Source organism: Streptomyces sp. GL_148 (assembly GCF_057834205.1).
In genome coordinates this window covers 4,584,831-4,808,267 of sequence record NZ_CM174396.1, presented here as the reverse complement: position 1 = coordinate 4,808,267, position 223,437 = coordinate 4,584,831, and the positions used below count along the sequence as shown (strand labels likewise).

The 223,437-nt window shown below is 71.5% G+C and carries 213 protein-coding genes, 2 tRNA genes and 6 pseudogenes (2 of these 221 running past the window's edge); 107 read left to right on the top strand and 114 right to left on the bottom strand.

The features are described from left to right. Positions 1-495: the 3' end of a transglycosylase domain-containing protein gene (locus AC3IYI_RS22255; RefSeq protein WP_489405432.1), read on the top strand. 1,779 nt of this gene lie to the left of the window's left edge; the window shows 495 of its 2,274 coding nt (coding positions 1,780-2,274); its start codon lies beyond the left edge, outside the window; it ends in the stop codon at positions 493-495. Positions 496-583: 88 nt separating this feature from the next. On the opposite strand, the gene AC3IYI_RS22250 is transcribed toward AC3IYI_RS22255, so the two are convergent. Next, positions 584-1,045: a GatB/YqeY domain-containing protein gene (locus AC3IYI_RS22250; RefSeq protein ID WP_399381154.1), complete on the bottom strand. Its 462-nt coding sequence runs from the start codon at positions 1,043-1,045 to the stop codon at positions 584-586. A 79-nt stretch (positions 1,046-1,124) separates the two neighbouring features. Between AC3IYI_RS22250 and AC3IYI_RS22245 the strand changes: the two genes are divergently transcribed. The 4 genes from AC3IYI_RS22245 to AC3IYI_RS22230 all read left to right on the top strand — a co-directional run bounded on the left by AC3IYI_RS22245 (position 1,125) and on the right by AC3IYI_RS22230 (position 4,614). Beyond that, positions 1,125-2,063 carry a metallophosphoesterase gene (locus tag AC3IYI_RS22245; RefSeq protein WP_489405431.1) on the top strand — a complete coding sequence of 313 codons (939 nt, stop codon included), beginning with the start codon at positions 1,125-1,127 and terminating at the stop codon, positions 2,061-2,063. Between the two features lie 36 nt (positions 2,064-2,099). Next, the gene (locus AC3IYI_RS22240) at positions 2,100-2,789 is read left to right on the top strand and encodes a Pr6Pr family membrane protein (protein WP_489405430.1); all 690 of its coding nucleotides are present in this window, start codon (positions 2,100-2,102) and stop codon (positions 2,787-2,789) included. Between the two features lie 39 nt (positions 2,790-2,828). Further along, positions 2,829-2,902, top strand: a tRNA-Pro gene (locus tag AC3IYI_RS22235). Between the two features lie 197 nt (positions 2,903-3,099). Continuing rightward, complete coding sequence (locus AC3IYI_RS22230; RefSeq protein ID WP_489405429.1) at positions 3,100-4,614, top strand: SulP family inorganic anion transporter; 1,515 nt, start codon at positions 3,100-3,102, stop codon at positions 4,612-4,614. A gap of 55 nt (positions 4,615-4,669) precedes the next feature. On the opposite strand, the gene AC3IYI_RS22225 is transcribed toward AC3IYI_RS22230, so the two are convergent. The 6 genes from AC3IYI_RS22225 to AC3IYI_RS22200 form a co-directional block, all read right to left on the bottom strand. Continuing rightward, positions 4,670-5,137: an SRPBCC family protein gene (locus tag AC3IYI_RS22225; protein WP_489405428.1), complete on the bottom strand. Its 468-nt coding sequence runs from the start codon at positions 5,135-5,137 to the stop codon at positions 4,670-4,672. A 284-nt stretch (positions 5,138-5,421) separates the two neighbouring features. Continuing rightward, the gene (locus tag AC3IYI_RS22220; protein WP_489405427.1) at positions 5,422-6,879 is read right to left on the bottom strand and encodes a flotillin family protein; all 1,458 of its coding nucleotides are present in this window, start codon (positions 6,877-6,879) and stop codon (positions 5,422-5,424) included. A 66-nt stretch (positions 6,880-6,945) separates the two neighbouring features. Further along, the gene (locus tag AC3IYI_RS22215) at positions 6,946-7,455 is read right to left on the bottom strand and encodes a hypothetical protein (RefSeq protein ID WP_489405426.1); all 510 of its coding nucleotides are present in this window, start codon (positions 7,453-7,455) and stop codon (positions 6,946-6,948) included. Positions 7,456-7,643: 188 nt separating this feature from the next. Further along, complete coding sequence (locus AC3IYI_RS22210) at positions 7,644-8,696, bottom strand: PucR family transcriptional regulator (protein ID WP_489405425.1); 1,053 nt, start codon at positions 8,694-8,696, stop codon at positions 7,644-7,646. An 85-nt stretch (positions 8,697-8,781) separates the two neighbouring features. Further along, a complete protein-coding gene (locus AC3IYI_RS22205) occupies positions 8,782-9,321 on the bottom strand; it encodes a DM13 domain-containing protein (protein WP_489411615.1) in 540 nt (179 codons plus the stop codon). Between the two features lie 244 nt (positions 9,322-9,565). Next, positions 9,566-11,050, bottom strand: a complete 1,485-nt coding sequence (locus AC3IYI_RS22200) for a vanadium-dependent haloperoxidase (protein ID WP_489405424.1) — start codon at positions 11,048-11,050, stop codon at positions 9,566-9,568. A gap of 278 nt (positions 11,051-11,328) precedes the next feature. Here AC3IYI_RS22200 and AC3IYI_RS22195 point away from each other — a divergent pair, with 278 nt between their 5' ends. Genes AC3IYI_RS22195 through AC3IYI_RS22185 form a run of 3 tightly spaced genes read left to right on the top strand, consistent with a single transcriptional unit; the run spans position 11,329 to position 13,627 of the window. Further along, positions 11,329-11,952 carry a metal ABC transporter ATP-binding protein gene (locus AC3IYI_RS22195; RefSeq protein ID WP_489405423.1) on the top strand — a complete coding sequence of 208 codons (624 nt, stop codon included), beginning with the start codon at positions 11,329-11,331 and terminating at the stop codon, positions 11,950-11,952. Then, positions 11,949-12,830: a metal ABC transporter permease gene (locus tag AC3IYI_RS22190; RefSeq protein ID WP_489405422.1), complete on the top strand. Its 882-nt coding sequence runs from the start codon at positions 11,949-11,951 to the stop codon at positions 12,828-12,830. Before AC3IYI_RS22195 ends, AC3IYI_RS22190 begins: the two co-directional genes overlap by 4 nt. Beyond that, complete coding sequence (locus tag AC3IYI_RS22185) at positions 12,779-13,627, top strand: ABC transporter substrate-binding protein (protein ID WP_489405421.1); 849 nt, start codon at positions 12,779-12,781, stop codon at positions 13,625-13,627. Before AC3IYI_RS22190 ends, AC3IYI_RS22185 begins: the two co-directional genes overlap by 52 nt. Before the next feature lie 127 nt (positions 13,628-13,754). On the opposite strand, the gene AC3IYI_RS22180 is transcribed toward AC3IYI_RS22185, so the two are convergent. After that, positions 13,755-15,632 (bottom strand): class I adenylate-forming enzyme family protein, encoded by a 1,878-nt coding sequence (locus AC3IYI_RS22180; RefSeq protein ID WP_489405420.1) that lies wholly within the window; start codon positions 15,630-15,632, stop codon positions 13,755-13,757. Next, positions 15,629-17,749, bottom strand: coding sequence for a CoA transferase (locus AC3IYI_RS22175; protein WP_489405419.1), 2,121 nt, complete (start codon positions 17,747-17,749; stop codon positions 15,629-15,631). The genes AC3IYI_RS22180 and AC3IYI_RS22175 overlap by 4 nt, the downstream gene beginning before the upstream one ends. 160 nt (positions 17,750-17,909) lie before the next feature. Here AC3IYI_RS22175 and AC3IYI_RS22170 point away from each other — a divergent pair, with 160 nt between their 5' ends. Then, positions 17,910-19,103: an acyl-CoA dehydrogenase family protein gene (locus AC3IYI_RS22170; RefSeq protein WP_489405418.1), complete on the top strand. Its 1,194-nt coding sequence runs from the start codon at positions 17,910-17,912 to the stop codon at positions 19,101-19,103. 519 nt (positions 19,104-19,622) lie between these two features. On the opposite strand, the gene AC3IYI_RS22165 is transcribed toward AC3IYI_RS22170, so the two are convergent. Beyond that, complete coding sequence (locus AC3IYI_RS22165) at positions 19,623-20,693, bottom strand: sugar ABC transporter permease (protein ID WP_489405417.1); 1,071 nt, start codon at positions 20,691-20,693, stop codon at positions 19,623-19,625. Between the two features lie 35 nt (positions 20,694-20,728). Then, positions 20,729-21,961 carry an MFS transporter gene (locus AC3IYI_RS22160; protein ID WP_489405416.1) on the bottom strand — a complete coding sequence of 411 codons (1,233 nt, stop codon included), beginning with the start codon at positions 21,959-21,961 and terminating at the stop codon, positions 20,729-20,731. A gap of 229 nt (positions 21,962-22,190) precedes the next feature. On the opposite strand from AC3IYI_RS22160, the gene AC3IYI_RS22155 reads away from it, so the two are divergent. Together AC3IYI_RS22155 and AC3IYI_RS22150 are read left to right on the top strand one after the other, a co-directional pair. Continuing rightward, complete coding sequence (locus AC3IYI_RS22155) at positions 22,191-22,964, top strand: hypothetical protein (RefSeq protein ID WP_489405415.1); 774 nt, start codon at positions 22,191-22,193, stop codon at positions 22,962-22,964. A 279-nt stretch (positions 22,965-23,243) separates the two neighbouring features. Further along, a complete protein-coding gene (locus tag AC3IYI_RS22150) occupies positions 23,244-23,855 on the top strand; it encodes a sigma-70 family RNA polymerase sigma factor (protein WP_489405414.1) in 612 nt (203 codons plus the stop codon). 75 nt (positions 23,856-23,930) lie between these two features. On the opposite strand, the gene AC3IYI_RS22145 is transcribed toward AC3IYI_RS22150, so the two are convergent. After that, positions 23,931-24,320: an SHOCT domain-containing protein gene (locus AC3IYI_RS22145; protein ID WP_489405413.1), complete on the bottom strand. Its 390-nt coding sequence runs from the start codon at positions 24,318-24,320 to the stop codon at positions 23,931-23,933. Between the two features lie 102 nt (positions 24,321-24,422). On the opposite strand from AC3IYI_RS22145, the gene AC3IYI_RS22140 reads away from it, so the two are divergent. Beyond that, a complete protein-coding gene (locus tag AC3IYI_RS22140; RefSeq protein WP_489405412.1) occupies positions 24,423-25,559 on the top strand; it encodes a sulfite oxidase in 1,137 nt (378 codons plus the stop codon). Between the two features lie 94 nt (positions 25,560-25,653). Beyond that, the gene (locus AC3IYI_RS22135; protein WP_489405411.1) at positions 25,654-26,100 is read left to right on the top strand and encodes a DoxX family membrane protein; all 447 of its coding nucleotides are present in this window, start codon (positions 25,654-25,656) and stop codon (positions 26,098-26,100) included. Between the two features lie 31 nt (positions 26,101-26,131). On the opposite strand, the gene AC3IYI_RS22130 is transcribed toward AC3IYI_RS22135, so the two are convergent. From AC3IYI_RS22130 to AC3IYI_RS22120, 3 genes are read right to left on the bottom strand one after another with little or no spacing between them, the layout of a single operon-like run. Next, positions 26,132-26,731 carry an HD domain-containing protein gene (locus tag AC3IYI_RS22130; protein WP_489405410.1) on the bottom strand — a complete coding sequence of 200 codons (600 nt, stop codon included), beginning with the start codon at positions 26,729-26,731 and terminating at the stop codon, positions 26,132-26,134. A gap of 6 nt (positions 26,732-26,737) precedes the next feature. Continuing rightward, positions 26,738-28,045 (bottom strand): cytosine deaminase, encoded by a 1,308-nt coding sequence (gene codA / locus AC3IYI_RS22125; RefSeq protein ID WP_489405409.1) that lies wholly within the window; start codon positions 28,043-28,045, stop codon positions 26,738-26,740. Between the two features lie 18 nt (positions 28,046-28,063). Further along, on the bottom strand, positions 28,064-28,231 hold the full coding sequence (locus AC3IYI_RS22120; RefSeq protein ID WP_489405408.1) for a hypothetical protein: 168 nt from the start codon (positions 28,229-28,231) through the stop codon (positions 28,064-28,066). A gap of 132 nt (positions 28,232-28,363) precedes the next feature. Here AC3IYI_RS22120 and AC3IYI_RS22115 point away from each other — a divergent pair, with 132 nt between their 5' ends. Together AC3IYI_RS22115 and AC3IYI_RS22110 are read left to right on the top strand one after the other, a co-directional pair. Further along, positions 28,364-30,190 (top strand): S9 family peptidase, encoded by a 1,827-nt coding sequence (locus AC3IYI_RS22115; RefSeq protein ID WP_489405407.1) that lies wholly within the window; start codon positions 28,364-28,366, stop codon positions 30,188-30,190. 79 nt (positions 30,191-30,269) lie between these two features. Beyond that, complete coding sequence (locus AC3IYI_RS22110) at positions 30,270-31,112, top strand: SURF1 family protein (protein ID WP_489405406.1); 843 nt, start codon at positions 30,270-30,272, stop codon at positions 31,110-31,112. Between the two features lie 69 nt (positions 31,113-31,181). On the opposite strand, the gene AC3IYI_RS22105 is transcribed toward AC3IYI_RS22110, so the two are convergent. The 7 genes from AC3IYI_RS22105 to AC3IYI_RS22075 form a co-directional block, all read right to left on the bottom strand. Then, positions 31,182-32,408, bottom strand: a complete 1,227-nt coding sequence (locus AC3IYI_RS22105) for a hypothetical protein (protein WP_489405405.1) — start codon at positions 32,406-32,408, stop codon at positions 31,182-31,184. Further along, entirely contained in the window at positions 32,405-32,962 is a 558-nt protein-coding gene (locus tag AC3IYI_RS22100; RefSeq protein ID WP_489411614.1) for a SigE family RNA polymerase sigma factor, read from the bottom strand. The genes AC3IYI_RS22105 and AC3IYI_RS22100 overlap by 4 nt, the downstream gene beginning before the upstream one ends. 456 nt (positions 32,963-33,418) lie before the next feature. Continuing rightward, positions 33,419-34,513 carry an aspartate-semialdehyde dehydrogenase gene (locus AC3IYI_RS22095; protein ID WP_489405404.1) on the bottom strand — a complete coding sequence of 365 codons (1,095 nt, stop codon included), beginning with the start codon at positions 34,511-34,513 and terminating at the stop codon, positions 33,419-33,421. Further along, positions 34,510-35,787, bottom strand: a complete 1,278-nt coding sequence (locus tag AC3IYI_RS22090) for an aspartate kinase (RefSeq protein WP_489405403.1) — start codon at positions 35,785-35,787, stop codon at positions 34,510-34,512. The genes AC3IYI_RS22095 and AC3IYI_RS22090 overlap by 4 nt, the downstream gene beginning before the upstream one ends. 121 nt (positions 35,788-35,908) lie before the next feature. Continuing rightward, positions 35,909-36,556, bottom strand: coding sequence for a DUF5063 domain-containing protein (locus AC3IYI_RS22085; protein WP_489405402.1), 648 nt, complete (start codon positions 36,554-36,556; stop codon positions 35,909-35,911). Continuing rightward, complete coding sequence (gene recR / locus AC3IYI_RS22080; protein ID WP_243330636.1) at positions 36,549-37,148, bottom strand: recombination mediator RecR; 600 nt, start codon at positions 37,146-37,148, stop codon at positions 36,549-36,551. Before recR ends, AC3IYI_RS22085 begins: the two co-directional genes overlap by 8 nt. A gap of 59 nt (positions 37,149-37,207) precedes the next feature. Continuing rightward, positions 37,208-37,552: a YbaB/EbfC family nucleoid-associated protein gene (locus AC3IYI_RS22075; RefSeq protein ID WP_422523841.1), complete on the bottom strand. Its 345-nt coding sequence runs from the start codon at positions 37,550-37,552 to the stop codon at positions 37,208-37,210. Positions 37,553-37,820: 268 nt separating this feature from the next. Between AC3IYI_RS22075 and AC3IYI_RS22070 the strand changes: the two genes are divergently transcribed. Then, entirely contained in the window at positions 37,821-38,546 is a 726-nt protein-coding gene (locus tag AC3IYI_RS22070) for an SLATT domain-containing protein (protein WP_489405401.1), read from the top strand. A gap of 54 nt (positions 38,547-38,600) precedes the next feature. On the opposite strand, the gene AC3IYI_RS22065 is transcribed toward AC3IYI_RS22070, so the two are convergent. The 4 genes from AC3IYI_RS22065 to AC3IYI_RS22050 all read right to left on the bottom strand — a co-directional run bounded on the left by AC3IYI_RS22065 (position 38,601) and on the right by AC3IYI_RS22050 (position 44,290). After that, positions 38,601-39,251, bottom strand: coding sequence for a hypothetical protein (locus AC3IYI_RS22065; RefSeq protein ID WP_250744899.1), 651 nt, complete (start codon positions 39,249-39,251; stop codon positions 38,601-38,603). Positions 39,252-39,367: 116 nt separating this feature from the next. After that, positions 39,368-41,941, bottom strand: coding sequence for a glycosyltransferase family protein (locus tag AC3IYI_RS22060; protein ID WP_489405400.1), 2,574 nt, complete (start codon positions 41,939-41,941; stop codon positions 39,368-39,370). Continuing rightward, complete coding sequence (locus AC3IYI_RS22055) at positions 41,938-42,618, bottom strand: GntR family transcriptional regulator (RefSeq protein WP_489405399.1); 681 nt, start codon at positions 42,616-42,618, stop codon at positions 41,938-41,940. The genes AC3IYI_RS22060 and AC3IYI_RS22055 overlap by 4 nt, the downstream gene beginning before the upstream one ends. Positions 42,619-42,937: 319 nt before the next feature. After that, positions 42,938-44,290, bottom strand: coding sequence for an aspartate aminotransferase family protein (locus AC3IYI_RS22050; RefSeq protein WP_489405398.1), 1,353 nt, complete (start codon positions 44,288-44,290; stop codon positions 42,938-42,940). A 238-nt stretch (positions 44,291-44,528) separates the two neighbouring features. On the opposite strand from AC3IYI_RS22050, the gene AC3IYI_RS22045 reads away from it, so the two are divergent. From AC3IYI_RS22045 to AC3IYI_RS22000, 10 genes are all read left to right on the top strand, one after another. Further along, positions 44,529-45,251, top strand: coding sequence for a type 1 glutamine amidotransferase family protein (locus AC3IYI_RS22045; RefSeq protein ID WP_489405397.1), 723 nt, complete (start codon positions 44,529-44,531; stop codon positions 45,249-45,251). A 274-nt stretch (positions 45,252-45,525) separates the two neighbouring features. Further along, on the top strand, positions 45,526-45,966 hold the full coding sequence (locus AC3IYI_RS22040; protein ID WP_489411613.1) for a MarR family winged helix-turn-helix transcriptional regulator: 441 nt from the start codon (positions 45,526-45,528) through the stop codon (positions 45,964-45,966). A gap of 382 nt (positions 45,967-46,348) precedes the next feature. Continuing rightward, positions 46,349-48,064, top strand: a complete 1,716-nt coding sequence (locus tag AC3IYI_RS22035) for a serine/threonine-protein kinase (RefSeq protein ID WP_489405396.1) — start codon at positions 46,349-46,351, stop codon at positions 48,062-48,064. Positions 48,065-48,134: 70 nt separating this feature from the next. Then, positions 48,135-48,548: a nuclear transport factor 2 family protein gene (locus tag AC3IYI_RS22030; protein ID WP_489405395.1), complete on the top strand. Its 414-nt coding sequence runs from the start codon at positions 48,135-48,137 to the stop codon at positions 48,546-48,548. Positions 48,549-48,721: 173 nt separating this feature from the next. Continuing rightward, positions 48,722-49,855: an alpha/beta hydrolase gene (locus AC3IYI_RS22025; RefSeq protein WP_489405394.1), complete on the top strand. Its 1,134-nt coding sequence runs from the start codon at positions 48,722-48,724 to the stop codon at positions 49,853-49,855. Next, positions 49,848-51,152 (top strand): acyltransferase family protein, encoded by a 1,305-nt coding sequence (locus tag AC3IYI_RS22020; RefSeq protein ID WP_489405393.1) that lies wholly within the window; start codon positions 49,848-49,850, stop codon positions 51,150-51,152. The genes AC3IYI_RS22025 and AC3IYI_RS22020 overlap by 8 nt, the downstream gene beginning before the upstream one ends. Continuing rightward, positions 51,145-52,584 carry a sensor histidine kinase gene (locus AC3IYI_RS22015; protein ID WP_489405392.1) on the top strand — a complete coding sequence of 480 codons (1,440 nt, stop codon included), beginning with the start codon at positions 51,145-51,147 and terminating at the stop codon, positions 52,582-52,584. Before AC3IYI_RS22020 ends, AC3IYI_RS22015 begins: the two co-directional genes overlap by 8 nt. Then, on the top strand, positions 52,581-53,246 hold the full coding sequence (locus AC3IYI_RS22010) for a response regulator (protein ID WP_489405391.1): 666 nt from the start codon (positions 52,581-52,583) through the stop codon (positions 53,244-53,246). The genes AC3IYI_RS22015 and AC3IYI_RS22010 overlap by 4 nt, the downstream gene beginning before the upstream one ends. Before the next feature lie 89 nt (positions 53,247-53,335). After that, entirely contained in the window at positions 53,336-54,661 is a 1,326-nt protein-coding gene (locus AC3IYI_RS22005) for a sensor histidine kinase (RefSeq protein ID WP_489405390.1), read from the top strand. Then, positions 54,658-55,326, top strand: coding sequence for a response regulator (locus tag AC3IYI_RS22000; protein WP_489405389.1), 669 nt, complete (start codon positions 54,658-54,660; stop codon positions 55,324-55,326). Before AC3IYI_RS22005 ends, AC3IYI_RS22000 begins: the two co-directional genes overlap by 4 nt. A gap of 70 nt (positions 55,327-55,396) precedes the next feature. Here AC3IYI_RS22000 and AC3IYI_RS21995 read toward each other — a convergent pair whose 3' ends face one another. Both AC3IYI_RS21995 and AC3IYI_RS21990 read right to left on the bottom strand, forming a co-directional pair. Then, entirely contained in the window at positions 55,397-56,983 is a 1,587-nt protein-coding gene (locus tag AC3IYI_RS21995) for an ABC transporter permease (protein ID WP_489405388.1), read from the bottom strand. Further along, on the bottom strand, positions 56,980-57,894 hold the full coding sequence (locus AC3IYI_RS21990) for an ABC transporter ATP-binding protein (RefSeq protein ID WP_489405387.1): 915 nt from the start codon (positions 57,892-57,894) through the stop codon (positions 56,980-56,982). The genes AC3IYI_RS21995 and AC3IYI_RS21990 overlap by 4 nt, the downstream gene beginning before the upstream one ends. A gap of 90 nt (positions 57,895-57,984) precedes the next feature. Here AC3IYI_RS21990 and AC3IYI_RS21985 point away from each other — a divergent pair, with 90 nt between their 5' ends. Next, positions 57,985-58,494 carry a GbsR/MarR family transcriptional regulator gene (locus AC3IYI_RS21985; protein ID WP_489411612.1) on the top strand — a complete coding sequence of 170 codons (510 nt, stop codon included), beginning with the start codon at positions 57,985-57,987 and terminating at the stop codon, positions 58,492-58,494. A gap of 119 nt (positions 58,495-58,613) precedes the next feature. Beyond that, positions 58,614-59,312 (top strand): alpha/beta hydrolase, encoded by a 699-nt coding sequence (locus AC3IYI_RS21980; RefSeq protein WP_489405386.1) that lies wholly within the window; start codon positions 58,614-58,616, stop codon positions 59,310-59,312. On the opposite strand, the gene AC3IYI_RS21975 is transcribed toward AC3IYI_RS21980, so the two are convergent. Both AC3IYI_RS21975 and AC3IYI_RS21970 read right to left on the bottom strand, forming a co-directional pair. Next, entirely contained in the window at positions 59,287-59,958 is a 672-nt protein-coding gene (locus AC3IYI_RS21975) for a hypothetical protein (RefSeq protein ID WP_489405385.1), read from the bottom strand. The two genes, AC3IYI_RS21980 and AC3IYI_RS21975, sit on opposite strands and share 26 nt — an antisense overlap. A gap of 17 nt (positions 59,959-59,975) precedes the next feature. Beyond that, positions 59,976-60,944: a diacylglycerol kinase gene (locus AC3IYI_RS21970; protein WP_489411611.1), complete on the bottom strand. Its 969-nt coding sequence runs from the start codon at positions 60,942-60,944 to the stop codon at positions 59,976-59,978. A gap of 184 nt (positions 60,945-61,128) precedes the next feature. On the opposite strand from AC3IYI_RS21970, the gene AC3IYI_RS21965 reads away from it, so the two are divergent. Beyond that, positions 61,129-62,412: an adenylosuccinate synthase gene (locus tag AC3IYI_RS21965; RefSeq protein WP_327254123.1), complete on the top strand. Its 1,284-nt coding sequence runs from the start codon at positions 61,129-61,131 to the stop codon at positions 62,410-62,412. A gap of 105 nt (positions 62,413-62,517) precedes the next feature. Here the strand turns inward: AC3IYI_RS21965 and AC3IYI_RS21960 are convergent, their stop codons facing one another. From AC3IYI_RS21960 to AC3IYI_RS21910, 11 genes are all read right to left on the bottom strand, one after another. Continuing rightward, the gene (locus AC3IYI_RS21960; protein WP_489405384.1) at positions 62,518-63,429 is read right to left on the bottom strand and encodes an alpha/beta hydrolase; all 912 of its coding nucleotides are present in this window, start codon (positions 63,427-63,429) and stop codon (positions 62,518-62,520) included. A 170-nt stretch (positions 63,430-63,599) separates the two neighbouring features. Beyond that, positions 63,600-64,817 carry a kynureninase gene (kynU, locus tag AC3IYI_RS21955; protein ID WP_489405383.1) on the bottom strand — a complete coding sequence of 406 codons (1,218 nt, stop codon included), beginning with the start codon at positions 64,815-64,817 and terminating at the stop codon, positions 63,600-63,602. Next, on the bottom strand, positions 64,810-65,658 hold the full coding sequence (locus tag AC3IYI_RS21950; protein ID WP_489405382.1) for a tryptophan 2,3-dioxygenase family protein: 849 nt from the start codon (positions 65,656-65,658) through the stop codon (positions 64,810-64,812). The genes kynU and AC3IYI_RS21950 overlap by 8 nt, the downstream gene beginning before the upstream one ends. A gap of 217 nt (positions 65,659-65,875) precedes the next feature. Continuing rightward, positions 65,876-66,289, bottom strand: a complete 414-nt coding sequence (locus tag AC3IYI_RS21945; RefSeq protein ID WP_489405381.1) for a DUF3151 domain-containing protein — start codon at positions 66,287-66,289, stop codon at positions 65,876-65,878. 163 nt (positions 66,290-66,452) lie between these two features. Further along, positions 66,453-67,475: a class II fructose-bisphosphate aldolase gene (gene fbaA / locus AC3IYI_RS21940; RefSeq protein ID WP_243330679.1), complete on the bottom strand. Its 1,023-nt coding sequence runs from the start codon at positions 67,473-67,475 to the stop codon at positions 66,453-66,455. A 254-nt stretch (positions 67,476-67,729) separates the two neighbouring features. Beyond that, complete coding sequence (gene pyrE, locus AC3IYI_RS21935) at positions 67,730-68,269, bottom strand: orotate phosphoribosyltransferase (RefSeq protein WP_250748753.1); 540 nt, start codon at positions 68,267-68,269, stop codon at positions 67,730-67,732. 21 nt (positions 68,270-68,290) lie between these two features. Continuing rightward, on the bottom strand, positions 68,291-69,079 hold the full coding sequence (locus AC3IYI_RS21930) for an aldose epimerase family protein (protein WP_489405380.1): 789 nt from the start codon (positions 69,077-69,079) through the stop codon (positions 68,291-68,293). Between the two features lie 109 nt (positions 69,080-69,188). Next, positions 69,189-70,076 carry an SRPBCC family protein gene (locus AC3IYI_RS21925; protein WP_489405379.1) on the bottom strand — a complete coding sequence of 296 codons (888 nt, stop codon included), beginning with the start codon at positions 70,074-70,076 and terminating at the stop codon, positions 69,189-69,191. A gap of 104 nt (positions 70,077-70,180) precedes the next feature. After that, positions 70,181-71,854, bottom strand: a complete 1,674-nt coding sequence (locus AC3IYI_RS21920; RefSeq protein ID WP_489405378.1) for a polyamine aminopropyltransferase — start codon at positions 71,852-71,854, stop codon at positions 70,181-70,183. 122 nt (positions 71,855-71,976) lie between these two features. Beyond that, positions 71,977-72,564, bottom strand: a complete 588-nt coding sequence (locus AC3IYI_RS21915) for a DUF2617 family protein (protein ID WP_489405377.1) — start codon at positions 72,562-72,564, stop codon at positions 71,977-71,979. Positions 72,565-72,951: 387 nt separating this feature from the next. Then, entirely contained in the window at positions 72,952-73,185 is a 234-nt protein-coding gene (locus tag AC3IYI_RS21910) for a hypothetical protein (protein ID WP_489405376.1), read from the bottom strand. A gap of 128 nt (positions 73,186-73,313) precedes the next feature. On the opposite strand from AC3IYI_RS21910, the gene AC3IYI_RS21905 reads away from it, so the two are divergent. Continuing rightward, complete coding sequence (locus tag AC3IYI_RS21905) at positions 73,314-74,507, top strand: pyridoxal phosphate-dependent aminotransferase (RefSeq protein WP_489405375.1); 1,194 nt, start codon at positions 73,314-73,316, stop codon at positions 74,505-74,507. Between the two features lie 50 nt (positions 74,508-74,557). Here AC3IYI_RS21905 and AC3IYI_RS21900 read toward each other — a convergent pair whose 3' ends face one another. Next, positions 74,558-74,971 carry a DUF3224 domain-containing protein gene (locus AC3IYI_RS21900; protein ID WP_489411610.1) on the bottom strand — a complete coding sequence of 138 codons (414 nt, stop codon included), beginning with the start codon at positions 74,969-74,971 and terminating at the stop codon, positions 74,558-74,560. Between the two features lie 44 nt (positions 74,972-75,015). Between AC3IYI_RS21900 and AC3IYI_RS21895 the strand changes: the two genes are divergently transcribed. Further along, positions 75,016-76,272, top strand: a complete 1,257-nt coding sequence (locus AC3IYI_RS21895) for a mannosyltransferase family protein (protein WP_489405374.1) — start codon at positions 75,016-75,018, stop codon at positions 76,270-76,272. Positions 76,273-76,327: 55 nt separating this feature from the next. Here the strand turns inward: AC3IYI_RS21895 and AC3IYI_RS21890 are convergent, their stop codons facing one another. Then, complete coding sequence (locus tag AC3IYI_RS21890; RefSeq protein WP_489405373.1) at positions 76,328-76,879, bottom strand: type III secretion system chaperone family protein; 552 nt, start codon at positions 76,877-76,879, stop codon at positions 76,328-76,330. A 120-nt stretch (positions 76,880-76,999) separates the two neighbouring features. On the opposite strand from AC3IYI_RS21890, the gene AC3IYI_RS21885 reads away from it, so the two are divergent. Further along, on the top strand, positions 77,000-77,500 hold the full coding sequence (locus AC3IYI_RS21885; RefSeq protein WP_489405372.1) for a hypothetical protein: 501 nt from the start codon (positions 77,000-77,002) through the stop codon (positions 77,498-77,500). Between the two features lie 109 nt (positions 77,501-77,609). Here AC3IYI_RS21885 and clpB read toward each other — a convergent pair whose 3' ends face one another. After that, a complete protein-coding gene (clpB, locus tag AC3IYI_RS21880; RefSeq protein WP_489405371.1) occupies positions 77,610-80,195 on the bottom strand; it encodes an ATP-dependent chaperone ClpB in 2,586 nt (861 codons plus the stop codon). Between the two features lie 99 nt (positions 80,196-80,294). Here clpB and AC3IYI_RS21875 point away from each other — a divergent pair, with 99 nt between their 5' ends. Beyond that, on the top strand, positions 80,295-80,741 hold the full coding sequence (locus AC3IYI_RS21875) for a pyridoxamine 5'-phosphate oxidase family protein (RefSeq protein WP_489405370.1): 447 nt from the start codon (positions 80,295-80,297) through the stop codon (positions 80,739-80,741). Positions 80,742-80,909: 168 nt separating this feature from the next. Here AC3IYI_RS21875 and AC3IYI_RS21870 read toward each other — a convergent pair whose 3' ends face one another. Next, complete coding sequence (locus tag AC3IYI_RS21870; RefSeq protein WP_243330702.1) at positions 80,910-81,221, bottom strand: Rieske (2Fe-2S) protein; 312 nt, start codon at positions 81,219-81,221, stop codon at positions 80,910-80,912. Positions 81,222-81,514: 293 nt separating this feature from the next. Between AC3IYI_RS21870 and AC3IYI_RS21865 the strand changes: the two genes are divergently transcribed. After that, positions 81,515-82,522: a helix-turn-helix transcriptional regulator gene (locus tag AC3IYI_RS21865; protein WP_489405369.1), complete on the top strand. Its 1,008-nt coding sequence runs from the start codon at positions 81,515-81,517 to the stop codon at positions 82,520-82,522. A 154-nt stretch (positions 82,523-82,676) separates the two neighbouring features. Here the strand turns inward: AC3IYI_RS21865 and AC3IYI_RS21860 are convergent, their stop codons facing one another. The 4 genes from AC3IYI_RS21860 to dnaK form a co-directional block, all read right to left on the bottom strand. After that, entirely contained in the window at positions 82,677-83,129 is a 453-nt protein-coding gene (locus AC3IYI_RS21860; RefSeq protein ID WP_489405368.1) for a heat shock protein transcriptional repressor HspR, read from the bottom strand. Between the two features lies 1 nt (position 83,130). Beyond that, on the bottom strand, positions 83,131-84,318 hold the full coding sequence (gene dnaJ, locus AC3IYI_RS21855; RefSeq protein WP_489405367.1) for a molecular chaperone DnaJ: 1,188 nt from the start codon (positions 84,316-84,318) through the stop codon (positions 83,131-83,133). Between the two features lie 63 nt (positions 84,319-84,381). After that, positions 84,382-85,062 carry a nucleotide exchange factor GrpE gene (grpE, locus tag AC3IYI_RS21850; protein WP_489405366.1) on the bottom strand — a complete coding sequence of 227 codons (681 nt, stop codon included), beginning with the start codon at positions 85,060-85,062 and terminating at the stop codon, positions 84,382-84,384. Continuing rightward, positions 85,062-86,909, bottom strand: coding sequence for a molecular chaperone DnaK (gene dnaK / locus AC3IYI_RS21845; RefSeq protein WP_489405365.1), 1,848 nt, complete (start codon positions 86,907-86,909; stop codon positions 85,062-85,064). Before dnaK ends, grpE begins: the two co-directional genes overlap by 1 nt. A 251-nt stretch (positions 86,910-87,160) precedes the next feature. On the opposite strand from dnaK, the gene AC3IYI_RS21840 reads away from it, so the two are divergent. Next, on the top strand, positions 87,161-87,697 hold the full coding sequence (locus tag AC3IYI_RS21840) for a sugar transferase (protein ID WP_489405364.1): 537 nt from the start codon (positions 87,161-87,163) through the stop codon (positions 87,695-87,697). Positions 87,698-87,818: 121 nt separating this feature from the next. Continuing rightward, entirely contained in the window at positions 87,819-90,311 is a 2,493-nt protein-coding gene (locus AC3IYI_RS21835; protein ID WP_489405363.1) for a 4Fe-4S dicluster domain-containing protein, read from the top strand. A gap of 175 nt (positions 90,312-90,486) precedes the next feature. Here AC3IYI_RS21835 and AC3IYI_RS21830 read toward each other — a convergent pair whose 3' ends face one another. Continuing rightward, positions 90,487-91,500: a hypothetical protein gene (locus AC3IYI_RS21830; protein WP_489405362.1), complete on the bottom strand. Its 1,014-nt coding sequence runs from the start codon at positions 91,498-91,500 to the stop codon at positions 90,487-90,489. Between the two features lie 311 nt (positions 91,501-91,811). Between AC3IYI_RS21830 and AC3IYI_RS21825 the strand changes: the two genes are divergently transcribed. Then, the gene (locus tag AC3IYI_RS21825; RefSeq protein WP_489405361.1) at positions 91,812-92,732 is read left to right on the top strand and encodes a Yip1 family protein; all 921 of its coding nucleotides are present in this window, start codon (positions 91,812-91,814) and stop codon (positions 92,730-92,732) included. A gap of 100 nt (positions 92,733-92,832) precedes the next feature. Here the strand turns inward: AC3IYI_RS21825 and AC3IYI_RS21820 are convergent, their stop codons facing one another. Beyond that, positions 92,833-93,357 (bottom strand): phosphoribosyltransferase, encoded by a 525-nt coding sequence (locus AC3IYI_RS21820; protein ID WP_489405360.1) that lies wholly within the window; start codon positions 93,355-93,357, stop codon positions 92,833-92,835. After that, complete coding sequence (dcd, locus tag AC3IYI_RS21815; protein ID WP_053675430.1) at positions 93,354-93,941, bottom strand: dCTP deaminase; 588 nt, start codon at positions 93,939-93,941, stop codon at positions 93,354-93,356. Before dcd ends, AC3IYI_RS21820 begins: the two co-directional genes overlap by 4 nt. A gap of 466 nt (positions 93,942-94,407) precedes the next feature. On the opposite strand from dcd, the gene AC3IYI_RS21810 reads away from it, so the two are divergent. Next, positions 94,408-94,481 (top strand) — tRNA-Gly (locus tag AC3IYI_RS21810). Between the two features lie 465 nt (positions 94,482-94,946). Here AC3IYI_RS21810 and AC3IYI_RS21805 read toward each other — a convergent pair. After that, complete coding sequence (locus AC3IYI_RS21805) at positions 94,947-95,516, bottom strand: TerD family protein (protein ID WP_243339717.1); 570 nt, start codon at positions 95,514-95,516, stop codon at positions 94,947-94,949. 266 nt (positions 95,517-95,782) lie between these two features. Here AC3IYI_RS21805 and AC3IYI_RS21800 point away from each other — a divergent pair. From AC3IYI_RS21800 to AC3IYI_RS21790, 3 genes and pseudogenes are all read left to right on the top strand, one after another. Continuing rightward, positions 95,783-97,422: pseudogene (locus AC3IYI_RS21800) on the top strand (hemolysin family protein); the annotation flags it as partial. A 123-nt stretch (positions 97,423-97,545) separates the two neighbouring features. Beyond that, the gene (locus AC3IYI_RS21795) at positions 97,546-97,917 is read left to right on the top strand and encodes a CBS domain-containing protein (RefSeq protein ID WP_489411609.1); all 372 of its coding nucleotides are present in this window, start codon (positions 97,546-97,548) and stop codon (positions 97,915-97,917) included. 84 nt (positions 97,918-98,001) lie between these two features. Next, complete coding sequence (locus AC3IYI_RS21790) at positions 98,002-98,562, top strand: hypothetical protein (protein WP_489405359.1); 561 nt, start codon at positions 98,002-98,004, stop codon at positions 98,560-98,562. 52 nt (positions 98,563-98,614) lie between these two features. Here the strand turns inward: AC3IYI_RS21790 and AC3IYI_RS21785 are convergent. After that, positions 98,615-99,076 (bottom strand): annotated as a pseudogene (locus AC3IYI_RS21785) (tyrosine-type recombinase/integrase); the annotation flags it as partial. A 110-nt stretch (positions 99,077-99,186) separates the two neighbouring features. Then, on the bottom strand, positions 99,187-99,441 hold the full coding sequence (locus AC3IYI_RS21780; RefSeq protein ID WP_489405358.1) for a hypothetical protein: 255 nt from the start codon (positions 99,439-99,441) through the stop codon (positions 99,187-99,189). Positions 99,442-99,688: 247 nt separating this feature from the next. Here AC3IYI_RS21780 and AC3IYI_RS21775 point away from each other — a divergent pair, with 247 nt between their 5' ends. Continuing rightward, positions 99,689-100,936, top strand: a complete 1,248-nt coding sequence (locus AC3IYI_RS21775) for an NsdA family TPR-like regulatory protein (RefSeq protein ID WP_489411608.1) — start codon at positions 99,689-99,691, stop codon at positions 100,934-100,936. Between the two features lie 45 nt (positions 100,937-100,981). Here AC3IYI_RS21775 and AC3IYI_RS21770 read toward each other — a convergent pair whose 3' ends face one another. Next, entirely contained in the window at positions 100,982-101,149 is a 168-nt protein-coding gene (locus tag AC3IYI_RS21770; RefSeq protein WP_489405357.1) for a hypothetical protein, read from the bottom strand. A gap of 525 nt (positions 101,150-101,674) precedes the next feature. Between AC3IYI_RS21770 and AC3IYI_RS21765 the strand changes: the two genes are divergently transcribed. From AC3IYI_RS21765 to AC3IYI_RS21750, 4 genes and pseudogenes are all read left to right on the top strand, one after another. Then, complete coding sequence (locus AC3IYI_RS21765; protein ID WP_489405356.1) at positions 101,675-101,962, top strand: hypothetical protein; 288 nt, start codon at positions 101,675-101,677, stop codon at positions 101,960-101,962. 109 nt (positions 101,963-102,071) lie between these two features. Beyond that, the gene (locus AC3IYI_RS21760) at positions 102,072-102,788 is read left to right on the top strand and encodes an ABC transporter ATP-binding protein (protein ID WP_489405355.1); all 717 of its coding nucleotides are present in this window, start codon (positions 102,072-102,074) and stop codon (positions 102,786-102,788) included. Then, positions 102,785-104,980 (top strand): hypothetical protein, encoded by a 2,196-nt coding sequence (locus AC3IYI_RS21755; RefSeq protein WP_489405354.1) that lies wholly within the window; start codon positions 102,785-102,787, stop codon positions 104,978-104,980. Before AC3IYI_RS21760 ends, AC3IYI_RS21755 begins: the two co-directional genes overlap by 4 nt. A 970-nt stretch (positions 104,981-105,950) precedes the next feature. Further along, a pseudogene (locus AC3IYI_RS21750) lies at positions 105,951-106,022 on the top strand (dihydrofolate reductase family protein); the annotation flags it as partial. A gap of 58 nt (positions 106,023-106,080) precedes the next feature. Here the strand turns inward: AC3IYI_RS21750 and AC3IYI_RS21745 are convergent. The 5 genes and pseudogenes from AC3IYI_RS21745 to AC3IYI_RS21725 form a co-directional block, all read right to left on the bottom strand. Continuing rightward, complete coding sequence (locus AC3IYI_RS21745) at positions 106,081-107,112, bottom strand: nuclear transport factor 2-like protein (RefSeq protein WP_489405353.1); 1,032 nt, start codon at positions 107,110-107,112, stop codon at positions 106,081-106,083. Between the two features lie 593 nt (positions 107,113-107,705). Further along, positions 107,706-107,824: pseudogene (locus tag AC3IYI_RS21740) on the bottom strand (integrase); the annotation flags it as partial. Between the two features lie 975 nt (positions 107,825-108,799). Continuing rightward, positions 108,800-110,338, bottom strand: coding sequence for a hypothetical protein (locus AC3IYI_RS21735; RefSeq protein WP_489405352.1), 1,539 nt, complete (start codon positions 110,336-110,338; stop codon positions 108,800-108,802). A gap of 347 nt (positions 110,339-110,685) precedes the next feature. Beyond that, positions 110,686-111,459, bottom strand: coding sequence for a hypothetical protein (locus tag AC3IYI_RS21730; RefSeq protein ID WP_489405351.1), 774 nt, complete (start codon positions 111,457-111,459; stop codon positions 110,686-110,688). Between the two features lie 2 nt (positions 111,460-111,461). Then, entirely contained in the window at positions 111,462-112,202 is a 741-nt protein-coding gene (locus AC3IYI_RS21725) for a helix-turn-helix domain-containing protein (RefSeq protein ID WP_489405350.1), read from the bottom strand. 696 nt (positions 112,203-112,898) lie between these two features. On the opposite strand from AC3IYI_RS21725, the gene AC3IYI_RS21720 reads away from it, so the two are divergent. From AC3IYI_RS21720 to AC3IYI_RS21695, 6 genes are all read left to right on the top strand, one after another. Further along, positions 112,899-113,099, top strand: a complete 201-nt coding sequence (locus AC3IYI_RS21720) for a hypothetical protein (RefSeq protein ID WP_489405349.1) — start codon at positions 112,899-112,901, stop codon at positions 113,097-113,099. Between the two features lie 230 nt (positions 113,100-113,329). After that, positions 113,330-113,539 carry a hypothetical protein gene (locus AC3IYI_RS21715; RefSeq protein ID WP_489405348.1) on the top strand — a complete coding sequence of 70 codons (210 nt, stop codon included), beginning with the start codon at positions 113,330-113,332 and terminating at the stop codon, positions 113,537-113,539. Then, positions 113,523-114,098, top strand: a complete 576-nt coding sequence (locus AC3IYI_RS21710) for a DUF5994 family protein (RefSeq protein WP_489405347.1) — start codon at positions 113,523-113,525, stop codon at positions 114,096-114,098. Before AC3IYI_RS21715 ends, AC3IYI_RS21710 begins: the two co-directional genes overlap by 17 nt. 5 nt (positions 114,099-114,103) lie before the next feature. Next, entirely contained in the window at positions 114,104-114,292 is a 189-nt protein-coding gene (locus AC3IYI_RS21705) for a hypothetical protein (protein WP_489405346.1), read from the top strand. A gap of 92 nt (positions 114,293-114,384) precedes the next feature. Further along, positions 114,385-114,651 (top strand): hypothetical protein, encoded by a 267-nt coding sequence (locus tag AC3IYI_RS21700; protein ID WP_489405345.1) that lies wholly within the window; start codon positions 114,385-114,387, stop codon positions 114,649-114,651. Positions 114,652-114,697: 46 nt separating this feature from the next. Then, entirely contained in the window at positions 114,698-114,970 is a 273-nt protein-coding gene (locus AC3IYI_RS21695; protein ID WP_489405344.1) for a hypothetical protein, read from the top strand. Between the two features lie 39 nt (positions 114,971-115,009). On the opposite strand, the gene AC3IYI_RS21690 is transcribed toward AC3IYI_RS21695, so the two are convergent. Beyond that, on the bottom strand, positions 115,010-117,385 hold the full coding sequence (locus AC3IYI_RS21690) for a non-reducing end alpha-L-arabinofuranosidase family hydrolase (RefSeq protein WP_489405343.1): 2,376 nt from the start codon (positions 117,383-117,385) through the stop codon (positions 115,010-115,012). Positions 117,386-117,600: 215 nt separating this feature from the next. Further along, positions 117,601-119,160, bottom strand: a complete 1,560-nt coding sequence (locus AC3IYI_RS21685) for a sigma-70 family RNA polymerase sigma factor (protein ID WP_489405342.1) — start codon at positions 119,158-119,160, stop codon at positions 117,601-117,603. Between the two features lie 280 nt (positions 119,161-119,440). Here AC3IYI_RS21685 and AC3IYI_RS21680 point away from each other — a divergent pair, with 280 nt between their 5' ends. The 3 genes from AC3IYI_RS21680 (at position 119,441) to AC3IYI_RS21670 (ending at position 123,610) form a co-directional block, all read left to right on the top strand. Next, entirely contained in the window at positions 119,441-122,065 is a 2,625-nt protein-coding gene (locus AC3IYI_RS21680; protein WP_489405341.1) for an RICIN domain-containing protein, read from the top strand. 517 nt (positions 122,066-122,582) lie between these two features. Continuing rightward, positions 122,583-123,005, top strand: coding sequence for a hypothetical protein (locus AC3IYI_RS21675; protein ID WP_489405340.1), 423 nt, complete (start codon positions 122,583-122,585; stop codon positions 123,003-123,005). Between the two features lie 164 nt (positions 123,006-123,169). Further along, positions 123,170-123,610 carry a hypothetical protein gene (locus AC3IYI_RS21670; RefSeq protein WP_489405339.1) on the top strand — a complete coding sequence of 147 codons (441 nt, stop codon included), beginning with the start codon at positions 123,170-123,172 and terminating at the stop codon, positions 123,608-123,610. 74 nt (positions 123,611-123,684) lie between these two features. On the opposite strand, the gene AC3IYI_RS21665 is transcribed toward AC3IYI_RS21670, so the two are convergent. After that, positions 123,685-124,320, bottom strand: coding sequence for a LysE family translocator (locus AC3IYI_RS21665; protein ID WP_489405338.1), 636 nt, complete (start codon positions 124,318-124,320; stop codon positions 123,685-123,687). After that, entirely contained in the window at positions 124,317-125,081 is a 765-nt protein-coding gene (locus tag AC3IYI_RS21660) for a hypothetical protein (RefSeq protein WP_489405337.1), read from the bottom strand. Before AC3IYI_RS21660 ends, AC3IYI_RS21665 begins: the two co-directional genes overlap by 4 nt. Positions 125,082-125,233: 152 nt before the next feature. On the opposite strand from AC3IYI_RS21660, the gene AC3IYI_RS21655 reads away from it, so the two are divergent. Together AC3IYI_RS21655 and AC3IYI_RS21650 are read left to right on the top strand one after the other, a co-directional pair. Then, positions 125,234-126,754 carry an aminotransferase-like domain-containing protein gene (locus AC3IYI_RS21655; protein WP_489405336.1) on the top strand — a complete coding sequence of 507 codons (1,521 nt, stop codon included), beginning with the start codon at positions 125,234-125,236 and terminating at the stop codon, positions 126,752-126,754. Positions 126,755-127,153: 399 nt separating this feature from the next. Next, positions 127,154-127,858, top strand: a complete 705-nt coding sequence (locus AC3IYI_RS21650; protein WP_489405335.1) for a restriction endonuclease — start codon at positions 127,154-127,156, stop codon at positions 127,856-127,858. A 258-nt stretch (positions 127,859-128,116) separates the two neighbouring features. Here the strand turns inward: AC3IYI_RS21650 and AC3IYI_RS21645 are convergent, their stop codons facing one another. Then, the gene (locus AC3IYI_RS21645; protein WP_489405334.1) at positions 128,117-128,836 is read right to left on the bottom strand and encodes a DUF4232 domain-containing protein; all 720 of its coding nucleotides are present in this window, start codon (positions 128,834-128,836) and stop codon (positions 128,117-128,119) included. 315 nt (positions 128,837-129,151) lie between these two features. Between AC3IYI_RS21645 and AC3IYI_RS21640 the strand changes: the two genes are divergently transcribed. Continuing rightward, on the top strand, positions 129,152-130,600 hold the full coding sequence (locus tag AC3IYI_RS21640) for a helix-turn-helix domain-containing protein (RefSeq protein ID WP_489405333.1): 1,449 nt from the start codon (positions 129,152-129,154) through the stop codon (positions 130,598-130,600). 102 nt (positions 130,601-130,702) lie between these two features. Here the strand turns inward: AC3IYI_RS21640 and AC3IYI_RS21635 are convergent, their stop codons facing one another. From AC3IYI_RS21635 to AC3IYI_RS21625, 3 genes are read right to left on the bottom strand one after another with little or no spacing between them, the layout of a single operon-like run. Next, positions 130,703-130,981 (bottom strand): hypothetical protein, encoded by a 279-nt coding sequence (locus tag AC3IYI_RS21635; RefSeq protein WP_489405332.1) that lies wholly within the window; start codon positions 130,979-130,981, stop codon positions 130,703-130,705. Beyond that, positions 130,978-131,346 carry a hypothetical protein gene (locus AC3IYI_RS21630; protein ID WP_489405331.1) on the bottom strand — a complete coding sequence of 123 codons (369 nt, stop codon included), beginning with the start codon at positions 131,344-131,346 and terminating at the stop codon, positions 130,978-130,980. The genes AC3IYI_RS21635 and AC3IYI_RS21630 overlap by 4 nt, the downstream gene beginning before the upstream one ends. Beyond that, positions 131,343-131,609, bottom strand: a complete 267-nt coding sequence (locus tag AC3IYI_RS21625; protein WP_489405330.1) for a hypothetical protein — start codon at positions 131,607-131,609, stop codon at positions 131,343-131,345. The genes AC3IYI_RS21630 and AC3IYI_RS21625 overlap by 4 nt, the downstream gene beginning before the upstream one ends. Before the next feature lie 631 nt (positions 131,610-132,240). On the opposite strand from AC3IYI_RS21625, the gene AC3IYI_RS21620 reads away from it, so the two are divergent. From AC3IYI_RS21620 to AC3IYI_RS21570, 11 genes are all read left to right on the top strand, one after another. Next, the gene (locus AC3IYI_RS21620; protein WP_327254049.1) at positions 132,241-132,444 is read left to right on the top strand and encodes a cold-shock protein; all 204 of its coding nucleotides are present in this window, start codon (positions 132,241-132,243) and stop codon (positions 132,442-132,444) included. A 305-nt stretch (positions 132,445-132,749) separates the two neighbouring features. Continuing rightward, the gene (locus AC3IYI_RS21615) at positions 132,750-134,279 is read left to right on the top strand and encodes a DEAD/DEAH box helicase (protein ID WP_489405329.1); all 1,530 of its coding nucleotides are present in this window, start codon (positions 132,750-132,752) and stop codon (positions 134,277-134,279) included. Between the two features lie 227 nt (positions 134,280-134,506). Continuing rightward, a complete protein-coding gene (locus AC3IYI_RS21610; protein ID WP_489405328.1) occupies positions 134,507-134,818 on the top strand; it encodes an SCO5918 family protein in 312 nt (103 codons plus the stop codon). A gap of 267 nt (positions 134,819-135,085) precedes the next feature. Next, on the top strand, positions 135,086-136,240 hold the full coding sequence (locus AC3IYI_RS21605) for a N(5)-(carboxyethyl)ornithine synthase (RefSeq protein ID WP_489405327.1): 1,155 nt from the start codon (positions 135,086-135,088) through the stop codon (positions 136,238-136,240). Between the two features lie 654 nt (positions 136,241-136,894). Next, a complete protein-coding gene (locus AC3IYI_RS21600; protein ID WP_489405326.1) occupies positions 136,895-137,233 on the top strand; it encodes a MerR family transcriptional regulator in 339 nt (112 codons plus the stop codon). A gap of 648 nt (positions 137,234-137,881) precedes the next feature. Further along, on the top strand, positions 137,882-138,280 hold the full coding sequence (locus AC3IYI_RS21595; RefSeq protein ID WP_489405325.1) for a hypothetical protein: 399 nt from the start codon (positions 137,882-137,884) through the stop codon (positions 138,278-138,280). A 29-nt stretch (positions 138,281-138,309) separates the two neighbouring features. Further along, on the top strand, positions 138,310-139,659 hold the full coding sequence (locus AC3IYI_RS21590; RefSeq protein ID WP_489405324.1) for a hypothetical protein: 1,350 nt from the start codon (positions 138,310-138,312) through the stop codon (positions 139,657-139,659). Between the two features lie 29 nt (positions 139,660-139,688). After that, positions 139,689-140,189 (top strand): hypothetical protein, encoded by a 501-nt coding sequence (locus AC3IYI_RS21585; RefSeq protein ID WP_489405323.1) that lies wholly within the window; start codon positions 139,689-139,691, stop codon positions 140,187-140,189. Between the two features lie 2 nt (positions 140,190-140,191). Further along, positions 140,192-140,653, top strand: coding sequence for a hypothetical protein (locus AC3IYI_RS21580; RefSeq protein ID WP_489405322.1), 462 nt, complete (start codon positions 140,192-140,194; stop codon positions 140,651-140,653). Positions 140,654-140,750: 97 nt separating this feature from the next. Continuing rightward, a complete protein-coding gene (locus AC3IYI_RS21575; RefSeq protein WP_489405321.1) occupies positions 140,751-143,009 on the top strand; it encodes an McrB family protein in 2,259 nt (752 codons plus the stop codon). Positions 143,010-143,039: 30 nt separating this feature from the next. Then, entirely contained in the window at positions 143,040-144,284 is a 1,245-nt protein-coding gene (locus AC3IYI_RS21570) for a 5-methylcytosine restriction system specificity protein McrC (RefSeq protein ID WP_489405320.1), read from the top strand. A 45-nt stretch (positions 144,285-144,329) separates the two neighbouring features. On the opposite strand, the gene AC3IYI_RS21565 is transcribed toward AC3IYI_RS21570, so the two are convergent. The 3 genes from AC3IYI_RS21565 to AC3IYI_RS21555 all read right to left on the bottom strand — a co-directional run bounded on the left by AC3IYI_RS21565 (position 144,330) and on the right by AC3IYI_RS21555 (position 147,206). Next, the gene (locus AC3IYI_RS21565; protein ID WP_489405319.1) at positions 144,330-145,811 is read right to left on the bottom strand and encodes a UDP-N-acetylmuramoyl-L-alanyl-D-glutamate--2,6-diaminopimelate ligase; all 1,482 of its coding nucleotides are present in this window, start codon (positions 145,809-145,811) and stop codon (positions 144,330-144,332) included. A gap of 125 nt (positions 145,812-145,936) precedes the next feature. Continuing rightward, positions 145,937-146,089 (bottom strand): hypothetical protein, encoded by a 153-nt coding sequence (locus AC3IYI_RS21560; RefSeq protein ID WP_489405318.1) that lies wholly within the window; start codon positions 146,087-146,089, stop codon positions 145,937-145,939. Positions 146,090-146,468: 379 nt separating this feature from the next. Beyond that, positions 146,469-147,206: a VOC family protein gene (locus tag AC3IYI_RS21555; protein ID WP_489405317.1), complete on the bottom strand. Its 738-nt coding sequence runs from the start codon at positions 147,204-147,206 to the stop codon at positions 146,469-146,471. Between the two features lie 124 nt (positions 147,207-147,330). Here AC3IYI_RS21555 and AC3IYI_RS21550 point away from each other — a divergent pair, with 124 nt between their 5' ends. Both AC3IYI_RS21550 and AC3IYI_RS21545 read left to right on the top strand, forming a co-directional pair. Next, entirely contained in the window at positions 147,331-147,654 is a 324-nt protein-coding gene (locus AC3IYI_RS21550; protein ID WP_489405316.1) for a helix-turn-helix transcriptional regulator, read from the top strand. Then, on the top strand, positions 147,645-147,839 hold the full coding sequence (locus AC3IYI_RS21545; protein ID WP_489405315.1) for an antitoxin: 195 nt from the start codon (positions 147,645-147,647) through the stop codon (positions 147,837-147,839). Before AC3IYI_RS21550 ends, AC3IYI_RS21545 begins: the two co-directional genes overlap by 10 nt. Before the next feature lie 245 nt (positions 147,840-148,084). On the opposite strand, the gene AC3IYI_RS21540 is transcribed toward AC3IYI_RS21545, so the two are convergent. The 5 genes from AC3IYI_RS21540 to AC3IYI_RS21520 form a co-directional block, all read right to left on the bottom strand. Further along, the gene (locus AC3IYI_RS21540) at positions 148,085-148,420 is read right to left on the bottom strand and encodes a YnfA family protein (RefSeq protein WP_489405314.1); all 336 of its coding nucleotides are present in this window, start codon (positions 148,418-148,420) and stop codon (positions 148,085-148,087) included. 264 nt (positions 148,421-148,684) lie between these two features. Then, the gene (locus AC3IYI_RS21535; RefSeq protein WP_489405313.1) at positions 148,685-149,062 is read right to left on the bottom strand and encodes a hypothetical protein; all 378 of its coding nucleotides are present in this window, start codon (positions 149,060-149,062) and stop codon (positions 148,685-148,687) included. A 59-nt stretch (positions 149,063-149,121) separates the two neighbouring features. Continuing rightward, positions 149,122-149,838, bottom strand: coding sequence for a non-homologous end-joining DNA ligase LigD (gene ligD, locus AC3IYI_RS21530; protein ID WP_489405312.1), 717 nt, complete (start codon positions 149,836-149,838; stop codon positions 149,122-149,124). Between the two features lie 89 nt (positions 149,839-149,927). Further along, the gene (locus AC3IYI_RS21525; RefSeq protein WP_489411607.1) at positions 149,928-150,575 is read right to left on the bottom strand and encodes a DNA polymerase ligase N-terminal domain-containing protein; all 648 of its coding nucleotides are present in this window, start codon (positions 150,573-150,575) and stop codon (positions 149,928-149,930) included. A gap of 301 nt (positions 150,576-150,876) precedes the next feature. Continuing rightward, entirely contained in the window at positions 150,877-151,062 is a 186-nt protein-coding gene (locus AC3IYI_RS21520; RefSeq protein ID WP_489405311.1) for a universal stress protein, read from the bottom strand. Between the two features lie 225 nt (positions 151,063-151,287). Here AC3IYI_RS21520 and AC3IYI_RS21515 point away from each other — a divergent pair, with 225 nt between their 5' ends. Then, positions 151,288-152,043, top strand: a complete 756-nt coding sequence (locus AC3IYI_RS21515; protein ID WP_489411606.1) for a VOC family protein — start codon at positions 151,288-151,290, stop codon at positions 152,041-152,043. Positions 152,044-152,092: 49 nt separating this feature from the next. On the opposite strand, the gene AC3IYI_RS21510 is transcribed toward AC3IYI_RS21515, so the two are convergent. The 4 genes and pseudogenes from AC3IYI_RS21510 to AC3IYI_RS21495 form a co-directional block, all read right to left on the bottom strand. Beyond that, positions 152,093-152,722 (bottom strand): endonuclease, encoded by a 630-nt coding sequence (locus AC3IYI_RS21510; protein ID WP_489405310.1) that lies wholly within the window; start codon positions 152,720-152,722, stop codon positions 152,093-152,095. Between the two features lie 70 nt (positions 152,723-152,792). Next, entirely contained in the window at positions 152,793-154,076 is a 1,284-nt protein-coding gene (locus AC3IYI_RS21505) for a cytochrome P450 (protein ID WP_489405309.1), read from the bottom strand. Positions 154,077-154,238: 162 nt separating this feature from the next. Further along, positions 154,239-154,382, bottom strand: a pseudogene (locus AC3IYI_RS21500) (LuxR C-terminal-related transcriptional regulator); the annotation flags it as partial. A gap of 5 nt (positions 154,383-154,387) precedes the next feature. After that, positions 154,388-154,882 (bottom strand): annotated as a pseudogene (locus AC3IYI_RS21495) (sensor histidine kinase); the annotation flags it as partial. 197 nt (positions 154,883-155,079) lie between these two features. On the opposite strand from AC3IYI_RS21495, the gene AC3IYI_RS21490 reads away from it, so the two are divergent. Continuing rightward, positions 155,080-155,424, top strand: coding sequence for a DUF6223 family protein (locus tag AC3IYI_RS21490; protein ID WP_489405308.1), 345 nt, complete (start codon positions 155,080-155,082; stop codon positions 155,422-155,424). A gap of 145 nt (positions 155,425-155,569) precedes the next feature. After that, a complete protein-coding gene (locus tag AC3IYI_RS21485) occupies positions 155,570-157,198 on the top strand; it encodes a carboxylesterase/lipase family protein (RefSeq protein ID WP_489405307.1) in 1,629 nt (542 codons plus the stop codon). Positions 157,199-157,267: 69 nt separating this feature from the next. On the opposite strand, the gene AC3IYI_RS21480 is transcribed toward AC3IYI_RS21485, so the two are convergent. Both AC3IYI_RS21480 and AC3IYI_RS21475 read right to left on the bottom strand, forming a co-directional pair. Next, a complete protein-coding gene (locus tag AC3IYI_RS21480; RefSeq protein ID WP_489405306.1) occupies positions 157,268-158,224 on the bottom strand; it encodes a sigma-70 family RNA polymerase sigma factor in 957 nt (318 codons plus the stop codon). An 18-nt stretch (positions 158,225-158,242) separates the two neighbouring features. After that, positions 158,243-159,496 carry an NAD(P)/FAD-dependent oxidoreductase gene (locus AC3IYI_RS21475; RefSeq protein WP_489405305.1) on the bottom strand — a complete coding sequence of 418 codons (1,254 nt, stop codon included), beginning with the start codon at positions 159,494-159,496 and terminating at the stop codon, positions 158,243-158,245. Between the two features lie 255 nt (positions 159,497-159,751). Here AC3IYI_RS21475 and AC3IYI_RS21470 point away from each other — a divergent pair, with 255 nt between their 5' ends. Next, the gene (locus AC3IYI_RS21470; protein WP_489405304.1) at positions 159,752-160,294 is read left to right on the top strand and encodes a GtrA domain-containing protein; all 543 of its coding nucleotides are present in this window, start codon (positions 159,752-159,754) and stop codon (positions 160,292-160,294) included. 15 nt (positions 160,295-160,309) lie between these two features. Here AC3IYI_RS21470 and AC3IYI_RS21465 read toward each other — a convergent pair whose 3' ends face one another. Continuing rightward, the gene (locus tag AC3IYI_RS21465; protein WP_489405303.1) at positions 160,310-161,161 is read right to left on the bottom strand and encodes a helix-turn-helix transcriptional regulator; all 852 of its coding nucleotides are present in this window, start codon (positions 161,159-161,161) and stop codon (positions 160,310-160,312) included. 215 nt (positions 161,162-161,376) lie between these two features. Between AC3IYI_RS21465 and AC3IYI_RS21460 the strand changes: the two genes are divergently transcribed. Further along, positions 161,377-162,216, top strand: a complete 840-nt coding sequence (locus tag AC3IYI_RS21460; RefSeq protein WP_489405302.1) for an alpha/beta fold hydrolase — start codon at positions 161,377-161,379, stop codon at positions 162,214-162,216. 22 nt (positions 162,217-162,238) lie between these two features. Here the strand turns inward: AC3IYI_RS21460 and AC3IYI_RS21455 are convergent, their stop codons facing one another. Then, positions 162,239-162,811, bottom strand: a complete 573-nt coding sequence (locus tag AC3IYI_RS21455) for a GNAT family N-acetyltransferase (RefSeq protein ID WP_489405301.1) — start codon at positions 162,809-162,811, stop codon at positions 162,239-162,241. Positions 162,812-162,823: 12 nt separating this feature from the next. Beyond that, complete coding sequence (locus tag AC3IYI_RS21450) at positions 162,824-163,450, bottom strand: TetR/AcrR family transcriptional regulator (RefSeq protein ID WP_489405300.1); 627 nt, start codon at positions 163,448-163,450, stop codon at positions 162,824-162,826. Positions 163,451-163,647: 197 nt separating this feature from the next. On the opposite strand from AC3IYI_RS21450, the gene AC3IYI_RS21445 reads away from it, so the two are divergent. Further along, positions 163,648-164,640 (top strand): GlxA family transcriptional regulator, encoded by a 993-nt coding sequence (locus AC3IYI_RS21445; protein WP_489411605.1) that lies wholly within the window; start codon positions 163,648-163,650, stop codon positions 164,638-164,640. A 12-nt stretch (positions 164,641-164,652) separates the two neighbouring features. Here AC3IYI_RS21445 and AC3IYI_RS21440 read toward each other — a convergent pair whose 3' ends face one another. Then, complete coding sequence (locus AC3IYI_RS21440) at positions 164,653-165,582, bottom strand: alpha/beta fold hydrolase (protein ID WP_489405299.1); 930 nt, start codon at positions 165,580-165,582, stop codon at positions 164,653-164,655. Between the two features lie 159 nt (positions 165,583-165,741). Here AC3IYI_RS21440 and AC3IYI_RS21435 point away from each other — a divergent pair, with 159 nt between their 5' ends. After that, complete coding sequence (locus AC3IYI_RS21435) at positions 165,742-166,380, top strand: TetR/AcrR family transcriptional regulator (RefSeq protein WP_489405298.1); 639 nt, start codon at positions 165,742-165,744, stop codon at positions 166,378-166,380. A gap of 148 nt (positions 166,381-166,528) precedes the next feature. Here the strand turns inward: AC3IYI_RS21435 and AC3IYI_RS21430 are convergent, their stop codons facing one another. From AC3IYI_RS21430 to AC3IYI_RS21410, 5 genes are all read right to left on the bottom strand, one after another. After that, positions 166,529-167,743 carry an RNA-guided endonuclease InsQ/TnpB family protein gene (locus AC3IYI_RS21430; RefSeq protein WP_489405297.1) on the bottom strand — a complete coding sequence of 405 codons (1,215 nt, stop codon included), beginning with the start codon at positions 167,741-167,743 and terminating at the stop codon, positions 166,529-166,531. Between the two features lie 236 nt (positions 167,744-167,979). Continuing rightward, positions 167,980-168,315: a hypothetical protein gene (locus AC3IYI_RS21425; RefSeq protein ID WP_489405296.1), complete on the bottom strand. Its 336-nt coding sequence runs from the start codon at positions 168,313-168,315 to the stop codon at positions 167,980-167,982. A 40-nt stretch (positions 168,316-168,355) separates the two neighbouring features. After that, positions 168,356-169,108 (bottom strand): CbtA family protein, encoded by a 753-nt coding sequence (locus AC3IYI_RS21420; RefSeq protein WP_489405295.1) that lies wholly within the window; start codon positions 169,106-169,108, stop codon positions 168,356-168,358. Positions 169,109-169,138: 30 nt separating this feature from the next. Continuing rightward, the gene (locus AC3IYI_RS21415; protein WP_250750126.1) at positions 169,139-169,357 is read right to left on the bottom strand and encodes a CbtB domain-containing protein; all 219 of its coding nucleotides are present in this window, start codon (positions 169,355-169,357) and stop codon (positions 169,139-169,141) included. A 265-nt stretch (positions 169,358-169,622) separates the two neighbouring features. Then, a complete protein-coding gene (locus AC3IYI_RS21410; RefSeq protein WP_489405294.1) occupies positions 169,623-170,909 on the bottom strand; it encodes a phytase in 1,287 nt (428 codons plus the stop codon). 118 nt (positions 170,910-171,027) lie between these two features. On the opposite strand from AC3IYI_RS21410, the gene AC3IYI_RS21405 reads away from it, so the two are divergent. After that, the gene (locus AC3IYI_RS21405; RefSeq protein ID WP_489405293.1) at positions 171,028-171,507 is read left to right on the top strand and encodes a histidine phosphatase family protein; all 480 of its coding nucleotides are present in this window, start codon (positions 171,028-171,030) and stop codon (positions 171,505-171,507) included. A 65-nt stretch (positions 171,508-171,572) separates the two neighbouring features. Here AC3IYI_RS21405 and pucL read toward each other — a convergent pair whose 3' ends face one another. The 3 genes from pucL to AC3IYI_RS21390 form a co-directional block, all read right to left on the bottom strand. Continuing rightward, on the bottom strand, positions 171,573-172,490 hold the full coding sequence (pucL, locus tag AC3IYI_RS21400; protein ID WP_489405292.1) for a factor-independent urate hydroxylase: 918 nt from the start codon (positions 172,488-172,490) through the stop codon (positions 171,573-171,575). A gap of 255 nt (positions 172,491-172,745) precedes the next feature. Beyond that, positions 172,746-174,125 (bottom strand): aspartate aminotransferase family protein, encoded by a 1,380-nt coding sequence (locus AC3IYI_RS21395; protein WP_489405291.1) that lies wholly within the window; start codon positions 174,123-174,125, stop codon positions 172,746-172,748. An 88-nt stretch (positions 174,126-174,213) separates the two neighbouring features. After that, positions 174,214-175,005 (bottom strand): SDR family NAD(P)-dependent oxidoreductase, encoded by a 792-nt coding sequence (locus tag AC3IYI_RS21390; RefSeq protein ID WP_489405290.1) that lies wholly within the window; start codon positions 175,003-175,005, stop codon positions 174,214-174,216. 229 nt (positions 175,006-175,234) lie between these two features. Here AC3IYI_RS21390 and AC3IYI_RS21385 point away from each other — a divergent pair, with 229 nt between their 5' ends. The 6 genes from AC3IYI_RS21385 (at position 175,235) to AC3IYI_RS21360 (ending at position 180,597) form a co-directional block, all read left to right on the top strand. Next, positions 175,235-175,414 (top strand): hypothetical protein, encoded by a 180-nt coding sequence (locus AC3IYI_RS21385; RefSeq protein ID WP_489405289.1) that lies wholly within the window; start codon positions 175,235-175,237, stop codon positions 175,412-175,414. Then, complete coding sequence (gene kdpF / locus AC3IYI_RS21380; protein WP_243330869.1) at positions 175,411-175,500, top strand: K(+)-transporting ATPase subunit F; 90 nt, start codon at positions 175,411-175,413, stop codon at positions 175,498-175,500. The genes AC3IYI_RS21385 and kdpF overlap by 4 nt, the downstream gene beginning before the upstream one ends. Positions 175,501-175,505: 5 nt before the next feature. Then, positions 175,506-177,185 (top strand): potassium-transporting ATPase subunit KdpA, encoded by a 1,680-nt coding sequence (gene kdpA, locus AC3IYI_RS21375; protein ID WP_489405288.1) that lies wholly within the window; start codon positions 175,506-175,508, stop codon positions 177,183-177,185. After that, positions 177,182-179,281, top strand: coding sequence for a potassium-transporting ATPase subunit KdpB (kdpB, locus tag AC3IYI_RS21370; protein WP_489405287.1), 2,100 nt, complete (start codon positions 177,182-177,184; stop codon positions 179,279-179,281). The genes kdpA and kdpB overlap by 4 nt, the downstream gene beginning before the upstream one ends. 68 nt (positions 179,282-179,349) lie before the next feature. Next, positions 179,350-179,982, top strand: a complete 633-nt coding sequence (kdpC, locus tag AC3IYI_RS21365) for a potassium-transporting ATPase subunit KdpC (RefSeq protein ID WP_489405286.1) — start codon at positions 179,350-179,352, stop codon at positions 179,980-179,982. Between the two features lie 57 nt (positions 179,983-180,039). Further along, on the top strand, positions 180,040-180,597 hold the full coding sequence (locus AC3IYI_RS21360; RefSeq protein WP_489405285.1) for a GNAT family N-acetyltransferase: 558 nt from the start codon (positions 180,040-180,042) through the stop codon (positions 180,595-180,597). Between the two features lie 37 nt (positions 180,598-180,634). On the opposite strand, the gene AC3IYI_RS21355 is transcribed toward AC3IYI_RS21360, so the two are convergent. Next, entirely contained in the window at positions 180,635-182,143 is a 1,509-nt protein-coding gene (locus AC3IYI_RS21355; RefSeq protein ID WP_489405284.1) for an NsdA family TPR-like regulatory protein, read from the bottom strand. Between the two features lie 201 nt (positions 182,144-182,344). Between AC3IYI_RS21355 and AC3IYI_RS21350 the strand changes: the two genes are divergently transcribed. The 5 genes from AC3IYI_RS21350 to AC3IYI_RS21330 all read left to right on the top strand — a co-directional run bounded on the left by AC3IYI_RS21350 (position 182,345) and on the right by AC3IYI_RS21330 (position 186,545). Then, entirely contained in the window at positions 182,345-183,571 is a 1,227-nt protein-coding gene (locus AC3IYI_RS21350; protein ID WP_489405283.1) for a 3-oxoacyl-[acyl-carrier-protein] synthase III C-terminal domain-containing protein, read from the top strand. A 35-nt stretch (positions 183,572-183,606) separates the two neighbouring features. Continuing rightward, a complete protein-coding gene (locus tag AC3IYI_RS21345) occupies positions 183,607-184,506 on the top strand; it encodes a hypothetical protein (protein WP_489405282.1) in 900 nt (299 codons plus the stop codon). A 567-nt stretch (positions 184,507-185,073) separates the two neighbouring features. Beyond that, on the top strand, positions 185,074-185,724 hold the full coding sequence (locus AC3IYI_RS21340) for a class F sortase (protein WP_489405281.1): 651 nt from the start codon (positions 185,074-185,076) through the stop codon (positions 185,722-185,724). 178 nt (positions 185,725-185,902) lie between these two features. Beyond that, on the top strand, positions 185,903-186,241 hold the full coding sequence (locus AC3IYI_RS21335; protein ID WP_489405280.1) for a hypothetical protein: 339 nt from the start codon (positions 185,903-185,905) through the stop codon (positions 186,239-186,241). Positions 186,242-186,374: 133 nt separating this feature from the next. Then, on the top strand, positions 186,375-186,545 hold the full coding sequence (locus AC3IYI_RS21330; protein ID WP_489405279.1) for a hypothetical protein: 171 nt from the start codon (positions 186,375-186,377) through the stop codon (positions 186,543-186,545). 271 nt (positions 186,546-186,816) lie between these two features. Here AC3IYI_RS21330 and AC3IYI_RS21325 read toward each other — a convergent pair whose 3' ends face one another. Then, complete coding sequence (locus AC3IYI_RS21325) at positions 186,817-187,098, bottom strand: hypothetical protein (RefSeq protein ID WP_489405278.1); 282 nt, start codon at positions 187,096-187,098, stop codon at positions 186,817-186,819. Between the two features lie 365 nt (positions 187,099-187,463). Between AC3IYI_RS21325 and AC3IYI_RS21320 the strand changes: the two genes are divergently transcribed. From AC3IYI_RS21320 to AC3IYI_RS21300, 5 genes are all read left to right on the top strand, one after another. Further along, positions 187,464-188,294, top strand: a complete 831-nt coding sequence (locus AC3IYI_RS21320) for a hypothetical protein (protein WP_489405277.1) — start codon at positions 187,464-187,466, stop codon at positions 188,292-188,294. A gap of 93 nt (positions 188,295-188,387) precedes the next feature. Continuing rightward, positions 188,388-190,436 (top strand): FUSC family protein, encoded by a 2,049-nt coding sequence (locus tag AC3IYI_RS21315; RefSeq protein ID WP_489405276.1) that lies wholly within the window; start codon positions 188,388-188,390, stop codon positions 190,434-190,436. Positions 190,437-190,760: 324 nt separating this feature from the next. After that, entirely contained in the window at positions 190,761-191,498 is a 738-nt protein-coding gene (locus AC3IYI_RS21310) for a hypothetical protein (protein WP_489405275.1), read from the top strand. A gap of 16 nt (positions 191,499-191,514) precedes the next feature. Further along, complete coding sequence (locus AC3IYI_RS21305) at positions 191,515-192,789, top strand: sensor histidine kinase (protein WP_489405274.1); 1,275 nt, start codon at positions 191,515-191,517, stop codon at positions 192,787-192,789. A 179-nt stretch (positions 192,790-192,968) separates the two neighbouring features. Next, a complete protein-coding gene (locus tag AC3IYI_RS21300; protein WP_489405273.1) occupies positions 192,969-193,844 on the top strand; it encodes a hypothetical protein in 876 nt (291 codons plus the stop codon). Positions 193,845-193,982: 138 nt separating this feature from the next. Here AC3IYI_RS21300 and AC3IYI_RS21295 read toward each other — a convergent pair whose 3' ends face one another. Further along, positions 193,983-196,085 carry a PhoX family protein gene (locus AC3IYI_RS21295; protein WP_489405272.1) on the bottom strand — a complete coding sequence of 701 codons (2,103 nt, stop codon included), beginning with the start codon at positions 196,083-196,085 and terminating at the stop codon, positions 193,983-193,985. Between the two features lie 292 nt (positions 196,086-196,377). Between AC3IYI_RS21295 and AC3IYI_RS21290 the strand changes: the two genes are divergently transcribed. Next, a complete protein-coding gene (locus AC3IYI_RS21290) occupies positions 196,378-198,057 on the top strand; it encodes a VWA domain-containing protein (protein WP_489405271.1) in 1,680 nt (559 codons plus the stop codon). A gap of 76 nt (positions 198,058-198,133) precedes the next feature. Here AC3IYI_RS21290 and aspS read toward each other — a convergent pair whose 3' ends face one another. Next, positions 198,134-199,939 carry an aspartate--tRNA ligase gene (gene aspS / locus AC3IYI_RS21285; RefSeq protein WP_489405270.1) on the bottom strand — a complete coding sequence of 602 codons (1,806 nt, stop codon included), beginning with the start codon at positions 199,937-199,939 and terminating at the stop codon, positions 198,134-198,136. Positions 199,940-200,076: 137 nt separating this feature from the next. Between aspS and AC3IYI_RS21280 the strand changes: the two genes are divergently transcribed. Beyond that, positions 200,077-202,293, top strand: coding sequence for a SpoIIE family protein phosphatase (locus tag AC3IYI_RS21280; RefSeq protein WP_489405269.1), 2,217 nt, complete (start codon positions 200,077-200,079; stop codon positions 202,291-202,293). A gap of 38 nt (positions 202,294-202,331) precedes the next feature. Next, positions 202,332-203,375, top strand: coding sequence for an AI-2E family transporter (locus AC3IYI_RS21275; protein WP_489405268.1), 1,044 nt, complete (start codon positions 202,332-202,334; stop codon positions 203,373-203,375). A 7-nt stretch (positions 203,376-203,382) separates the two neighbouring features. Here the strand turns inward: AC3IYI_RS21275 and AC3IYI_RS21270 are convergent, their stop codons facing one another. The 3 genes from AC3IYI_RS21270 to AC3IYI_RS21260 form a co-directional block, all read right to left on the bottom strand. Beyond that, positions 203,383-204,849: an APC family permease gene (locus AC3IYI_RS21270; protein ID WP_489405267.1), complete on the bottom strand. Its 1,467-nt coding sequence runs from the start codon at positions 204,847-204,849 to the stop codon at positions 203,383-203,385. 240 nt (positions 204,850-205,089) lie between these two features. Next, positions 205,090-205,572, bottom strand: coding sequence for a hypothetical protein (locus AC3IYI_RS21265; protein ID WP_489405266.1), 483 nt, complete (start codon positions 205,570-205,572; stop codon positions 205,090-205,092). Between the two features lie 97 nt (positions 205,573-205,669). Further along, positions 205,670-206,305: a TetR/AcrR family transcriptional regulator gene (locus AC3IYI_RS21260; protein WP_489405265.1), complete on the bottom strand. Its 636-nt coding sequence runs from the start codon at positions 206,303-206,305 to the stop codon at positions 205,670-205,672. A 124-nt stretch (positions 206,306-206,429) separates the two neighbouring features. Here AC3IYI_RS21260 and AC3IYI_RS21255 point away from each other — a divergent pair, with 124 nt between their 5' ends. Next, positions 206,430-207,323 carry an NAD(P)-dependent oxidoreductase gene (locus tag AC3IYI_RS21255; RefSeq protein WP_489405264.1) on the top strand — a complete coding sequence of 298 codons (894 nt, stop codon included), beginning with the start codon at positions 206,430-206,432 and terminating at the stop codon, positions 207,321-207,323. Positions 207,324-207,343: 20 nt separating this feature from the next. Here the strand turns inward: AC3IYI_RS21255 and AC3IYI_RS21250 are convergent, their stop codons facing one another. The 4 genes from AC3IYI_RS21250 to AC3IYI_RS21235 all read right to left on the bottom strand — a co-directional run bounded on the left by AC3IYI_RS21250 (position 207,344) and on the right by AC3IYI_RS21235 (position 210,069). After that, positions 207,344-208,021 (bottom strand): hypothetical protein, encoded by a 678-nt coding sequence (locus AC3IYI_RS21250; protein ID WP_489405263.1) that lies wholly within the window; start codon positions 208,019-208,021, stop codon positions 207,344-207,346. A 247-nt stretch (positions 208,022-208,268) separates the two neighbouring features. Further along, positions 208,269-209,267: a pirin family protein gene (locus AC3IYI_RS21245; RefSeq protein WP_489405262.1), complete on the bottom strand. Its 999-nt coding sequence runs from the start codon at positions 209,265-209,267 to the stop codon at positions 208,269-208,271. 134 nt (positions 209,268-209,401) lie between these two features. After that, a complete protein-coding gene (locus AC3IYI_RS21240; protein ID WP_489405261.1) occupies positions 209,402-209,566 on the bottom strand; it encodes a hypothetical protein in 165 nt (54 codons plus the stop codon). Between the two features lie 140 nt (positions 209,567-209,706). After that, positions 209,707-210,069: a hypothetical protein gene (locus AC3IYI_RS21235; RefSeq protein WP_489405260.1), complete on the bottom strand. Its 363-nt coding sequence runs from the start codon at positions 210,067-210,069 to the stop codon at positions 209,707-209,709. Between the two features lie 235 nt (positions 210,070-210,304). Between AC3IYI_RS21235 and AC3IYI_RS21230 the strand changes: the two genes are divergently transcribed. Then, positions 210,305-210,739, top strand: coding sequence for a hypothetical protein (locus AC3IYI_RS21230; protein WP_489405259.1), 435 nt, complete (start codon positions 210,305-210,307; stop codon positions 210,737-210,739). Between the two features lie 2 nt (positions 210,740-210,741). Here AC3IYI_RS21230 and AC3IYI_RS21225 read toward each other — a convergent pair whose 3' ends face one another. From AC3IYI_RS21225 to AC3IYI_RS21210, 4 genes are read right to left on the bottom strand one after another with little or no spacing between them, the layout of a single operon-like run. After that, on the bottom strand, positions 210,742-211,701 hold the full coding sequence (locus AC3IYI_RS21225) for an ArsR/SmtB family transcription factor (protein ID WP_489405258.1): 960 nt from the start codon (positions 211,699-211,701) through the stop codon (positions 210,742-210,744). 22 nt (positions 211,702-211,723) lie between these two features. Further along, entirely contained in the window at positions 211,724-212,197 is a 474-nt protein-coding gene (locus AC3IYI_RS21220; RefSeq protein ID WP_489405257.1) for an SseB family protein, read from the bottom strand. Between the two features lie 48 nt (positions 212,198-212,245). Beyond that, a complete protein-coding gene (locus tag AC3IYI_RS21215) occupies positions 212,246-212,440 on the bottom strand; it encodes a DUF397 domain-containing protein (protein ID WP_489405256.1) in 195 nt (64 codons plus the stop codon). Then, the gene (locus tag AC3IYI_RS21210) at positions 212,358-213,281 is read right to left on the bottom strand and encodes a helix-turn-helix domain-containing protein (RefSeq protein ID WP_489405255.1); all 924 of its coding nucleotides are present in this window, start codon (positions 213,279-213,281) and stop codon (positions 212,358-212,360) included. Before AC3IYI_RS21210 ends, AC3IYI_RS21215 begins: the two co-directional genes overlap by 83 nt. A 115-nt stretch (positions 213,282-213,396) precedes the next feature. Here AC3IYI_RS21210 and AC3IYI_RS21205 point away from each other — a divergent pair, with 115 nt between their 5' ends. The 5 genes from AC3IYI_RS21205 to AC3IYI_RS21185 all read left to right on the top strand — a co-directional run bounded on the left by AC3IYI_RS21205 (position 213,397) and on the right by AC3IYI_RS21185 (position 218,224). After that, a complete protein-coding gene (locus AC3IYI_RS21205; RefSeq protein ID WP_489405254.1) occupies positions 213,397-213,606 on the top strand; it encodes a hypothetical protein in 210 nt (69 codons plus the stop codon). Beyond that, positions 213,603-214,010, top strand: coding sequence for an ATP-binding protein (locus AC3IYI_RS21200; RefSeq protein WP_489405253.1), 408 nt, complete (start codon positions 213,603-213,605; stop codon positions 214,008-214,010). Before AC3IYI_RS21205 ends, AC3IYI_RS21200 begins: the two co-directional genes overlap by 4 nt. Before the next feature lie 67 nt (positions 214,011-214,077). Then, a complete protein-coding gene (locus AC3IYI_RS21195) occupies positions 214,078-215,904 on the top strand; it encodes an acyl-CoA dehydrogenase (RefSeq protein WP_489405252.1) in 1,827 nt (608 codons plus the stop codon). Between the two features lie 180 nt (positions 215,905-216,084). Continuing rightward, positions 216,085-216,828: a hypothetical protein gene (locus tag AC3IYI_RS21190; RefSeq protein ID WP_489405251.1), complete on the top strand. Its 744-nt coding sequence runs from the start codon at positions 216,085-216,087 to the stop codon at positions 216,826-216,828. Positions 216,829-216,928: 100 nt separating this feature from the next. Then, positions 216,929-218,224, top strand: a complete 1,296-nt coding sequence (locus AC3IYI_RS21185) for a M18 family aminopeptidase (protein WP_489405250.1) — start codon at positions 216,929-216,931, stop codon at positions 218,222-218,224. Positions 218,225-218,304: 80 nt separating this feature from the next. Here AC3IYI_RS21185 and AC3IYI_RS21180 read toward each other — a convergent pair whose 3' ends face one another. The 3 genes from AC3IYI_RS21180 to AC3IYI_RS21170 form a co-directional block, all read right to left on the bottom strand. Then, positions 218,305-220,146 carry an NHL domain-containing thioredoxin family protein gene (locus AC3IYI_RS21180; RefSeq protein WP_489405249.1) on the bottom strand — a complete coding sequence of 614 codons (1,842 nt, stop codon included), beginning with the start codon at positions 220,144-220,146 and terminating at the stop codon, positions 218,305-218,307. A gap of 84 nt (positions 220,147-220,230) precedes the next feature. Continuing rightward, a complete protein-coding gene (locus tag AC3IYI_RS21175; protein ID WP_489405248.1) occupies positions 220,231-221,121 on the bottom strand; it encodes a hypothetical protein in 891 nt (296 codons plus the stop codon). Continuing rightward, the gene (locus AC3IYI_RS21170) at positions 221,118-221,639 is read right to left on the bottom strand and encodes a SigE family RNA polymerase sigma factor (protein ID WP_489405247.1); all 522 of its coding nucleotides are present in this window, start codon (positions 221,637-221,639) and stop codon (positions 221,118-221,120) included. The genes AC3IYI_RS21175 and AC3IYI_RS21170 overlap by 4 nt, the downstream gene beginning before the upstream one ends. Positions 221,640-221,941: 302 nt before the next feature. Between AC3IYI_RS21170 and AC3IYI_RS21165 the strand changes: the two genes are divergently transcribed. Further along, the gene (locus tag AC3IYI_RS21165) at positions 221,942-222,397 is read left to right on the top strand and encodes an SCO4225 family membrane protein (protein WP_489411604.1); all 456 of its coding nucleotides are present in this window, start codon (positions 221,942-221,944) and stop codon (positions 222,395-222,397) included. 16 nt (positions 222,398-222,413) lie between these two features. On the opposite strand, the gene AC3IYI_RS21160 is transcribed toward AC3IYI_RS21165, so the two are convergent. Further along, positions 222,414-223,343 carry an alpha/beta hydrolase gene (locus tag AC3IYI_RS21160; protein ID WP_489405246.1) on the bottom strand — a complete coding sequence of 310 codons (930 nt, stop codon included), beginning with the start codon at positions 223,341-223,343 and terminating at the stop codon, positions 222,414-222,416. Between the two features lie 81 nt (positions 223,344-223,424). On the opposite strand from AC3IYI_RS21160, the gene AC3IYI_RS21155 reads away from it, so the two are divergent. Continuing rightward, positions 223,425-223,437, top strand: the 5' portion of a protein-coding gene (locus tag AC3IYI_RS21155) for a MarR family winged helix-turn-helix transcriptional regulator (RefSeq protein ID WP_489405245.1). The gene runs 479 nt beyond the window's last position; the window shows 13 of its 492 coding nt (coding positions 1-13); it begins with the start codon at positions 223,425-223,427; its stop codon lies off the right edge, out of view.

The following is a 223,437-nucleotide window of genomic DNA, read 5'->3' as shown; positions in this document are numbered from 1 at the left end:
CAGCAGTCGGGTCTGAAGGACCGTGAGAACGCGGGCAAGACGGGTACCACCGACAGCCGCTACAACGCCTGGTTCGTCGGCTACACCCCGAACATGTCCGGCGCGACCTGGGTCGGCTCCGGCGGCGCCAAGCAGGTGTCGATGGAGAACATCACCATCGGCGGCCAGTACTACGACAAGGTCTTCGGTGGTGGCCTGCCCGGCCCGATCTGGAAGCAGGCCGTCTCCGGCGCGCTCTCCGGCCGCGAGGCCCCGACCTTCGTCACGGTGCACATCGCCGACACCCCGAGCCCGACCCCCGGCGGCAAGCCCAGCGGCAAGCCCACCAAGCCCGGCAAGCCGGGCCGCGACGGCAAGCCCGGTGACGGACGGCCCGGCGGGCAGACCGCCGGAACCACCACCGGAGCCACCGGCGGGACCGACGGCGGCACGGGCGGGGACGACCCGCTCGGCGGGATCACCTTCCCGCCGGGCTTCATCGGCGGGAACGGCTAGGACCCGTAGGAAAAGCGAAGGGAGGGCCCCCCAGATCCGTTTCCGGATCGGTGGGGGCCCTCCTTGTTTCCCTTGCGGGGATCCCGTACTAGGACAGGTGCTTCTTGACCGCGGCGGCGACGCGGCCGCCCTCCGCCAGACCCGCGACCTTCGGGTTCACGATCTTCATCACGGCGCCCATGGCCCGCGGTCCCTCGGCGCCCGCCGCCCTGGCCTCCTCGACTGCCTGCGCCACGATCGCGTCGAGCTCGGCCTCGCCGAGCTGCTTGGGGAGGTAGGTGTCGAGGAACTCGCCCTCGGCGGTCTCCCGCGCGGCCTGCTCGGGACGGCCACCCTGCGCGAAGGCGTCCGCGGCCTCGCGGCGCTTCTTCGCCTCCTTGGCGATCACCTTGAGGACTTCCTCGTCGGAGAGCACCCGGGCTTCCTTGCCCGCGACTTCCTGGTTGGTGATGGCGGAGAGGGTCAGGCGCAGCGTGGACGAGGCGAGCTCGTTGCGCGCACGGATGGCGGTGGTGAGGTCTTCCTGGAGCTTGGCCTTGAGCGTGGTCATGCCCCGAGTCTGCCAGGTGCGGGGGCTCGGGCGCCCACAGGTTTCCCGACGTGCTTGCCGGGTCTGCGAACATATGGGCATGCGTGCGCGTTACGGAGTACCTCTGAAGGTCACCGCCGGGATCGCCGCGGCGGGGGCCGCCGGTCTGGCCTATGCCGCCGGTTTCGAAGCCCGGTCCTTCCGCCTGCGCCGGGTCGCGGTCCCCGTGCTGCCCCAGGGGATGCGCCCGTTGCGCGTCCTGCAGGTATCGGACATCCACATGGTCGGCGGGCAGCGCAAGAAGCGCGCCTGGCTGCAGTCGCTCGCCGGGCTGCGCCCCGACTTCGTGGTGAACACGGGCGACAACCTCTCCGACACGGAGGGCGTGCCGGAGGTGCTCGACGCGCTCGGCCCGCTGATGGAGTTCCCCGGCGTGTACGTCTTCGGGTCGAACGACTACTACGGCCCCCGGATGCGCAATCCCGGGCGCTACCTGATCGAGAAGACCCAGGGCCGGCACGGGCTGAACGGCAACGCGCCGGTCGTCGGGGCCGTCCACAACCCGTGGGAGGGGATGCGGGACGCCTTCGACGCGGCCGGCTGGCTGAACCTCACCAACACCCGGGGGCGGCTCAAGCTCGACGGGCTGGAGCTTGCCTTCACCGGCCTGGACGACCCGCACATCAAGCGCGACCGGTACACGAAGGTCGCGGGCGGGCCGGAGGCGGACGCGGACTTCTCGATGGCCGTCGTCCACGCCCCGTACCTGCGCGTCCTCGAGGCCTTCACCGCCGACCGGTACCCGCTGATCCTGGCCGGCCACACGCACGGCGGGCAGTTGTGCATCCCCTTCTACGGGGCGCTCGTCACCAACTGCGACCTGGACACGAAGCGGGTGAAGGGCCTCTCGACGCACGAGACGGAGGGGCAGCGCGCCTACCTCCACGTATCGGCGGGCTGCGGGACCAACCGCTTCACCCCGGTGCGCTTCGCGTGCCCGCCCGAGGCGACGCTGCTGACACTGACCCCGAAGGCCTGACGCGGTCCGGCCCGGTCCTCCGGGTACGTTGACAGGATGATCACACCCGCCGCACTCCGCCTCCCGACCGTCGCCTTCCGCGCGCTGATCGCGGCCGCGGCCGTCACCGGCCTGGTCATCGAGTGCGCGTACGGCAGCGTGCCCGTCGTCCTGAGCTTCTTCACGATCTGGACGAACATCCTCGTCGCGGTCACCTTCGGGCTCTCCGCCCACCGCGTCCACCGGCGCGAGCCGGACGTGGCCCCCTTCTGGCGGGGCGGCGTCCTCCTCTTCATCCTGATCACCGGGCTGGTCTTCCACCTGGTCCTGGCCAACCCGTCGAGCCCCTTCAACGTGCTCGAGGACCTGGACAAGCTGTCCGGCGCGAAGTCCTTCTCCAACCAGCTCCTCCACACGGTCACCCCCATCGGCGCCGTCCTGGACTTCCTCTTCCTGACCGCCCCCCGCACCCTGCGCCCGCGCTACGCCGCGCAGTGGCTGGCGTACCCCCTGCTCTACGTGGTCTTCGCGCTGATCCGCGGCGCCCTCCTCGCCACCGACGTCCCGACCCGGTACACGTACCCCTTCATCGACGCCGCCCAGTACGGCTACGCGAGGGTCGCACTGAACGCGGTGGTCCTGGGCGTCGCCTTCTACGCCCTCGGCCTCGCCCTGGTCATGGCGGACCGCTACCGCCCGCCGCGCGAAAACCGGATTTCGTCTCCGGCCGAGGGTCCGCTAAAGTAATCGATGTCGCCAGGGCAGCAGCGCTGCAAGGGTGGACATCGGGGTGTAGCGCAGCTTGGCAGCGCGCTTCGTTCGGGACGAAGAGGTCGTGGGTTCAAATCCCGCCACCCCGACTTCGTAAGACCAGGTCAAGGGCTTGATCCGCATCGCGGGTCAGGCCCTTCCTGCGTCCCCGGAGATCGTTCGGGAGAAAGCTGGGAGAAGATCTTGATCGGCTTCTCCCAGGAGCCCGGGCGACCTCCGTCTTCGCGTCTTCTCCGCGCGCCCGCCTGCCGGTTGGGGTGTGCCCGAGCCTGAGGTCCGTGCCGTCTTGTCTTCCTCCCCCGCCTCCAGACCCTCGCGCCCGCACGGCCTTCGCCGGCCGGCGCGGCCCGCCTGGCTCTCGCCGAAGGTGTTCCGCACCGAGGTGCTCGGCGGCCTGGTGGTCGCGCTCGCGCTGATCCCCGAGGCGATCTCGTTCTCGGTCATCGCCGGGGTGGATCCGGCGATCGGGCTGTTCTCCTCGTTCACGATGGCCGTCGTCATCGCGTGCGTCGGCGGGCGACCGGCGATGATCTCCGCCGCTACGGGCGCCGTGGCGCTCGTGATCGCGCCGCTGAACCGTGAACACGGGCTGGGTTACCTCATTGCCGCGGTGATCCTCGGCGGCGTCTTCCAGATCGTCCTCGGGGCGCTCGGGGTGGCGAAGCTGATCCGGTTCATACCGCGTTCGGTGATGGTCGGCTTCGTCAACTCCCTCGCCATCCTCGTCTTCATGGCCCAGGTCCCCGAGATGCGGGACGTGCCGTGGGCCGTCTACCCGCTGCTCGCCGGCGGGCTCGGGCTGATGGTGTTCTTCCCGAAGGTCACCAAGGCCGTCCCGGCCCCGCTCGTGTCCATCGTCATCCTCACCAGCATCACCGTGGCCGCGGGGATCGCGGTACCGACCGTCGGGGACAAGGGCGCGCTGCCGTCCTCGCTGCCGGTTCCGGGCCTTCCGGACGTGCCGTTCACCCTGGACACCCTCACGCTCATCGCCCCGTACGCCCTGGCCATGGCGGTGGTCGGGCTGATGGAGTCGCTGATGACGGCGAAGCTGGTCGACGAGATCACCGACACCCGGTCGAGCAAGACCCGCGAGTCCGTCGGCCAGGGCGTGGCCAACATCGTCACCGGATTCTTCGGCGGCATGGGCGGCTGCGCCATGATCGGCCAGACGATGATCAACGTGAAGGTGTCCGGCGCCCGCACCCGGCTGTCGACCTTCCTCGCGGGTGTGTTCCTGATGGTGCTGTGCATCGCCTTCGGGCCCGTCGTCTCCCGGATTCCGATGGCCGCGCTCGTCGCCGTCATGGTGATGGTCTGCCTCGCGACCTTCGACTGGCACTCCATCGCCCCCAAGACGCTCAAGCGGATGCCGGCCGGCGAGATCACCGTCATGGTGCTGACCGTCGCCTGCGTGGTCGCCACCCACAACCTCGCCGTCGGCGTCGTCGCCGGATCGGTCACCGCGATGGTCATCTTCGCCAAGCGGGTCGCGCACCTGGCGAGCGTCACCTCCGTCCTCGATCCGGACGGCGGCCAGGTCGTCTACTGCGTGACCGGCGCCCTGTTCTTCGCCTCGTCCAACGACCTGGTCGGGCAGTTCGACTACGCGGGCGACCCCGACAAGGTCGTCATCGACCTCTCGGCCGCCCACATCTGGGACGCGTCCTCTGTCGCCGCGCTCGACGCCATCGAGAACAAGTACCGCGAGCGCGGAAAGAGCGTCGAGATCACGGGCCTGAACGAGCACAGCGCCCGCCTGCACGGAACCCTCAGCGGCGAACTTCTCGCAGGCCACTGACGGGTCCGAGGACCGGGGCGCGCGCCCCGGGCACACGCCACCGCCGGGCGGCCGGTCATCCTGCAGGCTGCTGCATCCAGGTGTCCGGGCCGGGGTCGCCGCCTTCGGCGCGGAGCGCGAGGCGGTCGACGTAGTGCTGCCAGCCCTCCGCGTGCGCCTCGCACGCCTCCTGGGACGGCAGGCCGCTGTGGACCAGGCGGAGCAGGGTGCCCTCGGCGGTGGGTTCGAGGGTGATCTCCACGGTGGAGGATCCGGCCGCCACGGGCATGCCGCCCTCCTCCCAGCCCCAGGTGAAGACGAGCCGCTTGGGCGGGTCGATGGCGAGGAAGCGGCCGGAGGCGACATTCTCGCCGGTGACCCGGGTGCGGTACGAGCCGCCGGGCTCGAAGGAGAACGTACCGTCGGCGCCCATCCAGGACAGCCACTTCTCCCGGTCGGTGAAGAAGCCGAAGACGGTTTCGGGGCGGGCCGCGATGCGGCGCTCCAGCGTGACGGTGTCCATCGGGGTCGCGGGGGTCGTCATGAGGGGTTCTCGCTCCGTTCGGCCTCTTCGGCGAGCCGGGCCAGGGTGTCGAGCCTGGTGCTCCTTCCGCAGGGTAACCAGGCCGGTGTCCCTCAGCACCTTCAGATGCTGGGAGACAGCCCGCACCGGCACGCCGAACCCCTTCTTCCCTATCTGAGCGCCCCGATGAAGGTCGAGGTGCTGACCGAGACCGTGCAACGCGCTGCTGGAGGGGCGAGGACGACCCTCACTGCGCCGCGAGGCCCGCTGCTCGGCAGCGGGCCTCGCGGACGTGTCCCCAGGGGTCAGCCGGTGATCTCGACCTTCCCGTTCTGGGCGGGCGTCTCCGGGGCGGCGGAAGCCTTCGGAGCGGTGAGGCCCTTCAGGAGCTGGGCCAGGTCGACGCCCGTGGTGGAGCTCAGGAGCTCCATGCCCTGGGCGACGTTGTCGGTGACGGTGCGGGAGAGCTTGCTCGCGCCGTCGGTGGAGATGACGGTCATCTTGTCGATGGCGGACAGGGGTTCCGCGGCCTTGGCCACGACCTGCGGGAGCGCCTCGACCATCATCTGGATCACGGCCGCGTCGCCGTACGTCTCGAAGGCCTCGGCCTTCTTCCGCATGGCTTCCGCCTCGGCCGAACCCTTGGCCAGGATGGCCGCGGCATCCGCGTCGCCTTCCAGGCGCACGGCCTCGGCCAGGGCGGAGCGGCGCTGCTTCTCGCCCTCACCCGTGAGGCGGGCGCGCTCGGCCTCGCCCTGGGCGGCGGCGATGGCCGCGAGACGTTCTGCTTCGGCCTGCTTGACGCGGGCCACGCGCTTGGCCTCCGCCTCCTGCTCGGCCTCGTAGCGGCGGGCGTCGGCGGGCTTGCGGACCTGGGTGTCGAGCTGGCGGTCGGTCAGAGCGGCCTGCCGCTCGGCGACCTTCTCCTGCTCGGCGAGGATCTGCTGCTGACGGTCGGCCTCGGCGAGCGGACCGGCGGCGTTGGCCTGCGCGGCTGCCGCGTCGGTCTCGGCCTTGATCTCCGCCTGGCGCAGGTACAGGGTGCGCTCGGCGACCGCGATCTCCTCCTCGGCCTTCAGGCGGGCCTGTTCGGCGGCGCGGCGGGAGTTGGCCTCGGCGATGTCGGCTTCCTGCTTGGCGCGGGCGGCCTCGGGACGGCCGAGGTCTTCGAGGTAGGAGCCCTCGGTGGTGATGTCCTGGATCTGGAAGGCGTCCAGGACCAGGCCCTGCCCGGACAGGCTGGCCTCCGCCTCCTCGGCGACCTGCCCCGCGAAGGCGGCACGGTCGCGGATGATGTCCTCCACCGACATGCGGCCGACGATGGCGCGCAGGGCGCCGGACAGGACTTCCTGGGTGAAGCCGACGATGCCGTCCTGCTGCTGGAGGAAGCGCTGGGCGGCGGCCCGGATGGCGTCCTCGTTGCCGCCGACCTTGACGATCGCGACGCCTTCGAGGTTCGCCTTGATACCGCGCAGGGTGACCGCGCCGCGTACGGCGACGGGGATGTGACGGCTGGAGAGGTCCAGGGTGTAGCGCTGCTGGACGAAGGGGACGACGAAGACTCCGCCGCCGACCACGACCTTCTGGCCGCTGTTGTCGGTGGATATCCGCCCGGTCTCCGGGTCGGTGGAGCTCTTGCCTCGCCGGCCGGTGATCAGGAACGCCTCACTGGGCCCGGCGACCTTGTAGCGCGTGACGACGACCAGGGCGAGCAGGACGAGGAGTACGAAGACTCCCACGACCGCGATGACGACTGGGCTCATGACGGATCCCCCCTGCCTCCCCGTGGGGGCAGATCGGTGATGGATTGGGTGAACGGGTCCGGTTCTTCAGTGCTCGACGGCACGGACGCTGACGGAGGTGGACGACGGAGTCGCCGTCACCCACACCTCCGCGCCGCGGGCCAGCGGGCCTTCGGCGGTGGCCGCGTACTTCACCGGCTGGCCGGCCAGGCGCAGGAGGACCTCGCCGTAGCCGGAGGCCGGGATCGCGGTGACCACGGTTCCGGTCGAGCCGAGGAGGGAGTCCTGGTGCGGGGCGGTCCCGCTGCGGTCCCGCATCAGGCCGCGGCTCAGGCGGTACGTCGCCCAGCCCGCGCAGGCTCCCGCGAGGGCGCCCGCGACGGTCGCCGGGCCCGGCCCGAGCCCCGTGGTCCCGAGCACGATCGCCCCGGTGAACCCGAGCATCGAAACGAAGCCCGCGAGCACCGGAAGGGACAGCCAGCCGTCGAACAGTCCGCTGAGCGCGCCGTCGAAGACGCCTTCCAGCACGCCGTCGAGGAGCAGGGAGAGGGCCAGCAGCGCGATCCCCGCAATGCCGAGACCAAGAAACAAACCCATGAACGCACCTCCCCGCCCGAGTGGTATTTCCGCCGGACAGCAGCATCGTGCCATTTGAGGCGTGCTCCGCGCATTGCCTGCCGTCGGCAATCTTTACGTCTCTTTGACGCACGGGGCTTCATCGCACGGGTCTTCACCGCACGGATCTTCACCGCACGGTGCCCGCGTCACGCGTCACGCGTCACTCGTCACGCGTCACCGCCCGGCCAGCCCAGCAGGCGGGCTCCGATCACCGCCGTCTGGAGCGTGTAGCGGTTCAGCGGGTCGGCCGGGTCGGCCCGGGTCAGGGTGTGGATGCGGTCCAGCCGGTACGTCAGCGCGCGCACGCTGAGCGAGAGGCGCCGGGCCGCCTCGGTGGACACGCAGCCGCTGTCGAAGTAGGCGGTGAGCGTGTCCAGGAGCGGCTGGGCGCCGCCGCGGGAGGTGCGCAGGGGGCCGAGGGTGCTCTCGACCAGATCGGCCATGGCCTGCCGGTCCCGGGTCAGCACCGGGAAGACGAGCAGGTCGACGGCGTGGAGCACCGGCCCGTCCAGGTCCATCCGCCGGGCGAGGTCGAGTGCGTTCAGGGCCTCCTCGTAGGAGTGGACGACCCCGCCCGCGCCCGGGTGCGAGCGGCCGATCCCGACCCGGCCGCCGTCGGTGGCCGCGTGCGCCCGCTGCGCGAAGTACTCCAGAACCTCGGGCTGGTCCCCCGGAGCCACACAGATCAGCCGGCCGTCCTTCGTGGTCAGCAGGACCTGCCGGCCCGGGAACCGGGCGAGGACCGCCGACTCGATCCCGCGCGCCATGGGATAGCCGTCACCGTACGTCTCGGGGCCGGTGGCCACGGCGACGCCGTGCGACTGCGAGAGGCGCAGCCCGAAGCGCCCGGCACGCTCCGCCAGCCGGCCCAGGTCGCTGCCGCCGTAGAGGAGGTCGTCGATGAACTCCCGGCGCGCCGCCTCCTCCTGCCGGACGGCCTGGTGCTGGGCGCGTTCGTAGCCCTCGACGAAGGCGTCCACCGCCTGCTCCACGGCCGCGAGGAGCGGGTCGGATGCGGGGAGGGGCCGTACGAGCTGCGCCGCGGCCAGGTGATCGCGGATCAGCGCGCGCAGCGGCAGGCCGGCCTCCGCCGCCCGCTCGCCTTCCGCACGGCGTGACTCCAGCTCCGCGCCGGTCAGGCGGCGGCCCGTGGCGCAGGCGTCGACGAGCAACTCGGAGTACCCCGAGAGGTGGCTCGCCGGTGCTTGTGGTCCCGCCACGGTGTTCCCCCCGATCCCGACGCGCCCGTGACGCGTCCTTGGTACGGGGACAAGCGTGACACGGTGGCATCCGGGCCACCGCGGGTCACACGCTGGTCAGGGCCGCCGCACCGAAGGAGACGTCGAAGCGGTCGCACCAGATGGTGATGCTGCCGTAGTCGGACGGGTTCACGTCGGCCGGGATCGCGTAGTTCTGGTCGCCCTTATTGCCTTTGAGCTTGCCCAGGCTGACGTACTTGCCGTCGTCGAAGACGCGCCAGCCCGCCGTGCCCTCCTTCACCGGGGCGTCCGTCAGCCAGACCCGCAGGTCCGGGCCGTTGCTGGTGTCGAGGTTCTCCAGGCGCAGGGTGTGGGAGCCGTCGGGGAGCCGGATGAGCTTCGCGGTGCCGGTGGTGGCGTGCTCGTGGCTGATCAGCGCGCCCTGGGCGAGGGTCTGCGGGGTGGCGGGCGCGGTGCCCGGCGCCGCTCCGGCGGCGGGCGAACCGGTGGGTGAGGGTGCGGCGGCGGAGGGGGCCGCCGCCGGGAGGGACTCGTGGACCGTGGCGTCCTGCCAGAGCTTCCACGGCTGGAACCAGTACAGGCCGAGGCCCAGCAGGAGGGCCGCGGGGAGGGCCAGCACGGCCAGGAGCCGGCGGCGTCCGCCCTGCCTCTTCGCCGGGGTCTGCGGGTCGCTCTGCGTCGGGTGCTGCGGCTGGTTCGGCGTCGCGTTCTGCGTCACTCGTCGTGCCTTCCTCGCGTTCGGCCGTCCGGCCGTCCGGCCGTCATGGGCATTCAACGCGCGGGCACGGGCGGGGGCCAGGCCCGGCCGGATGACGAAAGGCTTACGTCATCCGGCCGGGGTGCGGCGGGGTTCTGCCCGTCGGCCCGGGTCAGAGGGTGCGGAGCTTGGTGGTGAAGACCTGGTTCGCGATCTTCTCGCCCATGGCGAGGCCGTCCGTGGCGTCCCACGGGTAGTGGACGCCGAGCCAGATGCGGCTGTCGGCGTCCTCCTTGCCAGCCGCGCTGAAGCTGGTGAAGTGGCGGGTCTTGACCGGGGCCTGCGGTTCGTCGGTGGTGAGGTCGAAGGAGATGTCGTCGCTGCCGAAGTAGCGCTTCATGACCCCGGCCCAGGCGCCGCCGAAGGAGGCGTGGCCGGAGACGTACGCGGGGAAGCAGGGGCTGACGTTGACGCCCGTCGGGCTCTTCAGGAGCGGCTTCCACTGGGGGTCGAGGCCGCCCTCGCGGATCGCCGAGACGGGCCGCCACAGGTCGATGGGGGTGGCGAACTTGGCGTCGCGGACCGCGATTCCGGTGTCGGCCATGGCGAGGGAGACGAGGGCGAAGAGGCGGGCGTTGGCGTAGACCCCCAGGCCGCGGGCCTTGGCGACCTCGCGGGTGGCCTGGAGCATGTGGCCCGGCGGCTTGTAGGTGCCGTTGTTGTCGTTGGCCCAGAACCAGGCCGCGGCGAGCTGGTCCGGGGTCCGGCTGATCACCGGGGTGGCCGCGGTCGGCTTGTCGGCGCCTGCCGTGCGGACGGCCTCGACCTGGCGCTTGTACTCGTCGCTCGCCACCAGGGCCTCGTACGAGCCGTACTGGGCCAGGGTGGTGGGGCGGAACTGCGAGCTGGAGGTCAGCGAGAACGGCTTGACCTGGCCGTAGAACGGGCTGATCGCGTCGCTGTCCTCGTCGCATGAGGCGTCGGGCATGTCCGGGTAGCTCGTCGGCCGCCAGGCGCCCGGCTTGTTGTCCCCCACGTAGACCTGGGGGTTCTCGGAGCCGTCGCCGGTGCGGGCGTCCGTCATCTGCTTCACCATGGCGGCGACCACCGAGAGGTCGAGGAAGTCGCCGGCGGTGGGCTCGGTGCCGAATCGCTCGCGGAAGCGCGAGTCGAGGTACTGCGTCTGGTCCGCGTAGCGGCTCTGCTTGTTGCCGTAGAGGCCGAGGAGGATGTTGTAGGCCGTACGGCCGATGACGCGCTCCTCCTCGTCCGGGCCCTCGGCCCAGCCCACGTAGCTCACCGCCTGGATGTACGGCTCCGAGGTGATCTTGCCCTTCCACTTCAGCTGGTACGAGGACTCCGCGTCGTAGATCGCCGCGTTCATCATCGCGGCGGCCCGGGCCATCGGGACGGGCCCGCCGCCGACCCGGCGGAAGACGTTCTGCAGCACGTCGTTCCAGTAGTGCACGGGGTCGGCTATCGACTGCGCCGGCAGCGCGGCCTGGGCGGGCTGCGGGGCGGCGGCGAGGACGGTCCCGGTCGCGGCCAGGACCACAGCGGTCGCCAGGGCGCGGTGCCAGAGCGCGCTCCGGCGGGCGGCGCTGCGGAGGGTGGCACTGCGGACGGTGCGGCGAGGGGTGCGGACGTTCTCGGGCATGGCTCGACTCCCTTTGATCACAGGCATGTTGATCACCACGGGAGGTGGCGGCGTGATCATGTCCCTGGGCGGGCCGGGGCGCTTGTAGAAAAGGGAACGCCCCCGCGGAATGGCCGGTCCCGCCCGGCTGGACGGCGCGAACCCACCACCGTCCCGCCCCCGTTCCGCCCCCACACCCCGCCCGCCATCGACAGATCGTGGATCGCCGGAACTTCAGGCCCCTTCCGGCCGACCAACTCCACGCGGAGAGACGGCCGGTGACAGCGGAAGGGCGTGGGATGGGCGGGCTGGACGTGCGGATGGAGGGGGTGGGTTGCCGGCACGGGCGCATCGAGGCCGTAGCCGGCGTCGACCTGGAAATCGCCGCGGGCGAGCGCGTCGCGCTGACCGGCACCAACGGATCGGGCAAGACCACCCTGCTGCGCGCCGTGCTCGGACTGCACCCGCAGGTCAGCGGGAAGATCCTGGTCGGCGGCCGTGCGGGCGACCCGGCCTGGCGGCGGCGGGCGTGCGCGTGGATCCCGCAGAAGCCCGCCGCCGGACGCTTCCCGCTCCTGGGCGGCGAACTCCTCGCCAGCGGCGGCGACCCCCGCGCGGCCGCCGAGGCCGCCGACCGGCTGGGGGTGGGGCCGCTGACCGGGCGGCCGCTGCACACCCTGTCCGGCGGGCAGTTGCAGCGGATGTACCTGGCCCGGGCGATCGGCTGCGTGGCCGCGGGGGCCGGCGTACTGCTCGCCGACGAACCGACCGCCGCCCTGGACTTCGCGGGCCAGGACGAGGCCGCCGACGTACTGGCCGCGCTGCCCGTGACGCTCGTCGTCGTCACGCACGACCGGGCGCTCGCGGAACGCTGCGACCGGGTCCTGGAAATGGCCGCCGGCCGGCTGCGGGAGGTCCGGTGAGCGCCGCCCTCGCCTCCGCCGACCTCGGCACGCTGCTGCAACTGGCCCCCGTACAGCGGGCGGGCTTCGCCCTGCTGCTGGCCGCCGTCGGACTGCCCGTCATCGGGGTGGTCATCGTCGGGCTGGACATCATGCCGGTGCGCTTCGCGATGATGCACGTGGCACTGCTGGGTATCGCCGTCGGCCTGCTCACCGGTCTGGACCCCATGCTGTGCGCGCTGGTGGCCTGCGCGCTGGCCGGAGCCGGGGTCGCCCCGCTGGCCCGGACCCCGGACGGGCTGTCCGGGGCGATGGGGCTGCTGATGAGTCTGGCGATCGCCGCCGCGCTGCTGCTCCTCGCGGTCTCGGGGGTCAACGCCTCGGGCGCGTTCGCGCTGCTGTGGGGCTCGATCCTGTCCGTCGGCGGCGCCGATCTCGTGGTGCTCGGCGTGCTGGCCGTCCTCGTACCCGGCCTGTTCTGGTGGCGGCGGCGCGAGGTGGCGTTGCTGCTGTACGACCGTGAGCTCGCGCAGTGTTCGGGCGTGCCGGTGCGGGCGCTGACCACCGTCCTGCTGGTGCTCGTCGCGGTCGCGGTCGCCGGAGCCATCAAGCTCACCGGCGCCCTGCTGGTCGACGCCCTGACCCTGCTGCCCGCTCTGGCCGCGCGCCGGCTGGGCACCTCACTGAAATCGATCACCGGGTGGGCGGTGGCCATCGGCGTCTTCGTGAACCTGACCGGCTTCCTCATCGCCCTCCGGCTGGACTGGCCCCCCGGGCCCGTCCTCGTCCTGACCGCGGGGGCGCTCGTCCTCGCGGTGCACCTCGTACCCGAACGGAGAATCCGCTCATGGCGCCGCGAACCCGCGTCCGCAGCACTTCCCCTTCCCTCCTCGCACTGAGTACGGCACTGGGCCTGGCGCTGGCCCTGGTGACCGGCTGCGGCGACAGCGACAGCGACACCGACGACAGTGGGCGTGGTGGTGGCACCGCCAAGGGCGGCAAGCCGGCCGTCGTCGTGACCACCACCTGGGAGGGCGCCTTCGCCAAGGCCGCGGGCGCGCAGGACGTCAAGGTGATCGTGCCGCAGTCCGTGCACCACGCGCCGGACTACGACCCCAAGCCCTCCGACCTCGCCGCCGTGGCCGGGGCCGACTTCGTGCTGTACGCGCCGTTCGAGCCGTACGCCGCGAAGATCAAGGAGGCCGCCGGGTCGAAGGCGGAGCTGGTCGAGGTGAACCTCGACAACGACGCCGACAAGGTCAAGGCCGAAGTCACCCGGCTGGGCGCGCTGTTCGGCACGCAGGCCGCCGCCGCGAAGTGGACGGCGGACTTCGACGCCGAGTACGGAAGGGTCGCGAAGGACGTCCAGGCCGCCTGGCCCGGCGGGAAGAGCCCGGCGGTCGTGAGCCAGGTGTTCACCGCCTGGTCCGCGAAGCTGGCGGGCGCCACCACGGTGGGCACCTACGGCCCCGAGGCGGTGACCCCGGCGCAGCTGGCCGACCTGTCGGCGAAGAAGCCGGCGCTGGTACTGGACAACGCGCACATGTCGACCGGCACCGTCCTGCCCGATTCCGGCGCACGACAGGTACAGATCGTCAACTACCCCGGGAACGACCTGGACTTGCTGCCGGTCTACCGCAACGCGGGGGCCGAGCTGAAGAAGGCCATGGTCAAGGCGGGTGGATCCGCCGGATAGCGCGGAGCGGGGCGTCGGCGGGACGGGGCCGGCGCCCCCGGTACGCCGGTACGGCGGTACGCCGGGAGGCCTGGAGGGCGGAGGCCTGGAGGGCGGGGCGGTCCACTGAGGGCCGCCCCGCCCTCGTCTACGCGCCCACCCCGGCGGGTGCCGCAGCGGCCGGGGCGCCGGCGCTCGCCCCGGCACGGGCCTGGGTGGCCGGCTCGGTACGGGCGCTGCCGGCCGGCTCGGTACGGGTCTGGGCGGCGGGCTCGGTACGGGACTTGGCGGCGGGCTCGGTGCGGGTGCTGTCGGCCGGCCCGGGGAAGGCCGGGGTGGCCCCCGCGCCGGATCCTCCGTGCGCGAAGCGTGCGCGCAGCGCCGCGCGGTCGGGTTTGCCGGCCGGGGTGAGCGGGAGCTCCGCCAGCAGCAGCAGGTGCTCGGGGTGCTTGCGGCGCTCCAGGCCGCGGAGCTTCAGGTGCCCGGCAAGGGAGCCGAGGGTGGGGAGCTGCGCGCCGCGGGGGACGACGCAGGCGGCGAGGCGCTCGCCCATCACCTCGTCCGGGACCCCGACACAGACGACGTCGCGGACGAGGGGATCGTAGGAGAGCTCCCGTTCCACCTCGGCGGGGCTGATGTTGGCGCCGCCGCGGATGACGATGTCCTTGAGGCGGCCGACGACGTGGAGGACCCCGTCCCCGTCGATGAAGCCGAGGTCGCCGGTACGGACCCAGCCCTCGGGCGTGCGGTACCGGGCGTCCAGGTCGGGGGAGGCGACGTAGCACATGGGGGTCATGGGGCCGCGCGCGATGATCTCCCCGATCGCGCCGTCGGGGAGCCGCTCGTGCGTCTCGGTGTCGGCGATGCGGATCTCGGCGACCCGGGGATCGGGGCGGCCGGCGGCGATGCCCGTGCCCTCGGTTTCCGGGGCCGCAGCGCCCAGTCCGGTGTGGCAGTTGACCCCGTCGGCCGAGCCGTAGAGGTTGACGACCGGGCAGCCGAAGGCGCGGCTCGCGCTCTTTGCCGTGGTCTCGTCGAGGGGGGCGCCGCCGAGGACGAGGGCGGTGGGGGCGGGGAGCGGGGCGGCGCCGTTCCCGCCCCCGGATGCCTCCGCCTCCGCCTCCGCCTCCAGCCGGTCGAGCATCATGCGGATCATCGTGGGCACCCCGAGGACATGGGTGGGCCGGTGCTCCCGCACCGCCGCGAGGGCCGCCTCCGGTGTGAAGTGGTCGAGGACGATCAGGGTTCCGCCGTGCCGGGCGAGGGTGACCGCGGTGCCGCTGGAGCCGAAGGCGGACGCGAGCGGTACGAGGAACAGGCAGCGCGGCGGTGTCCCGTCGGGCATCAGCGACGCGAGGAAGTTGCCGCGGCCGCCGGCGAGGGCGTTGTGGGAGTAGGCGATCATCTTCGGCTCCGCCTCCGAGCCCGAGGACACCAGGATGCGGGCGGCGCTGTCGGGGTGGGGCCGGGCGGGTACGAAGGCGGCCGGGTCGGAGCGCAGCAGCTCCGCGAGCCGAATCGTTCCTTCAGGCTCCGTGCCCGCCGGTCCGCCGACCGTGACGACATGGCGCAGCGCGGGCAGTTCGGGGGCCAGGTCCCGCAGTTCGGCGGCATGGCGGTGGCCCCGGTGCTCCACGGCGGCGATCACTGCCACGGCCTCGGCGCGGCGCAGCAGGCAACGGGCATCCTGGCCGCCCCGGCCCACGGGGAAGGGCAGGGCCACCGCTCCGAGGGCGGCCAGGGCCAGGTCCGCGATGACCGCGTCGCGGCCGTTGGGGAGCTGGACACCGACCACGTCGCCGGGCCGCACGCCGAGCTCCGCGAGGCCGGTGGCCAGGCATCTCACTTTGCGGTCGAGGGCGGTGTAACAGAGCTTGCCCTTGGCGTCGATGACCGCGGTGTGGTGCAGATCGGCGATCTGGCGGGCCCGGAAGAGGCTGTAGAGGTCGAGGTCGGGACAGGTTCCGTCGACCGCCCACGAGCGGCGCAGGCCCACGGGCAGCAGATCGTGCAGTGCGACGGTCATACGAAGCTCCAGGGGTCGGGAACGGCGGGGGCACCGTGCGCGTCGCGGCTGATCGAGCCGCCGAAGCGCGGGTCGTGGTGCAGGTCGGCGAGGTCTGTGGTGACGGCGGTCGCGGCGAGGCCGCGCGCCCGCAGCGCTCGTAGGGCGTCTTCGGTGGACGGCACGGACGGCGCGGACGGCATGGTCGGCGCGGACGGCACGGACGGCACGGACGGCACGGACGGCACGGGCGGCATGGACGGCGCGGTCGGCGCGGACGGCATGGACGGCATGGACGGCTCCGCGAGGCCCTGGACGACGGCCGCCGCCGCGCGGGCGTCCGCGTCGGCCGGGGCGATCCAGCCGTCGGCGGTGCGCAGGGGCGTACGGAAGCCCGCGGGCCGGCGGCCGTGTTCCCCGCGCCGGGCGCGGCGCAGGGCCGGGGCGGTGAGCAGGTCGGCGGCGCCGAGCAGCGAGGAGTCCACGCGGACCCCGCGTCCCGTGCGCTCGCGCAGTAGCAGCCCGGCGAGGACGGCCTCGGTGCCGAGCAGCCCGCCCAGCACGTCGAGCAGGGTCATCAGGGAGGGCGCGGGCACCTCGCCCTCGGGGCGGGCGGCCTCGCCCACGCCGGTGCGGGCCTGGACCATGAAGTCCGTGCCCATCGGCGGATCGGCGATGCGGCCGGTGCCCCAGCCGCCGGTGTACGCGTAAACGAGCGCCGGGTTCGCCCGCGCGAGGTCGGCGGAGTCCAGGCCCAGCTCTGCGGCCTTCCCCGGGGCCCAGTTGTGCAGGAACACATCGGCTCCGGCCGCCAGTTCGGCCAGCCGCAGCCGGTCGCCGGGCGACTTGATGTCGATCTCCACGGCACGCTTGCCCCGGTTCAGGGCCAGCCAGCGGGCCGAGATCCCCGAGCAGGCGGGCGGCATGCCGCGCAGCGGGTCGCCGCCCGGCGGCTCGATCCGGATCACCTCGGCGCCGAGCAGCCCCAGCAGATGGGCGGCGAGCGGCGCCTGCACGCGACGGCCGGCTTCCAGGACGGTCATGCCGGCGAGGGGGCCGGGGGGTGGGGTGGAGCCGGGGGGCTGGGAGGAGCCCGGGGGCTGGGAGGAGCCCGGGGGTACCTGCGGCGCGGTCTTCGGGGCATGGCTGCCGGGGCCGTACGGGGCCAGGGTCCAAGGGGCGGCTCCGTCCTGTTCGGCGGCCCGCTCGGCCAGGCTCCACAGCCGGCAGACCTCGGCCCCCGAGGCGGCCGACGCGTCGCGGATCCGCTGCCAGCCGTGCGCCCGGGTGGTGGCGTGCAGCGCCTGGGGGAAGGGTGCGCACGCGGTGGCGTACCGGAACTGGAAGGGCCGCCAGCCGGCCCGTACCGCGTCGGAGGGGGCCTCCAGAGCCCGCCAGAAGCCGGCCCAGGCACCCGGATCCAGGGTCTCCAGCTCGAAGAGCGTGCCGTCGGCCGCGGTGAAGGGCGGCCCACCGGGCGCGAGTTCGGCGGCTTCGCCCTCGTCGGCGCCGCTCGCGGCGAGGTACTGGGACACGACCAGCAGCCCGGCCCGGTCCACGTACGTGTGCGGCTGCGCGGCGGCGCCCTCGCACCCCCTGGCCCGGGCCAGCAGGGCGGCGAGCAGACCCTGCGTGGTGAGGACGGCCGTCGCGGCGGTGGCGTAGTCGACGGCGAGCCCCCGCGGCAGGCCGTCGCGGCGGCCGTGGACCGCCATGATGCCGGTCGCGGCTTGAGCGGTGGCCTCGTCGGTGATGCCCATCAGGCTCGCCTCGGGCAGGCTCGCCCCGGGCGATGACCAGGCGACGGTGGCGGTCGCGCGGGCGGGGCGGCCGATCCCGGAGGCGTGGCCCGGGGCGCGGCCGAGGGCGGCTCCGAAGGCGCCCCCGAAGGCGGCTCCCGCGTCCCCGAAGGCGCCGTCCGCGTCCCCGAAGCCGCCGTCCGCCAAGGTGATACGGGCCGTGCCGGTGTCGTCCCCCACGGCCGGCCCGGTCTCGACGGCCTCCCCGGCATCTGCGGCGACGGCACCCAGCACCCTCAGGTGCTCGGCCACCGGGCCGGCGAGCGCGGGCGGTCCCGAGGTGGTGAAGCGCAGCCCGTCGAGCGGCCGAGCGGTCTGGGTGACGGCGGGTGACGCCATGCCTCTCCTCTTCTCCCGGCCCGGCGATCGGCCGGCGCCGCAGGTGGTCCCGTACGCGGGAACCAAGGGGCGGGCCCGCCCGACCAGTTCCACGGGAAGGCAGTCGCACTGCCGTTCCCACGGGTTCCCGGAGGGCTGGAGGAAAGTGGTGGAGAACCGAGTGACGGAAAGCGGAGGGAGTGCGACGGGCTACCCGAGCGAACCGACAGGTGTGGACGCGGAGTTGAGGGACCGGGTGGCGGAGTTCGTACGGAAGCAGGTGATGCCCCGCGAGCCCGTGCTGGACGCAGGCGGCCCCGCCGCGGCGGCTGCCGTGCGGGAGCTCCAGGCCGGGGCGAAGGAGGCGGGCCTCTGGGCCCTCCCGCTCCCCGCGGAGCTGGGCGGCCAAGGACTCGATCTGGCGCGCTACGCACGGCTCGCCGAGGCCGAGGGGGCGAGCGACCACGGACCGGCCGCGCTGGGGTCGGCCTCACTCCTCGATGCGACGATGCTGTGGCGGCACGGCGGCGACCGGGTACGCGCGCTGTACCCGCGCCGGCTGACGGGCGGCGAACTGCGCGCCTGCTACGCCATGACCGACCCCGAAACCCCGGGCACCGACCCGCACCTCACCTCCACGCGCGCGGCGGAGCAGCCGGACGGAAGCTGGACCCTGAGCGGCCGCAAGTGGTTCACCTCGCACGCCGCCGAGGCAGATCTGGTCACCGTCCTGGCTCGCACCGACGGGCAGCCGGGAGACCGTACGGGGCTGTCGCTGCTCGTCGTTCCCACCTCGGCGCCGGGCTTCAGGGTGGTGCGGGAGCTGCCGGTGCTGGGTGCGGCCGGACAGTGGGAGATCGAGTTCGACCGGGTGCGCGTGGACGCCGACCACCTCCTCGGCGAACGCGGCCGGGCCCTCGCCATCGCCGGGGAACGGCTCCAGCTGGGCCGCACCCTGCGCTGCCTGCGCTGGCTGGGCCAGGCGCAGCGCGCGTTCGACCTCATGTGCGAACGCGTGAACTCCCGTACCGGGTCGCGCGGTCCGCTCGGAAGCCACCAGCTGGTGCAGAGCCACGTCTTCGAGTCGCTCCTGGCGCTGCGCGGCACCCGGCCGCTCGTCCACGAGGCCGTGGCCCGGATCAGCGCCGGACAGGACGCGCACGTGGAGGTGGGCCTGGCCAAGGTGGCCGCGGCCCGCACGCTCCAGCAGGTGACCGACGCGGCCATCCAGATCCACGGCGCGGCCGGCCTCGGCCCCGACACCCCCCTGCCCGCCCTCTACCGCACCGGCCGCACGGCCCGAATCCTGGACGGCCCGGACGAACTGCACATCACGGGGGTGGCCCGGAGGGTGTTGGGGGGGTACGGGGGGTAGGGGTGGGGGCCGGTCCTTGGCGTTGACGGTTCCGGGGGGCGTCCCGGCAGTCCAGTGTCCTTTCGGTGCGGGCCGGTCCGTCAAGAGCGCTCCCTGCGGTCGCGTCGCTTCGCGATGGCCTTCGGCCACCCTTGACCGACCGACCCACCCCGAAACGCCACAAGACTTCCGGGATCCCCCCGGGGAATGGCCGGGGGGAGGAGAGGGGAGGAGCGGCCTCGTCTGAGATGCGCAGCCCCCTCCGGCCGGCGGTCATCTGGACACGGCCCCGGCAGGACCGTGACCTCGGTCGGAACGGACGCGCGGGACGGTCAGAGCATCCAGGCCGGGCGTCTGGACACCCTTCCCGTGGTCGGGGGGCGCGACAGATCGCTACGCCGCGCTCGGCTTAGCGACTACCGACCGTCTGTGGCTGGTCATAGGCCGCCCAACGACCGGTTCATCTCCCACTCGGCTTAGCGACCGCGGACCGGCCGTGGGTGGGAACGACGGACCTCCGGGGGGGGAGGGAAGGGGCCGTCAGATGGTGCGGACGTCTGCCAGGCCGGTGAGTTCGGCCAGGCCCAGGGCCAGGAAGAAGTCGCCCCAGACCAGTTCGTGGCGGACTGCCAGGTGCTTGTCCGCGTCGTAGCAGCCGTTCAGCAGTCGGCCCCGGGAGAGGTGGTGGTCGACCAGGTGCTCCAGGATCTCCGCCGCGCGCTGCGCGTGCGTCGCGGCCCGGGGGCCGGGAAGGAGGGACAGCTTGAGGAGCGCGACGGCCGTGACGGCTGCGGCGGAGGTGTCCGCAGGGCCGTCCGGCCGGGCCGGGTCCGCAGGCGGTACGAGGGGTGTTCCCGGTGCTGTCCACGCGGCGGCGAGGCGCTCGGCCAGTGCCTGCGGCTGCCCCGGCAAGCATGCGGCGACGGCTGGGCGGTGCAGTACGTCGGCCAGCGCGAGCAGGAGCCAGGCCGGTCCCCGGCTCCAGCCCGGCGCCGGCTCCGCACACGCCAGCCAGCCCTTCTCCGCCTCGTAGGACCAGGCCGGTACGAGGTCTCGGGCGCGGCAGACCTCCGTCCCGGAGCCGGGCAGGCACAGGGTCAGGTGCCGCTGGAGGTGTGAGGCCGCCGCCGCCGGGCGGACGGTGGCGAGCAGTGGAATCGTGCCCGGCAGCCCGTCCACCCGGGCCAGCAGCCGGGGGCCGCCGAACGCCGATCCCCAGGGCAGCAGCCCGAGTTCCCCGTCCATCGCCGCCGCACAGGCTCCGGCCGCCCGGGCGCGCAACGCCTGTGCCTCGGCGTCTTCGACGGCCAGAGCAGTCCCGTACCAGAGGATCAGCCCGCGCGTGGAGGTGTCGGCGTCCACCCAGCGGGCCAGCCGCGCGGTGCACGCGGAGGCGGCGGCCCGGTCGCCTTCGGCGCCCGTGTGCCGGGCTCTCAGCCACAGCAGCCCCGCCCAGAACCCACCGGCCCAGGAACCCCGGCCGGTCGTCGTCCACTGCCCCGAATCCGGGTCCGCATAGAGCGGGAACCGCTCCTCGCCGACCTCGGCCGCCGTGGCCGCCACCTGGTCTAGGACCTCCGCCAACGCCCGTTCCGCCCTGCCGTCCGCCACCCGCGCACCCCCAACTCGCCCACCTAGGTGGTCTGTCATGCCCGCCGACCCCGGGGGCCTTCGCGTCGACGTCGTACGTCTCGCCCCCGCCGCCGTTCCCGCACCGCCCAGGCCACACCGACACCAGAAGCCACCCCGAACTCCGCCGCCACCAGCAGCCAGCCCGTCCCGTAGCGGCCGGCGTTCGCCAGGGGACCGAAGAGGAGGGGGCCGACGGCGAAGCCGGTGAAGAAGCCGGCGGCCACGAGCGCGGAGTCCTGGCCGGCGCGGCCGGGGGCGGAGCGCTGCATCACCAGGACCATCGAGACGGCGTTGGCCGCTACCGCGAACACCCCGACGGCCACCGCGGCCACCCACACCAGCGGACCCGCGCTCGGTGCCGCGACCAGCAGGACGGCCGCTCCCACCGCGCCGGCGGCGAGGCCTCCCGGCAGCCACTCGGCGCGTCCCGGCCGGGCCGCCTTCGACCAGCCGACCCGCCCGGCGATGCCCGCGACGCCGAGCACCGCGACCAGCGCGCCGGCCGCGGTGGGGGCCATGCCGAGCCGTTGCGCGCCGAAGAGGGCCACGTACGTGTTGACCGAGGTGATCCCGCAGCCCAGGAACAGGGAGAACACCGCCAGCCAGGCGATGGCACCCCTCGGTACGAGGGAGGCCCGGGGCCCGGCCGGAGCAGCCCGCGGGTCGGCGGGCAGGGCGCGCAGCGCCCACAGCGCCGCCAGCGCGGCAGTGGCGGCGGCCGTCCACACCGCCCCGCGCCAGCCGATCACGCCGGCCAGTGCCGTGAGCGGCAGCCCGGCGGCGAAGGCGCCCAACTGGACGCCCGACTGCTTCAGGCCGGTCACCGGCCCCCGGCGGCCGGGAGGCACGGCGGCGAGGATCGCCTTGTTGGTCGCCGGGTTGGCCAGGGCCTGGGGCAGTCCGCCCAGCGCGACGGCGGCGAGCAGGAACCCCGGTCCGGGCGCGGCGCCGATCAGCGCGAGCGCGGCCGCGGACACCGACAGCAGGAGTACGAGGGAACGGCGCGGCCCGATCCGGTCCACCAGCCGGCCGCCGAGCGGCGACAGCACGGCCGCCGTGCCGAACCCGGCCGTGGTGGTCCAGCCGAGCACGGAGGGCGAGACCCCCAACTCCCCCACCAGACGCGGACCGAGCGCGCCGAGGAGGAAGAGCTGGAGCATCGAGAAGGCCATGGCGCCGGTGAGGAGAGCCGTGAGTCCGCCCGCCGGGCCGCCTGTCCGGCCCGCGGCCGCCCCGGGCGTCTTCACCGGCTGCCTCCGGTCCGCCACCGCTCGCCCACCCCGTTCCCGCCGCCATCACGTCCGGCACTTCCGGCACTTCCGGCACTTCCGGGGACAGGAGTCGGCGCAGTGAACGCCCGGGTTCCCAAGGCCTGTTGTGGTGTACGCCACAACAGGGCGGGACTCGATTTCCGGACGAGGAAAGCCTGATGCCCTCTGTCGTCCCCCGCCCGGCCGGTGCAACGATGGCCCGGCCATGACACCGGGTCGATGTTGCCGAGCCGTACGGGCCGCGATGTTCGCGGCCACCTGCGTGCTGCTCTCGTCCCTCGGGCACATCCTCATGTCGGGAACCGCCGTCCCCTGGTGGGGGATGGCCGCGGCCTTCGCCGGAACCTCGGCGACCGGCTGGTTCCTCGCCGGGCGGGAGCGAGGCCTCGCGGCCGTCGTCTCCGCGACCGTCGGCGTCCAAGCGGTCCTGCACGGCGGGTTCTCGCTGGCCCAGGCCGCGGCAGCGCGGCCACAGGAAACGGGCGCCTCTCTGACCTCCCTGGGCCGCCGCTGGGCGCAGTACCTGCTCTGCGCCCCATCCGTGCTGGAGCCCGCGCCGGGCACCGGCAGCACCGCCCGGCACGTCGTGCAGGACGTGCACGCCATGGCCGGGACGCACGGGACGCACGCCCTGCACGGGATGGCCGACGGCTCCGCGTCGATGGCGGCGGCCCTGCCGACGCCGGCCGCGCACTCCATGGGCTCCATGTCACCGGCGGGCATGCTCGCGGGCCACCTCCTGGCGGCCCTGATCTGCGGCCTCTGGCTCGCGTACGGGGAACGCGGCGCCTTCCGCGTCCTGCGCGCCGTCGCCGCCCGGTTCCTCGTACCGGTGCGCCTGTTCTTCCGGCTTCCCGCGCCCGCGCACCGGCCCCGCGTCCGCCTTTCCCGGAACCACCGGGTACGGACGCCCCGCAGGCTGCTGCTCGCCGACGCCCTCACCTCACGGGGTCCACCTCACGGGACCGCTGTCGTCTGACAGCCGGCTCCCCGACGCGCCACGGGTCCAGCACCCGTACCCGTACCGCGCCTCGGGCATCGGTCATGCCGTCCGGCAGGCCGTACCCCCGTTCACCGGCCTCGCGATGGCCGCGCACCGGGCTCCGGGCCCGCGTTCCGAGCCCTCCGGGCTCCGCTCTCCGGGCCATCCGGGCGCGCCGGCAGTGCGGTACCTGCGATCACCGTGGTCACTTCGGCCACCCCTGGCGCCCGCGGCGCGGCATCGAATCCGGCCGGATTCGCAGAAGGACACCAGGCGATGACCCCTGCCCTGCTCACCCGCCCGACCACCGCCACCGCCACCCGCCGCGCCGCCGGTCCCGACGAGGCCGTCACCCTCCTCGCGCTGGCCGCCCGTGACGGCGACCCCGTCGCGGTGGACCAGTTCGTGCGCGCCCTGCACCGCGACGTGCGCCGCTACGTCGCCTACCTCAGCGCGGACCCCCAGTCCGCCGAGGACCTGACCCAGGAAACCTTCCTGCGCGCCCTCGGCAGCCTGCACCGCTTCGAGGGCCGCTCCTCCGCCCGTACCTGGCTGCTCTCCATCGCGCGGCGCACCGTGGTGGACAGCCTGCGGCACAAGGCGGCCCGCCCCAAGATCGCCGACAGAGACGACTGGCAGACCGCGGCCGAGCAGAGCCAGCCCCGCGGCGTACCCGGCTTCGAGGACGGCGTCGCGCTCGCGGAGCTCCTGGGGGCGATCCCCGCCGAGCGCCGCGAGGTCTTCGTCCTCACCCAGCTGATGGGGCTCCCGTACGCGGAGGCGGCGCTCATGCTCGGCTGCCCGATAGGCACCGTCCGCTCCCGCGTGGCCCGGGCCCGCTCGTCCCTGATCGGCCTGCTGGAGGACACGGACCCGGCCGCGGCCTGACCCGGACCGGGCGCCCGGACGGGGGCCGGACCGCGATTGCGCGGTCCGGCCCCCGTCCGGCGGGTAGGGCGGTCCTCAGGCCAGGAGCTTTTCCTTGGCCTTGTCGAACTCCTCCTGCGTCAGGTGGCCCTTCTCCTTGAGCTGGGACAGGCCCGCGAGTTCCTCCGCCGGGCTCTGGCGGGGGCCCGCGGCCTTCTGGACGTAGTCCTGGAAGGCCCGTTCCTGCTCCTTCGCCTGCTTCAGGTCCCGCTGGCCCATGCTCCGGCCGCGGACGATGAGGTAGATGAAGACGCCGATGTAGGGCAGCAGGAGCACCAGGATCAGCCAGCCGGCCTTGGCCCAGCCGTTCAGCTCGTGGTCCCTGAAGATGTCAGTGATCACCTTGAACAGCAGGAAGAACCACATGACCCACAGGAAGAACCACAGCATGGTCCAGAACAGGTTGAGCAGTGGATAGTCGTCCACGCGTCACTCCGATCGCATAAGGGGCATATCAATACATACCGCCTGACTGAGTGATCCGCACGCGGAGTAGCCGGTCCGACGCAGCCACGGGACCATGGGTCCATGGAGGAGCGCCCCCTCACCGGGATCAGCCCCCCGGGCCGGATCGCCACCCCCGGGGAGGGCATCGGCCAGGACGAGCTGGCGCTCGCCGCACGCAACCACGGGCTCCCGCTGGAGGCCATGCGCTACGAGGTCACGCCTGCGGGGCTGCACTACGTACTCGTGCACTACGACATCCCGGACACGACCACGGCCACCGACGCAGCCGCCGACACCTGGCGCCTCACCGTGCGCGGCCGCCTCCGGACCCCCCTGGAGCTGAGCCTGCGCGACCTGCGGTCCCTGCCCTCCGTGACCCACCGGGTCACCATGGAGTGCGCCGGCAACGGGCGGGCCCGGCTGTCCCCGCGGCCCGTCAGCCAGCCCTGGCTGGTGGAGGCGGTGGGGACGGCCGACTGGACGGGGGTGCCGCTGCGCGCGGTGCTCGCGGAGGCCGGGGTGGCTCCGGGCGCCGTGGAGGCGGTGTTCACGGGCGCCGACCACGGGGTGGAGCGGGGCGTCGAGCAGGACTACCGGCGCAGCCTGCCGCTGCCCGTCGACGAGGACGTGCTGCTCGTCCACACGATGAACGGCGGGCCCCTGCCGCCGCAGCACGGGCATCCGCTGCGGCTGGTCGCGCCGGGCTGGTACGGCATGGCCCACGTGAAGTGGCTGCGCGACATCGAGCTCGTCGACACGGCGTTCGGCGGTTACCAGCAGGCCACGGCCTACGGCTACAAGCAGAGCGCCGAGGAGGCCGGCGAGCCCGTCACCCGGATCGCCCCGCGCGCTCTGATGATCCCGCCCGGATTCCCCGACTTCATGTCCCGCACCCGGGTCGTCCGCCCCGGTCCCCTGCGGCTCGCCGGGCGCGCCTGGTCGGGCTACGGGGCCATCATGCGCGTGGAGTTGAGCACCGACGGGGGCCCCGACGGAAGTGGCTGCAGCTGGGCCGACGCCGAGGTGCTGCCGCAGGGCGGACACCCGTACGCCTGGCAGGGCTGGCACGCCGACTGGACGGCGGTCCCGGGCGCCGACCACACCCTCCTGGTCCGCGCCACCGACGCCTCGGGGCGCACGCAGCCGCTCCGGCAGCCCTGGAACCGCGGGGGCTTCGGCAACAACCAGGTCCAGGCCGTCTCCGTCGTGTGCCGCTGAACCCCGCGGGCCAACCCCTTGCCACAGCCCTCCCCTTCCCTCGAAACTGACACATCGTCAGATCATTGCGAGGGAACGAGGGAAGGAACCGAGGATGCAGACCATCTGGCTCGGCGGGCCCGAATGGGTCGCCGTTCTGCGGATCGGGCTCGGGCTGTGGTGGCTGGAGAGCTGGCGGCACAAGGACAAGAAGGAATGGTTCGGCGGAGGCGGCATCCGCTGGGCGGCCGGCGTGGCCGAGAAGCACCGCTGGGGGTTCGTGACGCGCGGCTTCGACGTCGTCGTGAAGCCCTACCCGCGCTTCATGGCCTACCTCGTCGCCTACGCCGAACTGGCCCTGGGACTCGGCCTCATCGTCGGGTTCCTGACCCCGATAGCCCTGCTCGCCGGGCTGCTGCTCAACCTGGTCTACCTGATCCTGATGATCCACGACTGGGGCGAGCAGGGGCAGAACCTGATGATGGCCCTGATCTCCGGGGTCGCCTTCTTCGCGATGGGCTGGCAGGTCTGGTCCCTGGACAACGCCCTGGGGATCTTCTGACCCCGCCGGCCCCCACGCCTCCCGGCCCCCGTCAGCCCCGCCGGTCGAGCGGGTTCGCCGCGATGCGCTCCTTCGCACCGCTCGCCACGTAGGCCGCCGCCGCGCACTGCGGCTTGCGCGCGGCCTGGTCGGCGACCAGTGCGAAGAAGGCGTCGCCGAAGCCGAGGCGCGGGTACTCCGTGAGCAGCGCGGCCGTGAAGACGGGGTCGGCGTCGCCGACGCCGACCCCGGAGACGTCCGCGGTCGTACCGATCTGGAGCAGGTGGCTCTCCACGTCCTCGGCGGCCGTGACGTCCTCGCGCATGTGCCGCACGATGATCTCCTCGGCGCGCGCCCGGCGCTCCGCCGGCCAGCCCAGCCCCGCCGTCAGCACGCGCGCAACGTGGCCGCCCGCCTCCTCGAAGGGCAGGGTGTGGCTGTCGAAGGGCGCGGTCAGCCCGAGATCGTGCACCAGCGCGCTGACGTAGAAGAGTTCGCGGTCGTACGAGAGCCCGTGCCGGTCCGCGTACTCGGCCCCGAAGGCGTACGACCGGACCGAGTGGTTCAGCAGCGCCGCATCCGTGTACTCGGAGGCGATCTCCAGCGCGGCCCGGCCCGACGGAGTGTCAAGAGTCCATGTCACATAGGTCATGGCCGGTCAGCGTAGGCGGACGCGGAAGTCCACCTCCGAGGGGCCCTCCTCCCCCGGCCAGGCCAGCAGGCGGGGCGGAGCCGCCGGGGTCTCGGCGAGGACGGTGCCGCGCGAGACGACGTAGCGGGGGCGGACCTGGCGGCGGACGGCCTCGGTGGAAGATTCGGCCGGCAGCAGCACGAAGGAGGCCGGGTTGCCCTGGCGGACCCCGTACTCCGAGGGCGAGAGGCCCAGGACGCGCGCCGCGCGCTCGGTCACCATCTCGAAGGCCACCGGGATCTCGTCGGCCCCGGTGAGCTGGGCGGCGTAGATCCCGACGAGGGCGGTCTGCAGCGGGTTTCCGGTGCCGAGCGCGTTCCATGGGTCCATCACGTCGTCGTGGCCGAAGGCCACGTTGACCCCCGCCGCCAGCATCTCCTTGACCTGGGTGAGGCCGCGCCGCTTGGGGTAGGCGTCGAAGCGGCCCTGGAGGCCCAGGTTGGCGAAGGGGTTCGAGACGAGGTTGATCCCCGAACGCGACAGCAGGCGCTGGAGTTTGAAGCTGTACGCGCCGCCGTAGGAGCCCATGGCCGTCGTGTGCGAGGCCGTCACGTGACCGCGCAGCCCCGAGCGCAGGGCGTGCGCGGCCAGCACCTCCACGAACCGGGACTGTTCGTCGTCGATCTCGTCGCAGTGCGCGTCGACCCGCAGCCCCTGCTCCTCGGCGAGCCGGAAGGCGACGGCCAGCGAGGCCACCCCGTCCTCCCGGGTGTCCTCGAAGTGCGGGATCGCGCCGACCACGTCGGCCCCGCGCCGGACCGCCTCGCGCAGCAGCGCCTCGCCGCCGGGGAAGGAGACGATGCCCTCCTGCGGGAAGGCGACGATCTGCAGGGTCATCACGTCCCGGATCCGGTCGCGCACCTCCAGCAGCGCGTCGAGCGCGGCCAGCGCCGGGTCGGTGACATCGCAGTGTGTACGGACGTGCAGGACGCCCTGCGCCGCCTGCCAGCGCAGCACCTCGGTGGCCCGCGCGATGACGTCCTCGCGGGTCAGGGTCTTCTTGCGCTCGCTCCAGCAGGCGATGCCCTCCCAGAGGGTCCCGGAGGCGTTGGGGCGCGGATCTCCGGCCGTCAGGGCCGTGTCCAGGTGGATGTGCGGCTCGACGAAGGGCGCGCTGAGCAGGCCGCCGTGCGCCTCGATCAGCACGCCCGTCGCCGGCGGCTCCTTCTGGTCGTCGTACGGGAGCACGCGCGCGATCCGCCCGTCCTCCGCGACCTCGACGTCGTGCAGACCTTCGCCGTGCAGCAGCCGGGCACCCCGGACGATCATCCGCATCGCGTCAGCCTACGGGGGTCAGCCTCGCTTGGCCTGGGCCTTCTGCTGCATGCCCCGGGTCTTCGCGGCAACCGACTGCACATCGCGGACGGCGGCCTTGGCGCGCGCCTCGGCCGCCGTGTTCTTCGCCATCGCGCGCTCTGAGTCCTGGTGGGCCGGCTTGCCGGTACGCGCCTTCTTCGCCATGACCGCCACTCCCTCGCTCGCAGCTCTACGCAGCCTCGTACGCGGGACCGCGTACGGACACCACCCTGCGCCCGTTCGGCCCCGTCGGCATCTCGGGGGACGGGCTGCGGCCGATCCGGTTACATGGGGTGCATGACTGACGCCACCCCCGGCATGAACGAAGCCGATACGAACGCCGCCGCCATGCCCGACTGGGAGAAGCGCTTCCGGGCCCCGCGCGTGGGACTGCCCGAATGGGCCGAGGACGCGCCCGACCGCGCGCTCTTCGTCTCCAACGCCACCGGGACCTACGAGCTGTACGCCTGGGACCGCGCCACCGGCGCCCAGCGGCAGGCCACCGACCGGCCCAACGGGACCACCGACGGCACCCTGTCCCCCGACGGCGAGTGGCTCTGGTGGTTCTCCGACACCGACGGCGACGAGTTCGGCACCTGGGTCCGCCAGCCCTTCGCGGGCGGCCCCGACGAGCCGGCCACCCCCGGGCTGGAGGCCTCGTACCCCGCCGGGCTGGCCATCGGGCGGGACGGGACGGCCGTCGTGGGGCGCTCCACCGACGAGGACGGGACCACGATCCACGTGGCCCGGCCCGACGGGTCGGAGCCGGCCGTCGTCTACCGGCACCGCGAGTCGGCCGGGGTCGGCGACCTGTCCCGGGACGGGACCCTGCTCGCCGTCGAGCACACCGAGCACGGCGACGCGATGCACTCGGCCCTGCGCGTGATCACCCTGGACGGCGACACGGTCGCCGAGCTGGACGACTCCAAGGGCGGCACCGAGGAGCTGGGCCTCATGGTGCTCGGCTTCGCGCCCGTCGCGGGAGACACCCGGCTGCTCGTCGGCCACCAGCGGCGCGGCCGGTGGGAGCCGATGGTGTGGGACGTGGCCGCGGGCACCGAGGAGGGGCTGGCCGTCGATCTGCCCGGCGACGTCGGCGCCGAGTGGTACCCCGACGGGTCCGCGCTGCTGATCGAGCACGGCTACGAGGCGCGCAGCGAGCTGTTCCGCTACGACCTGGCCGCGCGGGAGCTCGTACGGCTGGACACGCCGCCGGGCACCGTGTCGGGTGCGACGGCGCGGCCCGACGGGTCGGTGGAGTACCAGTGGTCCTGCGCGGCCGAGTCCTCCGTCATCCGGTCGACCGCGGGCGGGGTCGTGCTCGACCCTCCCGGTTTCCGGCCGCCCGGCTCCGTACCGGTCGAGGACGTGTGGGTCGAGGGCCCCGGCGGGCGGATCCACGCCCTCGCCCAGCGGCCCGTCGGCCACGGAGAGGGGCCCTTCCCGACCGTGTTCGAGATCCACGGCGGGCCCACCTGGCACGACAGCGACGCCTTCGCCGCGACCCCGGCGGCCTGGCTCGACCACGGTTTCGCGGTGGTCCGGGTCAACTACCGCGGTTCGACCGGCTACGGGCGCGAGTGGACCGACGCCCTCAAGCACCGGGTCGGCCTGATCGAGCTGGAGGACGTCGACGCCGTACGGGAATGGGCGGTGGCCTCCGGGCTCGCGGACCCGGCGCGCCTGGTGCTGTCCGGCGGCTCCTGGGGCGGCTACCTGACGCTGCTGGGTCTCGGCACCCGGCCGGAAGCCTGGGCGGTGGGGCTGGCGGCCGTACCGGTCGCCGACTACGTGACGGCGTACCACGACGAGATGGAGGCGCTGAAGTCCCTGGACCGCACCCTCTTCGGCGGCACCCCGGAGGAGGTCCCGGAGCGCTTCGAGGCCTCCTCGCCGCTGACGTACGTGGACGCGGTGACGGCGCCCGTGCACATCGCGGCGGGCCTCAACGACCCGCGCTGCCCCATCCAGCAGATCGAGAACTACGTGGACCGGCTGGCGGCGCGCGGGGCGGAGCACGAGGTGTACCGCTACGACGCCGGGCACGGCTCGCTCGTCGTGGAGGAGCGGATCAAGCAGGTCCGGATGGAGATCGACTTCGCGCTGAAGCACCTGCCGCGCTAGGCCGTCGGCCGGCCGGCGCCGGGCCCCGGCTTCGGGCCCCGGCACCGGTGATCCGGTGCACCCCCCGTACGGTGGTGGGGTGCACCGGTTTCTCCTGACCCCGCGCTGGTGGGGGATCAACGTCTTCGTCGCGCTCGGCGTTCCCTTCTGCCTGTTCATGGGGACCTGGCAGCTCGGCCGGTTCGAGGACCGCGTCGACACCCACAAGGAGGCGACCAGCGCACGCCCCGCCGACCAGACGGCCGCGCCGCTGGAATCGCTGCTCCCGGTGGACAAGCGGACCTCGGGACGGCTCGCCTCGGTCTCCGGGGAGTACGCCGACCAGCTCCTCGTCCCCGAGCGGCGGCTCGACGGCGAGTCCGGCTTCTACGTCCTGACCCTGCTCAAGACCGACACCGGCAAGGCCGTACCCGTGGTCCGGGGCTGGCTGCCCGGCAGCGCCGACGCGGGCCGGGCCCCGGCCCCGCCGGCCGGACGGGTCGAGGTGACGGGCGCGCTCCAGGCCTCGGAGACCTCCACCAGCAAGGGCGTCTACTCCGCGGGCGGGCTGCCGGCCGGGCAGCTCGGCGTCATCGGGGCCGCCTCGCTCGTCAACATCGTGCCGTACGGCCTGTACGACGCCTGGCTGACCGTGCAGACGCCCGCCGACGGGATGACCCCGGTACCGGCGCAGGCTCCGGTCAACACCGGGCTCGACCTGAAGGCCTTCCAGAACCTCGGCTACACCGGCGAGTGGTTCGTCTTCGCCGCGTTCGTGCTCTTCATGTGGTTCCGGCTGTACCGGCGCGAGGTGGAGACCCTGCGCGACACGGAGACGGGCCTCCTCACCGAGACCGGGGCCGGGGCCGGGGTCGGCGCCGAGACCCCGACGGCCGAGCGGGACCAGGCGGAGCCGGCCCCGGCCGGGACCGGCTCGGCGTAGCCTCCGGGGTTTCGCCGCGGGCTGCGTCCCGGGTGGTGGCCCTGGCTGCGCCCTCGCTCACACCCCGGTCTACCGGACGGGGATGACGCCCGTCCGGTAGACCGTTCCGCCGCACGCCTCGGCGATGGTCGTCTGCGTCGTCGGGCCGTCCGTGCCCGACGTATGGGGCGTGTGGGACACCACGGCACCGAGCGGCGGGGTCTCCGCCTGGGTCTGGCCCGTGTCGGTGCCCGCCTCGGTATCCGGGGCGCCTGCGGAACCGCCCTCCGGCGTCGTGGCCTCCCCGGAGCCGTCCGCGCCGGGACAGCCCGCCTCCGGCGGCACCCACGCGAAGCGGACCTCGTACGCCGCGTTCGGCGCGAGCACCATCCGCAGGGTCTCCACCGACGGGTCGGGCAGCAGCCCGGTCGCCGGATCGCCCGTGACGTGGCTGACGACCGCCACCGCGGCTCCGCCCTCGCTCGCCGGGCCGGCCGTCAAGGTCTCCGGGCCGCGGACGGTACAGCCGCGCGACGACACGTTGGTGACCCTGAAACTGCCGTAGACCTTGCCGCCGGCCGACGGGGCGCGGGTGCTGCCCTCCACGCCGACCTGGCTCTGGGTGCAGTTGGGCACGTCCGAGGACGCGGGCGGGGGGATCAGACCGCCGCCGACGGTGCCCGAGGGGGCGCGGGGCGGGGTGACGTCCGGCCCGCCGACGCTCGGGAAGCCACCGGCCGCCGGGGTCGGCGAAGCGCTGGCGCCACCGTTCCCCGCGTCCTTGTCCTTGCTCTTGTCCTTGTCCTTGTCGGAGGACCGCTTGGGCTTCGGACGGGAGCCGGAGCCGTTCTGGTGCAGGCCGGACCCGTCCTTCGAGTCCCCACCCTGCTGCCCGTGGCCCGCCATGGTGGAGCGGTCGGAGCTCCCGCCCGTCCCGGAGGCCAGGTGCAGGCCCACCGGGACCGAGCCGCCCAGCACCACGACGGCCGCCGCCGCGGCGACGAGGATCCGCCGGTTGCGGACCCGGCGCGCGGGGACCGCGTGCCGCAGCCGCTCCAGCGCGTCACCGGAAGGTTCGAGCCCCCCGACGACCCCCTGCAGCAGATCGCGCAGCACGTCCTCCTCGCCCACGGACTCGGAGGCGGTGAGCTTGGCGTCGGCGGGCTTGGCACCGGCGGGCTTGTCCGCCGCACCCGGCTTGCCGCGCACGAGCTCCAGCAGGGCCTCCGGGCCCCCGGAGGCGGAGCCGCCGGACAGGCCGGACGGGCCGGACAGGCCGCGGTCCTCGTCTTCGTTCGTCTTGCGGTCCTCGTTCATGCTTGCGCAGCCTCCATCGCCACCCGCAGCGCGGCAATGCCCCGCGATCCGTACGCCTTGACCGAACCGAGCGATATGCCGAGGGTCTCGGCGACCTGGACTTCCGTCATGTCCGCGAAGTAGCGCAGCACCAGCACCTCGCGCTGGCGTCGCTGGAGCCCGCGCATCGACTTGATGAGATCGTCCCGTTCCAGCAGGTCGTACGCGCCTTCCTCGGCGCTCGCCATGTCCGGCATCGGCTTCGACAGAAGCTTCAGGCCGAGGATGCGGCGGCGCAGGGCGGAGCGCGAAAGGTTGACGACGGTCTGGCGCAGGTAGGCCAGCGTCTTTTCCCGGTCCCGGACCTTGTTGCGGGCCGCGTGGACGCGGATGAAGGCCTCCTGGACGACGTCCTCGCAGGAGGCGGTGTCGTCGAGGAGCAGCGCGGCGAGGCCCAGCAGCGAGCGGTAGTGGGCCTGGTAGGTCTCCGTGAGGTGGTCGACGGTGGTCCCCGCGACCACTTCGGCCACTTCGGCCACCTCGGTCACCGCGGTCACCGCGGTCGCTTCGGCCACCACGGCCGCCCCGGCCACCGGCGCCGTTTCGGCCGCCTCGGCCGCCTCCGTGCTCCCGAGGTCCTCGGCGCTGTCGCGCGGCCCGGGCACCCGGCCTTCCTTGGCCGGTACGGACCCGCGGGCGCCGGGCGCGGTGGGCACGCCGGGCAGCACGGGGGCCCCGGACGCCGTCGCGGCGGGCGGAACGGGAACGATCACCGGGAACCCACCGGGCGTGCGGGATCGCAGGCGCGACGGGATCGGGAGCGTCCCGGTGCGCGCCGCGATGACGGGGAGTTCGAGCAATGCTTCTGCCACGCCAGTTGGACACGCGTCCCCCCGGCAGGGTTGTACGCGCACGGCAGATTCATCGGCGGGATTCTCATTGCCTTCTTGCGTAGCCGCTCACCCGGGCGCGCGTCGTCGTACGACGACGGCCGTCGGGCCATCCACTCGATCAAGGGATTGACGATGATCCTACAAAGTGAAAGAGCCAAAATCAGCCGCGATGAGCTCCGCAGTTTGTGTGGCATTGAGCGCAGCACCCTGACGGAGGTTGTCCGCGCAGACGAAGAACTCCAGCGCACGCGGGTCGTCGAGCGAGCGCCGGACCCGTCCCACCCAGGCCGGATCCGTTCCCGCGGCGTCCGAAGGGGTCGGGAACTCCCCCGCGGCCGGATCGTCCACGAGGACCACCCCGGGCGCCGATTCCAGGATCTCCCGGGCGTGCGCCGCCTGGACGACCCCCTCGAACCGGGCCCGTACGGTCAGCGAGTGGCCGGTCAGTACGGGTACCTGTACGCAGGTCACGGACACCGGCAGCTCGGCCAGGTCCAGGATCCGGCGGGTCTGCGCCCGTACGGCCAGCTCGTGCGAGGACCAGCCGTCCTCGCGCAGCTCCCCGGACCACGGCACCACGTTGAGCGCGAGCGGACCCGCGAAGGGCCCGGTTTCCTCGCCCACGGCCCGGCGCACGTCCCCGGGATGCTCGCCCAGGGAACTGCCGGCGACGAGCGACAGCTGGCGGCGCAGCGCCTCCGAGCCGGCCCGGCCCGCCGCACTCGCGGCCTGGTACGTGGAGACGGCCAGCTCGGCCAGTGCGTACTCGGCGTGCAGCGCGCCCAGTGCCGCGATCATCGCGGCGATCACGCAGTCGGGCCCGGCGACGATCCCCCGCGGCCGGATCCGGGCCGCGTGCCCGTTCACCTCGGGCACCACGAGCGGTACGTCGGGGTCCTCGCGGAAGGCCGCGGACTGGTCCACCACGACGGCCCCGCGCGCGGTCACGACGGGAGCCCACCGGGCCGAGACCTCGGCCGGGGTCAGGAAGAGCGCGATGTCGCCCGCCCCGAGGCCGTCGAAGGCGTCTTCGGTGAGGGCGAGCACCTCGGTCTGCGTACCGCGCACGGTCAGCCTGCGGCCGGCCGAGCGCGAGGAGGCGATCAGGCGTACGTCGCCCCAGACGTCGGCCCGCTGGGACAGCATCTGGAGCAGGACGGAGCCGACGGCTCCGGTCGCCCCGACCACGGCGAGTGCCGGAGCCGGGGCGGACCGGGCCGCGGGCGGGTTCAACGTCCCGTGCCTCCGTAGACGACGGCTTCGTCGCCGTTGTCGGAGTCGAGCCCGAAGGCCGTGTGCACGGCGCGGACGGCCTCGTTGACGTCGTCCTGGCGGGTCACGACCGAGATGCGGATCTCCGAGGTGGAGATGAGCTCGATGTTGACGCCCGCGTCGGACAGCGCCTGGAAGAACGAGGCGGTGACGCCCGGGTTGGTCTTCATGCCCGCGCCGACCAGCGAGATCTTGCCGATCTGGTCGTCGTAGCGCAGGGACTCGAAGCCGATGGTGCCCTTCGCCTTCTCCAGGGCGTCGATGGCCTTGTGGCCCTCGGCCTTGGGGAGGGTGAAGGAGATGTCCGTCAGGCCCGTGGAGGCGGCGGACACGTTCTGCACGATCATGTCGATGTTGATCTCGGCGTCCGCGATGGCGCGGAAGATGGCCGCGGCCTCACCCGGCTTGTCCGGGACGCCGACGACCGTGATCTTGGCTTCGGAGACGTCGTGAGCGACTCCGGAGATGATGGCGTGCTCCACCGGCTCGTCCCCTTGCGGATTCTCGTTGCTGACCCAGGTGCCCGGCAGTCCCGAGAAGGACGAGCGGACGTGGATCGGGATGTTGTAGCGGCGCGCGTACTCGACGCAGCGGTGCAGCAGCACCTTGGAGCCGGAGGCCGCGAGCTCCAGCATGTCCTCGGAGTTGATCCAGTCGATCTTCCGGGCCTTCTTCACGACGCGGGGGTCCGCGGTGAAGACGCCGTCGACGTCGGTGTAGATCTCGCAGACCTCGGCGTCCAGCGCCGCGGCGAGCGCGACGGCGGTCGTGTCCGAGCCGCCCCGGCCGAGGGTGGTGATGTCCTTGCTGTCCGCCGACACACCCTGGAAGCCGGCGACGATGGCGATGTTGCCCTCGTCCAGCGCGGTGCGGATACGGCCCGGCGTGACATCGATGATGCGCGCTTTGTTGTGGACCGAGTCGGTGATGACGCCTGCCTGGCTACCGGTGAACGACTGGGCCTCGTGGCCCAGGTTTTTGATCGCCATGGCCAGCAGGGCCATGGCGATCCGCTCTCCGGCGGTCAGCAGCATGTCGAATTCACGTCCGGCAGGCATCGGGGACACCTGCTCGGCGAGATCGATCAGCTCGTCCGTCGTGTCGCCCATCGCGGAAACCACGACGACCACTTGGTGGCCGTTCTTCTTGGCATCCACGATCCGCTTGGCAACACGCTTGATGCCTTCGGCATCGGCTACGGAGGAGCCTCCGTACTTCTGCACGACAAGGCCCACGTGCGCTCCTCGCTCAGTCCGTCTCATTGCTGGTGCAGTCTAACGAGCGGCCGGGATACGACCGCTTCGTACCACATCATGAGACGAAAAGATCACAGCAAACGTTCCCTCACCGGGGCGTTTACTTCCGGCCGAGTCCGCCGAGCTCTTCGGCCATGACCTGCCCGGCCGCCTCCGCGAGCTCGTCCTCCGCGAGGTCCTCGTCCGTGTCCAGCCCGTCCAGGGCGGCCAGCGGCTGGTCGAGTCGGACGTGTGCGATCAGTGACTGGAGGGCGCGCAGCGTGGCCGACGCCGTCGGTCCCCAGTTGGTGAAGTACGAGAACTGCCACCACCACAGCGCCTCGGTGATCCGGCCCGCCTGGTGGTGGATGAGGCCGTGCCGCAGGTCGGCGACCACGTCGGCCAGGTCGTCGGAGATCCGGTGCGGGACCGGGGCCTTGCGCGGCTCGTAGGGGTCGAAGACCTCCGAGTAGACGTCGACCGGCTCGAGCATCACGGCGAACCGCTCGCGCAAGTCGTCCACATCCGGCTCCGGGCCCAGGTCGGGCTCGTAGCGCTCGTCGGGCAGGACGTCCTGGTACGCGCCCAGCCGGCCGCCCGCCAGCAGCAGCTGGGACACCTCCAGGAGGAGGAAGGGCACCGCGCTGTCCGGGTCCTCGCCCTTGGCCACCTCGGTGACCGCGACGATGAAGGACTCGATCTGGTCCGCGATCGAAGCCGCGAAGTCGTCCGGATCCAGTCCGAGGGCGTGCAGCGTTGCGTCAGACATCGAGAAGTCGCCTTCCTTCAAAGGCCCGCCCGAGCGTGACCTCGTCCGCGTACTCCAGATCTCCCCCGACGGGGAGCCCGCTGGCCAGGCGGGTGACCTTGAGGCCCATGGGCTTCATCATGCGGGCGAGGTAGGTGGCGGTCGCCTCGCCCTCCAGGTTCGGGTCGGTCGCGATGATCAGCTCGGTGACGGAGCCGTCCGCGAGCCGCGCCAGCAGCTCCCGGATGCGCAGGTCGTCCGGGCCGACGCCCTCGATCGGGCTGATCGCGCCGCCGAGGACGTGGTACCGGCCCCGGAACTCGCGGGTCCGCTCGATCGCGACGACGTCCTTCGACTCCTCGACCACACAGATGACCGTCAGGTCGCGGCGCGGATCGCGGCAGATGTTGCACCGCTCCTCCTGCGCCACGTTCCCGCACACCGCGCAGAACCGGACCTTGTCCTTGACCTCCAGCAGCGCGTGCGCGAGGCGGCGGACGTCGGTGGGCTCGGCCTGCAGGATGTGGAAGGCGATCCGCTGCGCGCTCTTGGGCCCGACGCCGGGCAGCCTGCCCAGTTCGTCGATCAGGTCCTGGACCACGCCTTCGTACAACGGACTGCCTTCTTTCGGTACGGGAGGGCTACCGAGCCGGGGAGGCTCGGGAAGGAAAGTTAGAAGGGAAGGCCGGGGATGCCGCTGCCGCCGCCCAGCCCCTGCGCCAGCGGGCCCAGCTTCTGCTGCTGCAGCGTCTGCGCATTCTCGTTGGCCGCCTGGACCGCCGCGACCACCAGGTCCGCGAGCGTTTCGGTGTCCTCGGGGTCCACGGCCTTCGGGTCGATCACCAGTGCGCGCAGTTCACCGGAACCGGTGACGGTCGCCTTGACCAGGCCGCCGCCGGCCTGGCCCTCGACCTCGGCCTGCGCCAGCTCCTCCTGCGCCACGGCGAGGTCCTGCTGCATCTTCTGGGCCTGCTGGAGCAGCTGCTGCATGTTGGGCTGACCACCACCGGGAATCACAGATCACTCACTCCGTAGCGTCGGGCCAAGCGCCGGCGGCTTGGTCAATCCGAGCCTACGTGCTCCCCGGGCGCCGCGCCCTACGCCGTGAGGACCAACTCTTTCGAGTGAGAGACGGGGCGTGCGCGTACCTGATGGCACCCTCCTTGCGGGCGGAAATCCCGGGAATCGTCGCCCACCGCGTCTCATTCGAAGGTAGGAAGAGCATGCGCACCATTGCGCACACGCGCACCACCACACGTTCAGCGCAGGCAGAGGGAGTGCCCGGGTGAGTCAGCCGGAGATGCAGCCCGAGGGGCCACCCCGGGATCCCGCAGAGGACGGCGACCTTACCGGCCGGCCGTTCCCTCTCGGGGACTGGGGCGAGCCCGCCGAGCGGCTCGACGAGCTCTACCGACGGGTCGAGGCCGACGCTCTGCGCACCGCCGAGTGGTACCTGTCGGACCGGGCGTGGAAGCGCCGGGGGGCCCGGATCCTGCGGATCGGTGCCGCCGTCGGCGCGGTCACGGGCGCCGCGATGCCGCTGCTGGAGCTGTCCGGCTCGGTGCCCGGGGCGGCCTCGTACGGCTATCTCGCGCTGCTCCTGGGCGCGGCCTGCCTGGCCTGCGACCGGTTCTTCGGCCTGACCTCGGGCTGGATGCGGGACGTGGCGACGGCGCAGGCCGTGCAGCGGCGACTGCAGACCCTGCAGTTCGACTGGGCCACGGAGAACGTGCGCGAGATCCTGGGCCCGACCGAGGGCACCGCGAGCGAGGCCGCGGAGCGATGTCTGACCGTCCTGCGCCGCTTCTCGGAGGACGTGACCGAGCTCGTGCGGTCGGAGACCGCGGAGTGGATGGTCGAGTTCAGCTCCGGCCCCGCCCCGCTGGTCATGCAGTCCCTGGGAGCGGGCGGATCCCGCTCGGACGCGTACGTCCCGCCGGCCCGCTTCCCGCTCCCCCCGGGCACCCGCCCGAACATGCCCCGCCAGAGGCCGCCGGAGCAGCCGCGCTGACGGGACGGGGCCGGCCCCGCGCGGCGGATCCGGTCCCGTCCCGTACGGGCCGCGTCAGCTGAAGATGATCATCGAGCCCTGGCCGAGGCTCCGGGTGGCCGCCGCGTGCAGGCCCAGCCACACGTGCCGCTCCCGCGCGAAGGGGCTGTCGTCGTACGGGATCGGCCCGGCGGGCTCCTCCAGCGACGTCGGCCGCCCCGGCGGCGCCGGAGCCAGCGGCGGGTTGCGGGGGTCTATCCCGATCGCGGGAGCCACCAGTGCCAGCTCGCGCAGCAGGCCCTGCGCGGACCCCAGCGGGCCGCCCCCGGCCAGCAGCTCCTCGTTGGCCAGCGGGTAGGCGAAGTCCACGGGGACGTAGGCCCCCGCATGGTCGTAGTGCCACACCAGGTGCGACTGCTGCGCCGTCGGCTCGAACATCTCCAGCAGTTGCTCGTAGTCCCCGCCCAGCTCGTCCACCGGTGTCACCGGCAGCCCGCAGATCTGGAGCAGGTACGCCCGCCGCAGGAAGTGCAGGGCGTCGTAGTCGAAACCGGCCACCGGGGCGACGTCCCCGGAAAGCCCCGGCATGTACGCGAACACCGGCACGGACGGCAGTCCGGCCTCGCCCAGCGCCTTGTCGTACGAGGCGATCTCTTCCGCGAAGGGGTTGTCGGGGCTGTGGCACAGCACGTCGACAAGGGGGACCAGCCACAGGTCACAGGCCACTCGGCCTCCGATCAGTCGTTGTCGCCGATCGGGCCAGCGTAGTGCGCCGGACACGCTCAGCGAAGGGGTGAGCAGAACCGAAGGAGCGGTAGACACGGATCCGGGCCGGATCCCGCCTACGACTGCTGCCCCGGGCCCACCCTCCAGACCCACACGTCGCGCACCTGGTCCGGCTCCCGGCCCAGCAGCCCGGTGATCAGTTGCCGCAGTTCCGCGTCCCGGTCCTGGCGGGGCAGGACCACCGCGCCTGCCTTCCAGTACTCCAGGTCCTGGCGGGCCTGTGCCCGCCAGCCGGCGTCGACCTCGGGCGGCTCGGTGCCGTAGCGGACGTCGCGCAGGAGGTTCGAGAGGTGCCGCGGGGTGGCCCCGTAGATGCCGATCCGGTCAGGGCCCCACGGGCCGTTGAAGTAGCCGCCGGCCAGCCGGAAGCCGAAGTCCGCCTCGACCTGCCAGTGCAGCGCGTCCGCCTGGCCCGGGTCCGGCAGCGGTACCGGAACGAGTGCCTCCCCGTCCTTGACGTAGCCCTTCCAGTCCCCGGAGGTGATGAACGCGGGCACCGGCGCGCGGTCCCGTACGGTCAGCGGCAGCGGCAGGACCGGGATCAGCGCGGCCGCCGCCCCCAGCAGGCCGAGCGTGCGCAGCTCGCGGGTGCGCAGCCGGAGGATCCGGTCGAGCGCGAGGGCGAGCAGGATCCCGAGGACGGGGGCGCACACCATCGCCACGCGCCCCTCGATCACCGACTCGAACAGCGGCAGCTTGATCATCAGGCGCCACGGGCCCGGCAGCACGATCTCGGTACGGGGTACGGGCACCCACGGCCCGAGGGACAGCAGGAGCGCGACGAAGCCGGTGATCGCGAGGGCCCGTACGGCCCTGCTCCGCCACAGCCACACGCACACGGCCACGCCGAGGGCGAGCAGGGGCCAGCCGTAGAAGGCGTTCTGCTCGGTGGTGTTCAGGGAGAGCTTGCCGGCCGTCTCGGGGTCGCCGAAGAGGGAGCGGGCCGCGAACTCGATCAGGGCGCGCGGGCTGTTCCCGGCGTTGTCCCCGTGCAGGACCGAGTGGTAGCTCTGCGGGCCGAAGAACTGCCAGTACAGCGGGACGGCCACCAGCGGCAGGCACACGCCGAGCGCCACGACCAGACCGGAGCCCAGCGGACGTGCGGCCGCGAGGGCGCGGCGGGGGGCGACGAGGAGGTAGGCGAAGCAGAAGACCAGCATGCCGAGTGCCGCGATGAGCAGCGGCTCCTCGCCGATGAAGATCTGGTACGTCGCGAAGAGCCCGAGCAGTACCCCGTCACGCGTCACGCTGTGACCTTCGCGGTGGCCCTCGCACAGGCGCAGCGCCCGGTCGATGATCAGCGGGATCATGAAGAGGACGACGAAGTTCGGATGGCCGTTGGCGTGCGAGACCATCGGCGGCGCGAAGGCGGCGAGCGCCCCGCCCGCGGCGGCCGCCCAGCGGCTGCGCACGAACCGGCGGCGGATCAGCCAGTACCAGGTCCAGGCGCTGGCGGCCATGCCGAGCGTGAGGACCAGCGCGAAGGTGACGGTCTCGCCGAAGAGCAGCGTGACCGGGATCAGCGGGACGTTCAGGCCGAGCATCGTGGCGTTGGCCATCAGGTTCACGCCGTCGGGCATGCCCTGGGAGAGGGTGAAGAGCGGATTGCGGAGGTGGGTGACGTTGTCGGTGGTGACGCCGACGAACCACTCCCACTGGTTCTGGTCCTGGAGCGCGTCCGCGAGGTAGGCGCCGTCGAGATCCGCCCACAGGCCCTGGAAGACGTAGAGGGAGAGCGCGATGAAGACGGCGGCGACGGCGAGGCCGCCGGCGTTGAGGCGGAAGAGGTCACCGAGGGCGCGGCGGCGGTCGGGGCGCGGGGCCGGGGCGTGCGGGGTGGCTTGCGCCGGGGCCGAGGGCGGGGCGGAGGCCGGGGCGTGCGCCGTGGCCGAGGGCGGGGCGGAGGCCGGGGCCGGGGCGTGCGGGGTGTCGGCGCGGCGCACCGGGAGCTCGACCTCGGCGACGTGCCAGCCCTGGCGGCGGACCCAGCGCAGGACCTCGGCGTCGATGGCCGGTCCGTCGAGGGTCGAGGCGCCGAAGGCGGCGCGGGCGCGGTCGCCGTCGAAGAGGGCGAAGGCGCAGGTGTCGGCGCGGAATCCCGGTATGCCGGGGATGCCGAGGGTGCGGACCAGGCGGCTGCGGGTACGGCCGAGGACCACCGCGGGGGCCGCGTCGTCCGTGCCCTGGTCCAGGGCTTCCTCGAGGCGGGCCAGCTCGTCGAGCGGGGTGCGGAGGGCGGCGTCGGTGAGGAGCACCCGGTCGCCGGTGGAGGCGAGCACTCCGGCGCGGAGGGCGGCGCCCTTGCCACTGTGGCCCCGGCCGTCGCCGAGGCGGATCAGGCGGATCCGGGGTTCCGCTGCGGCCGGGGCGTCGGTGGCGTCGCCGTCGCCGTCGGCAGTGTCGTCGCCGTCGCCGGTGACCAGGATGAGTTCCCAGGCGCCGGGACCCGTGCCGCGGTGGGCGTCGAGGTGCTCGCGCAGGGCGGTGAGGGTCTGCTCCGGGACGGGCGCGGGGATGACGACGGACAGCCCGACGGCGCCGAGCCAGCGCGTACCGGTGGGGGTCCGAGTCTCCTGGCCGGCGCTCGCGGCCGTCTCCTGGCCTGCGCTCACGGCGCTCTCGCCGCTCATGCGCCGGTCGTCTTCAGGCCGTCGGCCCAGTCGAGTCCGTGCTGGTTGTACGCGTGCACGAGGCGTCGTACCTCCTCGGCGTCCGCGCGGGTCACCGCGTCCATCAGTTCGTTGTGGCCGGCCCACAGGTCGGAGCGCAGGCCCGGCTCCGCCTTCAGGTAGGGCACGGCGAAAACCCAGCACTGCACCCGGATCCGGTGCAGGAACTCGGAGATGTAGATGTTGCCGACCAGCCCGCTCAGCTCCCTCCAGAAGCGCAGGTCGTAGCCGATCAGCACTTCGAGCGAGCCGTTCAGCGCCGCCCGCCGCGCCTCCTCCGCCCGGCGGCGCACCGAGACCAGCCGTTCCCCGGAGCCGGGGGCGGTGCCGCGTTCCACGAGCCTGCGGAAGATGCCTTCCACGATCAACGTACGAGCCTCGATCATGCCCCGGAAATCATCCACGGAGAAGACTCGGACGCGGAAGCCGCGGTGCTGGACGGAGTCGAGCAGGCCTTGCGCGGAGAGATCGACGAGGGCTTCACGGACGGGGGTCGCGGAGACTTCGTACTGCTCGGCGATCTGTTTGACGGTGAATTCGCTTCCGGCCGCCAGGCGTCCCGCAAGCACCTCGTCACGCAGCGCGTCCGCGATCTGCTGGCGAAGTGTGTTGCGGGTGACAGCGCCGCTGCCTGGCATAGGGGTCCGTCTCCATCTGTGGGCTTCGGACACCTTAGGCCAGGCAGCGCGGCCGAAACCGATCGGTTTGTGGCCGCTATGTGGATCTAGCGCCCGTTATGCGGACGGGCCGCGCTCATCTTCTTGATTATTCACCCCTGCGCGGGGCCCTCTCGGGGCACCCGCGCAGGGTCGTCCTCGCTGCTCCGAGCCTGTTCGGGGCCTGTTCGGGGCCTGTTCGGGGCCTGTTCGCGGCACGTCCGGGGCCCGCCCCCGGCCCCAGTCCCGGGGGCGGGCGTCAGTCTCGGTGAAGCCCGGTCAGGCGTCGACGAGGCCTCGGTCAGGCCGAAACGTGCCGGTCGGCGACGGTGAGCGCGTCGTCGAGCAGGGCCAGGCCTTCCTTCGCGTCCGCTTCCGTGATGTTGCACGGAGGGACGACGTGGGTGCGGTTCATGTTGACGAACGGCCACAGCCCGGACGCCTTGCAGGCCGCCGCGAACTCGGCCATCGGCGCATTGTCGGCGCCCGCCGCGTTGTAGGGAACGAGCGGCTCGCGCGTCTCCTTGTCCCGTACGAGTTCCAGGGCCCAGAAGGTGCCCAGACCGCGCACCTCCCCGACCGAGGGGTGGCGCTCCGCGAGCTCGGCGAGGGCCGGGCCGATCACGTTCTCGCCGAGGTGGGCGGAGTGCTCGACGATGCCCTCCTCCTCCATGGCGTTCATCGTCGCGACGGCGGCGGCGCAGGCGAGGGGGTGACCGGAGTAGGTCAGCCCGCCCGGGTAGGGGCGCGTGGCGAAGGTCTCGGCGATCGCGCCGGAGATCGCGACACCGCCGAGCGGGACGTAGCCGCTGTTGACGCCCTTGGCGAAGGTGATCAGGTCGGGGGTGACGTCGAAGTGCTCGGCGGCGAACCACTTGCCGGTCCGGCCGAATCCCGACATGACCTCGTCCAGGATGAAGACGATCCCGTAGCGGTCGCAGAGCTCGCGCACGCCGGCCAGGTAGCCGGGGGGCGGGGTCATGATCCCGGCCGTGCCGGGGACCGACTCCAGGATGATCGCGGCGATCGTCGCCGGGCCCTCGAAGGCGATGGTGTCGGCGAGGTGGGTGAGGGCGCGCGCGCACTCCTCGGCCTCGGTGGTCGCGTGGAAGGGCGAGCGGTAGAGGTACGGGCCCCAGAAGTGCACGACGCCGGCGGCGGCCGTGTCGGAGGGCCAGCGGCGCGGGTCACCCGTCAGGTTGATCGCGGCGGAGGTGGCGCCGTGGTACGAGCGGTAGGTGGACATCACCTTCTGCCGGCCCGTGTGCAGACGGGCCATGCGGACGGCGTTCTCCACGGCTTCGGCGCCGCCGTTGGTGAAGAAGATCTTGTCGAGGTCGCCGGGGGTCCGCTGCGCGATGAGGCGTGCGGCCTCGGAGCGGACGTCGACGGCGAAACCGGGGGCCAGGGTGCAGAGCTTGGCGGCCTGCTCCTGGATCGCGGCGACGACCTTGGGGTGCTGGTGGCCGATGTTCGTGTTGACCAGCTGGGAGGCGAAGTCGAGGTAGCGCTTGCCGTCGTAGTCCCAGAAGTGCGACCCCTCGGCTTTGGCCACGGCGAGCGGGTCGATCAGGGCCTGGGCGGACCAGGAGTGGAAGACGTGAGCGCGGTCGGCGGCCTTGACGGTGGCGCCCGAGGTGACGTGAGGGGTCATGACCGCAACCGTAGAAGTGCGCAGGTGGGGAGGGATATCGGCGGTCTGTATGCGGGTGGGGGGCGGGTCTCGGCAGTCTGTCTGGGGATATATTGACAGCACCCTGTCATGATGGCAGCCTACTGTCATAGAAGGAGCGCGGCCGGACCGGCCTGAAGAGGCGGCACGAGACGGGTCGGGTCCGGTCCTGACATCAGAAGCACAGCGACGGCGACGGCGACACCGGAGGGCGAGCACGATGAGCGAGACCCAGACGAAGACGCAGACGAAGACGCAGACGCAGGTGGAGAAGCAGGTGGAGAAGCAGGCGCTGGCGGCGGAGACCGGAGCGGAGGGCCGGGCCGAGTCCCGCCCCACGGTCCACGTGGCGGTGTACGACACCTATGCCGACTGGGAGACGGGCCACACCACCGCGCACCTGACCCAGCACGGCTACGAGGTCCGAACGGTCGCCATCGCCGCCGGACGGCCCGTCACCACGATGGGTGGCCTCCGCATCCAGCCCGACCTGGCCCTGACGGACCTGCGCCCCGAGGAGTCCGCTCTCCTCATCCTGACCGGCGCCGGACTGTGGGACACCGGCGACGAGCTGGCTCCCTTCGCGGCGAAGGCCGAGGAGTTCCTGGCGGCGGGCGTCCCGGTCGCCGCGATCTGCGGAGCCACGGCCGGCCTGGCCCGCGCCGGAGTCCTGGACGGACGTACGCACACCAGCGCGGCCCCCTTCTACCTCGGCGGCCAGCCGGGCTACGGGGGCGCCGCGCACTACGTCGAGGCCGACGCAGTCACCGACGGCGACCTGATCACGGCGGGCCCGACCGAACCGGTGGCGTTCGCCCGCGAGGTCTTCGCCCGCCTCGGGGTGTACGAGCCGCAGGTGCTGGACGCCTGGTACCGGCTGTTCCACGACTCGGACGCGAGCGCGTACCCGGTCCTGATGGCGGCGGACCCGAACCATGCCTGACCAGCCCACGCCCCGCGCCACCGCGCAGACCTCCCCCACAGACCCGGCGCCCCACGCGGGCCCGGCATCCGCCCCGGGCCCCGAGGGCGCGGCCCGGAACGCGGCGGCCCCGGACACCGCGCGCCCCGCGCCCGCCGGCGCGGGCGGATCCGCGGACCCGGTCCCGCCCCCGGGTACGGAGCCGCCCGCCGGGGAACACCCCGAGGGCGGCGCAGCTCCGGCGGCGCGCGGCAGAGGGCCGCGGGAGAACTCCCTCCGCACCCGGCAGGACCTCCTGAGCCGCACCGCCCTCGGGGTGTTCCGGCTCAACGGCCAGTTCCTCTCCGTATCGGAGGAACTGGCCCGCCCGGCAGGGCTGACCGCAGCCTGGTGGCAGGTGCTCGGAGCCGTGCTCCGCGAGCCGCTCCCCGTCGCCGGCATCGCCCGGGCCATGGGCATCACCCGGCAGAGCGTGCAGCGCATCGCCGATCTGCTGGCCGCCAAGGGCCTCGCCGAGTACGTCCCGAACCCGGCCCACCGCCGGGCGAAGCTGCTGCGCCCCACGGATGCCGGCCGCACCGCCGTCGCCAGGATCGGCCCGGGCCACGCGTCCCTGGCCGCCCGTCTCGCGGAGACCCTCGGCGAAGACGGCTTCGCCGAAACGGTCCGGGTCCTGGAACGCCTGTCGGCCGCCCTGGACACCCTGCCGCCCCCACCCGACTCTCCGGCGGCTTAGGCCGTCTCTTTCGGACCTTGCCTGGCCTGCGCCGCTGGGAGCAGTCCCAGCGGGGTGGTGCGGGGGTCGATGACCCGGTGGTTGGCCGGCAGGACTCGGTCCGCGAACGTCACGTCGCGTTCGGCGACGAACCGGAAGCCCTCATGCCCTGTGGACGTCTCGCCGGACCTTGTCCGCCATGCCTTCGCGCGGCCAGCGTCGAGGCAGGGTCCCAACACGCTCCACCCGTACGCCCGGTGGAACCTCCGCATCGGGTGTGTCCGAACCCCGGTTGCCACGCCCCCACTCCCGGCCGGCGGCAACCCGACCCCCGCAACCGGCATCCCGCCCCGACCCCACTATTGTCGGGCTCCGGCGAGTCCCAGGGGGAGGACCACCTGTCATGGAACAACTGCACTCGCGCGATGCAGAGCACATCGGTCCTTACCGCCTGCTCGCCCGTCTCGGCACCGGCGGAATGGGCCAGGTCTACCTCGGCCGCGCCGAGGACCACGACCCCGGCGCGGGCACCGCAACCGGCACCGCAACCGGCACCGGCATCAGTACCGGTACCGGTACGGCCGCCGGCACCCGGACCCGCCCCCGCGCCGCAGGCACCCGCACCGCCGCCGTGAAGCTGATCCACCCCCACCTCGCCGCCCACCCCGACTTCCGCACCCGCTTCCGCCGCGAGGCCGACGCCGCCCGCCTCGTCGGCGGGGACTGGACCGTCGCCGTCCTCGACGCCGACCCCGACGCGGAGATCCCCTGGCTGGCCACCGCCTACATCGCCGGGCCGAGCCTGCGCCAAGCCGTGGGCGGCGACTTCGGCCCGTTGCCGGCCGGCTCCGTACGGGTCCTGGGCGAGGGGCTCTCGTACGCCCTCCAGGACATCCACCGTGCCGGCCTCGTCCACCGGGACCTGAAGCCCGGCAACATCCTGCTCACCGCAGCCGGCCCCCGCGTCATCGACTTCGGCATCGCCCGGGCCCTGGGGGCCACCGCCGACCCCGCCCTCACCCAGACCGGCGAACTCCTCGGCTCCCCCGGCTTCCTCGCCCCCGAACAGATCAACGGCACCCCCGTGACCGCGGCCTGCGACGTGTTCGGCCTCGGCTCGGTACTCGCCTACGCCGCCACCGGCCGACTGCCCTTCGGGGACCCGGAGCAGCCCGGAGGCATCGCCGCGCTCCTGATGCGCGTCACCGAAGCGGAACCGGACCTGGCCGGCGTACCGGCCGAACTGCGTGACGTCGTACGCGATTGCCTGCACAAGGACCCGGCCGCCCGGCCCGCCCCCGCCGAGATCCTCGAACGGCTCGGCGCGGGGCGGAGGGACGCCCCGGAGCCCTGGCTGCCCGCGCCGCTCGTCGCACGGCTCGGGCAGCATGCCATAGCCCTGCTGGACCGCGTGGACGCCGGTCCGGACCGGCCCGAGCCCGTGACCGTGCCCGCCCAGCGCACCGCGGCGGAACCGGGCCCGGCCACGCTGAGCCCTGCGCCGCCCGCCTCGACGCTCACCCCCGTGCCCGGGGCGAACTCCGGCGCCGGCGCCGGTGCCCGCTCGCGGCCCGCGGTCGTCTCCACGGCCCTGCTCGTTGCCGTCGCCGCGGTGGTCGCCGTCGCGGCGGGCGGCACGGTGTACACCGTCATGAGCGGATCCGGCGACGGTTCGCCCCGCTCCAGCCACGGCGCCGCCCCGGCCGGCTCCTCCGGCCCGCGGGGCACCGCGGACGGGACCGACACCGGCACTGGCACCGGCACCGGCACCACTCCTGTCCCTTCCGCCACTCCGGCGACGCTTCCCGAGGCCTACGCCGGCACCTGGCGGTCCACCTACGGCGGCCAGAGCTGGCAGCTCACCCTCAGCCCCGGAACGACCGGCTCCAACGTCATGTCCCTGACCCTCCAGGCCCCCGGACTCAGCTGCGCCTGGACCGCGCCGCTGCGCTCCGCCACCACCGACGGCGTCGGGCTCGACCCCTCCACGGTGATCTCCGGTGCACCGCCGTCGTGTTCGCCGGGCGGCCGGAGCACGCTGCGGCTGCTCCCCAACGGGAACCTGGTGCGGGAGCTCGACGGCAGCACCGCCGCTCCGCTCACGTACCGCAGAAGCTAATTATTTCGAAGTCAATAAGCCTGCAAGCAAAGCTTGTTGCATTCCACGGTCCCCCCTCACACTGCGGCACATGGAGCCGTTGAAGGTAGTGGCACAACTGTGGGAGCGGATCGAGGCACGCGACTGGGACGGAGTGGCCCCGCTGATCGCCGAGGACGCGGTGATCGAGTGGCCCGTAAGCAGCGAACGCATCGTCGGTCGCGACAACTTCATCGCCGTCATCAGCGATGACGACTACGCGGACGAGAGATCCGTCGACGTGCTCCGGATCCTCGCGGACGGCGATCTCGTCGTGACCGAGGTGGAGATACCCCAGGACCACGTCGTCTACCGCGCCGTCTCCCTGTGGACCGTGCGGGACGGGCGGATCGCCGGAGCGCGGGAGTACTGGACCAGCCCCGGGCAGGACCCGGCCCCGCGCTGGCGCGCCGGCTTCGTCGAACCTCTCGCGGAGCCGCTCTCCGAATCGCTGGCGGCGGACTGAGCGGGCCTCTTCCAACTGGCCGTGCCTGACCCCTGAGTAGCCCCTGTCATACCTGAGAGCTACTTGGGAAGTGGGCTCTCCAGTGTGACGCTGACGAGGGCTCCTGATTCCTAACTTCGTGACCAGAGAAGAACGCAGCACCGCCCCTCTGGCACGAGCGAAGGAACGGACCCATGAGCCGCCGACCGCGACCCACCGCACGTCCCGACGGCCGCAGCCGTGGCCGTCTGCGCCGCACGCTGCTGGCCGGGCTCGTCGCCGCGGCCGTGGTGTTCCCCGTTTCCGCCGCCGCTTCCCCGGACGTCCCCGCACCGGCCCCGGCGGTCCTCGGCGAGAGCACAGCCCTCCCCGACCGGTACGCCGCCCGCCTCGCCAACCTCGCCGAGGCGGCCCGTACGGCCGAGAACGCCGGCCGCGGCGGCCGCGCGGCGAAGCTCCGCGCGATGGAGGCGGGCGGCGATGCCCGGTTCCTCGTCTTCGACGGGCGCGGCAAGGGCCGGGCGATAGAGGTGTTCGGCGATCTGGAGACCGCCGACCGGGTCGCGGTCCTGGTCCCCGGGTCGGACACGACGCTGGACACCTACCAGAGGTTCCGCGCCGGAGCCGTCGCCCTTCAGCAGCGCCTCCGCGCCGAGCACCCCCGCTCCGCCGTGGTCGCCTGGCTCGGGTACGACACCCCCGGCACGGTCAGCCCGGCCGTCCTGACCACCGGCCGCGCCGACGAGGCCGCCGCCGAACTGGGCTCCTTCCTTCCCGGATTGGCCCGGCTGGCCGCCCCGGGGGCCCGCCTCTCGCTCCTCTGCCACTCCTACGGGTCCGTCGTGTGCGCCCGTACGGAGACCGGCCCCGAGGTGACCGACATGGCGCTGTTCGGCAGTCCGGGCACGGGGGCCGACTCCGCCGCGGACCTGCCGACCCGGGCCCGGGTCTGGGCCGGCCGGGGTGGCGACGACTGGATCTCCGGTGTCCCGCACGTCCGCGTCGGCGGGCTCGGTTTCGGCGCCGATCCCGTGGACCCGGCCTTCGGAGCCCTGCCCTTCGCGGCCGGCTCCGGCGGCCACAGCGACTACCTCAAGCCGGGCACCGAATCACTGAACGGCCTGGCCGGGATCGTGCTCGGCTCCTCCCCGCAGGCCCGGCCCGTCCAGGGCGCCGCTCCCGCCGCCCCTGCCTCCCCTGCCTCCCCTGCCTCCCCTGCCTCCCCTGCCTCCCCTGCCTCCCCTGCCTCGGCGGCATCCTCGTCCTTCACCGCCGCCCTCGCCCCGTCCGTCCTCGCTGCTCCGGAGGTCTCCCGTGCGCGTGCGTGAATCACAGACCCGCTGGTCCGTTCTCGCGGACCGCATCGACTCCGCAACCCCCGCCCACCGGGACCGGGCGGTGGACGCCCTCCGGGCCTTCGCCATCCTCGGCGTGGTGCTGGGCCACTGGCTGGTCACCGCACTGACCAGTGCCGACGGCGGCCTCAGCACCACCAGCCCGCTGGCCCACATGAGCGGACTGGCCCCGGTCTCCTGGGTGTTCCAGACCCTTGCCGTCTTCTTCCTGGTCGGCGGCCACGTCGCGGCCCAGGGGTACGATTCGGCGCGCGGCCGCGGAGTCCCTTACGGGCAGTGGGTCCGTCAGCGTCTCGGCAGGCTGTTCCGGCCGGTCGCCGCCGTCCTGGTCCTCTGGAGCGTCGCCGCCGTCGGCATGCTGCTCGGCGGCGTCGGGACGGACACCGTCCGGACCCTCCTCAAACTCGTCCTGTCCCCCTTGTGGTTCCTCCTCGTCTTCGCCGCGCTCACCGCCGCGACCCCGCTCGTCGCCCGGCTGAGCCCGCTGTGGCCGCTGGCCGTGGTGGCCTCGGTCGATGTCTGGCGATTCGGATTCGGGGGGCCCGAATGGATCGGCTGGGTCAATGTGGCCGCCGGCTGGCTGGTGCCCTACACCCTGGGCGCCGCCTGGTCCCGGGGCGCCTTCGCCCGGCGCACCCCGGCCGCGCTCCTGCTGGGCGGCGGGATCGCCGCCACGGCCGCACTGATCCTCTGGGGCGGATACCCCGCTTCGATGGTCGGAGTCCCCGGAGCCGCGATCTCGAATCTGAATCCGCCGACGCTGGCCGCCGTGGCGTTCGGCCTGGCCCAGTGCGGGCTGGCACTGCTGCTGCGGGGGCCGCTGGCCCGGGTGATGAGCCGGCCGCGGGCCTGGGCGAAGGTGGCTCTGGTGAACCTGTCCGCCATGACGATCTTCCTGTGGCACCAGACCGCGATGATGGCCGTCACCGCCCTGGGGCTGCTGGTCTCCACCGATCTGCCCGGCCTGCACACCGTGCCCGCCTCCGCGGAGTGGATAGCCGTCCGGCTGCTCTGGCTGCCCGTGTTCGCAGCCGCGCTGGCGGTCTGCTGGGCCGCCTTCCACACCTACGAGCAGGCCGGCGACCGCCCCCGCGGCCGGACCCGGCGCGGATCCTCCCGGACACCGGTCATCCCCTCCCGGATCGTCGCCTCGTCCGCGGCCCTGCCCCGGGGGACCGTCTCCCTCAACGCCCGCACCAACTCAACTCCGGCCGCTGAAAGCACAGTCACCGGCCCGGTGGCTCCCGCCAAGGAGACCCTCCATGCCTAGGCTGGACGACGTGAACGAGCAGAGCGAGCCCCCGACTCCGGCCCCGATTCCGGCCCCGGTCCGGGCACAGCACGCGACCCCGGCCGGGGAACCGGCTGCGACCGTGGCCGACGGGGAGCCGGGAGGTTCCCCCGCCAGGGCGTCGGCCGTGGTGCGGAGCGTGGCCCGGGGGCTGTTGGACCTGAAGGCCGATCCCCTCCCGAGGATGTCGAGGCCGCGCTGGCTGGCCTGGCTCCCGCACGTGGTGCTCCTCTATCTGGCAGCGGCGTTGTTCGCCGTCACCACGGAGCAGCTGAGCAACCACTACGGGGTCAACGGCTCCGTCCGGCCGTTGCTGGCGACCATGGTCGCCGGGTCCATCGTGATCGCGATGCGGTGGCCGATGGCCGGGTACTGGATCGGTCTGACCGCGGCAGGACTGATCGCCGGGGAGATCCACGGCCACGTCGGGCAGGGCCAGAACTGGCCGTGGATGCCCGCCGGGCTGTTCGCCTTCGCCCCGGTGCTGCTGCTGGTGTCCCTGCGGGTGCCGCCCCGGGTGACCGTCGGGGCGGTCACCGTCGTCGTTGCCTGCACCGGGCTGGCCGAAGGCCTCTTCAGGCCCGAGCACAGCGGCACCGGCACCCCCGGGGCCATCCTCCTGTTCTCCTTCACCGGCCTCCTCGGCTACGCCCTGCGCGCGACCCGGCTGGCCCGCACGCAGCTCGTCGAGCAGGAGACCCTCACCGAGGAGGAGCGCGCCCGGCGCACCCTGCTGGAGGAGCGCAGCCGGATCGCCCGCGAGCTGCACGACGTCGTCGCGCACCACATGTCGGTGATCTCCATCCAGGCGCAGGTGGCCCCCTATCTCGTGGAGAACCCGTCGGAGGAGCTGAAGGAGAACCTGGCCGGGATCCGCGCGAATGCCGTGGAGGCCCTGACGGAGCTGCGTCGCGTCCTGGGGGTGCTGCGTTCCGAGAACCCGGACGAGGCCGCCGGTCCGCATCATCCGCAGCCCACGCTGGCCGAGTTGGACGGCCTCGTGGAGAACGTGCGGGCGGCCGGGCTGGAGGTCACCACCGAGATCGCGGGCATCCGCCGCCCGTTGTCCCCGGGGGTGGAGCTCACCGCCTACCGGATCGTGCAGGAGGCGCTGAGCAACTGCCTGCGCCATGCGCCCGGCTCCCGCGTGGAGGTCGGCATCGCCTACGGACCCCGCGATGTGCACCTGTGCGTCGCCAACACCGCTCCCACCCGGCCGGTCCCGCCGAGCATGGGAGCGGGGCACGGGCTGCTGGGGATGCGGGAGCGAGCGGGCATGCTGGGGGGCGAGCTGGCCGCCGGCCCCCGCCCCGACGGAGGGTACGAGGTGAGCGCCGTACTGCCGATGGACCCCGTGTCCCCGGGCGGCGGGCCTTCCCCCGCCTCCGAGACGACGAAGAAGGACACATGACTGCTGCCCCGATCAAGGTGATGATCGCCGACGACCAGATGATGGTCCGCCAGGGCTTCACCGTGCTCCTCGACGCCCAGCCCGACATCGAGGTCGTCGGTCAGGCCGTCGACGGCGCCGAGGCCGTGGCGAAGGTCGCCGAACTGGCGCCGGACGTGGTCCTGATGGACATCCGGATGGGCGGCATCGAGGCCACCTCGCTCATCACCGCCGCCCCGGGCTCCGCGGTGAAGGTGCTGGTGCTTACCACCTTCGACCTCGACGAGTACGTGTACGAGGCGCTGCGCGCCGGCGCCTCGGGGTTCCTCCTCAAGGACGCCTCCGCCGATCAGCTGGCGGAGGCGGTCCGCGTGATCGCGGCCGGGGAGGCGCTCCTCGCTCCGAACATCACGAAGCGGCTGATCACCGAGTTCTCCCGGCTGGGGGCCCCGAGGGCGCCTTCGAAGGCGCGGATCGACGAGCTGACGGAGCGGGAGACGGAGGTCCTGTCGCTGGTCGCCCAGGGCATGTCGAACGCGGAGATCGCCGAGCACCTGATCCTGGCCGAGCAAACGGTCAAAACGCACGTGGGCCGGATCCTGGTGAAGCTGGGCCTGCGGGACCGCACACAGGCGGCGGTGTTCGCGTACGAGACGGGTCTGATCCGTCCGACGGGCTACTAAAGCGGCCCCGGTAGTACTTGAGGGGGACCCCGGGAAATCCCCTTCAGCGGCGACGCGGACCAGGACGGGGCCCGCCTACCGTGGGGAGCATGACCGAGACGACCCACGGGGCGACCCCCCGGACACCCGAACTCCGGCTGGCTTCGGGCTTCATCCAGAGCCTGCGCCAGGATCTGATCAACGAAGCCTTCGCCTACCGTCCGCTGCCTCCGATGCCTACGGACGGCCGTCTGGTCAGGCTGCTCCCCGCGGGGATACGGGCGGAGGCCGTGCACCTGCCGCACGTGGTCGTTTGCCTGCTGGCGTTCTTCGTCATGGCCTTCGCCTCCGTCAACGACGGCGTGTCCGGGGCCGGCGCCTTGGTGATGGGGCTGCTGGCCGCCGCTCCCGTCCTGATGACCCTGGTACGGCCCGTGGGGGCGTTCTGGGCCGCCGTCGCGGTCACCTTGCTCTTTTCGGTGATCGACCCGGGGGGCTTTGAAAGCCCCTGGTCTCCGGGCTCGTTCGCCGCGTACCTCATCACGGTGACCATCGTGGCGATGCGCACCAAGCCCCGGACCGCCGGCTGGATGTGGGTGGTCACGGTGGCCGTCGGCATCGTGACGTCCACCGTGCTCGGCGGCGGGCACGCCGCTTACGTCGGCCCGATGGCCTTCGTGCTGGCGATCGCCCTCCTCGCCGTGAGCATCCGCACCATCCGCAAGCAGGCGGAGCAGGAGGTCACCGCGCAGCAGGAGGTCACCGCCGTCGAGCGGGACCGGCGCACCCTGCTGGAGGAGCGGACCACGATCGCGCGGGAGCTCCACGACGTGGTCGCCCACCACATGTCGGTGGTGGCCATCCAGGCGGAGGCCGCCCCCTACCGGGTGAAGAATCCGCCGCCGGAGCTGGAGGCCGCCTTCGTCACCATCCGGGAGAACGCGGTCGCGGCCCTGACCGAGCTGCGCCGGGTGCTGGGTGTCGTCCGCTCCGCGGACTACGAGGCACCGGACGCCCCACAGCCGACGCTGGCCTCGCTGGACGGCCTGCTGGCCAATGTGCGGGAGGCCGGGCTGAGCGTGGACAAGACCGTGACGGGGGCGGTGCGCGAGCTGCCGCCGGGTGTGGAACTGTCGGCCTACCGGATCATCCAGGAGGCCCTGAGCAACACCCTGCGGCACGCGCCGGGCGCCAGTGCCGGGGTCGAGGTCTCGTACGTGCTGGGCGGGCTGGGCCTGCGCATCGTCAACGAGGCCGGCACCGGGGATGTGCGGCCCTCGCCGGGGGCCGGGCAGGGGATCACCGGGATGCGCGAGCGGGTGGCCATGCTGGAAGGGGAGATGACCGTCGGGGAGCGGGCCTCCGGAGGGTTCGAGGTGGCGGTGTTCATACCCGTGGCCGGCAGCCGCCCGGTACCGGAGAAGGATCCGGCATGACGATCAGAGTGCTCATCGTCGACGACCAGATGATGGTCCGTGAGGGATTCTCCGTGCTGCTCAATGCGATGGACGGCATCGAAGTGGTCGGGGAGGCGGTGAACGGGCGGGAGGCCATCGCCCAAGTGGCGGCGCTGAAGCCGGATGTGGTGCTGATGGACATCCGGATGCCGGAGATGAACGGCCTGGAGGCGACCCGGGAGATCGTCGCCGCCGACACGGACGCGAAGGTGCTGGTCCTGACGACCTTCGACCTCGACGAGTACGTGTACCAGGCCCTGCGGGCCGGCGCGTCCGGGTTCCTCCTCAAGGACGCCTCTGCCCGCCAACTGGCCGACGGAGTCAGGGTGGTGGCCGCCGGGGAGGCGTTGCTGGCGCCCTCCGTGACCAAGCGGCTGATCACGGAGTTCTCGAAGTTGTCGGAGACCCGCACACACGCGGGGTCCGCGGGGGTCACGGAGCTGACGGAATTGACGGAGCGTGAGACCGAGGTGCTGGTGCTGATCGCACAGGGGTTGTCCAACGCGGAGATAGCGGATCGCCTGATCATCGCCGAGTCCACCATCAAGACGCATGTGAGCCGGATCCTGGTGAAGCTGGGACTGCGGGACCGCACACAGGCGGCGGTGTTCGCGTACGAGACCCGGCTGGTGACCCCCGCTTAGGCCGGTTGCGAAAAGTTGTCCACAGCTGTGGACAACTTTTCGGATGAGAGTGGATCAAGGGGGCCGGGGCTCAGGCCGCCAGGTCCCGGTGGCGCAGGGCGGTCAGGGCAGCGGCCAGGAGAGCCGCCGCCAACGCGGTCAGCATCAGCAGAGGAGTCCAGGTCAGGGCCTCGGAGCCGGGGATCCGGGGCAGGTGGGCGAAGGGGGACAGGTCGAGGACCGCCCGGGGGAGGTTCAGCGCGGGGCCGATCCAGCCGAGCATCAGCGCGGCCCCGGCCACCGCCCAGCCGGCCGACGCATAGGTGGGGACCGCGCCGTACAGGAGGGCCGCGACGGCTCCGATCACCCACACCGCGGGGAGTTGCGCGAGAGAGCCCCCGACGGTCTGCGCGAGGCCCGCGCCGTGGCCGAGGCCCAGGCCGAGCCCGCCCAGCAGCAGGATCAGCGCCGAGCCGCCGAAGGCGACGGCCAGATGACCGGCGGCCCAGCGCAGACGGCCGACGGCGTTCGCCAGCACGGGCTCCGCGCGCTGCCCCGACTCCTCGGCGCCCAGGCGCAGCACCGACGACACGATGAAGAGGGCGGCCACCAGCCCGAGCATCCCGGCCATCGTCGCCAGGAAGGCGTCGGTGAGGCCGGCCCGACCGCCCGCGCCGCCCATCCGCTCGATGATCTCCCGGGTCTTGGCGTTGTCGCCGACCAGCTCCGTGGCCCCGTCCGCCATCCCCCCGAACACCGCACCGGCCACCAGGAATCCGAGGCTCCAGCCGAGCAGCCCGCCCCGCTGCAGCCGCCACGCCAGCGCCCCGGCACTCCCGAGCCGCCCCTCGGCCGGGCCCGGGCGGACCGCCAGGAAGCTCATGCCGAGGTCGCGGCGCCCGGCGAGCGCGTAAGCAGTGGCCGTCTGGGCGGCGAAGGCCGCCGCGAACAGGGCGAGCACCCACCAGCGTTCGGCCGCGAAGGCCCGTAGGTGCTCCAACCAGCCCAGCGGCGAGATCCAGGTCAGCGCCGACGAACCGTCCGCCGAGCCCGCGTCGCCCGCGGCGCGCAGGACGAAGGCCGCGCCGAGCAGCGCCCCGGCGAGGCCCTTGGCGAGCCGCGCACTCTCGGTGAGCTGCGCCGTGACAGCGGCCGCCGACGCGAACAGCATCCCGGTGGCGCCGATCCCGAGCCCGAGGGCGAGCGCTCCGCCCGCGCCCCGCCCGGCGAGCCCGGCCGTGACGAGGAGGGCGACCAGGGCGTTGGCGGTGAGGGCCGCCAGCAGGGCCGCCGTCAGCGGGGCCCGGCGCCCCACCATCGCGGCCGACAACAGCTCCTGACGGCCCGTCTCCTCCTCCTCGCGGGTGTGCCGGATCACGATGATCAGGCTCATGACCCCTGCGAGCAGCCCGGCGAAGACCCCGCCCCGCCAGGCGGTCAGTGCGCCGACCGAGTCGCCGAAGGCGGGGCCGTAGAGGGCGCGGAGCGAGCCGTTCGCGCTCATGGTGGAGAGCAGGCGGGCCCGTTCGGCCGGCGTCGCGTACACCGATTCGAGTGAGGCGGGCAGGCTGAGCACCAGGGCGGCCACGACCAGGATCCAGACCGGCATCATGACGCGGTCGCGGCGTAGGGCGAGGCGCAGCAAGGGTCCGGTTCCGGCCAGTTGACGGTGTTTCATCGCAGCTCACCCGCCTCGTCGCCGCGGGCGTAGTGCCGCAGGAAGAGCTCTTCGAGGGTCGGCGGGGTCGCGGTCAGGGACCGCACCCCCGAGGCGGCCAGCGACCGCAGTACGGCGTCCAGCTTGTCCGTGTCGGCCTGGAGGCGGATCTTCTGCCCCCGCACCTCCACGTCGTGCACGCCCGGCAGGTGCGCGAGCCCGTTGGGCGGTCCGGCGAGCTCGGCGCTGATCGACGTACGGGTCAGGTGGCGCAGTTCGGCGAGGCTGCCGGTCTCGACCGTGCGGCCCTTGCGGATGATGCTGACCCGGTCGCAGAGGGTCTCGACCTCGCTGAGGATGTGCGAACTGAGCAGGATGGTGCGGCCGGCGGCCCGGGCCTCGGCGACGCAGCTCCGGAAGACCTCCTCCATCAGCGGGTCGAGGCCGGAGGTGGGCTCGTCGAGGATGAGCAGCTCTACGTCTGCGGCGAAGGCGGCGACGAGGGCGACCTTCTGCCGGTTGCCCTTGGAGTACGTACGCCCCTTCTTGGTCGGGTCGAGTTCGAACCGCTCGATCAGCTCGGCGCGGCGCGCCCGGTCGAGGCCGGCGCGGCCGCCGCGCAGGCGCCCGTAGAGATCGATGACCTCGCCGCCGGAGAGGTTGCGCCAGAGGGTGACGTCGCCGGGTACGTAGGCGATGCGGCGGTGCAGTTCGACGGCGTCGGCCCACGGATCGCCGCCGAGCAGCCGGGCGGCGCCGGAGTCGGCGCGCAGCAGACCGAGCAGGACCCGGATCGCGGTGGACTTGCCGGCGCCGTTGGGGCCGAGGAATCCGTGCACCTCTCCGGTGGCGACCGCGAGGTCGAGGCCGTCCAGTGCGTGGGTGCGGCCGAACGCCTTGTGGAGTCCGGCGACGCTGATTGCCTTCGTCATGGTTCCGAACGTACGCTTCTTTCACAATTTTGTGAAGGTCGGGAATCACGTAAAGTCGGGAGGGTGGCGGAAGACGTGAACGACGGCGACATGAAGACGGAAACGGCCCCCCGGGAGCCCCAGGGCCCCCGGGACGAAGAGGCGGTCTCCCGCTTCGTCGAGCGGTTCGCCGCGCAGCTGACCGAGGCGGGGATGCAGCGGATGGCGGCGCGCGTCTTCGCCCAGCTGCTCGCGAGCGACGGCGGCGCGATGACCTCGGCGGAACTGGGCGAGGCCCTGCGGATCAGCCCCGCGGCGGTATCGGGAGCCGTCTCCTACCTGTCCCAGGTCAACATGGTCAGCCGGGAGCGCGAGCCGGGCTCGCGACGCGACCGCTACGTGCTGCACGACGAGCTCTGGTACGAGACCTTCACCCGGCGGGACCAGATCCTGACCCTCTGGGAGAAGACCCTCCGCGAGGGCGCGGCCGGCCTCGGCCCCGACTCCCCCGCGGGCACCCGGATCGCCGAGACGGCGGCGTTCTTCGAGTTCATGCAGGCGGAACTCCTGGGCCTGATGGACCGCTGGCGCACGCACCGCGCGACCCTGAACCTGCCGTGACCCGGTCCGTACCCAGCAGTGGCCGCCATGGCGGGCGGGAGGCCCTCCGCCTAGCGTGGGCCGGGGGGGCCCGCGACCCGGCGCGGGACGCGGGAAACCGGACTCAGGAGCGCAAACTCATGGCAGACAGCCCCGTCCACACCCCCGCCATCGTCCTCGTCCACGGCTTCTGGGGCGGCGCCGCCCACTGGGCCAAGGTCATCGGCGAGCTCCACCGCCGCGGGTACACCGACCTGCACGCCGTCGAGAATCCGCTGACCTCCCTCGCCGACGACGCCGAGCGGACCCGCAAGATGGTCCGGCAGATCGACGGGCCGGTGCTCCTCGTCGGCCACTCCTACGGCGGAGCCGTCATCACCGAAGCCGGGGACCTGCCCAACGTCACCGGTCTGGTCTACGTCGCCGCCTTCGCGCCCGACGCGGGCGAGAGCCCGGGCGGGATCACCCAGGAGAAGCCGCCGGCGGCGTTCGAGAACATCCTCCCCGACTCCGACGGCTATCTGTGGGTCAAGCAGGACACGTTCCACGAGAGCTTCGCCCAGGACCTCACTCCCGAAGAAGCCCTGGTCATGGCCGTGACCCAGAAGGCTCCCCTCGCCTCCACCTTCGGCGACGCCGTCACCGCGCCGGCCTGGCGCGCGAAGCCGTCCTGGTACCAGGTCTCCACCGCCGACCGCATGATCCACCCCGACAACGAGCGCCGCATGGCCGCCCGCATGAACCCCCGCAAGACCATCGAGCTCGACGCGAGCCACGCCTCCCTCGCCTCCCAGCCGGGCCCGGTCTGCGACCTCATCGAAGCGGCCGCCTCCGCCTGAGCGCGCCCCGCCGCCACAGCCCGCGCGCCCGGCCCAGCTCCCGGGCGCGCGGCGCCCACACCACGGCCCCCGGCCCCGGGTCCCCGGCCAGCCACACGAACCGCTCCGCCGGAGGGTCGGGTGCCTCCGACTCCGCGGGCGACGGCGGGAGCGCCGCCTGCGGGAGCGCCGGGTCGCTGCGCGGCCACGCGCGCGGCGGCAGCACCCGTCTGCCCAGCGGGCCCAGGGTCAGCACGTGGAGCCCGTCGCCCAGGACCAGCAGCGGCGGCAGCCCGCGCCCGCGCACCACCTCGACGTCGTACGGGGTCCAGCGCAGCTCCGGGTCCCGCAGGAGGCCCCGCACGCATCGGGCCACGTACAGCTCCCGGAGGGCGACGAGCACCGGCAGGCACAGCACCACCAGGAGCACCCCCTGCAACAGCGCCGGGCGGGTAACCAGCGCCCCGATCAGCGCGGGCCAGCACATGACCGGCAGCAGGCAGATCAGCAGCGCGTCCTGCCGCCAGTCGCCGAGCGCGGCCCGGACAGCCGCTTCGCTGGGCGGCCCGGGCTCTCGGACCGCCTCCGCCTCCGCCCTCGGCTCGGGCTCGGGCTCCGGCCCGGGCTCCGCGGCTTCGTCGTCGTAGGTCGAACCGATCCCGGCCATCTGACCCGCCCCCCTCGTCAGCGCTGCAGCGGCAGCGTCAGCCCCCACGCCCCCGGGTGCAAGGTCCACGTACGGCGGCGGACCGGACCGGTGATGCCGACGTCCGACCGGTAGCGGAAATCCGCCCCGGAGACCGTGACGGCCGACGCCCGCGCCCGCACCACCCGGCCGGAACCGGAACCGGATTCCGAGTCCGAGCCGGGACCGGAGCCCGAGTCCGAGTCCGAGCCGGGACCCGCACCGGCACCGGCACCGAGGCCCGGTGCCGTGACCGCCCCCATCCGGACCAGCACGTCCGCCAGCCCGTCGCCCTCCCGCGCCGACACGGTGAGGTCCTCCACCATCCGGTCCACGTCCGCCAGGACCACCCCGTCGGCCTCCACCCGCAGCCGGTGGCCCCCGCCGGATCCCGTGGCGGAAGAGGCCCCCGGCGGGCGGACGAACGTACGGACCAGCGAGCGGTACGCGTTCCACACCGACGGCCCGGCCGGCCGCGGCACGCCCCCGGCCTCCGGCCGGAACCCGGCCTCGGCCCCCACGGGCGGCGGCGGGATGCCGATCCCGCCCAGCACCACCCCGTCGCTGTCGTCGACGAGCAGGTCCCGCATGCCGACGGCCCCGTCCAGGACCGCCCGCGCGGCCGACACGGCCGACAGCGGCACGCCGAGCTGCAGCGCCAGTACCAGCGACCCCGCCGGCCCCACCGGAATCAGCGAAACGGCCCCCTCGGACAGTGCCCGCTCACGGTGCAGCAGCCCGACGGCCCGTACGAGCGCGCGGTCGTCGCCCACGATCACCGGCTGCCGATGACCCCGGCGGGCGAGGGCCCGCGCAAACTCCTCCTGTGAGTCCGGGAGACAAATTTTCGCCGCCGCACCTGCTGACAGCACATCTTTCGCGATTCGCACCGACTCGCCGTCAAGACGGCGGGCGACCGGGTCGACGAGCACGAGCAGGCCGCCTACCGGCGCGCCCGCATGGCTCATGGTGGGCTCTGGAGCCGACACCTCGGTCCTTCCTCGGGTAGCATCTTTGTGCAAGAGGCCCTTGCGCTATTGCGCCAGGGCCTTCGTCTATTCCGGGGCACCGGTCCGACGGCTCAGCCTGCGGTGTACATCGTCGTACGCCCCCTGACCTTGGACATGCCCCATCCGGAAGAGGTGTACGCCTGTGCCCGCTCTTGTGCTGCTCGGAGCTCAGTGGGGTGACGAGGGCAAGGGAAAGGCCACCGACCTGCTCGGTGGATCCGTTGACTATGTAGTGCGTTACCAGGGTGGCAACAACGCCGGCCACACGGTCGTCGTAGGCGACCAGAAGTACGCGCTGCACCTTCTCCCTTCCGGCATCCTCTCCCCCGGATGCACCCCGGTCATCGGCAACGGTGTCGTGGTCGACCCGGCCGTCCTGCTCTCCGAGCTGCGCGGCCTGAACGAGCGCGGCATCGACACCTCAAAGCTGCTGCTCAGCGGCAACGCGCACCTGATCACGCCGTACAACGTCACCCTCGACAAGGTCGGCGAGCGCTTCCTCGGCAAGCGCAAGATCGGTACGACCGGCCGCGGCATCGGCCCGACGTACGCGGACAAGATCAACCGCATCGGCATCCGCGTCCAGGACCTCTACGACGAGTCGATCCTCACCCAGAAGGTCGAAGCGGCGCTGGAGGGCAAGAACCAGCTCCTCGCGAAGCTGTACAACCGCCGCGCGATCGACCCGGCCCAGATCGTCGAAGAGATGCTCCAGTACGCGGAGCAGATCAAGCCGTACGTCGCCGACACCACCCTGATCATCAACAACGCGCTCGACGAGGACAAGGTCGTGCTCTTCGAGGGCGGCCAGGGCACGCTGCTCGACGTCGACCACGGCACGTACCCCTTCGTCACCTCCTCGAACCCGACCGCCGGTGGCGCCTGCACCGGTGCGGGCGTCGGCCCGACGAAGATCAGCCGCGTCATCGGCATCCTGAAGGCGTACACGACCCGCGTCGGCTCGGGTCCGTTCCCGACCGAGCTGTTCGACGCGGACGGCGAGGCCCTGCGCCGCATCGGCGGCGAGCGCGGCGTGACCACCGGCCGCGACCGCCGCTGCGGCTGGTTCGACGCCCCGATCGCCCGCTACGCGACCCGCGTCAACGGCCTGACGGACTTCTTCCTCACCAAGCTGGACGTGCTGACCGGCTGGGAGGAGATCCCGGTCTGCGTCGCGTACGAGATCGACGGCAAGCGCGTCGAGGAGCTCCCGTACTCGCAGTCGGACTTCCACCACGCGAAGCCGATCTACGAAAACCTCCCCGGCTGGTCCGAGGACATCACCAAGGCCAAGACCTTCGCGGACCTCCCGAAGAACGCCCAGGCGTACGTCAAGGCCCTCGAGGAGATGTCGGGCGCCCCGATCTCCGCGATCGGCGTCGGCCCCGGCCGCACCGAGACGATCGAGATCAACTCGTTCCTGTAAGCAGCGGCGGTACCTGCACCGAGCCCGGAGGGGCGGCCCAGCGCGGCCGCCCCTTCGGCGTACCCGGGGCACTCGGGGGGCTCGGCGGCCCCGGGGCACCCGGTCCTACCAGGCCAGCTGTGAGATCTCCTCCGCCACCACCGCGCACGCGTCCGCCGCCAGATCGATGAGCGGGAAGTGGCCCACCCCGTCCAGCAGGGTCAGTCCCACCATCTCCCCCGCCAGCGCGGCCGCCGCCACGTAGGCCTCCGCCACCGCCTCCGGGACCTGGATGTCGCTCCGCCCCTGGACCACCGCCGTCGCGATGCCCGTCGGGAGCAGCACCGCCGGGTCCGCGTACGGGCGGCGCGCCTCGAAGGCGGCCGCTCCGCCCAGCAGTTGCGCCGAGGCTCCCCCGCAGACCCCGAGCTCCTCCGCCACCGTGAAGTCCGCGATCGGGGCCAGCGCCACCACGCCGCGCAGCAGCGGCGGCGAAGGCAGCCTCCAGCCGGCCGGGGCGTCGTACGGGAGCACGTGGCGGGCCGCGGCCCACAGCGCGAGGTGGCCTCCGGCCGAGTGGCCGGTCAGCACCGTGCGGCGCGGGTCCGCCTCCGGCAGGCTGACGGCGGCCAGGCCGGGCAGGGCGTCGAGGGCGGCGGCCACGTCGTCGAAGGTCTCGGGCCAGCGGCCCGCCACGGGGCCCTCGGCATCCTGGTGCGGCAGAGGCTGCGATGCCCGGGACTGGCCGCGCCGGTACTCGACGTTGGCGACGGCGAAACCCCGGCGGGCCAGGAGATCCGCGAGGGGGGTGATGTGCTGCCGGTCGTACGGGGCGCGCCACGCTCCGCCGTGCAGGACGACGACCAGCGGCGCGGAACGCGCGACACCCGGCTGCGCCCGCTCCCCGCGCGGGGCGTAGAAGTCGATGACCTGGTCGGGGTGTTCACCGTAGGCGGCCGTCGCGTCGGGAGCCACGGGCGGATGTGAGAAGGCCGAGGCGGCCTCGGCGGCGTCCCGTTCGACTGCGGGGTCCGTCATCGGCTCAACCTCCGGTATCGCATGGGACAGGGGGGACTGGTGTTCCGGTGTTCCGGCAGAGCGGGACCGTATCAGGCCGGAACGGCCCCCTCGGTGGCGGGCCGTGGAGATACCGGCGCGGGCGGGGCCGTAGCCCCGCCCGCGCGGTGATGTGACGTTTCGCTACCGGTTCACCCGAAAATGTGACCCAGTGCGCGCGCTGCACGCTCCGCATCCGCGAAGCCGACGTACAGCGGGGTGAATCCGAAGCGCAGGACATCGGGGGCGCGGAAGTCCCCGATCACCCCTCGCGAGATGAGCTCGCGCATGACCCCGTCCGCGTTCTCCGTGCGCAGCGACACCTGGCTGGCGCGCTCTTCGTGCCCGGTGGGGGTGACCAGCTCGACCTTGCCCGCCGGGACGTACGCCGCCACGCACTCGAGGAAGAAGTCGGTCAGCGCGAGGGACTTCGCGCGGACGTCCTCGACCGCGACCCCGTCCCAGGCGTCCAGCGCGGCCTCCAGCGCGAGCATGGACAGGATGTCCGGGGTGCCGACGCGAGCCCGCGCCACGCCCGGGGCGGCCTCGTAGGAGGGGGTCATCGCGAACGGGTCCGCGTGACTGTTCCAGCCCGGCAGCGGGGAGTCGAAGGCGGACTGGTGGCGGGTGGCGACGTACAGGTACGCGGGGGCGCCGGGGCCGCCGTTGAGGTACTTGTACGTACAGCCGACCGCGAGGTCCACTCCGTGCGCGTCGAGGCCGATGGGCAGCGCCCCGGCCGTGTGGCACAGGTCCCAGACGACGAGCGCCCCGGCGGCGTGCGCCGCCGCGGTGAGCGCCGGGAGGTCGTGCAGGCGGCCGGTGCAGTAGTCGGCGTGGTTGAGGAGCACCACGGCGGTGTCCGGGCCCATCGCCTCCGCGGCGGCGGCCGGGTCGACCGGGACGACGCGCAGGCCCGTCATCCGGGCCGCCGACTGGGCGATGTAGCCGTCGGTGGGGAAGGTGGCGCCGTCCACGAGCAGCTCGGTCCGGCCGGGCGCGGCCATCCGGGCGGCGGCGACCAGGGCCTTGAAGAGGTTGACGCTGGTGGAGTCGCCGACGACCACCTGGCCGGCGGCGGCGCCGACCAGCGGGGCTATCCGGTCGCCGATGCGCTCGGGGGCGTTCCACCAGTTGGCTTCGCCCTCGGTCCAGGAGCGGATCAGGCGGGTGCCCCACTGCTCCGTGACGACCTCGGCGAGCCGGGCGGCCACCCCTGCGGGGAGCGCGCCGAGGCTGTTGCCGTCGAGGTAGACCACGTCCTCGGGGAGGGTGAAGCGATCGCGGAGCTTGCCGAGGGGGTCGGCCGCGTCCAGGGCTTCGGCGCGCGCCGGCAGGTCGGAGCCGGGGGCCACGTTCGGCTCAGACATGGCTGCGCGCCGTCCACAGCTCGGGGAAGACGTTCTTCGTCGCCCGCTTCTCCAGCCAGGTCACGCCGGCCGAGCCGCCCGTGCCCGTCTTCGCGCCCATCGCGCGCCGGGTGGCGACCAGGTGGTCGTTGCGCCAGCGCCAGACCAGCTCGGCGACGTCGGTGAGGACCTCGCCGAGGCGGTGCAGGTCCGGGTGGGCGTCCGGGGCCGCGTACAGCGCCGTCCAGACGGCTTCGACCCCGGGCGAGGGCTCGTAGCGCTGGGAGAGGTCGCGGTCCAGGACGGACGGCGGGACCGGGAGGCCGCGGCGGGCGAGGAGGCGCAGCACCTCGTCGTAGAGGCTGGGCTCCTGGAGGGCCTTCTCCAGCTCCGCGTGGACGCGCGGGGCGCCGCGGTGCGGGACCAGCATGGAGGCGGCCTTGTCGCCGAGCAGGAACTCCATCCGGCGGTACATCGCCGACTGGAATCCGGAGCCCTCGCCGAGGGCGGCACGGTACGCGTTGAACTGGCCCGGGGTCAGCTGGGCGAGGGGGCGCCAGGAGGAATTGAGGGCCTCCAGCTCGCGGAGGGATCGTTTCAGCGCATCCATCGCGACGGGGAGCTCGTCCTCGCGGAGCGCCTGCGCGGCGGTCTCCCACTCGTGGACGATGACCGTGAACCACAGCTCCATGACCTGGGTGGTGACCAGGAAGACCATCTCGCCCGGGTCGTCCGAGCGCAGGTGCTGGAGGTGGGTGAGGACGTCGGCCTGGACGTAGTCCTCGTAGGGAGTCGTGCCGGCGAAGTCGAGGTTCGGGGTGTCCGAACCGCCGTCTCCGGAGGCATCAAGGGCGTTAGACATCGCTGTCTCCTCGATACGTGCTTCCGGGTAGCGGTCCGCTCCTTCCGGTGAGGTGAGTGGAGCTCCGGTCCCCTGTCCGCATCATAAGACCGTCGTGCCGGACAGCTTCAATAGTCAGTGGCGCACGTCACCTTCCGCGACCGGGGCGACCGGGGCGACCGGGCGGCCCCCCGAGGGGGGAACCCGCCCGGCCGCGAGCACGGAAGGCCCGGGGGCCTCAGGCGCCCAGGACGTCCGCGGCCGTCTCGGAGGAGTCGCGCAGGAAGGTGGAGCAGCGCTCGTACTCCTCCTTCTCGCCGATCTCGCCGGCCGCGCGGGCCAGGGCGTTGAGGGCGCGCAGGAAGCCGCGGTTCGGCTCGTGCTCCCACGGCACCGGGCCGTGGCCCTTCCAGCCTGCGCGGCGCAGCGCGTCCAGGCCGCGGTGGTAGCCCGTACGGGCGTACGCGTACGACTCGACCGTGCGGCCGGCCGAGAAGGCCTCGTCGGCGAGGAGCGCCCAGGCGAGGGAGGAGGTCGGGTGGGCGGCCGCCACCTCGACGGCGGGGCTGCCCGCGGCGATGGCCGCGATGCCCGGCTCGTCGGGGAGGTGGGTGGGGGCGGGGCCCCCGAGGAGGTTCTGGTGAAGAGACATGGCACCAGTCTGTCGGATGGGGGATGCCGGCCTGCGCGAAGGCCATGCGGGAAGGCCATCTGGGAAGGCCATGTGGGAAGAGCATGGGGGAAGGGCCCGGCCCCGCCGTCCGTGGACGGGGGATCCGGGCCCTTCCGGGAAGCCGCTGCTGCGTGAGCCGCTGCTACTTGAGCTTGGTGCCCGTGGAACGCAGGTTCGCGCAGGCCTCGGTGACGCGCGCGGCCATGCCGGCCTCGGCGGCCTTGCCCCACGTGCGGGGGTCGTACTTCGACTTGGTGCCGACCTCGCCGTCGACCTTCAGGACCGCGTCGTAGTTGCGGAACATGTGGTCCACGACCGGACGGGTGAAGGCGTACTGGGTGTCGGTGTCGAGGTTCATCTTCACGACGCCGTTCTCCAGCGCGGTGGCGATCTCCTCGGCCGTGGAGCCCGAGCCGCCGTGGAAGACGAAGTCGAACGGGGAGGACTTGCCGTACTTCTCGCCGACGCCGGCCTGGAGGTCCTTGAGGAGCTCGGGGCGCAGGACGACGTTGCCCGGCTTGTAGACGCCGTGCACGTTGCCGAAGGAGGCGGCCAGCAGGTAGCGGCCCTTCTCGCCCAGGCCCAGGGCCTCGGCGGTGCGCAGCGCGTCGTCGACGGTGGTGTACAGCTCGTCGTTGATCTCGTGGCTGACGCCGTCTTCCTCGCCACCGGTCGGGGTGATCTCGACCTCAAGGATGATCTTCGCGGCGGCGGCCTTGGCGAGCAGCTCCTGGCCGATGGCCAGGTTGTCGGCCAGGGTCTCGGCGGAACCGTCCCACATGTGCGACTGGAAGAGCGGGTTGAGGCCGCGGGCCACGCGCTCGGCGGAGATCTCGAGCAGCGGGCGGACGTAGCCGTCCAGCTTGTCCTTGGGGCAGTGGTCCGTGTGCAGTGCGACGGTGATGTCGTACTTGGCGGCCACGATGTGCGCGAACTCGGCCAGGGCGGCGGCGCCGGTGACCATGTCCTTGTTGTACTGGCCACCCAGGAACTCCGCACCACCGGTGGAGATCTGGATGATGCCGTCGCTCTCGGCCTCCGCGAAGCCGCGCAGTGCAGCGTGCAGGGTCTGGGTCGAGGTCACGTTGATCGCCGGGTAGGCAAACTTGCCTGCCTTCGCCCGGTCGAGCATCTCGTTGTAGACCTCGGGGGTTGCGATGGGCATCTGTCCGCTCCTTGGATGTGCGGGGAGTGTGCTTATTGCGGGCCCTGACCTGGGGGCGACGTTGCCGTCGTCCCCATCTTTCCAGACTCGCGCCCCCGCTCCACCTCCGCGACGGCGCCGCGCGGCCCGATCCGGGGGGAGTGTTTCACGTGAAACATTCCCCCCGGCCGGAAAGGCGCAGGTCAGGGCCTACTTCCGGACGTCCGGGGACCTAAGTCACCAGTTGTGCGGAAGCACGACCCACTGTCCGAGGGTTAGGACAAACCGAGGTCGTCCAGCTGGTAGCCCGTGAGGTAGGGCAGTCCGGCGGCCGCGATGGCGTCGGCCGCGCCGCGGTCGACGATCGTCGCGACGGCGACGACCTCGCCGCCGGCCTCGCGGACCGCCTCGACGGCGGTCAGCGGGGAACCGCCGGTCGTCGAGGTGTCCTCGACGACCAGGCAGCGCTTGCCCTTCACGTCGGTGCCCTCGATGCGGCGCTGCATGCCGTGCGCCTTCTGCGCCTTGCGGACGACGAAGGCGTCCAGGCGCGCGCCGCGCGCGGCGGAGGCGTGCAGCATCGAGGTGGCGACCGGGTCGGCGCCCAGCGTCAGGCCGCCGACGCAGTCGAACTCCAGGTCGGCGGTGAGGTCGAGCATGACCTGGCCGACCAGCGGGGCGGCTTCGCCGTCCAGGGTGATCCGGCGGAGGTCGATGTAGTAGTCGGCCTCGCGGCCGGAGGAGAGGATCACCTTGCCGTGCACGACGGCCTTGTCCTTGATCTGCTGCAGAAGCGCATCGCGTACGTCACTCATGGCCCCGAGCTTAATTGGGCACTACCCGAGCCGCCGCCACGTCCACGTCGTGGAGATCTCCAGCGGGTCCACGGGGGTGACCAACTGCGGGAGGCTGTTCAGGCCGTTCGGCGGGCCCGACTGCGGTTCCACGCAGACGGCCTCGGGCTGCTCGTCGTAGACGACCACCCATTCGGAGCGGCTGGTGACCTTCAGCTCCAGGGCGTCGGGCCACGTGAGGGTGACGTCGACCCCGTACGGCATGCCGAAGCAGTCGTCCCAGGGGCCGGGCTTGGGGTCGATGCGGTTGCCGGTGGGGAGGTGGTCGGCGCCGCGCTCCTCCTGCCAGGCGGCTTCGAAGTCGATGCGGACGTCCGCCCCGCCGGGGGCGAGGTTGCGCAGGAACCAGGGGTGCCAGCCGGCCTGCGCCGGGAAGGAGTCCCCGTAGGTCTCGATGCCCATCGTCAGGGTCAGCGCGTTCTCGCCCAGCTCGAAGATCTGGGTGACCAGGCCTTCGTAGGGCCACGGGTCGGCGAGCGGGTACGTGAAGGCGGCCTCGGTGGCGGTGGCCCGGGCGGGGCGCCAGGCGGCGTCACGGCCGAAGCCGTGGATGGCGTGCGGCGGGTGGTTGAGCGGAAGCTGGTGCAGGGTCGCCCCGTCCTGGAACTGCCCGTCCCTGGTGCGGCCGCACCACGGGACCATGGGGAAGGACCCGTAGTGGTCCCCCTGTCGCAGCAGCTCCGTCCCGTCGATGCGCAGACTGCTGATCCGGCAGCCGTTCTCCTGGTCGATGGTCACCTCGGCGCCGCCGGCGCGCAGTTGCGTACTCATGCCATGACCTTAGTCAGCCCGACGGGGTGATCAGGGCCGCGCGGGGAAGCGGGCGAGTTCCCCGGGGCGGGCGGACGCGTTCCCCGGGTCAGCGGACGCGTTCCCCGGGTCAGCGGCGGCGGCGCAGGGCGCGGCCCAGGAGGACCGCCGAGGCCACGGCCACGGCCGCGGCCGGGGCGATCCAGCGGAGGCTGGCGTTCGCGGAGGCGGAGGTGGGGGCCGGGACCGGGGCGTAGCGGCCGCGCGGGGGCGCGTGGTCGACCTCCTCCGCACTGCGGCCGATCATCGTGCGGCGGGCGTGCGCGGCCTCGGCCGGCGGGTGCGGGGGCCCGCCGAGGTCACCGAGGTCGGCCATGCCTTCGAAGGTGCCCTCCAGGAACGGGTCCAGGGAGGGCGGCGGAGCCTCGGTGTCGAACACGGATGCGGTGACCTCGGTGAAGCCGGGGCCGGGGCCGTCCTGGTCCTGGTCCACGTCGGTGTCGGCGTCCGCACCCACGTCGGCGTCCGCGTCCGCCGCCGCGTCCGCGGGCCCGGCCGCGCCCGCGTCCGCGGGCCCGGCCGCGCCGTCGACCGCGAGGGCCGCGAGGTGCCCGGCGGCCCGGTCGAGGAGGCGGTGTCCGGCCGTGGCGGCCGCGTCGGGGGCGAAGGCGGCGGCGCGGCCGTCGGCGGCGGACTCGGCGGTGAACTCCAGCCGGGTGCCGCCGTCCGCCTCGGTCAGGCGCAGCGCGAGGGAGAGCTTCACGGTCCCGCTCCCCCGCACCTCGGTGCCCTCTCCGGCGAGGGTGAAGCGGTCGGGGTCCTGCTCGGTGACGGAGAGGGTGCCGCGGTAGGTGACGGTGTGCCCGCCGACCCGCACCTTCAGCCGGCCGGACAGCGGCCCGGCCTCGGTATCGGCGTCCTGCTGGAGCCCCGGCACGCATCGCGCCAGCCGGGCGGGGTCGCGCAGCACGGCGCGGACGTCGGCGGAGGGGACCGGTACGAACACCTGATGCTCCATGCGGACGAGCCTACCGACGCGACCGCCCGGCCACGAGTACCCGGGCCACGCGTACCCCTTCTCCGGGCACCCCTTCTCCGCGCACCCGGCTACGAGCACCCCGGCTACGAGTACCTCGGGTGCGGCAGCGTCGAAGGCGGGAGGCCCGCCACCCGGGTGCGCTCCGCGTCCCGGGCCGCGTCGGCCAGGGACTGCGTGGACAGGGAGCGCAGGGCGGGCGTCTCCCGGTCCACCCGCAGCCGGGGCACGCCCTCGCGGGCCGCCAGGACGAAGCCCCAGTCCTGCGCCAGCGCCGCCGTGGAGGCGGAGGCCGCACCGAGCACCCGGTCGGGGCCTGCGGCGAAGCCCGAGAGGCGGCCGCCCGCGCTGTAGGGGGCGGTGCGCAGGCCGGCCGCGCGCAGGGTGGCCTCGACGGTCCAGTAGGTACGGGGCCTGGTGCCGGGCGGCCCCGCGTGGACGGCGAGCCGCCCGCCGGGGCGCAGGGCCCGCGCGGCCAGCCCGTAGAACTCCTGCGAGTACAGCTTCGTGCTGGGGGTGATCCCGGGGTCGGGCAGGTCGGAGACGATGACGTCGAAGCGGGCCCGGGCGGCGGGTGCGCGCAGCCAGCGGAAGGCGTCCTCGGTGACGACGCCGACGCGCGGGTCCTCGTACGCCCGCCCGTTCAGCGCGGACAGCATCGGGTCGGTCCGGGCGAGCCGCACGACTCCGGGGTCGAGCTCGACGACGGTGACGGAGGCGACGTCGCGGTAGCGCAGCACCTCGCGGGCGGCGAGGCCGTCGCCGCCGCCGAGGACCAGGACGCGGGTGTGCGGGCCGGTCATCGCGGGGTGCACGAGGGCCTCGTGGTAGCGGTACTCGTCGTAGCCGCTGACCCGAAGGCGGCCGTCGAGGAAGAGGTCGAGGGAGCGCGGGGAGCCGGTCGGGGGGCCGGTGAGGACGAGTTCCTGGACGCCGGTCTGGACGGCGACGCGGACCTCGCCGCCGTAGACGGCGCGGCGGGCGACGCGTTCGAAGTCGTCGGCGAGGACGGTGGCGCAGCCCAGGACGGTGAGGACGGTGACGTTGACGGCGACGAGCAGCCAGCGGGCGCGGCGGCTCAGGTCCCGGCGGAACAGCCACAGGACGAGGCCGCCGCCGGCGATGACGTTGACGGTTCCGGTGAGCATCGCGCCGGTGAGCTGGCCGAGGACGGGCAGCAGCAGGAAGGGGAAGGCGAGACCGCCGACGAGGGCGCCGACGTAGTCGGCGGCGAAGAGGTCGGCGACGGCGCCGCCCGCGTCCTGTCTGCGGATGCGCTGGATGAGGACCATCAGGAGCGGGATCTCGGCGCCGATGAGGACGCCGATGGCGAGGGAGAAGGCGACGAGCGCGGGCCGGGACTCCCCCAACCAGGCGAAGCTGGCGTAGAGCGCCATGGCGGAGAGCCCGCCGAGCAGGGCGAGGCCCGCTTCCACGAGGGCGAAGCCGAAGGCGGGGCGGGCGCGCAGGGCCTTGGCCAGCAGGGATCCGACGCCCATGGCGAAGACCATGACGGACAGCACGACCGACGCCTGGGTGACGGAGTCGCCGATGAGGTACGAGCCGAGGGCGAGCAGCTCCAGTTCGTATACGAGCCCGCAGGCGGCGCAGACGAACACGGTGGCCAGGACGAGGAGTCGGCCGGTCCTGGGCCGTACGGGCAGGGCGGCCGGGACGCGGGCCACTCCGCGCGGCTCCGGAGCCGGGGGGCGGCGCCACCGGGTGCGGAGCACCCCGCGCGGGGCGGAACGGTCGATCATGAAGCGAACCGTACGTCACCGCCTGCCCGCATCCGGTCACCCACATGGGTGTAAGTGGCGCACTGGTTCGGGCAGTTGGCGTAACCGTCCGGCAACTGCGCGACCCCGCGACCCCGGCGCCCCTAGATCAGCGCCGGCGACTCCCTTTCCACCCCCGCAGCGGCCGTCGCGGAGGTGGCCGCGCCCGTCCCCGCCGTCGGAGCGGCCGTCCGTACGCCGACCCGGGTGCGGGTGGCCACCAACTGCCCTTCCTGCGGGTACGCGTGCCAGGTCCGCCAGCGCACCTGCCCCTCGTAGCGCTGCGCGAGCATGGCGGTGAAGGCGTGCGGGCTGCCGGGGAAGGTGCCGGCGAGCCCGTTCGGGTGGTCCGCGACCAGCGCGAGCAGTTCCTGCGCCCGGCCGGCGAAGGAGCCGCGCGAGAGGTTCTCGACCCGCGCGGCGAACTCGTACTCCCAGTCGCCGACGCGCTTGGCCACGCCGAGCGGAAGCGGGGTGCTGCTGCCGGGCATGCAGGCGACGGTCTCGGAGCAGAGCACGTCGCCCTCCTCCAGGAGCACCTGGTGGGAGGCCCCGAGCAGGCGCAACTCCACTTTCGCGCCACCCAGTTCGAGGTTCAGTACGGCCAGGGCGGGCAGCCGCTCCCGACCCAGGGCCCAGGCGAGATCGGCGGCACGCGTGTCGGTATAGGTGGTCTGGAGGGTCGTGAGCATGAGTCGGCTCCGCAAACGCGCGAGGGAGATGGGCCGGGGCCCGCCAGCGGTAGTCAACGGGTGGGGGGACACCGGCACGGGTCCACAGGAAGTCCAGGGAGGTCCGAGGACTGGTCTACTCAACCGAGGGAATCATGAAAGGCACGGCACTCACAGCGTTTTTACCCAAGTTGCAGGGGTTTACATCCCCTCGGGGGCTACACAGTTCACGTGTTCAAGGACATGCCGCCCGTACGCCGTATTGCGCGGCCGTGACGTCCGAACAAGAAGACGCCCGACGGAAGTTGTGCCCGGCGGGCGCCTCACCTATGCGGGACGCGGTACGAAGATGCTCTGACGGAGGAAGCGGCGGAAGCGGCGTAAGCCATGGATCCATGCTGCCCCGTGTCAGCTGGAACCGCATCCTCCGCCGCCGCCACCGCCTCCGCCGCCGCAGGAGGACGAGGAGGAACTGCACGAGGAGGAGCCTCCGGAGTCGCCCCCGGCCCACCAGCCCCCGCCGCCGCTGCTGTCACTGCTGCTGCCGCTGCGGCCCCTCCCGCCTCCGCCGCCGCCGCCCTTGAGCATCAGTACGACGATCCCCACCATCACCACGACGAAGATCACTGTTCCGTAGCCCATCCCCCGACCCCTCTCTGCTCCCCCGGTCCCCCGGGGTGCGGGATCCCCTTCGTCCCGCGTGCTGGGGGGATGCCCGCGCCGTACGCGGCCCAAAGCACACTTGAGCAAGTCCAGAGCTTCCCCGCAGGATGACGCCCATGAGCGCTCCCGAACGCCCCACCCGCCCTGCCCGCCCCTTCCTCAACCGCCGGCTGGCGGCCTTCGGCACCACGATCTTCGCGGAGATGTCCGCCCTGGCCACCGCCACGGGATCGATCAACCTGGGCCAGGGCTTCCCCGACACCGACGGCCCCGCCGAGATCGCCGAGGCGGCGGCGCGCGCGATCCGCGACGGCCGGGGCAACCAGTACCCGCCGGGCCCCGGCGTTCCGGAGCTGCGTACGGCGATCGCCGCCCACCAGCAGCGCTTCTACGGCCTGGCCTACGACCCCGACACCGAGGTGCTCGTCACCGCCGGGGCCACCGAGGCCATCGCGGCCTCGCTCCTGGCCCTGCTGGAACCGGGCGACGAGGTCATCGCCCTGGAACCCTTCTACGACTCCTACGCCGCCTGCATCGCGATGGCGGGGGCCGTCCGGGTGCCGCTGACCCTGCGCGCCCCCGACTTCCGCCTCGACGTCGACGCGCTGCGCGCGGCGGTCACCCCCCGCACCCGCCTCCTGCTCCTGAACACCCCGCACAATCCGACGGGCACCGTCCTGACGCCCGCCGAGCTGGCCGCGGTCGCGGAGCTGGCCGTCTCCCGCGATCTGCTGGTCATCACGGACGAGGTGTACGAGCACCTGGTCTTCGACGGCGTCCACACCCCGCTGGCGAGCCTGCCGGGCATGCGCGAGCGCACGGTCACCATCTCCTCCGCCGGCAAGACCTTCTCCTTCACGGGCTGGAAGGTCGGCTGGGTGACGGGGACGCCCGAGCTGGTCACGGCGGTCCGCTCGGCGAAGCAGTTCCTGACGTACGTGTCCTCGGGCCCGTTCCAGTACGCGATCGCCGAGGCCCTCGCCCTGCCCGACGCGTACTACGACTCCTTCCGCGCGGACCTGGCCGCCAAGCGCGACCTGCTCTCCGACGGCCTCGCGGCGGCCGGCTTCGAGGTCTTCCGCCCGCAGGGCACCTACTTCGTCACCACCGACATCACCCCGCTCGGCGAGCCCGACGGCCTCGCCTTCTGCCGGGCCCTGCCGGAACGCTGCGGGGTGGTCGCCATCCCGAACCAGGTGTTCTACGACGACAAGGCCGCCGGGGCGAACCACGTCCGCTGGGCCTTCTGCAAGCGCACCGACGTCCTGGAGGAGGCGGTGGAGCGGCTGCGGCGGCTCTGAGGCGGAGCGCGGGAGGCCGGGCCCGGCGGCTAGGCCGTCTGTGCGAGCGGCTACGGGAGGTCGTAGTCGAACCAGATGCGGTGGGTGCCGTCCTCGTCGACGCGGAGGCCACCCGCGCCCGTGATGCCCTTCAGAGCGGCCGTGCCGCTGCCCGGGACGATCGCGAAGTGTTCGGCGGCGCGGTCGGGGCCGCCGTCGGTGGCGGCCGAGTGGACGAAGTTGAAGGCGCCCTCGCGGCCGGCCAGGGCGCCCTCGAAGGACTCCATCGCCACGTAGCTCCCGATGCCCGCCTCCTCGTCGAAGGCGGCCGTGAAGAGGGTGGCCGAGCGGCCCGCGAGGGTCTCGCCCTCGTAGTGTTTCTCCATCGTGGCGACTCCGACCGGGAGACCCGTCTCCACCGGGGGCTCCGGTGTGAGCGCCGTGGGGGTGAAGCTGATGACCTTGAAGGTGCCGGAAGCTCTCATCATCTGATGAGCGTACGCACGCGAGACCAGGAAAGTCGGGATACATGGCGACGGAGCCGGAGACGGTGGCGGACGGCATACGGATCGGCCCGCACACCGGACCGCGCACTGGTTCCCGCACCGGACCGCGCACCGGCCCGCGCACCGGTTCCGGCAGCGGCCCGCGCACCGGCCCCCGGGCCGGGATCCCGGGCGCCGTCCTCGCGCTCGGGGTGTACGCCGCCGTGCGCGCGCCCGGGGTGCTGGCGGTCGCCGTGGCGGCCTGGTGGACCGGGCGCAGCCCCGTACGGGTGCTCGGGGAGTCCTGGGACTCCGTCTGGTACCTGCGGATCGCCGAGTACGGCTACGGGCGGACCCAGATCTATCCCGGCATCGGGTCCGTGCAGAGCGATTCCGCGTTCTTCCCGCTGTACCCCGCCTTGATCCGCGGCGCCTCCGCCGTGCTGCCCGGCTCCCTGGCCGTCGCCGCGCTCGCCGTCGCCTGGATCGCCGCGGGCGCGGCCGCCGTGGGGGTGTACCGGGTCGGGGCGCACCTGCTCGGGGCCCGCGCCGGGGTGCTGCTCGTCGCGCTGTGGGCCTCGCTGCCGCACGCCGTCATGCTGACCCTCGCGTACACCGAGGCCCTGCTGGCCGCCTTCGCCGCCTGGGCCCTGTACGCCCTGCTGCGCGGCCGCTGGGGCTGGGCGGCGGGGCTCGCCGTGCTCGCGGGGCTGACCCGGCCCACCGGGATCGCGGTCGCCGCGGCCGTGACGGCGGCAGCGGCGTACGAGATCTGCCGGCGGCGGGGCCGCGCACCCGCCGCGGTGTGGGCCGCCGGGCTGGCCGCTCCCGCGGGCTGGGCCTCGTACGTCCTGCTCGTCGGCGTGCGCCGCGGGGATCCGCTCGGCGGTTACTTCGCCGTCCAGAGCGGCTGGGGCTCGCGCTTCGACTTCGGCGCGGGCGCGCTGAGCTCGGCACGGCACGCGCTGTCCGGCATCGGGCAGGTGGAGCTCGCCACGACCGTGACGGTGGTCCTGCTGACGGCCGCGCTGGTGCTCGCCGGGCTGCTGGCGGCCGACCGCAGGATCCCGCTGCCGCTGCTCGTGTACACGGGCGTGCTGCTGGCGATGACCTACGGCGGGGCGGGCTTCTTCGAATCGAAGCCGCGCTTCCTGCTGCCCGCGTTCCCGCTACTGCTGCCGGCGGCGGCCCTCATGGCGAAAGCCCGGCCGCGCACCGCGGTCGTGGTGACCGGGGTGCTGGCCGGGCTCTCGTACGGATACGGGCCGTACCTGCTGCTCGCGTCCGGGGTGGCGCCGTGAGGCGTGGCACCACGAGGGGTCGGACGCGGACCGCTGGGTCCTGGACCGCGAAGACCTAGTTGGTCTCGCTGTCGCCGCCCTCTTCGTCGTCCTTCTTGTCGGCGGAGTCGACTTCCTTCTCCAGGCCGAACGTCTCGACGAGCCACTTGTCGAACTCGATCGACGCGCGGACCCAGCTGACCGTGGAGGACACGAAGTGCTCCAGGTTCACGCCGGTGCCGATCAGCATCTGCGCCTCGCCGATCAGGCGGACGGAGCCGTCGTCGTGCGTGTGGCTGTAGACCTTGGGCCACAGCGTGCGGCGGTTCCAGTCGTCGATGGACTCGAGGAGCTGAGCCTTCTCTTCGATCTTGTGCGGGCGGTCGTAGAAGGTCCGCACGGAGAAGACCTGCTGCTCGTCCTCGCCGCGGAACATGAAGTACGTGCGGAAGTCCTCCCACGGCGCCGCGAGGTCACCCTCGTCGTCGACGACGTACTTGAGCTCCATCTGCTCCAGGAGCTGCTTGACCAGATCCTGGTCGGGGACGACGGGGCCCGCCGGTCCTGTGGCCTGCGGATCGGGCTGCTGCCCTCCGAAGTTCGGAATCGAGGCCGGGTCGATGCTCACCGTGTGACTTCCCTTCGTGCGGATACGGCCATCCTCCCCCATCGCGCCCACCCCGTGTCCACCCCCGCAGCTACGATCCGCTCCGGGCGGACAGGAGTAGGCCGCCCATAAGGGGGATGGATGGCCATTCAAGGGAGTTTGCGCGTCCTGGCCGTGTCGGTGCTCGCCGCTCCGCTGGTGCTCGGTCTCGGCCTCGCGATCGGGCTGTGGACCTTCCTGAGCGAGGGGGACGAGCCCGAAAGGAAGCCCGCCGACCGCCGGGAGGTCACCTGCCCCGAGGCCCTGGAATTCGCCCTCGGGAGCCTGCCGGCAGGGACCCACCACGAGACGTGCCACCGGACCGACTCGCCGGTCTCCACCGTGACCGGGTCGTTCCGTATGGACCGGAACGGGGTGGAGGCCTGGCTGACGGCCGTCTTCCCCGGGGCGCGGGAGCACGGGTGGGGCGAGAGGCCGAAGATCTGCCCCCAGGTGGGTCCGGAGTACGACCCGGAGGGCGGGAACCGGTGCCTGAGCCTCGACCGTCCCGACGCCGCCCCCGGCCGTGCCTCGAGGGTGGAGATCAGCGTCGAGCAGGGCACGGACGACGCCCGGGTCCGGTTCGTCGCCTTCGACGGGTGAGAGCACGGGTGAGAGCACAGGTGACGGCACGGCTGAGGGCACGACTGAGGGCCACGGGTGAGGGCCCCGGAGAAGCGTCCCCGGGGCCCCGTACGGCCCTGCGGGGGCCTCAGAGCGCCTTGCCGACCAGCAGGCCGTCGCCCGCCACGGACACCCGGACGGTGTCTCCGTCGCGGACCTCGCCCGCGAGGATCTCCTTGGCCAGGCGGTCGCCGATGGCCGTCTGGATCAGGCGGCGCAGGGGGCGGGCGCCGTACGCCGGATCGTTGCCCTTCTCCGCCAGCCAGGCCAGGGCTTCCGGCGTGACGTCCAGGATCAGGCGGCGTTCGGCCAGCCGCTTGGCGAGCCGGCCGATCTGGAGCTCGGCGATGTGGGCCAGCTCGGCCCCGCTCAGGGCGGAGAAGACCACCAGGTCGTCGAGGCGGTTGAGGAACTCCGGCTTGAAGGTGGCCCGCACCACGTCCAGGACCCGGGCCTTCTTCTCGTCCACAGCTGTGGACGGATCCATCAAGAACTGGCTGCCCAGGTTCGACGTCAGGGTCAGGATGGTGTTGCGGAAGTCCACGGTGCGGCCCTGGCCGTCCGTGAGGCGCCCGTCGTCGAGGACCTGGAGCAGGACGTCGAAGACCTCGGGGTGGGCCTTCTCGACCTCGTCCAGGAGCACCACGGAGTACGGGCGGCGGCGGACGGCCTCCGTCAGCTGGCCGCCCTCCTCGTACCCCACGTAACCGGGCGGGGCGCCGACGAGGCGCGCCACGCTGTGCTTCTCGCCGTACTCCGACATGTCGATGCGGATCATGGCCCGCTCGTCGTCGAAGAGGAAGTCCGCGAGGGCCTTGGCCAGCTCCGTCTTGCCCACGCCCGTCGGCCCGAGGAACAGGAACGAGCCGGTCGGCCGGTCCGGGTCCGCGATGCCCGCGCGGGTGCGGCGTACGGCGTCGGAGACGGCGCGCACGGCCTCGCCCTGGCCGATCAGGCGCCGGCCCAGCTCCTCCTCCATGCGGAGCAGCTTCTGGGTCTCGCCCTCCAGGAGGCGGCCGGCCGGGATGCCCGTCCAGGCGCCGACCACGTCCGCGATGTCGTCCGGGCCGACCTCGTCCTTGACCATCGTGTCCTTCGAGACCTCGGCCTCGGCCTCGGTGGCCTCCGCGAGCTCGTGCTCCAGGGCCGGGATCTCTCCGTAGAGCAGCTTGGAGGCGGTGTCGAAGTCCCCGTCGCGCTGGGCGCGCTCGGCCTGGCCGCGCAGGTCGTCCAGGCGCTCCTTGAGCTCACCGACCCGGTTGAGGGACTGCTTCTCCTTCTCCCAGCGGGCGGTGAGGCCCCGCAGGTCCTCCTCCTTGTCCGCGAGGTCCTTGCGGATCTTGTCCAGGCGCTCGCGGGAGGCGGGGTCGGACTCGTTGTTCAGGGCCAGCTCCTCCATGCGCAGGCGGTCGACCGAGCGCTGGAGCTCGTCGATCTCCAGCGGGGAGGAGTCGATCTCCATGCGGAGCCGGGACATGGACTCGTCGACGAGGTCGATGGCCTTGTCGGGCAGGAACCGGGAGGTGATGTAGCGGTCGGAGAGGGTGGCCGCGGCGACGAGCGCGCTGTCGTTGATGACGACCTTGTGGTGGGCCTCGTAGCGGCCCTTGAGCCCGCGCAGGATCGCGATGGTGTCCTCGACGCTCGGCTCCGCCACCAGCACCTGCTGGAAGCGCCGCTCCAGCGCCGGGTCCTTCTCGATCCGCTCGCGGTACTCGTCGAGGGTGGTCGCGCCGACCATGCGCAGCTCGCCGCGGGCCAGCATGGGCTTGAGCATGTTGCCCGCGTCCATGGAGGAGTCCCCGCCGGCGCCCGCGCCGACGACGGTGTGCAGCTCGTCGATGAAGGTGATGATCTGGCCGTCGCTGGACTTGATCTCCGCGAGGACCGTCTTGAGCCGCTCCTCGAACTCGCCGCGGTACTTCGCGCCGGCCACCATCGCGCCGAGGTCCAGGGAGACCAGCCGCTTGTTCTTCAGGGACTCGGGGACGTCGCCCTTGACGATGCGCTGGGCCAGGCCCTCGACGACGGCCGTCTTGCCGACGCCGGGCTCGCCGATGAGCACCGGGTTGTTCTTCGTGCGGCGCGAGAGCACCTGCACGACGCGGCGGATCTCGTGGTCGCGGCCGATGACCGGGTCGAGCTTGCCCGCGCGGGCGGCCGCCGTGAAATCGGTGCCGAACTTCTCCAGGGCCTTGTACTGGCCCTCGGGGTCGGGGGTGGTCACCCGCCGCCCTCCTCTTGCTTTCTCGAAGGCGTCGCGCAGCTTCTTGGCGGTCGCGCCCTGGGCGGAAAGGAGCTCTCCGGCGGCGCCGCCCTTGGCGGCGACGGCGATGAGCAGGTGTTCGGTGGAGAGGTACTCGTCGCCGAGCTTCCCGGCCTGCGCGTCGGCCTCCGCCAGTACGGCGAGCAGTTCACGGGAGGGCTGCGGGGGCGCGACCGTGGAGCCCGTGACGCTGGGCAGGGCGGCGAGCAGGCGGTCCGCTCCGGCGCGTACGGCGGCCTGGTCGGCGTCGGTCGCGGCGAGCAGATCGGTGATGTTCTCGTTGTCCTCGCCGGCGAGCAGCGCCAGCAGCAGGTGCGCGGGCGTGAGGTCCGCGTGCCCGTCCTTGACGGCCCTGGTGGTGGCCGCGTTCAGCGCGTCCCGGCTCCTGTTGGTCAGCTCGGCATCCACGTGCGCCTTCTCCCTTCCTCACCTGTGTGTGCTTTACATGAGTAACCTGCACAAAGTTGAGTCTATTCCACTCAAGGTGGAGGGACGTACCCTTCGCGCATGTCGACTCCCAGCCCGGCCGGCACGGCCCGACCGACCCAAGATGTACTCAACCCGACGCCGGACTACCTCGCCTTCTGGCGGGAGCGGCACGTCTGCACGCTGACCACGCACCGCCCCGACGGCAGCCCGCACGTGGTCCCGGTGGGCGTGACCTACGACCCGGAAGCCGGGCTGGCACGGGTGATCAGCAACAAAAGCAGCAAGAAGGTCCGCAACGTGCTGGCGTCGCAGGGCGGCCCGCAGGGCGGGGCCCGGGTGGCGGTGTGCCAGCTGGAGGGGCGGCGCTGGGCGACCCTGGAGGGCCGCGCGGTGGTCCGTACGGACGAGGCCGCGGTCGCGGAGGCGGTACGGCGCTACGCGGAGCGGTACGGGCGGATGCCCTCGCCGAACCCGGACCGGGTGGTCGTGGAGATCACCCTCGACCGGGCCATGGGGCGCGCGTAGGCGACGATCTCCGATTCAACGATGTCCGGTTCAACGACGTCCGGTTCAACGATGTCCGGTTCAACCACTGGACACGGACATCACAGCGACGCCATCGTGGTCAGGTCCACGATGGCGTCGCTGTGTGGGGGTAGTGCCTGAGCGATCTGCGACGACAGGGGAATCGCTTCAGGCACTGCGGGGGGTGGCGGCGGATTCGGGCTCGAAAAGTTGATGATCACGCTGATCCAGATTGACGAAGACCATGCCGTACCGGATCTCGCAGCGGACGGGCTGCGGTGCGCCTCGGGGACGGCGCAGACAGCGGTAGGCACGGACGTCCTCGTCCTCTTCCCGCACCACGATGATCGGCTGGCCGAAGAGGGTGACCCTCAGCGAGTCACCGGCGTAAGGAATGGCACTGGTGAGATCGATGAACTGCCAGCCTGAGCGGTATGCCGATGCCATTTCACGGCGGAAGCCGTGGTCGTCGGGGGTCATCAGGAGACCCGGGTGGGCATAGAGTCCCAGCTGATGTCCGAATTGATGTCCGACTTGCCCACCGGTGCCGAACTCGGACCCGAATCGGCTCGAGCGCTCCCCGCGTCCCCGTTGACAGCGACGGCTGCCCCAAAGACCGCCACGGCGGAGAAAACAACGGCAAGCGCCGAGCGAAGCATTCTCTTGAACATGGTCGGCTTCGTCCTCACTTGATGGAATCCTCTCCCCCGCGTGTCAGACGATGGCTCATTCAGGCACGTCAGTGCCACAGGGACGATGCATCATGTTCTTACATGTTCAGGACCCTGGGGGGTGGAGATTTGCCCAATACCGACACGAACCCGACACATCCCCACTCGGTCACCTGTATGTGCACCGAGGGAACACGGCTGTACGCGGCGGCGCTGAGCACCGGCCGCGTGCCGCGCAGCGAGGTCGGCAACGCCCCCTGCCTGCTCGAATTCGGCCTGCTGCGACCCGACCCCGATGACGCGAACCAGCTCCGCGCGGTTCCCCCCTCCGTCGCACTCGCACAACGTCTCCACCCGATCGAACAGGAGATCCAGGAGCGCCGCCGCAGCGCCGTGGACCTCACTGACGCATTCGAGCCGTTCCTCGCCATCAGCGCCCGGAGTCCCGCGAACTCCCACGCCATCACCCCGCTCGAGGGCCTGGAACAGATCAACGCCGCGCTCGACCTGGCCACCGCCGAATGCCACACCGAGGTCCTCACGGTCCAACCGGGCGGAGCCCGGCCCCCCTTCGCCCTGTCCGAAGCCCTGGAGCGCGGCACCAACGTGACCAACCGCGGGGTGAGCATCCGCACGCTCTACCAGCACACCGCGCGGCACAGCCAGGGCACGCTCGCCTACGCGGACCGCATCTCCACCGGGAAGGTCGAGATCCGCACCCTCGAGGAACTGATCGAGCGCCTCATCATCTTCGATCGCACCGTGGCCTTCATCCCGGCCGGCGACGCCCGGGGCGTGGCGCTGGAGCTGCGCCATCCCGGAGTCGTGGCGTACCTCATCAAGGTGTTCGAGCAACTGTGGCGCCGAGCCGTGCCGTTGGGCGACGAGGTGACCTACGAGCACACGCCCGCCGGGATCTCCGGCGTGCAGCGCTCCATCGCCCAGCTCCTCATCGAGGGACACGTGGACGAGGCCATCGCGCGCCGGCTGGGGATGAACGTACGAACCTGCCGCGCGCACATCGCCAAGCTCGCCTCCGCCCTGGGCAGCGGCAGCCGGGCCCAGCTCGGCTTCCTCATCGCCCAGTCGGGCATCCTCGACGACAAGTAGCCCCGCGGGCCCGGCAGGAGGTCCTGGAGCGCGCTGGAGCGCCCTGGAGCCCCGGACGGGTACAGCGAGGCGCGGGAACGACGAGAAGGCCCCGATCCGGCGGATCGGGGCCTTCTCGCGGTCAGTGCGTCGTCAGTGCGTCGCCCGTCCGCCGTCAGTCCATCGGGCGCTTGGGCGCCGGCCGCCAGACGACCAGGGCGCTGCCCGGCTGCGGGGGATGGTACGGGACCAGGTCGCGCCGGTACGAGGCGTGCACCTGGGCCTCGCGCTGCTGGAGGACCGCGGCGGCGCCGTCGACGGCCGTCGAGAGCTCGGCCACGCGCTGCTGGAGCGCGGAGACCTGGTTCTCCAGCTCGATGATCCGCTTGATGCCGGCCAGGTTGATGCCCTCTTCCTGGGACAGCGCCTGCACCGTGCGGAGCAGTTCGATGTCACGGGCCGAGTAGCGCCGGCCGCGCCCGGCCGTACGGCCCGGGGAGACCAGGCCGAGGCGGTCGTACTGGCGCAGGGTCTGCGGATGCAGGCCCGAGAGCTGGGCGGCCACCGAGATCACGTAGACCGGGGTCTCATCGGTGAGCTGGTACTGGCTCCTACGGCGGCCGTCCATGTCATGCTCCCTTCGCGGACTCGAACAGCGCGGAACGCGGGTCCTCGGACTCCGTCGCCTCGCGGTACAGCTCCATGGCCTCGCGGGCCTTGTCGTTCAGCTCGGTCGGGACCGCGACCTCCACCGTCACCAGCAGATCGCCGCGGGTGCCGTCCTTGCGGACCGCCCCCTTGCCGCGGGCGCGCATCGTGCGGCCGCCCGGGGTGCCCGGGGGCAGCTTCAGCGTCACCGAGGGGCCGTTCAAGGTCGGGACCTTGATGTCGGCTCCCAGCGCCGCCTCCGCGAAGGTCACCGGAACGGTCACCGTGAGGTTGTCGTCCTTGCGGCCGAAGACCGGGTGCGCGTCCACGTGCACGACCACGTACAGATCACCGGCCGGGCCGCCGCGCTCGCCCGGAGCTCCCTTGCCGCGCAGCCGGATCCGCTGGGAGTCGGAGACCCCCGCCGGGATCCGGACCTGCATGGTCCGGGAACTACGGGCCCGCCCGCTGCCCTTGCAGATGTCGCACGGGGTCTCGGCGATGAGGCCGCGGCCCTTGCAGTCCGCACAGGGGTCGGTCAGCGAGAAGCCGCCGCCGCTGCCGCGCGAGACCTGGCCGGTGCCGACGCAGGTCGGGCACACGCGGGGCGTGCCGTTCTTGTCGCCGGTGCCCGAACAGGCCTTGCAGGGCGCCTGCGAGGACATCCGGAGCGGGACCGTGGCCCCGTCCACCGCCTCCGTGAAGGAGAGGGTGACCTCCGATTCGATGTCCTGGCCGCGGCGCGGCTGGGTACGGGTGCCCGCCCCCGCGCCGGCGCCGCCGCGGTTGAACAGGCCGCCGAAGACGTCGCCCAGGCCGCCGCCGCCGAAGCCGCCGCCCGCACCGCCCTGCTGCTGGCCCCCGAAGAGGTCGCCGAGGTCGAAGTTGAACGAGCCGCCGCCCCCGCCGGGACCGGGGCGGAAGCCACCGTTCCCGAACAGGGCGCGGGCCTCGTCGTACTCCTTGCGCTTCTTCGCGTCGCCGAGGATGTCGTTCGCCTCGGAGATCTCCTTGAAGCGCTCCTCGGCCGAGACGTCGCCCTTGTTGGCGTCCGGGTGGAACTCGCGGGCGAGCTTCCGGTACGCCTTCTTGATCTCGGCCTCGGTGGCGTCCTTCGGGACACCGAGGACCTTGTAGTAGTCCTTCTCGACGAAGTCCTTCGTGCTCATCCCCGGTGTCCCTCCTCTCGCGCTTCTTCTTGTCCTACACGTCGTGCAAAGGGCTCAGCAGCTTCAGCCCTTTTCGGGGGCATCCGCGTCCTTGTCCGACGGGTCCGACGCGTCCGACACGGCTTCCGCCGCCTCGGACTTCGGCGCCGTGCCCGGCTGGGGCTCGGCCACCGCGACCCGCGCGGGACGGATCGTACGCTCGCCGATGCGGTACCCCGGCTGCAGGATCGCCACGCAGGTGTCCTCGGTGACGTCCGGCGCGTACGAGTGCATCAGGGCCTCGTGGATCGTCGGGTCGAAGGGCTCGCCCTCCTTGCCGAACTGCTGCAGGCCCATCTTGGCCGCGGCGGTCTCCAGCGATTCGGCCACCGACTTGAAGCCGCCGACCAGCTCGCCATGTTCCCGCGCCCGGCCGATGTCGTCCAGGGTCGGGAGGAGCTCCGTCAGGAGGGACGCGACCGCGATCTCCTTGACGGCGATCCGGTCCCGCTCCACCCGGCGGCGGTAGTTCTGGTACTCCGCCTGGAGCCGCTGGAGGTCCCCGGTGCGCTCGCCGAGCGCGGTACGGGCCTGGTCCAGCTGGGCCAGGAGAGCGACGTCCGGTGCTGCTGCGGAGTCCCCGGCCGGGGCCGCGGCCTCCTCCTTGGAGGAAGCGGCGGCCTTCGGCTCGGCGGCGTCGTCGTCAGGCGTGCCGTCGGCGGGGACTTCGGGCTTCTCGTCGAAGCCCGGGGTCTCCTCCGACATCAGGCAGCGCCGCCCTTCGGCTTCTCGTCGTCCACGATCTCGGCGTCGACGACGTCGTCGTTGGCGTCGGCCTGGCCGGCGTCACCGGTCGGCGCGCCACCGGCGGCCTGGGCACCGGCGTCGGCGTAGATCGCCTGGCCGAGCTTCTGGCTGACGGCACCGAGCTTCTCGGTCGCGGTGCGGATCTCGGCGGCGTCCTCGCCCTTGAGCTTTTCCTTCAGCTCGGCGATGGAGGCCTCGACCTCTTCCTTGACGTCGGCCGGGACCTTGTCCTCGTTGTCCTTGACGAACTTCTCCGTCTGGTAGACGAGCTGCTCGCCCTGGTTGCGGGACTCGGCCGCCTCCTTGCGGCGGGAGTCCTCGTCCGCGTACTGCTCCGCCTCCTGGCGCATGCGGTCGACCTCGTCCTTGGCGAGGGAAGAGCCGCCGGTGACGGTCATCTTCTGCTCCTTGCCCGTGCCGAGGTCCTTGGCCGTGACGTGCATGATGCCGTTCGCGTCGATGTCGAAGGAGACCTCGATCTGCGGGACGCCACGCGGGGCCGGCGGCAGGCCGGTCAGCTCGAACATGCCGAGCTTCTTGTTGTACGCCGCGATCTCGCGCTCGCCCTGGTAGACCTGGATCTGCACGGACGGCTGGTTGTCCTCGGCCGTCGTGAAGATCTCGGACCGCTTGGTCGGGATCGTGGTGTTGCGCTCGATGAGCTTGGTCATGATGCCGCCCTTGGTTTCGATACCCAGGGACAGCGGGGTCACGTCGAGGAGCAGGACGTCCTTGACCTCACCCTTGAGAACGCCCGCCTGGAGGGTCGCGCCGAGGGCGACGACCTCGTCCGGGTTGACGCCCTTGTTGGCGTCCTGACCGCCGGTGAGCTCCTTGACGAGCTCGGCGACGGCCGGCATGCGGGTGGAGCCGCCGACCAGGACCACGTGGTCGATCTCGGACAGGTTGATGCCCGCGTCCTTGATGACGTTGTGGAACGGGGCCTTGCAGCGGTCGAGCAGGTCCACGGTGAGCTGCTGGAACTGCGAGCGCGTGAGCTTCTCGTCCAGGTGCAGCGGGCCCTCGGCGGACGCCGTGATGTAGGGCAGGTTGATCGAGGTCTCGGTGGAGGACGACAGCTCGATCTTCGCCTTCTCGGCGGCCTCGCGCAGGCGCTGGAGCGCCATCTTGTCCTTGGACAGGTCGACGCCGTGGCCGTTCTGGAACTGCTTCACCAGGTAGTCGACGACGCGCTGGTCCCAGTCGTCGCCACCGAGGTGGTTGTCACCGTTGGTGGCCTTGACCTCGACGACACCGTCGCCGATCTCCAGGAGGGACACGTCGAACGTGCCGCCACCGAGGTCGAAGACGAGAATGGTCTGGTCGTCCTTGTCGAGGCCGTAGGCCAGGGCGGCGGCAGTCGGCTCGTTGACGATGCGCAGGACGTTCAGGCCCGCGATCTCGCCGGCCTCCTTCGTCGCCTGACGCTCGGAGTCGTTGAAGTAGGCCGGGACGGTGATGACCGCGTCCGTGACCTTCTCGCCCAGGTACGCCTCGGCGTCGCGCTTCAGCTTCTGCAGGATGAAGGCGCTCATCTGCTGCGGGTTGAAGTCCTTGCCATCCAGGTTGATCTTCCAGTCAGTGCCCATGTGGCGCTTGACGGAGCGGATGGTCCGGTCCACGTTCGTGACCGCCTGGCGCTTGGCCACCTCGCCGACGAGGACCTCGCCGTTCTTGGCGAAGGCGACGACGGACGGCGTGGTCCTGGCGCCTTCGGCGTTGGTGATGACGGTGGGCTCTCCGCCTTCCAGAACGCTGACGACGGAGTTAGTGGTGCCCAGGTCGATGCCGACCGCACGTGCCATTTTGATTCCTCCAGCTGACTTGAGTGGAACAGACTCAAGAGTGCCGCACCGCTCCGCCGGTGTCAACAGAGGTGAGTCGAGGGGACTCAACCTTTAGGCTGTGCTTACGCTCAGGAGCGCGAAATCCAGCCCCGCCGGCGTTTGAGGCGCGGGGCCTGGGGCGGAGCCCCAGCAGCGGCGCCGCACCCGAACGGGGCACCACCGCCGCGCGGCACCCCCACACCGCCGGAGGCGTACGGCACCGTGCTGGCATGCACAAGCTGCTCGCGCTCCCCGCCCGGCCAGGGCCATGGCCGGCCGGGCCATCGGCCAAGCGGGTGCTCGACCTCGCCGGAGCGGCGCTCCTGATCGGGGTGCTCCTCGTACCGCTGCTGCTGACCACCGCCCTGCTGTACGCGACCCAGGGCGCGGGTGTCCTCGTACGCGAACCCGCGGCGGGCCTGGCCGGACGGCCCTACCGGGCGTGGCGGTTCCGCGTGGGCAAGGGGCGGACCGGGGCGGCGCTGGAGCGGTGCGCACTGGACCGGCTGCCGCAGCTGCTCAACGTGGTGCGGGGCGAGATGTCGCTGGTCGGGCCGCGTCCCGGAAACAGTGCGTCGGACCGGCCCGAGCGGCTCCTCGTACGGCCCGGGATGACCGGGCTGTGGCAGGTGAGCGCACGTTCGGACCTACCGTGGGAGGAGATGGACCTGCTGGACCGGCACTACGTGGATAACCACTGGCTCGGAATGGACCTGGCGATCCTCGCGCAGACCCCGCGGGCGGCCTGGCGGCACGGGCGGCCCTGAGGTGGGGGCGAGCGACGCAGATCACCGCGCGCTCGGCTACATTGCGGCGTCGGGACTGGGTAACCTCAAGCCTTGACTGGATAAGTTACCGCTTAGTAAGTGCCGCCCGAGGAGCCTTCCCATGCAACTCGCCGCGATCATCGTGTCGCTGGTCCTGACCGTGGTCGGCGTCGCGCTGCTCGCCCGAGCCGTGGCGCAGATCTACCGCTTCGTGAAGCTCGGACAGCCCGTACCGGCAGGCAGCCGTACGGACGACCCGAAATCCCGAACGATCACCCTGGTCCGGGAGTTCCTCGGCCACAGCCGGATGAACCGCTGGGGCCTCGTCGGCTTCGCGCACTGGTTCGTCGCGATCGGCTTCCTGACGCTGCCGCCGACGCTGGTGCAGGCGTACGGACAGCTCTTCGAGGCGGACTGGGTGCTGCCGATCATCGGCGGCTTCCTGCCGTTCGAGCTCTACATCGAGTTCATCGGCCTGATGACCGTGGTCGGCATCCTCATCCTGATGGGGATCCGCCTCGCGTCGCTGCCCTCGCGGGCCGGCCGCAAGTCGCGCTTCACGGGTTCGAAGGCCTGGCAGGCGTACTTCGTCGAGTACATCATCCTGACCATCGGCCTCGCGATCCTGTGCCTGCGCGGCCTGGAAGGCGCGATCCACCACGTGGACTCGTACGAGCCGGCGTACTTCGTCTCGTACCCGCTGGTGCTGGCCTTCAAGGGCATGTCGCTCGGCGCGCTGCAGAACGCCATCTACTTCACCGCGATGATCAAGATCGGCACCTCGCTGATCTGGATGATCGTGGTCTCGCTGAACACCAACATGGGTGTGGCCTGGCACCGCTTCCTCGGCTTCCCGAACATCTGGTTCAAGCGCAACGCCGACGGCGCGGTCGCGCTGGGCGCGCTCCAGCCCATGACCAGCGGTGGCAAGGTCATCGACTTCGAAGACCCGGGCGAGGACGACGTCTTCGGCGTCTCGCAGGTCGAGCAGTTCTCGTGGAAGGGCATCCTCGACTTCTCCACGTGTACCGAGTGCGGCCGCTGCCAGTCGCAGTGCCCGGCCTGGAACACGGGCAAGCCCCTCTCCCCCAAGCTCCTGATCATGTCGCTGCGCGACCACGCGCACGCCAAGGCCCCGTACCTGCTGGCCGGCGGCGGCAAGGACATGGAGGGCAACGAGAAGGCGACGCCGGAGCAGTTGGCCAACGTCCCGGCCGCGGCCCTGGCCGAGGCGGAGCGCCCGCTGATCGGCACGGCCGAGGAGAACGGGGTCATCGACCCCGACGTCCTGTGGTCCTGCACGAGCTGCGGCGCGTGCGTCGAGCAGTGCCCGGTGGACATCGAGCACATCGACCACATCGTCGACATGCGGCGCTACCAGGTGATGATCGAGAGCGCGTTCCCCTCCGAGGCGGGCACGATGCTCAAGAACCTGGAGAAGAAGGGCAACCCCTGGGGCCTCGCGAAGAAGCAGCGCGTCGAGTGGACCAAGGAGGTGGACTTCGAGGTCCCGATCATCGGCAAGGACGCGGAGGACCTCTCCGAGTTCGACTACCTCTACTGGGTCGGCTGCGCCGGCGCACTCGAGGACCGGGCGAAGAAGACCACGAAGGCCTTCGCCGAGCTGCTGAACATCGCGGGCGTCAAGTTCGCGATCATGGGCGGCGACGAGAAGTGCACGGGTGACTCCCCGCGCCGCCTGGGCAACGAGCCGCTCTTCCAGCAGCTCGCGCAGGAGAACGTCGCGATGCTGAACATGGCGTTCGGCGAGGACGACGAGGACGAGTCGACCAAGAAGCCGAAGTCGGCGAAGCGCATCGTCTCCACCTGCCCGCACTGCTTCAACACCATCGCGAACGAGTACCCGCAGCTGGGCGGCGAGTACGAGGTCATCCACCACACGCAGCTGCTCCAGCACCTGATCGACGAGGGCCGCCTCACGCCGGTGACCCCGGTCGACGGGCTGATCACGTACCACGACCCGTGCTACCTGGGCCGGCACAACAAGGTCTACACGCCGCCGCGCGAGATCATGTCGGCCGTGCCGGGCCTGCGTCAGCAGGAAATGCACCGCCACAAGGAGCGCGGCTTCTGCTGTGGCGCGGGTGGCGCGCGGATGTGGATGGAGGAGCGGATCGGCAAGCGCATCAACAACGAGCGCGTCGAAGAAGCCCTGTCCCTGAACCCGGACATCGTCTCCACCGCCTGCCCCTTCTGCCTCGTCATGCTCACCGACTCGGTGAACGGCAAGAAGAACGACGGCCAGGCGAAGGAACACGTCACGGTGGTCGACGTGGCACAGCTGCTGCTGGACTCGGTGAGGACGCCGGAGCCGATCGAGGAGCCGGAGCCTGAGCCGGAGCCGGTCGTCGAACCGGAGCCGGTGGCTGAGGCAAAGCCGGTGGCTGAGGCTGAGGCCAAGCCGGTCGCTGAGCCGAAGGCGGAGACCCCGGCGAAGCCGGCGGCTGAGGCCAAGCCGGTGGCTGAGGCTGAGGCCAAGCCGGTGGCTGAGCCGAAGGCGGAGACCCCGGCGGAGCCGGTGGCTGAGGCCAAGACGCCCGAGCCGAAGGCGGAGACCCCGGCGGAGCCGGAGAACGACGCCGAGGCGAAGTAGCCCGCGCGGCACCGAACACTGAGCGCCGGAACGGCCCGTCCCTGTGGGGGCGGGCCGTTCCGGCGTACGGGGTCGGGGTCCGGGGCGGAGCCCCGGTTTCGGGAAGGGGCGGGGTGGGGGAAAGGTCCACGCACCGGCCGGCCCCGCCCGGCCGCCCCTCACCGGCGGAGCGCGGTCAGGACCGCTCGCTCCGGCTGCGGCGCAGCATCGCGAAGCCCAGCCCGGCCGCACCCACCGCGGTCATGCCCCCGCCGGCGGCCAGCAGCAACGGTGTCTGCGACGCGTCGGCCTCCGCCGCCACCGGGACCACGCCTTCGGCGCCCGCCTTCACTCCGCCCTTGGGCACGACCCGCTCGACGGCCTTCTTCTCGACCTTCTCGACCTTCTCGACCGGCGTGGCGGGCTTGGCGGGCTTGGCATCCTTGGCGACCTTGTACGTCTCGATCAGCTTGCCGCTGGTGAAGTCGTAGACCCAGCTGTTGCCACCGCTCTTGCCGTCGATGACGACGAACTTCACGCGCTTCCCGTCCTGGACGAGCTTGTACGTCCAGCCGTCGTTCGTCGCGGTCGGGTGCTTCAGGTCGAGCGTCCCGAGGAGGTTCCCGTTCGGCATCGAGAGCTCGACGCGCTTGCCCTTCGGGCCGTCGATCAGCCGCGCGTTGCGCCCGTCGGGCATGGCGACCTGAACGGAGTTCTCCGCCTTCTCCTTCTTCTCCACCGGCTTCGGCTTCTCGACCGGCTTGGTCGCGCCCTCGACCCACGAGGTGACGGTGCCGTTCGGCTGGAGGGCCACGTGCAGCCCGTTGTTCTGGCCGTGGGCAGGCTTGCCGCCCTTGCTGACCAGGGTGTCCAGCTTGGTGCCACCGGAGAAGATGTCGGCCTCGAAGTGGCCGTCGCCGAACTTGTAGATCCTGGCCACCGATCCGTCGGCCAGCTTCACGGTCGTGACGTAGTCCCGGACCAAAGGCTTCACGGGCGGAGTGGTCGGCGGCGTGGTGGGCGGGACGGTCGGGTCCACCTGCGGCTGCTGCGGGTCCACGGACGGCTGCTCGACGCCCGGCAGGACCTGCGGGTCCGGTACGGCCGGGGAATCCGCGAAGGCGGACCCCACGGGAAGGGCGAGGACGGCGGCCGCACCGGCCACGACGGCGGCGGTACGGAGGGTGGTGCGACGGTGCGGACTGCGCATGACGGGGCTCTTCGCGTGCTCGTTCGTGCTTCGTGGCGGTGGCTACGTCTACGAAGCTACGGAGCCGGTATGTCCATATTCCGTCGAGGATGTAACGGGAATCAGCAGACTGCCGCGCAGCCACGTAACCCACCCCGAACCCACCTCGCACCCACCCCGAACCCACCCCGCACCCCACCCCGAACCCACTCCACCCCACCCCGAGAAGGCCCTCCAGGTACCCCCTAGGGGATGTCACAGCTCAGCCGCAAAGGGGGCTTCTTCCCCCGGCCCGGCCACCGGGCCGCCCGGGAGCGGGTACTTTCGATCACGTGGCTGGATTCAGGATCGGACGCGGCCGGGACAACAACCGCACCCCGCAACAACCTCCGCGGCAGCAGCCGTACGGTCAGCAGCAGGCGCCCCAGGCGCCCGCACCGTACGGCCAGCAGCCCTACGCACCCCAGCAGTGGCCGCAGCAGGCCCCTCCCGGGGGCCACGGCGAGCCCGAATACTTCGACCCGCATGGCGGCAACGCCGGCCAGGGTCAAGGTCAGGGATACGGCTACGGCCATCCCCCCGTCCAGGGAGCCGGGGGCCCGGGCGACTCCCCGGGGTACACCCAGGCCTTCGCCATCGGCGAGGACCCGTACGCCTACAACCAGGGCGGGACCTACCAGGCGGGCGCGGCACAGGCCGCCGCCCCCATCGGTCCGCGGCTGCCGTGGAAGGACCTGCTCCGGGGCATCGTGACGCGCCCGGGCCAGACCTTCCTGCAGATGCGCGACTACGCCGTCTGGGGGCCGGCGCTGATCGTGACCTTCCTCTACGGACTGCTCGCGGTCTTCGGCCTCGACGACACCCGCAACGACGTCATCAACGCCACCCTCCCCAATGCCTTCCCGATCGTGCTCTCGGCAGGCGTGGCCTTCGTGATCTGCGGCCTGGTCCTCGGCGCCGTCACGCACACGCTGGCCCGCCAGCTGGGCGGCGACGGATCGTGGCAGCCCACGGTGGGCCTGTCAATGCTGGTCATGAGCCTGACGGACGTACCGCGCCTGCTGTTCGCGATGTTCCTCGGCGGCGACAACATGCTCGTCCAGATCCTGGGCTGGGCCACCTGGGTGGCGGCCGGCGCGCTCTTCACCTCCCTGATCAGCAAATCGCACGACCTGCCGTGGCCGAAGGCCCTGGGCGCGTCGGCGATCCAGCTGATCGCCCTCCTGTCGATCATCAAGCTGGGCACGATCTAAGGCGCACACGCACAGGCACACGCACACACGCACATGAAGAGGGGCCCGTCGCGCGGTGCGCGGCGGGCCCCTCTTCACACGACTCTTCACACGACGGATCTCAGGCGTCGAGAACCTGTCCCTCACGCTTCACGACGGGCGGTTCGACCGACCAGGGGAAGTTGACCCACTCGTCGGTCTTCTTCCACACGTATTCGCACTTCACGAGCGAGTGGGACTTCTCGTAGATCACGGCGGACCGGACCTCGGCGACGTGCCCGAGACAGAAGTCGTGGACGAGCTTGAGCGTCTTCCCCGTATCGGCGACGTCGTCGGCGATCAGCACCTTCTTGTCGGTGAAGTCGATCGCCTCGGGCACGGGCGCCAGCATGACCGGCATCTCCAGGGTGGTGCCCACCCCGGTGTAGAACTCCACGTTGACCAGGTGGATGTTCTTGCAGTCGAGCGCGTACGCCAGACCACCGGCGACGAAGACGCCGCCGCGGGCGATGCTCAGGATGATGTCGGGCTCGTAGCCGTCGTCGGCGATGGTCTGCGCCAGCTCGCGCACGGCCCGCCCGAATCCCTCGTAATCGAGGTTCTCGCGCACTCCGCCACTCACTGCCTCACTCGCTCCGTCACTCATGCCTCGTGCCTCACCTGGGTCCGGTGGAAGTTCTGGAAGGACCGCGAGGCCGTCGGGCCGCGCTGGCCCTGGTACCGCGATCCGTACCGCTCGCTCCCGTACGGGAACTCCGCGGGCGAGCTGAGCCGGAACAGACACAGCTGCCCGATCTTCATACCCGGCCAGAGCTTGATCGGCAGCGTGGCGAGGTTCGACAGCTCCAGCGTCACGTGGCCCGAGAAGCCGGGGTCGATGAAACCGGCGGTCGAATGGGTCACCAGACCCAGCCGGCCAAGACTGGACTTCCCCTCCAGTCTGGAGGCGATGTCGTCGGGCAGCGAGATGACCTCGTAGGTCGAGGCGAGTACGAACTCACCCGGGTGAAGGATGAACGCCTCGTCACCGTCCGGCTCGACCATCCGGGTCAGATCGCTCTGCTCGGTGGCGGGGTCGATGTGGGCGTAGCGGTGATTCTCGAAGACCCGGAAGAACCGGTCGAGACGTACATCGATGCTGGAGGGCTGCACCATCGACTCGTCGAAGGGGTCGATGCGAACCCGTCCGCTGTCGATCTCGGCCCGGATGTCTTTATCAGAGAGAAGCACGTCCCGAGGATACGCAGAGCGCGCGGGCCGCCCCAATCGAGGCGGAACCCCGCGCGCCGGTGTCTCCCTCTTGTCTACCGCTTCGGCGCCGCTCCCACGGGCACGGCATGCCGCAGCCGCGCACAGCGCGGACACCGCAGCAGCCGTCCCGGCCCGATCCGGCCGGCACCGAGGTGCTGCAGCGGGAACGAAGCGGTGCTGAACACGTGCCCTTCGGCACAACGGACGACGGTGTGCTCCATCGAGTCCCTTTCCCCAACCAGCCGTACTGCGATGAATCGCCACATTAGGGGATGAACAAGACCCACTCCAGCCGCCGCTCCGCACACACAAGGTACGCCCCAACTCCCGCTCCCACGACCCTCCGTACACCCCGCACGCGACACCACTCCCGGGGCGAATTCACCAGGGGTCGATCATGGGGTAGGGTGAGAAACGATAGCGCTCCAGGCAACTGGATCACTGTGCGGATGTAGTTTAATGGTAGAACATGAGCTTCCCAAGCTTATAGCGCGGGTTCGATTCCCGTCATCCGCTCCACAGCAAAGCCCCAGGTCAGCGGCCTGGGGCTTCGTCGTTGTCTAGACCTCTCAGCCCTCGCCGTGCCCTCCGCGTGCCCCAACTCGCGGGAATGCCCTGGCCGGAGGCCCTTTCGCGCACCACTTGCACCACACGGGCGGGAGCGCGTCTCACAACGCGAGACCCACCCCGAGTGACCCGCACCACACCCCGACGCCTCTGCGGCAATTCGCTTTCCCAAAGCGCCGGTTGGCGTAGCGCTCGGGTCAGTCGCAGCCGGGGCGGCAGCCGCAGGCGTCCGTGGTGGCAGCGACGGGCGGTGCGGCCACGGCAGCAGGTGTCGCGCAGCAGCCCCTGCGCTGGGCGGCGGACAGGTATAGGAGCAAAGTGACGAGACCGGGAAGCAAGCGGACCCGCAGCGTCCTGGAGGGCCAGCCGGGGCGGACCGGGCGTCCGGCCCGCCCCGGCTCGTGTGCTCGTGCTCCGTCAGACGCCGAAGTCGGCGACGATCCCGGTCAGGCCCGAGGCGTAGCCCTGGCCCACGGCGCGGAACTTCCACTCGTCGCCGTTGCGGTAGAGCTCGCCGAAGATCATCGCGGTTTCGGTGGCCGCGTCCTCGGAAAGGTCGTAGCGGGCGAGTTCGGCGCCGCCGGCCTGGTTGACGACGCGGATGAAGGCGTTGCGGACCTGGCCGAAGCTGTGGCCGCGGGTCTCCGCGTCGTGGATGGAGACCGGGAAGACGATCTTCTGGATGTCCGCCGGGACGGCGGCCAGGTCGACCTTGACGACCTCGTCGTCGCCCTCGCCCTCACCGGTGAGGTTGTCGCCGGTGTGCTCGACGGAGCCGTCGGGGCTCTTCAGGTTGTTGTAGAAGACGAAGTGCCCGCTGGAGGGCACCTTGCCGGACTCCCCCACCAGCAGGGCGCTGGCGTCGAGGTCGTAGTCGGTGCCGGTGGTCGTGCGGACGTCCCAGCCCAGACCGACCAGTACCGCGGTCAGGCCCGGCGCCTCCTTGCTCAGCGAGACATTGCCGCCCTTGGACAGGCTCACACCCATGTCGTATCCCTCTCGTGGCCGAAGCCGGTAGCCGAGTAGCCGTCCTCAACCTCACCGGCCGCCTCGGGGGAATTCCTCCCGCCCCGCCGGGGACTTTGCCTACCCTTTACGATGAGATCGGGGACACTCCCCATAACCATCCGCGGACCGGAGACGGTACCGCCGAGCGAAAGAAGGAGCGGCAGACCCGCAATGGGTGAACCTCCTAGTCCGAGCCGTGCCACGTCCTGCCCGCAGATGTTCGAGCCGGGAGCGGGGGTGGCACGGTGACCGAGATCCTGCTGCTCCTTCTCGCGCTGGTCCTGACGCTGGCGTGCGCGGTGTTCGTCGCCGCCGAGTTCTCTCTCACCACCGTCGAGCGCAGCGAGCTTGAGCGCGCCGCCGCTGCCGGTGAGCGAGGTGCCGAGGGCGCGCTGAAGGCCGCGAAGCGCCTCACCTTCCAGCTGTCCGGTGCCCAGCTGGGCATCACGGTGACCTCGCTGGTGATCGGCATGCTGGCCGAGCCGTCCGTGTCCGCGCTGCTGCGCGGCCGCTCCAGGCCATCGGCCTTCCGGCGGGCGCGGTGTCTACCACCGCCACCCTCTTGGGCGTAGCTATCTCCACCGTCGTCCTGATGGTGGTCGGTGAGCTGGTGACGAAGAACTGGGCGATCTCCCGGCCGCTGGCCGTGGCCAAGGTCGTCGCCGGTCCGCAGCGCGCGTTCACCGCCGCGTTCGGCCCGCTGATCCGGCACCTGAACAACACCGCTAACCGGCTCGTACGGCGCTTCGGCCTGGAGCCCGCCGAGGAGCTGGCCTCCGCCCGTACGCCGGAGGAGCTCGTGGCGCTCGCCCGGCACTCCGCCCGCGCCGGTGCGATCGAGGCGGACTCCGCCGAGCTGTTCGTCCGTACTCTGCACCTGGCCGAGCTGACCGCCGAGAACGTCATGACCCCGCGCGTCGACGTCCAGGCCCTGGAGCTCCACGCGACCACGGCCGATGCCGCGAACCTGACGCTGGCCACGGGCCTGTCCCGCTTCCCGGTCTACCGCGACACCCTCGACGACGTCGTCGGCACCATCCACATCCGCGACGTCCTCGACCTCGACGAGGACGACCGGCTGGTGACGAGCGTCGGCGACCTGATGAGTTCCGCGCTGATGGCGCCGCATTCGCTGCCGGTCGACATCCTCCTCGGCAGGCTGCGCAAGGCCCACACCATGGCCGTGATCATCGACGAGTACGGCGGCACCGCCGGTGTCGCCACCGTCGAGGACGTCGTCGAGGAGGTCGTCGGCTCGGTCCGCGACGAGCACGACCCCTTCGAAGCCCCCGACCTCCTCGAAGGCCCCGAACTGGACGGCCGCAGGGTCTGGGAGGCCGACGGCAGCGTCCGCGTCGACGAGCTGGAGGAACTCGGACTGACCGCGCCCGAAGGCCCGTACGAGACCCTCGCCGGGCTCATCGCGACCCGCCTGGAGCGCATCCCGGTCGAGGGCGACACCGTGGAGCTGGACGGCTGGGAGCTGTCCGTGCTCGACTGGGCTCTTGAGCACCTCTCGGCGATGATGGCCACCGCCCAGCTCGGCATCACCGGCTCCTCCCTGGTGCTGGGCGCGGTCGCCGAGCCGGCCATCGAGCACCTGCTGGAGCCTCCGTTCCACTCCATCGGGGTGCCCGAGGGGCTGATCCACCCGATCGCGTTCGTCATCGCGCTCACCCTGGCGACGTACCTGCACATGCTGGTCGGCGAGATGATCCCCAAGAACATCGCGCTTGCCGCCCCTGCGCCGACCGCGCTGCTGTTGGGGCCGCCGCTGGTCGCCCTCACCAGGGCGCTGCGGCCGTTCGTCTTCGGCATCAACGCCTTCGCCAACACCCTGCTGCGGCTCCTGAAGGTGGAGCCGAAAGACGAGGTCGGCTCCGTTTTCACCGACGAGGAACCCGCCCGCCTCGTCAAGGACTCCAGCGCCGCGGGCTTCCTCGCCCCCGAGGGCGGCGAACGGCTCCGGGACGCCCTGGAACTGGGCACCCGCCCGGTCGGCGAGGTGATGGTCCCCCTCGACAAGGTGGTCACCGTCCCCTGCGACATCACCCCCCGACGCCTGGAACGGACAGCGGCCGACCACGGCTACTCCCGACTCCCCGTCATCGGTCCGGAGACCCAAGAGATCTGGGGCTACCTCCACATCAAAGACGCACTCGCCGCAGGCGACCGCTCCGCCCCCTTCCCGCGCAGCGCGATGCGCCCCGTCATCACGGTCGCCCTCGACACCCCGCTCGACGACACCATGACCGCGATGCGCGATGCCGGCACCCACCTGGCGGCCGTCGCCACGGACACCGGCACGGTGATCGGCTTCGTCACGATGGAGGACCTCCTGGAGGAACTGGTCGGCGCCGCCCACGACGGCGACGCCTGATCCTCTGGTTTCGCACACACCGAGGGCCGGCACCCACGGCGGGTGCCGGCCCTCGGCGCAGTTCGCCGCACCTATGCTGCGGCCGTGACCACACCCCCCAATCTTCCCCGTCGCCCTCTGATAGCGGCGGTCCTGCTGATCGTCGTAGTCAGCGCCTCGGTCACGTCGTGGCGCTGGTGGGAGCGCCGCCAGGCCGGCGAGTTCACCCGCAATCCCCACTACTGCGAACTCGTCGCCCCCGAGGCCATCCACCGGCTGCTGCCGACCGCCTACGGCGGGCGCGAGGACCTGGGGTCGTGCACCTGGGCCGCCCCTCGGGAGAAGGGCGTGTACCGGGCCAACGTCCACCTGCGCGCATCACGACTCACGGTCGAGGTGGCCCGCGAGAACTACCGCGAACAGCACAGCGGCAAGGAACGCGGCTGGGAGAAAGGCGCCCAGGAGGACCTGCCCGGGCTCGGCGAGGAGGCCTTCCTCCGCTTCGGGCCGACGGACCCCGGCAAGAACATCACCGCGCAGGCCGTCTTCCGCCGCAGCAACATGCTGATCACCCTCACGTACGCCCGCAGCGACGACGACCGCGAGGCCGTCCGCGCCGGAGCCATCGACGCCGCCCGCGACGCGGCCACCCAACTGCGGCCGTGAGCCGCCGTGCCACCACGTGCGAATCGTGCGGCCCTTGCCCCGGTCCGTCCGCTCAGGCTTCCCGTTGTAGCTGTGCCTTGGTGATCGCCCCTTGCCTGGCCACGCGAACCCGCGCGTCGATGCCACCGGCGACCTCCTGCTGACGTTCGTCGTCGGAGTGCTGGTAGATCATCGCGGCCTTCTCCGAGGACTGGCCGGCGCGGACCATCGTGTCCTTCAGCGTGGCCCCCGACTGCGTCGACAGGGTGTGTCCCGTGTGGCGCAGGTCGTAGAAGCGGAAGTCCTTCGGGAGGCCGACCTTCGCTCGGGCCTTGGCCCACTTCCGACCGAAGGACGTGCGCCGGAACGGTGCTCCCTTCTCCCCCACGAACAGCAGGCCGTCGGGCCCCTTCTCCGCGAACCAGTCCAGGTGCCGCTTGACCTCCATGTAGAGGAAGGGCGGTAGGTGGATGGTGCGGACGCCCGCCGCAGACTTGGTGTCGCCCTCGACGCGGCGGCCGGTGTTCAGTTCCGGGGGCAGCTCGCCCTGTGCGAGCAGGCCGAGCATGGCGAGCCCGGCGGCCGTACCGAGCGCCCACACCCAGGTCAGGGCAGTTCGGAGCAGGTCGGGTAAAGCGGGCCGGCTCACGCGGACGCCGCCTTCGGATCCTCCGCGCGCAAGGCGATGGCCCTCTCCAGCTGGAGGCTCAGCAGCAGGACCCGTCCGGGGTCCATGTCCAGCGTCGCGGTGGTCTTCGTCCCGTCGAGGAAGCAGACCTCGACGGACAGGGCCGCGTTCCCGGTCCGGCGGTCGTAACGGGGGTCCTTGTCTAGGAGGGCGAGGCCCGGGACGATCGGGGTCGTCGTGCGGGTTCTGGGGTCCTGTTCGGTCGTCGTCACCGGTGGTTCCTCTCACGCGTCCGGGCAGGCGCCAACAGGCCCTGAGCAGGCCCTGTTCGAGCCAATCGGAGATCCAAGGGGTGATGTTCAGTCAACGGCGATCCACAGCCTGGGGACAGAGCCCAGGATGTAGTCCTGCGTAATCCCGCGTAATCCAGGCGGGGAGGGTGACGGGGTGCCGAAGAACCCGGTCGTCGCGGATCTGATCAAGCAGGCGTGCCAGGAACGGAGCTGGGGGCCCTCCGAGTTGGCGCGCGCTCTCGGCCTTGCGGAGAGCGGGAACCCGCGCCGCCTCCAGTGCCAGCACGCACGCCGCTGGATAGAAGGGGAGCGGACACCGGATCACTGGTGGCCGTACATCGCCCAGGTGTTGGCCCTGAACCCGGAAGCGATCAACCTTCCAGAGGCCGTGCCGGTGGCACTCCACGCCGATACCGTTGCATCAGTCCTACACCTGGGAAGGAGCGACGTGGACCGCAGGAACTTCATCCTCGCGTCCAGCGGATACGCCCCGTCCGCCCTCGGACTGCCCGACATGGACAGCATCACCCGCCGGACCACGACCGCTCCCCCAGGCGCTGTCCGGGTAGGCCGGGGCGAGGTGGCAGCCGTACGCCACATGGTGAAGGCCTTGGGTGACTCGGCCTCCGAGCTCGGCGGCGGCCACGCCCGCCACCTGGCCGTCCGGTACCTGACGCAGGACGTCGCGCCCTGGCTGGAGGGCCGCTTCACCGAGGCCACCGGCCGCGAGCTGTTCGCCGCGACCTCCCAGCTCGTCCACCTCGCCGGCTGGATGACACAGGACGAAGGCGACACCCCCGAACTGCGCGGGCTCGCCCAGGGCTACTACGCGCACTCCTTCCGCCTGGCCGCCGAGGCCGGAGACCCGGAGCTGTCCGCCACGGCCCTGCGAGGGCTCGCCGTGCAGTGCGTCGACCTCGGCTACCGGGCCGAGGCCGTCCAGCTCGGCGAAGCGTGCCTGGACTACGGCCGGCACCTCGACAACCCGCGCGCCGTCGCCTACTACGAGGCCACCCTCGCCAACGCCGCCGCCCAGGACGACGACCGCCGCATGGCGACCAAGCACCTCGCCATGTCCGAGACCGCCATCGGCAAGCCGGCAGCCGCAGGCGGAGACTCCTGGGCAGCGCACTACTCCCCCGGCCGCTGGGCCCACGTGTCCGGCATGATTCTCTCCCGCCTCGGCGACCTCGACGCCGCCGAAGAGCACCTCCACCTCGCCCTGGACATCCACGGCCTCGACCGCCGCCGCACCCGGGCCATCGTCCTCGCCGACCTCGGCGGCGTACGCCTGCGGCAGGGCGACGTGGACGGGGCCATGGCCACCTGGCGCGAGTTCCTCGACTGCGCCGACGGCATCCGCTCCGTGAAGGTTCAGGCCGCCCTCCAGGACATGCGAGTCCGCCTGCGCCGGTACAGCAGCGTCCCGGAAGCCGAGGAGCTTCGCGATCGAGCAGCTCGCCTAACTGGCTGACGGACTGCTGGAGCACGCGACGGTCCAACGCGTTGCCCGGGTGGTCTACTGCATGTGCTCGGCGCGACCGGCGTTGATCGCGAACGCGATGTCCTCGGGCCAGCCGTCGGAGTGGTTGCCCACGAAGTACCTCTCCAAGGGCTCCTGCCGGTCTCCGGTCGCACGGAACGTCACCTGGGACTCGATGTCCCCGCCGAAGTGCCGGTACGTCACCTCGCCCGATCAGTTTCCGGGAAGGGTGACGACCCGGGCCCGCACCGCCCCCACAAGACCACTCACACACCATAAACGAGCTTGAACTCAAAGCGTTTCGGATCGACAGGTTAGGTGCGATTTGGACTAAGGGACCATCCATGAAGAAATTGCCCCCATAAACGGAATTACATGCTCCGGCGGCGACGGCTCCTAGGGATGACCACACTACTCCAACGGGTGGGCTGCCTAATGGAGTTGAAAGATTCCTGGCATGAAACCCCAGACATCTAAACCCTCTCACAGGAATAGGGATTTCATCGGGAAGTTCATCTGTGGTTATCTGTGACCGCACCGGGGGGCGCGTGAGTTTTTGCTTCCCCCTGCGCCGGTTGGAGGGCGGGCCCACTCTCCGACTGCCAGCCGCTGTGGACATAGCAGCGGAGACCAGCGAAATCTGTGGGGAAGTAAATGCAGCGCAAGACGGCAATACGAGGTGCGGTACTCCTGCTCGGGGCTGCGACCCTGCTGGGGGCGACCCCTGCTATGGCGGCAGATCTGAACTCGTACTCCTGGGGCACCTACCAGCAGGCCCACGCCTACAGCTACGGCACCAACACCAGCGTGGCGATCAAGGACACCCGCGCCGACGGGCGCACCGTTTACACGGAGTACTACCGTTCCGTTGACAACACCATGCGCACCCTGCACAACAAGAGCGGTAACGGCACCACGGTCTACAGTGGCTCGGGCAGCACTATCTGGAAGCTCCGCGCCTGCCAGAGCATCGAGTGGTCGCCGGACAGCTGCGGCAGCTGGGCGTCCAGCCGCTAAGCCCGAGTTCGGCGGGTCTGACCACCGCCGGGCCATGTGAAACATGAATGGGGTCGCTGCCAGATTCACTACTCGGCAGTGACCCCTTTTTCATTTCAGCGAGGGAAGTATGGAACCAACAATCAGTCAGGCACAGCGTACTGACGGGCGCGCAGCGAACAGCACGGCACTCGAACTCCGGTCGCTGCACTACTCGATCGGCGACCGTGTCCTTTTCGACGGCCTCGACCTGACCCTGTTGGCCGGCGAATCCGCCGCCGTCATGGGCCCCAGCGGCAGCGGAAAGAGCACCCTGCTCTCGTGCGCGCTGGGACTCGTCAAGGCGGAGGGGATCGTCCGGGTCGCGGGCACCGACCTCACCCGGCTCAGCCGTCGCGGACTTGCTGAGCACCGGCGTACGGCGATCGGTGTCGTCTTCCAGTTCGGTGAGCTGCTGCCTGAGCTGAGTCCGCTGGAGAACGTCGCCCTCGCGGCCCTGCTCTCCGGAACCTCGCGACGAACCGCCTATGACGAGGCGGCAGCACTGCTCGACGAACTCGGCGTGCCGGTGTCCGATACCCCCACTGCCTCCCTCTCGGGCGGCGAGCGCCAGCGCACCGCCGTCGCCCGCGCTCTCATCAACAAGCCGTCACTCCTGCTCGCCGACGAACCCACCGGGGCCCTCGACGAGGCGAACCGGGAGAGCGTCGCCGACATGCTGTTCTCCCTGCCCGAGCAACGGAACTGCGCGTTGCTGACCGTGACCCACGACCCCCAAGTGGCCGCGCGGGCGGACCGGACCTGGCAGCTGGCCGACGGTGTCCTGGTCGAACGGACCGCGTCATGACGCCGGTGCGCAGCGGCGCCGCCGTGTGGTGGCAGCTCATACGCATCGGCTCCGCCGCACGGCGTTCCGGTAGCAACATCCGTGCCGTCGCCCTCGCGTGCGCCGCTCTCGCACTGAGCATCACAGCCACAGCAGCGGTCCTCGCCTTCGCCTCGTACGACGGCCGGGACACCCGGGCAGAGGCTCGCGGTCCTGTGTTCACGCAGTCCGCCACAGCCCCGGAAACCAGGGGGCTGTGGAGCGAGCAGACAGACGAGCTCTCCGGCCGCATTCCGTTCTCCGTGGTGTACATCGAGCCCGTTACTGAGGACTCGCCGCTTCCCCCCGGACTCTCCCAGTGGCCCGGGCCCGGCGAAGTGGTCATGTCGGAGGCGCTCAGCAAAGCGGGTACCTCAGACGAGATCGACAGCCGGTACGGAACCGTTGTAGGAGTCATCGGCGCCTCGGGCCTCACCTCTCCGGGGGAACTGCTGGCGTACGCCCGCCCGGCCGCAGGCATGGCGGTTGCCGGCCAGATGCAACCGATCTCCGGCTACGGTGGCACTGGTCCCTTCCCCCTCGGTGACGCCACCGCCCCCGAGCCGATCTTCATGATCCTCAATGTCCTGCTCTTGATGGCCGCGCTGCCCTCCGGGGCCCTCGCCGTGGCTGCGGCCCGCACCGGTTCCGACGCGCGCGACCAGCGCACGGCGCTGCTGACTGCGCTCGGCGGTGGCCAACGGGCCCGGGCCGCTCTCAACGTCGGCGAGGCCTTGCTGCCCACCACGATCGGTGTGCTCATCGCCGCGGTGGCGAACATCACCGCGATGAGCACGGACATCACCCTGCCGATCGTCGACTTCACCCTCGCCGCCGTCGACGCCCGGCATGCAGGGTCGGCGCTCCTGCTCGCACCGGTCCTCGGGGGCCTCCTCGTGCTGCTCGCCGTGGTACTGCTGCATCCGCCGCAGCGCGGACGTGGTCACGAGACGAGGCCACGTCAGGCATCCTCACGGCTGCCGCGCTGGTGGCCGTACCTCTTCCCCGTCATGATCCTGATCGCGATCCGCGGGCCCGAGTGGACCAGCAGTCCGATGATCCGTCAGACGATCTACGTTGTCGGGCTCATGGGGACCTTGGCCACTCTGCCCTCGGTCATCGCCCTGCTCACGGCGGTTGCCGGGCGCGGCCTCGCCCGAGCGGGCCGCCGGACGGGACGCTCCGGCGCGCTTCTGGCGGGCCGTTGGATGATGGCCTGGCCCGGAGCCGTAGCACGGCTCACCGCCGGGGTGGTGATCGCCTTCGTTGTGATCGGCCAGACCCAGCTGTGGTACGCCCGCACGGCAGGACCCGCAGTGCTCGCCGAGCAGACCGAGGCTCGCATCGGCAGCAGCGTGCTGCTCGTCGGGATACCCGAGGGGGTCACCTCGACGAAGTCCTTCCTCAATGCCCTGCCCGACCGGGTAGGGGACCTCCGTGTGAGCGCCGACCACAGGAAGGGGACCTTGGAGGTCACGGGGCGTTGCGAGACCCTCCAGAAGCTGTCCCTCCCGTGCTCGGACGCCGGCACAACGATCAACCCCCGCGACCCTGGCCACGACATCCGTATTCAGGAGATGTCCAACTGGCTGGGCGGAGTCAACGGCTTCTCCGTCCGTGCCGCGGAGGTACCGGTCGGGCAGTCGATGCTCCTGGTGAGTACCGATGGCAAGGACCTCCCCATCCCTGCGGTGAAACAGGCCGCCAACTCCCACCTCGGCCTGGCCCCGCATGTCGGCACCATCGGTGGTGAGTGGCTGGGCGGGTCGAAGGATCTCGCCAGGAAGAGCCTGTGGCTGCTGCTCTTCGGTGCCTTCGGCGTCGTGGTCGTCGCGATCTCCATCACCGTCGGAAACCTCGCGGAGTTCATGCGCTTCGCCCGCCGCATCACCGCACTGAGCGTCCTCACGGGCAGCCGGACCATTTACTTCAGCGCGGCATTCTTCTCCCTCTTCATTCCGCTCGTCACGGCCGCGCTGCTGGGCCTCCTCACGCATGTATGGCTCGCGTCACCGCTCACCTCGGGCACCCACCGGAACGAGTTCTTCGAAGTCTCATGGCCGCTGTTGCTCGGCGTCGTCGGCGGTGCCGGTGCCATGGCGCTGCTGGTCTGGCTGTGGGGAGCGAGTACTGCTTCACGGCAGGCAAGTACGTGGCGCCCGAGTGCCGACTGAACCAACCCCGTCCACGAGCTGTACGGGTGCCGATCCGGCCGCGCCCGCACCCGTACAGGGCCCTGTAGTCCCGGCTCGGTGAGGTTTCGACAGGGAGCTCTGCAGCCTGACCTGGGGTGCCCACGGCAGGCGAGGGGTCAAGGTCGGGCTGCGGCGGTCGTCGGCCGACCGCGCAGTGCCGACCGCAGAGCTGCCACACGGTCGGCGACCGTCTCCATGGCGGGTGCGGCCTCGTCGACATGGGCCGCCGCCCCCGCGCAGATGCCGGTCTGCTGGCCTCGCGGTAGGGGATCGCGGAGATCACCCCCACCTCGTCCGCCTGACGCTTGCGAGCGCAATCCCCATGCTCGGCGGCCTGTCAGCGACGGCAACTCGTAGGCGATCCGGACGACTCGCGGCCCCTGTGGGGCGCCAACGCGAAGGCCGTGCCCCAACCGTGCCCTTAGTGAGGGTCAACAGCGGTCAGAACCGGTTTAAGCAAGGGCTCAGGAAGGGGCCTGATCGCCCCTGTTTACGCAGGTCAAGGCCATACGGATGCATTCCGCGCCGTAGATTCCCAAGCTTATAGCGCGGGTTCGATTCCCGTCATCCGCTCTTCCAAGAAGGCCCAGGTCAACGACCTGGGCCTTCTTCGTTGTCTGGACCTCTCCCGGCCCGCGTGCCATAACTGCCCTGATGGCGCTCCAGATTGCTCGCCGAGTCGCTGCTGGCCGGCCGGAACCGACCGGGCGGACCGGGCCTCTCCGACTGGTACCTCCCGCCGTCCTACGACTCGGCCCGCAGGACCCCGCCCTGCTCGCCTTCCTCACCACCGTGCTGGGCAGCGAGGTCAGCACGCCTCGACGACCTGGACAGCGCAGCCTCCCGGCGCGCAGACCAGCGTCCGGGCGAGGGCTACCCGAGTGACACTCCAGCCGACCGCCCGGGGGGCGTGCCCCATCCGTGCCTTCAGAGCGGTGAACATGCCGAGGGTGATGAGCCGCCATTGCACTCCCCGGTGTTCGTCATGACCCACCACCGGCGTCCTTCGTTCACACTGAACCGCAGTTGTTCCGGCGGGCCGGAGGCCAGCTCAGGGAGCGGCCGGTGCACGACCGCACCTAGCTCGCGAGCGCCTTGAACAGGCCGCGGATCTCGTCCTCGTCCGCGATCACCGGCAGGGTGTCGAAGTAGAGCTCCCACTCGCCCTTCGGGCCAATGCGCTCGACGATCCCGAAGGGGATGTCGGTGCCCTTGGCGTCGGTGCCGTTGGGGTCGATGCCGTTGGGATCGGTGCCGTTGGGGTCGGTCATCGTGCCATGCCACTCGATGTAGGTGGTGGTGCGGCCGAATGCGACCTGGCCGGCCTTGAACTCGACGTCGGCGTTCTCGAACAGCCGCTGCAGGTAGGCGGTCTTGCCCTCCTGGGTGGTCAGCGACCGATCCAGGCCGGGCCCGGCCAGCTTGGCGTTGCCGGTACGGGCGGCCAGCGCGGCAGCGTCCCCGCTGTTCCAGGCGGCGAGGCGGGCGGGGATTTCCTGGGCGTGGAACCGGTCGGGGGCCGCTCCGCGCGGGCCGGGGCCGGCCGGGTCGGCGATGCCGGCGAAGAGGGGGCGGGGCCGCTGAGACTCGGGCAAGACCTGGAATAGCTCGTAGCGGTCGTAGTAGCGACGGGCCTGGATGGTCTTGCCGTCATCGCCGAGGACGTTGCGGGCGATCTGCGGGTAGCTGACCTTGCGGCCCTTGAGGGTGACCGTGTTCTGCTGGCCGAACATCATCACGGCGCCGTCGGCGACCACGTTCGTGCCGCGGTAGCGGAGGTCCGGCACAAGGCGGAGTGAGTTGCTGATCGACGCGCCGATCACTTCGTGGCCGCGCTGGGGCTTGCCGCCGGCCTCCCAGAGGCTGGCCTCCTCGTCGAAGATGTCCAGGTAGGTCTGGAGGCTGGGGGCCTCGCCGAAGATGATCTGCCGCTTCATGAAGGCGCAGGCGTTCGGGGTGATCCGCCCTTCGAGCCGGTCTACCTTCTCTCGGACCTCGGCGCACTCGCCGCCCTCGGCGGTGGCGGTGGCCGGCGCGGCACCGATGGTGAGGCCTGCCAGGAGAGTGGCCGCCGCGAACACTCCGGTGCGCGTGTACCGCCGCATGTTCATGTCGTTCCCCGTTCGTGATCGCTTGATCGCTTCGATGGATCGAGCTTCTTCGAGGGCGCCAGAGAAAACGATTACCTCAGGGGTAATGACGGGCAGTTGACAGTGCGGATGACGACCGACCACGGATGACAGGCACTGGCACGGACCAGGTTCCGGTAGGTGCGTCCAGGCCGAGCCGACCCGCCGACCCGCCGACCCGCCGACCCGCCGACCCGCAGCCACCGGATACCGGATACCGGATACGGCAGCGGAGGCGGCGGCCTTCGCCTGCCCCGGCGGCTCCGCCATGGACATCCACGGCCTCGACCGCCGCCGCACCCTCGCCAGCACACCTTTTGGTGGGCCTCACTTGACGACAGGCGACCCGCACAGCTTCTGGTGGAGGCCGAGGCCGGCCAGGCCTTCTGGCTGCGCGGACTCGGTGACCAAGAAGGCTGGGACCCCATGGCCCGGTCGACGAGCCCATGCGGCTGACCGGTTGCGGAAGCCATCCGGGGGCGACAGCCGCCGACCCGCGGCGCCGACTCGTAGGCATTCCGGGCGACTCGGCCCGCTCGCGGCCATCATCATGGGGGCGTGCCCCAACCGTGCCCTTAGGAGCGGTCAACAGCGGTCAGAACCGGAGCGGGCCTGTGGTGATCAGAGTGCTGGTAGATCAACGCGGCCTTATCCGAGGGCTGGCATGCCCGGACCTAGAGTCCTTCAGGGTGGCAGCGACCCAGAGACAATCCGCACTTCGGAATCACCAGCCATGCGGCGGTGTAGCACCGGGAGTAGCGGCTCATACGACCCATGTTCGTCCGCCTTGCGAAGGGAGTCTGTAGGGCAAACCCCACATTGCTGCGATCCCAGCGAATCCGCGATGAAGCCGAATCCGCATGGGACGACTCTCTGGACAGGTCCTGGAAGGGTCCAGCCCCACACCTAACCGATACTCCGTCGTCAACGACCGCGGGCCCTCACAGGCCGCGCAAGACACCGAATCCACGAGGGTCCCCTCCACTGCTGCGCAGGGGAATAGTGGGCGTGAGCCCCCACTGCCATCCAGCTGATCGTCGCTACCGCCAAGCGAGAACTCCGCAGCCAGACAGCGCCGTTGTCGCGAGTAGCTCGCACGTCCAGGACCGAACAGCCACGTACTCGTAGGGCGTCCCACTCTGCTCTGAAATCGCCTTCCACAGAGAGCGACACAGCGCACCTGCTGGTAAGAATCAATCCGATATAGGTCATTCTTCGCGGATCGAAGATCGAAGTCAGCTGCATACATGAGGCTTTGGGGGATCTTGGGTTGAGGCCCACACCGGCCGACGGGCACCCAGCTCACCGCGAACAGACGACGGGGAAGCGTACGGCTCCAATGCCAGAGCAACCATCCCGACCTAACGGAGATGAAGCGGCCGATACCGGGGGGATCGGGTGCTCCGGCTCGCCAAACACACACCAGCAGACGAAGTCTTCGGGGCTCAGAGCCACTACTGCTGCCTCTCCGCGCTTCCGCCAGGAACAGCTCCAGGCACTGGAGGCGGGCATGGTGTTCCTCAGCGAGCAAAGCTGCGGGTATGCGTCACTGCTCGTGATGACACTGCCTGCGTCAGACCACCAAGCGGATGCGGTCCGGGCCTTCGCGATTCCCCCTCGCGGGGCTCAAGACCACCACGGAGCGGGTGCTGCGCCGTGGTGGCCAGAGTCACGGGCAGGAGGTGCCGGTCGCCGGATAGAGGGAGACATCCTCGGCTCGCATGCGGACGGCATGCTCGGAAGAGAAGCGACCACGCGCCGGGGAGGGATCCCACACCCACAGGTCGCTGCCTTCCCGGGGGAATACCAGGACCGGCCGGCTCGTCGGGAGCGGGCCCGGCTGAACGGAAATCGGTTTGGCCGGGTCGACCGGTCGCACACAAACCAGCCGTCCGTTGATACCGAAGTATCCCGGAGGCTGATCACCCTTGACCGCAGCCGAGTATGTACGTTCCGCAGCAGCCTGGACCTCCTTCAAGGTCAGTTCCGCCACCCCGAGGGCGGCGAGCAGGACGAGTAGGGGAAACACCCCATTCACCATCACGCCTTGCGAGATGTGCAGGTTGAAGTACTTGGCCCATCCGTAGAGGGACACGTAGAACAGTGTGATCACAAGAGTCAGTGCCACCGGCTTGAGTGCCACGGAGGAGCGCCAGTAGAAACTGATGTGCACGGCAGGCTCGGGGATTCCCAACACATCTTCGAGATAGGCCGTGTGAAGGAAGGAACCGATCCAAGGGAGCACGAACGGAAGCGGCGCGATGAGCACGGGCAGAAGCAGCAGCAGATTGCGGCTCAGCCACGAGCGGGAGAAAGCGTGCCAGCAGCCGGAAGCGGTCACCAACATCAGCAGGCCCTGGGCCAACCCCCAGGCCTGGGCTCCGAGCCCGGCTGGGCCGTGCACCAGCCACTGGTACAGCACCCAGGTGGAGCCGCCCACGACGAGCGCACCGCACGCGAGGCGCATTAGCCGGGGCCTTGGCTCGTTCGACGTGATCCAGTGGCCAACCGGCCCGAAGGAAGTGAGAGGCGCCAGTAACGCCAGAAACCGCCACGGGGAGGAGAACGACGCAATCGTCCAGGCACACAGCAGCGGGAAGGCTACAGCGAGCAGTGCCATCGTCACGGGTCCAAAGCGCCGCAGAACATTACTCGGTGACGATGATTCTTCTGTCTCCCGTCTTGGTCTGGGCCCGACGGAAAGGCGAAGGTCGTGGATGTCGTCGTCGAACACCGCAGATCCCTGCGTGAGATTCGCCCACTGCTCCTTCACCCTGGCCTTCAGCTGCTCACCGTCCTCCCCGGGGACGAGCGGAACAGTCAGCACATGGCCGGTATCGGCTCCGCCGAGGGCCTCGATGTGGCGTCCAAGCCAGCGGCGGAACCTCCCAGCTCCCGGCGGCGTCCGCCGCACCACCCGTACCAGGGTGGTGCCCCGCTCCTCCTCGTACCGGGCGAGTCTTGCCTCCCGGATCCGGAAGTTGACTGGAGGCTTCCTCAGCAGGCGGCCCGCCTGCTCGCGGACAGCACCAACCGCCGTCCTCCGCTGGCCGTACGCGAGGGCATCGATGACCAGGACAACGCGCCCATCTGTCACCATCAACCTGTCGTGCGGCTGTGCGGTCCGTACCTTCCAGCCCGGCTGGGATCCGAGTGCCTCGACCGCGCGCTGGGTCTCATCCGGGTCGTCGGGCCCCTCAACGATCACCCAGACGCGCTGAGTGGCAGCAGGGAGCACTTCACCCGCCGGGCCGCCGCCGTCGGGCTGACCGGCCCCGGCCCCGGAGGCACTGGGCTCACCTCTCTGCGGTGGCACCACCGCCGGTAAGTGGGCCCGCCCAGGGCGCCTCACCTGTACTAAGGCATTCAGAAGTCCCGCCACCGTCTTCCTCCTTCTACTCCTGTGAAGTTGAGGAGAAAGAGTGACAGCAGGCACTGACAAAACACTCACCGGGCAACGTTGCGGCCAACAGGACAGAGCGGCAAGGGTTCCGACTGCATTGCGCGCTTGTGCACCACCTCGCCGGCGACGAGGTCACGGGCCTTCGGCCGTTCTCACGTCATCGCAGGCGGAGACAAGAACGCGAACATGGCCTGGCCGTCCGCCCGGGCACTCTCGTCGGCCAGTTGACGCCAAGCTGCATGCTGCGGATCGTTCAAGGCCTTCGCGAACGCGAGCTTCTTACGGTCACCCTTGTCGAGTTGATCTCTGAGTTGCAGCGGATTGGCGGGCAACGAGAGCAAGAACGCCAGATCGCGGTAGTGGCGCTCCGGTGAAGCGGTCTTGATGCTCACCGCTGCAGCCTTCGCGACGATCGCCCCCAACAGGCTGGGGCGTCGGATCCGGCCGATCCGCGGCCCCAGTTGCACACCCACAGCCTCGGTTCTCTGCGCAGCCTGCCGACCGCCCGGCACCTCCAGCGTGCGGCCGGGCGGCGTCGTTGTGAGGTCTGCACGGGGTCCGAGGTTGTCGGGCGCCAGCAGATCCACCACCAATCGCTGCGGCTCCACCCCGCGCTGATAGCGGTGCAACAGGTTGCCCTGCGGCGACATACCGGCGGGGGAGAATCCGAACCGTTCCAGCGCCGCGACCAAACGACGCAAGCTCTGCTGGTCCGACTGCACGTCAGCCAGGACATCCAGGTCAGCGCTCGCCGCGGGTGGGGTCCGACCGTGCTCCAGGCCGTGCAGGAGCACCATCTGCCCACCGATCAGCGACCAGGCATCCGGCACCTGCTCCGCAAGGTCGAACAGCACGCCCCACAACTCCACCAGCGGGCCGGTGAACAGGTCCGACTCCAGTCGTACGTCGGGCAGATCAGCCGCCATGATCACACCTTCCGAGGCTGCGCGTAGCGAGTCAGCAGGGACTCGAGCAACCCAGCTGCGGCAGCGTCGGCTCGGCTCTCATGGCGGTCCAGCAAGTCGGCCGCCACCACTGAGGCGGGGACGTCATGGCCCTGCCCTGGGGCCTCAGACCTTGAGGTCAGGAAGGGCCACATCTCCGACGGGGGGATTCGGACCGAGACATTGCCCCGCTCTTCATCACGGACCATGCCGAATGCGGCTTCCAGCTTTCCGACCCGGTCGGGATGTACGTAGATCTCCGCACGGCCGAGGGAGATGTAGTCCGCCCCTGCCTGCGCCGCAGCACTCGCTCCCCCCCGCACCACATCCTGAGCGGCGAGCAGAACTGGCAGTACGCCTGAATGAACGCGGTACGAGCGAACCTCGGCACGGGCGGCAAGGAGCTCCTGGACCAGAGCTGGAGACAGTTGCCCGTGGGCAAGGAGGTTCCGCAACCGCGTCCTCACCCGGGACTTCTCTGCATCGGTCAGGCCCACCGGCTGATGGCCGTCCAGCACCGCCAGAACGCCCCATGCATTGCGGGCCGACAGCGGTCTCCGCGAACGACGGCCCCGGTCCTTTCGCTCCCGGACGCTGTCCCCGGCAACCACCCAACGGCCACCGACCCGCTGCCCTTGCAGCTTTCCGTCATGCAGCAACTGACGGACGCGGGAATCATCCACCCCGAGCAGGGCCGCAGCCTCTTTCACCGACAGCAGTTCCATGACCATCCCCTTGCGCCTCCTCTCACAAATTTGGGAGGGGACACGCAAGTAGCCTCCCACTCAGACCCCCTTGCGTCAAGCCTCCCCTTAACAGGAGGTAAGACGCAACCATTGCGGCAGGGACATGCCGCACGACCCGGGCCAACGGACGCATGCCCCATCCGTGCCCTTCGGAGCGGCGAACAGCGGTCAATACAGGTATGGGCGGACCCTCGCGGCAGCTCCCCCGGCAGACCATTTCCGCAGGTCAAATGCCCTATCGATGCCCCGCACGTCATAGATTCCCAAGCTTATAGCGCGGGTTCGATTCCCGTCATCCGCTCTTGCAAGAAGGCCCAGGTCAGCGACCTGGGCCTTCTTCGTTGTCCAAGCCCACGCGAGGCGGGTTGGTGCGGATTTCCGCCGTCAAAGCGGCAGTTGCCATGCGCCTCAAGCAGGAGCGCACCCACCTGCCGGTCGGTGCCGGACGGTGCTCGACGCAGCCCCACTCGCCGCCGTTCGCGGAGCCCTTCGCGCCCTACCCGGGCAGGGGGCGCGCCCGGCACTGAAGGGGTGGCACGCCTTCCGACGCCGCCACACCGGGGACGGGCGTCACCCGTGCGCCTCGCTTCATCGTCGAAATGGTGCAGAACATCACTGTGCGTGTCAGCGTGATCCGAGAGGAATCCGTACCCCACACATCAAGGAGTCGCCGTCATGGACGGTAGGCAGGACAAGCGCCAGGAGCCGAGCAAGGGCCGCGAGGCACAGGAGCACCATCGCCCGGGAGACCCCGCGCACCCCCAGCCGGGCAAGCCGTCCCGCGAACAGGGACAGAAGCCTGGGCAGAAGGAGACCTCGCGCCGCCGCGAGGACGACCTGCTGCGCGAAGAGGACCTGCACGACGAGACGCTCTGAAGCAGAGCTCCACCCGCCCACACGCCCAGAGCCCGGCCGGTCCACAGTCACCCCGGCCGGGCTCTGTTGCGTCCCGCCTTACGCCGGCCTTGACGCCCTGCAGCCGTACACGGTGTCGACGTCACGGCTCGTCGACAGCGATCACCGCACCCGGCGTACCGTGCCAGCTGACTCAGTGTGGGGGCGGGCAGCTCGGTCGTGACGTTCCTGGAGCCCGGAGCGCGGCCACCATGCGGGACCGCATCGTCTCCGGCCTCACCATCGCTGCCGGAAAATACCTGGTCAGAACCGGCTTCCGGGACCATGAACCGGAGTACGGTGAAGACACCGGGAGTATTTCGCACACCCGCTCCCACGCGGACGTCGTTTCCGGCGATCTCTGCGCCTGGCCGTTCTGGAACGGCCAGGAGACGGGTCCGCGAAATGACCACGACCCTTGACCCCGCTGCCGCAGGCACACGTGCACCCGCGCGCCCCGCGCGCTTGTCACTCACGCTGAACAGTCAGCTCGCAGGTCAGCTGGACGGTGCCTGGTGGCCGTACTCCCGTGACCTCGAAGCCGAGCTCCCGGCTCTCGCCGCCGCCTTGGACGAGCCCTGGGGGCGCATCACCCGCGTCACCGTGAACGCCACCCGCTGGCCCGTCATCCCGCACACGGTTCTCGTAGACGGGCGCACGGTGCACGTGGGCTGGTTCACCGAACAGGACCCGGACAAGCTGATCCTGCTCTCCTACACCGTCGGTCGCTGGGACCTGCTGGTGATCCCGCCCGAGACCGAGCCCGCAGCCGCGGCCCGGCTGATGGCAGCTGCCGCGATCCCGGGCAGCGTCCTCACCGCAGGTGTCCTGATGGCCAACGAAACCGTCATCGGGCGCGGCATCCGGGACGCCCGGGGCCGGGAAGCCACCTGGGAGGACGAAGGCGGGGCTTCCATGGCCACCTTCGGGAACCCGATGGGCCGACACGCCCTCCCGCTGCCCGGGAACACCTGGAGGTGAGCTCCATGGAGACCATCGCCCTCATCACGGTGATCATCCTCGCGACCGGCATCGGCATGCGCTGGATCCACCTGCTCAACGCGCAGCACGACGCCCGGATCGCGGCCCACCACTTCAGTGACCCACTGCCGCGACCTCCCGGTCAACCGGACGACATCAGTCGTCGAGCCCACCACACGGGTGCCGACCGGTGAGGAACAGGCGTTCCTCCTGACCGGGACCAGCGGGTGGGCGCCCCGCGCCCACCCGCCGAATTCTCTGCCCACTCCGAAGGGAACACGCCAGCGTGAAGTACATCGAGACCCAGATACTGCCGTCACTCGGACACGCCGAGGTCCGGATCATCGCGCACACACCCGAAGCCGCCCGCGCGGTCGCGGAGGCGCTTCGCCGCTCCTTCGCCGGTGCGGAACAGCGCAGCTACCCCGGCCTCGACGGCAACACCCGCCTGCACCTCACCGTGGATACGGCAACACCCGCCGGCCCCACCCGCTCCTGGCTGGCCGCCAGCAGAACCCCCGTAGGCGCCGGCGCCCACTACGACGAGACCTGAGCCCAGGCCCCCGATCCCACCCGCCCGCATACGAGAGGACGCGGTCATGGCCACACTGCGCGAACGCAAGACCTACCGCGATCAGGTGCTCCGGGTCCTCTACGAAGCCGTAGAGGGCAACCGCCTCCTCGGCATCACCGGAGCGCAGTTGCAGCGCGACCTCCACGTGCCCGAACAGGATCTGGCCGCCGCCTGCACCTACCTGGCGGGCGAAGGGCTGATCACCGTCGACTGGGAGCCGGGCAACACCCCCGCGATGGTCACCCTCACCCACGAGGGAATCCGTCGCATGGAGTCCGAGGAGGAAGAGCGCGGCTGAATCCCCCTTGCACACGTGCAGGGGTGTGGAGCGGGCAGGTCAGCGCTGCAGGGTGAGGAGACCCGGTCGGTACGGCAGGCGGTCGTAGGGGCCGCTCGCGGTGGGGGGCTTGCCCTGGTAGAGGAATTGCAGGTTGCAGGGGTCGATGGTCATGGTCTGGTCGGGGTTGTTGCGGACCAGGTCACCGTGGCTGATGTCGTTGGTCCAGGTGGCACCGCTGTTGGCCTTGCCCGCGAAGGGGCTGCTTTCGCTGCCGGCCTGCGGGGTCCACGAACCGCTCAGGCTGGAGGCCGTGAACGAGCGGAAGTAGCGCCCGTTCGCACCCTTCGCCTCAACGATCATGAGGTACTGGTTCTGGCCCTGCACCTTGTAGACCTGCGGCGCCTCGAACAGGTTGCTCTCCGAGTCGCTCATGATCGTCGTGTAGGACGAGCCGAAGCTGCCCGGGAAGTTCCCGATCGGCATGCTCGCCCGGTAGATCTTGCCGTTGTCACCGGCGAAGAACAGGTACATGTTCTGGCCGTCAGCGATCAGGGTCTGGTCGATCGGACCGGTGGGAGAGTTGGGGATGCTGCCGGTGAACAGCGGCTGCGGCGAGGACCAGCCGTTGGGGTTGGTCGGGTCGCTCGACGTGCGGTAGATGAAGGGCCACGAACCCCACTGGTACGCCAGCACCCAGATCTTCTTGGGCGCGAAGTAGAACAGCGTGGGCGCCACCGCGGCTTGGCTCATCCCGGTCTGGCCGGCCGACGCCATGTCGGGCCAGTTCGTGAAGGGGCTGAACATCATCGAGCCGTACGACGATCCCGCCGCGTTCGACGCGTAGACCAGGTGCTTGCCGTTGTGCACCACGCTGGTGAAGTCCTTCAGCGAGCCCCACCCGTTCGCCGGCTGCGCCAACGCACCCGTCGACGCCCATCGGTACGTCGACGGAAGAGCGCACGTGCCGCCCGGCGGCGGGGGCGTTGTCGGGGTCGACGTCCCGGACAGGCCGGTCCACTTCTGGTTGGTGCCGGACCAGCAGGAGTACAGCTGGATCTTGGTGCGGTTGGCGGTGGCCGCGCCGACGGCGTCGAGGCACAGCCCGGACTGGACGTCGGCGATCGTGCCGTTGGTGTTGATGTTCCACTGCTGGCCGGCGCCGCCGTTGCAGTCCCCGATGACCACCGCGGTGCCGTTGCCGGCGCCCTTGGCCAGGGCCTCCAGGCACTTGTTGCCGTAGATCACCAGCTGCTTGCCGGAGGTGTGGGTCCAGCGCTGGTTGGTCTGTCCGTTGCAGTCCCACAGCTGCGCCTGGGTGCCGTTGACGGTGGTGGAGCCGTTGATGTCGATACAACGACCGGAGGCGACACCCTTGATCGCCCCGGTACCGGTCCCGCCGGTACCGGTCCCGGTACCGGGGGCGGCCTTGAGGGCGTTCACGACGGCGGTGTACGCGGCCTTCGGTTTGCCGTTGTTGTCGAACAGCAGGGGGCTGTCGCCGCTGCGCCAGGAGTCGCTGTCACGGATGCCCCATACCGTGATGCCGGTGCACCGGGACACGGACAGGCAGGCCTTGACCGTGTTGGCGTAGTGGGTGGACGACGCCCGGGCGATGTCCAGCTCGGTGATCTGGACGTCGACGCCCAGGGCGGCGAAGTTGGACAAGGTGGTCTGGAAGCTGGACGGCGGGCCGTCGGCGCCGAAGTGGCTCTGGAACCCGACGCAGTCGATCGGTACGCCGCGGGACTTGAAGTCCTTGACCATGCTGTAGACGCCCTGGGTCTTGGCGTCCGACCAGTTCTCGATGTTGTAGTCGTTGTAGCAGAGCTTGGCCGAGGGGTCGGCCGCCCGGGCGGTGCGGAACGCTTCCTCGATGAAGCCGTTGCCCAGCAGGTTCTGGAACACCGAGCCGCGGTGCTGGGTGGAGCCGTCGGCGAACGCCTCGTTGACCACGTCCCAGGCGTAGATCTTGCCCTTGTAGTGGGTCATCTCGGTGGTGATGTGGTTGTTCATCACGCTGCGCAGCGTGTTCGCGTCGCCGATGGAGCTGACCCAGGACGGGAGCTGTGAGTGCCAGACCGTGGTGTGGCCGCGCACGCGCTGGCCGCGTGCCAGCGCACGGTTGACGATCTGGTCGGCGGGGCCGAAGTTGAAATTGCCGCGGGACGGTTCGATGGCGTCCCACTTCATCTCGTTCTCCGGGGTGATCATGTTGAACTCCCGGTCCGCGAGCGCGGCGTACGTCGAGTCGCCGAGCCTGCCGGCGGCCACAGCGGTGCCGAAGTACCTGCCCGACGGGGCCGCCTGCGTACCCAGGTTCGCGGCTCCGGCGGAGCTGGGGAGGAGCGTCACGGCACCGGCCACCAGCGCCGCGGCCGACAGTCCTATCGTCAATGTCCGGCGACGCCGGCCGAGCCGGTGCAGGCCCTTCATGATTCTCCTCGGGGGTCACGGGGTTCGTGGGTGTGTCGCGTCATGAGAGGGGCCTTCTTCAGGGGATACGTCAACGGGGGAAGTCCCCCCACGAAATGGAGGCCTCCGAACTCCCGGTCTCGTAACAAAAAAGCCGCCCCGCCCGGACGATTGCTCAGTGATGCATCTCGCAGGCAAAAAGCGTTACGCCAAGCCCGCGACCCGGCCCTGAATGCTCAAAGAGCGGTGGCCCAAGCCCTGCGCATGATGAAGGAAGCCTGGCCGGCGAAGGCCCGAGTGCCGTCGGAGCCATCGAGCCAGATGCCGCCGCCGCGGTGGCGGAGGACCGACCCGGAATAGTTGTGCGCGTGCAGTGTTACCGAACCGGCAACCGCCCCGGGGCGCGGACAGAAGGTGGCATCTTCACGGAACAGTTCGCTGCCGTCATTGGTGCTCAGCCGTAGCCGCAGGTCACGATGGCGCAGATAGCGGCCGTCGGCGGCGCGGAAGGTGACGCACCGTGTGTCGGCCAGCCCCCCGATGACCGTGAAGGTGGACCGTTGCCGTGTCCGTGCGCTGCTGGACGCGGAGACTCGGCCGAGCGTCGCGAAGTCGTCGGCGTACGTGAGGTACAGGGCGGGGTCGTCCACGGACTCCAGGGACTGTGCGCCCAGCGGAACAGTGCCTGCGACGGCGGACGGACTCACCGGGGACGGTCCGGCCGACGTGGTGGAGCGCGACGGGATCGGCGTGGGCTTGCCGACTGTGGGAGCGGCGATGACGGCTGGCACCCGATGCGCCGGTTCGGGCCAGGTCGCATAGGTGGCGGTCCCGGCGATGAGCACCGCGCCCGTGGTGAGGCTCACCAGCGGATGAGCGGTCACCGCGTGGAGTTTGGCGATCAGCGAGCTGTACGGACTGCCTCCCGCCGTCGCCGTGCCGACAGCGACGTGTGCCGTGGCCGGCCCGGCGGCGCTCGCGGCCGTACCCGACAGCAGGCCCTTGGCGGCCAGCGCGGCGATGAGTCCGGCCGGAACGGCCAGCGGCGCGAGGCTGAGGAGCAGTAGTCCGGCCGGAACCCGCTCTGTCGTCTTCGCCGTGCAGACCGGGCAGCCGCGGGTGTGCCGCGCGATGCGCTTACGCCACACCGATGCACGGAGTCCGTCCCAGCCGACGACGGTCTCGTCCAACTGCGGACAGCGCGGGTCGGCCTCCAGTGCGGCGACGATCGTCCGGCTCAGTTCCAGCTGCTCGCGCATGCGTTGCAGACGTACTCCGACGTGGGGAACAGTCACCCCCATCGCGGCGGCGATGTCGTCACGGCTCAGCGAGCCGGCGCATTCCTGCCACCACAGCGACAGCAGCACCCGATGGTCCGGGTCGAGCCACCGGCCGGCTTCGACAACCTGACGGCGCTCGTCCGACACATGCAGACGCAGGATCGTCACGTCCTCAGGTTCGGCGCCGGCGTCCGGTATCTGGAGTGCCTCGTCGATGACCGTGGTCCGGCCGGCAAAGGCGCGTTGCCGGTGCCAGTGGGTATTGATCTGGCGGAGCGTGATCGACACCAGCCAGGACCGGAAGCTCTCCGGGGCACGCAGGGCGGGCAGGTCGCGCACCACGCGCAGCAGGGTTTCCTGGACGACGTCGTCGACGTCGGCATGTCCGCTCAGCGCTCGCCCGACGATGCTGTAGAGCAACGGCAGGTATGCGGCGATCAGCTCCTCGCGCGCCCGATCGTCACCAGCCTGCGCCGCGACGACCAGCCCCGCGTGGTCCGCGTCCATGAGCCCCATTCCCACCTCCCTCAGGGGAGCGATCCCGAGCGATCCGCCGAGTACGGCGCCGCACCTTGGCGTCGGCAAGGGTATGCGGCCAAAGCCTGTGCCTTGGATCACTGGACCGGCCCGCGCCGAATTGGAGTGCCCGTACCGCGCGTTGTGCGCTGGTCGGCAGAAAAAGATTCCCGGCTCAAGGCAACCCTTTGCGGAGCCTGTGACCACAAGGAGTCGGACCCGGCCGTTGCGGTCGCTGGATCCACCTTTCCTCCGGTGGCATGCAAGGAGAACACCCCCCATGAAGAACCCCACGAACGGCGGGCGCCGCGGGCGTCACCGCCGTCGCTGGACCGCGACCGGTCTGCTGCTCGGCGTGCCCGCCGTCCTCGTGCCGTACCTCCTGTTCGTGCAGGAGGACTCGCAAGCCGCGACGGTCGACGGCAATGCCTACTACCGGCTGGTTTCCGTACGCAGCGGCAAGGCGCTGGACGTCAACGCCTTCTCCACCGCCGACGGCACCCGCATCCAGCAGTGGACCGACCAGAACACCGCCAACCAGCAGTGGAAGCTGAGGCCCGCCGGAGACGGCTACTACGAGCTGGTGAACCGCAACAGCGGCAAAGTGCTGGGCATAGCGGGCAATTCGACTGCCCAGGCGGCCGCCGCCGAGCAGCAGACCGACAGCTCCTCCACCTCCCAGGAGTGGCGGATCGACGATGTGAGCGGTTCCGGCGCCGTCACCTTCACCTCCCGCAGGAGCGGCCAGGTCCTGGACGTCTCCGGAGGCTCCACGGCCGACGGCGGGGCAGTCATCCAGTATCCCGGCAAGGGCAGCACCAACCAGCAGTGGAAGCTGGTGAGAACGGCCGAGGCCCCGGCGGCCGGGACCGGACCGTACGCATGGAAGAACGCCCAGGTGGTGGGCGGCGGTTACGTCACCGGGCTGGTGTTCAACCCGCGGGAGAAGGGTCTGCTGTACGCGCGCACCGACATGGGCGGCGCCTACCGCTGGGACGCCGCGGCCGAGCAGTGGATGCCGCTGACCGACTGGCTCGGCGAGAAGGACTGGAACCTGCTGGGCATCGATTCGCTGGCCACCGACCCCGTCGACCCCGCGCGGCTCTACCTCGCGACGGGCACCTACACCAACGACTGGGCGGGCAACGGCGCGATCCTGCGCTCCACCGACCGGGGCCGCACCTTCCAGCGGACCGACCTGCCCTTCAAGCTGGGCGCCAACGAGGACGGCCGAGGGGCGGGCGAACGGCTGGCGATCAACCCCGCAGACCCCGGCACCCTGCTGCTGGGCACCCGCAAGAACGGCCTGTGGCGCAGCACCGACCACGGTGTGACATGGAGTCAGGTCTCCTCGTTCCCCGTCAAGGACGGGGCGAGCAGCGGCACGGGCATCTCCTTCGTGACGTACGGCCCGGCCGGCAGCAAGACGGTCTATGCCGGCGTCGCAGACAAGTCCACCTCCCTGTACCGCTCCACCGACGGCGGCAGCACCTGGCAGGCCGTCTCCGGGCAGCCCACCGGCCAGATGCCGCAGCACGGCGTGCTCTCCGGTGACGGCTCGCTGTACCTGACGTACGCCAACACCGTCGGACCCAGCGGCGCGACGGCGGGTTCGGTGTGGAAGTACACGCAGGCGGGCGGGGCGTGGAAGAACATCTCTCCCTCGCAGGGCAGTTACGGGTTCTCCGGGCTTGCCGTCGACCCGCAGAAGCCGTCCACGGTGATGGTCACCACCCTCGACCGCTGGTGGCCCGAGGACGAGCTCTACCGGAGCACCGACGGCGGCACGACCTGGAAGGCGCAGGCCGCGAAGTCGGCGCGGAACGCCTCCGCCGCTCCTTACGTCGGTACCGGCACCGGGCACTGGATGACCGCCCTGGCCATCGATCCCTTCGACTCCGGGCACGCGCTGTACGGCACCGGCAGCGGCATCTGGCGCAGCAAGGACGCCGCCGCCACCGACGGCGGCGGCACCAGCCACTGGACCGTGGGGACCCGCGGGCTGGAGGAGACCGCGCTGATGGACGTGATCGCTCCGCCGGGCGGCGCCACCGCCGTCACCGCCATGGGCGACCTGGGCGGTTTCCGCCACGACTCCCTGACCGCGGTGCCCGCCGGGCGGCTGCAGAACCCGATGATGATCACCAGCACCGACATCGATTTCGCCCAGTCCAACCCTTCGGTGATGGTCCGCGTCGGCCGTGGCGGCACGCAGGACGGCGCCTACTCCACCGATGGCGGCAGCAGCTGGAACGGCTTCAAGGCCGAACCGGTGGGCAGCGCCGACAGCGGCCGTGTCGCGCTCGCGGCGGACGGCTCCGCCATCGTCTGGACCGAGGCCGGCCAGGCCCCGTACCGCTCGACCGACAAGGGGGCGAGCTGGTCGAAGGTCAGCGGCCTGGGCAACGGCGCCGTGGTCGTCGCCGACCGCTCCTCGGCCAAGACCTTCTACGCACTGGCCGGCGGCACGCTCTACGCCAGCACCGACGGCGGCGCGTCCTTCACGGCCCGCGCCACCAACCTGCCCGCCGGCCGCCTCACGGCCGTCCCCGGCATCGCCGGGGACCTGTGGATCGCCGACGGTACCAAGGGGCTGCTGCACTCCACCGACGGCGGCGGCACCTTCACCACGCTCAGCACGGTGAAGTCCGCCTCCGCCCTCGGCTTCGGCAAGGCCGCGCCGGGCGCCTCCTACCAGGCCCTGTACCTGATCGGTACCGTCAAGGACGTCACCGGGGTCTTCCGCTCCACCGACAAGGGCGCCACCTGGCTCCGCGTCAACGACGACGCCCACCAGTGGGGCAGCATCGGCGGCGTCGGCGTCATCTCCGGCGACCCCGACACCTACGGGCGCGTCTACGTCGGCACCAACGGGCGCGGCCTCCAGTACGGCGACCCGTCCTGACCGCGTCCTGAACCCAACGCCCGAGCGGGGCCGCAGGCACACAACGGCCTGCGGCCCCGCCATGGTTGAGGGACCTTGCTACGTCCCCTGAAGGCAGCCCAACAGGGCTGGCTCTGAGCGCCTCGCGTTCACGACCCGCGCCTGGATCCCTCACTTGGCCGAGCGGCCGCAGAATCGCTTCCTCGTTAGCTGGTCAACAACAACAACGCCTGTCCGTGAGACCGAGCCCTCACGAGGGCTCAGGAGACTGCCCGCCGTTACGCGGGTCCGGCCCGCTGCCCGCTTCGGCAGATGGCCGAGCGCTTTCCGGACATCCGGGATCACCGTGCGGCCAACCCCCAGGCGGGAGGCGCAGCGACGGTCGGTGAACACCGGCCGTTCTTCGTCAACATCCATTGACGCTGCATGGCGGTCCGTCTCCCAGCTCTCCAAGATCATCGATGACCGCCGGCCCCGCGCCTCGCATCCGGATTCCTGCGCAAGTGGCCGGCCCTGATCTCGAGACATCGGAGTGCACGTGCGCCTCTTCAACACCCGCCGCCGCACGATCGGCGGCCTGTCCGTCGGGGTGGGCCTGGTGATCGCAGGCACTGCCGGCTACGCCGTCGCCGACGCCGGAACCACGGCCAACCGAGCGGAAACCTTCCACGCACAGGCCGCGGTCTTCGCGCAGGGGAACGGCACGATCACCCTGCAGCACAACATCAAGGAGGTCACCAGGGTCGCTCTGGGCAGGTACTGCGTCAAGGTCACCGCCGAGGCGAACATCGACGTGCCGAAGACCATTCCGGTCGCCACCGCGCACTCAGGCGGCGCGTTCGCATGGGCCAGCGCCACCCCGACCTCCGCCTGCGGCAACGCCACCGACACGTACTACGTCGGAACCCAGAACGTGCAGGGCCAGGTAGCCGACTCGGCGTTCAAGCTCCTCGTACCCTGACCCCTCCCCGGCACCCCTGCATCCCCGTACCCCACGACGGCGAGACGCCGTCGCGCTGCCGTGACGCATTGAGTCTCGCCGGCGCCGCCCGCCGCCCCTGTACGGCCAGGCGATTCACGGCAAGCCAAGGTCTCCCTTCCCCACACATCCCGAGGAGTCGCCCCATGAGGCCCCTGTCCAAGAAGGCCAAGATCGTCGTTCTGGCCGCCGCCGCAGCCTGCGCGGCGACCACCGTCACCGCTGCGGTCGCTTCCACCCCCGGCCCTGCCCGTGCCCCGTTCTCCCAGGCCAGCGCCCTGGTCGAATTCAACGGCACCACCTCGCAGTCCAAGGGCATCAAGTCGGTCACCAAGCCGCAGGCCGGCATCTACTGCATCACGTTCACCGACAACCGGCTCGACCCGCAGAAGCTCATCCCCACCGCGACCATCGCGGCCATGGGGTCTTACGTCGGCGAACCCGGAGCAACCCCGAACGGCAGCACCCTGATGATCCGCACCGACCCGTTCAAGGAATGCGGCAACGACCCCGAGGCGATCACCGTCATCACCTCGAACGCCGACAACAACTACGCGGACACCGGGTTCTACTTCACGGTCGCCTGATCTGGCAGTCAAGGCGCCCCGCAGCGCCGTTCGGGCGTTGCGGGGCGTTCAGACAGCCTCATTCGTGCCCGGCTTCAGACGAACACCAGGGCGGCCAGGCCGAGGTAGATGCCACCGGTCAGGTGGGCCAGGCCACGGTCGCGGCGCGGGGTTCCCTGGAGTCGGCCGGTGAGTGCGGCGCCGACGAGTGCGTAGCAGAGGTCGAGGGCAAGGGCGACGGTCAGGAAGACCACGCCGAGGAGGAGCATGCGGGTCTGGGTTTCCGCCGGGGTCAGGCCGGTGGACAGGAACTGCGGCAGGAAAGCCAGGAAGAAGAGGACGACCTTGGGGTTGAGCAGGTTGACGAGGACGCCGTCGACATAGAGCCGGAGCAGTCGGCGTCGAGCGGAACGGCCGACGGCTTCGGCGGAGTCATCGGCGTCGGCGGAATGCGGGTGGCGGCGCAGCGCACGTATGCCCAGGTAGGCGAGGTAGCCGGCGCCCGCGTAGCGCAGGACGGCGAAGGCGAGCGGGTGGCCCGTGATGAGCGTCGCCAGTCCGCAGACGGCGGCGATGACGTGGAGGAGCGTGCCGGTCTCCACGCCGAGGGCCGAAACGATGCCGGCCCGCCGTCCGTCCCGCACGCTGCGCGTGATGATGTAGATGAGGTTGGGTCCGGGCACGGCCACCAGGATCAGGGAGGCGAGGACGAAGGCGGCGAGTGAGGTCATCCGCGTTCCAGTGCCGTGTGCAGCAGACCGAGGGGCGGGGCACCGAGGTCGAACAGGGCGCTGTGGAAACGACGGAGTGAGAAGTCGCCGCCCCAGCGTGCCCTGGCCTGCTCACGCAGGTCGAGAACGGAGTGGAGCGTGCGGCGGACGTCGGTCGCCGCCCGGCGCAGCGCCCTGCCGTGGCTGGCGTGCCCGGGTGCCACCTCGTGTATGGCCATGTTCGGCATCAGGGTCCGGTTGAAGCCGGTCGACAACCACTGCTCGCTCTGCGCCCTCGTCCAGTCGGCGTGCGGGAGGGTGACGCGGAAGCTGCCGGCCGCGTCGGCCTCGTGGGGCGCGGACGCGAAGAGGCCGGCCAGAGCCCGGCGCTGGGAGTCGGGCATCGGCTGGACTACCACCTCGACATCGTGGTGGGGCACCAGATCGTGCCGGGCGGTCCAGGCGACGGTCTCGTCGACGAGTGCCCCGAACTCCGCCAACAGGCCGTCTGCCTCGGGGTGGTCGGCCTGGAGCGCCCGTACCGTGTCGGCAGGCGTGGCCGCGGCGTCGAGAAGGGCGGCCAGACCACGGTGCAGTTCGAGCTCGCCGAATCGGACCCGGAGGGCTTCCTCCGCCGCCGCCGCGTGCGCCTCGTCGTGCGGGTCCGGATAAGGCTTCGTACCGGCGGGGCCGCCGAGCGCGGCGAGGCCGCGTCGCACTCCGTCCGGAGACAGGTCCTGGACGGTTCCGTCGTACTCGTGCCGCCCCGCGCCGTCTCTCACCGCGAAGACGGAGAGGTCTCAGACGGCTGCCAGCCGCGGGTCAAGGGGCGGCAGGGGCGAGAGGGGTGAAATAGGCGAGTTGGGTGAGTTGGATGTCATGCCGTTAGCCTCTCGTCGCGGCGGCTCGTGCTCCCGTGCCAAAGGAGGGGAAAGTGGACCGGAATCGTCAGACGCCCGAGCTGGACGAGCTGATCGACCTGCTGGGCGACTGGAGTTGGGGCGAAGGGCCGCTGTACCGGCGGCTCACCGACGCGGTCGGCCGAGCCGTACGGTCCGGGGACCTGCGCACCGGGGACCGTCTACCGTCCGAGCGGCGGCTCGCCGACGCCCTCTCGGTCAGCCGGGCGACGGTTGTCGCCGCGTACGACGCACTGCGCGGGTCGGGCCTGGCCGAGACCCGTCGGGGCAGCGGCACGCAGGTATCGGGAGGCGCTGGGGCACACCGGGTTCCGGTGGACGGGCGGGTACGCGGCGGTCAGGCCACCGCGGTGGTCCAACGGCTGATCACACAGCCGCCGGACCTCATCTCGCTGGGGCAGGCAGCCGAGGCCGGAGGTCCTGACCTGGCCCAAGCGCTGCTCCAGCTGGTCCGCGAGGACCTGCCCGGGCTGATCGGTGAGGCGGGCTACCACCCGGCCGGGCTCCCCGCGCTGCGAGCGGCCATCGCCGCCCACCACACCGCTCACGGCCTGCCGACCGTGCCCGACCAGGTGGTGGTGACCACGGGTGCCACGCAGGCCGTCGCCCTGAGCGCCCAGCTGTACCTCGGGCGCGGGTCCACCGCCCTCGTGGAATCCCCCGGGTGGCCGGGCTGCCTGGACGTCCTCAGGGCGGCCGGCTCCCGGCTCGTCGGCGTCCCGCTCGATTCCGACGGGGTCCGGATCGACCGGCTCGCCACCGCGCTCGCCGAACACCGGCCCGCGCTGCTCTACCTCATGCCGACCTACCACAACCCCACCGGCACCCTGATGTCCGTCGGTCGTCGTCGCCGGGTGGCCGAGCTCGCCGCCGAACACGGCGTCACCGTCCTGGAGGACAGCGCACACGCGGCAGGGCTCGTCCCTGGTCAGGCTCCGCCGCCGATCGCCGCGGCCCCCGCCGGGGGAACCGTGCTGACGGTGGGTTCGCTGGCAAAGGCCGTATGGGGCGGTCTCCGGATCGGCTGGATCCGCGCGCCGCAGGACACGGTGGCGCGCCTGGCCCGGCTCAAAGCACTCAACGACCTCGGCAGCCCGCTCCTCGACCAGGCCCTCGCCGCCCGGCTCCTCCCCGCGCTCCCGGCCCTCGCGCCCGAACGGGCCCGCATCCTCCGCGAGCGGCTGGCCACCATCACCCGGCTGCTCGCCGAGCAGCTTCCGAACTGGCGCTGGCAGGCACCGCAGGGCGGCTCCGTTCTGTGGGTCCAGCTGCCCGCGGGCACGGACGCCCGGCTCTACGCACGGGTGGCGCTGCGCCACGGCGCGGAGGTCATCCCGGGCGCCACGATGGATGCGACCGGCGCCCACGACGACTATGTCCGCATCCCGTACTCCTTCGCCCCGGAGACCGCGGCAGCACTGGTCGACCGCCTATCGGCAGCCTGGACCGCACTGTCTCCGAGCAGTGGCCACCCCGTGCCACAACGTGCCATCCCTGCCGAAGCGCAGGCAGCCTCGCCCCGATTCGACAGATGATCACGAGTGGTGACATTGGGGTGACGCGTTGTCAGTGGCGGGTGCTTTCATGGGTCCGGTGCGCAGGGAGGCGCATCGCGACTGGTGGGGGGATACAGCTGTGCCCTGGATCAATGACTATTTCCGGTCAGACGGCACTCGGGTCGAAGGCCACGTCCGGCTCCCTGCCGGGGCCCGGCGGGAGACCGCACTGCTCGGCTTGATCGTCGCCGGAGTGATCGTCTTCGGCAACGGAACAGCATCTGCGGGGGCTGGAGCGGGCTCGGGTCAGGAGTTACCCAGGCCGCAGTCGACAGTGATCTACCCGATCAAGTGGCCGGCGTGGGAAAACCGCCCGGCGCCCCAACCCATACCGACGGTCTCCTATCCGATCGTCTTCCCCAGCACGGGGACCGGCAGGTGAGCCGCCGCCCACCCGCAAAGAGGCGCAAGCGCACCAGCACAGCGCGGCGCCGGAAGGCCACCGGCTCGGAGGAGCTGTGGCTCATCGGCTTGGTCGGCCTCGTGGCCCTCAGTCTCGTCGCGGCAGTCATGTCGTGGCTCGCTGCCCATCCCTGGGTCCTGGTACTCGGCCTACTCGCAGCCGGGGCCGCGGGCGCGCTGTGGCTGCGCCGGCGCCAAGAGGCCGCGCGATGGGACCAGATCCGGGCCCAGGGCCTGCGCTACGCCGTCGAACACCTCGACAGCCTTCACCACAATGACTTCGAGTTCGCCGTACGGGACCTCATGCACCGCGACGGCTGCGCCGACGCGCAGAAGGTCGGCGGCCGGGGCGACAACGGCGCGGACGTCAAAGCCACCGACCCCTACGGCCGCCGCTGGGTGATCCAGTGCAAGCACCGCAAGGCCGGCTGGTCCGGTTCCGCAGTCGGCACCCCGGACCTCCAGGTCCTCAACGGCACCGGCCGCCAGATACACGGCGGCGACGTCCTCGTCATGCTCACCAACGGCCGCTTCTCCGGACCCGCCCTCACCTTCGCCAAGTCTCAACGCCTCCACCTCGTCGACCGCCACCTCCTCGCCCAATGGGCCACCGGCTCCCGCCCCTTGTGGGAACTCCTCCGCGCCGTCCCACCTCCCCGAAAGCCCACATCACTCTCCTAGGAGTCGGACTCCGAGGAAACCCGTTCACCAGCTTGGGCGGCGTCCCGATCCACGGTCGCTCGTACCCGTCCCGGCGCTGGTGCAGCTTGTCGCTCTTGCCCCGGAGCTGGGCCAACTCACGCTCCAGGGGCTTGAGCTCGTCACGGACTGCCCTGAGTTCGGCGAGGCAGTTGTCTAGCATTTCCTCGCCCAGGACAGTTGACCCCGCCCGGCGACACACCCCGTGGGACGGCCGGGGCCGCGGCCCCGGAACTCCGTTCAGAAGGCGCTCAGCGCCTCGCGGGTGTTGGTGCGGTACAGGCCGACCTTCGGGTTGGCGACGCTGCCCGGCTTGGCCAGCTGGAGGCTGACGCCGTCCGCGTTCGGCATGTGCTCCTTGTCGGCCAGGACGTTGACCTCGTCGGCCACGGGGCCGTTGCCACCCGACGGGTTGAGGTCCACGGCCGCGTACGCGGTGGCGCCGGGGCGCACCGGGTACGCCGGGGCGCCGCCCAGACCACCGGGGGCAGTGGCCTGGAGACCGAGCGCGCCGCCCTTGGCGCTGAAGCCGACGGTGGGGAAGTAGTCCAGACCGCAGGAGGTGGAACCGTTGTTGGTCACGGTGATGACGCGGACGGTGGCCGGAGCGCCCGTCGGGGAAGTGACCTTGACGGTCAGGTTCCGCGCCGAGCAGGGGTGGGTGTAGGCGTAGGAGTCACCGGTGGTGCCCCCCGCGTCCTTGCCGCCCGAACCGGCCTTCGCCGGGGTGGTGGTGGCCGTGCCGGTTCCGGTGCCCTTGCCGGCGGACGGGGCGGCGGAGGCGCCCTCCCCGGACGGCGTCACGGTCCCGGTCGAGACCGGCTTGTCCGCGCTCTTGGTCGCGGCGGGGTTCGCGGTCGGCCCGCCGGCGCTGTCCGAGCCGCCGCAGGCGGTCAGGGCCAGAGCGAGGCCGGCGGTGGCGGTGGCCAGGGCGGTGGTGCGGAGTCGGTAGGTGCGCATGGGGAACTCTCCGTGTCGGTGCGGTCGTCAGACGGAGGCTTCCGCTTCCCGCCTGACGAGACGTTGGTTGGGGCTGCTGTTCCGGTCGGCTGCTGCTGCAGGCGGCCGAGGGCGGTCGGTGGGGCGGGTGGGGCCCTCCCGTTGCGACCGCCGATCCGATCGGGGGACCGACGGGCTGATGGCGCAACTGTGGGGCCGGTTTCGTCCCAGTGGCGTCTGGACCGGGATAGTAGGAACCCTGGAACGCTCCCGACCCCTCTCACCTGGGCGATCGGGCGAGCCTGGAACGTGTTCCGGGATGAGGGGGAGGGTGGAATGGCCACGGAGACGGAGCTGTTCGCGGAGCTGATGCGCGGATTCAAAGAGCGCTCGGGGCGCAGTTACGGCACGCTCGCGAAGCGTCTGCACTCCAGCAACTCGACGCTGCACCGCTATTGCAGCGGCGCGGCGGTGCCCACGGATTACGCCCCGGTGGAGCGGTTCGCCCGAGTCTGCGGTGCCTCGGCCGACGAACTGCTCGCGCTGCACCGGCAGTGGCTGCTGGCGCTGGTGGAGCGGCGGCGGGGGGTGCCGGAGGGGCAGGCCTCGGGGGCGGGGGCGGCGAACTCCGCGGCGCCGCGGGGTGGTGACGCCGCACCGGAGGTGCCGCCTGCATCGGCGGTGACGGTGGTGGTGGCTGGGGAGGCTTCGGAGGTCCGGCCGCAGGCGGAGACCGACCCCGCACCAGCCCCGGCGTCCGCGGCCGGGTCCGCCCCGGCGCCCGGACCTTCCGCTGCGGAGGCACCCGCACACGCCCCCGCCGCCCTTATCCAGCCGGGCCCCGCCCGGGCCTCCGTACCGGGGGCCCGGCGTCGTCGACTGCTGCTCGCCGTTGCGGCCGCCGTGGCCACCGCCGCGGTGGCGGGGGCCGCCGCCGCCGTTTCCGCCATGGGAGATCCGGGTCACGGGGACACGCGCCGCGGCGCCGCCCAGCCGTCCTCGCGCGAGCGGGCGGCGGCGGGCCCGGCCTTGCCGTCCGGCGGGTCGTCGTCACCCACGCCCACAGCCGATACCGCACCCCCGTCCGGCCCCGGACCGTCGTCCCCCTCGGCAACGTCCGCGTCCACCTCGCCGCCGGCCACCGCCAAGGAGGGGCCCTCCCCCGCCGCCCCGTTCACGGTCAACGTCCTGCCCGACAACTGGGACAGCCCCTGCGACCAGTGGTTCGCCCTGGACAAGGCACCCGGCACGGTCCCCCCGCCCCCCGCCGGGCAGGCGACCGAAGGGTGGGCCCGGGCCCTGCACGCCGTCCCGGCGGGACACCTGCGCATGCAGCTGACCGTCCAGGGCACCGAGGGCAAGGCCGCGGTCCTGCACGCGCTGTACGTCCATGTCGTGAGCGGCCGCAAGGCTCCCGGCTGGAACGCGTACACCATGGGCTCCGGTTGCGGCGGCACGCTGGTGCCGGCGAACTTCGCCGTGGACCTGGACGACGCCTCCCCGAGGGCCAGGCCCGTACCTGGCAAGGAGGGCGAGCGGCCGACGGCCTCGACCGACTTCCCGTACAAGGTCTCCGCCACCGACCCCCAGGTGCTGAACATCGACGCCGCCACACTCGGTCAGGACGTCAGCTGGTACCTGGAGCTGGCCTGGAGCAGTGGCGACCGCAAGGGCACCACCCGCATCGACGACCACGGCCGCCCGTTCCGCACGGTCGCCCTGAAGGCCGGCCACAGCTACTGGTACAACGAGAACAACAACGCCTGGCTGCCGTACACGGAATGAAAGACCCATTGCACCCGGTCCGCGACGGTCGGACGGCCAGGCGTACGCGGTCTCCCGCAGCCCAGCTGAACACCGGCCGCCGCGTCGACGGCCCTGCTCATTTCAAAGCAGGTGCGGCGGTGGCACGACCAGGACCACGGCCAAGAGACGGGGCCTCATCCGCGGGAGCGCCTGAGTCTCGAACCACCCGCCAGACGGGAGCGTGTGACGGCGAGCCGTACCGGGGGTGGGATCGCCGAGTTCGAACGGGTCGATGCCGAGGTTGGCCAGCTCGACGATCTGGTCGGCGACGGCCTTCACTTCATCGCGCACAACCTTCGGGTAGCCCACCTCGTCCTCGGCGTGGAAGGCGTACTCCCACATCCAACGGTCGTCGGTCACCGGGCAGCCTCGCCAGCGGTACGGAGGCCGGCCTCGGCGGCGGCGGCGTTGCGGATGCGGCTGATCTCGGCGGCGATGTCTCGGGCCTCGCCGAGGTCGGTGACCTCTCCGGCACGGGCCTCAAGCACGTGGAGTCGGGCGGCGGTCTCCGGGTGTCGGGCAATGGCCACCTCAACGGCCCACGCCTCCATGAAGGTGCGGAGGGGATTAGCGGAAACCTCGGCGCGCGCGCGGGTGGTGCTGGCCGCGCGGTCGCGGTCGAAATCGGCAAGCAGCTGCGGGGCCACCTGGGCGAGGGCAGCGCGGATCGCCTCGGGCTGGGCGGGCGGCTGCGGGACAGCGGACGGCTGGGGCGCGGTGCTCATGCGGCTTCGGTCCTCTCCTCTTGGTCAAGTTCGCCCGCACGGTAGGCGTTGGCAAGGGTGGTGACGTGCTGGCGGGACCAACCGACGCGGCGGCCTGCCGCAGCTTTCTGCCCGTAGCGGTCGGCGGAGCCGATCCGGCCCACCGTGTGATTGAGGTGCGCCTGCGCCCGCGCAAGGGCCTGCTCGGCCCGGCGGACGGCCTGGAGGGCATCGTCCAGATCGGTCTTTTCGTCGTCGGTCAGGGGTTCGCTAGTGGCTCGCACAACCCGAGCATAAACCGTCATCAACACTTGACACTATGAGGCTCTCCCGCGGGAGGCCAAGCCGAGAGGAGCGACGCACCACGAGAATTGGGTGGAAGCTGAACCCTAAAGAGGGTCCCGCCGACCCCGGCATTGCCGGCACTCTGCGACGACGGGAACTGGCGGGAAGGCCCTGCCCGGTGCCCCTTGCAGTGCGGGCAGACCACGGTCTCGCACTTCAGCTCAGCCATCACCGCGTCATCCCGCCCCGCCCGCTGCGCTCGGGCGAGGAGCTGGGCGCGACGATGGCCTGCCCGCGTCGTAGCCGGCGAATACCCCCACTCTCACAACACTGCACTCGAGGCGAATCAATATCTGTCCCGGCGGTCTGAGAATTTAACGGGCATCGCGAGGAGAGTTTTTACCGCAAACGCAGGGGTTGAATTTATTCGACCCCTGCGTTCCACTGCGACGTGCTACTGTCCATCTCGGTTGCAGTTTTGGTTCCCAAAAACTTAAGGCGTCTCCAGTCGGCCCTCACGTCGCATGGTGGCGCTTCATATTTCCGGTCATTTTCCGGGCGGGGCATCATCGCGGCGACACGGTCTCCGCACAGTGCGGACGCCGGTGTACTGCCCCAAGGAGATATGACATGGCTGCTGGCACCGTGAAGTGGTTCAACGCGGCAAAGGGTTTCGGCTTCATCGAGCAGGACGGTGGCGGCGACGACGTCTTCGCCCACTTCTCGAACATCGCCGCCCAGGGCTTCCGCGAGCTGACCGAAGGCCAGAAGGTCACCTTCGACATCGCGCAGGGCCAGAAGGGCCCGACGGCGGAGAACATCGTTCCCGCCTGACGCTGACTCGCGTTCAGCAGCTGGGGCCCGCATCCCTCGGGGTGCGGGCCCCAGCTGCGCACATCCCCCGCGGTGCGTCCACCCGCGGGACCAAGCACGGGATGCCTCCTCGGAGCCGCACCCGAGCCGATTTCTCCAGTTTCGCGTCCGCATGACGCCACACTCATTGCAGCGCCCGTACCCGCGCATATTTCTCGCGGGCCGGATCCGCCTCCGCATTCCATTCGGTCCGTTCTCGCAATTCTCTGCGCTGCTCTTCTGCTGCGGGAATTCCTTGATACGTGCCGTATCAAGGAAGGTTTCGAATGAACCCCACACGCAAGAACGAGCGTTCGTCCCGTACCCGCAGCCGCACCGGCGGCCCCGCTTTCGGCAACGGCAACGGCGCCGGTTCGGAGCGGGGCAGCCGATTCGGCTCCTCGGGCTCCCCGACTCGAAGCCGTTCCGCAGGTCCGAGCCGCTCGGGCGGCTCAGGCCGCCGGCCCGCCGCGGTTCAAGGCGAGTTCGCGCCGCCGAAGACGATCACGCCCGCGTTGGCCGCCGTCGAAGCCTTCGCCGATCTCGACATGCCGGCCGAGCTGCTGGCCGCCCTCGGAGCGCAGGGCGTGAGCGTGCCGTTCCCGATCCAGGGCGCCACCCTGCCCAACACCCTCGCGGGCCGGGACGTCCTCGGCCGGGGCCGGACCGGCTCCGGAAAGACCCTGGCGTTCGGCCTCGCCCTGCTGGCCCGCACCTCCGGGCAGCGCGCTGAGCCCCACCAGCCGCTCGCGCTGATCCTCGTACCCACCCGCGAACTGGCCCAGCAGGTGACCGACGCCCTCACCCCGTACGCCCGCGCGGTCAGGCTCCGCCTTGCCACCGTCGTCGGCGGCATGCCCATCGGCCGCCAGGCGGGCGCCCTGCGCGGCGGCGCCGAAGTCGTGGTCGCCACCCCGGGCCGGCTGAAGGACCTCATCGACCGTGGCGACTGCCGGCTGAACCAGGTCGCGATCACCGTCCTCGACGAGGCCGACCAGATGGCCGACATGGGCTTCATGCCCCAGGTCACCGCGCTCCTCGACCAGGTGCGTCCCGAGGGCCAGCGGATGCTGTTCTCCGCCACCCTGGACCGCAACGTCGACCTGCTGGTGCGCCGCTACCTGACCGACCCGGTCGTGCACTCCGTCGATCCCTCGCAGGGCGCGGTGACCACGATGGAGCACCACGTCCTGTACGTGCACGGCGCCGACAAGCAGCGGACGACGACGGAGATCGCCGCCCGTGACGGCCGCGTGATCATGTTCCTCGACACCAAGCACGCCGTGGACCGCCTCACCCAGGACCTCCTCGACAGCGGGGTCCGCGCCGCGGCCCTGCACGGCGGCAAGTCCCAGCCGCAACGGACCCGGACCCTGGCCCAGTTCAAGACCGGACACGTCACCGTCCTGGTCGCCACGAACGTCGCGGCCCGCGGCATCCACGTCGACAACCTCGACCTCGTCGTCAACGTGGACCCGCCGACCGACCACAAGGACTACCTCCACCGCGGCGGCCGTACCGCCCGCGCCGGCGAGTCCGGCAGCGTCGTCACCCTGGTCACCCCCAACCAGCGCCGCGACATGACCCGCCTCATGCAGGCCGCCGGGATCGTCCCGCAGACCACCCAGGTCCGCTCCGGCGACGAGGCCCTCAACCGGATCACCGGCGCCCAGGCCCCCTCCGGAATCCCCGTCACCATCACCGCGCCGGTCGTCGAACGCGCCAAGCGCGGTGCGGCCTCCCGCGGTCGGCGGCGGCCCGTTTCGGCCGCACGGCGCGCGAGTGTGCGTCAGTCCGCCTTCGATGCGGCGGCCTGACAACCACGTGATCAGAAGACTGGCCCATCTCTGCAGGAGGCACGTTGTGACGCTGGTCCGGATGCAGCCCAGCTCCGCCAGAGCCAACCCGGCGATGAGCTATCGCCGGCTCGACGCCCTGCCCGTGGTCGACGAACAAGGCAGTGCTCCGGGCGTCCTCGCCCTCGCCCTCTGACCCGCCTCAACACGACAGAACCGTCCCCCTCTCCTTCTTCCTGTGAGGCACCATGCGCTGCGTCATCGCCCGCTTCCCGTTCGAGCTGACCAAGAGCGGCGTCCTGGAATCGATGAAGGGCATCAAGCCCGAGGAGGTCGTCGGCGACTCCGTGATCATCGGCCGCCGTGTCTACCCCGTGAAGCAGGTCGGCCAGGTCATCACCCGCCAGGACAGGCGTGATTTCAGCGTCGGTGAAGTCCTGCGGGCCATGACCCAGCTCGGCTTCACCTGCCGCGGACTCCCCCGGGCCGCCGCGCCCGCGCGCGCCCTCAGTCCGCTCCAGCACGCATCCGCGATGCTCGGCGCCTCTGTGGCGGTCTGACCGACTCGGCCGGTGCGAGCCGGCACCCGGACGGCGAGGAGGGCCCGACCGGCACACGCCGGTCGGGCCCTCCCGCGTACGGGGGCTTCTTACGTGGGCTCCCGGTCAGTGGCGCCGATTACCTCATCCTCGACCGCACGGAAATCTACCGTGGCTGGAGTAGACATTGGGTGGTGGCGTGGTTATGGCTTCTCTCGTAGCCGAGCTGCCGACGAGATCCCCCTGTGCTCCGGCCCGTGCTAGACAGACAGCAATCAAAGGGGCATCTTGCAGCAGCTCAAGCTCGGAATCATGTCGCAGACCCGTAAAGAGAACGAACACCGTCTGCCGATCCACCCAGCGCACTTCGAACGCATCGATGCCGACCTTCAGCCCAACATCTACCTGCAGACCGGTTACGGCGATCACTTCGGCGTTTCGGACGGTCAGCTTGCCCCGTGGGTCGCCGGTTTCCGCTCACGCGAGGAGCTGATCGCGGAGTGCGACGTCATCCTGCTGGCCAAACCGCTGCACGAAGATCTGGAGGACCTGCGGGACGGGCAGGTGCTGTGGGGGTGGCCGCACTGCGTGCAGGACGAGAAGGTCACGCAGGCCGCCATCGACCGCAGGCTCACGGTGATCGCCTTCGAGGCGATGAACCACTGGACCCGGGACGGGGGATTCAGTCTCCACGTCTTCCACAAGAACAACGAGCTGGCCGGCTACTCGTCGGTGCTGCATGCCATGCAGCTGACCGGGGCGACCGGTGACTACGGGCGGCGGCGGCGTGCGGTGGTGATCGGCTTCGGCGCCACCGCCCGCGGCGCGGTAACCGCGCTCAGCGCGCTGGGCGTTCACGATGTGCATGTACTGACTGCCCGCGGCATCGCCGCCGTCAGCTCACCGATCCACTCGGCACGGATCGTGCACTTCGACCACGACGTGGCCGACGACACCCTCGACCCGCGGCGCAGCATCGTGGTCACCGAGGACGGTCCGGAGCCGCTGGCCGACTTCCTCGGCGGGCACGACATCATCGTCAACTGCGTGCTCCAGGACACCGCGGCGCCGCTGATGTTCCTGATCGAGGAGGACCTGCCGAAGCTCGCGCCCGGCACCCTCGTCATCGACGTCTCATGCGACGAGGGCATGGGTTTCGCCTGGGCTCGGGCCACCACCTTCAACGCGCCGATGTTCACCGTCGGCGACCAGGTCCACTACTACGCCGTGGATCACAGCCCCTCCTACCTGTGGGACGCCGCCACCTGGGAGAACAGCGAGGCGCTGATCCCGTTCCTGCGGTCGGTCCTCGAAGGGCCGGCCGGCTGGGACGGCGACCACACCATTCGCCGAGCAATCGAGATCCGCGGCGGCACCGTCCAGAATCCGGCAGTCCTGGCCTTTCAGCAGCGCGCCGCACAGTACCCGCACGCGCTGCTCTGAACCGATGCCACCTGGTCGGCGGCATACCCACGCCGGGTCACCGTCGGCCAGGATTACCTCTTCGCCAGCCGAACGAAAATCTATCGCGGCTGGAGTAGACATTGGGCAGCAGCGTGGTTATGGTTTCTCTCGTAGCCCAGAGAGACAGCAGGGCCTGGCAGAGACGAACTGCCAGGCAGCGGTACCCGCAGTACGAGTAGTCGCAGTACGAGTAGTCGCAGTTCATCAGTGCGGTGCGGTCGTGGAGTGTCGAAGCCAGAGCGGTTGCAGGACGGCGACGGGACTGACGACCGGACCGGGCGGCCCGCAGTGATCAGGGGCCGCCGAGAGAAGTACCGCAGTTGACGCAGTGGCAGTACCCGTGAATGCAGTGCGCAGTAGTAAGCAGTTGATCACCGAGGAAAGAACGGAGGAGCCGAGCACCATCAGGATCGCCCGGGTGGAAGCCTGAGCCCGGGTACCGCAGGACATCGATAGTGAGGTGGTCTCCGGTCAAGCAACCGCGATCCCCGCACTCCCGGCAGCATCTCGGTCGGGTCGGCGGAATCACAGGGTCGGCGCAGTATCAGGGCCGACAGATGGTGTAGTAGTTCCTTCGGGGCCCTGGTGCCATAGGCGCCAGGGCCCCTCCACGCGTTCCACGAGAGAGGTTCAATGACAGCAGACGACTCGTTCGGCCGTCTCGACGACGACGACTACCCCGCCTACACCATGGGCCGGGCCGCGGAGATGCTCGGCACCACGCAGGGATTCCTCCGGGCACTCGGCGAAGCCCGTCTCATCACCCCGCTCCGCTCCGCCGGAGGACACCGCCGCTACTCCCGCTACCAGCTGCGCATCGCTGCCCGAGCCCGCGAACTCGTCGACCAGGGCACCCCCATCGAGTCGGCCTGCCGCATCGTCATCCTCGAGGACCAGCTCGAAGAAGCCCAGCGCATCAATGCCGAGTATCGCCGCGCCGCAGAAGCGTCCACCCCGTCGGACTCGGTCTGAGGCGAATGTGTCCGTCCGGGACGGTGGTCCCGCGACTGGAACACCCCGAGCCGGAACTCCGCCTCAGTGGCGCGTCTGCCGCACCGCTGAGGGGGCGGCGTTCACGCCCCCGCAGCACCTCGGATCCTCGTAGGTCCTCGTAGGTCCTCGTAGGTCCTCGGACGGACCCTCACCACACGTCGCGCCTCGGCCCGAATTCGGGGTCATGCCCTACAGCGACGGGCAGCAGATGACCGTCAAGGTGACCGGCACCAACGAGGCGCGGTCCGAGGTCCCCGACAAGATCTCGGTCGGCAAGTGCCTGCTCATCCATCCGCAGGACCACTACGTGATGGGCGTTCTCGACGTGGCCGCCCTGTCGAGCATGCGCACGGCCATCGGGATCCTCCTGGGCCGGCAGGCCGCCTTCCCCGGCGAGGCCCCTGCTCCGCGGCTGGGCATCGTCGGAGCCGGCCGCGTCGGCGGGCGGGCGACTGAGCGCCTGTGGCTCCGTGGGGAGTTGGGGTGGAGAGGCGGTGGACAGTCTGTGTCCCCCCATTCCGTTCGGCGCGAGGGGGGTTGCAGAGCCGGACGGCGCTCATCCTATGATCACAGTCTGCCGACACGGGGGGCGCCATGGCCGCGGATTCTGCTCAGGAGTGGGGGCGTGTGCCTGCGGGCGGCGCGGACCAGCAGGTGCGTACGCAGTTGAACGGCATCCCGCCGGAGCCGTCAGGACTGGGCGGCGGGCAACCGGGCTTCGCTTCGACGCCGGCGCAGAAGAACGCGGCGGCCGGCACCATCGAGAACGAGCTGGAGCCCAACACGAAGAAGGCCGCGGAGCACGCGGACGACTCCACCAGCTCCGCGCAGAAGGGCTTCGGAGGCTGGGAGACCGCCGCCGGCCTGAAGACGGTCGCGGACACGTGGGACCAGCAAGTGAGAACCCTGATGGGCCGTCTGGCAGCCGAGAAGAACGCGCTGCGCGGCGCCTCGGGCCTCTTCGTACGCAATGACACCGGCGTGGGTGACCAGCTCCTGTCGCAGTCCAAACTGAACAACCTGTAGGGGCTGCGGTGCTGACCTACCACGAAGTCATGACCACGGACCTGGGCCTGCTGACGACGGCCGCCTCCCAGTGGGAGGCAATGGCCGGCGAGTTGAACAAGGTCGAGATCCGCTACGGCGAAACCGTCCAGAAGATCACCATGGGCCCGAGCTGGGCCGGCGTGAGCGCCGGTGCCGCCCAGACGAAATTCGCGGCCACCCGGTACGAGTACGCCGCAGCCCAGAGCCAGGCCAAGGCGATCGCGAGCCTGCTGCGGGACGCCCACGACATGTTCACCGATCTCAAGCAGAAGCTCGAGAGCGCCCGCGACGACGCGATAGCCGCCGGCATGACCGTGTCCGAGCAGGGGCGCATCGGCTTCGACTACTCCAAGCTCACACCCGCCGAGCGCAGCGCGTACCACCACGATCCCGACGGTCAGACCATCATTCGCGAATCCGTCGCGACATGGCAGCAGCACATCGACGACCGCGTGAAGGCCGTCTCCGAGGCCGACCGGACCGTCAAGACCGCCTTGAGCGCCGCCGTCGTAGACAGCAACAAGGACGCCTTCGGCAAGGGCAACGACGCCACCTTCAACGGGTTCAACGCCCACCCCGAGGGGGACCTGGCGAAGGCCGGGGCACCCAAGGCGGACGAGGCCGCGACGAAGACCGATGGATGGACGTCCGAGGGCACGGCCTCGGCGAAGGGGCCCGGCGCCGAGTTCAAGGTCACCGGCCCCAAGTACGGCAAGGAGGGCTCGGTCAAGGCCGCCGCCGACCTCTTCCACCTCAACGCCGAAGGGTCGACGACCAACGGGGACTGGAAGCTCTCCGGGGTTGCCGACGCCTACGGAGGCGCCCGGGCCAGCGCGAACTTCGGTTTCACCGACGCGGGCCTGAACGCCAAGGCCGAGGCGTCCGTGGGACTCCGCGGGCTCGCCGAGGGGCGGGCCGAGTACGGTCCCTACGCCGGCGTCTACGGGCGGGCCGAGGGCTTCGCCGGCGCAGAGGCGAGCGCCGGCCTCAAGGCGGGCAAGGACGGCGTCGTCGTCAACGCGAAGGCGTTCGCCGGGGCGAAGGCCTCCGTCGCCGGAGGCGGCGAGGTCGCCGGCATCGGCTTCGGCGCCACGGCCGAGGGCTGGGCCGGTCCTGGTGCGGAGGCCAAATGGGGCTTCGAGAAGAACGACGAGGGCGTGTACAAGATCGGCGGCAAGGTGGGACTCTCCCCCGCCCTGGGCGGATCCGTAGGTCTCGAGTTCACAGTCGACCCGGACAAGGTGGCCGAGAGCGTCGGCGACGCGGCCGACGCGGTGGGCGACGTGGTCGGGGACGGAGTCGACGCGCTCGGCAATGCCGCCGGCTCGGTCAAGGACACCGTCGGCGGCTGGTTCTGATGTACTTCCCTGCGTAAGGAGGGCCCACGATGCCCCTGACACTGCCGACACCGATCGAGTTCCGCCTACCGGAAGGCTGGCTCCCGGCTGCGCCCCCGGACGGCGTCGACGTCCCCGGGGTGGCCTTCGCCGCAGTGCATCCCCACCCGGACCGCGGGTTCACCGCCAACATCACCATCGCCGGCGAGGTCCCGGAGGATTCGGCGACCCTGGCCGAACTCGCCGACGAGTCGGCGCAGCGCCTGCGCGAGGTCGCCGAGCCGGTCGTGGTGGCCCACCGCCGCGAGGTCGGGTCCGCGGACGCGCCCGCCCTGACCCAGCGGCTGATCTTCTCGGCCGTCGTCGGCGACCTGCGACACGACCTCGTCCAGTCACAGGTGTTCCTGACCTTCTCAGACGTCCGGGACCCGCGCAGGCGGGCGGTGATCCGGCTGGCCCTGACCGCCACGGCGGCCCAGCACGACGAAGTCCTGGGGGACTTCCAGGAGTTCGTGCGCACGGTTCGCCCGGACACCGGGGCGGGAGCATAGCGATGGGCCTCCTGGACCACTACTTCGGCACCCGGCGTCCCGACGAGGGTGTCGCACCGCGTACACCCCTGGAGGTCCGGTCAGCGCTCCTGGCGCTCAACGGGCCGGGCGTCCCCTTCGCCGTACGCACGGGGACCCCGAAGGAGGGCGACCTGGTGGCCGAGTGCCGGCTCCCGCAGCTGCGCGTGCGGCTCTGGACCCGAATGCGCCTGGACGCGGCGAAGCACGAGGTGCGGGCCATCGACGAGCAATGGGAGGTCTCGCTGAGCGAGCACGTCCTCGGGCAGCGCTCCCGCGGGCCGGCGAACGCGGTGTACCGGGTGTGGGGGAAGGAGACGGGGCCCGACGGGCGCGAGCGCAGGGTCGAGACGCTCCGCTTCGAGACCCGGGAGATGAAGGACCCCCTGCGCCAGGCGGTCCTCGACGCCGGCTGGACCTGGCGCGGAGTGCTGTTCCGGCTCTGACCGGCCCTGGCCGGCCCTGGCCGGTCAACCAGCCGGGATCGGAAGCCGTTTCCCGATGCGGGGCTGCCTGCCCGGCCGGATGCCAAAGAATGGGCGCATGGCTGATGACGGACGGTTCCGAGAAGGGCTCGCCACGCGCATTGCGCAATTCGATCGGGAGGGAGCGCAGCTCCGCGCCGGTCTGGCGGAGGAGGAACGGCAGCGCGTTCTCGACTCGTTTCCGTTGTCGGACTGGGGAGACCTGGAACTGGAGCAGTATGCGCTGGGACCCGACGGCCGCCGGAACGGGCTCTCCTTCTGTCGGCTGATGGAGTACGGCACCGACAACTTCGGCAGCATTCGCGGGGGCAGCGCGGCGAAGCACATCGTCTACCAACACCGGTCGGGCCAGTGGCGAGTCGTGCCCAGCGCACTGAGCGGGCTCACGGTGCAGGCGGCTTGGGCCCAGGTGCGCTCCGAGTTCGTGACGGCCTTCGATGCGGCGGGTCAACGAGCGTACGAACGTCTGGCCGACCTGGAGTCGCTGTCATACGGCCAGGCACTGACCACCAAAGCACTGGCGGTCTACTTCCCCGGCGAGTTCCTGCCCGTGTTCTCGGCCGCGCACGTCCGCCACTTCACCGCGCTGCTGGGTGGCAAGCCGCGTGCGTACTCCTCCGGTACGCGTACATGGCGGGCGAACCGCGAGCTCCTCGCACTCCTGAGTGCGTATGAGGAGCTCAAAGGGTGGAGCCCGCATGAGGTGATGGACTATCTGTACACCTTCCACGATCCGCGGCCGCATGACCGGGTGGTCTGGAAGATCGCCCCCGGGGAGCGCGCGAGCCTCTGGGACGACTGCTTCCAGAGGCATCGCATCCGGATCGGCTGGGACGAGGTCGGCAGTCTGGGGCAGTACGAGAGCGACCAGGAACTCAAGGCCGCACTGGACCAGCACTGGCCTCGCAGCGCCGGCGGAAACCTGCGGCTCGCGCGGCAGATGCTGGCTTTCCGTGACTTGGAGCGCGGCGATCTCATCATCGCCAACCGAGGAAAGTCAGAGGTGCTGGCCGTGGGCACCGTGGTGGGCGGCTACGCGTACGAGTCCGCGGTACCGAATCACCGCCACACCGTTGGCGTGGACTGGGACACTTCGTACGCCCAGAGCTTCGAGGCACCCCGGCACGCCTGGCAACAGACGCTCGCCAAGGTGCCCGCCACCCTGATGCGGGAGATCAGGCACGGGCGGGGCCGACACGGCGCAGCCGATGCTCACGGCCTGGCAGGCGAGGCCGAGGGGAACGGCGAAACCGGCGTCCTGGAGAGGGGCGCGGCTGAGGTTGCCGTGCTTCCCATGGACGAACTGCCCGATGATGTGCGGACCGTACGGGATCTCCTGGAGCACAAGGGACAGGTGGTACTCCAAGGACCGCCCGGCACCGGCAAGACCCGGCTGGCGCTCAGCGTCGCCCTGGCCCTTGCGGGACGTGCGGACCTGATCGAGGCGTCCCCTGCACAGCGGGCCGCTGTTCTCGCGGCACTGTCCGCCGTGCCCGAGGACGCGAACGAGTCCGGGGAGGACCGGGCCGCACAGCTCACGATGGTGACCTTCCATCCGTCCTACGGCTACGAAGACTTCGTCGAGGGCTTCAGGCCGGACACGTCGGCGGACGGGGCCGGCCTCCATCTGAAGATGAAGAAGGGGGTCTTCCTCCGGGTCTGTGCGGCCGCCGAGAAGCTCCCGGACGAGATCTTCCTGATCGTCGTGGACGAAATCAATCGTGGTGATCTGCCGCGCATTCTGGGCGAGTTGATCACTCTGCTGGAACTCGACAAGCGGGGATCGGTCTCCATCACCTTGCCGACGAGCGGGCGACAGCAGACCGTGCCACCGAACGTCCGCATCATCGGCACCATGAACTCCGCCGATCGCAGCGTGAGCCACCTCGACTCCGCGATCCGGCGCAGGTTCGCGTTCCTCGACGTACCGCCGGACCTGGATGCGCTGGACGGTGAGGTCGAAGGGCTTGGGCTGGCCTCCTTGCTGGAGGGTCTGAACGAGCGGCTCGACACGCATTTCGGCCCGGACCATCTCCTCGGCCAGGCGTACCTCCTCTCGGACGACCGTCCGCTCGCCACCGTCGAACAGCTCTCCCATGCCTTCCACCACGAGATCGTGCCGCTCGTGACGGACTACTGCCTCGGCCGCCCCGAAATGCTGCGGGCCGTTCTGGGCGAGCTGGTGGACAACAAGACCGGCCGGGTCGTCCAGACGAATCCGCGGGACCTTCCCGGAATGCTGGCGAAGGTCTTCGTCACCGCTGGGATCACCGACGAGGACGGCCTGTCCGTCGAGCACGAATGGGCCGAGGTGTAGCCGGTGCCACCGGGAGCCTCGAGGAGGGAAGTGACGCTCGATGAGTACGCGTCCGACAAAGTACCGAAATCCGATCTGAGCTCCGCCGATCTCCACAGACTTCGCTCCCTCAAATCCATCGGCGTGGTGGAGAAGCAGGACCACTACGTCCTCACCGCACGGACGGTTACCGGGGTGCTGGAGCTCAGCCGCATCCGGCTGGTGCTCCGCCCCAAGTTCCCCATCGCGGGAAACCGGCTGATCGACTGGCTCTCGTACGCCAACGGACAGAACAGCACCACCGACGAAGAGCTGCGCAATTGGCCTATCGGCAGCGACGGTTATGCGGGGCTGGTGCCCGCGGCCCTGCTGCATGAGTGCCGCCTGCTGTTGCGCCGCGGCCTGCGCCGGAACTACGTGCGCCGACAGCGCGTGGACACCACGCTGCGGGGCCGGCTGAACGTGGAAGCACAGGCCACCCGGTGCTTCGGCACGGTCGACCAGCTGCACGTCAGGACCTTCGAGTACGAGAACGGGGGCTGGGAGAACCTGGTGTGCGGAGCCGCCCTGACCGTTGCGGCCGGGCAGTCGACCTCACCGCTCCTCAAGCACCAACTGACCACCACGGCAGCGGACTTCCCGACCACTCTCCGGCCTTCTGACGTGCTGCCGCTGCTCGCTCGTGCGCAGTACTCCGCGCTCAACGCCCCCTACCGGCCCGCACACGCATGGGCACGCATGGTGCTGGGCGGCGGCGGGCCCAACGACCTGCTGGACCCGTACGGCTTCAGGGCGCAAGGGCTGCTGCTCAAGCTGGACGACCTCTGGGAGAGCGTGGTCCGGCGGATGGCGGAGGAGGCGGCGACGGCCGTCGGTGGCCGGCGGGCCCGGGGTGCGGGCGACCACATCCGCACACACGGCAGGCACGGGAGCAGCACCCCTCCCCTCCTGCCCGACGCACTGTTGTCCTTCGGCCCGCCCGGTGCATCGTCCGCGACCTACCTGGCCGTGGACGCGAAGTACAAGAACTATGCACAGCGCAATGTTTCCCGTGAGGATCGCCACCAACTCCTCACCTATATCGCCGGCTACACCGACCCCACGAATCCCCTCGCACTCCTGGTCCACCCCGATCCCCAAGGACCGTCCAGCCACCGTCTGGAATTCCGAGGGCCGCGCGGGCTGGTGGGCCGCATCCTGGTGCTCGGACTGGACACCCGCTCCGAGCCGAAGGCCGCGGCCGCACCGCTGCGGAAGGCGATCGTCGACTTCGCGGCGTCCGTGGCCACGATCTGACCACGGACGTGCGCAGGTGGGCCTTCGTACGACGGCTTCGCCAATCTAGGCCTGGGCCAGTTCGCGCACCGTGGCCATGTCGCTGAAGGGGAGCAGCTCCTCACCGACGATCTGGTGTGGTTCGCTGCCCTTGCCTGCGATCAGGACCGTGTCGTCGGGGCCCGCCCCGGACAGGGCGAAGGCGATCGCCTGGCGGCGGTCGGCGTAGCGCTGGAAGGGGGTACCGGTCGCCGTGAGGCCGGCAGAGACCTGGTCCAGAATGGCCTCGGGGTCCTCGTTGCGGGGGTTGTCCGAGGTCAGGACACAGAGGTCGGAATGGGTCCCGGCGATCCGGCCCATCTCGGCCCGTTTGGTGGTGTCGCGGTCCCCGCCGCAGCCGAAGACCGTGATCACCCGGCCGCGGGCGAAGCCCCGGATGGCGGTCAGGACCTTGTCCAGGGAGTCCGGCGAGTGGGCGTAGTCCACGATCACCGACGTGCCCAGCGGGGTCCGGAAGCGTTCCATCCGGCCCGGGACCGGCGGCATCCGGTCGAGCGCGTCGACCAGGGGACCCAGCTCGTGCCCCAGCACGTGGCAGGCCGCCACGGTGGCCAGCGCGTTGGCGACGGAGAACCGGCCGGGGACGGGGATCGAGGCCGGGTAGGCGCGTCCGTCGTGGTGGAGGGTGAACCGCGTACCCGACGCACTCACCACGAGGTCGGTGGCCCGGTAGTCGGCAGGGCGGTCCAGGGCGTACGTGGTCACCGCGCCCGGCATCATCGACACGATGGACGCGCCCACCGGGTCGTCGACGTTGACGACCGCGCGCCGGCACAGGCCCTGGAAGAGCCGCAGCTTGGCGTCCCGGTAGTCCGCCATCGTTCCGTGGTCGTCCAGATGGTCCTGCGTGAGGTTGGTGAAGATCCCGACGTCGATGAACGTACGGTCCACCCGGTACGTCAGCAGCGCCATCGAGGTGGCCTCCAGCACCACGCCGGCGGCCCCGCGGTCGCGCATGTACCCCAGGAGGTACTGCAGGTCGGGAGATTCCGGCGTGGTCAGCACCGATGGCGGCATCGGGATCGGCTCGTCGCCGATCCTGCTTCCGGCGGTTCCGATCACCCCGACCCTGGAGCCCTCGGCGATCCGCAGGACGGACTCGACCATGTACGAGACCGAGGTCTTCCCGTTGGTGCCGGTGATCGCCACCATGTCCATCTGGCGTCCGGGCTCGCCGAAGTAGCGGGAGGCCACCACCGCGGCGGCCCTCCGCGTGTCGGGCACCCGGACGGCGCAGGCGCCCAGGGGCCACGCCGCAGCCGGCAGGCCGGGTTCGCTGCCGTCGACGAGTACGGCGGCGGCGCCCCGGGCCAGGGCGGGTGAGACGGCGCCGGGGCCGCCTTCCCGGTGTCCGGGTACGGCGATGAAGAGCGAGCCCGGCGTCACCCGGTCGGCGTCGAAGGTGGCTCCCGCGGTGATCAGTGTCGTGTCCGGATCACCCTGGAGAACGTGGTGCTCCTGCCCGGCCAGCAATTCGCTCAGCTTCACAATGGTCCCTTCGAGGGGGCTCGGGCCCGGGCATGCGGCCGTAGCCAGGCGGCAGCGCCGGCGGCATGCCGGGAAGCTGCTGTGGTGATGTGGAGCGGAGGAGCCGGAGGCGGAAGCGCGAAGCGCTAGCCGTGGCCGTGCAGGGCGGTACGGCGGGTCTCGGGCACCGCGGCGAAGGCCGTGCCGGCCGGGTCGACGACGGTCGGAACCCCGGCGGCCGGGCGCATCACGGAGGCGGCCTGCTGCAGGCACTGCCTCGAAGAACGTGTGCGACCCATGGGCCGAGTGTACGGTCCACCCGGCGGCCCGGGATTCAGGCCGCCGGGTCGGCAGCGCCGCCCGGTCGGCACGCTGATCCGCGCGGCGCCCCCGGCGACGGAGAGGCAGCTCGGTCCCCGTCCACGGGGTGCGGTCGCCGCGCCGTCGCAGGTCGGCGACGTGCACGGTGCCGCCGACGCTCCACGACTGTCCGGCCGCCCGCCTCCGCCGGCCGCTCCGCCGACGGGTCCGCATCATCACCGAGACCCGGTGGGAGCTCGGCTGCGAGGTCGCGGGAGCGGGGCCACCAGGCCGGTCCAGCTGTCCGGCGATCATGGTCTCGGGGTGAGGTCTAGGCCGTCTCTTTCGGATCTTGGCGGCGCGGGCGGCCGCTCAGGGTCAGCGAGGACTGAGGAGGCAGAACTCGTTGCCTTCCGGGTCGGCCAGAATCGTCCAGGAGATTGCGGACTGGTCGATACCGGGGTCGGTGGCGCCCAGGGCGCGCAGTCGGGCTTCTTCTGCTTTCAGGTCGTCATCGGGGTAGGGGCAGACGTCGAGGTGGACGCGGTTCCACACACTCTTGGCGTCGGGGGTGCGGAGGAACTCCAGGTAGGGGCCGACGCCTTGGGCGGACCGCATGGTCGCGTGGTCGTCGGCGACCTCGTGCAGCGTCCAGTCCATCGCCTGGCCCCAGAACCGGGCCATCGCTCGTGGGTCGGTGCAGTCGACCACCACCGCGGCGATCGGCCCGGTGTCCTGGTAGATCGGGCGGGGCTCCAGGACGCAGAACTCGTTGCCTTCCGGGTCGGCCATGACCGTCCAGGGGACGTCGCCCTGACCCACGTCGGCGAGCGTCGCGCCGAGACCCTTCAGGCGCGCGACCAGCTCCGCCTGATGGGCGGTCGAGGTGGTGGCCAGATCAAGGTGCACCCGGTTCTTCACCGTTTTGACTTCCGGGCGGGCGATGATGTCGATGCAGACGGCCACGGGGTCGGGGTAGGCGAAACCCACGGGTTCGAGGTTCGTGACGCCGGGTCCCTCGCTGTCGACACCCCAACCGAGTGCCTCCGCCCAGAACCGGCCGAGCACGGAGTCGTCCTGAGCCTTCATATTGATCTGCACAAGTCTCGTTGCCATGCCGAAGATCCTAAAAGCTGTCGCCGCCCAGGCCGCCGCGGTCAATCCCCGGCCGTGGCGATCGTCCGAGCGGCCCGGGCCGCTCGGGCCGCTATGCCCGCAATGCCCTTCCATCTCCTCCCCGTTGGGCCTGAGGCTGCCGATCTGGGTGGTCGCCACCGCGCTGCAGGCCCGGGCGATCGCCCGGGGCCGTGACCGGACAGGCGGTGCAGCCGCCGCCGACCGGGCGGTCCTCATCGCCAAGGAGTACGGCCTGACGCCGCGCGAGCTGGAGATCGCCCAGCTCGTCTCGCGCGGGCTGGCCACCACGGAGATCGCAGCGGCGCTGTTCATCTCCCCGCACACCGTGCGGGACCGGGTCGAGGCCCCGGATGCGGCCTCGGGGGCTGTGGCTGATGCTGGCAGTGCGAGAAACCCCGCCCGAGGGAAGGACGCCCCATGTCCATGATGGACAAGCTCAAGCAGATGCTGAAGGGCCACGAGGACCAGGCCGGTCAGGGCATCGACAAGGCCGGCGACTTCGTCGACGAGAAGACCCAGGGAAAGTACAGCTCCCAGGTGGACACCACCCAGGACAAGCTCAAGCAGCAACTGGGCTCGGATCCCGACCAGGGCAAGCCGCCGCAGTCCTGACCTGAACCAGGGGACCGTCCGGTCGGAGCGCCGGTTGGTGTGGCGGTCGGTTCAGTCGTCGCAGCGGTCGCAGCCGGGGTGGCAGCCGCAGGGGTCCGTGGCGGCAGTGACGGACGGTGCGGCCGCTGCCGCGGGTGCGGCGCAGCAGCCCTTGCGGAGGAGACCGCCGGTATCGTGACGCGGTTCCTCACCGCGAGGTGACCGCAGCCTCCACCGGGGAACCCCGTGGTGAGTGATCGGCAGCGTCAGTGGCTGCGGGGCGCGTACATGATGACGGCCATGCCGGCGAGGCAGACCAGGGCGCCGATGATGTCGTAACGGTCGGGGCGGTAGCCGTCGGCGACCATGCCCCAGGCGATGGATCCGGCGACGAAGATCCCGCCGTAGGCGGCGAGGATGCGGCCGAAGTCGTCGTCGGACTGGAAGGTCGCCACGACCCCGTACAGGCCGAGCGCGATGACGCCGGCGCCGATCCAGATCCAGCCCTTGTGCTCGCGGATGCCCTGCCAGACGAGCCAGGCCCCGCCGATCTCGAAGAGGGCGGCGACGGCGAACAGGGCGATGGAACGAGCGACGGTCATACCGGGACCCTAGTGCTGTGGCCGGAAAGGTTTGCCGGGTCGCGGTGTTCGGTGCGGTGCCTCGCAAGGCGGAGGGCCGTGCCTCGTACTGGACGTACTTGCGCGGTCCGACAACGCGGCGAGGTGCCGTGCCGGGCGCCGCGACCCGGTGAACCTTTCCGGTCACAGCACTAGCGGCGGCCCGCGGCGGGGATCTTCACGGTTCGAGGGCTCCCCGGCAGCCGCATGCGTCGCCTCCCCTAGCTCTTCGCCGCGCAGGAGCAGCTACGGCGGCGCTGCCCGGGCCACCAGGGCGTTCAGCACCGTCTCGTGCTCGGGCCCGACCTCGATGTCCAGCCCGATCACGTCCTCGCCGGGGCTGACCGTGAAGGCGAAGAAGGAGCAGCAGGCGCTCTCCCGCTCCACCAGGTCACGTACGGCCTCCTCGACACCGGGGCCCGCGGCCAGGGAAAGGCTCAGGCGCAGCGCCGCCGGGCGGGACAGCGAGGTCAGCCGCTCGGCCAGCAGCGAGTCCCACTCCGCGACCCGCAGCGGTCTCTCCTCGGTCGGCAGCGTGCAGGACTGCGGCACCCACTCGAGATCGCCCATCTCGCCCCACATGCTCTCGAAATCGGTGGCCGGGAGGCGGGTGCAGCACCCCATCCGGGCCCTCCACCTCCCGTGCCTGGCGTCTTTCCGCTCGGCCCGTCGCCAAACCCGCTTCACAGTCCGGCGAGCCGGCGGACGGCTGCGGTGAGGGAACGGCCGCGCGGGGCGTCGGCCCATGGGTTCGCCTTCAGGAGGTCGTCCGCGTCGGCGAGGGTCCAGCGGCGCGCGTGCAGGTCCGGGTCGTCGAGGTCGTCCCAGCTCAGCGGCGCCGCCACGGGGGCTCCGGGCCGGGCCCGGACGGCGTAGGGCGCGACGGCGGTCTGCGCGTACGCGTTGCGCTGGACGTCCAGGTAGAGCCGGTCCCCGCGGGCCTGTTTGCGTGGCGCGGTGGTGAGCCGGTCGGGATGGCGGGTGACGAGCAGGTCGGCGAGGTCGATGACGAGGCGGTCCGGGTTGTCGGGGCGGTCGGCCTTGGAGAGCCAGCGGTGCAAGGTGACGCACCCCTGGTCGGCGAGGTAGAGCAGGGTGGCGGTGTCGTCGCACAGGACGTGGGTGACGGTGCCGCCCTCCTTCGGGAGCTCGGCCCGGTGGATCCAGTCCGGGAAATGGTCCGGGATCTCCTTCTGGAGGAAGCCCTGGCCGTCGACGCCGTCCGGATGGTGCCCCACCTGCGGGCGCGCCCGCAGGTGGGGCACCATCCGGCGGGCCACCGTGCGGTAGTAGGCGACGAGGTCGGCCTTGGTGATGCCGTCGTGCGGGAACAGGACCTTCTCCGGGCGACTGACCTGGAGGGTGCGGCTGCCCGCCCGGATGCTGTGAGTCGTGGTCATCGTTTCCTCCCGGCGGCGGGGCGTTCGCGGGTGAGGTCGCGGGATGGGCAGGTCCTGCTGCGGCTCGGGCAGCCGGTCCAGGAGGCTGTTCACGGCTGCCCACCGGCTGCCTCGGCCATCTGCCTCAGGGTGCGCCTGGAGCGCGTCGACCGGGCTCGCCAGGGGTCTGGCGTGCCCTTCGGGGAAGCGCGTCCGTCGGCGTGCTTGACCAGCAGCCACGCTTCGCGTTCGCCGTCGGCGTCGGCGTTGCGGAAGCGGGTGAGGGCGTAGCCGCCGTGCAGCTTGCGGCCGTCCAGCCAGAAGCTCGCGTGGCCCGCTGCCAGCGCCGCGGCGAACGGGATCCGGGTACCGTCCCGGCCGGCCGAGAGGTTGCGGTAGGTGCCCTCGTCCCAGATGATCACGCTGCCCGCGCCGTACTCGCCCTCGGCGATGACGCCCTCGAACTCCCGGTACTCCATGGGATGGTCCTCGGTGGGCATGGCCAGCCGTTTGTCGTGCGGGTCGCTGGACGGGCCCTTGGGCACCGCCCAGGACTTCAGTACGCCGTCCACCTCCAGCCGGAAGTCGAAGTGCAGGGCGGTCGCGTCGTGGATCTGCACCACGAACGAGGGCCGCTCCTCCGGCCCGTCCGGCCCGTCCGGCTCACGGGCGGGGCCGGCGCCGCTGCCCTTGGGCTCCTTGGTCTTCGAGAAGTCACGCCGGCGCCGGTACTCCGCGAGACCCTTCTTGGGGGGCATGGTCACCTCCGGCCTCCCTGGAGGGGCGGGGACGGCGGCCGATCGGGCTCTGGCTCCGGTCCTGGGGCGGGCACGGGTGCCGGTCGGGGTGCCTCGGGATCGCCGGGCCACGGGTGCGTCGGCGGCGCTGGATGCGGATCCGCGGGATCCCGGGGGAACGGGTGGGTGGGCGGACCGGTGTTCAGATTCAGATTCGGCTTCGGATTGGGATTGGGATTCGGATTCGTCATGGTGCTTCCGGTTGTTCATGAGGGGACGGGACCGGTGGCAGGCCGGTCAGGCACGGTCGGTGGACTCGTCGTCACCCGTCGCGTCCGGGCGGCGGAGCCGACCAGCCGATCGCGCCGGGCAGCTCGTAGGCCGCCACGGCGTCCACCGTCGCCGCGATCAGGCGTGCGTACCGCACCGCCCACCGGAGCGCCTCGTACGACGCCGGGGATCCGTCGACGCCGACCACTACACGGGGGGTCCGACCACTGGTGTCCATGGCCCCATCCCTCCTCGTTCGATTCCCCCCTCCACTTCAGTCTTCCCTCCCCTCACGCCGGAGACACGGCTTCACGGACGGGCCATGCCCGCGCGCCTGCGTACCGTCCGGCGGGCACCCCCGAGTACCGTGGGAGGGGCTTTTGGGGCGCACCAGCGGATGGGGTTGACCGTCGTGTCGACATCGAGTCACGAAACGTTCGGCGCACCCTGCTGGGTCAGCCTGCTGTCCCGCGATCTCGGCGCCGCGCAGCAGTTCTACGGGGCGGTTCTCGGCTGGGAATTCGGACCCGTCCGCCTCGGAGAGGCGTTCTCCGTCGGCTTCGCCGACGGGATCCCGGTGGCCGGCCTCGGCTCCCTGCCCCCGAAGCTCACGACCCCCGTGGTCTGGACTCCGTACTTCGCCGTGGACGATGCCGACGTCACGGCGGCGCGCGTCCTCGAACGCAGCGGAACCGTCGCCGTGGGCCCCTTGGCCTTCGGCACCGGACGGGCGGCGCTCGCCTCGGACCTCGACGGGGCGGTCTTCGGGATCTGGCAGGGCGATGCCATCCCCGACTGGGGTATGGGCGGGGATGCCGCTCCGGCCTGGTTCGAACTGCGCACGAGGAACGCCTTCGACGCCGCCATCTTCTACGGCGAGGTCCTGGAGTGGGCCTGCGAGCACGCCGGCTGCTGCGAGGTCGCGTACGCGGAGGAGAGCGAGCGCATCCTGCTGCGCCACGCGGGCCGGACGGTGGCGCGCCTGCACGGCGGGACGCTCGCGCAGGCTCCGGACCCGCATCTGCGGCCGCGCTGGCACGTCCACTTCCGGGTGCCCGACCTCGAAACCGCGGTGAAGGCGGCCCTCGGACTGGGCGGCAGCACCGTGTCCGAGACCGGCTCCGGCCTCTCCCCCCACGAGATCACCCTGCGGGACCCCGAAGGCGCGGTGTTCAGCATCGCCGGCCCCGCGGGCCCCGCCGGACCCGGCCGCTCCTGACCGGCGGGCGCGTCTCAAGAGGGCTCACGGCAATCCGGCCGCAGCCGCCTCAGCCGGCCTTACGCAGGTCAGCGGCGGCTCCCTTGGAGAGTTCGACCCGGGCCAGGGCCGCGGCCAGCCTCGGCAGGTCGTCGGCGGGGACGAGACGTGCCAGGCCCTCGGGGGTCTTCGGGAGCCCGAGGGCGGCGGCGGCGCGGCGGGCCCGGCGGTCGAACGACGGGCGCAGCTCGGGCCAGACGCCCTGCGCCTCCCTGCAGAAGATGTCCGCCCCGACCGGGCCGATCCGCGGGACCTCCCGCAGCAGCTCCCGGACACGGTTCGGGTCTCCGCCGGCCTCGTCGCGCAGCCGGCGCAGGTCTCCGCGGTACCGGTCGAGGACGAGTTCGGCTCCGGCTCCGAGCGCGGTGGCGGTGCTCTCGTCGTAGCGGCGGTAGTGCGCGCGGCCGAGTGCGTCCACGCGGTCCTGCCAGAGGGAGGCGGCCATCGCCCGTGGGGTGCGCAGCCCGGCCTCGAACAGCTCGCGGGCCGCGGCCACCGCGATGCCGGCCTTGATGCGGACGGAGAACAGCACGCAGAGGGTCAGCAGTTGGTGGAGCGGTGCGGGCGTGTTCCGCAGCCGGATGCCCGCTTCCTCGGCGTGGGTCAGCCCGTACTCCTCCAGCAGGCGCTTCGTCGTCATGTCCCGGGACACGGCTCAGGCCACGCTGGGGACCGGGGTCCGGCGGGGCTCCCGGTCCGGTCCGCGGAGATCACGAGCGCGCGGCATGGTGACTCCTCACCTGGGACGCGGCCTCGATGACGAAGCCGCTGCGGGGCCGGGTGGGGATCCGGTTCAGGGGGATGGACAGGTCCTGTTGCGGTACGGCGGGGTCCGTGTGGGCGAGGGCCGAGGAAAGAGCCGCGAGCAGGGAGAGGGTGATGTCCTCCCCGGGGCACCGATGGCCGGTGCGGGCGTCGCCGCCGCCCTGGGGGATCAGTTCGCCGAGGCCGGGTTCGCGGCCCAGGAAACGCTCGGGGACGAAGTGGTAGGGCTGCTCCCACAGGGCGGGGTCGTGATGGTGCCCGTACACGTCGAGGAGGAGCAGCGTTCCGGCCGGGACCTGCTCGCCGGCGAAGGTGAGGTCGCGGGCGGCCAGGCCTGCGACGAAGGGCACGAAGGGGTAGAAGCGGCGGACTTCGTGGGCGAACGCGCGGGCGCGGGCGGGGCCGTCGGTACGCAGTTGGTCACGCAGGCCGGGATTGCGGTGGAGGGCGTGTGCGGCGAAGGTGACGTACCAGGTGATGGCGATGGTCGGACGGATGATGTTGAGGAGCTCGACGGCCGCCGTGTGCGGATCGAGCAGGGTGCCGTCCGGCTCACGGTGCAGGGCGACCGTCTCCAGCACCGTCCCGGCGACCAGGTGCGGGTCGTCCGCGCGGACTCGGTTCACGGCGGCCATGAGGCCCTGATCCTGGCGGCGCCGGGCGCGGCGGGCCCGTACGTGCCGGGGCCCGGCGGTGGCGAACCCGTCCACCATGGCCACGCAGTCCTCGGCGATCTCGCGGGCCGCGTCCGGCGTGACCGGCAGACCGACCCAGTCGCAGACCGCTACCGCGAGCAGATCCGCCACCTCGTCGAACAGCACCACCCCAGAGCCGTCCCAGCGGGCCACGGCCTCGCGCCAGCCGGTTTCCACCCGTGCGGTCAGGCCGCCGATGGCCACGGGTGACATCAGCAGCGACGTCAGCAGCCCTTTGCGCGCCCGGTGCTCCGCCCCGTCCAGGGTGTGCACCGCTCCCCTGCCGAAGAGGGTGTCGAGCACCGCCGACGGCAGCGCGCCGTGCCGCTCGACGTGCGACTCGTCGTAGAAGAGGGCGACGGCCTGCGGACCGTGCAGCAGTACCGCGGGCCGCCCCATCAGGCGGGTGTGGACCAGCGGCGCGCCGTCATGGGCCCGGCGAAGGTCCGGGGCCCACGCGTAGCCGTGGAGCAGCAGGGACAGGGTGCCGTCGATGGGGGGAGCGGACAGGTGGGCGGACAGGTGACCGGACATGTCATGCGCCTACCCGGGGTGGGGGCGCACATTCGGGCCGGGGCCCGTGTTCCGTGTTCGGGGAGTGACGGCCAGGCGTCCGGTGACCTGCCCGGCGGCGAGGCCGTCTCTTTCGGATCTTGCCGGTCAGGCTCGCGCCGTCCGGCGGGCGTCCAGGACCACCTACCCGATGTGGGGCGGCCGGCTGCTCGGGACCACCAGGCCGGATTCGTAGGCGAGGATCACGAGCTGGGCGCGGTCGCGGGCGTGGAGTTTGGTCATGGCCCGGTTGACGTGGGTCTTCGCGGTCAGTGGGCTGATCACCATGTGGGGGTGCGCTCGGCTTCCTCGGCCCGCTGCTCGGCCTGCCGCAGGGCCTCACCGGCGGCGGCGGCCGCGATGAGCCAGGCGATTTGAAGGGCGCCCCGGGCCTGCGCGAACGCCTCGCCCGTGTCGTGCGGGCCCGAGACGAGGGCCGCGAGGGGGAGAGCGGCGAGCACGGCCACGCTCACCGCCACCGTGACGATGCGGTGTCCCGCCCGCATGGCCGCGTACACGGCGAAGAGGAACGCGACGGCGGCGACGTCGAAGCCCGCCGCCTGGTAGCCCACCGCGCAGAGCCCGGTGACGGCGAGGACGGCGACCGGCGCCCGGCGGCCCGCGGCCAGCGCGAGGCCGCCGGCCGTCAACAGCGCGTAGCCGAGCAGGCCGAGGCCCGTGGCGGAGTGCTGCCCCGACAGACCGGTGACCAGCAGCGCCGCCGCCACGCCCACGGCGATCAGCCAGTCCCTGACACCGGCCCGTACGCGGAACCGTCCTTTGCTCATGCGCGCACCGTAGCCCGTGGCCTCCGCGGGCGAATCCCGCTCCCGGACGACCGGACGGCTACCACGCACGCAGTAGCTCCACGGCGCCTGCCGCCGGCGCGGTAGCGCGAAGTGTCTGCGGCTGCCGGACGACGTGCCCGGGGCCCGGCCGACATGCTCCCACCACATCCAGTCGTGGGAAGAGAAGGAGCATCCTGATGTCCGCTCACCGCCTGTTCGCCGCCGGTGTCACCGAGTTCAGCCTGGGGAGGCTCGGAGCCACCGCCGGCGGGCTGTTGGGTCTGGCCGCCGTGATCGTCGCCGTGCTGGCGGTGACCCGGCCCGCCGGTCGTCTCGGCACGGCCGGCGGTTCGCTCGGAGCCGCGGCGGCCGTGGTCGCGGGGCTGATCGCCACCGCCCTCGGCGGGCTGGTCGCGGCCACCGCCGATGGTGGACTCGGCACCGGCAACGGGCTGGGCGGGGCCTACGTGGCCCTGCTGCTCGGGCTGGCCGGCACGGCGTTGGGCGGGCGGGCGCTGATCCGCTCCCGCCGGGCCCGCTGACCAGGAGTCCCGATGACCAGGAGCCCTCCGACGGCGCCCCGGGACACCATGAGCGCCCCGCGCGCGAGGACTGGGGCTAGCCCCACCCCGCGGTCGGGGGGTTCCCGGCCTGTGCGCCGCGCCCCGAATTCATACGCTCGTATACATGTTGAAGCGGACAGCACACGCAGTCATCGTCGGCGCCCTCGCACTGAGCACCGCCGCGGCCATCGCGGTCCCCGCGCACGCGGCCACCGCCTTCGCAGCAGCCGACCGTACCCACGACCCCCTCGGCGGGCCGGTCGTGCGGACCGACAAGGGAGTCGTACGCGGCACGGTCACCGCCGCCGTGCGCTCCTTCCAGGGCATCCCGTACGCGGCGCCCCCCACCGGGGCGCGCCGCTGGGCCGCCCCGGCCCCCGCCGTCCGGTGGGAGGGCGTCCGGGACGCCACCGCGCCGGGGGCCGCCTGCCCCCAGACGGGGTTCCTCTCCCCCGTCGGCCCCGCGTCCGACCAGGAGGACTGCCTCTTCCTCAACGTGACCACCCCCCGGGCGCCTTCCGCCCGTCCCCGCCCCGTGATGGTGTACCTGCACGGAGGCGACCACACGGACGGCGCCGGGTCCATGTACGGAGCCGAGCGGCTCGCCGCGCAGGGCGACGTGGTCGTCGTCACGGTCAACTACCGCCTCGCCGCCCTCGGTTACCTGGCCCACCCGGACCTGGAAGCGGCCCGCGGCGAATCCGGGAACTACGGCTTCCTGGACCAGCAGGCCGCCCTGCTCTGGGTGCAGCGCAACGCCCGCGCGTTCGGCGGGGACCCGGACCGGGTCACCCTCTTCGGCCAGTCCGCGGGCGGCTACAGCACCTGCGCCCACCTCGCCTCCCCGTCCTCCGCGGGCCTCTTCGACCGGGTCATCCTGCAGAGCGCGCCCTGCACGGGGCCCGATGGCCGCCGCGGCCGCGGCGAGGCCCTGGCGGCCGGTACCGGCGCCGCCGCGGCGATCGGCGCCAAGGCCGGGGTGAGCGACTGGCGCACCGCCGCACCCGAGCACCTCGTCAACCCCTTCGGCGCGGGTCCCGAGTACACCCCCGTCTACGGGGGCGCCCTGCTGCCCCGTACCCCCGGCGAGGCGTTCGCCGCGGGGCGGTTCCACAAGGTTCCGGTGCTGCAGGGCATCAACCGGGACGAGGAACGGGCCCGGGTCTACGGCCTCGAACTGGCCAAGAAGCAGGCCACGCACGACCCGGACGCCCGGCTCGACGAGGCGGACCGGCTGAAGGTGCTGGAGGACGCCTTCGGCGAGGAACGGGCCGCCGCCATTGCCGCGCAGTACCCCAGCGCCGCCTACGCGGGCTCCCCCGGCCTCGCCCTCGCGGCGGCCCTGACCGACGGGAACTGGGCCCGGCACTCCGTCGAGACCGGTCGGGCACTGTCCCGCCACGTACCCACGTACACCTACGAGTTCGCCGAGCGCACCACCCCGTGGTACTCCGACCCGCAGTTCCCCAAGCCCGGCTTCGAGCCGGGCGCCGGCCACACCTTCGAACTGCCCTACCTCTTCGAGGTCGACGCCTACGAAAAGCTCACCCCGGAGCAGCAACGGCTCTCCGCCGCCATGATCGCCGTCTGGACGGACTTCGCCCGCACCGGCAAGGCCGACTGGAAGCCCACCACGCCCTCCGCCCCCAACGCCCAGTCCCTGTCCTCCGGCCCCGGCGGCATCCGCCCCGTGGACTTCGCCAAGGACCACCAGTACGCGTTCTGGAAGAACCTGGACCACGTGAACCCGTGAGGTTCCACGCCTGCGAGCGGGCCGTTCCCGCCAAAGACAGGTGACACGGGCGCCGCGTTGCGCCCGATGTCACCACTCGGCGATCAGCGGCGTCCCCGGTGCGTGCTGCCGCCAGGCTTCGGCGAGGCGGACGAGGCGGGCGGGGGCGGCGATGCCGCGCAGGGCCGAGATCTTGTCTTCGGCGACCTCGAAGGTCACGGCGCCCAGGACCTGGTCGCCGAGGACGAAGAGGACGGCGGGGGCGTCGTTGACGACCGCGTAGTGGAGGGCCGTCGCACCGCCGGCGAGCCGCCGCTTCGCGGGCGTGGACTTGAAGCCGCCCCGCATGACGGCGGCCACGCGCTGCGCGGTCTCGTACCGCAGGAGCTTCTCGGCGAGGCCGGCGCCGTCGGAGAGTGCGATCACGTCGTCGGTGAGCAGTGACACCAGCCGTTCGGTGCGGCCCGAGGTGGCAGCGGCCAGGAACTCCTCGACGATCCTGCGGGCGGACGCCGGGTCGACTTCGCCGACGCCGCGGCGGCGCGTCGCGGTGACGCGGGTCCGGGCACGGTGGAGGTGCTGCTGGCTCGCGGACTCGGTGATGTCGAGGATCTCGGCGATCTCCGCGTGGCCGTACGAGAACGCCTCGCGCAGGATGTAGACGGCCCGCTCGACGGGTGACAGGCGCTCCATGACGGTCAGCACGGCCAGGGAGACCGATTCGCGCTGCTCGAAGGTGTCGGCCGGGCCGAGCATCGGGTCGCCCTCGAGGAGCAGTTCGGGGAACCAGGCGCCGGCGGTGCGTTCGCGGCGGGCCTGTGCCGAGCGGAGCCGGTCGAGGCACAGGTTGGTGACGACCTTGGTCAGCCAGGCTTCCGGCACCTCGATCCGCTGGCGGTCGGCGGCCTGCCAGTGCAAGAACGCGTCCTGCACGGTGTCTTGGGCATCGGCGGCGGAGCCCAGCAGACGGTAGGCCAGCGAGGCCAGCCGGGTCCGGCTGGCCTCGAACCGGCTGGTGTCGAAGCGGTCAACGCCCGTGCTGTCCATACGCGTCACCCTAGGCGGCTACGCGACCGCCTTGCCGGCGGGGGCATCGGGTGCGTGCGGGGCCGCGTACGGGACTGCGTACGGGACTGCGTGCGCGGCGGACGCGTCCGGCGCGGCGGCCAGGCGGCGCTGACGCGTGGGCAGGCAGAAGGTCGGGTGCGAGGTGCTCCACAGCGACATCGTGAGGATACCCGCCTTGATCCGCGCGGCCTTCCGGCCGCCGAGGTACTTCGGCTTGGCCTGGGCTTCGTGGTCGACCAACTGCAGGATCCCGTCCAGCCGTCCGAGGCTGATGTGGTTGCCCGGGTAGGGCATCTTGACGTGTCCGATCGTGCTTCCTGTCAGGCTTCCCAGGATGGCCTTCACGGCCTGCATGGCGGTGAAACCGGCCGAGGCGCAGGACATCGGCAGCGGCCGGCCGTTGTCGCCGAGTGTGTGGACGCTGTCCCCGGCCGCGTAGACGTTGGGGTGCGAGAGCGAGCGCATGGTGCGGTCGACGAGGATCCGGCCGCTCTCGGTGACCGCCAGCCCGGCGGCGGCGGCGAGGGGGTGCACCGCGAACCCGGCCGTCCACACGGTCGCGTCGGAGGGCAGGGCGGTGCCGTCGGCGCACAGGACCCGTGTCGCTTCGACGGCTTCCACGGCGGAGTGTTCCAGGACGGTGATGCCCAGCCGGTCGCAGGACCGGCGCAGGTGGCCGCGTGCTCCGGCGGAGAGGGGGGCGCCCAGCTCGCCGCGGGCGATCAGCGTGACCGACAGACCGGGCCGGGATTCGGCGATCTCGGTGGCGGTCTCGATGCCGGTCAGCCCGTCGCCGACGACCAGCACGTTCCCGCCTTCCCCGAGTCCCTCCAGGCGCTCGCGCAGGCGCAGCGCCGAGGGCCGGGCGGACACGTCGAAGGCGTGCTCGGCTGCGCCGGGGACACCCCGGTCGTCCCCGTGGCTGCCGAGCGCGTAGAGGAGGGTGTCGTACCCGAGCTCGTCGGCGCCGCCGTCGGCGTCGGCCACGGCCACGACCTGGCGCTCGGGGTCGACCGCGGTGGCCCGGGCCAGGCGCAGCCGGATCGCCGTGCCCGCGAAGATGTCGGCGAGCTTCCGGGTTTCGATGTCCTGGCCGGCCGCGACCTGGTGCAGCCGGAGCCGCTCGACGAAGTCCGGCTCGGCGTTGACCACGGTGATCTCGACGTCCGCCGGGGACAGCCGGCGGGCCAGGTTCCCGGCCACGTGGGCCCCGGCGTAGCCGGCGCCGAGGACGAGGATGCGGTGCTTCATGGGGTGCTCCTGTCGGTTCGCTGGGCTCTCGGTGACTTGAGCGGGACAGCGAACCGATTCCTGACAGGAGCTCGGTGTGATCCAGGTCACATGACGGATGGGGGCACCCCCTGGCACCACCGGCTACACAGATGGCGCCACACAGGCCTCGCAGTGGCGCCATCGATGTGCCATCATGGCACCATGGCGGTGCGCCTCGTGGCCCGCGGCCCGAAGCCCGCACGTTCACGAAGTCGCCATCGGAGGGGTTGGATCATGGAGACAGTGCAGAGCCGGAAGCAGGAGGCGTCCGGCGCGTCCGGCGCCTTCACCGCCTTCTCCCGCTTCGTGGTCCTCGGCGGAGGGGTGGGGATGGCCTCCAGCTTCGCCGTCGCGGCCCTCGCCACCTGGATTCCCTGGATCCTGGCGAACGCCCTGATCACCGTGGTCTCCACGCTCCTCGCCACCGAGCTGCACGCCCGCTTCACCTTCGGCGCCGGCGGGCGGGCGACCCGGCGCCAGCATGCGCAGTCGGCCGGATCCGCGGCAGCCGCGTACGCGGTGACCTGCGTGGCGATGCTCGTCCTGCGGCAGCTCGAGACGTCGCCCAGTGCCCTGCGCGAACAGGTCGTCTACCTGTCCGCCTCCGCGCTCGCCGGCGTCGCGCGGTTCGCAGTGCTGCGCCTCGTGGTCTTCGCGCAGCACCGCTCGAAGTCCGCGGCCGCCGCCGGCACCGCCCGCACCACGCGTGCCGTACCCGCGGCCGTGGCCCGCACCGCGGCCCCGGCCGGGGCCGCGGACCTCTGCCGCGCGGCCTGACGGCCCGAGGGCCTGTCAGCCGGGCTGCGAGAACTGTTCGGTGCCGACGACCTGGAGGAGGTTCAGCCGGTCGGCCGTGTCCGTGCCGGGCGGGGGCGTCAGGAGCAGGAGGCGCTGGTCGCCCTCCGGGGCGAGGAGCACCTGGCAGTCGAGGTCCACGGGGCCGACGACCGGGTGGATCACCCGCATGCGGCTGTGGCGGCGGACGGCGACCTCGTGCAGTTCCCACAGGGCGGTGAACTCCTCGCTGGCCTCCCGCAGGCGCTCCACCAGACGGGTGGCGGCCGGGTCCGAGGAGCGCCGGCCGACGGCCGCCCGCAGGTCCGCCACGTGGAGGCGGCTGTACTGCTCGTGTTCCCCGGCCGGGTACGCGTCCCGCGCGGACGGGTCGGCGAACCAGCGCCAGACGACGTTGCGGCCGTGCTCGGACACCGTGCACACGCCGCCCAGGAGGGTGCGGGCCATCTCGTTCTGGGCCAGTACGTCGCCCAGGTCGCTGAGGACCTGCGCCGGAGTGCCGGGCAACGCGTCCAGCAGGTGCAGCAGGCCCGCGCTGACCTGGTCTCCGGCGAGCCGCGCGGCGGGCGGGCGGTGCCCGGCGAGCAGGTGGAGGTGGTCGCGGGCGTCGTCGCCGAGGCGCAGGGCGCGGGCGAGGGCGGACAGCATCTGCGGTGAGGGCTGCGGGCCGCGGGCCTGCTCCAGCCGGATGTAGTAGTCGGCCGACATGCCCGCGAGCTGGGCCACCTCCTCGCGCCGCAGCCCGGGCGTACGCCGCCGGGGCCCGACGGTGAGGCCCGCGTCCTGCGGGCGCACCCGCTCGCGCGAACGGCGGAGGAAGTCGGCGAGCTCAGGGCGATCGATCGTCATGATGATCATCCTGCCGGACCCCTGCGGGACGGTGGAGCCCGCGGTGGATCCAGCGGTGGATCCCGCGGCGTGGCCCGCGGAGTGCCCCGCCCCGCATCCAGGGATCGGCGGTCCCAGGTTCGAGGGGTCTCTCCCGGCCCCGGCCACGCGGCGGCAGTGTGGGCGCAGCCGGAGGGGAAACGCCCCCGGCGCCCAACACACCAGGGGGAGCAGCCATGTCCACGACACTGAGCACCGAGACCACCGTCAGCGCCACGGTGAGCGCCACCGTGCGCGTCGCCGACGCCGAGGTCTCCTACGACCGCACCGGCACGGGCCCCGCGCTCGTCCTCGTCCACGGCACCGGCTCGGGCGGCTCCGCCGTGAACTGGGGGCAGACCCTGCCCCGTTTCACCGGCGACCACACGGTGATCACCCCCGATCTCTCCGGCAGCGACCGCACCACGGACGACGGGGGGCCGCTGACCGTGGAGGGGCTCGCCGCGCAGGTCATCGCCGTCATCGAGGACGCGGGCACCGGGCCGGTGGACCTGCTCGGCTTCTCCATGGGCGCACCGGTGTCCGCCGCCGTCGCCGCGCTCCGCCCCGACCTCGTGCGCCGGCTGATCCTGGTCGCCGGCTGGGCCCACACCGAGGGGGACGAGTACCTGCGCAACCTCTTCACCCTGTGGAAGCAGCTCGGCGCCTGCGACCCGGCCGCCTTCGGCCGCTCCGTGGCCATGACGGGCTTCAGCCGGGGCTTCCTCAACGCGATCGGCCGCGAGCAGGTGGAGCTCCTGATCCCGAACATGCCGCCCACCCCCGGCACCCTGCGCCACGTCGACCTCGACACCCGCGTCGACATCCGCGGCCTGCTGCCGTTCATCGAGGCCGAGACGCTCGTCATCGGCGCCACCCTGGACATCACCATCCCGGTGGAGAACAGCCGTGAACTGCACGCCGCGATCGCGCACAGCACGTACGCGGAGATCGAGACCGGGCACGTCGCGTTCTTCGAGAAGGAGGACGAGTTCGTCGAGCTGGTCGACCGGTTCACCCTCGGCGGCCGGGCGTAGCGCCGTGCGGCGCCGGACGCCTTCAGCGCAGGTCGAGCCGCATCAGGACCCGGGGATGACCGGCCAGTACCGAGGTGGTGTCGGCGGCGTGGGTGAACCCGGCACGCTCGAAGTTCGTCCGGATCCCGGCGTACGCCATCGTCAGGTCGACCCGGGCACCCCCGCTGTCGATCGGGTACGCCTCGATCGCCGGTGCGCCGTGGGACCGGGCGAACTCGACCGCACCGGCGATGAGGGCGTGCGAGACCCCCTTCTTCCGGTGACCGGGGCGTACGCGGATGCACCACAGCGACCAGACCGGCAGGTCGTCGACGTACGGGATCTTCCGGCTGCGCGCGAAGGAGGTGTCGGAGCGCGGTGCGACGGCGGCCCAGCCGACCGGCTCGTCACCGTCGTAGGCGAGCACGCCCAAAGGGGCCCCGGAGCGGCACAGTTCGGCGACGTACGCGCCGCGGGCCGGTCCACGGAGCTCATTGTTGAGCTTGGACGGGATCCGGTAGCTCAGGCACCAGCAGACGTTGGCCCCGGGAGACTTCGGACCGATCAGGGTCCGGACGTCCTCGAAGACCGAAGCCGGGCGGATTTCGATGGCCATGGGACCACGATGTCACGGCGGGGTCGCTCCGGTGAGGGTGTCGACCAGGGCCTGGGCGAGGACGGTCGCGGCGCCGATCCTCGTGTCCTCCCGCTCGTCGCCGGTGACCTTCCCGATCACCGCGTCCCGTACCGACTGGGAGATGTCCAGGCCTCCGTACAGCTCGGGGAAGGACAGTGCCATCAGGCACACGCCCACGTTCGCGGAGAGGATCGACCGGCCGGCCAGCGCCGGGGCCGTCCGCAGCCGGCCGGCGTCGCGGCACCGCTCCACGGCCGTCAGGAGCAGGGCCTGCGCTTCGGCGATCGCCTGCGGCTTGGCCGCTCCCGCCGGGGTGAACATCAGCCGGTAGAGGTGGGGGTTGCCGAGCGCGAACGCCACGTGGCTGTCCCAGGCCGTGCGCAGGTCCGCCACCGGATCGCTTGTCTGCGGATTGCGGCGCTTGTTGGCGAGGAAGCGCTCGAAGCCGAGGTCGGCCACCGCGGTGAGCAGGCCCTCCTTGTCTCCGAACTGGCGGTAGATCTCGGGCATGCCGACCTTGGCCCGGTCGCAGATGGCCCGGGTGGAGATCGCCGGTGCGTCCTTGGTGGCGAGCAGCTCCGCGGTGGCTTCCAGGATGCGTTCTCGGGCCGTTGACATGGCGTCGATGGTAGCAGCGCTAACAGATCTGGCCTGGGGAGAGAGGGGCTGGGGTGTACGCCATCGCCGAGTTTCGTAATCAACGCTTACCATCCGTGTTAGCGTTGCACACATCTGCTCGTGAGCGCCGATCGAGAAGCACCCACGGAGACGACATGGAGACCGATGGACACCGGCTGGACCTCGATTCCGCGCCCCTGGGGCCCGTCGCACGACTGATCGTGATCGTGCTCTTCGAGGGCGTGGACCTGCTGGACGTCACCGGACCGCCGGAGGTGTTCTCCCTGGTCCCGCGGGAGACCGACGACGCGGCCGGCTACCGGGTCGCCCTGGCCGCGCGGACGCTCGATCCCGTCACCACCTCGGCCGGGGTGCGCATCCTGCCGGACCTGACCTTCGCCGAGGCCGCCGCGCGGAGCATCGACACGCTCCTGGTGCCCGGCGCGGTCGAGCTGGACGCCGAGCGCCGCGTCCGCGCCCTCACCGACCCGGAGGTGGTCGGCTGGGTGCGGACGCTCGCCGGGCGCGCGCGCCGCATCGCGTCCGTCTGCGTGGGGGCGCACCTCCTGGCCGCGGCCGGGCTGCTCGACGGCAAGCGGGCCACCACGCACTGGTCCACCGCGGAGCAGCTCGCCGCCGACCATCCGGCGGTCGAGGTGGACGCCGACCCGGTCTTCATCCGGGAGGGCGAGGTGTGGACCGGCGCCGGGATCAGCGCCTGCCTGGACCTCTCGCTCGCCCTGGTGGCAGAGGACTTCGGCGAGGGGGTCGCCCTGCGCGTGGCCCGCCAGCTCGTGATGTACGTGAAGCGGCCGAGCGGGCAGAGCCAGTTCAGCGTCCCACTGGAGCCCGTCTCGGCGACGCGGCGCGGCGAGGACCTGCGGCACTTCGTCCGGCGCCGCCTCGGCGGCCGGCTCAGCCTGGCCGACATCGCCGCGTACGCGCACGTCAGCGAGCGGCAGCTGGCCCGGATCTTCAAGTCCGAGCTGGGCATGACCCCGGCCGCCTACATCGAGTCGGCCCGTGTGGAGCTGGCGCGCGGCCAGCTCGAAGCCACCGATGCCACACTCGAACGGATCGCCTCCACCTGCGGGTTCGGCACAGCCGACACCCTGGTACGGGCGTTCCGCCGCACGCTCGACACCACGCCGACGGAGTACCGGCTCCGCTTCCGGACCGCCGCCGGCTGAGCCGACACCCTGCTACGCGGTCCCGCGCGCGGCCGGGTCGAGGGAGTCGACGTCCTCCATGAAGCTGAGCATCCGGGCGTTGACCAGCTCGGGGTGGTCGATCTGCGGGCCGTGCCCGGTCGCGGAGACGATCTCGGCGCGGGCTCCCGGAATCACCCGCGGCACCCGCTCCAGCTGGCGCTTCGGGTGCACGAGCAGGCTCCGCTTGCCCATGATCAGGTAGAACGGCGTGCGGATCGTGCCCAGTTCCGCGTCGGACAGCGGCAACGGGGCGGGCCGGCGGATCCGGAAGGCGCGGACGCCCGCCTGGATCCACGTCCGCAGTTCGGGGACGACCAGGACCGGCTGCTCCAGCCACTTGGCCAGGGCCGGGCGCAGCGCCTTGGGGGCGAAGGTCGCGAAGAGGCTGGCGAAGATCCACACGAAGAAGCGCAGGCCCACCTTCTCCAGGCCGCCCGGGTCCAGGGCGGTGACCGAGGCGAGCCGGCCGGGGCGCAGGTGCGCCTGGTTGACGACCAGCCAGCCGCCGTAGGAGGAGCCGACCAGGTGGACCCGGTCCAGGCCGAGCTCGTCGAGGGCCTCGTCCATCCACTGGGCGGCGCGCTCGGGCTGCCACATGGGCTCGCGCTGGACGCTGCGGCCCGGGTCGCCGGGGGTGTCGAGCGCGTAGACGGGCCGGTCGGCGCTGAGCGCGGCGGTGTTGGGGTACCACTGGGCCGAGCAGCCGCCCGAACCGTGGATCAGGACGACGGGCGTACGGGACTCCGCCGCCGGGTCCGTGGGGCCGTACCGGTAGACGTGCGTGGTCCCGAAGCTCGTCTCCACGTCCGTCTCGGAGCGGGCGGGCGCTCCCATCGCGTAGATCGCGTCGCAGGCGGCGAAGTAGCGGTCGCGCAGCTCGTCGCTCACGTAGCGGCCGATGTCGCGGCGTACACGGGGCACGCTCTCAGGTGTAGGGGTCTCGGGCACGGGGGCACCTCCTGGAGGATCGAGGATCCGTTCTTCGTGATACGACCGTACCATGATGTTGATACGGCGGTACCATCAAAAAGAGCCGCGGGCTCATCACCGACGGGCACCGAGGGGCGGAGACACCAGAACATGCCGAAACGCGTGGACCACGAGGAACGGCGCACCCAGATCGCCGAGGCACTCATCCGCGTCGCCGGACGGCGCGGGCTGCACGCGGTCGGCATGCGCGACGTGGCGGCCGAGGCGGGAGTCTCCCTGCGCCTGGTCCAGTACTACTTCCAGACCAAGGAGAAGCTGCTCTTCTACGGGCTCCAGCACCTGACCGACCGCTTCACCGCCCGGGTGGGCGCCCGCCTCGCCGCCGCCGGCCCGAACCCCAGCCCGCGCGCGACGATCGAGGCGCTGCTGCTGGCCTCCCTGCCGACCGACGAGGAGAGCCGCACCTTCCACCTCCTCTACAGCTCCTACTCGATCCTGTCCGTGACCGACGAGGCCCTCGCGGCCCAGCCATTCATCGACAACCCCGACGCCGCCGAGAACGCGGTGGCAGGGCTGATCGGCCAGGCCCAGGAATCCGGCCTGGCCGACCCGGACGTCGACGCGCGCACCGAGGCGATCAGCCTGCTCGCCATGGCGGCGACCATGGGCACCAGCATCCTGGTCGGCCAGCGGGGGCCCGAGTCGGCCGTCGCGGTGCTGCGCCACCACCTGGACCGGATCTTCAGGACGGGCACACGGAGTCCCGCGGGGGACGCTCCCCCGTCGTGAGGTACGCGGTGACCGTGCGGTCGGAGCAGTGGCGGTGGCGGTGCTCGTCAGGGCGCCCGCGACGGTCGTAGCGCAGAGGGCGCTGAGTGCGGCCTTGCCGCGGTAAGTGCTCGTGACTCCTCCCCCTCCTGAAGGAGGGGGATTCTCGCTATGCCTGTGGGGCGTTGCGGCGGACCAGCCCGGCCCGTAGAACGTTGAGCGCGCCCACCGTGTCCGCGTGCGCGGTGTGGCCGCAGGCGGTGCAGTGGAACCTTTCCTGTGTTGGCCGGTTCTCCTTGGCGGTGTGCCCGCATTCGGGGCATTGTCTGGAGGTGTTGCGGGGGTCCACGGCGATCACTTCCCTGCCGGCGCTTTCAGCCTTGCTGGTGAGGATCGTGAGGAACACCCCCCATCCGGCATCCATGATCGAGCGGTTGAGACCGGCTTTCGCCACGGCCCCGTTGGGCAGGAAACCGCCCGGAGCCCCGGGGTCGGGCTTCGGCCCGGGGGTCTTGCTCATGTTGCGGATCTTGAGGTCCTCGTGCGCGATGAAGTCGTGCTGACGCACCAGGTCAAGGGCGGTCTTGTGCACGTGGTCCAGGCGCTGGCGGCGGACCTTGCGATACAGGGCCGCAACCCGTTCAACGGCCCGCCGATGGTTGCCGGTGCGCTTGTCGCGGCGCACGCGGGGAAACCGGGCGAGGGCGCGTTGTGCGGCCTCCAGCTTCGCGGCGGCGCAGCGGCCGTGACGCGGGTTGGGCACAAAGGCGCCGGCCGAGTCGGCGAGGAAGTTGGTGATGCCCAAGTCGATGCCGACCATGCTGCCAGTGGGCGGCAGGGGCTCGGGCTGTTCCTGCTCGGCGGTCAGTACGACGTACCAGCGCTTGCCCTCGCGCTTGACGCTGACGGTCTTGACCCTGCCAGCCACGGGCCGGTGCTGGTTGACCTTGACATACCCGACCCCTTGAAAGCGGACCCGGGTGACCGGGTCGTGCGGGGTGGCATCCCACCGGCAGCCGTCGCCGTCCTTAGGGAAGTCGACGGTGTCGAACCAGTTCACGCCCCGGAAGCGCGGGTAGCCGGGTGTGTCGCCGGACTTGATGCGGCGGAAGAACGCGGCAAAAGCCTTGTCGAGACGGCGCAACGTGGCCTGCTGCGAGGAGAACGCCCACCGGCCCTGACAGTCCAGGTCGAATGCCCGGATCTCCTTGAGCTGTGCCGACTGCATCCCGTACTTGATACTCACCTTCGAGGCGTGCCTCCAGGCGTCACGGCGCTCCTGCAACGCCCCGTTGTAGAGGGAGCAGTGATCACGCAGCATTTCGCCGAGCGCGATCTGCTGGCCCACGGTGGGCCGCATGAGGAACTTGTACGCACGGATCACCCGGCCCACCCCCCTCTCGGTCAAGGTGCGATCAACGTAGCGGAGACCACTGACAACGCAGCGAACTCCGATGCTTCACGCCAAGGTTGGCATTCCAGCCCGAGCTAAGGGCCGGGATTCCCAGCGAAGATCAAGGGATGGAACGAGGATGTCGAGCGTTCGCCGCCGCTCCATCCGATAGCCGGGACGGCCGTTCGGGGGGCTATCCCCCACCGAACTCCCAGCCCGGCCCCCGGTCAGACCACCACGACCGCCACCGCCGCCGCACCCATGAGCGCGGCGGCGGAGTGGATGGCCGCATGGCCGTAGTCACCCGACCAGAGGTGGCGGGCCAGACCGGCGATGGCGGTCAGGCCCGCGATGATGCCGACCTGCGCGAGCAGGGTGACGGTGGTGAAGGGGGTCAGCAGCAGGAGCACCGCGTTCAGCCAGAACGGGGCGGCGCCCGTCCAGCCCCGCCACTCCCGCACCTCGCGCCACTGCCGCCGGTTCGGCCAGTGCGGCCGGTACGGCCCCTCCCGACGGCCTTTGGGTCTTCGGTGGTCCCCGAGCTCTCGGGTCGCCGTCGTCACCGCGCCGTCACCAGCCTCTCAGTCACTTGCACGCAAGACGTCAACTCGCAGGCTGTACAGCCTCCTTGGGTGTGAGGGCGGGGGCAAGGGCCCGTTCGGCAAGAAATCCGAAAGCCAGGCCGAAAGTGGTCCACATAGCGGCTTGAATGGCGAGCGAGGCGAGCCGGAACTGCCAGACGAGCGCCGCCGGGAAGCCATCCGGCACCTCGCTGATGCCGGGCAGGAGCGCATAGGCGATGCCGACGGCCGCCACGAAGGCGAGCGAGGCGGCGACCGAGGCGTTCCAGTTGCCCAGGCTCGGCGCGAGGCGCCGGCCCAGGATCAGCGCGGCCGCCGCGAGCAGCAGGCCGAGCGCGAGCATCAGGACGTAGAGGGTGGTCCGCTGGACCGTGGTCTCGGGGTCCCCGACGGCCGGCGGGTTCGCCGGGTACTTGAAGAACGGCACCAGGGTGATGGTGACGAACAGACCGCCGGAGACCAGCAGCGCCGTGGCCCGGGGGCCGAAGCGGCCGATCCGGCCCAGGGCGTAGCAGTAGACGAGCGCGGCGATGCCGCCGAGCGCGATCCCGTAGAGCAGGGTGCCGGTGCCCAGCCCGGCCGTGGCCTGGAGGGCCCGGCTGACCGGGGCGGCCTCGCCGTCGCCGTGATCGTGGGCTCCGGCTTCCTCGATGGCGATCGCCGCGTCGACCTGGGATTCACCCAGGAAGTACGCGACGAGGAACGCCGCGGCTCCGGCCAGCAGGCCGGCGAGCATGCCCCGGACGAGGAGCACGCGGGGGGAAATGGGGGTCATGGAGTTTTCGGTCCCTTGCGGATCGGTGGATCAGTGGCAGGGGAAGCCGAGGAGGTGGCGGCCGTCGTGCATCCACTCGTGCACGGTGTCGCCTTCGAAGATCGCGGTGGCGCCCTGCTCGGCGCCGACGAGGTAGAGCAGGACCAGCATCAGGACACCGGCGAACAGCGCCCAAGGGGCCAGAGCGGTGAGGGAGATGGGTGCGACGGCCAGGGGAGCGGCAGTCGTGGGCACGGCGGAGTTGGCCATGGCAGGAGCCTCCAGAGGGAACACGCGTCCCGGTCAGTGGTGCTTTCGACGACGGTGGCGGGTCTGACTTTCCTCCCCCTCCGGGAGGATTCACAGTGGCGCGACCGTGCCGGATTCTCAACCGGACTTCCGTCATACCGTCGTCTTGTCGTCCGCCACCGTACCGCTCTTTATGGCCGCCTTACAGGGTCACCTCAGGAGGGCTCCGTCTCACCGACGTCCCTCCAGTCGATGGCGCGTCAGTCGATGGCGCCGGTCCATGGCGTCAGTCGAGGGCGTCGACCACCTCGCCGAGGTCGATGAACTTGAAGCCGGTCGCCTCGCGGTCGCCGTCGCCGGGGGTTTCCCGGCCGTCCTGGACGACGAGCAGGCCGCGGGGGTAGCGCGTGCCGAGGGGGGCGTTGAGGGCGGCGGCGCCGTCGCAGACCTCGGAGCCGTCGAGGGTGGCGGAGGCCGCGGTGATCCGGAAGGCACCCTCGAACTCGTTGCGGTCCTCGCGCTCGCGGTCGTAGGCGACGAACGTGTCGTCGCCCTGGCTGGAGGCGAGCAGGTAGCCGTCGCCGTCGGCTTCGGTGACCAGGGTCAGGCCCTCGACGTCGGCCTTCAGGCGCTTGCCGCCGTAGCCGGGGTCGGCGCCGGGCGCGCACTCCTCGGTCTCCTCGTCGTAGGTGCCGGGGACGCCGTACTCGCGCACCTTGTCGATCAGCTTCGGCGTGCCGGTGAGGCCCGCGTCGATGCGCCAGATGCCGACGTCCTCCTGCCCCGCGTACAGGGTGCCGTCCGCGGGGTCGACGACCATGCCCTCGATCTGCGGCAGCTCGCCCGGCTCGGCGCAGGGCGTCCAGGCGGCGCCGTTCGGCAGGCGGAAGGAGGACGGCAGGTCGAGCGTGCGCACCTGGCGGTAGTCGACCGTGCCGGCGGGGGTGGCGACCAGCTCCAGCAGGGCGATCCGGGTGCGGTTGCGCTGACTGACCACCGCGTAGGACCGGCCGGTCTTCCGGTCCGTCCAGGTGGCCAGGCCGTACGCGGTCTTCTGCTCGTTGATCTCGGCCTGGTCGGCGGAGAACACCGGGCGCGCTGCCGGGTCGGTGACGTCTGTAAGCGGGCCGCCGGGCCGGTTCCGGTCGATCCGGTAGATCCGCAGGCGGTCGTTGCCCCGGTCGCTGACCACCGCGACATCGGCGCGCCCGCCGCCCAGACGCAGGCCGTTGACCAGGTCGACGTTGTTGAAGCGGCCGGGAGCGTCGTCGGCGCCCGGTCCGGCCGGGGCGGGCAGCGACTGCACCTGCCGGGCCTCCAGGTCGTAGACCCGCAGACCGCCCTGCTTGGCGGTCGCGATCACCAGGCTGCGGCCCGGATCGGCGGCGTTGCGCCAGATCGACGGGTCATCCGCGTTGGCGTCGCCGCCGGCCTCGTCGTCGAACAGCGGCGCGGTCTCGGCCTTGGGCCGGATGCTGCTGATCGAGGAGGCTTGGGCCGGGAGCGCGACGGACGCGGCGAGTGCGGTGCAGAGCACGAGTGCGGAGGCGCGGGCGGCCGAACGTATGGTCAATGTTCTTCCTTCATAAGGGTTTTGCCCTGAAGGGAAGACGCTCGCCGGGACGGTTGTCATGTCCGCGCTGTACAGGTGGCCGACGGTTGAACGCGATGCGAAACCCCGGGACAATCCCATGGTGCACCCCACCCTCGTACGCGTCCGGCTCGTGAGCCCCCCCTTGGACGAGGCGGGGCGGCTGCACCGCTTCCCGTACGCGGATCCGTGCCCGGGACACGAGGGGCTGCGCGGGCAGGATCACGGGGCCTGGGCCGGGCGGAGCATGGACGAAGTCGCCGGCGAGGATCCCGGCGGGCTGCGGCGGTGGATGACCGACACCTCGTACGCGCCCCCGGGCGGCGGGGAGTCGGTGGACGCGCTGATCGCGCGGGTCGGCCTCCACCTGGGCGCGCTGGCGCCGGGGACGCACCGGGCGCCGACCGGGCCGGGCGTCGTACGGGCGGCCGTGGTGTGGGCCCTGGAGCTGCCCGCGGCGGCCTTCTGGCGGCTCGACGTACGGCCGGGGTCGGTGACGACGCTGACGGGGCGCTCCGGGCGCTGGAACCTGCTCGTGGGGCAGCCGGAGGAGCGGCCCGAGCAGTCCGAGCAGTCCTAGGACGCGGAGCGGCCCGGACCCCGCGACGCGGTCCGGGCCGAACTACCTGCGGAGCCGAGCGGGCGCTACGCCACGATCCAGTCGCTCGTCGCGATCACCGGCTGCACGCCATCGCGGTGCACGGTGCCCTCGATGAGGCCGTACATGCGGTCGGCCGCGAAGTAGACCTCGTTGTCGTTCTTGAGGCCGAAGGGCTCCAGGTCGACGAGGAAGTGGTGCTTGTTGGGGAGGTTGAGCCGCACCTCGTTGACCTTGGGGCAGTTGTCGAGCACGCGCTCGGCCATCTGGTTCAGGGTCTGCTGCAGGGAGTACGAGTAGGTCTCCGCGAAGGCTTCCAGCATGTTCTTGCGGACCTTCTTGTACGACTGGTCCCAGTCGTACCCGGCGTCGTCGGCGGCGAGCGCCGAGTGCGCCCAGCGCGCGGTGACCTTGGTCGCCAGGATGCGGTCGTACGCCTCCTGCAGCGTCGTGTACTTGTCCTTGATGAAGCCGTGGAACTCGGAGTTGGTCGAGTTCATCACGGTCAGGTCCTTCAGACCCGAGATCACCTGGAGACCGGTGGTCTCGCTGTACGTGATCTGCGCGGTGCGCACCTCGGTGCCCTTGAGGGCGAAGGAGTGCTGCTCCTTGCGCGTCGGGACCGGGATCCGCTCCCAGGCGTACTCCTCGACGCGGATCTGCGCCTCGCGGATCGGGGCCTGGGAGGAGACGAAGTGCTTGGCGAGCAGGATGCCGAAGGCCTCGGGGGAGGCGACGCCGTGCTCCTTGGAGAAGGCGTACACCGTGTTCTTGGTGGTGTCGGTGGGGAGGCAGTTGGCGTTGTCACCGGTGAGGTGGACGTCGCGGAACTCGCCGCGCAGCGCGACGGAGACGTTGAGGTCGCGGATCTCGTGCCAGGAACCGTCGCTGCCCTTGCGGGTGACCTTGACGATGCGGTTCTCGGCCTTGCCGTACTGGTTCTGGGCGAGGATGTGCTTGCTCATGCGCTGTCTTCCTTCGGGTACTCGGGAACACGGAGTCCGGTCGTCTGGATCCCGTACGCCCGGCGTCCGGCGGACGCGCAGCCCGCCCCCCGCCGTTCGGTCACGCCGATTCCTCGCGCGGACCGCCCCGGGACTGACGTGCATCCCGGTCCGTAGGTGCCTGTTGATTCCAGCACGTCTCCATGCCGTTCGTAAGGGAGCGGATCCTCCGAGAACAGGCACCCACGGCTTGGGCAACCGCACGATCTGCGCAGGTCAGACCGTGTGCGCGTCCGCCACCGTCAGGGCCTCGTCGATGATCCGCAGCCCCTTCTCCACGTCCTCGGCGGACACGTTGCAGGGCGGCGCGACGTGGATGCGGTTCCCGGCGAGCAGCGGCCACAGCCCGGCCTTCTTCAGGGCCGCCCCGAACTCGGCCATCGGCGCGTTGTCCGCGCCCGCGGCGTTGTACGGGACCAGCGGCTCGCGCGTCTCCTTGTTGCGTACGAGTTCCAGGGCCCAGAAGGTGCCGAGCCCGCGGACCTCCCCGACGGACGGGTGGCGCTCCGCGATGGCGGCGAGGCCCGGCCCGAGCAGCTCCGCGCCGGTGCGGGCGGACTGCTCGACGATGCCCTCCTCCTCCATGACGTTGATCGTCGCGACGGCGGCGGCGCAGGCCAGCACGTGCCCGGAGTACGTCAGCCCGCCCGGGTAGGGCCGGCGGGCGAAGGTCTCGGCGATGGCGGCCGAGATGGCGACCCCGCCGAGGGGGACGTATCCGCTGGTCACGCCCTTGGCGAAGCAGATGAGGTCGGGGCGCACGTCCCAGTGCTCGGAGGCGAACCACTTACCGGTGCGGCCGAAGCCGACCATGATCTCGTCGAGGATGAAGATGATGCCGAAGCGGTCGCAGAGCGCACGGACCCCGGCCAGGTAGCCGTCGGGGTGCACGAGCACGCCGGGGGCGCCGCCGACGGTCTCCAGGATGATCGCGGCGATGGACTGCGGGCCCTCGAAGACGATCGTGTCCTCAAGGTGACGCAGCGCGCGCTCGCACTCCTCGGCGGGGGTGGCCGCGTAGAAGGGCGAGCGGTAGGCGAAGGGCCCCCAGAAGTGCACGACGCCCGCGGTGGCGGTGTCGTTGCCGAAGCGGCGCGCGTCCCCGGTGAGGTTGATCGCGGTGGAGGTGGCGCCGTGGTACGAGCGGTACGCGGAGAGCACCTTGGGGCGGCCGGTGTGCACCCGGGCCATGCGGACGGCGTTCTCCACGGCCTCGGCGCCCGCGTTGGTGAAGAAGATCTTGTCGAGGTCGCCCGGGGTGCGCTCGGCGATCAGCCGGGCCGCCTCGGAGCGCACGTCGACGGCGAAGCCGGGGGCGACGGTGCAGAGCTTGCCGGCCTGCTCGGCGATGGCCGCGGCCACCTTCGGGTGCTGGTAGCCGATGTTCGTGTAGACGAGGGCACTGGAGAAGTCGAGGAAGCGGTTGCCGTCGTAGTCCCAGAAGTAGGAACCCTCGGCACCGGCCACGGCGAGCGGGTCGATGAGCTCTTGGGCCGACCAGGAGTGGAAGACGTGACTGCGGTCGTCGGCCTTCACGGTGGCCCGTGTGGAGGTGGCGAGTGCGGCGGCGTCGCGTGCGGCGGCTTCTGCGTTCATATTCCGAGGGTAGTTGTCCACGATGTGGAATTCGGCGGGGATGGCAGGAAGCTGAGGGGGCGGGTCGGGTCAGGGCGGGGCGGGTGCGTCAGACGACGTGCCGGCCGCCGTCGACGGTGAGCACGTCGCCGGTCGTGTAGGCGGCGTCGACCAGGTAGAGCGCGGCCTCGGCCACGTCCTCGGGGGTGCCCACGCGGCGCAGCGGGGTGTTCTCCGTGATCCACTCGCGCGAGCTCTCCCAGACCTGGTCCTCGCCCTCGTACCAGGGGGTGTCGATCAGGCCGGGTGCGATCGCGTTCACCCGGACGGCGGGTCCGAGCTGGGAGGCCAGCAGCCGGGTCATGTGGTTCACCGCGGCCTTGCTGACGGCGTAGGGGATGGAGCTGCCCAGCGCGCGGGTCGCCGAGACCGAGGAGATGTTGATGATCGAGCCCGCGCCGGAGCCGTTCGCCCCGGACGCCCGCAGGTGGGGAGTGGCGGCGGTGATCATCTGCCAGGTGCCGACGACGTTGACCTCGAAGATCTCGCGCCAGGCGTCGGCGTCGGCCGCGTCCAGATCGCCCAGGGGGATGAACCGGGTGACGCCCGCGTTGTTGACCAGGATGTCGAGCCGTCCGTAGGTGTCGATGGCCGTCCGGACGATCCGCCGCGCGTCGTCGGCGTCCGCGACGTCGCCCCGCACGTAGACCGCGTCGGGCAGTTCGGCGGCGAGCGCCTTGCCCGCGTCCTCGCTGCGCGCCGAGTTCAGGACCACGCGGATGCCGGCCGCGGCCAGCCTGCGGGCGATGCCGGCGCCGATGCCGGAGGAGGAACCGGTGATCAGGGCGACACGGGTCTCGGCACCGGACTCGGCACCGGACTCGGCACGGGTCTCGGACATGGCATTCCTCCTGGCAGGGGTTCGCTTTCCGCGTGCGGACTACGACCGGAGCATAACGCGAATACCGCATGTCGGAAAAGAATTTCCATGATGCGGAATGAGCTCCTCCACTCCATTCCCAGCCCAATACCGCCACATACAGGGCATATCAATACACATCCACTTACTCCTGAGCGAATGGCGCGTCCACCCCGCGTTAGAGACCCGTCAAGGCCGCGCCAACGGGCGTATGGGCCCCGTCAAGGAAGCCTGTGAGCAGCCGAAAAGGCGTTCCACTCAGAGGTGTCCTAAAACCGCCCGTCCTCGAACCCTCCGGGAGCTCACGATGGCCGATCTGGCCTTCGTCGTCACCACGATCGCGGTCTTCGCGCTGGTGGTCCTCGTCGCCAAGGGGGTGACCAAGCTGTGAACGCCGAAAACGTCATCGGCCTGCTGGTCGCCGTCGCGCTCTTGGGTTACCTCGTCGTCGCCCTCGTCTTCCCGGAGAGGTTCTAGCGCCGATGAGTCCCGTCCTCGCCGGGGTGCTCCAGCTGCTCGCGCTCGTCGCAGCCCTGGCCCTCGCCTATCGCCCCCTGGGCGATTACATGGCCCACGTCTACTCCTCGAAGAAGCACTACGCCCCCGAGAAGTGGATCTACAAGGCGGTCGGCGCCAATGCGAACGCCGAGATGCGCTGGCCGGCGTACCTGCGCTCGGTCCTCGCCTTCTCCGCGGTGAGCCTCCTTTTCCTCTACCTGCTCCAGCGCCTGCAGGGCCACCTGCCCGGCTCCCTCGGCTTCGTCTCCATCAAGCCGGACCAGGCCTTCAACACGGCCGCCTCCTTCGTGTCGAACACGAACTGGCAGTCGTACGCCGGTGAGCAGGCCATGGGCCCGCTCGTGCAGACCGGCGGCCTTGCGGTGCAGAACTTCCTCTCCGCCGCCGTGGGCATGGCCGTGGCGGTGGCCCTCGTACGGGGCTTCGCGCGCTCCCGCACCGGCGAGCTCGGCAACTTCTGGTCGGACCTGGTCCGCGGCACCGTCCGCATCCTGCTCCCGCTGTCGCTGATCGCCGCGGTCGTGCTGGTGGCCTGCGGGGTCATCCAGAACTTCTCCGGCATCCACGAGGTCGGGCAGTTTGTAAATGGGCACAGCTTCGGCGGCACCCAGCAGTGGAACGGCGGGGCGGTCGCCTCGCAGGAGGCCATCAAGGAGCTGGGCACCAACGGCGGCGCCTACTTCAACGCCAACTCCGCCCACCCCTTCGAGAACCCGACCCCCTTCTCGAACCTCTTCGAGATCTTCCTGATCCTCCTCATCCCCTTCTCCCTCACCCGCACCTTCGGCCGGATGATCGGCTCGGTCCGCCAGGGCTACGCGATCCTCGCCACGATGGTCACCATCTGGCTCGGCTTCACCGCCCTGATGATGTGGACGGAATTCGGCCACCACGGCCCGGCGCTGCAGGCCGCGGGCGGTGCGATGGAGGGCAAGGAAGCCCGCTTCGGGATCGGCGCCTCCGCGATCTTCTCGGTCGCCACGACGCTGACCTCGACCGGCTCCGTCAACTCCTTCCACTCCTCCTACACCGGCCTCGGCGGCGGGATCCAGCTGCTGGGCATGCAGCTCGGCGAGATCGCGCCCGGCGGCGTCGGCTCCGGGCTCTACGGCATGCTGATCATGGCGATCATCGCGGTGTTCATCGCCGGCCTGATGGTCGGCCGCACCCCCGAGTACCTGGGCAAGAAGATCGGCACCCGCCAGATCAAGTTCGCGGCCTGCTACATCCTCATCACCCCGGCCGTGGTGCTCGGCTTCACGGCCCTGGCGATGGCCCTGCCCACCCCCGCGCACTCCATGTCCAACGGCGGCGCGCACGGCTTCTCCGAGGTCCTCTACGCCTACACCTCGGCCGGCAACAACAACGGCTCGGCCTTCGCGGGCCTGAACGCCAACACCCAGTGGTTCAACACCACCACCGGTCTGGCCATGCTGCTCGGCCGCTTCCTGCCGATGGTCTTCGTCCTGGCCCTGGCCGGCTCGCTCGCCGAACAGCAGCCGGTCCCGGCCACCGCGGGCACCCTGCGCACCGAGAAGCCGCTGTTCACCTTCCTGCTCGTCGGCACGATCATCATCGTCACGGGCCTCACCTACTTCCCGGCCCTGGCGCTGGGCCCGCTCGCCGAAGGGCTCGCCTCATGAGCACCGTCACCCCCACCCGAGCCCCGCACGGGGACCTGCCCAGCGGTCACAAGCCCGAAAGGGCCAAGATCGGCGGCGGCATCTTCGACCCGCAGCAGCTGCTGAAGTCCTTCCCGGACGCCGTCCGCAAGCTCGACCCGCGCGTCATGATCAAGTCGCCGGTCATGTTCGTCGTCCTGATCGGCTCCGTACTGACCACCGCGCTGGCGATCTCCGACCCGGGCAACCTCTTCGGCTGGGCGATCACCGTCTGGCTGTGGCTGACCACCGTCTTCGCCAACCTCGCCGAAGCGGTGGCCGAGGGCCGCGGGAAAGCCCAGGCCGACACCCTGCGCAAGGCCAAGACCGACACCGTCGCCCGCCGCCTGAACGGCGCCGTGGAGGAACAGGTCCCGGGCACGGACCTGCGCATCGGCGACCTGGTGGTCTGCGAGGCCGGCGACATCATCCCCGGCGACGGTGACGTGGTCGAAGGCGTCGCCTCGGTCGACGAGTCCGCCATCACCGGCGAATCGGCCCCGGTCATCCGCGAGTCGGGCGGCGACCGCTCCGCCGTCACGGGCGGCACCAAGGTGCTTTCCGACCGGATCGTCATCAAGATCACGACGAAGCCCGGCGAAACCTTCATCGACCGCATGATCAACCTGGTCGAGGGCGCCTCCCGGCAGAAGACGCCGAACGAGATCGCGCTGAACATCCTCCTGGCGTCCCTCACCATCGTCTTCCTGCTCGCCGTCGTCACCCTCCAGCCGTTCGCGATCTACGCGCACGCCGAGCAGTCGATGATCGTGCTGACCGCGCTGCTGGTCTGCCTCATCCCGACCACCATCGGCGCCCTGCTCTCCGCCATCGGCATCGCGGGCATGGACCGCCTCGTCCAGCGCAACGTCCTGGCCATGTCGGGGCGTGCCGTGGAGGCCGCGGGCGACGTCTCGACCCTGCTGCTCGACAAGACCGGCACCATCACCCTCGGCAACCGCCAAGCCTCCGAGTTCGTCCCCGTCAGCGGCGCCATGGCCGCCGAACTGGCCGATGCCGCCCAGCTGTCCTCGCTGGCCGACGAGACCCCCGAGGGCCGCTCCATCGTGGTCCTCGCGAAGGAGAAGTACGGTCTGCGCGAACGCCACCAGGGCGAGCTGACCGGCGCCGAATGGATCCCCTTCACCGCGCAGACCCGCATGTCGGGCGTGGACGTGGACGGCCGCAAGGTCCGTAAGGGCGCGGCCGGTTCGATCATCGCCTGGGTCGGCGAACAGGGCGGTACGGTCGCCCCGGACGCGCGGGCCGCGGTGGACGAGATCTCCGGCGCCGGCGGCACCCCGCTGCTCGTCGCGCTGGAGGACGCCAAGGGCGCCCGGGTCCTCGGCGTCATCCACCTCAAGGACGTGGTCAAGGAGGGCATGCGCGAACGCTTCGACGAGCTGCGGCGCATGGGCATCAAGACCATCATGATCACCGGTGACAACCCGCTGACCGCCAAGGCCATCGCCGAGGAGGCGGGCGTCGACGACTTCCTCGCCGAGGCCACCCCCGAGGACAAGATGGCCCTCATCAAGCGGGAACAGGCCGGCGGAAAGCTCGTCGCGATGACCGGCGACGGCACGAACGACGCCCCGGCCCTCGCCCAGGCGGACGTCGGCGTCGCGATGAACACCGGCACCTCGGCCGCCAAGGAGGCCGGGAACATGGTGGACCTGGACTCCAACCCCACCAAGCTCATCGAAATCGTGGAGATCGGCAAGCAGTTGCTGATCACCCGCGGCGCGCTGACGACCTTCTCCATCGCCAACGACGTCGCCAAGTACTTCGCGATCATCCCGGCCATGTTCGCGGCGGTCTACCCGGGCCTGGACAAGCTCAACATCATGGGCCTGCACTCCCCCGACTCCGCGATCCTCTCCGCCGTCATCTTCAACGCGCTGGTGATCATCGCCCTGGTCCCGCTCGCCCTGAAGGGCGTCCAGTACCGGCCCACCAGCGCCGACAAGATGCTCCGCCGCAACCTCACGCTCTACGGACTCGGCGGCCTGGTCGCCCCGTTCATCGGCATCAAGCTCATCGACATGGTCGTCTCCCTCATCCCCGGCCTGCGCTGAACCAGGGCCCTGCGTACTCAGGGCCCTGCTCATCCAGGGCTCTGCTCACTTAGGAACGTGCTGACCCCATGAACAACTCCGTAGGCAACACCGCCCGCCTGCTCGGCGCCGGGCTGCGCGCCCTCCTCGTCCTGACCGTGCTGTGCGGGGTCCTCTACCCGCTCGCCGTCACCGGCATCGCCCAGGCCGCCTTCGGCCACAAGGCCAACGGCTCCAAGATCAAGGACGCGAGCGGCAAGGTCGTCGGCTCCTCCCTGATCGGCCAGTCGTACGGGGACGACCTGCGCTGGTTCCAGGGCCGCCCGGCGGCGGGACTCGCCAAGAACACCGTCAACACCCAGTACGAGCTGCTGGTCTCCGGCGCCACCAACAAGGCGGCGGACAGCCCCGAGCTGCTGAAGTCGGTGCAGGAGGCCAAGGCCAAGGTCCTGCTCGACAACACCGTCCCGGGCTACGCCCCGCGGCTCGCCCAGATCCCGGCGGACGCGGTGACCTCCTCCGGCTCGGGCCTCGACCCGGACATCTCCCCGGCCTACGCGGAACTCCAGACGGCCCGCGTCGCCCGGCGCAACGGCCTCCCGGTGGCCGAGGTGGCCAAGCTGGTGGAGGCCCACACCGAGGGCCGCACCCTCGGCTTCATGGGCGAACCGCGCGTCAACGTCCTGGAACTCAACACGGCCCTGCGGAACCTCAAGCGGTGAGGGTCACCGGCTGAAATCCCGGTGCCGGGCGCCGGACCGCACTGGCACACTCCCCGCATGGACGCCACCGCCGCGGCTGAACCCCGCCTTCGCATACGCGAGATGACCGAGGCCGATATCGACGCCGTAGCCGCCGTGCGCACCAGCGCGTGGCGCTACGCCTACGCCGGGCTGATGCCGCAGTCCTACCTGGACGGGCTCAGCGTCGCCGCGCAGGCCGAGAAGCGGCGCGCATCCTTCGCCGATCCGGCCGGCGCCGTGACCGACCTCGTGGCCGAGGGCCCCGACGGGGCGGTCCTCGGGTGGGCCGCCTTCGGCCCCGCCACGAGCACGGATCCCGAGGGCACGGCGCCCGACGAGGGCGAGCTGTCGGCCCTGTACGCGCGGCCCGACGTCATCGGCACCGGCGTCGGCCGCGCCCTGCTGACCGAGGTGCTGCGCCGGGCGCCCTACCCCGCGGTACGGCTCTGGGTGGTCGAAGGCAACGCCCGGGCGCGCCGGTTCTACGAGCGTGCCGGCTTCCGCCCCGACGGCGGAACCCTCGTCGAGTACGCGGACGGCTCCCCGGTTCCCGAGCTCCGCTACCGCCGGGCGGCCGCCGCCGCCCCGCGCTGAGCGGGCTGCCGCACCCGCCGCGCCCGCCGCGCCCCGCTCATGGCAGCCTCTCCGCCAGCGCTCGGGCCATCGCGACGGTCGGGACCGCCTCCCTCGTGCGCCGGTACGGGGTCAGGTCGCGCAGCAGCCGGCCGAGCGCCTCGCGCACCGCGCGCGACTGCACCGCCGGGGCCGCCGTGAGGAACGCCCGCCAGTGCTCGCAGGCCCGGGTGAGGTGCCCGAGGCGCAGCAGCGTCTCGGCGAGCGCGGCGTGCGTGAGCGCGGTGGCCCGGTGCTGGCCGGCCGCGCGACCGCGCAGGGACCGCTCCAGGGCGTCGGCCGCGGCCGGGAACTCGCCGAGGGCGAGGTGGGTCCGGGCCCGGGCGAAGTCGAGATCGGCGCGGGCGTACGAGTCGAAGGGCCCGTCGGGCGGCTGCGCCGCGTGCAGCCCGTGCAACCGGTCGGCGGCGGCCAGATCATCGGCGGCGGCGGCCCGTTGGCCGGCGTGGGCGTGTGCGGCCGCGCGCTGGACCAGGAGGAACGCCAGCGTGCCGGGCTCCCCGTCGGCGGGCGCGGTCTCCACCGCCGTCCGGGCGAGCCGTACCGCGTGCGCGGGCTGCCCGAGCCGGCCTGCGTGCGCGCTCATCGCGCGCAGGGTGATCGCGTACATCCGCCGGTCGTCGGCCTGCCGGGCCAGTCCGAGGGCGATGCCGTGGTACTCCTGCGCGAGCCCGTGGTACCCGGAGTCCGCCGTCATCTCCCCGAGCAGGTGGGCGAGTTGGGCGTACCCCCGCCACACGTCGGCCGCCCCGCACCCGGGCCCGGGCACCCCCCGGCCGCGTGCGGCGGGTCCCGGGCCGTCCGTGTGGCGGGCCGCGAAGGCGCCCGCGTCCTGGGCCAGCCAGGCGGCCAGCGCCGCGCGGGTGTGGACGCCGCCGTGGGTGAGGTAGAGGCCCGAGAAGCTCCCCGCGAGCGCCCTCAACTGCTCTGCGTGGGCCGCGAGATGCCGCCGCGCGGCGAGCTCCGGCATGCCGGAGCCCGTCCCTGCACGGGTGCCCGTACCTGCACGGGTACCCGTACCTGCACGGGTGCCCGTACGCGCACCCGCGGCGGCCTCGCCGCGGCCGCCCGCCGCCGGGTCCTGGCCCCACACCGGGTCCGGCACCGGCACCGGCTGGTACGGGCTGCGCAGCAGCGGCGGCCTGCTGTGCGGGTCCACGTCGGCCCTGGCCCGGAGCGCGAGCCGGAGCAGCCCCCCACCCCCGCCTTCGGCCGCCCCCGGGCCGGGCCGTACGCCGGGCCCCTCCGAGCCCGCGCCGAGGCCGGCCTCCGCCACGGTGACCAGCCGCCCGCAGCGCTCCGTCAGCGCCGCCGCTATCAGCTCGGGCACGGGCCGGCGCGGCCGGGTGCCCGACAGCCAGTGCGCGACGGCGGTCCGGTCGTAGCGCAGGGCCAGCCCGTGCAGGGTCCCCAGGGCGTTGACAGCCCGCGCCAGCTCCGCCCCGCTCCACCCGGCCTCGGCCAGCAGGTCCCCCAGCCAGGCGTTGGCCACCCGTCGCCCGCTCACGACGCCCGCCCCGGGCCGGACTCCGCATTCAACGCTTTCACCACTGCACCCCCCGCATTCCCTTCTCCGCGTCCGCCCCCTGGTGTTCGCTGGAGCCGTCCCCATCGGATTCCACGGACCGGAGAAGCATGTCTGTCTCGGAAACGGCCAATGCCCCCGCACCCGCCGCCTACGCGTACCCGTTCCCCTACCGGATTTCCGGTGTCGGCGCCCAGATCGGCGAGGTCATCTCCGTCGAGGAACGGGCCCGGCTCGCGCACATCCCGCACCGCAAGCGGGCCGGCGAGGAAATCAGCGGCACGGATCGAGCGCATACTCGGGGTCACCTCCAAGAGCTGGGACCGGGAGCGTTTCGCCTCGCTCGACACCGTCGTCGACGTCGCCCGCGCGGCCCTGCGCTCCGCCCTCGCCGAGCCCGAGGACATCGACGCCGTCTTCGTCGCCACGTGCACCCCGTACGAGATCATGCTCGACCAGGACGCCTTCAACCTGCTGCGCCGCCTGCGCATCCCGGACAGCGTGCCGCCCTTCCAGCTCGGCGCCGGCTGCGGCGGGCTGTCCCGCGTCGCCGCACACCTGGCCCGGACGGGGGCCCGCCGCGCGCTCGTGGTCTCGTACAACGCCGCGAGCCCCATCGGAATCGACGAGAACGGCATCATTTCCCAGTACAGCGGCGCGGACAGAGAGCATCCTTTCGCGCACACCCTGTGGTGTTCCGGGGCCCTGTTCTCCGATGCCGCGACCGCGCTCGTATTCGAGCGGGACGAAAGCTTCGAGGGCGGCCTCGGCTTCTATTCGCACGATTCCCTCGATTTCGGGGGCGAGCCCGGATTCAGCGATCCGCTCATCCATTACCCCGGCGGCGGCGCCGCCCACCCGCCGGGCTTTACCGGGTCCGCCGAGCTCTCCGCATTCGGACTCAACGGACCGGAGCTGGCCCGCTATTACTCGCGCGGCATGATGCTGAACCAGGAGACCATGGACGCCCACCGCCCCGGTTTCGTGGACGAGGTCCGGCGGATCTACACGCACCAGGCCGGCCCGGCCCTGGTCGAGAACTACCACCAGCTCGCCGGCCTGGACACCCACAAGGCCCCCGCGCACGCCCGCGAGCTCGGCAACCTCGTCACCTCCGCGGCCCCGGTGCTCTTCTACACCGACGTGGTCAACGGCCTGGTCGGCGCGGGCGACTCCGTCTGTTTCTCCGTCATCGGCGCCGGTCCCGAGCGCGGGGCCTTCCTCGCACGGGTCGCGATCCCGGGCGAGGTCACCGTCACCACACCGCTGCCGCCCGTCCCGGCCACCGCCGAGACCGCCGGGACCGCCGGGACCGCCGCGCCCACCCGGGCCGCCGAGCCCGTCGGGTCCGCCCGGGCCGTTGAGCCCGCCCGGGCCCCCGGAGCCCCCGGAAGCACCGCCACCGCGTAGACGCACGCGCCCACCTCCTTCGAAACGAGTCCGCCGTGCACATCGCCCTCGCCGGGGCCGCCAGCCCCACCGGCATCCGGCTCGCCGCCGAACTGCTCGGCCGCGGCCACCACCTGACCCTGCTCACCGGCACCGACGTGCGGCGGAGCAGGCTCCTGCTGGCCCGTCAGCTCGCGCTGACCGGGCTGTATCCCGAGTACGTGGACCTCCTCGCGGCCCGGCTCGACGCGCGCCGGGGCGCCGAGGTCCTGGCCGGCGCCGCACCCGCCCGGTCGGCGCCGTCCGCACGGTCCACCGCACCCGCCGGCCTCTTCGACGCCGTCTGGTGCGTGGAGCAGCCCGCCGCCACCGCGGCCGCGCTGCTGCCCCTCGCCTCCGGAGGGGGGAGGCGTACGGCATTCCACCTGGTCACCATCGGAGACGCGGGTCCGGCCGGGCGTACGGTCGCCGCCGCGGCCGTACGGGACGGGTTCCCGGCCGGGGTGCACTGCCTGGCCCCGACCGTCAGCGACCTGGCCGACCACGCGGAGCTGCCCCGGCCCGCCTTCACCCGGCTCGCCGTCGCCGAGTCCGTACGGGCGGCTCCGGCGGCGGCTCCGGCGGGGGATCCGGAGCCGGGTGCTCCGGCGACGGTCAGCCTGCTGCCGCTGGCCCCGGCCGCCCACGCCCTGGCGGAGGCCGCCGAGGAACCGGGCTGGTCGGGGCTGCGCCACATCGGCTGGGTGCACGCACACCCCACCGAAGCCGCGGCCCTGGCCCGGGCCGTCGGCCCCGAGCTGGCCCCCGGCCTGCTGCGGCGCCTGTCGGAGCTCCAGCCCGTGGCCGCCACGACCGAGCTGGACGGCCCGCCGCTCGGCGCCGGGTACCTCACCCGGGCTGCGGCGCCCGTCCTGCCTCCCGCCCGGCAGCCCGCCCGGACGGCGGAGCGGGTGTGAGCGCGGCCGGGCGGCCCTGGCGGGAGCGGCGCGTGGTGGACGGTCTGGCGGAGGCCCTGCGGGAGGCCGCCTCGGAACGCTTCCTGGGCAACGGCCGGACGCCGACGAAGGCGGCATCGGCTGGGGCATCGGCCCCTGCCGCCGCCCCAGCCGAGGCGGACCGCTTCGGAAGACTCGGAAGGCTCGGAAGGTAAGGAGACCCCATGGCCAGGGCATATGCGTATGGATCATTCATGATCCAAGGACAAGCCGCCCGGACCACCCCCGCAACTCAGGCCGACGGCCCGGCACATCGGTCCGCTTGACAGGTTTTCGCATGTGGCAGAACGTGCCGCCGATCCGACACGCCCAAGGTCCGGCCTTGACGTTCTCACCCGTTCGGGCGCACAGCCCGCACACCCGGTCCCGCCCGGGCCCACCGGCCGCCATCTGCGAAGACGTCCCCGAGTGAGGGCGGCAGGACGATGACTCGCCGTCAGTTCGCCGTGTTTCGCGCCCCGCCGGGGGCCGGGGAAGGGTCCACTGCTCTCGGGACCGGCCGTCCGAGCCGGACCAGGAGGGATCCCCATGCCCCGCGCCAAGTGGGTGGTCGGCGTACTGACGGTGGCTCTGCTGTGCACCGGCCTAGGGGTGTTGCGCACCAGCGAAGGCGGCCGGCCGACCGCCCCGACCGCGGGCGACGCCCTGCCCTCGCGGGTCCTGGGGCTGTCCGGCCCGCGCCGCCTGGCCCGGCAGTTGGAGCATTCCGGCGGGCACACCACCGGCAAGGGCTCCCGGCGGCCCGGACGGTCGGGAGTCACGGCCCTTGCGGCCTCGCTGCCGCTGCGCCTGCTCATCCCGGTCCTCGGAACGGACGTACCGCTGGCGGGCGGTACCCCGCCGGGGGGCGGGCCGGACACGGAGGATCCCCAGCCCGGCGCCGCCGACGCCAAGCCCCCCGTCCCGGACAGCGCCGTGTGGGACTCCGTGAGCCCGACACCGGGCGCGGCCGGGACCGCAGTGATCTCCGCGGACCTCCCCCGGCTCGGCGAACTCCGGCGCGGGCAGACGATCGAGGTCGCGCGCGCCGACCGGCGTACGGCCGTGTTCACCGTGACCCGGGTCTCCCCCGGGACCGCCGGGCGGGGCGGGCCGTCCGGCCGGGCCCAACTCCGGCTGATCAGCGGCGAGACGGCCGTCCTGGCCCGCCTCACCGGCCACCTCCGCAGCCCGCGCTGACCGGCGGCGGCCCCTGAAAGGCGGACACCCCCTGCGGCCACCTGACAGCCGTGGGGGGCGTCTTCGTCCCCCGGTCGGGGGACGCTGCGGTCCCGGCGGAGAGTCCGTCCGCGTGTCGGGGCACACCCTCCGCATGAGCGGGACACGGCGTGCGCCGACGGCACCGGACAGGGCCCCGATGACGGCTGCCCTGACGGTGCTCTGCGTCGTGCTGCTGTGCCTCTTCGGCGTCGGCGGAGCCGGTCCGTCCTCCGCGGCGGCCGAAGGCCCCCGCCCCGCCCCCACCGCGCCGGCCGAGCCCACCGAGGCACCGGCCGATCCGGCCGGCGATCCGGAAGTACGTGTGGCGGTACGGGTGCCCGCGCGCGGCGTCCCCGGCGTACGGGGACTGCAGCGGCCGGTGTTTCACGTGAAACCTCCCCGGTCCGGCCCCACGGAGCCGGTCCCGGACCCGACGGGCGCGCTCGCACCCGCGGCATCCCTGGGGGCGGTACGGAGTGTGGTCCTGCGCTGCTGACCGGGCCGAGAGGCCGAGCAGCAGCACCGCGCGCCCGGCACGGCCGGCTCACCGGGGACACCCGGCACACCCGGCACCCGAGTGTCTTTGGCGCGCGTCCCCCCACACCCCCGAAACACCGTGAGGTTCCGCCATGCCCTTCGACCCGTACCTCGCCTTGAACGCCATGCTCCGCGCCGAGGCCGCCCGCTTCTCCCCGCCGGCCCCGCCCGCACGCCGGCAGGAACCCGAGTCCGCCAAGACCGCGCAGACCACCGCCGAGGCCCCGACCGGAGAGGACACGGCCGTGCAGGGCGGCGCGTAGGGGCATCACGACATGAGGAGGCACCGGTTCCCGCGCCCTCGGCAACGGAGAGTGGTCACGTGAGGTTCGACCACGGAGCGCGGGAACCGGCGCCTCATTCAGTCTCGGTCACCCACCCGTTCACCCGCCTCGGCCTTTTGTCCGCTTTCGCCCCGCCGAAAGTACCGCTCGGCGGAGTTGTCCCCAGCGACCGGTGACGTACGCCGGAGCCCCGGCCCCGCACGTGGCGGGCGGCCGGGGCTCCGGCGCACCTGGGCGGCCCCGGACGGGCCTACGAGGCGTTGCGCGTGTGATAGCGGTAGAAGGCCGCCGCACCGACGCCCGCACCGACGAGCAGGCCCAGGCCCGAGCTCTTCAGGATGGACTCACCGGCCAGGCTGTACAGGTAGCCGAAGGAGATGCCCGCGAAGATCCCGTACGCCGCCGCGTGCGGCTCCTGCGCCAGCCGCGGGCCGATCCGGGCCAGGGCCACCAGGCAGGCGGCGAAGATCGCGCCGCACAGGATCCCGTAGAAGACGTTGCCCGCGTCGACGGGCCCCATCTGACGTTTCATGAAGGCGGCGTAGACGCCGTAGACCAGTCCCATGAGCAGCGGTCGCGCGAGGGCCGATTCTGCTCGTGTGGGCCGCCGTACCGGACGCCGGCTGCCGGTGCCCCCGGGGGGCGGTGGGTGCCGCATGTGCCATGACGGGCTCCTCTCTCCCATCCTCCAGGGCACACCCGCAACCCGGGACCGGCAACCGGAGCAGTCGGGCGGCTACGCGCCGGGGGCCGCCCGCACCGCCACCGCGTCGATCTCGAAGAACATGTCCGGCAGGGCCGGCGGATGGCGCAGTCGGCCGCGCACGACCCGGCCCGCACCACCCGGCCGCAGCAACCCGGCTCGCGCCGGGCGCCCGGCCCCCTTTCCCTGGTGACGTGCGGACCTTCCTCTCGGCGGTACTCATCGCGCTCGTGGCCCTGCTGGTGCCCGCGAGCGCCGTCGCGTACTGGGCCGATCGCGAGCTCGGCAGCGCCGACCGCTACACCGCGGCCATGTCCCCGCTCGCCTCGGATCCCGCCGTGCAGAACCTCGTCGTCACCCAGGCCGGCCGGGCCCTCTCCGGGCAGATCGACGCCGGCCCCTTCCAGGGCGGGGTCGACGCCCTCCTCGGCGAGGCCCTGCGCTCCTTCGTCGGCACCCCGGCCTACCAAACCGCCTGGGACGCCGCGAACCGCGCCGCCCACGGCGCCTTCTTCCACGCACTCACCACCGGCGACGGCAACGCCGTGACCATCGACCTCGCACCCGTGATCGCCCGGGTGAAGGCCGATCTCGTCGACAACGGGGTGCCGTTCGCCGACCGCATCCCCGAGACCCACGTCTCGGTGGAGGTCATGGAGTACGACAACCTCGGCGCGCTCCGGAAGGGCTTCCGCATGCTGCAGATCGCCGGGGTCTGGCTCCCCGTGCTCACCCTGGTGCTGGCCGCGACGGCCATCGCCGTCGCCGTCCGGCGCCGCCGGGCCGTCCTGGCCACCGGGCTGGGACTGGCAGTCGGGGCCGTCCTGCTGTGGGCGGCCGTGATCCTGTGCCGACACCTCACCTTGGACGACCTGCCGGCCGACATCGACCGGGCGGCCGCCGAAGCCGTGTACGACGCGCTCACCGCGTTCCTGCGGACCACCGCCTGGGTGGTGCTGGCCGCCGGACTCGCCGCCGCACTGGCCGCCTGGCTGGCGGGCCGACTGCGCCGCGACACCCCATAAGCTCGGAACCGGCGGATTGGCACGCAAATCCGTAGAAGAATCCATAGAGCAGCACAGAAGAACCGATTCACGAGCGGCGGCACGGAAGCGGGAATGAGCACCGAACGCACGGAAGGCATACCGGACGGGCGGCCAGGGCGGGCCGGGCGGACAGTACGGGCCGGGCAGAGCGCCGGACGGTTCGGTCCGCTGGCCCCGCCCGCCTGGCTGCTGAAGGGGCTGCGGCCGAGTTCCGCGCCGGTCCCCTGGGCCGCCGCGCTGCGCGCGGCCGTCGCCATGGCCCTGCCGCTGGCCGTCGGCTTCGCCGTCGACGAGCCCGAGTACGGCGCGCTCGTCTCGATGGGCGCCCTGTCCGGGGTCATCGGTGACACCGCGGACGCCTACCGGATGCGGATCCTGAACATCGCCGTGCCCCAGCTCTTCGGGGCCGTGGGCGTCGCGCTGGGCACGCTGGTCTTCGGGCACGGCTGGGTCGCGGTCGGCGTCCTCACCCTGATCGCCCTGGTCTCCGGGATGATCTCCTCCATCGGCACGGTGGCCTCCGTCTCCGGACTGCTGCTCCTGCTGAACGCCGTCGTCGGCGCCGGCCTGCCGATGCCCAGTCCCTGGTGGACGGCCCCCCTGCTGCTGAGCGCCGGCGGGCTGTTCGTCCTCCTGCTGACCCTGCTGGGCTGGCCGCTGCGCGGGCGGCAGCCGGAGCGGGCCGCCGTCGCCGCCGCCTACCGGGCCCTGGCCGACACCCTGGAGGCCGCGGGCGGACCGGGCCCCGCGTACGAGGCGCGCCGCCAGCAGGTCACCCAGTCCCTGAACCACGCCTACGACCTGGTGCTGGGCCGCCGGACCCGGGTGCACGGCCACAGTCCCTCGCTCGTGCGGATGCTGGCCCAGCTGAACGTGCTGATCCCGCTCGTCGAGGCGGCGCCCGCCGCGCACTTGCGCCACAGACCCCTCTCCCCCGCGATCCCGGCGGCCGTACGGGACCTGGCGACGGCCGTCGAGGAGGGCCGCACGGACACCCCCGTACTGGACCTGCCCGCGCCGGACGGCCAGTCCGAGCGGGCCATCGACGCGGCCCTGCGGCACGCCGCGACGATCGTTCCACTGGCCGAGCCGGACATGCACAACGTCGACGACCGGCTCGGGCGGCCCGCAGCACTGCGGGTCCGGGCCCGCCGGGTGGTGCGCGACATGATGTTCTCCGAGGCCTCCTGGCGGTACGGGCTGCGGCTCGCGCTGTGCATCGGGCTGGCGCAGTCCCTCGTCTCGGTGGTGGAGATCGAGCGCTCCTACTGGGTAGCCCTCACGGTCACCTTCGTCCTCAAGCCCGACTTCGGCTCGGTGTTCTCCCGGGCCGTGCTGCGCGCGCTGGGCACCGCGGGCGGGCTCGTCATCGCGGCCGCCGTGCTCTCGGAGGTGCCGCGGGGGTGGTGGGACGTACCCGTCATGGTGGTCCTGGCAGCCCTCATCCCCATCTTCTCGGTCAAGGGCTACGCCTTCCAGACCGCGGCGATCACCCCGGTCATCCTGCTCCTCTCCGACCTGCTCAACCACCAGGGCTTCGACCTGGTCCGGCCGCGGCTGCTCGACAGCCTGATCGGCTGCGCCATCACCCTGATCGCCGGGTACATGCTCTGGCCCGAGAGCTGGCACACCCGGATCGGCGACCGGCTCGCCGACACGGTGGACGACGCCGCCCGGTACGTGGAGCACGCCTTCGGCTCCGACCCCGACACGGATGCGGGCCAACGGGCGGGCCGCACCGCCCGGCTCCAGGCCCGCCGCCGCATCTACCGGGACCTGTCCGGCGTACGCAGCGAGTTTCAGCGGGCGCTGACCGAGCCGCCGCCGACCGGGGAACGGGCCGCCGCGTGGTGGCCGCTGGTGGTCGCCGTCGAGCGGATCGTCGACGCGACGACGGCCGCCCGGGTCCGGGTCAACCACGGCGCGCAGCGCCCCGGCTCCCGGGAGGTCGAGGCGATCGCCGAAGACCTCCGGGCCCTGGCCCACGGCGTCCGCAGGGTCGACACCCCCACCCTGCTCCGCCCCACCCCACCCCCCGAGGTCGACGAATCCTCCGTCCTCTCCCCGGTCCGCCAGGAACTCGCAGCAGCCAGAGCCATCGCGAACCCCACCCACGACTAGGCCAACTCCAGCCCCGCCGGCGTTCGAGGCGCGGGGCCCAGGGCCGGAGCCCCTGGCGAACGGCGCCGCACGCACCCACCGGGCCGGCCCACATCCAGCCCCGCCGGCCAACTCCAGCCCCGCCGGCGTTCGAGGCGCGGGGGCCCGGGGGCGGAGCCCCTGGCGAACAGCGCCGCACGCACCCACCGGGCCGACCCACATCCAGCCCCGCCGGCGTTCGAGGCGCGGGGGCCCGGGGGCGGAGCCCCTGGCGAGCGGCGCCGCGCGTCCCCCCAATGGCCCCGCCCCCGGGCCCACCCCGCCCCCACGAGGGAGCATCGGGACATGAGCCTCCGCCGGCGCAGCCGGGCGATCCTCCTCACGGCCGCCACGGCCACCCTGGCGGCCATGACGGGCTGCGCGGACGTGGAGGGTCTCCAGGACGACGGCGACCTCGGCACGGCGCACGCCCCCCGCACCCTGTGGAAGGACATCCGCCCCGACCCCCCGGCCCCCGGCCAGCAGCCCGGCACGGCCACCGCCCTCCCGGGTCTCGCCAAGGTCCCCGACCTGTCCATGCGGGGCGTGAACGCCGTGGACGTCGTACGGGCCGACATCACCGCCGCGACCGCCGCGGACGCCGGCACCGGCCGGCTCGTCGACCCCCGGGCGATCCAGCGCATCGCGCTCTGTACACAGGCTGTGGACGGCGGCCCCGACTGCCCCGTCCGGCCCGCCGTCCTGGCCGATGTGACGGGCAACGGCAGGGACGAGCTGATCACCGCCCTCGACATCGACGGCCGGGTCAGCGAACTGCGCGTCTACACCGTCCAGGACGACGGGACGATCGCCCGCATCCTGTCGCGGCGCGGGGTCCTGGAGGGCGTGGAGGTCGCCGCCGAGCACCTGGCGGTCCGCGAGCCGACCTCGAACCCGAAGAAGGTCTCCATCTCCGACTACGTGTGGGATCCGGAGGCCGGGATCATGAACCTCGACCAGCTCACCCTCGACGAGTGCCCGAACCAGGGCGATGCCTCCCCCTGCCCGACCCCGACCCCGGGCACGGGCACAGGCACGGGCTGAGGAGGCCGGGATCCCGATGCTCCGGACGAGCAGCCTGCGCTGGAAGATCGCCATGACCACCACGGCGGTGTGCTGCGCCGTCGCGGCCGTGCTCGGCATCCTCGTGCACAACGTGGTCGCCCGCCAGCTCGTCGGCGAGGTCCGCAAGGACGTGGACCGCGAGCTGGACTACGCCCTGAGCCAGTACGAGTACGGCACCGCGCACGGCGACGGCAACAGCGCCCTCGACCCGCCGGGCCTCCCGGCCCCGCTGCGCGAGCTGGTCGCGCGCGGACTGACGGGCAGCATGACCGGCACGCAGGACGGCAAACCCGTCATGTGGGCGGCCGGACCCGCCGACGGCAAGCCCCTCGCGGTCTGGGTCCCCTACGAGAGCACCCGCACCCGGCTCCGGGAGACCGACGCCGCCATCCTGGTCTCCGCCCTCCTCGCCGCCGGACTGGTGGCCCTCGCCGGCCTTTTCCTCGCCAACCGCATCAGCCGCCGGCTCGCCACCACGGCCGCCGTGGCCCGGCGGATCAGCGCCGGGGACCTCGACGCACGCGTCGGCTTCCCGGCCGGCGGGGAGGGGCCGCGGCCGCGCTCCCGCGACGAGGTGCGGGACGTGGCGCAGGCCCTCGACTCGATGGCGGCCTCGCTCCAGGCCCGGCTGGAGGCGGAGAAGCGGTTCACGGCGGACGTCGCGCACGAGCTGCGCACCCCGCTCACCGGATCCCTGGCCGCGGCCGCGCTGCTTCCCGAGGGCCGGCCCAAGGAGATGATCAACGACCGGCTGAAGGCACTGCACCTGCTCACCGAGGACCTGCTGGAGATCTCCCGGCTGGACTCGGGCGTCGAGCGGGCCGACCTGGCCCGGGTGGAGCTCGGCCGTGCGGTGGAGCGGGCGGCGGCGAGCACCCGGCTGCCCGTCACGGTACGGATCGAGCGGGACGCGGTGGTGCTCACCGACCGGCGCCGGCTGGACCGGATCCTGGCCAACCTGCTGGTCAACGCCCACAAGCACGGGCAGCCGCCGATCGAAGTGACCGTCACCGGCCCGCTGGTGACCGTACGGGACCACGGGCCCGGTTATCCCGCCGAACTGATCGCGCAGGGCCCGCGGCGCTTCCGTACCGGCGATCCGGGACGCGGACGGGGCCACGGGCTCGGCCTGACCATCGCCGCCGGACAGGCGGAGGTCCTGGAGATCGAGCTGCGCTTCTCCAACGCCCCTGACGGGGGCGCGGTGACCACGCTCCTGCTGCCGGTCGTCCCATCTCACCGAAGGTTGGTCAGTCTCACCGAACCTTGACCACTCGGCTGTTTGTCTCATCGAATTTTGACCGCCGCAGGTCAGGGCAGATGGCCCCCGGGCCAGGCCGGCGCGACCTGGCGGTCGGCTGACGCGCTGTCGCCTGCGGTTCCCGTCCTCGAGAAGGTACGGCTCGCTGTGGCCTTACAAACTCCTTTGCCGAGTCCTACCTTTGAGTTATGAAAACTCAACATCCCGGCCCGCTTGCGGAAGTCGTGTTACCCGTGACAGCCGGATGGCGGCTGCTGTTCGTGCCCAGCCGGGCCCGGGAGCTGGCTGTCGCGCTCGGCGGGAGCATCATGGTCCCGGCGATGTTCGCGGCCCCACTTCTGCTGGCCGCTCTGGTGGCCGCCGCGATCACGGGGAACTCATTCCTCTGGGGCAGTTTCTGGGTCCTCCTGGCACTCACGGTCGTCGCAGTGATCCTGCTCGCCGTGGGCTTGATGTACGTCGCGGCCTCCATGATGGTGCGGTGGGTCGAGTTCCGCCCCCTGGGAAATCCGGCCCAGATCGTGATCGCCCGCTTTCTGCGTTCGTCGACCATGGCGATGGCTGATCTGCAGCGAGTCGTCGTCATCGAGCGACTCAGTCTGGGGCGGCGACAGTCGATCAAGGTGGTGTTGCACACCGGCAGCGAGAAGGTGGAGTGCGAACCGGGGGCGTTCGCACCGCTCACTCGGGTCGACGCACAGGCGCTGACCGACTGGTTGACCGAGCAACTCGGCGGGTCCCAGGTGGCGGTGGAGCGTCAGACGGAGGTCAAGCGAGACTTCGCGCGTCCGGACGGGTGGTGGACCCCGTCCCACACCGCCGAGCTGTGGCAGGTTCCCGTCGGCGAGGTCGACGGCATTGCCGCCCAGCGCGGCGTCGAAATCTATCGGTACACGCCCCGGGCAGCAGCGATGTACAGCCCCGCCACTACGGCCACCGTCTACGATCCGGGCCGGGCCTACGAGGTCGCCGAAGAACTCCGCGCGGAACGAGCCGCCGGCCAGGCCGCCGACAGCACGGCAGCCCCCGGCCCGGCCGAGGACGACGCAACGGATTCCCGCTGACTCGGTCGGGCCCTTCGCTGAGACGAGACACCGGTCGGGCGCCTGCCGGAAGGAAGTTGAGCGGGGGCGGTGGATGTTTCACGTGAAACATCCACCGCCCCCGCACGGGTCAACTCACCTCGGCTCAGACGTCAGACGTCAGACTCCGATGTTCTTGCCGTCCTTGCGCCAGACCGAGACGACCGACGGGCGGACGATCTTGCCGGGACCGTCAGGCCACACCGACTGCGGCTTCTCGACGGACGCGCCGTCGATCTCGCCCGGGTGCTGCACGGCGACCAGGACGCGCTTGTCCTGGATGATCGGGCCGCAGGTCTCCGCACCGCGCGGAACGGTCAGGAACTGCTTCAGCTCACCGCGGCGGTCACCGGCGGTCGCGACACCGAACAGGCCGTCGTGCGAGCCGAGCTGGTTGCCGTCCGTGGAGATCCACAGGTTGCCGTGCGGGTCGAAGGCCACGTTGTCCGGGCAGGAGATCGGGCTGACCTTGTCCTTCGGGAAGCCCGCGAAGTAGGTCGCCGGGTCGTTCGGGTCACCCGCGACCAGGAAGAGGCGCCAGGCGAAGCCGTCGCCGGCCGGGTCGTCGAAGTTCTCGGCGAGCTCCAGGATCTGGCCGTGCTTGTTCAGGTTGCGCGGGTTGGCCTCGGTCGCGCCTTCCTTGCCCGGCTTGCCGCGGTCCGCGTTGTTCGTCAGCGCGATGTAGACGCGGCCGGTGCGCGGGGACGGCTCGACGTCCTCGGGACGGTCCATCTTGGTCGCGCCGACCTTGTCACCGGCCAGGCGCGTGAAGACGGACACCTCTTCGGCGGTCATGCCCTCGACGTGCGAGACGTTGCCGGAGGGGGAGGAGGTGAGGATCTTGATCCAGACACCGGAACCGTCGAACTCGCCGTCGGTGGGGAGCTTGCCGGAGCCGTCGATCTCGGCGGCCGGGGTGTCACCGGTGAGCTTGGCGACGTAGAGGGTGCCCTCGTCGAGCAGCGTGAGGTTGTGCTCCTTCGCCGCGCGCGAGTCGCCCTTCTTCATCTGCTTCGACGAGACGAACTTGTAGAAGTAGTCGAAGCGCTCGTCGTCGCCCATGTAGACGACGGGGCGGCCGTCCTCGGTCAGGCGGGGCTGCGCGGCCTCGTGCTTGAAGCGGCCGAGCGCGGTGCGCTTGCGCGGGACGGAGTTCACGTCGTACGGGTCCAGCTCGACGACCCAGCCGAAGCGGTGCGGCTCGTTGGGCTCCTGCGCGACGTCGAAGCGCTTGTCGAACCGCTCCCACTTGCGCTCGGTGGCGCCGGCCGTCACGCCGTAGCGCTTCAGGCGGGCCGCCTGGGTGGGGTCGGTGACCAGGCCGGCGTTGCCGAAGTACTGGTTGAAGTTCTCCTCGCCGTGGAGGGTGGTGCCCCACGGGGTGGTGCCGCCGGCGCAGTTGTTGAGGGTGCCGAACACCTTGCTGCCGGTCGCGTCGACCGAGGTCTTCACCAGGTCGGTACCGGCGGCCGGACCGGTCAGCTGGAACTCGCTGGTGGCGGTCAGGCGGCGGTTGAGGCGGTGGCGGCTGATGGCCGTCAGCTTGCCGCTGCGGTGGTCCTCCTGGACCGCGACCACGGACAGGCCGTGCGCGGCCCAGGCGATCTCGACCTGCTCGCGGGTCGGGTTGGCCGGGTCGTAGGCCTTGAACATGAGGTTCTCGTCCGTGTACTCGTGGTTCGCCACGAGCAGCTGCTGGCGCTCGTAGTCGCCGCCGAGCGGGAGCAGGCTCAGGAAGTCGTTGTTGTAGCCGAACTGACCGGCCTGGGCGGCGGCGGTCTGGTTGTCCGGGTTGAAGCCCGGCGCGCCCTTGACGATCGGGTCGCCCCAGCGGATGACCACGTTCTGCTCGTGGCCCTCGGGGACCGTGACCTGGTCGGCGGTGTTCGGCGCGACGGGCGTGAAGCGCAGACCGCGGGCGCCCGCGGCGTTGACCCCGGCGGCGCCGGCGCGCTGCGCCTCGACCGTGGGGTCCGCGGAGGCGGAGGAGCCGTTGCCGCTCAGCGTGATGGCGGTACCGGCGGCCGAGGCGACCGTGACGACCGCGGCGGAGCGGAGCATCGCGCGGCGGGAGTAGGCGCGGGCTATGACGTCGCCGACGTACTCGTTGTCGCTGGTGTTCGGCACCTCGTGGAAGCAGGCGTCGCCGCAGCGGTAGCGGCAGGTGAGAGCGGAACGGCCGCCCCCGTGAGAGGTGCCGATGAGCGGCAGAAGCTTGCGCACGAGTGTCCTCCGTTGATGCACGGTCCCCGACAACGTGTCGGAACAATCCGTCGGTGACGCTATGGGCGGGTTGCGCCGAAGCGGCGGCCGCTGGGTGAACGCCCGGTGAATCCGGCACGTCGAGGCGGCAGTTCGGCGGCGGAACGGGTGTGTTTGAGCCGTGGGCGCCACGAAAGGTGCCCCTCCCAAAGTTCCAGCCAGGGGGCCGATAACCTTACGTGTCCACTCTGGGCAGGGATCCACCGCGCCTCACGGACAAATGACGCACGCACTCATGCGAAAGGCCTGGCCCATGGGTATTCGGAGCTTGTTGCGCAAGGTGTTCGGACGGACCTCTGAATCGGTTCCGGAGACGACCGGCACCACTTCGGCGGCCCTCCCGAGCCAGACCGAACGCACCCCCCTGGACGCGGCGGCCGAGCTGGTCGCCGCCTCCTTCGACAACCCCACTGTTCCCCCGCAGTCCACCCCCCGGGACCTCGAACCGGGCACGGTGCTCACCGCCCCGGCCCCGGCCCCCAACCCGGACCCCACGGTCCCGGAGGCCCGCCGGAGTTCCCCCACCGGAGGTTCGCCGGCATCCCCGGCGACGCCGTCCACCACGACGGCCCCGGCCGCCGCCGAAGCGGAACCCGTCACCGAGGAGGAGTCGCCGGTCGCCGCAGCCGAGGCCGAGGCAACGCCGGAGCCCGCCACCACCGCCCCGGAGACGGAGCCGCTCACGACCGAGGCCGAGGCGGAAGCCGAAGCCGAGGTGGCGGAAGCCGAGCCGCTCGCCGCTCCGGCCGCCGAGTCGGAGACGGAGGCGGAGGCCGACGCAGCCGCTGCCGTCGCCCCGGCGGAGCCGGCCGAGGCCCCCGAGGCCCCCGAGGCCCCCGAGGCCGAGCCGGTCACCGCCGAGGCCGAAGCCGAGCCGGTCACCGCCGAGGCCGAGGCCGAACCGGCCCTGGCCGCAGCGCCCGAGGAGGAGCCCGCCGCCGAGGCGGACACCGAGCCGCAGGCCGACGTAGCGGCCCCGGAAACGGACACCGAGCCCGAGGCGGAGCCCGCCGCGGCGGAGGCCGAGGCAGAGCCCGTGGCAGCCGAGGCAGAGCCGCAGCCCGAGGCCGGGGCCGAGCCTGCCGCGGCTGAGGCCGAGGTCATCACCGAGGCCGAGCCTGCCGCCGCCGAGGCCGAGGTCATCACCGAGGCGGAGCCTGCCGCCGCCGAGGCCGAGGCCGAGCCCATGGCGGCCGACGCCGACCCGGAGCCCGCCCCGGCCGAGGCCGAGGCCGAGCTCCTCACGGCCGATGCAGCCGATGCCGCCGCAGGGGGCCCCGCGCACTCCCTCGCCGCCCTCAAGCGGCAAGCGCCCCCGCTCGCGGCCGCGTACAAGGCCGCCGGGCAGGCCCTGCGCACCAAGGGGAAGGCCGGCGCCCGCGCCACCGTGTTCCTCGTGCTCGACCGGTCGGGCTCGATGCGCCCGTTCTACAAGGACGGCAGCGTCCAGCACCTCGCCGACCACGCCCTCGCCCTGGCCGCTCACCTCGACGAAGAGGCCACCGTCCGTACGGTGTTCTTCTCCACCGAGCTGGACGGCGCCGCCGACCTGTCCCTCGACGCGTACGACGAGGCCTGGGTCGAGGCCCGCCACGCGGAGCTCGGCCGGATGGGCCGCACCAGCTACCACGTGGCCGTCGAGGCCGTCGTGGAGCGCTACCAGAAGGACGGCGGCGAGGGCCCGGCCCTGGTCGTCTTCCAGACGGACGGCGCGCCCGACAACGTCCGCCCCGCTCGGCAGGCGATCGCCGACGCGGCCGCCACCGCCCCCGGCATCCACTGGCAGTTCGTCGCCTTCGGCGAGCACGACGCCAAGGCCTTCGACTTCCTGCGCAAGCTGGACGCCGACAACGCCGGCTTCTTCCACGCCGGCCCCGCGCCGGCCGAACTGACCTCGGCAGCCCTCCTCAAGGGCCTGCTGGAGAAGTTCTAGAAGACACGGAAGAAGGGCCCGGGATCCGTTACGGATCCCGGGCCCTTCTTCCGTACTACGGCCTACGGCCTACGGCCTACTGGTGGGGCTTGACGGCCTTGTCGACCGGCTCGCTGGTCTTCGTCTCCACCGGCTTGCGCAGCGCGATGTTCAGCTCGCGCAGACGGGACTCCTCCAGGATGGTGGGCGCGCCCATCATCAGGTCCTGCGCGTTGCCGTTGAGCGGGAAGGCGATGGTCTCGCGGATGTTCGGCTCGTCGGCGAGCAGCATCACGATGCGGTCCACGCCCGGGGCGATGCCACCGTGCGGCGGGGCGCCGAGGCGGAAGGCGCGCAGCATGCCCGCGAACTCGCGCTCGACGGTCTCGGCCTCGTAACCGGCGATCGCGAAGGCCTTCAGCATGACCTCGGGCTCGTGGTTGCGGATGGCGCCGGAGGACAGCTCGATGCCGTTGCAGACGATGTCGTACTGCCACGCCAGGATGTCGAGCGGGTCCTTCTCCTCCAGGTCCTTCATGCCGCCCTGCGGCATGGAGAACGGGTTGTGGGAGAAGTCGATCTTGCCGGTCTCCTCGTCCGCCTCGAACATCGGGAAGTCGACGATCCAGCAGAAGCGGAAGACGTCCTCCTCGAACTGCCCGGCGCGCTTGGAGGCCTCGACGCGGACGCCCGCCATGATCTTGGAGACCTCGTCGAACTCGCCCGCGCCGAAGAACACGGCGTGACCGGCGGCCAGCCCCAGGCGCTCGGTGAGGACCTTGACGTTCTCCTCGGTGAGGAACTTGGCGATCGGGCCGGTCAGCGCACCGTCCTCGCCCACGCGGACCCAGGCCAGGCCCTTGGCGCCCAGCGAGATCGCGTACTCGCCGAGGCCGTCGAAGAACTTGCGCGGCTGGGCGGCGGTGTCCGGGACGGCCAGGGCGCGCACGTGCTTGCCGGCGAACGCCTTGAACTCCGAGCCCTCGAACACGTCGGTGATGTCGACGAGCTCCAGCTTGGAACGCAGGTCGGGCTTGTCGTTGCCGTACTTCATCATCGACTCGCGGAAGGGGATCCGCGGGAACGGCGAGGTGACCGGGCGGCCCTTGCCGAACTCGGTGAAGATCTCCGTCATCAGCCGCTCGATGGGCTGGAAGACGTCCTCCTGCTCGACGAACGACATCTCGACGTCGAGCTGGTAGAACTCGCCCGGCGAGCGGTCGGCGCGGGCGTCCTCGTCGCGGAAGCAGGGCGCGATCTGGAAGTACCGGTCGAAGCCGGAGATCATCAGCAGCTGCTTGAACTGCTGCGGCGCCTGCGGGAGCGCGTAGAACTTGCCCGGGTTCAGACGGGACGGGACGACGAAGTCACGGGCGCCCTCGGGGGAGGTCGCGGTGAGGATCGGGGTCGCCATCTCGTTGAAGCCGAGGGCCACCATCTTGGAGCGGATGGAGGCGATGACGGCCGAGCGCAGCATGATGTTGCGGTGCATGCGCTCGCGGCGCAGGTCGAGGAAGCGGTACTCCAGGCGGCGCTCCTCGTTCACCCCGTCGTCGGTGTTGATGGTGAAGGGCAGCGGGGCGGCGGCGCCGAGCACCTCGACCGCGGTGACCTCGACCTCGATGTCGCCGGTGGCGAGCTCGGAGTTGACGTTGTCCGCGCCGCGGGAGACGACCTTGCCGTCGATGCGGACGACGGTCTCCTTGGTGACGCTGCTCAGCGCCTCGTTCGCGGCCGTGCCGGGACGGGCGACGAGCTGCGTGATGCCGTAGTGGTCACGCAGATCGATGAAGAGGATGCCGCCCAGGTCTCGACGATTGTGCAGCCAGCCACTCAGCCGGACGTCGGAGGCGACGTCGGAGGCACGAAGCTCGCCGCACGTGTGGGACCTGTACCGATGCATCAGTCATCCAGTTCTACGTGATACCAGGGTGGATTCAACCGTCCCAAGGTTACCGTCCGGGGCGGGAGCCCGTGCGGGCCCGCCCGCCGGGGGTGGTGAACAGGCACGTCAGGTGGATGACCTGTAAAGATGACCAGGTGCGCACAGAGGACGTCCTGGCCGCCATCGCGACCGGTTTGTGGCGATGGGACAACGCCTCCGGGACGGTCACCCTCGACAGCGAGGCCGCCCGGCTGCTCGGGCTGCCCGCCGAGCCCGTCGCACTGCCCGAGGTCGCCGTGCGCTCGCGCTTCCACCCCGTGGACTGGAACGAGATCAACGGCATCGTGAACCTCGCGGTCGCCGAGGGCACCCTCGCCGAGGCCCGGCTGCGGATCATGGACGAGGACGGGCGCGTGCTGCGCACCGTACGCAGCCGCTCGAAGCCGCTGGAGAACCGCGCCCCGGACGGCCGCCTCGACTACGAGCTGATCGGCACGATCCAGGAGATAGCCGAAGCCCAGCCCGGCACCACGGCCGCGCACACCACCGTCACCGGCGACTGGCGCCGCTCGCGCGAGGCGTTCCTGCTCGACGCCGGGCGGGCGCTGGCCGAAGCCCGCTCCACCGCCGAGGTCCTGCGGGTGGCGGCCTCGCTGTCCATGCCCGGGTTCATCCCCGACGGTCTGGCCGTCTTCGGCGTGTCCGGCGACCGGCTGTCGATCATCGGGCACCACGGGCACGATCCCGGGGACGAGGGCCCCTTCGCGGACATGCCGCTGCAGACCGACTACCCGGCCGCGGAGGTCGTCCGTAGCGGGCGGGCGATCTACCTCCCGAGCCCCGACGACTACAAGCGGCGCTTTCCCACCACCTGGCCGCTCGCCCAGCGCTTCGACCGGATCTCCTGGGCGTTCCTGCCGCTGATCGTCGCGGGACGCACCATGGGCGCCTGGATGGCCGCATTCAAACACCCGGTGTCCTTCTCCCCCGACGAGCGCTCCGTCCTGACGACGGTGGCCCGGATGCTCGCACAGGCCCTCCAGCGCGCCGGAGTGGCCGAATCCGAGCGGGAGCTCACCACGGGCCTGCAGCGGTCGATGATGCCCCAGCTCGGCCCCGAGATCCCCGGGATGACCCTCGCCGCGCGCTACGTGCCGACCGGCGGCGGGCTCCAGGTCGGCGGCGACTGGTACGACATGATCCCGCTGCCGTCGGGACGGTTCGCGCTGGTCATCGGCGACGTCCAGGGCCACGACGTCCGGGCGGCCGGGCTCATGGGACAGCTCCGGATCGCGGTGCGCGCGTACGCCTCCGAGGGCCACCGGCCCGACGCGGTGCTCTCGCGCGCCTCCCGCTTCCTGGCGGGCCTGTGCTCGGAGCAGGACACCGGGTCGGACACGGGCCGCCCCGGTACGGGCGGGGGCGGCGGAGACTCCGATTTCCAGAGCCCGCGCTTCGCGACCTGCCTCTACGTGGAGTGCGATCCGCAGACCGGCCTGCTGGAGGTGGCCCGCGCCGGGCACCCCGACCCGGCGGTGCGGATGGCCGACGGCACGGTCCTGATGCGGCCCACGGCGGGCGGGCTGCCGCTCGGCATCGTGCCGGACACCGACTACCCGACGACGCGGTTCACCCTGGAACCCGGCGAGACGATGATGCTCTGCACCGACGGGCTCATCGAGACGGGCGGGCACGACCTCGACACGGGCTGGGCCCGGCTGCGGGCCATCCTGGAGTCGCAGACCCCCGACCCCGGGACGCACGATTCTCAGGACATGGAGCCCGGCCACCTGGAGCGGCTGGCCGACCTGCTGGTCCAGGCGGTGCACGGCCCGTCCTCGCACCACACCACCGGTCCGCTGGCCGACCGGCGCGAGGACGACATCGCCGTGGTCCTGCTCTGCCGCGAGGGCGGGGGCTGCGGCTGCGAGACCCCGCTGCTGCACCCCTCTCGGCGGAGCCGGCGCACCATGACGACCGTCGCCCAGGCGGAGCCGGAGCGGGTCGCGGGGGTCCGCCAGCAGATCCGGGAGCTGCTGCACGACTGGGCGGACCCGGAGCAGGTCGACTCGGCGGTGCTGATGGTCTCCGAGATGCTGACGAACGTACTGGTCCACACGGACGGGGACGCCCTGCTGATCGCCGAGGCGGTGGGCGAGCTCGGCTCCCGCCGGCTGCGGGTGGAGGTGGCGGACGCCTCCGACGAGCTGCCGCACAAGCGGCACCCCGGCGAGATGGCGTCGAGCGGGCGGGGCGTCCTGCTGCTGGAGATGCTCGCGGACGACTGGGGCGTCGACCCGCGCGGCGAGGGCAAGTCCACGTGGTTCGTACTGAACGAACGTTCCAAACCCGAGACCGACCCGCTGGACTGACCTTCGGGCGGCGGGCCACCGGCGTGTTTGGATGAGCCGTGCCGACAACTCCCCTGCTGCCCGAGCCCGTCCGCCGCCTCGCCGCCTGGTGTGTCGTCGTCCTCCTCGCCACCGCCGTCCTCGCGCTCGTCGTGTGGCTCTGCACCGTCTTCCGGACGGTGGTCACGCCCGTCCTGCTCGCCGTGCTCGGCACGGCCCTGCTCGGGCCGATGCACCGACGGCTGGTCCGCATGAAGGTCAACCGCTCGCTCGCCGCGGCCCTCACCTGCCTGACCGTGGCCGCCGTCGTCGGCGGGGCCGGCTACATCGTCGTCCTCGCGCTCATCGAGACCGGCGACCAGATCATCGACTCCCTGCGGAAGGCCGGCGCGGACCTCGCGAAGCACTTCGGGGCGCTCGGCACCTCCCTGGAGGACGTGGCCAAGAACTCCAAGGACCTGCTCACCAAGTTCGGCGGAACGGCCGCCTCGGGCGTGGTCACCGGGCTCAGCGTGGTCGCGGCGATGCTCGCGACGGCCCTGCTGGCCATGGTGCTGATCTTCTTCTTCCTCCGCGACTCCGACCGTGCCGTGGGCACGCTGCGCTCGATGGTGCCGAGCCGCTCGGGCGACCTGATGGAGGCGATGGGGCGGCGCGCGTACGGGGCCGTCGAGGGCTTCATGCGCGGGACCACCTTCGTGGCCCTGGTCGACGCCGTGCTGATCGGCGCGGGCCTGCTGATCCTGCAGGTCCCCGGCGCCGTGGGACTGGCCGCCCTGGTGTTCGTGACCGCCTACATCCCCTACCTCGGCGCCTTCCTCTCCGGCGCCGTGGCGGTCCTCGTCGCCCTCGCCGACCGGGGCTGGGTGATCGGCCTGTGGGCGCTGGGCTTGGTGCTCGCGGTCCAGATGATCGAGGGGTACATCCTCCAGCCCATGGTGCAGAGCCGCACGGTGCAGATGCACCCGGCGGTGGTCATGCTGGCGATCACGGCCGGCGCGAGCGTCGCCGGCATCCTCGGGATGCTGCTGGCCGTACCGCTGACCGCGGCCTTCTTCGGCGTGGTCTCGGAGCTGAAGTCCCGCTACGCGACGCAGGCCTGATGTCCGGTCAGCGGGTGAAGGAGTCCGCCTCGCCCGGCTCGGTCTCCAGGGCCCGGCGGTCGAACATCAGCATGCCGAGGTAGAACAGGCCGCCGAGCAGGAGGAGGCCCACCACGATCACCACGGAGACGAAGGCCTCCTTCGGGGTCACCAGGACGAACAGCGCGACGAGCGTCCACAGCAGTGCGCAGATGGCGACCGGCAGTTCGAAGCGTCCCAGGTCGAAGGCGCCCTTCTTGCGGCTCAGGCGTCCGCGCACCGCCAGGTAGAGCACGATGGTCGCGCCGTAGGTGACCGCGGGGAGGATGGTCGAGGCCGTGATCAGCTCCAGCAGCGCGGCTCCCGGCAGTGCGACCATCAGGACGACGCCCAGGGCGAAGACCAGCACGGTCGCCGGGATCGGCGTCCGCGTGTGGGGGTTGACCCGCCGCATCAGCTGGTGGGCGGGGAAGCGCGCGTCGCGCGACATGGCGAAGACGAGCCGCGAGCACGAGACCATCACCACGATCCCGGCGCCGAAGAACGCGATGGTGATCGCGACCAGCAGCGTCCTCTCCATCACCGGACCGAGCTGGTCACGCATGATCGCCGCGACCGGTGAGCCCTCGGCGCTGATGCGGGGGATGTCCTCGATCGCGACCGTGAGCGTGATCAGGAACAGCATGCCCAGAACCCCGGCCGCCACGACCGACCCCACGATCGCGCGCGGAACGGTGCGGAACGGGTCCTTGGCCTCCTCGGCCAGGTTCGCCGCCGAGTCGAAGCCGACGAGGGTCGCGAGCCCCATGATCATCGCAAGCATCAGCCCGCCGCCGACCGCGAAATAGTCCGGGGTGCTCTCGACGACACCACGCGAGGTGAGGTTGCCGACCGCGCCGTCGCCCGTGACGGCCACCGCGATGACGAGCCCGATCGCCACCACCACGACGAGCGCCAGCTCGAGCCCCACCGCGACCGTGTTGATCAGACTGACGAGACGCGTGGAAGCCACGGCCAGCACGGTCTGGACGAGCAGCACCACCAGGGTGATCAGGCGCGCGGCGCCCTCGTCCGGCGCCATGCCGGCGAGCGGCATGAACGCCTGGCTGGCGAGCGCGTTGTCGACCGCCACCACGCCGATCGCCAGATAACAGAAGGTCAGCCACCCGAACCACCAGCCGATCTTCGGGCTGGCCAGCCGCGAGGCCCACTGGTACGAGGAACCGCTGAGCGGGATGCGGGCCGCGAACTGGGCGACCACCAACGCCACCAGGGTCTGTCCCACCGCAGCGACGATCCACAGCCAGATCCCGACCGGCCCGGCGGTCAGCAGGACTTCGTCGAAGGTCGCGAAGATGCCGACCGCCACCGAGATGAACGCGAACGAGATCGCGAACACCTGGAAGGAGCCGAGCGTCCGCTTCAGCTCCTGCCGGTAGCCGCCGGCCTCGACGGATCCCGCATCACTCCGGGCATCGGACGATGACTCCACCACCGCGGCCACCTCCTCGAAGGGCCCGTCCGAAGGTCCGTCCGAAGGTCCGGCTTCCTCGCGGGGCGTCGGACTCCACCCAACCACTCGAGGGTGGACATCCGTGGAGGCACAACCGCCGTCACCTCGTTTTAGGTGGTGCAGAGCAGTCGACGGCTCGTCCAGGTACCGCTCGGAGGGCAGCCGCTGCTCCGGGGCCAGGGCGCCGGCCGCGATGGCGTGCGCCAGGGCCTGCTTGGCCGGTTACGGCCTGGGCCGCCGGAACCAGGCCGCGCTCTCCTTCTTCAGGCAGCAGGACAGCAGGATGGCGGTGATGGCCACGCTCGGCGCGGACATCCCATCCCCGGAGACCAGCCCGATCAGGGCATTCGCGCCGGTGAGTGCCGCGACCACGATGGCGGCGATCCGCACGCGGTTCCCGCCCGTGCGGAACTTGAGGCCGATCACCAGGCAGGCGATGCCCATGAGCAGCGTGACCAGAGCGGTGACGAGAAGGGCCCCGCCGGTGAGCCCCGCCTCGCCGGTCTCGTCCGCGACGGTCCCCGCGGAGGTGAGCAGGAGGAGGAAGAGCCCGATCACGAGGTTCAGGCCCGCCTCCACGAACAGCACGATCCGTGCCGTCTTCACGGCCTTCGGCATCTCCTGCGGGGCGTACGTGCCGACGGCCTCCGCGGGGTACGGGGCCGCCTGCTGCATCGGGGGGTAGGGAGGCGGTTCGGTGTTCAACTCGGGCTCTTTCGGTGGGCTGATCGGCTGGGCGCGTATGCCACGGATAAGCCAACAGCCCGCCGTAGCCGCAGCCGCCCGCCGAAGGTCCTGATGATCAGTCCGATCGTCCCTGCGTGGTGGCGGTGGCGTACGAGGAGACCAGGCGCGCGAGGTGCCGGCCCGCCAGGAGGAGGGGGGTGCGGCTCTGCGTGACCTGGGAGGTCATCTCGGCGCCCTCCAGGGTGTTGATCACGGTGACCGCCAGCTCGCGCGCCTCCGCCTCCGGGTGGCCGCAGGCCAGGAGCTTCGCGGCGACGAGCTCCTGCCAGTTCGCGAAGGCCCGGGCGCAGGCCGCCTGGAGCTCCGGCAGGCGGCCGACCGATTCCAGCGCCGTGGGCGTCACCGGGCAGCCGTCGCGCCAGTCGGACGCTTCGAGCGCCTCGGCGAGCAGCTCCGCGACGGCCTCTATGGCGCGCGCCGGGTCGGCGTGGGCGGACAGCCCGGAGCGGAGCCCCTCGGCGAACTCCTCGTCGCCGAAGTGGATCGCGGCGACCGCGAGCTCCTGCTTGCCACCGGGGAAGAAGTGGTACAGCGAGCCGAGGGTGGCCTCCGCCTCGCGGACGAGCTGCTTGACCGGCGCGTTCTCGTACCCGCCGTGCTGGAGCAGGCGCGAGGCGGTGCGGACCAGCCGCTCCCGCGTCCCGAGCCCTCCGTCCGCCGTCGCCTTCGTCTTCACCTCTGCTGCTGCCATGGGGGAACCCTACCTCGAATCTAGATAGAGCGTTCGTTCTAGTGGCGTGCTACGTTCACCCCGAGCGCCGGATAGAGCGTTCGTTCTAGAGAGCCGCAGACATCGACCCGAGGAGAGCTCTGCCATGAACCAGGTCCCGAACCAGGTCTCGAACCACGTCCCCCACCAGGTCACCGTCATCGGACTCGGCCCCATGGGCCGCGCCATGGCCGCCGCCTACCTGGACGCCGGGTACGAGGTCACCGTCTGGAACCGCAGCCCCGGCAAGGACACCGAGCTTGTGGCGCGCGGTGCGCGGCGGGCCGGCAGCGCCGCCGACGCGGTCGCCGCGAGCGGGCTGACCGTGCTCAGCCTCATCGACGTGGACGCCATGTACACGGCCCTCGCCGACGCCGACCTCGGCGGCCGGGTCCTGGCCAACCTGTCGTCCGACGTACCCGACAAGGCCCGGGCAGCCTCCCGCTGGGCGCAGGAGCGCGGGGCCTCGTACCTCACGGGCGGGGTGAACGTACCGCCCACCGGCATCGGCCAGGAGGGCTCGTCGATGTTCGTCAGCGGACCCGAGGACGTCTACGCCGCCCACCGCGCGGCACTCGACGTACTCGCCGCCACCGACTACCGGGGCGCCGACGCCGGCTACGCGCAGCTCTACTACCAGCTCAACATGATCATGTTCTGGACCGCGTACACCGGCTGGTACCAGGCCCTCGCCGTGGCGCAGGCCAACGGCCTTACGGCCGCGGACATCGTGCCGTACGCCGGCTACACCGCCGACACCATGCGCGGCTTCTACGAGGGCTCCGCCCCGCTGATCGACGCGGACGCGCACGCGGGCACGTACGAGCGCCTCGCCATGTGCGCGGCGAGCGTGGAGCACATCCTCCACACAGCCGCCGACTCCGGCGTCGACACCGGGATCCTGACCGCGCACGCCGACCTGTACCGCCGCGGGGTCGCCGCGGGCTTCGGCGCCGACAGCAGCTCGCGGCTGGTCCAGGTGCTGCGGGCGGGCGCCTGAGGGCCTGCCGCCCGTCGGCCCTAGCCTGCGGCCACCTCGAACTCGATGGTCTTGCTTCCCGTCTGACCCCAGTCGGTGGTGATGTCGGCCTGCAACGTGTACGTGCCGACCTCCCTGAGGCTGTCGTCAAAGTTGAAGAGGGTGACGCTCGGCGGCCGGCAACGGCCGCTGCGGTGGAGCTTGACCACCTCACTACCGCGCTTGAGCGTCCACTGCACGTAGCAGCCGGTGTCCAGGCGGCCCGTCGCGTCGTAGACCTCGGTGTTGGCGCCGGGCGTGGACCGGGTCCGATAGACGTTCGGCGCGATCTTGCCGCTCGACCCCATCACGATGCGAACGGTCAAGGCGCCGGTGTGCTGCGGGGATGGACGCGGGGGAGGCGCGGAGGGTGGGTTCACCGGCTGCGAGTTCTTGGGCCCGGACCCGGGCCGCCGCTCCGGCGCGGTGGTCTCGTCGGCCCCGGACGGTTCCGTCTCTTGCGCGGGAGGCGCCGCGCGGGTGGCGCTGCCGGCGTCGGGTGACGCCTGGCCGTTCGGGCGCAACGAGGGCTGCGCCGGAGGCTGTGCGGTCGCCGCGGGCGGCGGGGCGTCCGGGGCCGCCAGCTCCTTGACGGCGACGAATACGCCGAGAAGGGTGCCGATGAGGGCGACGATGACGACAAAGGGGTGATCAGCCAGACTCTTCTGTCCACCGCTCAACGAGATTCCCTCCCCTGACCCCGCTCTTCGCCGCCGGGGTGACCTCGTGGGCTGCCGACCCTAGCGGCTCCCGGCCCACCCCTGCGGGCGAATGCCGGCGCTGCCTCGTGCCGACTCGACCGGCGGCCCGGCCCGGCCCGGCCCGGCGCACCAACGGCGTCCGGCCGGTCCGGGCTCGCGCCCGGCCGGCCGGTGACGTACTCGGGCCGGGCCCCGTACGGGGCCCGCGTCCTCCTACTCGGTGCGTCTACTCGCTGTCGGCCTCGCCCGTGCCGCGGTGGCCGAGGCCGGTGCGCGCGGTGGTGGGGATGCGGCCCAGCCGGCCCGCCTGGAAGTCGTCGAACGCCTGCTGCAGCTCGTGCTTGCTGTTCATCACGAACGGCCCGTAGTGCGCCATCGGCTCCCGGATCGGCTGCCCGCCGAGCAGGACGATCTCCAGCGCGGGGGCGTTGGAGTCCTGGCCCTCGTCGGCCCGCAGGGTCAGCGAGCCGCCCTCGCCGAAGACCACGGTCTGCCCGGTGTGCACCGGCCGCCTGTCCTCGCCGACCGTGCCGCGCCCTGCCATGACGTACGCCAGGGCGTTGAAGTCCTCGCGCCACGGGAGGGTGATCTGCGCGCCGGGTGCGACCGTCGCGTGGATCATCGTGATCGGGGTGTGGGTGATGCCGGGGCCCTGGTGGCCGTCCAGCTCACCGGCGATCACGCGGAGCAGGGCGCCGCCGTCCGGGGTGGAGAGGAGCTGGACCTGGCCGCCGCCGATGTCCTGGTAGCGCGGGGGCATCATCTTGTCGGAGGCGGGGAGGTTCACCCACAGCTGGAGGCCGTGGAAGAGCCCGCCGGACAACACGAGGGACTCCGGCGGGGCCTCGATGTGAAGCAAGCCGCTTCCCGCGGTCATCCACTGGGTGTCGCCGCCGTTTATGACTCCGCCGCCGCCGTTGCTGTCCTGGTGGACGAAGGTTCCGTCGATCAGGTAGGTGACGGTCTCGAAGCCGCGGTGGGGGTGCCAGGGGGTGCCCTTGGGCTCGCCCGGGGCGTACTCCACCTCGCCCATCTGGTCCATCATGATGAACGGGTCGAGGTACTGGTAGTTGATCCCGGCGAACGCACGGCGCACAGGGAATCCCTCGCCCTCGAAGCCACCCGGGGCGGTCGTGACGGCCAGCACCTTGCGGGCGGTCGTCTCCTGGGCCGGCTCCCCGACGCGCGGGAGCGTCAACGGGTTCTCCACAGTCACTGCAGGCATGGTCGGAACCTCCTTCTGGCGTCGAGTTTAGTTGAAACCCGAACTTTCTGCCACCCGACAGAACAGAGAAGACCCCGGGGGAATTCCCCCCGGGGTCTCAGGTTCTCTCGGCTGCGCGCTCGGCGCGCGGCCCGTCAGTCGCAGGTGGGGTGGTACCGGCACCAGTGGGCCGTCGCCGCCTCGGCCGGAGCCGCGGCGAGGACGCCCACGCCCATGGTCAGGGCCACGGTCGCCAGGACGGCGGCCGCCTTCGTACGAAGCCCCGCACGCGTGGCCGAAGTCTTACGAGTACGCATCATGACTGGCTCCTCAGGTCGAAGTCCGGATCGAGATCGAGCGGGGTTGTGGGGGACCCCCCGTGCATCCCCCACAGCACCGATGTTCGGAAGTCGCGGCCGCCGCCGCGATCCTTTCGGGCAGGGCCGAAGGTCCGAAGGGCCTACGGCTGGATCGTGATCGAGTTGTACGGGGTCATGTCGAGCACGACCGAGTTCCCCGGCCACACGCCGTCACAGTCGGTGCCGTTGGTGTTGTGGCACAGCCAGATCTTCCAGCCGTCGGTCTGGTTGTTCGTGATCAGGTGTTTGCCGTTGTAGCCGTAGATCTTGTACACGCCGGCGTACTTCCAGCTCTGCCGGATCCCGCTGTCCACGGTGGTGCCCCAGTAGATGCAGGCGTACCCGCTCGGGCAGTAGGTCGCGACGGCCTGCGCCGGCGATGCCGCCAGGACCCCCGTACCCAGCGCCATCACCCCCGTGACCGCCACTGTCGCGAGCTTCGTGCGTAAGGACGTACGTGCCATCACAGTCCCCCTGTCAGTAGGAGCGGGTTTCCCCCCGCAGCACTGATATTCGGGAGTCTCGGCCGCCGCCGCGATCCTTTCGGGTACCGCCGAAACCTGCGCTCGGCTCCGAGACCGCCCGGTCCGGGGAGAGTGGTCATGCCCGGGACAACCAGAGGCCCCGGACGGGCGTCCTCATGATCGACATGGTCGATACGTACGGACCGACGCACGCCGCATGACAGGAGCCCGATCAGTGACCACCTCGACGCACGAGGCCGACGGCGCGCAGCCCAGCGCGGAGGCGGGCACCGAGCACGGGAACCCGCGGGCCGTGCTCGCCGCACTGGGCTGGTCCGCCGCCGTCACGGCCGCGGTCGTGGCCCTCGGGTACGCCTCCTACCGGTGGGCGGCCACCGGCCTCCCCCTGGAACCGCTCCCCGGCTCGCCGTGGCCCTACCTCGCCACCTGGGGCGTCCTCTGCCTGGCCTGCTGCCTGCTGCTGCGCTGGTCGACGGGGTTCGGAGGCGTGGAGGGCGGCGCCCAGGCGGTCGGCGCCCTGGCCTTCGCAGGCATCCGCACCTCCCTGGCCCACCGCCCCGACCTCGGCCTCCTGTGGACGTACGGCGCCATTGCCGTCGCGCTGACCGCGGTGGCGGCGGTCTTCTGGCGGCTGCGCCACCGCTCCTGAAGTCAGCCGCCGCTGTGGAGGAGGTCCACGCCCAGGGCCGTCGCGGAGTGCAGGACCGCCTTGCCGTCCCGCGCCGTGGTGATCAGGCCTGCCGCGCGCAGGGTGCGGGTGTGCTCCGAGACCGACGGGAGGCTGATGTGGAGGTCGCGGGCCAGCTCGGAGGTGGTCCGCTGCTCGACCAGCAGCTGGAGCACGGCCGCCCGGGTCCGCCCCAGCAGCGCGTCCAGCGCGCCGTCCGCCCGGTCCGGGGAGACCAGCGGGAGGGGGGTCAGCGCCGGGTAGAGGAGTACGTACGTCCCGTCCGGCTGGTCGTCCAGCAGCGGGCGGCCCGTCCAGAACGGCGAGGGCATCAGCATCAGCCCGCGCCCGCCGAGCCGGACCTCGTAGTCCGGCGGCCGGCCCACCTCGAAGACCAGGCCCGACCAGTCGGCCTCCGGGTGCGTGCTCGCCAGGCAGGCCTTGATCCCGTGCGCTGCCAGCAGCCGGGTCCGCCAGGCCACGTCCGCCTGGAAGGACTGCCGGATGCGCTGCCAGTGCGGGGCGATGAGGACGTCGTACGCGGACCGGATCGCGGAGTCGAGCTGGTTCCAGGCCTCCCGGTCCTGGCCCCAGAGGGCATGCAGCCAGCTCGGGGACCCGGGCGCACGGGTGGCGGCGCGGGCCAGTCCCTCCGGCGTGAGGAAGGGGACCCGGTCCCGGATGACGCTGAGGCCCTCCTCCAGGTTCCGTGTGTACGGCTCCACGAAGTGGGGGTTGTCGCCGTCGGGGCGCAGCAGGTCGAACAGCGGCCGCACCCGCCCCGGCAGGTCCCGCGCGGCCAGGCTCCGCCAACGGCCGAAAACCGCCTGCTGGTCCGTACGCTGCGCGGCGACCAGCGCGAGGGCCAGCTCCACCAGGGGCAGGGGCTCGCTCGCGAAAGTGACGTTGAGCAGGTCCTCGGCCTCGAAGTGCACGCGCAGCATGTCAGCCCCCCGGCGTCGGCTTCTAGCCGTACATGCGGCGCATGGCGAAGTCGACCATCTGCTCGACCGCCTTCGCGTCGAAGACCATCCGGTGGTCGCCCTCCATGTCGAGGACGAAGCCGTAGCCGGTGGGCAGCAGGTCGATCACCTCGGCGCCGGTGATCACGAAGTACTTGGACTCCTTGCCGGCGTACCGGCGCAGCTCCTTGAGCGTGGTGAACATCGGGATGACCGGCTGCTGCGTGTTGTGCAGCGCGAGGAAGCCCGGGGTGTCGCCGCGCGGGCAGTAGACCTTCGAGGAGGCGAAGATCTGCTGGAAGTCCTCGGCGGACAGCGACCCGGTCGTGAAGGCGCGTACCGCGTCCGCGAGGGAGGGCGGCGAGGGCTCGGGGTACAGCGGCTGCTGAGGCTGCTGCTGCGCGTAGCCCTGCTGGGGCTGCTGCTGGGCGTAGCCGCCCTGCTGCCCCGCGCTCACGTTCTGGTCGTAGCCGTACATGGCCCGAAGCCTACCGATGGCGTGGCCCGCCGGGACGACGAGTTCCGGTCAGTGGGACTTCAGCCCCGTGACGAAGCCCGCCCACGCGGTGGCCCCGATCATGAGGACGGGCCCGCCCTGCACCTTGGAATCCCGGACGGGGACGAGCCCTGGGATGCCGTCAGCGACCTCGACGCAGAGTCCCTCCGTGGCGGTGCTGTAGCTGCTCGTGCGCCAACTGGCGGCGCTCAAGTCGTCGTGCATGATTGCCATTTGCGAAGTCCTCTGCAGCGTCTTCGATCATCTTCAGAGACGTCTTGGGCGGCAGTGCCGACGCCCGAAGACGGTTGTACGCACGCTGGTACTGCTCCACCGTGCCCGGGTCGTCAATGAGCTGGCCGCTGTACATGCCCTCCGTGTACATCACCGGCGGGGAATCGCTGAACGTCATGAGCAGGGTCGATCCCATCATGAAAGGGTGCGCCCCGGCATTCCACGGAAGGATCTGTGGAACGTAGTGACGGCGCCGCGCAACGGCGGCGATGTGCTCCAGCTGTTCCGCCATGACCTGGTCCGGGACGATCGGGTCCCGAAGGATCGACTCGTGCAGGACGACCCACGACACCGGCCCCTCAGGCTCCTCGAATACCCAGCTGCGGCTGCGCCGCAGGGCGACCTTCCTCGCAATCTCCGCCTCGCCATCCGTTGGGTTGAAGGTGTGGATGATCTCCCGGATGTACGGCTCCAGTTGGAGAGCGCCAGGGAGGAGCATGGGGCTCCACTCCTCGATGTCCCGCGCTCGCGTCTCCATCTCCAAGGCGTCCTGGAAGTACGGCGCGAAGAGGCTCTTCCGCGCCTTGCGCACGTCCTCGCAGCATCGCGCGAAGAACCCATCCGTCCGCAGCACCCGGTCCACGTGCTGTGCCAGATCCGTCGGCATGGTCCGCTGGCCCCGCTCGATCTCGCTCAGATAGCTGACGCCGTAGAAGCTGCCCGCCACGGTCTGCTGGAGCGTGAGCCCCGCCGTCTCGCGGCGCCAGCGCAACTCCTTGCCGTAGAACGCCGACACATTCGCCGAGCCGTCCAGGTCCTTGCTCGCAGCCACCGACCCCCACTTTCCACACTTCGCGCTGTGGACTCGAAACGCTTCCCAAGCTACGCCGAGCCACGCCAGCCTGTGAGCAGTTCGTCACTCCCCGCTGCGAAAGGCCGGCTCCGCCATGAGCGACCACCCCCACGACCACGAGGCGACCCAGGCCCTGGACAACCTCCGAGCCGCACTCGCCACGCACGGCATCACGCTCCCCTCCCTCGGCCTCCACCTCCTCTCCTACGCCGGGCGGTACGACTCCCCACCCCTCATCGCCCTCGGCAACTGCAACCCCGCCACCGCGCAGCGCCTCGCCGAAGCCCTGGCGGGCACCCCATGAACAGCGACCTCACGCTCCGGCTGCTCGTCACCCCCGGTGCGATCCCCCTGGCCCGCCACGCAGTGCGGGAACACCTGGGGAGCCCAGACGTAGAGCTCTGCGTCAGCGAGCTGCTCACCAACGCCCTCGCCCACCTGGGCAACGGCACGCCGGTCACGCTGCGGGTCATCGGAAGGGCAGCCCGTACGCGGGTCGAGCTCACCGACCCCGACCCGCGCGCACGGCCCGTACTGCGACAGGCGGCCGACGACGCGGAATCCGGCCGGGGCCTAGCCCTGCTCGACGCGCTGGCGCTGCAATGGGGAGTGATCCAGGGGCCCGGGAGCAAGACCGTCTGGTGCGAGCTCGAACTTGACCCTGGTCACAGTCACCACGGAAGGGTTGCCGTTATTACCCGTGGGTAGCATCATTACGTTACCGATTGGTATGCACGAGGAACCACTCTCACCGAGCCTTAACGGAGCCGTCGCCATGGGGCACTACAAGTCGAATCTCCGCGACATCGAGTTCAACCTCTTCGAGGTACTCGGCCGCGACAACGTGTACGGCACTGGCCCGTTCGGTGAGATGGACACCGAGACCGCCAAGACGATCCTCAGCGAGATCGCCAAGCTCTCCGAGAACGAGCTGGCCGCCTCCTTCGAGGACGCCGACCGCAACCCGCCGGTCTTCGACCCGGCGACGAACACCGCGCCCGTCCCGGCGTCCTTCAAGAAGAGCTACAAGGCCTTCATGGACTCCGAGTACTGGCGTCTGGGCCTGCCCGAGGAGATCGGCGGCACCACCTCGCCCCGCTCCCTGATCTGGGCCTTCGCCGAGACGATCCTGGGCGCGAACCCGGCCGTCTGGATGTACTCCTCCGGCCCGGCGTTCGCCGGCGTCCTCTTCGAAGAGGGCAACGAGGTCCAGAAGAAGATAGCCGCGCTCGCCGTCGAGAAGCGCTGGGGCTCCACGATGGTCCTCACCGAGCCGGACGCCGGCTCGGACGTCGGCGCCGGCCGCACCAAGGCGGTCCAGCAGGACGACGGCTCCTGGCACATCGAGGGCGTCAAGCGCTTCATCACCTCCGGCGAGCACGACATGGAGGAGAACATCCTCCACTACGTCCTCGCGCGCCCCGAGGGCCACGGCCCGGGCACGAAGGGGCTTTCGCTCTTCCTGGTGCCCAAGTTCCACTTCGACTGGGAGACCGGCGAGCTGGGCGAGCGCAACGGCGTCTACGCGACGAACGTCGAGCACAAGATGGGCCTCAAGGCCTCCAACACGTGCGAGATGACCTTCGGCGACCAGCACCCCGCCAAGGGCTGGCTGATCGGTGACAAGCACGACGGCATCCGCCAGATGTTCATGATCATCGAGTTCGCCCGGATGATGGTCGGCACGAAGGCCATCGCGACCCTGTCGACCGGCTACCTGAACGCGCTGGAGTACGCCAAGCAGCGCGTGCAGGGTCCGGACCTGGCCGAGTTCATGGACAAGGCGGCCCCCAAGGTCACCATCACGCACCACCCCGACGTGCGCCGCTCGCTCATGACGCAGAAGGCGTACGCCGAGGGCATGCGCGCCCTGGTGCTGTACACCGCCTCGATCCAGGACGAGATCCAGGTCAAGCAGGCCGCCGGCGAGGACACCGCGTCCCTGGTCGGGCTGAACGACCTGCTCCTGCCGATCGTGAAGGGCTACGGCTCCGAGAAGTCCTACGAGCAGCTCGCGCAGTCGCTCCAGACCTTCGGCGGCTCGGGCTACCTGCAGGAATACCCGATCGAGCAGTACATCCGCGACGCCAAGATCGACACCCTCTACGAGGGCACCACGGCCATCCAGGGCCAGGACTTCTTCTTCCGGAAGATCGTCCGCGACCAGGGTGCTTCCCTCAACGTCCTCTCCGAGACGATGAAGAAGTTCCTGGCCGAGGGCCCCGGCGGCGAGGACCTCGCCCCGGCCCGCGACGCGCTCGCCAAGGCGGCCGTCGACCTGGAGGCCATCGTCGGCCAGATGATCGTCGACCTCACCGCCACCGGCGAGGACGTCAAGAACATCTACAAGGTCGGCCAGAACACCACCCGGCTGCTGATGGCCTCCGGTGACGTGGTCGTCGGCTACCTGCTCCTCAAGGGCGCGGCCGTGGCCGCCGAGAAGCTGCCGGCCGCCTCCGCCAAGGACGTGGCGTTCTACACCGGCAAGATCGCGGCGGCGAAGTTCTTCGCCTCCCAGATCCTGCCGGGCGTCTCGGTGGCCCGCGCGCTCGCCGAGTCCGTCGACAACACCCTGATGGAGCTCGACGAGGCCGCCTTCTAAGTCCTCGGCACCCATCCCACAGCTGTACGCGGTGTACGTACGCGCAGACGGCCGGGCCCTCCGCACAGGGGGCCCGGCCGTCGGCGTGCGCGCGGGCGCAGACACCCGGCTCGCAGCCCCGTACCGCCTGTGGGCTGCGGGGTTCCCGGGATGTCGGTGGTTCGTGGGACGCTCGTGGGTATGAGTCCACAGGAGCAGCGGCGCGGCAGCAGGGGGTACTCGGTCCCGACCGGGCGCCCCTATGCCCTCAAGGAGCTGCAGTCCGCCGTGGGCAGCCTCGGAGACCACCTCAAGGAGCTCTACGAGGGCGCCCACCCCACCGAGTACGAATCGGTGGCCGACGCCCTCTACACCGCCTTCCAGACCGCCGCCGGGCTCGCCCCCGCCAAGAGCTACACCGGCTGTCCGGAGCACCCCAACGGCGCGCTGGACCCCGAGGCGCCCGACGGCTGGGGACGCTGCCTGATCTGCAACGACCGGCGCCGCCTCGGACTGCGCGCGCAGGGCGCCCGGGCCGCGTCCGCCGCCACCCCGCCCGTCGGCGAGCAGCGCCGGCTCGGCTATCCCGTGCCCGAGCCCCCGTACACGCTCCAGGCGCTGCAGACCCGCCTGCGCACGGTCGAGGAGCGGCGCTTCCACCTGAGCCTGTCCTCGCCCCCCGAGGACTTCGTCGCGATGGCCGACGACCTGCACCGCGCCTTCATCGTGGCCCGCGAGCTGTCCCGGCCGCGCAACGCCTCCGGATGCTCCGAGCACCCCGGCGCACCCATCGATCCCGACGCCCCTCCCGGTGAGGCCTGTATCTTCTGCGCCGGACGCAAGAGGCGCGCGCAGCGCTCCGCGCAGACCCCGGAAATGCTCCCGCGCATCCGCCGGGGCGAGCGCAGACAGCTGCAGCGCCGCTTCGACCGTCCGCCGGGCTGACAAGCACCGGGTGCCCCGGGACACACCCCCCGCGGCCCTTGCTCCGGCTATCCGCCGCAGTCCGGCCATGACGAACACGACCGTCGTTAAGGTGAACCACATGAGCTCTCCCGCCGCCCGCTTCGACCGCGGCCACACCGACGACCTGATGACCTTCCTGGCGGCGAGTCCGTCGCAGTACCACGCCGTGGCCAACGCGGCCGAGCGGCTGGAGAAGGCCGGATTCAGGCAGTTGGCCGAGACGGACGCCTGGGACGCGAGCACGGGAGGCAAGTTCGTACTCCGCGGGGGCGCGATCATCGCCTGGTACGTGCCCGAAGGCGCGGCCGCGCACACCCCGTTCAGGATCATCGGCGCGCACACCGACTCCCCCAACCTCCGCGTCAAGCCGCTGCCGGACACCGGCAACCAGGGCTGGCGGCAGATCGCCGTGGAGATCTACGGCGGCACCCTGCTCAACACCTGGCTCGACCGCGACCTGGGCCTGGCGGGACGCCTCACCCTGCTCGACGGCACCGAACGGCTCGTCAACATCGACCGTGCGCTGATGCGCGTACCCCAACTCGCCGTGCACCTGGACCGGTCGGCGAACACCGACGGGCTCAAGCTGGACAAGCAGCGGCACATGCAGCCGATCTGGGGCCTCGGCGACGTCCACGAAGGCGACCTGATCGCCTTCCTGGAGGACGAGGAAGGCCTCGACCGCGGCTCCGTCGCCGGCTGGGACCTGATGGTCCATTCGATCGAGCCGCCCGCCTACCTGGGCCGCGACCGCGAGCTCCTCGCGGGCCCGCGCATGGACAACCTGCTGTCGGTCCACGCGGCCGTCGCGGCCCTCGTCGCGGCCTCCACGGCCGGCACGCTCGAGCACATCCCCGTCCTGGCCGCCTTCGACCACGAGGAGAACGGCTCGCAGTCGGACACCGGCGCGGACGGGCCCCTGCTGGGCAACGTGCTGGAACGTTCAGTCTTCTCGCGCGGCGGTTCCTACGAGGACCGCGCGCGGGCCTTCGCCGGCGCCATCTGCCTCTCCTCGGACACCGGCCACGCCGTGCACCCCAACTACGCGGAGCGGCACGACCCCACGCACCACCCGCGCGCCAACGGCGGCCCGATCCTGAAGGTCAACGTCAACCAGCGCTACGCGACCGACGGCAGCGGCCGCGCGGTGTTCGTGAACGCCTGCGAACGCGCCGGCGTCCCGTGGCAGACCTTCGTCTCCAACAACTCGATGCCGTGCGGCACGACGATCGGCCCGATCACCGCGGCCCGCCACGGCATCCAGACGGTCGACATCGGCGTGGCCATCCTCTCCATGCACAGCGCCCGCGAACTGTGCGGCGCGGACGACCCGTACCTCCTGGCCAACGTGATGCTGGCGTTCCTGGAGAACTGAGGCTCCACGCACCGACCGCATGACCGTGCCCGCCGGGGGATCTCCCCCGGCGGGCACGGTCGTTGTCGTAGCGCTGCGTCTCAGTCGTCCATCCCCGCCAGCACCAGGGGCAGCCGGGTCACGCCGTCGGCGGTGATGCGGACCGGTACCCCCCAGTCCTGCTGGTGGACGTGGCAGGCCGGGTACTCGTTCTCGGGGTCGTCGTCGCAGGAGGCGGCCATCGCGGAGACGTGCAGGACGCCCTCGGTCAGCTCCGGGTTCAGCGCGAGCTCCCGGAACAGGTCCGTCCCGGCCCCCTCGCCCGCCGTCAGGAGCTCGGGCGGGGTCGAGGAGACCAGCAGGCGGGTGGAGGGCCCGTAGCGGGTGTCGAGCTTCTGGCCGCTCGGCGCCTGGAAGACGATGTCGAGCCGGAGCGTGCCGGGGGCCACCTCGGTGGCGGCCCGCTGCGTGCGGTGGGCGACCGCGTCCACCCGTACGGCCTCCTCGGGAAGCCGCAGCCGGGTCAGCCGGTGCCGGGCCGACTCCACGACCACGATGTCGTCACCGACGAGCACCGCGTCGCTGGGCTCGCGGAGATCGGTGGCGAGGGTGGTGACCTGCCCGCTCGCCGGGTCGTAGCGCCGCAGGGCGTGGTTGTACGTGTCGCACACCGCGACCGACCCGTCGGGCAGCGCGGTGACGCCGAGCGGGTGCTGCAGCAGCGCCTGGGCGGCGTCGCCGTCCCGGTGCCCGAAGTCGAAGAGGCCGGTGCCGACCGCGGTGGTGATGGCGTAGCCGCCCTCCCCGTCGGGGTGGACGTACCGCAGGGCGCTGCTCTCGGAGTCGGCGATCCACAGGCGGTCCGGGGTGGCCGCGAGCCCGGACGGCTGGGAGAACCAGGCCTCGGCGGCCGGCCCGTCGTGCAGCCCCTCGTTCGTCGTCCCGGCGGCGACGGCCACGGTGCCGCTCTCCGGGTCCCAGGTCCACAGCTGGTGGACCCCGGCCATGGCGATCCACACCCGGCCCTGCCACCAGGCCACGTCCCACGGCGAGGACAGGGCCACCTCCAAGGCCGGCCCGGAGGTCGGCGAGCCCTGCCACCACTGCCGTCCGGTCCCGGCGACGGTCTCCACGGCCCCGGTCGCGGGGTCGAACCGCCGCAGCGCGTGATTGACGGTGTCGGCGACGACCACGGACCCGTCGGGCAGCAGCGCCAGCCCCTGGGGCTCGCTGAAGCTCTCGGCGGTGAACCCGCGCTCCCCGCTGCCGAAGCGCCGTACGACGCTCTCCCCGTCGGGCTCAAGCTCCACCAGCTGGTGCCGGGTCGTATCGGACACGAGCAGGTTCCCGGAGGGCAGCACGAGCGCCTTCCCGGGGAACCGCAGGTCACCCGCCACCGGCTCGGGCGCCACGTACGGCCCGTCCCCGCGCCGCAGCGTCCCCTTGGCCTCGTGCTCGGCCTCCAGCTCCTCCACGAGCTTCGCGATGGCGTGCGCGTGCCCCTCCCCGGCGTGCTGCGCGACGACGTACCCCTCGGGGTCGATCACCACGAGCGTGGGCCAGGCACGGACGGCGTACTGCTTCCAGGTCGCGAGCTCGGGATCGTCGAGCACGGGGTGGTGCACCCCGTACCGCTCCACGGCGTCGACGACGGCGGAGTGCTCGGCCTCGTGCACGAACTTCGGCGAGTGCACCCCGACGATCACGACGGTGTCGCGGTGCTTCTCCTCCAGCTCGCGCAACTCGTCGAGCACGTGGAGGCAGTTCACGCAGCAAAAGGTCCAGAAATCTACAAGAACGCACTTACCTCGCAGGTCGGCGAGGGTGAGTTCCTTCCCGCCGGTGTTGAGCCAGCCACCCTTGCCGATCAGCTCGGGGGCACGGACACGGGCACGTCGGCGGGGCGCGGGCGCAGGGGTGGGCGCCGGGGCAGCATCGTTCATCCTTCAAGCTTGCCATCCTGAGGAGAACGGGCTTCAGGGTGTGTGCGCCGGCAGCGCCCCGGCCGCGGCAGCCGGTGGTGCGGCTCATCCGCCGCAGGATCTGGCGATCTTCGCGTTCTCGTCGATCTCGATCGGGAAGTCGAAGCTTCCGCCCAGGTTCACGGTCCATCCGTGGGTGAGGGTTCCGGACGAGGGGTTGCTCGCGAGCCAGAACGGGGGTGCGGTGTGGGAGCAGGTGCCCGCGGTCGGGCCCTGGGCCTCGGCGGACCGCAGGTGTGCGGTCACGAACTGTTTCCCGAGCGTCTCCAGTGCCGTGGAGTCGCCGGACTTGGTGGCCGTCACCAGTCCGCCGTAGAAACCGGACACCGTCGGGTCGCCGCCCTTGCCGCCTCCGGTATTCGTCGCGCAGGTCACGGCGACCACCTTCCCCGTGGTCCCGTCGAAGATGACGGAAGGGGTCCGGTCGAGCGGTTCGGTCCCCCGGTACAGCAGGACCTGCCCCGGCAGCAGCACGCCGTCGACCTCGGCACCGCAGGTCACGCCGAGCGAGTCGGTGCCCCAGATCCGTTGGTACGTGGGCTCGTTGGCGAACAGCGCCGCCACCTCGGCCGGATCCACCTGGGAGCGGGTGGCCGGGTTCTGGAAGCGCAGGGCGGAGAGGAACAGGGTGTTCATCGTCCGGGCCGGGTCGAGCCGGGGCGGCGGGGCGGGCAGGGAGGGGGAGGGAGGCATCTCGGCAGTCGGCGCGGGCGCCGCCGGTGCGGGCCCCGAGGTGCGGTCCCGGCCCTCTTGGACGACGAAGCCGGCGCCCAGGGCCACGAGCACCGCGGCCGCCGCCGCACCCGTCCGCAGGCGCCGCCGGCGCTGCCGTACCGACCCGATGAGGCCGTCCACGTCGTAGCTGCGCGGCGGTTCCCGCCGTGCCCGGTCGAGCATGGCCGCGGCCAGCTCCTCCTCCAGGTCGAAGTCCTTCATGCCGCCCCTTCCGAACCCGCGCTCAGTGCCTGTGTACCGACGGTCGACCGGAGCTTCGACAGGCCCCGGGCCACCTGGGACCGGACCGAGCCGGCCGAGATGTTCATCAAGCGGCCGATCTCCGCGTCGTCGAGGTCTTCGAAGTACCGCAGCACCAGTACGGTGCGCATGCCGACCGGCAGGGACTGCAGTTCGCGCATCAACTCGTCGCGGACCACGAGCCCTTTGTACGGATCGACGTGCCCGCCCCCGATGCCGTCGTCCAGGGGGACCTCCGCACGGCCGCGCAGCTTGCGCCAGCGGTCGTTCGCGAGGTTCACCAGGATCCGGCGCGCGTAGGCCTCCGGCGCGTCGGCGGAGCGGACCTTGCGCCAGTGCCGGCACACCTGCTCCAGCGTGGACTGCACGAGGTCGTCGGCCACGTGCCGCTCGCCGGTGATCAGCAGGGCGGTCCTGAACAGTGCCGAGGACCGTGCCTGCACGAAGGCCGTGAAGGCGGGAACGTCAGTGGTTCGCATGGCCACCCGGCCCGTGCCTCTTTGGCATCTGCATCCCTCCCGAAGCCCCCTTGGCTCCCCCGACCTACCTGACGGAGCCCGCCCCCCGACTGCTGCACGCGTTCTGCGACCGTGGCCCAAGCGTTATCTCCTAGGCCCCGCCGGCCGTGCGCACGCCCCTGCACCCTCCCCCTGCACGGCTCTGACCAGGTACGCAGGGCGGCACAGGATGAGTAGGCGTACTCAGGTGGCGGGACCCGGCAGCTTCGAGACTGGCAACAGAACGAACGAAGCGGAACGCAGAACGGGAAACGGTGAACGTCATGGTGCGGCGCTGGTCGAAGGCTGAGATGTGGGTGCCCGGTGCGTACCTGGCGCTGGTGGTCGCGATGCTGGTCTACGTCGCGGTCGGCCAGTGGAACGGGGACAGCGGGATGTTCGCGGTCTTCCCGATCCTGGCCACGGCGCCGGTCAGCTTCGTGCTGCTGATGTCCCTCGTGCCCGCGCCGGACGCCCTGGACTCGGACGCGGCCTTCGACCCCCGGTACGAGGGCTCCGAGCCGCCCGCGAAGCTGCCCACGGACTACCCCTCGGAGTCGGACGCGCGCCCCGCGGACTGGGTGGCGCCGGACACCTCCGTGGCCGACGACCCCTCGATGTGGGCCGGACTCGGCTTCTGCGCCGTGATCCTGGTCAGCGCCCTGGTCAACGCCTCGGCGATCTGGGCCCTGCTCCGCTACGTGGCACGGCGGCGCGACGTGAGGAGTGCGACGGCCTAGGCCGGCAGGCCCGGTTTCAGACGCGGGCCAGTGCGTCCGTGATGAAACGTGCGGCGCGGTCCAGGGCCGCGTCGGCCTCGTCCAGCAGGCCCTCGAAGACCTGGAAGACGTGGGGGACGTCGGCGGTGACGTCGAGCTGGACGTCGACCCCGGCCGCGGCCGCCCGGACGGCGAACCGGGTGGAGTCGTCCAGCAGGACCTCGTTGGAACCGGCCTGGAGCAGCAGCGGGGGCAGCCCCGTCAGGTCGGCGTGGACGGCCGGGCTCAGCAGCGGCTGGGCGGGGTCCTGTCCGGCGAGGTGGTGGGCGAAGACGGTGGCCAGTTCCGCGCGGGTGAAGACCGGGTCGGCGTCGTGCTTCGTGGTCATGCTCTCGCCCGAGAGGGTGGCGTCCAGGCCCGGGGAGAAGGCGACCGCGGCGGCCGGCATCGGCAGTCCGGCCTCGCGGGCGGCGAGCAGGGTGGTGATGCCGATACCGCCGCCGGCCGACTCCCCGGCCAGCACGATCCGCTCGGCCCGGGCGCCCTGGTCCAGCAGGTCGCGGTAGGCGGCGAGGCCGTCCTCGACGGCGGCGGGGAAGGGGTGCTCGGGGGCGAGGCGGTAGTCGACCGAGACGGCGCGGACTCCGGTGCGGCGCACCAGCGCGGCGGTGAGGTGCAGGGCCGTGTCGGGTGAGCCGAAGACCCAGCCTCCGCCGTGGAAGTAGAGGATCGTCCCGGTGGTCGCCCCGGTGGCGGGGCCGCCCTCGGGTTCGACGGGCTCGATGGGCTCGACCGTCAGGGCAGGACGGCCGCCGAGGACGGAGGGGGTGACGGTCACCCCGGCCGGGGCCGGGCCCGAGGTCATCTGGGTCTCGAAGTCCTTGCGGAGCTGCTCCGGCGGGAGGCTGCCGTCGAACGGGGACTGCCGCATCAGTGCGTCGACTGCCGCGCGCTGCGCCTTGCTCATGCGATCCTCCAGATGAAGCGCTGTTCTTCACTAGGAACTATATTCCTAGGAATATCATTCCCGCGAAACTGGAGCAGAAGAATGGCCGACCTCG

Coding starts and splice junctions, on each gene's coding strand:
- AC3IYI_RS22250 (WP_399381154.1), bottom strand. CDS start 1,045: ATGACCACGCTCAAGGCCAAGCTCCAGGAAGACCTCACCACCGCCATC.
- AC3IYI_RS22245 (WP_489405431.1), top strand. CDS start 1,125: ATGCGTGCGCGTTACGGAGTACCTCTGAAGGTCACCGCCGGGATCGCC.
- AC3IYI_RS22240 (WP_489405430.1), top strand. CDS start 2,100: ATGATCACACCCGCCGCACTCCGCCTCCCGACCGTCGCCTTCCGCGCG.
- AC3IYI_RS22225 (WP_489405428.1), bottom strand. CDS start 5,137: ATGACGACCCCCGCGACCCCGATGGACACCGTCACGCTGGAGCGCCGC.
- AC3IYI_RS22220 (WP_489405427.1), bottom strand. CDS start 6,879: ATGAGCCCAGTCGTCATCGCGGTCGTGGGAGTCTTCGTACTCCTCGTC.
- AC3IYI_RS22215 (WP_489405426.1), bottom strand. CDS start 7,455: ATGGGTTTGTTTCTTGGTCTCGGCATTGCGGGGATCGCGCTGCTGGCC.
- AC3IYI_RS22200 (WP_489405424.1), bottom strand. CDS start 11,050: ATGCCCGAGAACGTCCGCACCCCTCGCCGCACCGTCCGCAGTGCCACC.
- AC3IYI_RS22195 (WP_489405423.1), top strand. CDS start 11,329: ATGGGCGGGCTGGACGTGCGGATGGAGGGGGTGGGTTGCCGGCACGGG.
- AC3IYI_RS22185 (WP_489405421.1), top strand. CDS start 12,779: ATGGCGCCGCGAACCCGCGTCCGCAGCACTTCCCCTTCCCTCCTCGCA.
- AC3IYI_RS22180 (WP_489405420.1), bottom strand. CDS start 15,632: ATGACCGTCGCACTGCACGATCTGCTGCCCGTGGGCCTGCGCCGCTCG.
- AC3IYI_RS22175 (WP_489405419.1), bottom strand. CDS start 17,749: ATGGCGTCACCCGCCGTCACCCAGACCGCTCGGCCGCTCGACGGGCTG.
- AC3IYI_RS22155 (WP_489405415.1), top strand. CDS start 22,191: ATGACACCGGGTCGATGTTGCCGAGCCGTACGGGCCGCGATGTTCGCG.
- AC3IYI_RS22150 (WP_489405414.1), top strand. CDS start 23,244: ATGACCCCTGCCCTGCTCACCCGCCCGACCACCGCCACCGCCACCCGC.
- AC3IYI_RS22140 (WP_489405412.1), top strand. CDS start 24,423: ATGGAGGAGCGCCCCCTCACCGGGATCAGCCCCCCGGGCCGGATCGCC.
- AC3IYI_RS22135 (WP_489405411.1), top strand. CDS start 25,654: ATGCAGACCATCTGGCTCGGCGGGCCCGAATGGGTCGCCGTTCTGCGG.
- AC3IYI_RS22130 (WP_489405410.1), bottom strand. CDS start 26,731: ATGACCTATGTGACATGGACTCTTGACACTCCGTCGGGCCGGGCCGCG.
- codA (WP_489405409.1), bottom strand. CDS start 28,045: ATGCGGATGATCGTCCGGGGTGCCCGGCTGCTGCACGGCGAAGGTCTG.
- AC3IYI_RS22120 (WP_489405408.1), bottom strand. CDS start 28,231: ATGGCGAAGAAGGCGCGTACCGGCAAGCCGGCCCACCAGGACTCAGAG.
- AC3IYI_RS22115 (WP_489405407.1), top strand. CDS start 28,364: ATGACTGACGCCACCCCCGGCATGAACGAAGCCGATACGAACGCCGCC.
- AC3IYI_RS22105 (WP_489405405.1), bottom strand. CDS start 32,408: ATGAACGAGGACCGCAAGACGAACGAAGACGAGGACCGCGGCCTGTCC.
- AC3IYI_RS22085 (WP_489405402.1), bottom strand. CDS start 36,556: ATGTCTGACGCAACGCTGCACGCCCTCGGACTGGATCCGGACGACTTC.
- AC3IYI_RS22060 (WP_489405400.1), bottom strand. CDS start 41,941: ATGAGCGGCGAGAGCGCCGTGAGCGCAGGCCAGGAGACGGCCGCGAGC.
- AC3IYI_RS22055 (WP_489405399.1), bottom strand. CDS start 42,618: ATGCCAGGCAGCGGCGCTGTCACCCGCAACACACTTCGCCAGCAGATC.
- AC3IYI_RS22050 (WP_489405398.1), bottom strand. CDS start 44,290: ATGACCCCTCACGTCACCTCGGGCGCCACCGTCAAGGCCGCCGACCGC.
- AC3IYI_RS22045 (WP_489405397.1), top strand. CDS start 44,529: ATGAGCGAGACCCAGACGAAGACGCAGACGAAGACGCAGACGCAGGTG.
- AC3IYI_RS22035 (WP_489405396.1), top strand. CDS start 46,349: ATGGAACAACTGCACTCGCGCGATGCAGAGCACATCGGTCCTTACCGC.
- AC3IYI_RS22030 (WP_489405395.1), top strand. CDS start 48,135: ATGGAGCCGTTGAAGGTAGTGGCACAACTGTGGGAGCGGATCGAGGCA.
- AC3IYI_RS22025 (WP_489405394.1), top strand. CDS start 48,722: ATGAGCCGCCGACCGCGACCCACCGCACGTCCCGACGGCCGCAGCCGT.
- AC3IYI_RS22015 (WP_489405392.1), top strand. CDS start 51,145: ATGCCTAGGCTGGACGACGTGAACGAGCAGAGCGAGCCCCCGACTCCG.
- AC3IYI_RS22010 (WP_489405391.1), top strand. CDS start 52,581: ATGACTGCTGCCCCGATCAAGGTGATGATCGCCGACGACCAGATGATG.
- AC3IYI_RS22005 (WP_489405390.1), top strand. CDS start 53,336: ATGACCGAGACGACCCACGGGGCGACCCCCCGGACACCCGAACTCCGG.
- AC3IYI_RS22000 (WP_489405389.1), top strand. CDS start 54,658: ATGACGATCAGAGTGCTCATCGTCGACGACCAGATGATGGTCCGTGAG.
- AC3IYI_RS21995 (WP_489405388.1), bottom strand. CDS start 56,983: ATGAAACACCGTCAACTGGCCGGAACCGGACCCTTGCTGCGCCTCGCC.
- AC3IYI_RS21990 (WP_489405387.1), bottom strand. CDS start 57,894: ATGACGAAGGCAATCAGCGTCGCCGGACTCCACAAGGCGTTCGGCCGC.
- AC3IYI_RS21985 (WP_489411612.1), top strand. CDS start 57,985: ATGAAGACGGAAACGGCCCCCCGGGAGCCCCAGGGCCCCCGGGACGAA.
- AC3IYI_RS21980 (WP_489405386.1), top strand. CDS start 58,614: ATGGCAGACAGCCCCGTCCACACCCCCGCCATCGTCCTCGTCCACGGC.
- AC3IYI_RS21975 (WP_489405385.1), bottom strand. CDS start 59,958: ATGGCCGGGATCGGTTCGACCTACGACGACGAAGCCGCGGAGCCCGGG.
- AC3IYI_RS21970 (WP_489411611.1), bottom strand. CDS start 60,944: ATGAGCCATGCGGGCGCGCCGGTAGGCGGCCTGCTCGTGCTCGTCGAC.
- AC3IYI_RS21960 (WP_489405384.1), bottom strand. CDS start 63,429: ATGACGGACCCCGCAGTCGAACGGGACGCCGCCGAGGCCGCCTCGGCC.
- kynU (WP_489405383.1), bottom strand. CDS start 64,817: ATGTCTGAGCCGAACGTGGCCCCCGGCTCCGACCTGCCGGCGCGCGCC.
- AC3IYI_RS21950 (WP_489405382.1), bottom strand. CDS start 65,658: ATGTCTAACGCCCTTGATGCCTCCGGAGACGGCGGTTCGGACACCCCG.
- AC3IYI_RS21945 (WP_489405381.1), bottom strand. CDS start 66,289: ATGTCTCTTCACCAGAACCTCCTCGGGGGCCCCGCCCCCACCCACCTC.
- fbaA (WP_243330679.1), bottom strand. CDS start 67,475: ATGCCCATCGCAACCCCCGAGGTCTACAACGAGATGCTCGACCGGGCG.
- pyrE (WP_250748753.1), bottom strand. CDS start 68,269: ATGAGTGACGTACGCGATGCGCTTCTGCAGCAGATCAAGGACAAGGCC.
- AC3IYI_RS21930 (WP_489405380.1), bottom strand. CDS start 69,079: ATGAGTACGCAACTGCGCGCCGGCGGCGCCGAGGTGACCATCGACCAG.
- AC3IYI_RS21925 (WP_489405379.1), bottom strand. CDS start 70,076: ATGGAGCATCAGGTGTTCGTACCGGTCCCCTCCGCCGACGTCCGCGCC.
- AC3IYI_RS21920 (WP_489405378.1), bottom strand. CDS start 71,854: ATGATCGACCGTTCCGCCCCGCGCGGGGTGCTCCGCACCCGGTGGCGC.
- AC3IYI_RS21915 (WP_489405377.1), bottom strand. CDS start 72,564: ATGCTCACGACCCTCCAGACCACCTATACCGACACGCGTGCCGCCGAT.
- AC3IYI_RS21910 (WP_489405376.1), bottom strand. CDS start 73,185: ATGGGCTACGGAACAGTGATCTTCGTCGTGGTGATGGTGGGGATCGTC.
- AC3IYI_RS21905 (WP_489405375.1), top strand. CDS start 73,314: ATGACGCCCATGAGCGCTCCCGAACGCCCCACCCGCCCTGCCCGCCCC.
- AC3IYI_RS21900 (WP_489411610.1), bottom strand. CDS start 74,971: ATGAGAGCTTCCGGCACCTTCAAGGTCATCAGCTTCACCCCCACGGCG.
- AC3IYI_RS21895 (WP_489405374.1), top strand. CDS start 75,016: ATGGCGACGGAGCCGGAGACGGTGGCGGACGGCATACGGATCGGCCCG.
- AC3IYI_RS21885 (WP_489405372.1), top strand. CDS start 77,000: ATGGCCATTCAAGGGAGTTTGCGCGTCCTGGCCGTGTCGGTGCTCGCC.
- AC3IYI_RS21875 (WP_489405370.1), top strand. CDS start 80,295: ATGTCGACTCCCAGCCCGGCCGGCACGGCCCGACCGACCCAAGATGTA.
- AC3IYI_RS21870 (WP_243330702.1), bottom strand. CDS start 81,221: ATGACCCCCGACGACCACGGCTTCCGCCGTGAAATGGCATCGGCATAC.
- AC3IYI_RS21865 (WP_489405369.1), top strand. CDS start 81,515: ATGTTCAGGACCCTGGGGGGTGGAGATTTGCCCAATACCGACACGAAC.
- AC3IYI_RS21860 (WP_489405368.1), bottom strand. CDS start 83,129: ATGGACGGCCGCCGTAGGAGCCAGTACCAGCTCACCGATGAGACCCCG.
- dnaJ (WP_489405367.1), bottom strand. CDS start 84,318: ATGAGCACGAAGGACTTCGTCGAGAAGGACTACTACAAGGTCCTCGGT.
- grpE (WP_489405366.1), bottom strand. CDS start 85,062: ATGTCGGAGGAGACCCCGGGCTTCGACGAGAAGCCCGAAGTCCCCGCC.
- dnaK (WP_489405365.1), bottom strand. CDS start 86,909: ATGGCACGTGCGGTCGGCATCGACCTGGGCACCACTAACTCCGTCGTC.
- AC3IYI_RS21840 (WP_489405364.1), top strand. CDS start 87,161: ATGCACAAGCTGCTCGCGCTCCCCGCCCGGCCAGGGCCATGGCCGGCC.
- AC3IYI_RS21835 (WP_489405363.1), top strand. CDS start 87,819: ATGCAACTCGCCGCGATCATCGTGTCGCTGGTCCTGACCGTGGTCGGC.
- AC3IYI_RS21830 (WP_489405362.1), bottom strand. CDS start 91,500: ATGCGCAGTCCGCACCGTCGCACCACCCTCCGTACCGCCGCCGTCGTG.
- AC3IYI_RS21820 (WP_489405360.1), bottom strand. CDS start 93,357: ATGAGTGACGGAGCGAGTGAGGCAGTGAGTGGCGGAGTGCGCGAGAAC.
- AC3IYI_RS21805 (WP_243339717.1), bottom strand. CDS start 95,516: ATGGGTGTGAGCCTGTCCAAGGGCGGCAATGTCTCGCTGAGCAAGGAG.
- AC3IYI_RS21795 (WP_489411609.1), top strand. CDS start 97,546: ATGGTCCCCCTCGACAAGGTGGTCACCGTCCCCTGCGACATCACCCCC.
- AC3IYI_RS21765 (WP_489405356.1), top strand. CDS start 101,675: ATGGCGGCAGATCTGAACTCGTACTCCTGGGGCACCTACCAGCAGGCC.
- AC3IYI_RS21760 (WP_489405355.1), top strand. CDS start 102,072: ATGGAACCAACAATCAGTCAGGCACAGCGTACTGACGGGCGCGCAGCG.
- AC3IYI_RS21755 (WP_489405354.1), top strand. CDS start 102,785: ATGACGCCGGTGCGCAGCGGCGCCGCCGTGTGGTGGCAGCTCATACGC.
- AC3IYI_RS21745 (WP_489405353.1), bottom strand. CDS start 107,112: ATGAACATGCGGCGGTACACGCGCACCGGAGTGTTCGCGGCGGCCACT.
- AC3IYI_RS21730 (WP_489405351.1), bottom strand. CDS start 111,459: ATGGCGGCTGATCTGCCCGACGTACGACTGGAGTCGGACCTGTTCACC.
- AC3IYI_RS21725 (WP_489405350.1), bottom strand. CDS start 112,202: ATGGAACTGCTGTCGGTGAAAGAGGCTGCGGCCCTGCTCGGGGTGGAT.
- AC3IYI_RS21720 (WP_489405349.1), top strand. CDS start 112,899: ATGGACGGTAGGCAGGACAAGCGCCAGGAGCCGAGCAAGGGCCGCGAG.
- AC3IYI_RS21715 (WP_489405348.1), top strand. CDS start 113,330: ATGCGGGACCGCATCGTCTCCGGCCTCACCATCGCTGCCGGAAAATAC.
- AC3IYI_RS21710 (WP_489405347.1), top strand. CDS start 113,523: ATGACCACGACCCTTGACCCCGCTGCCGCAGGCACACGTGCACCCGCG.
- AC3IYI_RS21705 (WP_489405346.1), top strand. CDS start 114,104: ATGGAGACCATCGCCCTCATCACGGTGATCATCCTCGCGACCGGCATC.
- AC3IYI_RS21695 (WP_489405344.1), top strand. CDS start 114,698: ATGGCCACACTGCGCGAACGCAAGACCTACCGCGATCAGGTGCTCCGG.
- AC3IYI_RS21690 (WP_489405343.1), bottom strand. CDS start 117,385: ATGAAGGGCCTGCACCGGCTCGGCCGGCGTCGCCGGACATTGACGATA.
- AC3IYI_RS21685 (WP_489405342.1), bottom strand. CDS start 119,160: ATGGGGCTCATGGACGCGGACCACGCGGGGCTGGTCGTCGCGGCGCAG.
- AC3IYI_RS21680 (WP_489405341.1), top strand. CDS start 119,441: ATGAAGAACCCCACGAACGGCGGGCGCCGCGGGCGTCACCGCCGTCGC.
- AC3IYI_RS21670 (WP_489405339.1), top strand. CDS start 123,170: ATGAGGCCCCTGTCCAAGAAGGCCAAGATCGTCGTTCTGGCCGCCGCC.
- AC3IYI_RS21665 (WP_489405338.1), bottom strand. CDS start 124,320: ATGACCTCACTCGCCGCCTTCGTCCTCGCCTCCCTGATCCTGGTGGCC.
- AC3IYI_RS21645 (WP_489405334.1), bottom strand. CDS start 128,836: ATGCGCACCTACCGACTCCGCACCACCGCCCTGGCCACCGCCACCGCC.
- AC3IYI_RS21640 (WP_489405333.1), top strand. CDS start 129,152: ATGGCCACGGAGACGGAGCTGTTCGCGGAGCTGATGCGCGGATTCAAA.
- AC3IYI_RS21630 (WP_489405331.1), bottom strand. CDS start 131,346: ATGAGCACCGCGCCCCAGCCGTCCGCTGTCCCGCAGCCGCCCGCCCAG.
- AC3IYI_RS21620 (WP_327254049.1), top strand. CDS start 132,241: ATGGCTGCTGGCACCGTGAAGTGGTTCAACGCGGCAAAGGGTTTCGGC.
- AC3IYI_RS21615 (WP_489405329.1), top strand. CDS start 132,750: ATGAACCCCACACGCAAGAACGAGCGTTCGTCCCGTACCCGCAGCCGC.
- AC3IYI_RS21610 (WP_489405328.1), top strand. CDS start 134,507: ATGCGCTGCGTCATCGCCCGCTTCCCGTTCGAGCTGACCAAGAGCGGC.
- AC3IYI_RS21600 (WP_489405326.1), top strand. CDS start 136,895: ATGACAGCAGACGACTCGTTCGGCCGTCTCGACGACGACGACTACCCC.
- AC3IYI_RS21590 (WP_489405324.1), top strand. CDS start 138,310: ATGACCACGGACCTGGGCCTGCTGACGACGGCCGCCTCCCAGTGGGAG.
- AC3IYI_RS21585 (WP_489405323.1), top strand. CDS start 139,689: ATGCCCCTGACACTGCCGACACCGATCGAGTTCCGCCTACCGGAAGGC.
- AC3IYI_RS21580 (WP_489405322.1), top strand. CDS start 140,192: ATGGGCCTCCTGGACCACTACTTCGGCACCCGGCGTCCCGACGAGGGT.
- AC3IYI_RS21575 (WP_489405321.1), top strand. CDS start 140,751: ATGGCTGATGACGGACGGTTCCGAGAAGGGCTCGCCACGCGCATTGCG.
- AC3IYI_RS21560 (WP_489405318.1), bottom strand. CDS start 146,089: ATGGGTCGCACACGTTCTTCGAGGCAGTGCCTGCAGCAGGCCGCCTCC.
- AC3IYI_RS21555 (WP_489405317.1), bottom strand. CDS start 147,206: ATGGCAACGAGACTTGTGCAGATCAATATGAAGGCTCAGGACGACTCC.
- AC3IYI_RS21545 (WP_489405315.1), top strand. CDS start 147,645: ATGTCCATGATGGACAAGCTCAAGCAGATGCTGAAGGGCCACGAGGAC.
- AC3IYI_RS21540 (WP_489405314.1), bottom strand. CDS start 148,420: ATGACCGTCGCTCGTTCCATCGCCCTGTTCGCCGTCGCCGCCCTCTTC.
- AC3IYI_RS21535 (WP_489405313.1), bottom strand. CDS start 149,062: ATGGGGTGCTGCACCCGCCTCCCGGCCACCGATTTCGAGAGCATGTGG.
- ligD (WP_489405312.1), bottom strand. CDS start 149,838: ATGACCACGACTCACAGCATCCGGGCGGGCAGCCGCACCCTCCAGGTC.
- AC3IYI_RS21525 (WP_489411607.1), bottom strand. CDS start 150,575: ATGCCCCCCAAGAAGGGTCTCGCGGAGTACCGGCGCCGGCGTGACTTC.
- AC3IYI_RS21520 (WP_489405311.1), bottom strand. CDS start 151,062: ATGGACACCAGTGGTCGGACCCCCCGTGTAGTGGTCGGCGTCGACGGA.
- AC3IYI_RS21510 (WP_489405310.1), bottom strand. CDS start 152,722: ATGACGACGAAGCGCCTGCTGGAGGAGTACGGGCTGACCCACGCCGAG.
- AC3IYI_RS21505 (WP_489405309.1), bottom strand. CDS start 154,076: ATGTCCGGTCACCTGTCCGCCCACCTGTCCGCTCCCCCCATCGACGGC.
- AC3IYI_RS21490 (WP_489405308.1), top strand. CDS start 155,080: ATGTCCGCTCACCGCCTGTTCGCCGCCGGTGTCACCGAGTTCAGCCTG.
- AC3IYI_RS21485 (WP_489405307.1), top strand. CDS start 155,570: ATGTTGAAGCGGACAGCACACGCAGTCATCGTCGGCGCCCTCGCACTG.
- AC3IYI_RS21480 (WP_489405306.1), bottom strand. CDS start 158,224: ATGGACAGCACGGGCGTTGACCGCTTCGACACCAGCCGGTTCGAGGCC.
- AC3IYI_RS21475 (WP_489405305.1), bottom strand. CDS start 159,496: ATGAAGCACCGCATCCTCGTCCTCGGCGCCGGCTACGCCGGGGCCCAC.
- AC3IYI_RS21470 (WP_489405304.1), top strand. CDS start 159,752: ATGGAGACAGTGCAGAGCCGGAAGCAGGAGGCGTCCGGCGCGTCCGGC.
- AC3IYI_RS21465 (WP_489405303.1), bottom strand. CDS start 161,161: ATGACGATCGATCGCCCTGAGCTCGCCGACTTCCTCCGCCGTTCGCGC.
- AC3IYI_RS21460 (WP_489405302.1), top strand. CDS start 161,377: ATGTCCACGACACTGAGCACCGAGACCACCGTCAGCGCCACGGTGAGC.
- AC3IYI_RS21455 (WP_489405301.1), bottom strand. CDS start 162,811: ATGGCCATCGAAATCCGCCCGGCTTCGGTCTTCGAGGACGTCCGGACC.
- AC3IYI_RS21450 (WP_489405300.1), bottom strand. CDS start 163,450: ATGTCAACGGCCCGAGAACGCATCCTGGAAGCCACCGCGGAGCTGCTC.
- AC3IYI_RS21435 (WP_489405298.1), top strand. CDS start 165,742: ATGCCGAAACGCGTGGACCACGAGGAACGGCGCACCCAGATCGCCGAG.
- AC3IYI_RS21420 (WP_489405295.1), bottom strand. CDS start 169,108: ATGACCCCCATTTCCCCCCGCGTGCTCCTCGTCCGGGGCATGCTCGCC.
- AC3IYI_RS21415 (WP_250750126.1), bottom strand. CDS start 169,357: ATGGCCAACTCCGCCGTGCCCACGACTGCCGCTCCCCTGGCCGTCGCA.
- AC3IYI_RS21405 (WP_489405293.1), top strand. CDS start 171,028: ATGGTGCACCCCACCCTCGTACGCGTCCGGCTCGTGAGCCCCCCCTTG.
- pucL (WP_489405292.1), bottom strand. CDS start 172,490: ATGAGCAAGCACATCCTCGCCCAGAACCAGTACGGCAAGGCCGAGAAC.
- AC3IYI_RS21395 (WP_489405291.1), bottom strand. CDS start 174,125: ATGAACGCAGAAGCCGCCGCACGCGACGCCGCCGCACTCGCCACCTCC.
- AC3IYI_RS21390 (WP_489405290.1), bottom strand. CDS start 175,005: ATGTCCGAGACCCGTGCCGAGTCCGGTGCCGAGTCCGGTGCCGAGACC.
- AC3IYI_RS21385 (WP_489405289.1), top strand. CDS start 175,235: ATGGGCCCCGTCAAGGAAGCCTGTGAGCAGCCGAAAAGGCGTTCCACT.
- kdpA (WP_489405288.1), top strand. CDS start 175,506: ATGAGTCCCGTCCTCGCCGGGGTGCTCCAGCTGCTCGCGCTCGTCGCA.
- kdpB (WP_489405287.1), top strand. CDS start 177,182: ATGAGCACCGTCACCCCCACCCGAGCCCCGCACGGGGACCTGCCCAGC.
- kdpC (WP_489405286.1), top strand. CDS start 179,350: ATGAACAACTCCGTAGGCAACACCGCCCGCCTGCTCGGCGCCGGGCTG.
- AC3IYI_RS21360 (WP_489405285.1), top strand. CDS start 180,040: ATGGACGCCACCGCCGCGGCTGAACCCCGCCTTCGCATACGCGAGATG.
- AC3IYI_RS21340 (WP_489405281.1), top strand. CDS start 185,074: ATGCCCCGCGCCAAGTGGGTGGTCGGCGTACTGACGGTGGCTCTGCTG.
- AC3IYI_RS21335 (WP_489405280.1), top strand. CDS start 185,903: ATGACGGCTGCCCTGACGGTGCTCTGCGTCGTGCTGCTGTGCCTCTTC.
- AC3IYI_RS21330 (WP_489405279.1), top strand. CDS start 186,375: ATGCCCTTCGACCCGTACCTCGCCTTGAACGCCATGCTCCGCGCCGAG.
- AC3IYI_RS21325 (WP_489405278.1), bottom strand. CDS start 187,098: ATGAAACGTCAGATGGGGCCCGTCGACGCGGGCAACGTCTTCTACGGG.
- AC3IYI_RS21315 (WP_489405276.1), top strand. CDS start 188,388: ATGAGCACCGAACGCACGGAAGGCATACCGGACGGGCGGCCAGGGCGG.
- AC3IYI_RS21310 (WP_489405275.1), top strand. CDS start 190,761: ATGAGCCTCCGCCGGCGCAGCCGGGCGATCCTCCTCACGGCCGCCACG.
- AC3IYI_RS21305 (WP_489405274.1), top strand. CDS start 191,515: ATGCTCCGGACGAGCAGCCTGCGCTGGAAGATCGCCATGACCACCACG.
- AC3IYI_RS21300 (WP_489405273.1), top strand. CDS start 192,969: ATGAAAACTCAACATCCCGGCCCGCTTGCGGAAGTCGTGTTACCCGTG.
- AC3IYI_RS21290 (WP_489405271.1), top strand. CDS start 196,378: ATGGGTATTCGGAGCTTGTTGCGCAAGGTGTTCGGACGGACCTCTGAA.
- aspS (WP_489405270.1), bottom strand. CDS start 199,939: ATGCATCGGTACAGGTCCCACACGTGCGGCGAGCTTCGTGCCTCCGAC.
- AC3IYI_RS21260 (WP_489405265.1), bottom strand. CDS start 206,305: ATGGCAGCAGCAGAGGTGAAGACGAAGGCGACGGCGGACGGAGGGCTC.
- AC3IYI_RS21255 (WP_489405264.1), top strand. CDS start 206,430: ATGAACCAGGTCCCGAACCAGGTCTCGAACCACGTCCCCCACCAGGTC.
- AC3IYI_RS21245 (WP_489405262.1), bottom strand. CDS start 209,267: ATGCCTGCAGTGACTGTGGAGAACCCGTTGACGCTCCCGCGCGTCGGG.
- AC3IYI_RS21240 (WP_489405261.1), bottom strand. CDS start 209,566: ATGATGCGTACTCGTAAGACTTCGGCCACGCGTGCGGGGCTTCGTACG.
- AC3IYI_RS21235 (WP_489405260.1), bottom strand. CDS start 210,069: ATGGCACGTACGTCCTTACGCACGAAGCTCGCGACAGTGGCGGTCACG.
- AC3IYI_RS21225 (WP_489405258.1), bottom strand. CDS start 211,701: ATGCTGCGCGTGCACTTCGAGGCCGAGGACCTGCTCAACGTCACTTTC.
- AC3IYI_RS21220 (WP_489405257.1), bottom strand. CDS start 212,197: ATGTACGGCTACGACCAGAACGTGAGCGCGGGGCAGCAGGGCGGCTAC.
- AC3IYI_RS21215 (WP_489405256.1), bottom strand. CDS start 212,440: ATGCACGACGACTTGAGCGCCGCCAGTTGGCGCACGAGCAGCTACAGC.
- AC3IYI_RS21205 (WP_489405254.1), top strand. CDS start 213,397: ATGAGCGACCACCCCCACGACCACGAGGCGACCCAGGCCCTGGACAAC.
- AC3IYI_RS21200 (WP_489405253.1), top strand. CDS start 213,603: ATGAACAGCGACCTCACGCTCCGGCTGCTCGTCACCCCCGGTGCGATC.
- AC3IYI_RS21195 (WP_489405252.1), top strand. CDS start 214,078: ATGGGGCACTACAAGTCGAATCTCCGCGACATCGAGTTCAACCTCTTC.
- AC3IYI_RS21190 (WP_489405251.1), top strand. CDS start 216,085: ATGAGTCCACAGGAGCAGCGGCGCGGCAGCAGGGGGTACTCGGTCCCG.
- AC3IYI_RS21185 (WP_489405250.1), top strand. CDS start 216,929: ATGAGCTCTCCCGCCGCCCGCTTCGACCGCGGCCACACCGACGACCTG.
- AC3IYI_RS21180 (WP_489405249.1), bottom strand. CDS start 220,146: ATGAACGATGCTGCCCCGGCGCCCACCCCTGCGCCCGCGCCCCGCCGA.
- AC3IYI_RS21175 (WP_489405248.1), bottom strand. CDS start 221,121: ATGAAGGACTTCGACCTGGAGGAGGAGCTGGCCGCGGCCATGCTCGAC.
- AC3IYI_RS21170 (WP_489405247.1), bottom strand. CDS start 221,639: ATGCGAACCACTGACGTTCCCGCCTTCACGGCCTTCGTGCAGGCACGG.
- AC3IYI_RS21165 (WP_489411604.1), top strand. CDS start 221,942: ATGGTGCGGCGCTGGTCGAAGGCTGAGATGTGGGTGCCCGGTGCGTAC.
- AC3IYI_RS21160 (WP_489405246.1), bottom strand. CDS start 223,343: ATGAGCAAGGCGCAGCGCGCGGCAGTCGACGCACTGATGCGGCAGTCC.